A 230,686-nucleotide genomic window follows, 5' to 3' on the forward strand; every position below is an offset into this window, starting at 1 on the left:
GTTGCAATTGAACAAAATTTATATGCTGAACCTTTAAAAAATGGAATGCTCATTGGTTGGTTTTAATAATGCCTAACGTCTGTATAAACACATGTGGTCTGTTTATATTCATTATATATATATATTCAAATATACATAAATATAATTCTTTCAAATCTAATGGGTTTTATTCAATTGTAGTTATTATAGGTTCTTTAAAATAGTATTGATTGATTTATATTGTACAAGTGAATTTCCTATTCTGAATCATGGTTTTTACATGGCTGCTAAATTACTTTATTGAATAATTATTGTTAATAACTCTGATTTTTAGCATTTTGAAGTAATTTAATATCTCAGCAATTGATATTCTTTGATATTTAATATTAAAGGCTAAATTTAATTTGTGTTTATTTACTCCTAAACAAATACAATATGCTGATTTAAAGTAACTTGTGAATAAAAAACTTCTACTCCACAAAGTTTACTTTATCTTTCTTTCTACTTTTATTCCAAGAATTCTACTAAAGAAAACAAAGCGCTTTGTTCATTATTAATCTTTAAAAATAGGTACAATGGACAACATTAAATTAGAAGAAAGACTCGATAGAATTGAAAACCTCTTGCTAGGTTCTAAAAAGGTACTCACCTTGGAAGAGGCTTGTGATTATACAGGCATATCAAGAAGTTATCTTTATAAGCTAACGGCTGCTGGTAATATCCCTCATAGTAAGCCGAATGGGAAAATGATATTCTTCGATATCGATCGCCTTAATGGGTGGCTTTTAAGAAATGATCGCAAATCTGCATGTGAGATCAAAAATGAGGCATTGGACTATGTCCTGAAGAAACGATAGTTTTTAGCTCTAATCGCTATTTACATTTACCTCATTAGCCTGTATTTCACATACAGGTTGTAAATCATAGTTATATGAAAACAATACCATACATAAGGGTTGGTACTACATTTTATAAATTGGTGAAAGCACCCACAATAGCAGGACATTTTGATGAATTACTTGTCCCCTGGAATGAGCATTCCATTTTTTAAAGAACCGTAAACTTCAAAATAGTCAAACAACTCGGATGTGGTTTACACCAAAGGATATTTACACCCCTGCGCTTCATAGGTTGATTAAGCATAACAGAAACAGAGTAGAAAAAGAATTGGCGAGTATTCTTTTAAGCGCCATGGATAAGTATGAACTCGATTCCATTGCTATATGTCCTATTGATGCCTTGCACATGTTAAACAAGACAAGAGTAAGAACAGATCTTACACAATTAAGGAGGTTGCTTAAAAGAGAGTGGAAACTGGAGAACCAGAAAAATTCCAATAGCTATCAAAGAATTACCATTTGGAGCAATGGCGATATCAATATGGAAGATGCAAAAGGAAGGTACTTCACGGTGGAAAAAGAATTTTTAATTAAAAATTTTGATGATTTGATGACAGAATAAGCGAATGTCAGGTTTCATAAGGGCTACGGCTGTCATCAAATTGTCATCATTCTTTCATCAAAATAAAAAGTGATGACAGGAATTTAGGTATTACAATTAAAAATGATGAAATGATGAAAAATTGATGAAGCTGTGAGGTCAATCTATTAAAGGGATGAACGTGTTTTTTCATCAAATCATCAAAAAAACTTACAAAATAAAGCATATGAAAAAAGAACTATTGAATTGTGAAACAGCCCGCAATATTTGCATTGTTCAAACATTGGCAAAACTAGGACATTTTCCCACTCGGAAGTCGGAGAAAGAAGCTTGGTTTTTAAGTCCTTTTCGGTCTGAATCAAAAGCCTCTTTTAAAGTGTCTTTACGTTTAAACCGATGGTATGATCATGGAGCTGGTATTGGAGGCAATGTTATTGACCTTATCTGTCTGATAAAACAATGTTCGGTTAAAGAAGCTTTGGAGTTATTGGATCATGAAGCTTTTAATTTTTCTTTTCATCAGCCGCCTCGTCTAGAAAAAGAGTCTGGAATTGAAGTTGTTCAAGTGAAGCCCATCCACCACCCTGCCCTACTCGATTATCTTAAATCACGAAGAATTAAACCGTCAGCAGCACGGTGTTATTGTAAAGAAGTTCATTATAAGCTGGAGGATAAAAAGCACTTTGCCATTGGACTCAAAAATGTTTCTGGGGGTTATGAGCTTCGAAACAAATTATATAAAAGCAGCGTTTCTCCCAAAGATATTACCCTTATCAAAAATCAACAGTCCAAACTCCTCATATGTGAAGGTATGTTTGATTTGCTTTCCCTGGCTTGTTATGACCCTACCCTTTCTAAAAAAGCAGACCTCCTTGTTTTAAACTCGGTGGCATTTGTTAAAAGAGCTGCTGATTACTTGAAAGATTACAAGCAAGTAGCCCTCTATTTGGATCGGGATAAGGCAGGTAAAAAAGCTACCGAATTTTTATTGGGTGCGCATTCAAGAGCTGTCAATAAATCTGAATTATATAAAGGCTATGAAGATGTAAACCAGTGGTGGATAACTAAAGCGGATGGGTAATTGCGAAGCAATTTCAAGATGTGTTTTTGTTGCCACAAAAACCATCTTGCTTTACTCCCGAAGGTCGCAAAGGGTGCAGCATTAAAAAGTGAAATACTCCCTCATATAAATAATTAAATCATGGCAAAAGCCAAAGTAAAAATAAAAGCAACCTATATCAAATTTCGGTGTACCCGATTTGAAAAGAGATTGTTACAGGTCAAAGCAAAAAGAGCGAACCTCAGTTTGAGTTCTTATTGTCGGATGACGGCTTTGGATGACAAGATCATTGAGCGATTTACCGAAGAACAAATAGAGGTTTATAAAACCCTTATTCAGTACCATCATCATTTTAAACGCATTGGGAACATGTTTAAAAAAAGGAATCCCAAGCTAACCGATGAAGTTTACCAACTCGCTGAAGAAATCAAAAACCATTTGCAAAATTTTAAAAAATGATAGGAAAAGGAATGGCTATAGCACATACAGGGGCTTCCATGCGTTACGGAATGAATCAGGAAAAAATGTCAGAAGTGGTCTATAAAGCACACTTAGCTGGAGAGACTCCTTCAGCGGTAACTCAGGAATTTAAGATTATACAAGATACCAATTCCCGTTGCCAGAAAAACACCTTGAGTTTTGTGCTCAGTCCAACTGTGGAAGATGGAAAGAAATTGAGTGTAAAAAAGCTAGAAGAGCTCACCGATAGGTTTGTAAAACAAATGAAACTACAACAGCATCAAGCAATGGCTTTTGTACACCGAGATAAAAAACACCTTCATGTTCACCTGTATGTAAATCGTATTGGGTTTGATGGAAAGGCTTATAATGACAGTTATATAGGAAAGCACAGTCAATTGGCAGCAGAGAAAGTGGCTAAAGAAATGCATTTAACCACCACTAGAGAGGTGCAACAAGTAAAACAACAATCGCTATTACACATTCGGGCACTTATCAAACAACAACACTTAAAAACTTTACAAACCAGACCCAAAACCGTAGATCAGTATATAAAACGCATGCAGAAACAAGGAGTTAAAGTGATTCCTGTGATTAATAAATCCAAGCAACTGCAGGGATTTCGATTTACCTATAAATCGCATAACCTAAAAGGAAGTGCTGTCCATAGAGAAATGTCAGGAGGTAAAATACTACAAGCGATTTCTTATAACAATGCAAAAGGATTAAAACTATCAAAAGAGAACACCCTTAAAATAGTAAATCAAACAGTAACCCTTAATGCTAATCTTGCAGCATCCATCGCTAAAAAAGTGGCAAAACATGTTATTAAAAAAGCTATTGACACGGGGATTGGGATTGGTTATTAAAATAGAAAACAATGGCAAAATTAGAAGAAATAGCAGCTTTGCTGACGGAGGAAATTGAAGAATTTAATGTATCGGTAGCTAAATTAGAGGGGCTGTCAAAAAAACTTCGTGAAGTAAAAGTGAAAGCTGATACTTCACAAATTGAAGATCTGTTGGAAACACATCTAAAAAGGCAAGCGCAATTTGAAAAGGTGCAGGCTACAAATACAAGAGACTTAATTCATAGTATGGATAAGTCCAAGCTATTTCCGAAATGGATAGTAGTATGTAGTATTATATACATCGTGCTTTTATTAGTATTGGGTTTTAGTACGCTAAGTTACCGACATACGAATCAGCAATTAAAAGATAAAAACGAACGTATAAAAAGACATTATCAAAGTTTTATAAAGGCATCTCCTGAAGTTGAAGCACACTACTTGAATTGGATGAACCCTCCTGAAAACCAAGCGAAATAGTATTAGTTCTGGTAAGATTTGGGGGTATGATAGGTTTATTAATGATGCTATGTAATCTGTAGTTTTGAAATGAAAATAGGTGTACTCTTTTAAGGTAGCTATATGCAAATACATATAGTTTTATTGCAATCGCCGTTATTATATGCCTATGCATATAATATCAAAAAAATGCGATTATTTGATATGTGTCCTAGAAATGAGGTTGACGATAACTTTAATCATCATATCCTTTTCATTTGGGTTACTTTCCGCTATTAATAACGTTAATGCCACCAATGCATTATCGGGAATGATTTTGCTACCATATTTCGTAAATAATATATTGTTCCTATCCAAAAACCATACAAATAGATAGGCAGCAATTCTTTTATTGCCATCGGAAAAAGAATGGTTTTTCACTACAAAATAGAGTAAGTGTGCAGCTTTTTCTTCAGTAGTTGGGTACAAATCTTCTCCACCAAACGTCTGATAAATATTTTCCAGAGAACCTTTAAAGGAGTCGTCTTTTTCCCTTCCAAAAAGTCCTTCGAACTTAGTTTGTCTTCCTAATTCATCAATTGCTTTTCGGGCTTCCTCATAAGTAATCTTATACACCTCATAACTTCCCTGTTCTGGCAAACTCAAGCGTTGATGGTCGTAATCATCCAACAAATCTAGCGCCCTAGAATACTGTGCTATGATTTTTATAAGACCCGCTGATTCATCAGTATTAAGCGGATATTCAGAAATTACTTTTTCCTGTAACTGCACCACATTTTTAAGTTCTTGTAACTGTTGGGTTCGCTCCTGAAGTAGTTTTTCATTAATGGCAAACCCTTGTAATAAATACTCTTTTAATATTTTTGTAGCCCATTGTCTAAATAAAATTCCTCTTTTGGAATTGACTCTATAGCCTACGGATATAATCATATCAAGATTATAATGAAGCCTGCTTCTAGTTACTTCGCGATTCCCCTCTTTTTGAACTGTTCGGAATTTCCGAACAGTTGCCGCTTCCTCTAGTTCACTGGAGCTTAAAATATGTTTAATATGCTCACTAATATTTGCTTTACTAGAGTCAAATAGTGTTATCATTTGTGTCTGAGTTAACCATACTGTTTCCGCTTTTAACGTAACATCTATCTGTGTTTGACCATTTTCAGTCTCGTATATAAGTATTTGTTCTTTTGCCATCGTAAATACAATATTATAAAATATAAATAAGATGTGGACTTATTTCATATCCCAGTAATTAAAGGTTATCAAAATAAAGAAAGCCCACGCCATTGCATATGCTATAAACATTTAGTGAGCGCTTTAGATAAACCTCACCCCTACGGGTGTACAAGCACCCTCTAAATTAAATAATTAAGCTGTAATAAGCTCAATACCTGCCTTATCGCTTCACCTAATCGTAACTCGCTCTATTGTATTATCATCAATATCCATTGAAAGTATATTTAAGTTTCCACTTCCCTCATTATGTACAAAATCTCCTCCACCTCCATCAGCAGTAAACTCAAAATCAAATTGAACTTCATGATGCGTTTTACTTAAAGAGATAACGTAATCGGATCCATCATAATATGTTTCAGTAAAAGATTGGCTAAACACTTTTGTCAATCCAATAAATAAAAATAACAGAAAAAGTAAATACTTGATTTTGGGACAGTAATATTGATCCATAATAGTTGATACGTTAGTTGGTTTTCTAGGTTAGGAGATATTTAGTAGTTCAAACTTAAAATGGATTTTTTTTTGATTTATTAAACTTCAACATTTGATGCTTCATTTATAGATAAATAGACACATTTATTCGTTCTATAACTAAAAAAAGAGGATTTAATCAGTGCTGATTACTGCTTTTTAAATTCATTCCAATCATGCATCTTTATACAATATCTAATTTTCATTTATTAAGAAAAAGAAGGACATGATTTATCCTTTACATATTTTATAATTGAATTTTTAGTTTAAATTTGCCTCTCTAAACCTTAATAAATTTACTATGTTTAAAAAATTACTATTTGTAGGTACTTTATTAACTGCGATGGCATCTTTTGGTCAAGAAGTAAGCTTTGGTGTTCAGGCCGGTTATACCAATCTGGAAGGAAAATCTTCTAATTCTTTTGAAGATGTCTCTTATTCCGGAAATTCATCTGGCTTTTATGTTGGAGCTTTAGCTGACTTTACCTTATCAGAGAGCTTTCATTTACAACCTTCCGTAAACTATGCCAATGCAGAGGAAACAAATTTTCTGATTGTTCCTGTGATGGCTCAATATCACATTGAAAATTCAGGTTTTTATCTGCAAGCAGGACCGCAGGCAACCTTTATGTTGGAAGATACCTCAATACAAGGAATAGACGTCATGAATACCTTTGGTCTGGACTTGGCTTTCGGGCTAGGCTATGCGATTAATTCTAATTTCTTTGTGGAAGCAAGATATAGCTTTGAGCTGACCAACAGGTACTCAAAAGATATCAAAGATGCTGCTGATGCCCAGGACATAGACGTAGATTCACATATTAACGCCTTAAGTATTGGATTGGGATATAAATTCTAATGTATATATGCAATTGATTTAAAGGGAAGCAAATCGCTTCCCTTTTTTATGTCTTTAAATGATATCCATACTAATATCATCAAAAAAGCTTACTGCATACACTAATTGAACTTAAAGAGTCACCTCAATAATTTTTTTTTAAAAAAACATAATGAAAGTAGTTTATCTGATTACAGAAAATATAATTTCTCGAGAGTGGAGGGAAGTGTCAAATTTCAGTTATTTACTTTTCTTTCTTTCAGGGTTTTGCCAAGTGTTGAATACTGAATATATAATCACTTTATCTTTTGAAGTTTCATAAATGATTAAGAATGGAAAACGTTTTATAAATGCTTCTCGATAAGGCTTACGCTTTGAGGAGAGTGTTTTGGATTCGCTGTAATCCTATCAAAATAAGTGTCAAGATGCTTTAAAAATTCTTCTCCCAATCCAACACGTTTTAATTCGTAATAAAGATAAGCTTCAATGATTTCTATATTGGCTTCGTCCTTAACTTCTAAGATATATGCCATCTATTAACCGGCGTTTCTTGCATTTTGTTTTACTTGTTCCCAAGTAAAGGATTTGCTTTCTCCTTTTAAATGGGCTTCTCTGCGTTTATCGATCTTACGATATTGTTCTTCGCTTAACATAAGCTCCTGCTCGTCGTTCTGATAACTTTCAGCCAACGCCTTTATCATTTTTAAAAGTCTTATATCTGCAGTATCTATGTATTCCTTGACGGTATTTCTTAGATCTACCGTTGCCATAATATTTTCCTTGTTCTTATTGTAAATATACAATTTCTGTTGCATAAATTTTGTTTTTAGGTGGTCGAAATTTGTGGCATTCCAGTTTTTAAGATACATTTTATGAACTAGATATTGTCTCTGAATCACATTGACCATGAGTCATATATGCTATTTCTGCATATTTACCCTTATAAGAAATAATAGAATCTAATTTAGAACATAACTTCCGAACTATATATAATTATTTGTTCTTGTTCTTTTGCCATCGTAAATACAATATTATAAAATATAAATCAGATGTGGACTTATTTCATATCCCAGTAATTAAAGGTTATCAAAATAAAGAAAGCCCACGCCGTTGTATATGCTATAAGCATTTAGTGAGCGCTTTAGATAAACCTCACCCTACGGGTGTACAAGCACCCTCTAAATTAAATCATTAAGCTGTAATAAGCTCAATACCTGCTTTATCGGCTTTGTATTTTATTTTAGTCATTAACTCATAATAACTCCAATTCCTAAGGACAAAGTCTTCCTTTTTAGCAATCTCGATTTTGTCCTCTTGATTTATTAAAATCAGTGTTCCCGCTTGATTTTTTACACAAAAATCAATCAGTTTTCTACTGTATAAATGTAAGCGATGGGATACATAATTAGTTTCTGCATCTCGAAGCTTCTCCACAGCCTTTAATTTTCGCTTCCTCCCTTTTCCTGATTTACAATAAGTAATTCCTTCTTGTGTTCTTTTATAGGCGGCTTGTATAGCTAGCCTTCGGTATAAAAATTCTTCTCGACTTCCAATAGTTAGTTTTGTTTTGCCTGTTTTAACCACTATAGGATACTCAAGAGAAAGCGAAGCTTCTGCGATAACTTCAGGTTTAAGAGCATGCTCTTCTTTCTCAATTTCAAATACCGCTAGCCAAAAGATTTTACCATCCTTTAATTTAATCTTTGAAGTACACAGTTTCATATCTCCTTCAACCAAACGCTCTAATAATTTTCGTTTATCAGTATAGTCTTTTCCTAAATACGTTTTAAACGGTATGGAAAACAAACGGAAACAAAATGCCTTTTTATCAGGATTATAGGAGATTCGACTCATTGTTTTCGCAGGGAACGGAAATGCCATGTCCCTCTTGAAATTTCGAAGGGAACAGAGCCCTTTCCAGTAATCCGATTTGTTCTTGTTAAAAGTGGACAACAAGGTATTGTTCAGGCTCGATAGAATATCGGTTGGTATTTCTCCTTTAAACTTGTCACACACCACTCGGAAAGTTGTATTCATACGAGAACGCTGCAAAATACCATCTTTATCTTTTTTCTCATCTGCTAGTTTATACTTAATTCCTTCGGAGAGGTAAAAAAAGTCTTTAATCATTTCCTGCACATACATATGAGACATCATAATATTCGCTGCTCTAAAGCACCGATTCTGGTATTGATATAATTTGTCTAGTTTCTCCTTCCGCTCTTCTTTGGTTGGTAGGTCTACTAGTATCTGAATTTTTCGAGTGAGTTTCAGTGTTGATTTCCCCATAACTATGCTGATTTTAATTGCTGCTTATGTTGCTCTTGCATTAACTTATAGGCGGTCACAAATTCTTTGTGGACTTCCTTTTGGGATAGTTTAAGTTCATTGGCAATAAATGCAAAAGATTGTTTCTCTTTACATCGTAACTCCAATACTCTTTTTTGTTCTTCGGTCATTACACCTTGCATCTTTATCCCAATAGCTGGTCTTTTCTTAACTGCCTTCATACCTCCCTGATGGATGATGGTTTTTAAATCTTCTATGGCTCTTTTTACCTCATTACTGGTCTCTGTAATACCTTTCCCCATCACCGCACCAATTGCTTTATATTGAAAACCGTATTTTAAACAGAGTTCTATTAGGTGTTTTCTCTCATTACTTAATAGGGGTAATACTTTTTTGAGCTTTTCAAACTGCTGCTGATCGAATTGCTGATCTTGAAGATGCGTATCAACTTTTTCTGGATCATAGCCTACCATATAATCTTGGTAATTATTGAAATTATCTAAGGAATAAGTTTTTCTATAAAATTTATTTCTGGGCTTGCTATAGTAGGAGATACATTCTCTTTTCATCACAAATTTTAAGAAAAAGTAAATATGTTTTGGCGTTTCTATCCTGTCTCTACAAACCCACAGTTTTAAAAAAACATTTTGAACCAAGGTCGCTATCACAAATTCATCATTGAGCCATCGTTTTCCCACCCAGAAGATACTCCTGTTATATTGCGCATGAATTTTAACCAAAGCAGCGGGATCATTATTTTTTAATAATTCAAAGTTTGTGTGTGGCATAATAGATTTTGTTTTATTAAATGCTAAACCCACTTGAAATTATCAAAGCCATGCAATTGCCTAGCCTTCTAAAGACAAGAAAGAATCCACATTAAATCTTTATTAATAGAAGCATGGCCGGATACCATGAAAAATGAAGTATGTGAATTATAGGATTAAAATTATCGATTACCGGAATTAAAAAAGTGCAACTGGGTATCCTATAATTAAAAATATCATATTGGGTTCTTTGGTTTTTTCTTAAATAGAATGTCAAATACAGTTACTCCATCCCCATAACGGAAAAAACCAAACATTTTAATTTCTCTCTTAAATATCCTAAAAAGCATTTGTTATAGATAACTTTTTATATGGGGTCTATATTTATTAGTATGCCCTAAAACAATGTTAAGCACAATGATTTTAATGCTAATTCATTAATTGATAGTCAAATATAACAAAAAAAAACATCTGTAATCCAAATGGCTTACATAAAATATAATAAATATGTGAAAATTGCAGTATGGCAAAGCTTTCGAAAGAAGATATAGAGTTAAATATTAAAATCGCAAAAAGGATTAAAATCCTTCGCATGGATATTAGTTCTAAGCCTTCACAATTTGCTAAAGAACATATGATTGATCGTCAAGTCCTACATCGTTGGGAAAGCACTACCGATAATCGTGGAATCTCAATTCATACTATATACAAATTCACCAAATTAATTGGGATTTCTTTAAAAGATTTTTTTGACGATCCTCTATTTAAATAATAATATATACTTTGAAACTCCATAACTTCTCTTAAGATGGAGTTAAGGGTTAGACTTCCTTTAAAATAAAGAAGGCGACACAAGTGCCGCCTTAAATGTTTTCACAACGGAATAATCCTTATTGTGAATTGCTTTCAGTACTACAAATATATATAATCCAAATTTAATCTCATTACGGTTTTCCTCATCGAGGTTAGATAAAATCCTTGTATATTTATTTTTTCGACATCAATAATAGCATTATGAAAAAAGTTTTAGGTTTAGATTTAGGTACAAATAGTATTGGGTGGGCGCTGGTCAACGAAGCCACGAAAGAAGAAAAAAAAGAAGGGAAATCCTCTGAAATTATAAAACTTGGAGTTCGGGTAAACCCGTTAACTGTTGATGAAAAAACAAATTTTGAAAAAGGTCGTCCACTTTCCACTAATGCCGATAGAACCTTAAAACGATCAGCTCGAAGAAATCTACAACGTTATAAATTAAGAAGGAGAAATCTCATCGAGATTCTGATAAAAAATGGTTTCATTACAAAAGACACTCCGCTAACAGAAACTGGTAAAGACACTACACATCAAACCTTAAAATTAAGAGCTAAATCAGCTAAAGAAAAAGTTGATTTAAAAGATTTTGCTAAAATTTTATTGACAATCAACAAAAAAAGAGGATATAAAAGCAGTCGTAAAGTAAATAGTGATGAAGATGGTCTAGCCATAGACGGGATGGCCGTGGCAAAACATTTATATGAACAGAATTTAACACCAGGACAATATGTGCTTAATTTGCTTCAAAAGAATAAAAAATATGTTCCAGATTTTTATCGTTCTGATTTACAAGAAGAATTTAAAAACATCTGGAACAATCAAAAAACATATTATTTCGATATTTTAACCGATACTCTTTTTGAAGAGCTAAAAGACAAAAACAAAAGTCAAACTTGGGCAATCTGCAAAAAACCTTTTGATATTGCAGGAATTAAACAAATTGGAAAAGCTTCCGATAAACGGTTAGAACGCTATAAATGGCGGACAGAAGGCTTAACCCAAAAACTTAATTTAGAGTACTTAGCCATTGCTTTACAAGAAATCAATAACGATATCAACAAATCGAGCGGTTACCTTGGAGCAATATCTGACCGAAGTAAAGAACTATTTTTCAATAAAGAAACGGTAGGCGAAAACTTGTATAGGCAACTAGTAAAAACCCCACATACTTCACTTAGAAATCAAGTATTTTATCGCCAAGATTATTTAGATGAATTTGAAACCATATGGGAAACCCAAGCCAAATTTTATCCACAATTAACCCATACATTAAAAGAAGAAATTAGAGATGTTATCATTTTTTACCAACGAAAATTAAAATCTCAAAAAAGCTTAATTAGTTTTTGTCAGTTTGAAAGTTGGGAACAAACGTATATAGAGAAAGAAACTGGAAAGTCTAAAACAAGAACTGTTGGCAGAAAAGTAATTCCAAAATCGTCTCCATTATTTCAAGAGTTTAAAATATGGCAAAATTTAAACAGTTTAGAATTTAGAAATTCTGATGAAGGCGAAATTATTGAATTTATAAAGCTTGACGAAGACATTCGACAAACTGTTTTTGAAGAATTGAACTTACGTGGTAATTTAAAACCAAATGATGTTTTAAAAATATTAGGTAATTACATCTCTTTAGGTAAAGTTTCTCAATGGAAATGCAATTTTGAAGAAATTGAAGGCAACCGAACCAATGCAGCACTTTATAATGTCTATCAAATCATTGCTGAAAATGAAGGTTACGGATTTGACTGGGCAAAGAAAACTGCCAGCGAAATTAACAAAGAACTTAAAAACATTTTTCCTCAACTAGGTATTGATGCTTCCATTTTAGATTTTGATTTTACCCAAGCTAATTTTGACAAACAAACCAGTTACCAACTGTGGCACTTACTATATTCCGCTGAAGAAGATTTTAAAATTTCAGAAGAAGATAAAGTGTTATATGGGAATTCAAGCGTATCGTTGAAGAAAAAACTACATCAGAAATACGGATTTAAACCTGAATACACAAAACTACTCACAAACATAAGCTTACAGCCCGATTATGGTAATTTATCTGCAAAAGCTATCTGCAATATACTTCCTTATTTAAAAGAAAACAATGTATATTCTGAGGCTTGCGATTTAACAGGCTACAACCACTCCAATTTTTTAACCGCCGAAGAGCAAGCCAAAAGGCCATTAAAACCTATACTTGAACTTCTAAAAAAGAATAGTTTACGAAATCCAGTAGTTGAAAAAATCCTTAATCAAATGGTCAATGTAGTTAATCAAGTTATTGAAACCTACGGAAAGCCAGATGAAATAAGAATAGAACTTACTAGAGAACTCAAAAAATCAGCAAAGGAACGTGCCAATATGACCAAAAGCATTGCTGATGCCACTAGGCGAAATGACGATTATAGAAAAACCATTATTAAAGAATTTGGAATTCCAAATCCTACCAAAAGTGATGTGGTTCGTTATCGATTATGGCAAGAATTAGCATCTCGAGGATATAAAGATATTTTTACGGATACAGAAATAAAACCTCAAGAATTATTCAGCAACAAAATAGATATCGAGCATATTATTCCTAAAGCATTGTTGTTTGATGATTCGTTTTCTAACAAAACCTTGGCGTTTAAAAAAGATAATCTTAAAAAAGCCAATCGAACTGCTTACGATTTTATAGCCAACGATTATGCACCTAATTTAGAAAATTATATCGAAAGGGTTGAATCACTGCATAAAGATAGAAAAATTACAAGAGCCAAACGCAACAAGCTCCTAATGCTGCAAAGTAAGTTACCCGACGGCTTTATTGAACGTGATTTGCGAAACAGTCAATACATCACTAAAGAAGCTAAAAAAATGCTTTATGAAGTATGTAGAACTGTTGTTTCTACTTCTGGAAGCATCACAGATAAACTTCGTGAAGACTGGGATTTAATTAATGTAATGAAAGAGCTAAATTTTCCAAAATATAAAGCTCTTGGTCTTACTGAAAAAATTGAACGCTATGATATTGGTGCCGAAAAAATGAAAGAAGTTGAAATAATTGAAGATTGGAACAAACGAAACGACCATCGTCATCACGCAATAGATGCATTAACGGTTGCTTTCTCTACACATAGTCACATTCAATACCTAAATCATTTGAATGCACGAAGAGATGAAGGCCATAAAAAACACGCTGCCATTATTGCCATAGAAAGTACCATTACCGAAAAAGAGGGTAATAAAAAACGACGGTTTATTGCTCCTTTGCCAAACTTTAGATTGCAAGCAAAAGAGCATATCGAATCAATTTTGGTTTCTTTTAAGAATAAAAATAAGGTAGTTACTAATAATATTAACAAAACCAAGCGTATAAAAAAAGACAAATTTAATACTAAAGTACAACTCACTCCTCGCGGGCAGCTTCATAAAGAAACTATTTATGGTAAAATAAAGCAACCGTTGGAGAAACACATTAAGCTTAATAAAAGCTTTACACTTGAGCAAGCCAAGTTAATTATTGACAAACGACAAAGAGAAAAAGTTTTAAATCACTTAGAAAAATATGCCCATAATAGTGACATTGCTTTTAACAGTAAAACGCTAAAAAAAAATCCTCTACTGATTAGTGATGAACCGCTTAAAGAAGTACTTTGTTTTGAAGAGGTTTTTACTATTAGAAAAGACATTTCATACGATAATTTTAAAAACGAAAAACAGTTAGATAAAGTAATTGACGAAAAGGTAAAACAAGCTCTCAAAGAGCGAATCAATCAATACAATGGCGATTTTAGAGAAGCCTTTTCCGATATAGAGAGAAACCCCATTTGGCTAAATAAAGCTAAAGGAATATGTGTAAAACGAGCAACCATAAAAGGGGTAAGCAATGCAGAACCCCTGCATACAGCAAAAAATCATTTAGGCGAAGAGGTTTTAACTGAAAATAAAGAACAAATCCCTGTAGATTATGTTAGTACAGGAAACAACCATCATGTTGCTATTTATGAAGATGAAGATGGCAACCTACAAGAAAAAGTGGTTTCTTTCTATGAAGCGGTCATTCGAGTCAATGAAGGCTTACCTATTATCGATAAAGAGTATAATAAAAGCTTGGGTTGGACATTTAAATTTACAATGAAGCAAAATGAAATGTTTGTCTTTCCTTCAGAAGATTTTAATCCGACTGAAATAGATTTACTTGACCAAAAAAATGCTTCTTTAATTTCACCAAATTTATTTAGAGTTCAGAAATTCACCATTAAGGACTATTTTTTTAGACACCACCTAGAAACTACTGTTGAAAATAACAATACATTAAAAAATACTACATGGAGAAGAGAGGGATTGTCTGGTATATATGGTATTATAAAAATACGCTTAAATCATTTAGGTGAAATTGTTCAAGTTGGCGAATATTAAATTTTAAAAGATGATTAAACGCACCCTATTTTTCGGTAATCCAGCCTATTTAAGCACCAAAAACGAACAATTGGTGGTCAATTTCCCTGAGGAAGAAAAAGAAGAAAAAACCGTACCTATTGAAGACTTGGGGTTTGTGGTGCTTGAAAATCCACAAATTACTATTACCAATGGTTTGCTAATGAAATTGGTGCAAAACAAAACCGCCGTAATTACTTGCGATAAACAACATTTACCCTGCTCTTTTGTACAACCCTTGGTAGGTCATACAGAGCAAACCGTACGTTACCGATACCAATTAGATGCTAGTGTTCCTTTAAAAAAGAACCTTTGGCAACAAACCGTAAGTGCTAAAATATACAATCAGGCATTACATTTAAAATCAAGAGGTAAATACAGCTTAAAATTAGAGCGTTGGAGCAAAGAAGTAAAAAGTGGCGACACTCAAAATCACGAAGCCATTGCTGCTGCTCATTATTTTCAAAACCTGTTTAAAAACTTAGACGGTTTTAGTCGAAACCAAAAAGGTTTACCTCCCAATAATCTTTTAAATTATGGCTATGCTATTTTACGAGCTATAACCGCCCGTGCCATTGTAAGCAGCGGTATGCTGCCATCGGTAGGTATTTTTCATCATAACAAATATAACGCCTTTTCGTTGGCAGACGATGTAATGGAACCTTACCGCCCTTATGTAGATGCATTAGTATATGATATTGTAGAAAGCGGATGTAATATAGAAGAACTAACCACAAATATTAAAGCAGAATTATTAATGATTCCTGCTTTAGATGTGGTCATTGATGATAAACAAAGCCCCTTGATGGTTGCGATGAGTCGAACAACCAATAGTTTATACGAGTGTTTTGAAGGAATTAGCAGAAAAATACTGTATCCAGAATTTGAGTAATTCGCGACTTCAATACGCTCATTAATGTGAACATTCAGTAACCTTGTATTTAAGTAGTCGTGGCGGTAGTTGACTGATTTCGACTTAAGGAGAACCGTATCGAAGCCATGCTATTACTAAAATTAACTAACTATGGAAAATTCACGTTTTTCCCGATTAAACCAATACCGAAGTATGTGGGTACTTGTTTTTTTTGACTTACCAACCGAAACCAAAACCGAACGAAAAGCAGCCAGTCGTTTTCGGAAACAACTATTAGACGATGGCTTTGCGATGTTTCAATTTTCTATTTACAGCCGTTTTTGCGCCAGTCGAGAAAATGCAGCTGTACATATTAAACGAACAAAAATAAATTTACCTAAAAAAGGAAAAGTAGCTGTAATGCAAATAACCGACAAACAATTTGGGATGATCGAGTTATTTCACGGACAAAAAGAAATAGAACCCGAAACCCCAACCCAACAATTAGAACTTTTCTAGGAAAAGAAAAGTTTGATATCCTCTATACGAACACATTAAAATCGCTTCTGTTTTTTTATCCTACAAAGCTACTTAAAAAACAGCATACCAACCTGTTAGGGCTGGTATGCTGTAAATCATGATTAAAAATACAATTCTGAAAGCAATTCACAACCTATAAAGTGTTTTGCCTGCGGATGATTAAGCTGTAAATCATGATTAAAAATACAATTCTGAAAGCAATTCACAACATTGAATATAGATCGATATTATGAAAGTAGCTGTAAATCATGATTAAAAATACAATTCTGAAAGCAATTCACAACAGAAAAGAAATGGTTGCCTACTAATGATGCGCTGTAAATCATGATTAAAAATACAATTCTGAAAGCAATTCACAACTACTTCCAGCTGCATCCGTCAACGCTCCCCGCTGTAAATCATGATTAAAAATACAATTCTGAAAGCAATTCACAACGCGCCATCATACACAAATCGTTCAATTGAGCTGTAAATCATGATTAAAAATACAATTCTGAAAGCAATTCACAACGCTATAACATTTAACTGCATTCCTAACAGGCTGTAAATCATGATTAAAAATACAATTCTGAAAGCAATTCACAACCATGCTGTAGTATTGCTTTAATCTCTGCGAGCTGTAAATCATGATTAAAAATACAATTCTGAAAGCAATTCACAACCGTACTGATAAGCAAATACAGAAAATGCAGCTGTAAATCATGATTAAAAATACAATTCTGAAAGCAATTCACAACCTTCTTCCATCATTCTAGCCAATTCCTGTTGCTGTAAATCATGATTAAAAATACAATACTGAAAGCAATTCACAACTAGCTGTTCTATAGGGCTAACCTAAATAAGACTATAAATCTCGTTTAAAATACATACTTGCACCCATATTTTAAGAAGTATAAAGTTAAATAATTGTTAAAATTTTTAATTCGGATGCACTCCTAAATTGAAGCTTTAAAACCATTATTAATTCCGAGCTTTCTAGAATACCCTAACTACCACCTCGAGTACATAAAACCTCTGTAAAACACCGTTTTTACAGGGGTTTTTTATTTTTTACTTACAGATTTACTGACAATTTTATAATTCAGAAACTCTCTAAAATTATCTCGATTGACAATTTGAATCTCGGTATTATAAGTTTCCATAAATTTCTTTGGTAGTTTTACTTTCGCTTTTGAATTCAATTTTATCTCAAAGCCATAAATTTTTCCTGAATTATCCTCTACATAATCAATCTCCTGTTGCTGCACTGTTCTCCAAAAATAAGGTTTTGCCAAACTGCCTTGATATTCTATTTGTTTAATACGTTCAGCTATTAAAAAATTCTCCCATAGTCTGCCTTTATCCTGACGCACTTCTAATGGATTGAAATCACCTATTAACATATTCCGAACCCCTGTATCGTAGAAATATATTTTCTGATTTGTTTTTATTTCATTCCGTAGATTTCTGCTAAAACTCGGAAGTTTAAAAACTACATATGCCTGAATAAGAATATCGATATAACTTGAAATGGTATTTTTATCAACCCCTACTAGTTGAGCGAGTTCGTTATAACTTACTTCACTTCCTATCTGAAAAGCTAACGCTCGCAACAATTTCTCTAAAATTTCAGGTTTTCTAATACCTCCAAAAGCAAGAATATCTTTATATAGATAACTATCAGTAAGTTGTTTTAAAACAGCCTGCTCTTCTCTAAAGCTATTAATTATATCTGGATACATCCCATAAAGAACTCTTAGCTCCAATTGTTGTTCCGCCTTTAAATACCCTACATGATTCTCGAATTCACCCCATGAGATTGGGAATAACTTATACTCCCATTTCCTTCCAGTTAAAGGCTCTTGAATATGATTACTTAATTCGAAAGCAGACGAACCACTAATAAGAAGCTGAACCTCCTTTATTTGATCTGTTATCAACTTTAAGGTGAGGCCTATATTTTCAATCCGCTGTGCTTCATCTATAAATACAATCGTATGTTTTCCGATTATATTTTTAAGCTGTTCGATATTAGGACTCGTTAGGATTATTCGAACTGTTGGATCATCTCCATTCAAAAACAAAAAATCCTTCCCGTCTAATATTTGATTGAATAAAGTAGTCTTTCCTACTTGCCGAGGACCAATAAGAAATATAGCTTTTCCTTTTCCAAATCGCTTTTCTATAGATTTTTTAATGGATCTTTCAATCATATTAAGTGAATGTATTCACCAAATATAATGTTTTTCAGTGAATGTATTCACCAAATATTAAAAATAATTACTATGCATCAAAGCTTCGTGATGATGTTCAAAAATTGAAAAAGGTTTATGATGAAGGAGAAAGTCTAAAAGAAACAAAATTGCGGTAAAAATTTACGGATAGTAGTTTTACAAGGTTTTTTGAAACAGAATTACAACTCTACTATTGCCTACAACATAAAAAAGTATCTGAAGTTCATCCAGAAACATGCTAAAAGTGGAATGGGAAGCTTAAAAGTCTTGTCTCCTTTAATAAAAACCTTACTTAAACACATTTTATGCTGTTTTTAGAAAACTAAAGGCTTGTGCAACGATTACCAGCTTAGATACAATTTTTTTTGTTTTTCAAACTAATTATATTTCGGATAATCATAATTATAAAACTTAAGTTCCATAAGTAAAATCCGATTTCATATCCTGTGATTTCTCCATAGTGCCCTGCTTCATTTATTATAATTTCATCAAAAAATAAAAAACTTATCCCAAAAGAGAAGGCAAGGATACTCATTATTAGAGAAAATTTAGTTTTTCTATATGTCAGCCAAGAAATAAAGATTAGAGGATTTGCGAGCCAAGTTATACAAGCTCCACCAATAAAAACTCCAAATATCCCAGAAATTAAAACAGCCAATCCACTCCAATTTTCTCCGCAATTGCCATTTGTACAATATATTCTTTGGCTACAAGCTATAATGAAAATTAATATACTAATAAGTATTAAGGTATTCCGACTTTTCAGTTTCAAATTCAATTCAGTTTTATTTTCTTCTTTTCAAAATATGAGTGAGTAATTGTAGTTAACGTCTTTGTAGTCGAGTAGGAAAAGGGGAGTTCCAACCTTCCCCTCTCACAAAACCGTACGAGATAGTCTCCCATCATACGGCTCTTATTATACAAATCTAATATACTAATTTACCAAACACATCCCATTTGCCAATGGTAAAATAAGTTAGAATAAAGTCTTGTCTCCTTTAATAAAAACCTTAGTTAAACATATTTTATGCTGTTTTAAGTTCCCCTAATTTTAACGTACAACTTAATTAAATCGTAAAATAAAAGCTCTTAAAAGGGCATAAATCTATCTTATTTTTATAAAATTAATGGCTTGTGCAACGGTTACCGGTGTTGCCCACAGTACTTTTCCATTATGCTATTTCAATATTCAAATGTTTGCCAAGTCCTAACTCAATTAACTTGTAATAAGTCGAAACTTGAATATCACTTAATCCACGTTCAATTCGTGAAATGTAGCTTTTTTTCGTTCCAGTTTTTTCGGCAAGTTCCTCTTGAGTTAAATTTGCTTCTTTACGAGCTTCTTTTAGCATAACACCTAATCGAAATGCAAGAGAGTCAGCGTCATATTTGTCACGCTTTTCAGTTCCTTTTTTTCCGTATGTTCCGATGAGGATGTCCTCAAAATCTGTTACATTTTTCATATCAGTTATTTTTGTCTTTTAGATATTCTTTTTTCAGTTTCTCCGCAAGTTTAATTTCTTTTTTTGATGTCTTTTGAGTTTTCTTTACAAAGCAATTTGCAAGAACAATTAAGTCACCATCATCAAAAAAGCATAAAATTCGAATGCTTTTAAAGGTAGTAATCACACGTACTTCATAAATTCCGTCTGTGTTTTCGAGATACTTGAAGAATTTTTTCGAGACTTGTCTTTCAAATCTAACCAAGTCCAAAACGTATCCTATTTTTTCTCGTACTTTTTCGTCTTGAGCTTTATAAAAGTCCGCGAAATATTCTTTATATACTATTACTTTCCTTATCACCCGACAAAGTTAACTAATTAGTGTACAAATTCCAATAAAACTTACAAAATTTTGTCGATTTCACGATTTTTCACGTATTGAGGGCAACGGTCTCGTAGTCGAGTAGACAAGGGAAGTTCCAACCTTCCCCTCTCACAGAACAGTACGTAATGGTCTCCTATCATACGGCTCTTATTATATATATCTATATATGCTAATTTACCAAACATATCCCATTTACCAATGGTAAAATAAGTTAGAATAAAGTCTCGTCTTCTTTTTTAAAAGCCCTTCAAAAACATATTTTATGCTGTTTTAAGTTCTCTAATTTTAACGTACAACTTAATTAAATCGTAAAATAAAAGCTCTTAAAAGGGCATAAATCTATCTTATTTTTATAAAATTAATGGCTTGTGCAACGGTTACCGGTGTTATCTACAGGCTTTTATGTTCTGTTTCTAATAATTTTAGTTTTCACTTTTGTATCATTTTCAAGATATGTAAAGTCACTTTCCCACTTTAAATCGTCAAGGTCAACATCTTTATTTACTAATATTCCAAAAATTAAAACTCGGATATTTGGGTGTTGTTTATAAAAGTCTTTTAAGCCACCTAGAATTTTTACAATATTTCTTTTGTCAGTATCGTTTTTGATATGTTTTAATTCAATTACGATTTGGTTATTAAACAAGTTAAAGTCAGACACTTTTTTATTTCCATCGTATGTGAGTTCTACTTCTTCACGTCCTAATCCTGGTAACCAAGGTCTGGTCGTTATCCAAAATAAGTTTTGAAAATCATATTCATTGATTAAGTTATTTGTCCAACCAGTTTTAGCTTGTCCGTGACCTGTAACTCTTTCGCTTGAATCTATAAGTCTCTCCATTACTGAAATCAACATTTCAGATGCTTCGTCAGCATCTTGTCCTATGTATGGTTTCGTAGGAAGTCCTTTTCTGTCGGCCGTTTCAAAATACTTAATTAAAGCTTGAATTTCATATCCGTCATTCGGTAAATTAGGAAGAGTAGATAGTTTATGATTAACTCTACTATCCAATGGCATTATTGCGAAATCTTTCATTTCATCTGTAAAACCAGTGTTTCTTTCGTATAGTTTTACTGCATTTAGTTTATCAAGTAATTTGAGTTGAGTATCATCATCAATATAACTTTCATTGGCTATACTAATAGCTTTATTATCGTCAAGTATGAATAAATCTAACGCTGTACAACTTTCTAAAGTGTGGTCTCTTAATACAGACTGTTTTATTCTTTTTGTAGTTGTTATAAGTAAGTCAATATCTGACCTTGTGCTTTCCGTTTTATATCTTCTTGAACCAAAAATATATACTGTATCAATATCGGAAAATTTCCCAGCAAGTACAGAAATTGCAGTTTTTAAATCTATGTTGTCTGTTGTTGGCATTTCGTTTTTTTAGCTTGTAGATAACGGCCTTGGCTATGGTTTGTTGCGTAAAAATCCGCAAGGATTTTCTGTTATAAACCAAATATAGTAAAAGTACAAGGAATTTTCGGTAGAAAATTCCGGAGCAATGAACTATAGCCGTTGCTACCTAAAGTACCGAAACATCCTGCTTGGTACGTTTTGCTATTCATTCCGTGGTTTTTCCGCTCAGTTTTTTTCCGTTAGTTAGAATTATAGAGTTTAAACGGGACTTTTAGTCATCGAAAAAATCAGCGTATTGCTTTTAAAAGAAAAATTAGCCGTTGTGCTTTTCAATCGGCAGAGTGCTTTTCTAATCTTTTTTTCTTTTTCTTTAATTTTCTAAGTTTAGTTTAAATTGATTTTAGGAGTAGGAGTTTTTTTATTTATTCGCTCTGCAATTCAATCCGTTTTATTTTAAACTAAATTTTCGGATTTTGCTGTAATTTTTATTCTAAACCCAAGCCAATTTTATCCGCTCTGTAAATCAGTCCGCTACTTTTTTTAAAGAAACCCAAACATTAATTTTTTAACTTTAGTGTTTATTGAAAGTCGTATCAATTCTTATCCGCTGTGGTTTTTATGAGGTATTTTAGGTAACATGTGGTATGTTCATTTTCATTATATACATTCAAATATACAGAAATACACAGAAACCTCATGGGTTTATAGAATTGTAGCTATTACAGATTCTTGAAAATAGTATTGGTTGAACTATATCGTACAGGTGAATTTCCTATCCTGAATCATGGTTTTATATAAATTATACTTACTTTCCACCAAATAGACTCAATATGCTTGTTTAAAGAAACTTGCGAATAAAAACTTCTGTTTTACAAAGTTTACTTCATCTTTATTTCTACTTTTATTTCAAGAATTCAATTAAAAAAATAAAGCGCTTTGTTAATTACTAATCTTTAAAACAGATATAGTTAAAAGTACAAAACATACAAGCCCCAAAAATAAGAACCATTTACAATGCCAAATCCTCTTCATCCTTTCTTTTTGTTAGTTTGTTTCTTCTTGCCAAAATAGCTAGTCCGAAGGTGAGTATCCCAAGTCTCCCTACAAACATTACAAATATGAGTACCATTTTTCCAAAAGATGATAAATCTGCTGTAATACCAGTGCTTAAACCAACTGTTCCAATAGCCGATGTTATTTCAAATAGAATTTGTTGTAGTGAGAAATCTTCAGACATTGCTAAAAGTATGGTTGACACAAAAATTACCAATGCATAAAGCATAAAAATGGAAGTCGCTACATAAAGTCGCTCTAAAGGAATTGATTTTCCTAAAAATGTAACACGTTTGTTATTACGAATCCTATTCCACATTATAGCAATTAAGGCGGTAAGGGTTGTTGTTTTCATTCCTCCACCTGTACCTGAAGGCGATGCCCCAACGTACATTAAAAAAATAATAACCAACAAAACAGCCAGTGAAAAACCTCCTAAAGGAACTGTATTAAAACCCACCGTAGTAAGTGCTGTCATTGCCTGAAAAAAGGAAATCATTAATTTATGTTCCCCTAATTGATTCACAGAGGGTTCAAAAAAATAAATCATAAATGTCCCAACAGTTAGCAATAGTATCATTGACCCTAATATAATTTTTGTGGTATAGGTAACCTGCTTTGTTTTTCCCGAAAGTCTGTTCCAGAAGTCAGTAACCACAATAAAACCCAAAGAACCACAAATAGCCAATACTGAAATAATTGTGTTAATAGCTGTATTACCTGCAAACTGCTCAAAACTATTGTTATACAACCCAAAACCCGCAGTACAAAATGCTGAAACACTATGAAAAATACTACTCCAAATAGCAAAATTATGTTCTACTCCTGCATTGGTAAACGCTATATAAAAGCACAAAGCTCCCAACGTTTCAATAGTAAATGTAAAAATGATAACAGATTTTAGAAAATCTTTAATCTGAAAGCCTTTTGGCATTGTAAACTCTGCATTAAGAATTCGTTGATGCCAGTGGGTTAGATCACTTTTCTTTGAGAGCAGTATAAAAGATGTAAACGTCATATAACCAATCCCACCTATTTGAAACAGAAGCATCACAATAAATTGCCCAAATCTATTGTACGTATCAAATATGCTTACTGTTACTAGCCCTGTGGTAGAAATAGCAGAAGTAGCAATAAACAAATTATCTAATAAGGGAACCATTTGCTTTTGTACTATAGGCATGCACAATAAAAGCCACCCTAATAAGGTATAAATTAAAAACCCGTAAAGTAAGTTTTGTTGTGGTGATAAAGAAAGTTGAAACTTTCTGTATTTTTTTATTATCTTTTTCATTTTAATATTTATAATTGATGGGAAATAAGTTTCCCCAATATTTTTAACCGATTTTCAATAACTTTAAGAGTCTGCAGTGTTTGGCCTCTGCCTCCATAATCTATTGGGAGCACTTTATACAGCTTTAAAGAACTTTTTGTAAATCCTTGTAATTCTTTAATTTTAATAAGCATTACTCTCGTGTTTGTCGCTCTTAATATTTCATCCATTTTATTCTTTATATCCTCATAGTTTTTAAAACAAATGTGTTTCTCTTTATCATGAGACTTACAATACTTTTTTAATTCATTGATACTAAGACATAATTTTATAATAAGATTAGCTATTTCTTTGTTTAGCTTTATTCCACTTTCCATTTACTGAAAGATTAAATGAAAATGAATTTGAAGAATCTAAAAAAGAGGATTCCAAATAGAACTATTAAAAGGAAAGGATATCTTAAGTGCTTGATTTCATTATACCAATCTTGTATCGATTGATAAGGTTTTCCACTACTTTCATCATAAAAAAAATCCCACTTCATCTGTAATTTTTATTTACATATTAGCTATGAAACACACGAAAGTGCATTTCATCTTATAATTTTTTAACCGTACAAAGGTCTGATGAAATGGATATGTAAAAAATCAAGAACTATAGAGAAAGGATAAATATTTTATAAAGAAAAAAGAGGCTTACTCTGGAAAATTATTTGATTGCCAAGTTTTTAATTTTCCATCCTTTTGAAATATTAAAAAACCCTCTATTTCTGGTGTTTCTTCAATAAATGTCATGGCCTGTTTTATGCCCATCGACATGCAGGCAGTAGCCAAAGCATCTGCAGTAGTTGAAGATTTTGAAAGAAGACTTACACTTAACAGGTTACTTTTAATAGTATAACCTGTTTTTGAATCTAAGATATGTGCATATTTATTGCCAGACTTGTCTGTGTAGAATTTACGGTAATTTCCAGAAGTACTTAAAGCCATATGATTAAGCTTCACAATTTTCATCAAAGAATCTCCTCGTTGAGAAATTGGAATTTCAGGGTTTTCAATTCCTACTTGCCATACTTTATTAGCTGAATTTTTTCCTTTACATTTCATTTCCCCTCCAATTTCCACCATATAATTTAATACCTCAGCTTTGTCCAATATGGACGCAATAGCATCTAAAGCATATCCTTCGCCCATTGCACTTAAATCAATTTTAACTCCTTTTTTTAATGCTCTTACCTCATTAGTATTAAAAGCCACATTGTTAAAAGAAGTCAATTTTAGTAATGAATCTACTGTAGTAGAATCTATTTGTGATTTGTTTTTAAAATCCTCCTTCCAATATTTAATTATAGGATATAGAGAGGGAGAAAAGTAACCATTTGAGGTTTTATAGTAATTTTTGGCTTGTGTTAGCATCTTCAAAAAAGTTGGAGAAGGTTTCTTTAAAATGCCTGTTTTATTAAATGATGATATTTCGGAATGGTCTACATAAGAATTCGCTGCTTTATCTATTGCTGTAAAAACAGAATCGATTTGTTTAGAAAAATCGTTGTCAGAATCTATTTGTAAACGATAATATGTTCCAAAAACATCTCCTTGAGAGATTTTATAATTTGTTTCTTTTGAAACACATGATGCAAGAAAAAAACAGCTCAATAAAACAATACTTCTAAACAACACAATCATAATTACTTTTTTACTTTTCTATTGAAATCGATACCCAACTCCGCTTTCAGTGATAATATGCTCGGGATGGTTTGGAGAATCTTCAATTTTTTTTCTTAATGTTCCTACAAACACCCGTAAATATTGTGTTTCTGTCTGGTATCCATATCCCCAAATTTCTTTTAAAATATATTGATGAGTTAATACCTTACCTTCATTTTTAGCAAATAAAGCCAGCAAATTATATTCTGTAGAAGTAAGCTTTACAATTGTTTCTTGTTTTTTAACTGTTCTGGCTACCAAATCAATTTCAAGATCCCTTGTAGAAACAACCACTGCATTTGGCTCTATATTTTGACTTATTCTAATTGCTGAACGTAAGCGCGCCAATAACTCCCTAGTACGGAATGGCTTTGTTAAATAATCTGTTGCTCCATTATCTAATGCCCTCACTATATCTTCTTCATTATCTATTACCGATAAAATAACTACAGGTTTATTATACCAACTTTTAAGTTCTTTTAATAACTCATGACCGCTTTTGTCGGGTAAACCAATGTCTAATAAAACTGCATCTGGCAAATGACTTGCTGCTAAAGCCAAACCTTCTTTGGCACTGCTTGCCTGAATAACCTTGTAATCATTACTTTCTAAATTTATCTGAAGTAATTTTCTTATCTGCGGCTCATCATCTATAACTAATACTTGTGCTCTATTGGTTTCCATAAGCTTCTATTGTTGTAGTTTCGGCAGGTATTTTAATAGTAAATTTTGCACCACCATTAGTTTTATTCTGTAAATGAATGGTTCCGTTCATAGCTTCTGTAAAACCTTTAACAATTGACAACCCTAAACCGGTACCTCCTATATTATTATTCAGACGATAAAATTTATTGAAAACAGCCTCCATCTTATCAATTGGGAAACCACCTCCATTGTCAGAAATAATAACCTCACAAGAATTTTCTGCATGTTTAGCTTCAATCTTTATCAAAGACCCCTTGGGAGTGTGTTGCACCGCATTATGGATAATATTATGGACTACTTGCTCTAAAAGACCAATATCTAATTTAAAAAGTGGTAATTCCTCATTAGGTGTAAAGACTATAGAATGATTTAAAAGATTTTCTTTGTTTCTTTTGATGGTAGTAAAAATTAGCTCATTTAAATCGCACCAATCCTCTTTAGGTTTTATAAATCCAGCTTCCAACCTACTCATGCTTAATAAATTTTCAACTTGCCTATTTAAGCGTGTCCCTGCGGTTTCAATCTCAGAATACAACACTTTTCTATTAACATCCGTAAGTTTGTTGCCCCCGTCGTTTATAGTGTCTATAGCACCAATAATGGTTGCTATGGGTGTTCTTAATTCATGCGATAAAGAATTTAACAATGTATTATATAGCTTAATGGCATTGGCTTTCTCTTCTTCATCTCGCCGTTTTTTGTCGTATTCTCTAATTTTATATGTTAGTACCGCATTGATAGAAGCAATAACAAAATACATTAAAAACATAAGAGCATCCTCTGGTGATCCTATATGAAACGTTAAGATTGGAGGGATAAAGAAGAAATTCCAGATTAATGCACTTAATAATGCAGATAACATCACCGGAAATATATCAAATAAAATAGCATTAAGAGAAACCACCAAAAGCAAAATAAGTGCAACTGCTCTAAAACCAATAATGTCTACTGATAAAAAACATAAAATAGCAGATACCATAACAAGCGATACACTTATTAGGTACTGTTTTTTCTTACTATAATGTCTTGTTTTAAGGATTTCCAAATCTTTTACTCAATCATCGAGAGTTTTAATTACAAAGTTACTTTATCTAACATAAAGATTTTATATAAACTTATATGGCAACATCAAATTGTAAGAATTACTCAAGATAAAACTCGCTTTAAAAAATCCCTCTCTTCTAATTTCTGATAAATCAAAGTAGCCTTCCCTGGCTGTCGAGGACCAATTAGAAATATAGCTTTCCCCTTTGCTAATCGCTTTTCTATGGATTCTTTAATAAATTTTTTTTATCATATTTACTGATTACATTTACCAAATATTATGTTTTTGATTAAATGTGATCAATACTTAAACCTAAAATAACAAGCATCACACTTCTTTTTACACAAAAAAAGACCATCAAATTAATGATGGTCTCTTAAATATAGTTTCTAAAAAAGTAGTTTACCCTTTTACATCAACTACTTTATGTTTTTTTATGTTGTTCATTTTTAAATCTTCTAAAACATTTACAGCCTCTTCGATATAAACGTCTTTAGATAGATTTTTATGCCAACGGTCTCTTTTCTCTCTTAACGTACTATCTTTAGTCATTAAATCCTCTTCATAGGGCAACGATTTAAAAGAAAGATCGGTTTGATAATCTGCAATTTTTCTAAAGCGTTTTAAAACCTCTTCATCTTTTTCTATTTCAGCTTTATACTTATCAATATTCAACGGATATTCTTTTTCTTCTTGCTTTTCTTTAACCCATTGCGCATTCTCATCAATCAATTTCAACTGGTCGTTCTTAGCCATTCTAGCTTTACTTCTATCAATTGTTTCTTCATAATCAATATAACCAGCCCAATCTTCATAATTCAAAGATTCTATTTTATCCCAAGGAAGTGGATTCTCTTGGTCTTTCTCTCCAATATCTCTGTAACTATACCTGTCTGGAACCACCACATCACTCTTAACTCCTTCTAATTGTGTGGAACCACCATTAATTCGATAGAATTTCTGAGTAGTAACTTTTAAAGCTCCTACATCTCCATATTCATTATCCCCTCTTAAAAACCTGTTTAAGTCAATTACATTTTGAACAGTTCCTTTTCCATATGTTTGTTTACTTCCTAGAATAATTGCTCTTTTATAATCTTGCATTGCCGCTGCTAAAATTTCAGAAGCAGAAGCCGATAATTCGTTTACCAATATTACAAGTGGTCCATCCCACTGCACCCTATCATCTGTGTCGGAAAGTACTTCTTTTTCTTTTCCTGTCGATTTTACTTGAACAATTGGCCCTTCTTTTATAAAAAGTCCAGCCATATCAACCACAGTTTTTAAAGAACCTCCTCCATTATCTCTAAGGTCTAAAATTAATCCTTCTGCTCCAGCCTTTTTCATTTCCTCAATTTCTTTTGCAACATCGGAAGCAGCATTTCTATTTTTATAATCATCAAAATCTATATAGAATTTTGGAAGATTAATTACACCAAAAGTACGTTCTCCTTTTTTTACTACGGAAGACTTTGCATAAGATTCTTCAAGTTCTACAACATCTCTCTCAATAGCTACTTCTTCTACTGTACCATCTAAACGCTTAATTGTAAGTAAAACTTTAGATCCTTTAGGTCCTTTTATCAGTTTAACCGCATCTTCTAAACGCATACCTACAATACTTACAGGAGTTTCGTTTTCCTGACCTACTTTCATGATAATATCTCCAACTTCTAACAAATTACCTCTCCAAGCAGGACCTCCAGATATTATTTCAATAATTTTAATATGGTCATTCTTTTTCTGTAATCTAGCTCCAATTCCTTCAAATTTACCAGACATACTTACATCAAAACGCTCTTTATCATCGGGAGCAAAATAAAATGTATGCGGATCAAATTCTTCCACAATAGCATTTAAATAAGCTGCAAACCAATCCTTGCGCTGTAAATCTTCCATAAACTCGAAATACTCTCCTAAAGTTTTCATGGTAGCTTCACGCGTTTCTTTCTCTAACGCAACTGGATCTTTTGATGATGCTCCTTCAACATTTTCGTCTATTGCTTTTTTAGGATTCCCTTTTTCATCTACCAACTTTCCTTGAACACCATCCTCAGTCATTTCATTTTCAACAGTAATACTATCAGAAGATTCTTCCATAGCACTTACATAACGCTCAATAGTAGAGAACTTTAATTGCTTTCTCCAACGCTGCCACAACTCTTCTTTGTTCTTAGCAAATGGTATGTTTTCATAATCCACATCAATTACTTCGTCTTCGTTATAATTATATGGCTTCTCTAATACATCTTTATACATTACAGAAGCTTCGTCCATACGCTGCATAAGTCTGTCGTAGGTAAGATTGAAAAAAGACAAGTCCGAAGTTTTTATTTGATCGTCAATTGCAGATCTATATTCATTAAACTCATCTATATCACTTTGTAAAAAATAACGCTTTAACGGATCTAAAGACTCTATATAATTATCATACACATGTTCAGAAAAATCATCATCCACATCTTTTGGATTAAAATGAGCATTTTCCAATACATAGGATATTAAATCAAGCAGTAGCTTGTCTTTATCTGGATTATCAAATGTTTTATTTGTAAAACTACACGATGCAGCAGACACTAATAATGCCGCCAACAAATACACAAATTTCCTTTTCATTTACATTTTTTTTATAGAGACTTCATCAAAATTCCGTTCATCTCTGCATTCTTTAACGCTAAATATCTTACTATTCTTATAAGGTTTGTAATATAATAAAAAACCCATTATGTAAAATATTTAATGTTCCAATCTCTTAATTTATATCGTTCTCTTCAATAAAGATCAACTAAATTAAGGAAAAAATCGTGCCACAACATACCAAACCCACTAATATTTTGTTAAACCCTCAATATTCCTTATTTGTTTAACAGACAGTGTTAAAATTGAAAAAATACACAACACCATCCCCACTATTTTATCTACTCAAAAAACTTATGTTACTTATAACTTTTCAATAACTCCTACAAAGTTTTAAATTGATTATTTTAGCATTGTAAATGAAATTTTAAAATGAAAAAAAGACCCTTAATACTTGTTACCAACGACGACGGAATTACAGCGCCTGGAATTAGAGCTTTAATAGACGTAATGAATGAAATTGGCGATGTTATTGTTGTAGCTCCAGACAGTCCTCAAAGTGGCATGGGACACGCCATTACAGTTAATTCAACGCTGTATTGTAGTCCGATAACAATTAACCATGATGATGTTCAACTAGAATATAGTTGTAGTGGAACTCCTGCAGACTGTGTAAAACTAGCTGTTAATGAGATTCTGAATAAGAAACCCGACATCTGTGTTAGTGGTATTAACCACGGTTCAAATTCTTCTATTAATGTTATTTATTCTGGAACAATGAGTGCTGCTGTGGAAGCCGGAGTAGAAGGAATTCCTGCTATTGGCTTTTCTCTGTGCGATTATTCTTGGGAAGCAAATTTTGATGCAGTCAAAAAACATGTAAAAACAATTACAGAAAGTGCTCTTAAAAATGGGATGCCAAAAGGTGTTGTTCTGAATGTAAACTTCCCAAAACTTCAGGAAAAAGATATTAAAGGTATTAAGGTTTGCCGACAAGCAAATGCACGTTGGGTGGAAGAGTTTGACAAACGTACCAACCCTATGGGAAGAGAATATTATTGGCTTACCGGAAAATTTGTGAATCAAGATAAGGGCGAAGATACCGACGAATGGGCATTGGCAAACGGTTATGTTTCTTTAGTGCCAGTACAGTTTGATTTAACAGCACACCATGCTATTCAAGATTTAAATACTTGGAGCTTAAATGACTAGAAAAGAAATATTTATTGGATTTACAGTTGGAATTATTGCCAATCTTATAGGTACCTTATTATATCTAATTATTTTTTCCGAATTGAGTATTCAAGAGAGTATTATTGTTGCTCGAGAGCAAGGCCACTTAGGAAGTTTATTGGCATTAGGAGCATTACTAAATCTCGCTGCTTTCTTCGGATTTATAAAAATTAAAAGAGATCAACGTGCAAAAGGGGTACTTATAGCTACTTTTTTAACGGCTTTTATTATATTGTTACTGAAAATATTTTAAAACCTCTTCGAGATGTACTCGTAAGGTTTTAAGCTGAATAAATTACGAATGTTCTGTATAATTTAGGAGCATTTTAAACCTCATATCGTGAGAAAAACTTATAATTAGTGAAGTATTATATTATTGCAGGCGAAGCATCTGGAGATTTACATGCTTCCAACCTCGTTAAGGAACTCGCAAAAGTAGATGCCAATAGTTCTTTTAGAGGTTGGGGTGGCGATTTAATGCAACAAGCTGGCGTAGACCTGGTTAAACACTATAAAGAGCAATCTTTTATGGGCTTTTTTGAAGTGATTATGAACCTTCCCAAAATATTTTCAAACATAAAATTCTGCAAGCAAGATATTGAAAACTTTAATCCTGATGTGCTGATTTTTATTGATTATTCAGGCTTTAATTTAAGAATTGCTAAATGGGCAAAACACCTTAATTATAAAACTTTCTATTATGTTTCTCCTCAAATATGGGCTTCGCGCGAAAGTAGAATTGAAGCCATAAAACGAGATATCGACGAGATGTTTGTTATTCTTCCCTTTGAAAAGGAATTTTATGAAGAAAAACATAAGTATCCTGTAAATTTTGTAGGGCATCCTTTACTAGATGCCATTGGATCTAGAAAGCAAATCCTCCCAGACGATTTTAGAAAACAGCATCAATTAGACCATAGAGAAATTATAGCACTACTTCCAGGAAGTAGAAAGCAAGAAATAACAAATATGCTTTCTATAATGCTTAGTATTGTTGACGATTTTAAAGAATATCAATTTGTAATTGCCGGCGCTCCTAGTCAGGAGTACACTTTTTACGAACAATTTATTGGCAAAGCCAACGTTCATTTTGTATCAGGAAAAACCTACGATTTACTAAGCGTTTCCAAAGCTGCTTTGGTTACTAGCGGAACTGCAACTTTAGAAACTGCCCTGTTTAAAGTACCAGAAGTAGTTTGCTATAAAGGAAATTGGATTAGCTATCAAATTGCAAAACGTATTATTACTTTGGAATATATTTCGTTGGTTAATTTAATTATGAATAGAGAAGTAGTTAAAGAACTTATTCAAAATGAGCTAACTACTAAAAACCTGAAGTCCGAATTAAAGAAGATTCTTACTCCTGAAGTACGAGAAAAGATGTTTTTAGATTATTTCGAATTAGAAAAAAAACTAGGAGGTAAAGGCGCTAGCAAAAAAACTGCTGAACTTATTTATAATAAAATTTCCTAATTTGCACGAAACCCCAATAGTTTCTATGAAAAAAACAATAACGATTCTTTTAATAACCATCAGTATTTTATCTTGTAAATCTACCAAGAAAACAGTTTCTGTTAAAGGCGATACAGCTTCCAAAAAAGAAGCTTCATATAAAGAAAAAAAAGGAAGTAAAGAAGCTAATAATATTATAAAAACTGCCTTATCATACAACGGAACACCCTATAAATATGGCGGAACTACTAAAAGAGGTATGGATTGTTCTGGTCTAATTTATATTTCCTTCCAAGAAAATGATATTGCACTTCAACGTGCTTCTTACATGATGGCAACCCAAGGAAAGAAAATTAAATTAAAAAATGTAGAAAAGGGAGATTTATTGTTTTTTACGACCAATAAAAGTAGTCGAAAAATAAATCATGTCGGACTTGTAGTGGATGTTAGAGGAAATGACATCCGCTTTATTCATTCAACAACTTCCAGAGGTGTGCTCGTTTCTTCTTTAAGTGAGGGGTATTGGAATTATGCTTTTAATCACGCTAGAAAAATTTTATAGTTTATTTTTTATATATTTAGTATTTAATCTATGTGAAAATACTAAATTATCCTATTTTCAAACTCTTGATTTTCCTGTTCTTCGGAATTTGTGGCGGTTATTACTATGACATAAACTTAAACGTTCTAACCTACTTTTTAGTAGGCTGTATAGTACTTCTAGTCGGCTTAGTCCGTAAGAAAAAACATGCTTCTCTTTTTATTTTTGGATTTATAACTTACCTGTCTCTCTTTTTAATTGGGATGCTTATTACAACTATACATACTGATAAAAACCCAAATCATTACAGTCATTTTTATAATAAAGGAGACGAAATAACTTTTAGAATAATCAAGGAACTTAAAACTAGTGCATATTATTACAAATACGAAGCTAAAGTAATAGCGATTAAGGAAAAAAAAGTAGTTGGCACTATTATATTCAACTTAAAAAAAGATAGTATTCCTGTTAAACTACCCAATGTTGATGCTGAATACACTACTAAAATTGCTCTAAAAGGAATCTTTCCTCCTCTTAATCCACATCAATTTAATTATAAAAAGTATTTATCAGAACATGGAATTTATCATCAACTACAAGCAGATGAAAAGGGTGTTAAAATAGTCTCTAATAAAGTAAAAACTATTTATGGGTACGCAGCTTTATTCCGAAAGAAGGTCAATAAAATCCTTACAAAATACCCATACAAAGAAGAAATAGCAGTAGTAAATGCATTATTACTAGGACAACGACAGGATGTCTCCAATGAAATATATGAAGCCTACATCTCAGCTGGCGCAGTTCATTTATTAGCAATTTCAGGGCTACATATTGGAATTCTATTTTTATTACTTGATTTTATCCTAAAACCCTTAGAAAAAATAAAAAATGGAGAAATTACAAAGCTCATCTTAATAATTACAATACTCTGGATGTTTGCCATAATTGCTGGGGTGAGCGCTTCTGTAGTAAGAGCTGTTACTATGTTTTCATTTATTGCCTATGCCAGAAAACTCAATCGGCCCAAAAACATTTATCATGCACTTATTACCTCCATGTTTTTTCTGCTAATAGTAAACCCTAAATATATTTTTGATGTAGGATTCCAATTAAGTTATACGGCAGTTTTTGGAATTGTTTGGATCCAACCAACCTTGATATCCTTTTGGAATCCTAAAAACAAAATACTGATTTACTTATGGAATTTATTAACCGTTAGTGTAGCGGCTCAATTAAGTGTTTTACCAATTACTTTGTATTATTTTCATCAATTTCCAAGCCTGTTTTTTGTCTCAAACCTAGTTATTATTCCATGTATTGGTTTCCTACTAACATTAGGATTTTTACTTATTATTTTAGCTTTTATAAATGCTTTACCAGATTTTTTTGCTGAAGGCTATTTTATACTAATCCGAACAATGAATGCTTTTGTTGAATGGATTGGAAGTAAGGAAGAATTTATTTTTACAGAGATTCATTTTACAAGCCTAAACTTCTTCACGGTTTCAGGATTAATTATAGCTCTTGTATTACTAATGAAAAATAACAATAAACATAATTTTATACTTTTCTCTGGAAGCTTATCACTATGCTTTGGCAGCATTTTTTATCAGTATAAAAAAACAGAAAATCAACAGCGATTTATCATTTTTCATAAAAGTAGAAATACATTAATTGCACTTCAAAAGGGAAATCAATTACAAATAAATACACTACTCCCCATCTGTAAGACAGTTTAAATATATATCTAATTATTTATGATGCTATTCTTTTTGTATTATAAATTTGATCAGGTGGTACTTTTCCTATTTCAGTATGCCTTCTTTTGGTGTTATAGAATTCAATATATTCCGTGACCATTTGATAGAGATCTAGACCTCCGTTTGGTGGGTTTAGATAGATCTTTTCATATTTAAGAGACTTCCAGAAGCGCTCAATAAAAATGTTATCCAAAGCTCTTCCTTTGCTGTCCATAGATATTTGAATATCATGTTCTTTAAGCACTTCAATATATTCGGAGCTGGTATATTGTGACCCTTGATCGGAGTTATGGATCTCCGTATTGCCATATTGAGCGATAGTGTCTCTAAGAAGCTCGATACACCACTGTTTGTCCATTGAGTTTGAAATACTCCAATTAAGTATTTTTCTACTATATACATCAATGATAGCATTCATATACATAAAGCCACGGAACATAGGAATATAGGTGATGTCAGTCTGCCATACTTGGTTAGGGCGGTCTATTACTAAGCCCTTCAAGAGATAAGGGTACTTATAGTTTTTAGGATCCCTGATGGTGGTTTTAGGTTTTCTATATATGGTCTGTAATCCCATAATTTTATACAGCCGTCTTATTCTTTTCACATTTACGTGGTAGCCAAGATCAAGGATGAGATAATCAGTCATCCGTTCGACTCCATAATAGGGGTGTTCCAGGAACTGCGCATCTATTGCCTTCATCAGTTCTAAATTCAATGGACTCTCACTTTTAGGCTTATAATACAGACCAGAGCGATGAATGTTAAGGATTTTACATTGTTGTGCAAGACTCAGCCTTGGATGAGATTTTACTACCTTTTGTCTTCTTTCAGTAGTACTCATTTGCCCAAGACTTTCTTTAAAAAATCATTCTCAACTTGTAATTGACCGATCTTACTATAAAGCGGTGCGGTATCCACAGCTGGAGTATCTTTTTCTGATTTGGACTCGAAAGCAAGTTCTGCGTTTTTTAAAAACTCTCGCTTCCAATTGGATATTTGGGCTGGATGCAATTCAAATTTGGCAGCAAGTTCAGGTATACTTGTCTGCTCTTTTATCGCTTCAATGGCTACTTTGGCCTTAAAGGATGCGCTGAATTTTCTTCTTGATGTTTTCATATTGACAGGGTTAAAATTACAACTTAATTTCCTGTCCTAAATTTGGGGAGTATTATAAAACGACACCACTTTAAATGAAGATTATATACTTACAAATTATAAAATTGGAGAAAACATACATACAATTGAATATTTAAAATTTCTATCTAGCTTCAGCTTTCAGCAACAAAAAATAATAATTATAGATAGTTCTGCTACATATAATAAAGAAGAAACCGCAGCTATATTGTTATTAACAGGTTCCCCTAAGGTTAACCTAAATAGAGTTGTATCAGAAATAAAACCTAGAGTGGTAATTGCGGATGGAAACAACTATAGATCGTTTGTATCTCTTTGGAAGGCCAGTTGTAAAAAACAAAAAATCCCTTTTCACTATACTGGTGAAAAGGGAGCTTTTATATTGGATTAATATTGTAATCAACTATCTCGGGGCAAGCCTACGAGGTATTCAAAGGAAACAATCTTAATCCATTTCGACGTAGAACACTTCGGTAAACTCAGTACAGGCTTTGGGGAATAAAACCCTCAATGAGGGATTTAATGAATTCCATGCATCCATTTACGCAACGTAGGAACTAAAAGTAGCAATATTAATGTAGCGCCTGCCACCACAAAAACACCCCAAGTAAGGTACGTGTCTGCATAAACACTCAATGTTTCTGTAGGGTGTGCACCTTCGGCAACACTTTCTGATGCTGTTAAAGAACCAATCCATCCTGCCATTTTATTCCCTATTGAGATTGATAAAAACCATGCTCCCATAACAAAACCTACAATTTTATTTGGAGATAGTTTTGTTACCATAGATAATCCTACAGGGGACAAAGAAAGCTCTCCCATTGTATGAAATAAATACATTAAAGCAATAAACACTACAGAAATTAAGCCCTCATTATTAGGAAAATATTTAGCTCCAAGTACAATAATGGCAAATCCAAAGGCAAGCAATCCTAATCCTAATACAAATTTCATAGGCGTACTTGGTTCTTTTTTAGCTTTATTTAAACGCAACCACATAAAAGAAAATAATGGTGCTAATAAGATTATAAATAACGGATTAAAACTCTGGAATATTGAAGATGGAAGTACCGTTCCTAAAAAAGATCTATCTACATTCTTTTCAATAAAAATTGTTAAAGAACCTCCCGCTTGCTCAAAAAGAGCCCAAAAAACGGCATGGAAAAAAAATAATACCACAACAACAAGTAAACGTTGCCCTTCTACTTTATCATCACTTTTTAGAGCGTGATAAATAATATACCCAACAATAAATACTGAAATAACCAAAAGCAATGTAGACATTACTTCATTTAAATTAAGCATTAAAGCACAAATAGGAATGGCTAGTAAGGAAAGAACAATAACCGAAACTGCTGGCTTAGTTCCAAATATTTTGACACTCCCATCTTTTACCTCTTGAGGCTCTAGTCCTTTCTCTCCAAAGCCTTTTGCAAAAGCCCAAAATACAAGTAATCCAATTAGCATCCCAATTCCTGCTAGTCCGAAACCGTAATGCCAATTTATATTTTGACCAACATATCCGCAGGTAAGAATTGCAAGAAAAGAACCGATATTTACTCCCATATAAAAAATAGAGAAAGCTCCATCTTTACGGGGATCATCTGTTTCATAGAATTCTCCCAAGAAGGAACTTACATTCGGTTTAAAAAATCCATTTCCAACTATAATAAGTCCTAAAGCACCAAAAAACATAGGCATATTTCCTTCAAGATCTCCAAATGCTTGGAAGCCTAGTGCAAAATGACCTAATACCATTAGGAAACCTCCCCAAATAATAGTTTTTCTAAATCCTAGATATTTATCGGCTACCATCCCTCCCAACACTGGAAAAAGGTACACCATAGCTGTATAGGAACCATAGATTGCATAAGATTTTACTTCGGCGGCACTTTGTGCCATATCTATAAAAAGTACTTTCGTCATGTACAACACCAATAAGGCACGCATTCCATAATAGGAAAAACGTTCCCACATTTCGGCAAAGAATAAAACAAATAAAGCTTTTGGATGCGTTTTTCTATTGGTATAAATTATAAAAGGAACCCATAGTAAAACAAAAATCCATCCTACTGTTAAAATCCATAATGTCAAATCCATAATTCAAATTTTAAGTTACTCACTAAATGAGGTTTTTTTATACGCTGAGCCGTCCAAAATTTACTGAAGGGCGCTTTAAAACTCCTCCTAATTGCTCTTGGACTTGCCTCTACGTAAGTTAACTATTTTCTTAGCGGCTATTAAAATTAATTTAAAACTATAGTTGGTTAACTTCTAGATTAATTGGTAGATGTTTCAAGCTCTTTTGCCATCTCATCTCTTACATCTCCTTCATTATCTTCTGCTCCGTGCGTTAGACGTTTTAATGGTTTCAACAATAAAATTACAAGCACCCCTATTAAAGACCATATTACAGCTATTCCTGTAAAAATTTCAAATTCTCCAAGGTTTTGCGCACTTTGACCAATTAGTCCTGCAAATTTATTCCCTAATCCTGTTGCTGCCCAATAAAGTCCCATAATTATAGAAGCGTATTTTAATGGCGCTAATTTGGTAATAAAAGATAATGAAACTGGTGAAGCACAAAGCTCCCCAATAGTATGAAATAAATAAGCTAGAATTAACCAATACATTGCTGAAGAACCTTCTGTTTCATATTGAACAGAAGCTGCACTCATAAAACTAAACCCTAAGGCCATCACTATAATTCCAATTGCAATTTTGAATAGGGAAGAAGCTTCTTTCCCTTTTTTCTTCCATTTAAGCCAAAAAGCTCCTACAATGGTTGCAAGTGTAATAATAAAAAATGAATTCACGGATTGAAATACCGAAGCTGGTACAATCCACCCTAATAAATTTCTATCGGTTTTTTGTTCTGCATACAAATTCATTAATCCACCAGCCTGCTCAAAAGCAGCCCAGAATAAAACAATTAATAAGAATGAAATCAATAATACCTTAACTCTATCTTTTTCAATTTTAGTTAATGGTTTATTTAACAATTCTCTATCCTGTTCATTTTTAGATGAAATAGGATTTCCTACATGCTTTAAATATTTCTGTCCCCAAATATATACTAATTGCCCTACAAACATTCCTATTGCAGCCAAACCAAAACCATAATGCCAATTGATTTTTTCTCCTACATATCCACAAAGAATAGGCGCAGCAAAACCTCCAATATTAATCCCCATATAAAAGATATAGAATCCTAAATCTCTACGTTCGTCTTTTTGCTTATAAAGCCCTCCAACCATGGAAGAAATATTGGGTTTTAGACACCCTACTCCAAGGATAATAAATAAGCAACCTATATAAAATGAAGTTTCAGAATTCAAAGCCAAAACAGTGTGTCCTATACATAATAGAATTCCACCAACCATTACAGTTTTCTTCTGACCTAAAAGTCTATCGGCAATCCATCCTCCAGGAATAGAAGACATATAAACCAACATGGTATACCATCCATATAGCGCTAAAGCTTCGTCGTTTGTCCAGCCAAACCCAGGATTATCTGAAGTAGTTTCTGCTACTAAAAATAAAGTAAATAGCGCACGCATTCCATAATAAGAAAAACGCTCCCATAATTCAGTGAAAAATAAAATATACAATCCTTTCGGATGACCAAATAATTCACTTTTATTAGGTTCTTGAGTTATTGTAGACATTAATTGTTAGGGTTTAATTAGTACTATTCTCTATAACGAGACTTAAATTTAAATATTCCGATAGTAGCATTTACATCCTTATATTAAGCATATTCACGCTACTATCGGCTTAAAATTATTTAATTGTTGATTGTTTTAGGCTCTGAAATATTATCAGGTTTTTCTCCTAAATGCTCATCAATAAAATTAGTCATTTTGGTATACAATTGTAAACGTGTGTTTCCTCCATAAATACCATGATTTTTATCTGGATAAATAGCCCAATCGAATTGCTTGTTTGCTTGAATAAGGGCTTCTGCCATTCTCATTGTATTTTGAACATGCACGTTATCGTCTCCTGTTCCATGGATTAACAAATAATCTCCTTTTAACAATTCAGGATAACTTAATGGCGAATTTTCATCATATCCACTTGCATTCTCCTGAGGTGTTTGCATATATCTTTCTGTATAAATAGAATCGTAAAAACGCCAGCTGGTAACTGGAGCAACCGCAATAGCCATACTAAACACATCATTTCCTTTAAGAATGCTATTGGTACTCATAAAGCCTCCATAGCTCCATCCCCAAATTCCAATTCTACTTTTGTCAATATACGGAAGATTTCCGAGTTTTTTTGCTGCTGAAATCTGGTCCTCTACTTCGTATTTTCCAAGCTCTTTATAGGTTACTTTTTTAAATTCTGCGCCTTTAAATCCTGTACCTCTTCCGTCTACACACGCAATAATATATCCTTTTTCTGCAAGCATTTGATACCAATAATCGTTGGAACCCATCCATCTATTGGATACTTGCTGAGAGCCAGGCCCAGAATATTGAAACATAAATAATGGATATTCTTTATTAGGATCAAAATTCTTTGGCTTAATCATCCACATGTTTAATTCGTTCCCATTGATGTTGATAGTTGAAAATTCTTTAGGAGAAATCTCATAAGACGACATTTTTTTAAGCAATGCATCGTTATTTACAATCCCTTTTAATTCTTTTCCTGTTTTACTATCATTTAGAGTATAACGTGTAGGTAAAGAAGCACTCGAAAATGAATTGATATAGTAGCTAAAATCTGCACTAAAAGTAGCATTATTAGTACCTTCTTCACTAGAAAGTCTTTCTTTATCTTTTCCATTCAATTTAATAGCATATACATCTCTATTGATAGATCCATTTTCTACCGATTGGTAAAATATGTGATTTGACTTCTCGTCATACCCATAATAATTGGTTACTTCCCAAGGACCTTTGGTTACTTGGTTTTGAAGTTTTCCATTTTTATTATAATGATAAATATGGTTGTAACCATCTTTTTCACTTGTCCAAATAAAGCTATTGTCATCTAAAAAAGTAAGATTATCGGTTACGTCTATATATGCCTTGTCGGTTTCATGAAGCACTACTTCAGCCCCTTTATTTACATTGTAGAAATAAAGCTTCATATCGTTCTGATGGCGATTAAGCACTTGTGCACTTAATACATCTTCGTCATTAGTCCACTCAATTCTTGGAATATAATAAGCATTGTTTAGGTTAACTTCTTTAGTTTCTTCAGAAGCTACATTGTACGTATGTAAACTTACCTTTGAGTTATTTTCTCCAGCTTTTGGGTACTTAAAAACCTGTTGTGTTGGATATAATTTATCTCCATAAACATCCATAGAAAATTCTGGAACTTCACTTTCATCAAAACGGATATACGCTAGGTAAGTCCCTGTTTTATTCCAATCGAAAGCTCTTACAAAAGCAAATTCTTCTTCATAAACCCAATCGGTAACTCCATTGATGATTTTATTTTTCTTCCCATCGGTTGTTACTTGTACTGTATTTCCTTTTTCTAAATCTTTTATGTAGATGTTATTTTCAAATACAAAAGCAACTTTAGAACCGTCTGGAGAAAAAGTAGGTTCTTGAATTTTATTTTCTGAAATTAATTCTAAATCCTTTGAAGCAATAGTATACACATAATACTTTCCTAATTTAGATCTTCTGAAAACTGATTCTACATCGGTTGCCAAAATTAACTTTGACTCATCCTTACTAAATGTATACGACGAAAAGTAGTTGATATTTGGTAAGTCCGAAGAAGTAACTATGGTTTCAACTTTTTCTAAAGTTTTATAATTGTATTTATCGATGGCGGCACTTTTTGAGCTCCTATCGAAGTTCAAAACTGTGTATTGTGTACCATTTTTCATGGAATGTAGTACATCCATTCCTTCAGTGCGAAAGGCACCTCCCCATATTTCTTCTAAAGTAATTTTCTGATTTTGAGCAGTTGTGAGGGAAACTAGACCTACAAAAAGTAGGAGCAACGTATAATGTCTCTTCATTAATTGTTATGTATTGATTAAAAAACCGTCAAGTTTACTAAAAATTTCACAGATACCGTAACTTTTAGCGTTAAACCTTCCCTTTATCGCTATCCTTTCTTACGGAAATGCCCTCTTTGTTATATCAAACAATCAGAATTCTAAATTATTATTGATAAAGCTCACAAATAAGACCGCTCTAAAGAGATTCATTATCTTTGCTTTTTATAATTAAACTTACAAATGGCAGAACCTGTAAACGGATTTTCAAAGCTTACTAAAAATCAAAAGATTGAATGGTTAGCAAAAAATCATTTTATAAATAAAGAAGAAGGCATAAAAACCTTGGAACAATACTGGAATAAAGATGCTAAACTACAAGCATTACATGATGAATTTATTGAAAATACTATTTCAAATTTTTACCTTCCTTTAGGAATTGCTCCTAATTTTTTAATCAATCAAAAATACCATACAATCCCAATGGCTATTGAGGAAAGCTCGGTAGTAGCAGCCGCTGGAAAAGCTGCTAAATATTGGCAACAACGTGGTGGTTTTAAAACTAAAATTCTAGGGACAGAAAAAATAGGTCAGGTTCATTTTATGTACCACGGAGACGCTTCTAAATTAAAAAGTTTTTTTACTGAAGTTGAACCTAAACTATATAAAGCCACTGAAACTATTACCGAGAATATGCGCAAGCGTGGTGGCGGTATTTCTACGATAGAATTAAGAAACAAAACAAGTCAATTAGACAATTACTACCAACTCCACTGTACTTTTGAAACATTGGATGCCATGGGAGCAAACTTTATTAACTCCTGTTTAGAAGCAATTGCTAAAACTTTTAGCGCAGAAGCTCATCAAAACTCTTTGTTTTCTCCTGAAGAAAAAAACATAGAAATTGTAATGAGTATTCTTTCAAATTATGTTCCAAATTGTGTTGTAAAAGCTGAAGTATCCTGTAAAATTGAAGAACTAAACGAAGACAAAAACCTGAATCCGCAAGAGTTTGCCGATAAATTTGTACGCGCAGTAGCCATTGCAAATGCAGAACCTCACCGAGCAGTAACTCATAATAAAGGAATTATGAATGGTGTAGACGCAGTGGTTTTGGCTACTGGAAACGATTTTCGAGCTATTGAAGCTGGTGCACATGCGTATGCTTCAAAATCTGGAAGCTATAAAAGTCTAACTCATGCCGAAATTAAAGATGGAATTTTTAAATTTTGGATTGAAATTCCATTAGCACTAGGGACTGTTGGCGGACTCACAAGCTTACATCCTTTGGTTAAATTATCATTAGAAATTCTAGACAAACCGTCTGCCAGAGCGTTAATGCAAATTATTGCTGTAGCAGGATTGGCCCAAAACTTTGCTGCCGTGCGTTCTTTAATTACAGACGGAATTCAAAAAGGACACATGAAAATGCACCTAATGAATATTTTAAATCAGCTTGGAGCAACTGCAGAAGAAAAAGCATACTTTGTTGATTTTTATAAAAATAAAACCATTACGCACAGCAATGTAATTAAAGAGTTTAACGACTTAAAAGCTAAAAATGTCTAGTTACCATAGCAACGGAAAATTATTAATAACTGGAGAATATACTGTTTTAGATGGCGCTTTGAGCTTGGCGCTCCCTGCAAAATTTGGGCAATCACTATCTATTACAGAAAATTCTTCTGATAAAATATCTTGGAAAGCGCTCAACAATGAAGGCAATATTTGGTTTACGGCAAATTACAATTTAAACGATATTGAAATTGACGCTGAACCCTCCATAATTGAAACCGACAATGAAGGAGCTGCAAAAACATTGCTTACTATTTTAAAAGAAGCCAAAAAATTAAATCCTCATTTTTTAATAAACTCAAATGGAATTGAAGCAACTACAATTTTAGAATTCCCAGAAAACTGGGGCTTAGGTTCTTCCTCAACACTTATAAATAATGTGGCATCTTGGGCTAAAATAAATGCCTTTGATTTACTATGGAATAGTTTTTCTGGTAGCGGTTATGATATTGCTTGTGCGCAGAATAATTCGGCAATTACTTATCAACTAAAAAATAAAGAACCTTTTATTGATAAGGTAAATTTCAATCCTATTTTTAAAGATCAACTTTTCTTTATTCATCTAAATAAAAAACAAAATAGTAGAGAAGGAATTAAACGCTACCAAAAAATAGCTCCTTCAGCAGAAAAAAAAGAAGCCATTAAAAAAATCAATTCTCTTACTTCTAAAGTTCTAAATACAACTACTTTAAATGCTTTTGAAACTATTATAGAGGAGCACGAAGATATTATCGCTTCGCTTATACAATTAAAACCCGTAAAAGAACACTTTTTTAAGGACTTTAAAGGAAGTATTAAAAGTCTCGGAGCATGGGGTGGAGATTTTATATTAGCAACAGGAGAACAAACTTATGTTACTTCTTACTTTTCCACCAAAGACTACAATACTATTCTTACATATCAAGAAATGATTGCATAAAAAAAGCTTCCTTTTCAGGAAGCTTTTTTTATACTATTTTATAATTAGCTTAATAAATATCAGCTCTTTCATCTTCAATTTCTGCAGCATCCTTAAGTGCGTTATACGCTGCAATAGTAGCTCTATTTCTATTAAGAGTTTTTTGTGTATTAGAGTAAGTAGCATAGTTCTCTAAAGAAGGTGCTATCTCTTTCTTTGTTACAGACACCATAAACACTCCATTTTCACCTTCAATTAAATTTGAAGTATCTCCTTCTGAAAGTGCCATTGCAACTCCTACAACTTTAGGCTCTCTTCCAGCACCAGAAATTGTTGGTGTTTTCATGCTAAGTCCAGCAGCAGCAGTAACATTAACATTATTAGTTTTTGCTAATTCGTCAATCGACTTACCAGCATTATCCTTCATAATAATAGCAGCTTTCTTTTGCTTTCTTAAAATAGGCAATACAGTTGCAGAAGCATCTTTAGCAGTTGCTAAACCTTCTTTTCTTTTTCCTGTTAATTGAGCTATTGCATATCCGTTAGGCGTATTAAAACGCTTAACATCTCCTACTTCAGTCTCTTCATTAAAAGCCCACTGAACCATCCCACGTTGGTTTCCTATTCCTGGGATATTTTCGTCTAAAGCTTTTATTTTATTAACTGGACGTACATTGTAATTTGAAGCCTTTGCCACTTCTTGGAAGTCTCCATCAACGGCTGCCATTTCAAATTTTGTAGTCTCTGTATAAAGGTTACTTATTGTTTTTTCTGACGGCTCAATCTCTCTAGCAACGGTTGCCAATTGTACAACATTATACTTATCATCAATTTTAATAACATGGAAACCAAAGTCAGTTTCTACTAGACCTATTGAACCAATTTTGTTATCAAAAATATAATCATTGAACTGAGGTACCATTTGCCCTTCAGGAATATTATCATAAGTTCCACCACTATTTGCAGATCCAGGATCTTCAGAATTTTCTTTTGCTAAAGTTGCAAAATCATCTGGTTTAGCTTTTGCTTTAGCCAACAATTCTTCTGCTTTTGCTTTAGCTTCTTCTTTTGTTCTAGATTCTTTTGGCTGTGCCTGAGAACCATCATAAGAAATAAGAATGTGACTTGCTTTTACAGATCCTCCTTCTTTATTAGCAACTTTTCTAGTTATTTTAAAATAGTTACCATCTTTATAAGGACCATAAACGCTTCCAACAGGAAGGTTATAAAGCGTATCTGCTAATGCAGCTGGCAAATCTTTTTTAGTTACGTATGTAGAATCGTATTTAATGTCAGAATTTCTAGTTACAAAATCTTGAACATTTGTAGTTGTTTTAAAACCAGCTACAGTCTCGTCACTTTTAGTAGCTTCGTTATAAACAACGCTGTTTTCTAAAAGTTTAGAAAGTTCTGTTTTTACTTCGTTGATATCATCTTCAGAAGCACTCTCTTCAAAATAAACATAACGAATATCTCTAGAAGCATCTTGTTTAAATTCGTTTTTATGCTCTTTAACGTAAGATTCTATCTCACTATTTGAAACATTAACCGTACTATCTGCAATAGCTGTATAAGGTATTTTTACATACTTAACATCTACTTTATCTGACTCTAAATGATATGCTAATTCTCCTTCTTTCAAAGTAGCGCCAACACCTGCTTTAATTAAATTAAAATACGATTGCTCTTTTGAAGCATTAATCAATGCATCTTCTTGCATTTGCCACTGCTGATATCCAGCTGGGTTATTTGCCTTTAAATCTGCAATAAACTCAATAAATTTACCTTCATCAAAAACACCGGCTTCATTTTGAAAAGTAGGATCTTGAGCAAAAGCAGGATTTGCTTTAACAACTTCTAAAATCTGATCTTTTTCAATATTAATTCCTAAGTCTTCATATTGTTGCTCTAGAACAATCCCTCTAACCTCTTGATTCCATACTTGGTTTACAACTTGAACAGTGGTAGCATTTGCACCATATCTTCTGGAAGCATTTTCTACTTTATACGCAAACTCTTGTCGCGATATACTTTCTCCATTTACCTCTCCAACAGTTGTTTTTCCAGTCCCAGAATCTTTACCAAAAACACCGGAAATAACAAATGCAAATAAAGCCAAACCTATCACTAATATTAAGAATAGTGAGCGACTTCTAATTTTTTCTAGAATTGCCATTTATCAATACAATTTATTAAATTAATGTGGGCGAAAATACCACTTTTTTGGAATAATAAAAACCTGAAGATGTAATTATTGAGGTTTTTATTAAATATCTTTAAAATTAAACATCCATCCTTTAAAAGTTGAACGATATTTTATGATATTTCAAAGAAATACTACGTTTTACACAATTAAAACATAACATTATACTTAATGTCTTTATAGAAACTATTATTCGGCTTTCAAAATTTTAAGAGAAACCAAATCAATTTTAGTATTGCTAACTTCTAAAATAGTAAATTGATAATCTTCCACAACCACCACTTCATTCTTAGAAGGAATCTCCCCTATATTACTAACTATAAGTCCTCCAAGCGTTTCATAATTTTCTCCCTCTGGTAGATTCAATTTATATTCTTCATTAATATAATCCACTTCCAATCTAGCAGAAAACTTAAACTCATTGCTACTTACCTGCTCTTCTGTAAGAGCAACACTATCATGCTCATCTTCTATTTCTCCAAATAACTCTTCTACAATATCTTCTACTGTCATTATCCCAGAAGTACCTCCATATTCATCTAAAACAACAGCTATACTTTTACGCTTTTTTGTAAGCAGTTCTAAAACGTCGCTAATTAACATAGTCTCTGGAACGTACTCCACAGGCATCATCACTGCTTTTATGTTTCCTGGCTTTTTAAACAAATCAAAAGAATGCACATAACCAATTATGTCGTCTATAGTATCTTTGTACACTAAAATTTTAGAATAACCAGTTTCTGTAAAAATTTTACTTATTCCCTTCGGAAGTTCCTCTACTTCAACTGCTGTAATTTCGGTTCGAGGAATCATTACTTCACGAGCTTTAACTTCGGCAAATTCTAGTGCATTTTGAAAGAGTTGAATTTCAGAATCTAAATCGTCTTCTTCATTGGCAGCCTCCATTTGTTCGGAAATATAATCTCCCAATTCAACTTTACTAAAAGCTAGTTGCACTTCATCTCCATCAGTTTTAAAAAATACTTTTAACACTAAATCAGAAATCCAGATTATAAATGAAGATATAAAAGAAAAAAGCATGTAAAAAACATACGCCGGAATAGCGAATATCTTTAGCAAGCTATTTGCATAGATTTGAAAAAAAACTTTCGGTAAAAATTCAGCAGTTATTAATATTACCAGAGTTGAAATAATAGTTTGCACCAAAATAACATCAAAAGGAGGACTCTCAATTCCAGCAAAAGCAGGATATAGATGATCTATTATAAGGTCTCCCATAAAAATACCATACACAACCAAGGCTATGTTATTCCCAACCAACATTGTTGCAATAAATTTGGAGGGTTTTTTGGTAAGTTTAGTAAGCACTTTAGCAAGAATCCCTTCTTGCTTTTTCTCTATTTCTATATGAATTTTATTAGAAGACACATAAGCAATCTCCATTCCAGAAAAGAATGCAGAGAGTAAAAGTGATACAATTATAATGACGATGTCTTGCATCTATTTTTTATTTTGCCTGTCGCTAAACCTTTTTCGGTAATACCTTCTAAAGAAAAACATTCCTATAGATATTATTGCGAAAAACAGCATAATATAAGCTCGTGTTCTATCTGTAGACCAAACGCGAACTAATTCTACTATTGCAACAATAGCAACTACAAGATAAGCAATCTCAAAAATTTTAAAATACTTCATATATAGGTAAGAAAATAAATTCTATTAATCAAATGTAAAGAAAAGTTACAAATAAGCGAATTTTTTATTCACTTAGATAAATTTATGAACAATTAGAAAATGTTTAAAAGGATATTTTTTACTGAAGAAAAGTATTATTCAGTTTCCGTTTGAGCATCGTCTTTTACTACTGCACTTCCTGAATTTTCATGAGAACTTACCACTGTAAACTCTTTATTAAAATCTATTCCAACCCCTTTCATATTAAGATCTGGACTCGTAAAGACATAATCTCCTTCTGTAAATATCCATTGATTATTTTGATCCCAATATAGTTGCGGAGCGTTTAGACGTTTCCCGTCATAGGTTTCAAGAATTACATTTCCCTGCATGTCAATTAATTTAGTATTTAAATAAATAATACCATAGTTAGCAGAAACTGTACTTTTTTGATTATCCTCATCATAGAAATCCACATGCACTCCTTTTGGAAATTCTCGATAAGGAAAAGGCTGGTTGCTATAATCCTCATAAACAGGACCACTTACAACCGCGGTTAATTTTGTAGAATCGGTGTACTTTAAAACAAAATTTTCAGCAACACCAACGGGAGTTTTGTTAAGTGCATTCATTTTTTGCACTTCTTTCAAATTACTCTCACATGAAAAAAACATTGTCACAGCAATAACTGTGACAATGTTCATTAATATATATTTTAATCTAAACTTCATTTTATAAGCTAGGAACTTTTACGCTTCCTCCAACCCAACAGTTAAATTGAATTGTTTTTCCAGCCATACCAGAGCTAAAAATATCTTGTTTACTTGGCGCTCTACCTGCATAACTTGAAGCAGCTTGAGCAGACTTACTTTTTAATGATGGATCTACTTGACCAGCTTTTCTTGCCATGTCTGCAGCTTTCCAATAAATTGCTCTTTTCTCAAATGTTGTACTTCCACAATCGTTAGCACTGTTTGCGTATAAACTAGCAATAATTAAGTAAGGAGTTCCGTTTGCAGGATTTAAATCCAACGCTTGTTGCGCATAGGTTCTAGAAGTAGACTTCTGACCTCTTTTTGCAGCTTTGCTAGACATATTAGTTAACTTCTTAGCTTTTTTGATTGGATCCTTCTCTAAACTAATAGACTGTTTGAAAAAATCTGATGCTTTAGAACTGTTTCCTTGCTCTTCATATAAAGATCCTAAGAAATATTTAGATTGAGCAGATGGCTCTAATTTATCTAATGCTTCCACTAACTTTACAAACATTGGATCTCCAGTACAACCCTTATCATCCATTCTTCCTGCAGCACTCTTTAACCATGCAGCATCGGTTTTATGAGCCTCAAAGTTTTTCTGATAAAGAGGAATTAAGTTATCACAATCTGCTAATTTACCTAATTTAGCATCTACACTACCGCTAATTTTCTCATAGTTTTCACCATTCTGTCTTGCAGCAGCCAAAATTTTAGTCTCTTTACTTGTAAGAGTCCCTGCATCTTCTTTAGGAACATACTTAACGATAGTCTCTCCAAGCTCTTGATTTTCTTCAGCAATTTTTCCTGTTACATCGTCATAAGTATCAAAAACCTCTTGAAGGTCTTTTTTACCCGCAGCATTCAAGTCTACTAAAGTTGAGAAATACAAGTATAATGCTTTTGGATTTTTAAATCCATCTCTATCTTCTTTGTATGCTTTGTCTAATAAATTAAAGATTTCCTCATCAGAACCTAATTTCTGATCGTTCATCAATAAAGCTGCATCAATATTAGCATTGGTAACCGTGAATTTTTTAGGAAAATACTCAGGTCCTTTTTTATATACATCGGCAAGCATTTTAATATAAGTATCTTTATTTGCTGGATCCGATTTAATTTTATTTTTTAAAATTAGCTCTCCGTAAACAAAAGTAGCATAGTGTAATTTAGGACAATTCTCATAAACCATTTTCCAAGGTTCATATGCTGCTTCATAGTTTTTCACTTTCGCATGTTGGGCGAATATGGACAAATTCTGCGGACATTCTGGGTTTTGTGCTTGCCCAAATGTTACAAAAGCAATCCCCAAAACACCAACCAATATTGAAATCTTCTTTTTCATTTATTTAATTTTATGGTTAACGTATAATTCTTATCTAATTAAATTTTTTCTAAACCATTTGTCGTTAAGTGACAAACTTATAAAAACATTGAAATAATTCTCTTCTACTCTTCCTAAATAAGTGCTTCCTCTCTTTCCGAATTCAACACCTATGTTAGCGTTAGAGAAACCATTCATTGGTAAACCTAAACCAAAAGACATGCCAAAGTCGTGTACAGGCACATTATTTACAAGCAAGCCCGTTTTTTCATTTTTCACCCCCACCCTATAAGTTACTCTTTTCCAGTAATTTGTAAAAGAATCATAGTCTGGCGTCCAAAATGCTCCTGCTGAAAATCTTTCTCCATCTTCATACCCTCCATTAACTGGATTTACAAAATCGTTCTTAAACTCACTACTATTGGTTATTTCATACTCACCTCCAACAAACCATGTGTATTTTTTTCCTACTCCCAAACCAACAGCATAAGATTCTGCCATATGCAAATACGTTGAATTAAGCCCGACTGCTGCTAAATCTACATTTTCAGTAACTCTAGGAACCTCAATTCCTGTTGAGTTTGCAACCAAAGTAGAGATTGATCTAGAATTACTAGAAGTAATCTTGGTTGCTGGCGTATATAACACAGACGACTGTAAATGTAACTTATTTGTTAATTCAGCGTCGTAATTTAATGAAAAATTAAAATCAAATCCACTATATTCTGATTCATTTTGAACTCTTGTACCATATTGAATGCCTTCTACATACCTAATCGACTCATTCTTAACTGTTCCGAAATTAAAATTTGCTTTAGCTCCAAGACTAAAATTATTCAAGAAATTTATTCCGTAGGCAAAAAAAGCTTTATTAATCCCTCCACTTCCTGAATATTTATCTAATTGTGCTGGCGAAATATCCTCATTAAGCGACTGCACACGGTAACCTACAGAAGTATATGGCACTAAACCAAAACTCATTCCCATATTATTTCCCAAAGGAACTCCAACAGCAAGGTAATCAAAAGTTACATCTGAAGCATCTTGACTTTCCTCCTCCGTTTTTAATTTTAAAGAATGATAGCCACCACCAACAGTAAACGTTGTTAACTTAAGCTTTCCTAAAGAGGCAGGGTTATTAAGGTTTAAGTGAATACTATCTGTATAAACACTAATACCACCCATCGATCTATTTTCAACCAATCCTTTAAAACGTTGGTCTCCTGTACCGTAAAAAGAATAAGGCGACACACTTCCTTCCTGCGCAAAACTATAACTACATATAAACAATATAGCTACAATAAAAATCTGTTTAATCATTAGTGTTTGTTGAGTTCTAAAATATAATTAACTCCCTCCATGAGGAAATTCGGATGGGCAAATATGCTACTTTTTAATCTTTTAGACAAAAAATGACTATCCCCACCTGTTAAAATAACTGTTAAATCTTTAAATTTTCTTTGATATTGTAGGATTGTAGCTTCAATTTCGTTGACAGTTCCATTTATAACTCCAGAAATCATACAAGTCTCTGTTGAGTTACCAATAAAATTTTCTAGCCCGAAAGAATCTATTAACGGAAGCTTTGCTGTAAATGCATGCATTGCTTTGTAACGCATTCTAATTCCTGGAGAAATTGCCCCTCCTTTATAAACTCCCTTTTCATCTAAAAAATCATACGTAATACAAGTACCCGCATCTATTACTAAACAATTCTTTTGTGGATATGCATAAAAAGCTGCGGCTACCAATGCAATTCTGTCTACGCCTAAAGTATTTGGTGTAGCATATTCATTTTTAAATGGTAGCTTAGAATTTTTATTTAATATTAAAACAGGAGCAAACACAGAGAGTCCTTCTATATATGCATCCGACAATTTCCCTACTGAAGAAACCATTATTTTAGCTATTGAAGGATGGTTTTCAAAAATATTTGAAATTTTTTTCAAAAAATCCGACTCTGTTGTTTGAGCAACCTCTACAACCTTATCTGCTTTGAATACAGCCACTTTGATAAAGGAATTCCCAACGTCTATGATTAAATTCATTCTAAAATATTAAGATTGTAAATTTACAAAACCATTTTTCTCAAAAAATATTTTGCAGATATTAAATTTGCATCTATATTTGCACCCGCAATCAAGCAATGGACATCTTGGTTCTGTCGAAAGATAAGACAAAGAAAAAATTAAAGATTGTTAACTGGTGCCTTAGCTCAGTTGGTAGAGCAAAGGACTGAAAATCCTTGTGTCCCTGGTTCGATTCCTGGAGGCACCACCACTAAAAGCCCGATTCCTTTTGGATATCGGGTTTTTTGGTTTTTAAGGTTTTCCTGGGATCATTCCCAAAAGTGGATCATTCCCAAAAGTTGTGTTTATGCAAATCTGAATAAGAAAAATCATAAAATATATGTTTTTATAATCCAGAAGTAATTTTATTCCGTATGTATACTAATCATTACATAGTAGTAGGTATTAGTTTAGGGAAAAACACCGTTCATTAATTTGGACGGTGTTTTTGTATATAAAAAAGTTAACTCTTTAAGCTTAACCTGTTCGTTTAACCCCTTCAATTCTTAGCATTACCCCACTAAAACAGCAAATTATGGATTAAAAATATTAATGTTCGAGTAAAAATACAAGACCGCTTCGCTATAAGAAAAAAGACCAAATCTCAACGTTCAAAAAAATAAGTAGTTTAAAGAAACAACTTTATTAGAAATCCACTTTTTATTCATTTTTATTAATGGTAAGGGGTCTATTTTAAAAACCTCATTTAAACCTTGACACAATTGAAGTCCTATAAATCCCGTTAACTTTTATCGAGCAACAATAGATTAAAAAAGATAATTATTTTTTGTTAAATTCAGCCTCACTAAAAACCAACTAACAAAACAAAATGAAACTACTAACACTATTCTGCATTTTACTATTATCTTTTTCATGTTCAAAATCTACAAACGCACAAGAGCCCGAAACTTCAACAGACTTAAAACTTATTTGGGAAGAGAATTTTGATAGCGCATCTTTAAACAAAGCCGATTGGAATTTAGAACTCGGTAATGGCTGTCCTAATAATTGCGGATGGGGAAATAATGAACGACAAGTTTATACCACCAACAATCATCAAATAAAAGATGGAAAATTAATTATTACTGCAAAAAAGGAAGGGGATAAATACACCTCTACACGAATGACCACTCAAAACAAACATCAATTTCAATATGGAACTATTGAAGCTAGAGCAAAACTTCCTATTGGACAAGGCATTTGGCCTGCCTTTTGGATGTTGGGAGCTAATATAAGCGAAGTAGGTTGGCCTCAATGTGGTGAAATAGACATTTTAGAATACGTTGGAAAAGAACCTGAAACTGTATACACAACAATTCACACTACCGATACTCATGGAGAAAATGCAAGTTCCCAGAAAACACCTTTTAAAAACATAGAAGAAGGGTTTCATAACTACAAAGTTAATTGGACCGCAGAAAAAATCGAGTTCCTAGTAGACAATAAATTGGTTTATACGTATGCTCCATTAGAAAAAACAGAAAGCAATTGGCCATTCAACAAACCTCAATTTATACTATTAAATATGGCTATTGGAGGGAATTTTGGAGGTCCAGAAGTAGATGATAGTATTTTTCCGCAGGAATATATAGTTGACTATATTAAAGTCTATCAAACAAAATAATCATATTTTTTAAACACGGATTCATTAAAGTTCTTTTATCTCCAATTACCTCCTGTTACACCCTACAGAAACGGAGAATAATGAATATTTGGAATGTACCCTAAAAATCTACATAAAACCAACAAAAAAACCCGATGCCAGGCATCGGGTTTATAATTCTTCTATAAAAAAGATTTTTTTCTAAATTATAGTTCAGCTTTTTCAGCCTCAGCTTTTACTTCTTCAGCAGCGTTCTCAGCTCCTTCTTTAGTATCTTCTGCAGCCTCTTCAATAGCATCTCCAGTTTCTTCTGCAGCTTCTTCAATAGCAGCTCCAGTGTCTTCTGCAGCCTCTTCTACGTCATCAGCAGCACTTTCTATAGCGTCTTCTGCTTTCTCTTTTGTTGTTTCTTTACAAGATACAACTGAAAATCCTAATGTGAATACAAGAGCTAAACTTAAAATTACTTTTTTCATGGTTTTTTTGTTTAATTATTTACTTAAATTTTGCGATACGAATGTAGTAATATTTTTCATTCGTAAACAAATAATTTCTATGCATTTCTAATATATTTATAGCTATGCTAAAAATCATTTAATTAATTTACGAATGTAGTCCCCTATTTGGATCTTAGCCCCTTTATTTTTATTTATAAAATTTTTATTTTTTTCACCTAAATCGTTTAAAATCAATTCATTATTAATCAAATAATCAAATTCTTTTTTAAACTCATTTTTTCCATTTACGGAAATTACTCCACCTATTCCTACCAAATTTTCAGCCTCTATAAAACCTTTATAGTTTTTTCCAATCAATACAGGAACACCAAAAACAGCAGGTTCCAATGTATTATGCAACCCAGTTACGCCCATTCCCCCACCAACATAAGCAATATCAGCATAACTATAAATTTTTGTAAGCAGTCCAATTGTATTTATAATTAACACCTCAAAATCTGCTAAGTTTTTTTCTGCTATTTCTGAAAATAATATTGTTTTTTTATCTAACGAAGCCTTTAGTTTTTCAATCTCGCCTCCTTTAATATTATGTGGCGCAATTACATATTTTATAGCAGCAGAAGCATCATTATTTATATAGTCTTTCAATAAAATCTCATCTTCTGGCCACGTACTTCCCGCAACAAAGCACAGTTTATCTTGTTTAAATTCTTCTAAAAAAGCTAAAGCATTATCTCTTTCTAATATTTCTGAAACTCTATCAAAACGTGTGTCTCCACTTACGGTTACATTTTTAATATCTATACTTTCTAGTAATTTTTTGGAGTTTTCATCTTGAACAAAGAAATGATCAAAAGTTTGAAGGGATTTTCTCATAAAGCTTCCATACCAATGAAAAAACGCCTGACTTTCCCTAAAAATTCCTGATACTAATAATGTTGGAACATTTTCTTTTTTTAAAGCGGAGAGATAATTAGGCCAAAATTCATATTTAACAAAAATAGCGAGCTCAGGTTTTACAATTTTTAAAAATTGCTTTGCATTGTAGGTTGTATCTAAAGGAAGGTAACAAACAATAGCTGCTGCAGTAGTATTCTTTTTTACTTCATACCCAGATGGCGAAAAAAAAGTAACTAAGATTTTATGCGAAGGAAATTCTCTTTTGGTTTGCTCAATTACAGGTAAACCTTGTTCAAATTCTCCTAAAGAGGCGGTATGAAACCAAATAATTTTATCGTTGTCTGAAATTTCTTCAGCTAAAAAATCAAAAATCCCAACACGACCTTTAACAAAAAGCTCTAACTTACTGTTAAATAAGGCTATTATTTTAATAAAAAAGCCCGATAAATAAACTAAGATATTATATAAAAAAAGCACATTATTTTGTTTGCTGCTAAAATACGTTACTTTCTGTTAATACATTGGGTGTGGTAACTTAATTTTGTAATTTTGTAGCTACTTAAGATTTATCTCCATGAGGAAAATACAGATGGTTGACTTACAAAGTCAATATAGTTTCATAAAAGAACAAGTAAACAATTCCATAACCGAAGTTTTAGAATCTGCCGCATTTATAAACGGCCCTGAAGTTCAGAATTTCCAAAAAGAATTAGAAGAATATTTAGACGTAAAACACGTAATCCCATGTGCAAATGGTACAGATGCATTGCAAATAGCAATGATGGGATTAAACTTAAAGCCTGGGGACGAAGTTATTACCGTAGATTTTACCTTTGCTGCAACAGTAGAAGTTATTGCTTTACTGCAATTAACTCCTGTTTTAGTAGATGTAGACCCGTCTACTTTTAATATTGATATTGAGGCCATAAAAAAAGCCATCACTCCAAAAACAAAAGCTATTGTTCCGGTGCACCTTTTTGGTCAGTGTGCCAATATGGAGGCTATTATGGAAATTGCTAAAGAACACAATCTTTATGTTATTGAAGATGATGCGCAAGGAATTGGAGCCGATTATACATTTAGCAACGGAGTTACAAAAAAATCTGGCGCTATAGGTCATGTTGCTGCCACTTCTTTTTTCCCTTCTAAAAACTTAGGATGTTATGGTGATGGAGGAGCAATTTTTACAAATGATGATGAATTAGCGCACACGCTTAGAGGAATTGTAAACCACGGAATGTACGAACGCTACCACCATGATGTTGTAGGAGTAAATTCTCGTTTAGACTCTATTCAAGCTGCCGTTTTACGTGCTAAACTTCCATTATTAGACACCTATAATACTAAAAGAAGGAAAGCTGCAGTAAAATATACGGAAGCATTAAAAGGACACAACCATATTATTACGCCCGCTATTACTGAAGGAGCGTTAACGGAAAATAATAATCATCATGTTTTTCATCAATATACCTTGAGAATTACCAATGGAAAACGAGACGAATTAGTGAAATTTTTAAATGAAAACGGGATTCCTTGTGGCGTTTATTACCCAATTCCATTACACAGCCAAAAAGCATATATGGATTCTCGCTACAACGAAAATGATTTTAAAGTAACAAATCAATTGGTAAAAGAAGTTATATCGCTTCCAATGCACACAGAATTAGATGATGACCAAATTTTATTTATTACAGATAAAATAAAAGAATTTATTAACTAACCGAGTTATTCTATATAATAACTCACACCAAACAAACTACAATTAATGAAAATACTTGTAACTGGAGGACTAGGCTTTATAGGCTCTCACACTGTAGTAGAGCTTCAAAACAAAGGTTTTGAAGTAATTATTATAGACAACCTTTCCAACTCTTCTATAGATGTTTTAGATGCTATTGCTAAAATTACAGGCAAAAAACCTGAATTTGAAAAACTCGATTTAAGAGAAAAAGAAGCTGTATCTGCATTCTTTAAAAAACACACCGATATTGCGGGAGTAATCCATTTTGCAGCCTCTATTTTTGTAAATGAAAGTGTCGAGAATCCGTTATTATACTACGAGAACAACATCAATACCTTAATTTATTTACTAAAAGAAGTTTCCGCTAGAAAAGAGATGTCAATGATTTTTAGTTCTTCCTGCACCGTTTACGGTCAGGCAGACGAATTGCCAATTACAGAGGAAGCTCCAGTTAAAAAAGCAGAAGCTCCTTACGGAAACACTAAACAGATAGGAGAAGAAATTATAGAAGACACCTGTAAAGTTTATCCAAACTTAAAAGCTATTTCATTGCGTTATTTTAATCCAATTGGAGCGCACGAAACTGCCAATATTGGAGAAACTCCACAAGGCAAACCTCATCATTTAGTTCCTTATATTACACAAACTGCTATTGGCATTAGAGAACAATTATTGGTATTTGGAGGCGATTATGACACCGCAGATGGTACTTGTGTTAGAGATTACATTCATGTTGTAGATTTAGGAAAGGCACATGCCACAGCATTAGAACGCTTACTAAACAACAAGAACAAATCTAATTATGAAGTTTTCAATATCGGAACAGGTAAAGGAAGTACCGTTTTAGAAGTAATTTCTAGTTTTGAAAAAGTAAGCGGACAGAAACTTAATTATAAAATTGTAGACAGACGTCCTGGAGATGTAACTGCTATTTATGCCGACACCAAAAAAGCAAATAATGAATTAGGTTGGCAAGCAAAATCTACGCTAGATGAAGCCATGGATTCTGCTTGGAAATGGGAGAAAAAAGTTAGAAGTTAATAACTTCTAATTACACCAATATATAATTATAAATAGAGCGTAGTCAGACTATTATTTTCATGACTACGCTCTATTTTTTGTATTCCAACTAGGGTATACTAAATTAAAAAGCTGTTTTTACAGTCCCTCCATCTGCACGTAAAGCTGCGCCATTTGTTGCCGAAGAAAGCGGACTAGCAACATAAACTACCATATTTGCAACCTCCTGTGGATCGGTAAAACGTTGTAATAAAGAGGTAGGGCGTTCTGTTTTAAAAAACTGTTTTTCAACTTCGTCTCTTTTCCCCTCTTCAACGCCTGCAAATTCTTTCACTCCTTCAGAAAGTGTTGGTCCAGGTAACACCGAATTTACTGTTACATTAGTTCCTTTTGTAGTTTCTGCTATTCCACGAGAAATTGCAAGCTGTGCTGTTTTGGTCATTCCATAGTGCACCATCTCAACAGGAATATTTATACTACTTTCACTAGAAATAAATATAATTCGCCCCCAATTCTTTCTCTTCATTGCTGGTAAAAAAGCACGAGATAATCTAACCCCGCTCATTACATTTATGTCATAGAATTTCTGCCATTCATCATCTGCAATTTCTTCAAATGGTTTGGGCTCAAAGATTCCAACATTATTTATCAGAATATCTACTTCTCCTACATTTTCAATAAGAGATTTCACTTCTTCAGGACTTGAAAAATCACACGCAACCCCTGTTACTTCAGCATCATTTATTGTTTCTTTTATTCTTTTTAAAGCATCGTCCACAGTGCTTTTACTTCTCCCATTAATAATAACTTCGGCACCTTCTTTGACTAATGTTTTCGCTATTGCAAATCCAATTCCTTTAGTAGAACCAGATATAAAAGCGCGTTTTCCTTTTAATTCTAAATCCATAATCTATTTTTTTATCAATTACTTGGAAGCAAGCCCGTAAAAAAGATAAATTAGCATAGTTAACTCATCTAATTCAGAGTCTTTCAATAAACTCAGGGCATGCTTTAGGGAATTAAACCCTCTATGAAGTATTAAATTATTCAATAAAAAACACTTAAAAAAGTTTCATTAGCGTTTTAAGTTTAATTTAGCTTTTGGAATGATTACTTATCAATTATCTTTGTAGCTAACTACCTTGTGGAATAGTCAATAACCGTTAAGATAAAATATATTATTCCACATATTATATTGAATAAACAAGCCCAGTTATTGGGATAAATAAATAAGTTTTAGTGAGTAATACAATCACGCTGGCCGGTCTCAGTCAGGTTATAACTACGTATAAAGAATCTCTGCAACAACAGAAATTAGGGCGTTCTATTGCCAATTCTAAAAATAATACTTATTTAAAAGGTCTTGTAGGCTCTTCTATTTCTATTGTAATTGCAAATGCTTTTAGAGAAACTGAACTTCCTTTTTTATTGGTGCTCAATGATAAGGAAGAAGCTGCATATCATTTAAATGATTTAGAACAACTTATAGGAGAAAAAGATGTTCTTTTTTACCCCGGAAGTTACCGCAGACCCTATCAAATAGAAGAAACAGATAATGCGAATATTCTGCTTAGAGCTGAAGTTTTAAACCGAATAAATTCTCGGAAAAAACCCGCAATTATTGTTACCTATCCAGAAGCGCTATTTGAAAAAGTTGTTACTAAAAAAGAACTCGAGCGTAGTACGTTAAAAATAAATTTAAACGATAAACTTTCAATAGATTTTATAAATGAAACTCTTTTTGAGTACAAATTTAAAAGAGTAGATTTTGTTACCGAGCCTGGAGAATTTTCTGTTAGAGGAGGTATTGTGGATGTTTTTTCATTTTCTAATGATGAACCTTACCGAATTGAGTTTTTTGGAGAAGAAGTAGATAGCATTCGAACCTTTGATGTGGAAACACAACTTTCCACTGAAAAACTAAAGAAAATCAATATCATTCCGAATGTTGAAAATAAATTTTTAGAAGAAGAGCGGGAAAGTTTCTTAAAATATGTTTCAGCTAAAACAGTTGTTTTCAGTAGAAATAGCGAGCTCCTTTTTTCTAGAATAGACGGATTGTTCTCTAAAGCAGAAGAAGCCTTTACTAAACTTTCAAAAGAAATAAAACATGCGCCTCCAAAAGAGTTATTTTGTGATGGTGCTCTACTAAAAAATCAGCTTAAAGGTTTTATTACTATCCATTTAAGTGCTCCAAAAGCTAATGATATAGCTTATGAAACTATCCTTTTTAACACAACGCCACAACCGTCTTTTAATAAACAATTTGATTTATTAATAGAAGATTTAAATAGCAACCATGAGAAGGGATACAAAAATTACATCTATTGCGTAAGCGAGCAGCAAGCAAAGCGTTTCCATGATATTTTTGATGATGTAGAAACAGAAGTTCATTATCAAACCGTGGTGTTTTCTATGTATCAAGGTTTTATTGATAACGAATTTAAGATTGCTTGCTATACCGATCATCAAATTTTTGAACGGTATCATAAATTTCAACTAAAAAATGGCTACTCAAAAAAGCAAGCTATTACACTTAAAGAGCTTACCAATCTTGAAATTGGCGATTATGTAACCCATATTGACCATGGTATTGGAACTTTTGGAGGCTTACAAAAAATTCAAGTAGAAGGAAAACTACAAGAGGCTATAAAACTAATTTATGGCGAGCGTGATATTTTATATGTAAGCATCCACTCACTCCACAAAATAACCAAGTTTAATGGAAAAGATGGAAAACCTCCTAAAATATATAAGTTAGGGTCTGCTGCATGGAAAAATCTAAAGAAAAAGACTAAAAGTAAGGTTAAAGAAATTGCCTTTAACCTTATTAAACTCTATGCAAAAAGAAAAACTGAAAAAGGTTTTCAATACGGTCCAGATAGTTACCTACAAAACGAGTTGGAAGCTTCTTTTTTATATGAAGACACTCCAGACCAAAGTACTGCCACCGAAGATGTAAAAAGAGATATGGAAAATGAACAGCCTATGGATAGGCTTGTTTGTGGAGATGTAGGATTTGGAAAAACAGAAGTTGCTATTAGGGCTGCTTTTAAAGCAGTAGACAACGGCAAGCAAGTAGCTATTTTAGTTCCTACAACAATATTGGCTTTTCAACACCATAAAACCTTTAGTGAACGTCTTTCCGATATGCCTGTAACTATAGATTACTTAAATAGATTTAGAACTGCAAAAGAAAAAAGAGACACCCTAGAGAGGTTGGAAGAAGGAAAAGTAGATATTATTATTGGAACCCACCAATTGGTAAATAAAAATGTGAAGTTTAAAGACCTTGGACTTCTTATTGTTGATGAAGAACAAAAATTTGGGGTTGCTGTAAAAGATAAATTAAAAACCATCAAAGAAAATGTGGATGTACTTACCTTAACAGCTACTCCTATTCCTAGAACACTTCAATTTAGTTTGATGGCAGCTAGAGACCTTTCTGTAATTACTACGCCACCTCCAAACAGGTATCCTATTGAGAGTAATGTAATTCAATTAAACGAAGAGATTATTCGAGATGCTGTTTCTTATGAAATCCAACGTGGTGGTCAGATATTTTTTATTCATAATAGAATTGAAAATATTAAGGAAGTTGCAGGAATGGTTCAACGTTTGGTTCCAGATGCTAAAATTGGTATTGGTCACGGGCAAATGGATGGAAAAAAACTAGAGCAATTAATGTTGAGTTTTATGAATGGGGATTTTGATGTTTTAGTTGCCACTTCCATTATTGAAAGTGGTTTGGATGTGCCTAATGCAAATACTATTTTTATAAACAACGCCAATAATTTTGGCCTTTCAGATTTACACCAAATGCGTGGGCGTGTAGGAAGAAGTAATAAAAAGGCTTTTTGCTATTTTATTACACCTCCCTATTCTGCAATGACAGACGATGCAAGAAAACGGATTCAGGCATTAGAGCAATTTACAGAGCTAGGAAGTGGCTTTAATATTGCAATGAAAGATTTAGAAATTAGGGGTGCTGGAGATATTTTAGGAGGCGAACAAAGTGGATTTATGAATGAAATTGGCTTTGATACCTATCAGAAAATATTACAAGAAGCTATTGAAGAACTTAAAGAAAATGAATTTGCCGATTTATACGAAACTCCTAAAAACGAGGATAAAGTATATGTAAAAGACACGCAAATAGACACCGATTTCCAGTTATTGTTTCCAGACGATTATATCAATGCTATTACAGAACGTTTAAATTTATACAACGAATTAAGCACGATTAAAACAGAAGAAGCGTTAACTTTATATGAAACTAGACTTATTGACCGCTTTGGAGAGCTCCCAGAAGAGGCAACCGACTTACTAAACAGTGTTAGGATTAAATGGATTGCTACCGAGCTAGGCTTGGAGAGAATTATCTTGAAGCAAGGAAAAATGGTAGGTTATTTTATTGCCGACCAACAAAGTAGTTTTTATCAAAGTAATCGTTTTAGAAATGTACTTCAATACATTCAAACACATCCAAACGTTGGAAAAATTAAAGAAAAACAAACTAGAAATGGGTTGCGCCTACTTATTACTTTTGAAAATATAAAATCTATAAACAAAGCGCTAAATACCCTAAAACCGTTTTTAGACCGTATTTACGTAGCCTAATTTATAGTTTCGATTATACATCTATAAAAGATTAAACTGATGAAAAAGATTTTATTCTTACTAATGTTAATTCCGTTTATTACATTAGCACAACACCATATTTCGGGAACTTTTACTCCTAAAGAACAATTTTCAAAGGTATTCTTGTATCAAGTAACGCCAAATTACCCAAGCTATATTTCTTATGCTTCCATAAAATCGGACGGAACTACAAGTATTCCTTTAGAAAGCAATTTAGAAACAGGGATGTATCGTTTGGTATTTGGTGCTCCCCAAGACGAATATTATTTTGACTTTATTTATAATGGAAATGAAGATATTACTTTTGAATACACAGCTACAGAAGGGGTTACTTTTTTAACTTCTGAAGAAAATGTGTTACTTCAAAATTATAATGCAAATGCAGATGAAGCCAAACATCTATTAAGCGCTACCTTTGAGCCCTCCGTTTCTAAGGAAACTTTCTCCAATGTTTTTAAAGCTATTGATGGAATTCAAAATGAATATGAAACAAAGAGTGAAGGCATGCTTGCTAATCATTTTATAAAAACTGGAAGACTTCCTATTCCACAAAAACAAATTTCTTTAGAAGAATATTTAGCCCTAGAGAAAGCTAATTTCTTTAAACATATCGATTTTAATGACAATGCCTTACAACATTCCAACTATTTAGTAAATGCTTCTAAAATATATGTATTTCGATTTGCAGACAAAGAACAACCTCAACAATATATTAACAATATTGAAGATGTTATTAAAGAAATTGGAGATAATCCAGTGGTTCAAAAGTCTATTCTAGAGGCTTTGTGGTATGACTTTTCGGACAATGAAAACATGAAGGTTGCCAATTATATCTCCGATAATTATCTAGAGAAATTAGCCACCGTTGCTGGAGATAAAAAATTGCTTTCAGAAATTAAAATATATAAAAATACAGGAGTTGGAGCAAAAGCTCCTAATTTTAATATTGGCAATTCTAAGAGTTTATACGACCTAAAAGATGCAAATAATTACCTCGTTATTTTTTGGAGTAGCACTTGTTCTCACTGCTTAAAAGAGCTGCCTGAAGTAAAAAAATTTCTTTCTAATTTAGAAAATAAAAACTTACAAATAGTAGCCTTTGGTTTAGAAGAAAATGAAAACCCTTGGAAAGATACTATTAAATTATATCCAGATTTTATACACGTCTATGGAGCTGGAAAATGGAATAATGCAACTTCCAATGCGTATAATGTTACAGAAACTCCTACCTATTATGTTTTAGATACCGATAAAAATATAATTGCAAAACCAGACTCATTAGAAGAACTAGAAGCTGCACTTAAGGGGTTACCAACAACAAAATAATAGCTTGATCTTTTTGTTGCAAAGTCATTAATAAGCTATACCTTTCTAAGGCATTAAACTCTCTAAGGTGGTTAAAGATTTGAAAACTTCTATAAAGCTTTCAAATCTTTAATTACTTTAAATGCAACATCAATTTGGTCTTCGCCAACAATAATGGTGAATTCATTGGTGGTAGAAATTACTTCGTGAAGTATAATTCCTTCCCAAGCCAATCTTTGAAAAATAAAGTAATAAATCCCTGGAATAATAACATTCTCTTCTGGAAGCTTCACACTAATAGAAGATAACTTATCTATTTTTTGAGTAAGCCTTTCATCTTTAAAAATGTTTTCAACCACTTCGTTCATAGAATCGCTTACTACAATATTGGTTTCATTAACTCCACGTGAAGACGTATAAAACACATCTTTGTTGTCATTAATTTCTTGCAATAAACGTGCTTGTTTGTTCAGAATAGTGTCGGAGACTAAAAAAGTATAATCAATCAGCGAGGAACGCACTGTAATTTCCCCTATGTTTTTTAATACTTTTAAAATTCGGTGTGTAGCTCTAAACTCTAATTCAGACGAGAGTCTTTTTAAAGCCATTACAATAGCTCCATTACGAACATCTTTACCTAGTTGCTCTTCAATTTCTGGCTTAATATTTCTAGAAAGGGAAGTTAAATTTATAATTCCTTGTGCCAGTGCACTTTGCAAAAATGGCTTTGATTTAATGTAATTTTCTACAATTGACGATATTGTTTTCATTTTGTGGTTTGGTTTGGTACTTATGAGGGCGTAAATTTAAGTCATCTTTTCCTTAAAAACAAAAAATTAAACGAAATGTTTTATTTATAACAATTTGTTTGTATTGAAAAAGCCCAGTATTAAAGGGCTTTCAGACGATTAAAAATAATAAAAAGCATCTTCAAAATGCTTGATATCGTAAATTCCTTTGTTTTTAAAGACGGCTATAATATCAAAACGAACTTCTTTATCAATACCATTCTCTATTATATAATGATTCATTACTTTAACCAACAATTTAATTTTCTTTGGGATTACAAAACTCTGTGGATCTCCATAAAAAATTGAACTTCTAGCTTTCACCTCTACACAGATAATTTGGTTATTTATTTCAGCTATAACATCTACTTCAGCAAAATTATATCTATAATTACGTTCTAAAATAGTATACCCCTTTTTAAATAATAATGCCACAGCCATTTCTTCTGCCTTTTGCCCAAATACATTATGAACTGCCATGATTCTATTTTATAGAAAATATTCTTCAATATAAGCTTTTAACCAGAATAAAAAAATATTTTCATAAAGTTTATAACTCATTAACTAGAAGTGTATTTATCATATTAAAATCATTAATGTCCGAGTAAAAATACAAGAACGCTTAGCTATTAGAAAAAAGAACAAATTTTAACTGTCACAAAATAGGTAGTTTATAGAAAAAAACAGCGTTGATGGTTAGCGCAGCTAAAGCCATTTAGATTAGTATTAGAGCTAACAAATAATCAACGTAATTTTAAACTAAAACCAAACAAAATGACTAAAATCATCTTTTTAGTCATTTTTACTAATAGCAAGGGGTCTTATTTTAAAAACCTCATTTAAACCTTGATATAAATGGAGTCCAATAAATTCTGTTACCTTTTTTCATCTAAAACCAAAGTGTATATAAGTAATAAACAGTAATGAAAAAACAAGCTTTATGAATTGATTACTATTTAATATAAAACTCTCTTGAAAATCCTTATTTTTGTGACTTCAATAAATTTTGAGAATGTCACAGAAATACAACGATACCCCCCAAAACAAAAACAGATTTACAATTACAGCAGCATTGCCATACACCAATGGTCCAATTCATATTGGCCATCTAGCAGGTGTTTATGTGCCAGCAGATATTTATGCAAGATATTTAAGACTGAAAGGAAAAGATGTGGCTTTTATCTGTGGAAGCGATGAACATGGTGCTGCCATCCCAATGAAAGCAAAAAAAGAAGGTGTTACTCCACAGGAGATTATTGATAAATACAACGGGATTATCAAGAAGTCTTTTGAAGAATTTGGAATTTCATTTGATAATTACTCTCGTACTTCTGCTAAAATTCATCATAAAACGGCCTCCGGTTTTTTTAAGAAAATGTATGAGGACGGAAAGTTTATTGAAGAAATTACAGAACAGTTGTATGATGAAGAAGCACAGCAGTTTTTAGCAGATAGATTTGTAGTTGGAACTTGTCCAAAATGTAATCATGACGGGGCTTATGGAGATCAATGTGAAAGCTGCGGAAGTTCTTTAAATGCTACAGATCTTATCAATCCAAAGTCTACAATTTCGGGTTCTATTCCTGTTTTAAGAGAAACAAAACACTGGTTTTTACCTTTAGACCAATACGATACATTTTTAAGAGAATGGATTATTAAAGGTCATAAAAAAGATTGGAAATCTAATGTATACGGACAAGTAAAAAGCTGGATTGATGAAGGCTTAAAAGCCCGTGCTGTAACGCGCGACTTAGATTGGGGAATTCCTGTTCCTGTAGAAGGTGCCGAAGGAAAAGTGCTTTATGTATGGTTTGATGCGCCTATTGGCTATATCTCTTCCACCAAAGAATGGGCAGAACGCGAAGGAAAAGATTGGGAGCCTTACTGGAAAGACTCACGACTAATACATTTTATTGGGAAAGACAATATTGTATTCCATTGTATTATTTTTCCTGCTATGCTTCAGGCTCATGGAGATTTTATTTTACCTGAAAACGTTCCTGCAAATGAGTTTTTAAACCTTGAAGGACAAAAACTTTCAACCTCAAAAAATTGGGCAGTTTGGCTCCATGAATACCTAGAGGATTTTCCAGAAAAACAAGATGTTTTGCGTTATACGTTAACTGCAAATGCTCCAGAAAACAAAGACAACGACTTTACTTGGAAAGATTTTCAGGCTAGAAATAATAATGAACTTGTGGCAATTTTTGGCAATTTTATTAACCGAGTTATTGTCCTCACACATAAATATTACGATGGTAAAATTCCAGCACCAAATACTTTTTCCGATATAGATACACAAACACTTCAGGAATTAAAAAAATATCCTGAAATTATTTCGAATTCTATTGAAAAATATCGATTCAGAGAAGCATCTCAAGAGTTAATGAATGTAGCGCGACTTGGAAACAAATACCTTGCCGATGAAGAACCATGGAAGGTTATTAAACAAGACGAAGAGCGCGTAAAAACTGTTATGTATGTAGCATTACAAATAGCTGCTGGATTGGCTGTTTTAAGTGAACCTTTTTTACCTTTTACATCCAATAATCTTAAAAAGATGCTTGCTTTTGGTACCTTGAACAACATACCAGCATGGAATGATATTGCTGAAAAAGACGTGCTTCTTCCTGCCGAACATACTGTTGAAAAAGCTTCTTTACTATTTACAAAAGTAGAAGACGAAGAAATTCAGAAACAATTAGACAGATTAGAAGCTACTAAAAAAGCAAATCAGGCAAGCATTGCAGAAGAAAATGCAACGGTAGAGCCTCAAAAAGACACCATCACTTTTGACGATTTTTCGAAATTAGATATTCGTGTGGGTACTATTTTAGAAGCTGAAAAAATGCCAAAAGCAGACAAACTTTTGGTACTTAAAGTTGATACTGGATTAGATGTTAGAACCATTGTTTCGGGCATTGCAAAAAGCTTTACTCCTGAAGAAATTGTAGGAAAACAAGTTAGTGTTTTGGTAAATTTAGCTCCTCGAAAATTAAGAGGTGTAGAAAGTGAAGGCATGATTTTAATGACCGAAAACAAAGATGGGAAATTAGTCTTTTTAAATCCAGATGAAGCCAATATTCCAAACGGGAAAACCATCAATTAAAAAAAATCTAATATATTTAATCCATTTCGACGTAGAGTCCTTCGGTAAACTCAGAAAAAGCTTTGGGGAATAAAACCCTCAATAAGGGATTTAAAACCCCAAAAGTTTAAAAAGCCTTTGGGGTTTTAAAATAGAGAACCTCAGTGCCTGCTTTGAGGCACTAAATTCTCCAAGAAATTAACCACTATGCAATCACTTATTCATTATATAGCCAGTAAAACTTCTATCTCCAACAAAAGTATAGAAAGTACTATACATCTTATTAATCAAGACTGTACAATTCCTTTTATATCACGCTATAGAAAAGAAGCAACTGGAAATTTAGATGAAGTACAAGTTGGAGATATTGTTACGCTTAAAAAAGACTTTGAAGCCTTACAAAAACGAAAAGAGAGTATTTTAAAATCGTTGGAAGAGCAGGCAGTACTTTCTGATGAATTAAAACAAAAAATAGAGAATACAGATACGCTAATTGCGTTAGAAGATTTATACCTTCCTTATAAAAAATCGAGGAAAACAAAGGCAGACACTGCTAGAGAAAATGGTTTGGAGCCTCTTGCTAAAATAATCATGGCACAAAACGCTAACGACCTCGATTTTCTAGCTTCCAAATACTTAAATAAAAATATTTCTTCGGAAGAAAATGCACTGGAAGGCGCCAGACATATTATTGCTGAATGGATTAACGAACGCATAGATATTAGAAACTCCCTTCGTAATCAATATGACCGTTATTCAGAAATTACTACAAAAGTTGTTAAAGCAAAGGCTGAAGAAGAAAATGCTCAAAAATATAGAGATTACTTTGATTGGAATGAACCTCTAAAACGCTGCCCATCTCATAGACTTTTAGCTATTTTAAGAGCAGAAAATGAAGGTTTTATAAAACTTAAAATTTCCATAGACCAAGACAGAGCGTTGGATTATATTGAAAATAGAATTATTAAATCTGATAACCACTGTGCTACTCAAATAGAGCTTGCTATTAAAGATGCGTTTAAAAGATTATTAGCCCCTGCATTAGCTAACGAAGCGCTATCCAATGCAAAAGAAAAAGCAGATACTACTGCAATAGCTGTTTTCGCAAAAAACTTGAATCAGTTGCTTTTGAGTCCGCCATTAGGAGAAAAAACTATTTTAGCTATTGATCCTGGCTTTAGAACCGGCTGCAAAATAGTGTGTTTAGACAAGCAAGGCGGTTTAGTACATAACGAAACAATATATCCTCACGAGCCGAGAAAAGAAGCCACACAAGCAATAAAAAAAATAAGCACGCTTGTAAATGCATATAAAATTGAAGCCATTGCCATTGGAAACGGAACGGCATCTCGAGAAACAGAAACATTAATTAAGCGCATCCGATTTGAAACTGATGTTCAGGTTTTTGTTGTTAGTGAAGCTGGAGCTTCTATATATTCGGCTTCTAAAATAGCCCGAGAAGAATTCCCAAATTACGATGTAACAGTAAGAGGTGCAGTTTCTATAGGAAGAAGACTTTCTGACCCTCTCGCAGAATTAGTAAAAATTGAAGCAAAGTCTATTGGAGTTGGGCAATATCAACACGATGTAGACCAAACTAAACTAAAAGAAGCGTTGGACCGCGTTGTAGAAAGTTGCGTAAATAAAGTAGGCGTAAATATTAATACTGCAAGTCCTTCGCTATTAAGTTATGTTTCTGGTATTGGAGAAAAACTAGCCGAAAACATAGTGATTTATAGAGATGAAAACGGGGCTTTCACTTCAAGAGAAGAGATTAAAAATGTAACTAGACTAGGGAATAAAGCCTTTGAGCAAAGTGCAGGGTTTCTAAGAATCAAGAATGCTAAAAATCCGTTAGATGATTCTGCCGTACATCCTGAAAGTTATTCCGTAGTAAAAAAAATGGCTGCCGATTTAAAAGTTAATATTCAAGAGTTAGTTGGAAATAAAGAACTTATAAAAACTATTCAGCTTAAAAAATATTGTACCGAAAATATTGGTTTACCAACACTTACGGATATTGTAAAAGAATTAGAAAAACCAGGTATAGACCCTAGAGAAAAGGCGAAAATATTTGAATTCGACCCTACAATTAAAACCATAAACGATTTACGAGAAGGGCAAATACTCCCTGGAATTGTAAATAATATTACCAATTTTGGGTGTTTTGTAGATATCGGAATTAAAGAAAGTGGCTTAGTACATATCTCAAAATTAACCGATGGTTATATTACTGATGTAAATGAAGTGGTAAGTCTTCAACAGCATGTAAAAGTAAAAGTGATAGAAATTGATATCCCTCGTAAGCGAATTCAGCTTGCTATGAATTTTTAAGTAAATAATCTGTATCTTAATAAATTAGAATAATAACTTCCATTGGAAGTAGTTTATAAAACAATAGTAAGAAATACTAAAAAAACCGACAAAGTGTTATTTCAAGTAATTACCTCGATGCAAAGCAGGAGGTGCTCTGGGAAATAAAGCTCTCAATGAGGGATTTAAACCTCGATTATCGAGTAGCAGTATTATTAGTTATAAATTAATGAAAATTTTGTAAAATGTTTGTCAATCGTTATTTTAAAAAAGTAGTTTCAGGGTTTTGCTATGCTGTATTACTTTTTTTTATACTGAATTCTTATTCAGTTCAATCGCAAAATGTAAATTTTCTGGATAAAGATGCTACTCGGTGGCAAATGTTAAAATACGATACAGGAAACATGTTTAAAGGAATTTTATATTCCTACAGTCGCCCTTTTCATTGGCAGAAAAAACAATGGATACAATTTGGAGGAGTTGCTGCCACCACCTCATTTCTATATGTTTTTGACGAACAAACCAACGACTATTTTGTTGAGCAAAGTGATGACGTTCCTGAATTTATAAAAGATTATGGCTGGTATTACGGAAGTCCGCAAAACAACTATATGCTTACGGCTGCGGTGTATTTAACAGGACTTGGATTAAAAAACGAAAAACTTAGAAGAACAGGAGTGCTTTTAATTTCGTCGGCATCGGCGGCTGGATTGTTACAGCAAATGAGTAAATATGCTTTTGGGAGAGCAAGACCTAGAAGTGGCGATAATAAGAACTCATTCTATCCGTTTACAAGTAATAAAGATTATCATTCATTTCCTTCTGGGCATACTATTTTAGCTTTCACCAACGCCTATGCCATAGCAAAACAATTTAAAAACCCTTGGATAAAAGGCGGCATCTATACTTTAGGATTAGTTCCTGGCGTGTCAAGGTTATGGGCAGACGCCCATTGGCTTACAGATGTTGTTGTTGGAGTAGCAATAAGTATTGCAACCGTAGAAGCTATTGATAGATTTTTAGATAGTAAATACGAACAAAAATATAACGATAAAAGAAAAAAAGTTAGTTGGGATCTACGCATCGGTGCTGGTCAATTTGGGGTGGTTATGCAATTTTAAACACTTCCTATTACCCCCTCTTACTTTTAGATAGACTATTTTTAAATTGTCAAGAAGACCTTCGGTTTTCTTAAATCTAATTTTTTATTTCGTTATTTTTATCAAAAACAAAGAAACCATGTTAAAGAAGAATATAGAAGACGCATTAAATAAACAGATAAGAGTAGAGGCTGAATCTTCTCAAATATACCTTGCTATGGCTTGTTGGGCAGAAGTAAAAGGACTTGAAGGAGTTGCTCAATTTATGTATGACCAATCTGATGAAGAACGCGAACATATGCTTAAATTAGTTAAGTTTATAAATGAACGTGGCGGACATGCAAAAATTTCTGCTTTAAAAGAGCCAAATGTTACTTTTGAAAGCTTTAAAGGAATGTTCGAAAAACTTTTTGAACACGAAGTATTCGTGTCAGAAAGCATTAATAACCTTGTACATATAACTTTGGAAGAAAAAGATTATGCTACCCATAACTTTTTACAATGGTATGTTGCCGAACAAATTGAAGAAGAAATGGCAAGAACAATCTTAGATAAAATTAACCTTATTGGAGATGATAAAGGAGGTCTTTACCTTTTTGATAGAGATATCCAACAATTAACTGTTACTAGCTCTGCTTCAACACCTCTAGAATAATTTTTTCAACTGAAAAAGTGTTAAAGTTTATTTAGATTAAGTTTAAATAAATATATTTGTCAACGGTAATTAAATCATTTTTCCGTTGGGCAAAAAGAAGAAAGATAAAGAAAAGAAGAAAAACAAGAAGATTAAGGAGCTTAAAGTAAAAGGCTTAAAATCTAAATGTTGTGAAAAATATCAGAAAAGCGAATCCAAGCGTTGTAAAAAATGTCCTTGTTTTGACTTAATGAAAGAAAAAGCAGCATAAGTTTATCTTTACTCCTCTTACTTAATAGTATAAAAAAGGTGTCTTAAAAATTTTATTAGTCAGTCTCAGTTTATATTGACAACTATAAAATTTTTAAGACACCTTTTTATTTTTTAGAATTCGATTAAATGAATTTTAATTTCATCAAAAATTTAATCCTAATTAGCCTTACCTAACAACAAAAGTTCATTGCAATTTATTTCTGTAGTATACCGTTTTATCCCCTCTTTATCTAAATAGCTTCTGGTACTTAATTTCCCTTGTATAGCTACTTCTTTTCCTTTGGTTAAGTACTTCTCAACAATTTCAGCAGTTTTTCCCCAAGCAATCACATTGTGCCATTGCGTATCTTTAACTAAATTACCACTGTGATCTTTATAACTTTCGTTGGTAGCTATGGAGAATTTTGCTAAAATTTTACCGCTCTCTAATTTAATAATTTCAGGGTCGTTACCTAAGTTTCCTATTAACTGTACACTGTTTCTTAAAGTATTCATAATTGAAAAATTTAAAAGATTAATATTATTTTTAATTGTAAATTCGATTGACTCAAATCAACATTGCAAAGATTGATTAAGGTCATAAGTTTACTCGGTTCTTACTTAGTTACTTTCGTTTAATTTCGGTTGTAACCGTTTGTAATCATTTGTAAACTTTTATAAAAGAAGCATATATGGAAACTATAAGTAAAATAGAACTAAGAAACCTTCAAATAGAAGACTACCTTGAATTGCGTGCTTCCATGATAGAAGCCTATAGCGGAATTGAAGATGCTCCTTGGAAAGAACATGAAATAAAAAAATTACTTTCAATCTTTCCACAAGGACAATTAGTAGTATTGGCAGATGAAAAAGTAGTTGGTTGTGCCTTATCCTTGATTATTGATGATAAAGATATTGACGACAATCATACGTATGAAGAAATAACAGGTAATTATACTTTTTCAACGCACAATCCTTCGGGAGATATTATGTATGGAATTGATGTTTTTATTCACCCAAAATATAGAGGTTTACGCTTAGGGCGTCGTTTATATGATAAACGTAAGGAACTAGCAGAGCAACTCAATATTAAAGCGATCATGTTTGCAGGAAGGATTCCAAACTACAGCAAATATGCAGAAGAAATTAGTCCGAAGCAATATATTGAGAAAGTGCGGATGAAAGAGCTTTTTGATCCAGTGCTTGCCTTTCAATTAAGCAACGATTTTCATGTAAAGAAAATCATGAAAAATTATTTAGAGGGCGACACACATTCCTTAGACTATGCTGTCTTGATGGAATGGAATAATATTTATTACGACAAAAGTCCGAAGCTAATTAATTCTGAAAAATCTATTGTGAGATTAGGGCTTATTCAATGGCAAATGCGACCCCTAAAAAATTTGGATGCCTTATTCGAGCAAGCTGAATTTTTTATTGATGCTGTTTCTGGATATGGAAGCGATTTTGCTTTGTTCCCCGAATTATTTACAGCTCCCTTAATGGCAGATTATAATCATTTAAATGAAGCGGATGCCATTAGAGAATTAGCAAAATACACGGAACCAATTTATCAGAAATTTCAAGAGTTTGCCATTTCCTATAATATCAATATTATTACAGGAAGTATGCCAAATATAATAGATGGAAACCTGTATAATTGTGGTTTTTTATGCAAGCGAGATGGTTCTTCAGAAATGTATACAAAAATACATATCACTCCAAATGAAGTTGCTCATTGGGGAATGAAAGGTGGAGATGTAATTAAAACCTTCGATACCGATTGCGGTAAAATCGGGATTATTATTTGTTACGATGTGGAGTTCCCAGAGTTAAGCAGACTTATGGCAGATGAAGGCATGCAAATTTTATTTGTTCCATTTTTAACCGATACTCAAAACGGATACACCCGTGTAAAAAGTTGTGCGCAAGCTAGAGCTATTGAAAACGAATGTTATGTAGCTATAGCGGGTTGTGTTGGAAATCTCCCTAGAGTAAATAATATGGATATTCAATACGCGCAAGCAGCTGTTTTAACTCCTTCAGATTTTGCTTTTCCTAACAACGGAATTAAAGCAGAAGCTACACCAAATACAGAAATGACATTACTTGTTGATGTAAACATTGATTTATTAAAAGAATTACACGAGCATGGAAGTGTTAGAATTCTAAAAGATAGAAGAACTGATTTATACGAAATAAAGAAAAAATAGTATATTTATAGATAATAATCTCTCATAAGAGAAATTTAAACCTATAAATTATGAATATAAAAATTACTGGAAAAATTATTAAAATATTTTTATTAGGCACATTTGCCATGTTTATTTTAATATTAATTGTTGATTGGGATGAATTTAAAAAAGGTTATAATGAAGGTATATCAGCACATAAAACAATGAATGTAACAAAGTAAGAAAGGATTATAAACTGAAATAAATGAATTTGTAATTAAAAGCACTTTCAAATCAATACACCTACTTAACAACTAAAGGTGAAATTAAAATGGAAAAAACCTGTCTTGAATGCAATGAAAAACTTATAGGCAGAGCCGATAAAAAGTTTTGCAATGATTATTGTAGAAATGCATTTAATAATAATTTAAATAAAGACAGTAAAAATCTTATTAGGAATATAAATAACCGACTTCGAAAGAATTACAGAATATTAGAAGCTTTAAATCCAGAAAACAAAACAAAAACCACAAAAACCAGATTATTAGACAGAGGATTTGATTTTGAACATTTTACAAGCACCTATACTACCAAAAAGGGCACTACCTATTACTTTTTGTATGATTTAGGTTATTTACCGTTGGAAAACGATTATTATATGTTAGTCCGAAGAGAACAATAAAGCACTAATAATTATGACTGTTTAATTTTAAAGCAGCCACCACAATATCCTTACGACTTATTTGCCCAACCAATTTTCCGTGATCCATAACAGGCAATCTACGGCGGTGACCTTTGTAAAAACGAGAAGCTGCGTCAAAAATATTCATGTCATGTGGAATTGTTTCCACATCTCTAGTCATAAAATTTTCCACATTTTTATCGAGAATTGGCATGTTAAAATAGCGACTTTCAGAAATTTGCTTCATACAATCTGCTTCAGATATTATCCCAACTAAATGTCCATTTTCATCACAGACAGGCCCTCCAGAAATCCGATGTTTTAAAAAAAGTTCCATTACTTCCAAAATAGATTGATCTGGTTTAAAAAGCACTAAATTTTTAGTCATATAATCTTCCACTAAAATTGGAGCATTATACTTCTTTTTTTGTTCTTCCCTTGCTCCTTGAAAACTTTTAATTCCCATATTCTTGCAGATTTTTTTGATTGGTGTGAAATATAAATATAATCAATATTCTTTGAATAAAATAAATTATTCGTAATCTTATTGTTAATTATCGTAATAATCATAAAATAACAAACTTAAATTCATCATTATGAAAAATAAAATTCTTATCCCTATATTTATAAAGCTAACGAACCTAAAGATTTGAAAAAACTATCGCTCCTATTATCGTTTATTATTATCATAGCGCTTACCGCTTGGCGTTTTTATGATTTAATGCCACAGAAGGAATTTTCTCCTCAAACTTTTTCTACGGAAAACACGCTAAATCACATTAAAAAAATTGCCGAAAAACCACATTTCGTTGGTTCTAAATCGCATGCCGAAGTAAAAGAATACATTATTTCTGAACTACAAAAAATAGGTTTAACAACAGAAGTTCAAAAGGGATACACAAGTGGCGACTGGGGAAATCTGAGCTATGCGCAAAATATTGTAGCTAAAATAGACGGATCCGAAGAAGGGAAAGCCTTGGTTTTAATGTCTCATTACGATAGCAACCCTCATTCTTCTCTGGGTGCAAGCGATGATGCCGTTGGCGTGGCAGTAATCTTAGAAGGCATCCGCTCCTATTTAGAAGCTGGGAAAAAACCAAAAAATGATATTATAGTTTTATTTACCGATGCTGAAGAATTAGGCTTAAATGGAGCTCAGTTATTTGTAAATAAGAGTCCGCTAAAAAACAATATTGGACTCATCCTCAATTTTGAAGCCAGAGGTAGTGGCGGCCCTAGCTATATGTTGATGGAAACCAATGGTGGAAATAAAAATATGATTGAATCTTTTAATGAAGCGAATCCACAATTTCCTGTTGCCAACTCTTTAACTTATAGCATTTATAAAATGCTTCCAAACGACACCGATTTGACTGTTTTTAGAGAAGATGCTAATATTAATGGGTTTAATTTTGCCTTTATAGACGACCATTTTGACTACCATACCGCCAATGATAGTTTTGAGAACGTTGACAAAAACACTTTACAACATCAAATTTCATATCTAATTCCGTTACTAAATTTTTATGGAGATTATGACCTAAACTCTATAAAATCCAATCTTGACTACATCTATTTTGATATCCCAGTATTTAATTTTGTTTACTACCCGTTTAGTTGGATTTTTCCAATGCTACTAATAGCCTTTACAATATGGATTGTGCTTGTTTATATAGGTGTTAAAAACAGAAAACTCTCTGGCAAAGGCATTCTTAAGGGCTTTTTAGCATTCCTTGTCTCTTTGCTAATTAATGGACTTATTGGCTATTTTAGTTGGACAGCATTAAAAGAGTTATATCCACAATACCAAGATATTCTGCATGGATTTACATATAATGGACATTTATATATTGCTAGTTTTACTGCATTGAGTTTTGGGATTTGCTTTTATGCCTATTCAAAAATTAAGGATATTTCTGTTCCAAATCTTCTTATTACACCTCTCCTTTTTTGGTTGGTAATTTGCTCGGGGATTGCAATATATTTAAAAGGAGCTAGCTTTTTTATTATTCCTGTATTTGCAGCTTTAGGAGCCTTATTTATCCTTATAAATCAAAAAAAGAAGAGTCCGTCGCTACTTTTCTTAATTATATTATGTATTCCCGCTTTATGGATTTTTGCGCCATTAATACAAATGTTTCCTGTTGGATTAGGACTAAAAATATTAATTACATCCTGCGTTTTAAGTGTGCTTTTATTTGGACTCTTACTTCCTGTATTCGGTTTTTATAAAAACAAAAAAGCATACGCCTATTTAGGGTTTGTTCTGGCTATACTTTTATTTGCTTCTGCACATTTCCAATCCAATTTCACCAAAGAAAGACCACATCCAACTAGTTTATTATACGTTTTAGATAGTGATACAAATACCGTACAATGGGCAACTTACAATAAAGTTTTAGATCCTTGGACTTCAGCATATTTTAATGAGAATAATACTTTTTCTGAAGATAAAATAAAATTTAGCAGTAAATACGGAACTGTGTTTACACATACCTCCAAAGCTCCCATAAAGGAAATTCTTGCCCCTACTATTAACATTGAAAAAGATACTGTTATTAACAATAAAAGACACGTTAGAATATGTGTTACACCTCGTAGAGAGGTAAATCGTTTAGAAATTACTACAAACAATGTCAACATATTGAGCTGTAATGTAAATGGCATTTCTTTTTCTGAAGATTTTTTAAAAAAACGAGGAAGCAGACTTTTAACACATTACATTAGCAATAATGATTATTCTGAAATAAATTTAGTATTTTATGCTACTGAAAAACCTGTTCTAACTTTTTTTGAAGCTTCAAATAATTTGTTAGAACACGCATTATTCAGTGTTCCTGTCAGACCTGAAAATGCAATCCCCATGCCTTTTGTTTTAAATGATGCTATATTGATTAAAAAAACATTAGAACTATAATGCCGAAAAAAATTGCTGTACTTGGTTGTGGTTGGTTAGGATTTCCACTTGCAAAATCTTTTGTAGAAAAAGGCTATGCTGTAAATGGAGCCACTACTTCTGTGGATAAAATTTTAAACATTGCCCACCAAAAAATAAATCCATTTCTATTAGCTGTACACAAGCATCATATAGAAGGAAATATTAGTTATTTTCTTCAAGATACAGATGTATTAATTATTAATATCCCGCCTCGAATTCGCAAAAATTCTGAGGCTAATTACATTTCAAAAATTAAAACGCTTTCAGAAAAAATAGAACAATCAAATGTCAAAAAGGTACTTTTTGTGAGTAGCTCTTCAGTTTATGCTAATGATAATTCTATTGTAGATGAAAATACCCCTGCAAAACCTCAAACTGAAAGCGGAAAACAAATTTTAGCTTCCGAAGAGCTTCTTCAAAAAAATCCAAATTTCAAAACAACTGTAATTCGTTTTTCTGGATTGTATGGAGGAGACAGGCATCCAGTAAATACCCTTTCAGGGAAAAAAAACATTGCCAATCCAAATGCACCAGTCAATTTAATCCATTTAGAAGATTGTATTGGTATTATCAATAAAGTTATTGAAAAAGAAGTTTGGGGAATTACTCTAAACGCTTCTGCTCCTATACATCCTTCAAAAGAAGAATATTATACTGAGCAGGCAAATAAATTAGGCATCAAGATTCCTCAGTTTGAAAACACTAAACAAACCAAAGGAAAAACCATTACCTCTACATTAATTAACACTTATTTATCATATAATTTTATCTATCCAAACCTAGAATATTAATAGCTCTTAAAAACCTTAACACATGGAGTATTTTCTAGTTAAATATAGGTTAAACAGCTTAAAAGCTGAATTTTGAACGCTTACTTCTTTGTAATTTTACAGTGTAAAAGAAATTGAATTAGTTTTCATTTATAAAAAACACATAAAAATTTTAGGTTAGGTTTTTAAGTTAGTTTAGATTAGTTTATTAAAAAGGAGTATTGTTTGTCCATAAGAACAATGCTCCTTTTTTTTATGCTTTTGCATAGATTTAATATTTTTATTGAATAATTTTAATAGATTTGGCAGGTTAAACTGAAGTAGCAGACGTAAACCGCTTCATGTTATTTTTAAACTACAATTTTCTACTATGAAACATTCTATAATACTTTTGGTTTTTTTAGCATCTTTTGCTGGATTTTCTCAAAATAACAGTACTCTTTCTCAGCATTATGAAGCATTTTACAAGCAAATGAAAGAACAAGGCGATGTTAGAGGTGTAATTAATGCTTTGACGCATTTAAATGTATTGAGTCCAAATGAGGCAAGAAAAGATACATTGGCATATTTTTACAGTAATTCTGGGCAACATGCTCAAGCTATTAATCTGTTAGGCGCCGAGAAAGACACTAAAGCATCTAACCTTGCGGTAGAAGTAAAAGCTAGGTCTTTAAAAGCTTTAAATCAACCGCAATTAGCAGTTCAACAGTTTGATATTATGTTCAGCAGAAAACCAGATATCTATATTGCTTATGATTTGGTTGATCTTAATTTACAAATCGGAAAAACTGTAGAGGCTGCCACCTATATTAAGTATGGTCTTGAGCATTCTACGGATGAAGATATGCTTCCTTTCTATGAGTCTAATCCTCCTTACCAAGTGCCTTTAAAAGCTGCTTTTAAATATCAAGAAGGACTTTTAAAATATAATGAAGATAAAGAAAATATTGACGCTTCTATAAAACTTGTAGATGAAGCTATTGTAATGGCTCCAAATTTTAAATTGGCAAAGCAAATAAGACAACTCTTATTAAACCAGAAAGAAGCTGGTAATGCTGAAAAAGCTAAACTTACTCCTAATACAACTACTCCAAAAGAGAATTAATTTCTCCTATTTATTATATTAAAAACTCCCTAAATAGTTTTAAACTGTTTAGGGAGTTTTTATTTTATTGACTGTAATGCAGACTAATTTTCGTCGATCCACTTGTATAAATAATCCAAATCAAAACCCAATGTAGTTAAGTTTGTTTTTAGATGCATTGCTGGAATTTCCTTATACTGACTTCTAAATGTTATTGTTCGAAAACAATTTGGGCATTTCCAATGCTCATGTGAAGTTCCTTTATGGCGTTTTTTGGAGCAATTGTGAGCTTTTAAAAATTCTATCCAATCTTTAAGTTTAACTGGTCTATTATTTCCCAAACCTTAAACATTTGCTGGTTCCAAAATAGTTTTTTTAACTTGTTTTGGAGAATCAAAATTCTGTAATACTCCTTTATCATCAACATAAGCCGAAGAGTATTGTTGTTTAAAAAATTTATTTCGTGACCAACCCAGATTTTTTAATTCAGCATCTCTTTGACCTTGAGACAATTTAAATAAGTCATCACAAAGAACCTTAAGATTGTATTCTAAGTCTTTGATAGCTTCTTTTTCTGTATCCCCATAACCAGAAACGTTTAAAGAAGGAATAATACTTACCCAATACTCTCCCGATTTTCCAGTGAAATTTAAAAGTTTTCCTTTTAAACCATCATGAGTTAATTTTAGATGCTCTTTATTTTCAGTCATTTATACTAGAAATTATTTTTCAAGACTTACCAAAGTAACGAAAAAAACTGAATTAACTATCATATTTATCAAGCACTACTTTTAATATAAAACCGTTATAACCGCCTTCCATATTTTCTATTGTTATAGATAGAGGCGTGTTCTTCTTTTAAATGTTTCTTTCCAAACCAACTTTTAGCACGATTGTAATCCAAAAAATAACTAATTCGAAGCGACAAACTATGCAATTGTGGCTCGTTAAAAAGATTATCAAAATTTCTATTTAAGTCTCTTACCGCTTCTTCTTGATAACTTTCTATAGCATTTCGATACAATAAAGTTAACTGACTCCCAGGTGCAAACCACCAAGAGAAACGTAAATCTATATTCCAATTATTGTATGTAGTGTTATGATTTTCTAGATAATCAGGATTCAAAATTAAATTACCATCTTCTTCCAAACTAAAGAATTTATCATAACTCACATCCGAATAATAATGTCTAAAAGATAAATTTAGCGCCATTACATTATTAAAAATGTATTGAGATTCAATAGCATTTTCAATTGTATTTCGATCTCTTTGACCAAAAATTATATCCCCATCCAAATTATTTACATAGCCTCTGTCTTCATTATTTAAAATAACATTGGTAGTTAAAAACAATTTCCATTTATCTGAAAAGCGATAACGCGGGTAAAAATCAATTCGTTTTTCATCTCTCCAACCTTCACTATATACATACCAATCTATAATACTCCCCAAATTTAGGACAGGAAATTAAGTTGTAATTTTAACCCTGTCAATATGAAAACATCAAGAAGAAAATTCAGCGCATCCTTTAAGGCCAAAGTAGCCATTGAAGCGATAAAAGAGCAGACAAGTATACCTGAACTTGCTGCCAAATTTGAATTGCATCCAGCCCAAATATCCAATTGGAAGCGAGAGTTTTTAAAAAACGCAGAACTTGCTTTCGAGTCCAAATCAGAAAAAGATACTCCAGCTGTGGATACCGCACCGCTTTATAGTAAGATCGGTCAATTACAAGTTGAGAATGATTTTTTAAAGAAAGTCTTGGGCAAATGAGTACTACTGAAAGAAGACAAAAGGTAGTAAAATCTCATCCAAGGCTGAGTCTTGCACAACAATGTAAAATCCTTAACATTCATCGCTCTGGTCTGTATTATAAGCCTAAAAGTGAGAGTCCATTGAATTTAGAACTGATGAAGGCAATAGATGCGCAGTTCCTGGAACACCCCTATTATGGAGTCGAACGGATGACTGATTATCTCATCCTTGATCTTGGCTACCACGTAAATGTGAAAAGAATAAGACGGCTGTATAAAATTATGGGATTACAGACCATATATAGAAAACCTAAAACCACCATCAGGGATCCTAAAAACTATAAGTACCCTTATCTCTTGAAGGGCTTAGTAATAGACCGCCCTAACCAAGTATGGCAGACTGACATCACCTATATTCCTATGTTCCGTGGCTTTATGTATATGAATGCTATCATTGATGTATATAGTAGAAAAATACTTAATTGGAGTATTTCAAACTCAATGGACAAACAGTGGTGTATCGAGCTTCTTAGAGACACTATCGCTCAATATGGCAATACGGAGATCCATAACTCCGATCAAGGGTCACAATATACCAGCTCCGAATATATTGAAGTGCTTAAAGAACATGATATTCAAATATCTATGGACAGCAAAGGAAGAGCTTTGGATAACATTTTTATTGAGCGCTTCTGGAAGTCTCTTAAATATGAAAAGATCTATCTAAACCCACCAAACGGAGGTCTAGATCTCTATCAAATGGTCACGGAATATATTGAATTCTATAACACCAAAAGAAGGCATACTGAAATAGGAAAAGTACCACCTGATCAAATTTATAATACAAAAAGAATAGCATCATAAATAATTAGATATATATTTAAACTGTCTTACAGATGGGGAGTAGTGTAATCATAGGTAATTCCAATTGCAAACTTCTTCCTATAATCTGTTTCAAACCAAGCCCAACCATCATAATAACTTGGTACCTTAACGTACCTGCCTTCTTCTCTAGGTTCGTAAATATCGTTAACACCAAAGGGAGTCATTTCAAAACCTCCTCCAAAACTTATAAATTTTTTAGTTGTAAAACTGGAATTAAAATTAAAGTTAAATTCAGAATACAACCCTGGATCCAAACGCCTTGTTAGATTTAAATTAAAATTTAAATACATGTTATTTAAGTTGCCTTTCGGTTTTAAATAACGATATCCATAATATCCGTAATAGCGAATGTAATTGGTGGTACTAGAATACCCAAGATCGTTGATGTCATAATCTTTTGTCCTAAAGTTAACCTCTCCAGAAAGTCTATGGTTCCCAGCTATTTTAGAAATTCCTGTGCTTCCTTCTGTTCCAAACTTAGTAGAATCTCCTTGCATTACCCAACTCCCCTCTCCACTAACCCAATATTTTATGGTATTTTTTTTATTGGTAACATCCAAATAAAGTCCTGTTGCATTGGCATCTCTAAAATTACCTTCGCGGGTGGTGTTTGTATTGACTAAAGAAATAGAAGAATTCTCCCCAAAACGCTGGTCTAAAACAAACACATTATAATTTGCTAAAGGTTCTACTAATTCCTCTCGGGTTTCGTTTGTATTTGTGTTTGTTATTTCGGCGTACGTACGTTCGGTAACAGCGTTAAAAAAACCAATTCCTAAACCTCCATCTGTACGACCCGAAATTTTCATGGCATTAATTAAATCTACCGTTTGCGGATAAAAAGAAAGTGAATCGTTATCATTAATTTGAACAGCTCCAGTTGGTGCACTTCCTACTCGACGAGAATAAAAAAGATTTCCTTTACTAAACAATTCTGTCCCTTCTGTAAAAAATTGCCGCTGCTCTTCATATTGAACTTCAAATGCAGAAAGGTTAAGCACTCGCTCATCAAATTTAGTCTGACCAAAATCTGGAATTAAAATCATATCCAAAGTAAATGCATCTGTAATTCCATATTTTAAATCCATTCCTCCATTAACACTTACCTCAGATTTCCCATCAAAAGAAGTAATATATGAAGAAACATAAGGCTGAAATGATAATCTTAATGGCGCATCTATATTTTTAATATTATGAATTTCTCCATCATAAATAGAAAAAGAACCTTTACTATTATCCACATGATTCCAACTAAACCGCCTACGTTCTCGTCTAAACTCTCGCTCCATATTTAATCCCCAGGTTTGGATATCCTTCTCTGGAAATCTAAGTTGAGAATAGGGAATAAATATTTCGGCTATCCAATTATCCTCATTTATTTTCACATTACTATACCAAACTCCATTCCATGAGGAATCTTCATTCCCGTTTGTCAGTTTCGCATCCCATTGAACACCAGCTGCGGTAACAATAAACTCAAAACTCTGCTGATGATCGTTGTATCCATTCAGTAAAATAAAAAAGAAATCGTCGTTTCCTATATCATCTCTTTCGGTTAGTTCTTTTGCTATTTTACTAGTATTAGGATCGTTCATAATTGCTCCAAAATAGATTCCAAGGTCGTCATACACAATTCTAACTTCCGTATGCAGACTATTTGGAATTGGAGTGCCATTATTAGGTTCTCTCTCAATAAAATTTGTAGCAACAGAAGCACTATTCCAAATAAGCTCATCAAGAACACCGTCTATTTTTGGTGCTTCTGTAATTCTAATGGCATCTATTTTCTTTCTGGAAATAGAGTCTCCTTCTTGAGCGCTCACTATATGCAAGCTAAAAAGTAGAAAAATAAAGTTTAGGTATTTCATTAAAAGTTCAGTTTTTATAAAGACAACTTCAAACAGCAATTGTTACAATTATAAAAAAGGAACTTAACTACGCTGGGGTGTTTTAGGAGGTTCTGGAGTTTCTTCACTACCAAGAGTTTCTGAAATCTGATCGGCTAAATCTTCTATTTTTAATTGAAATGACTTGGTGGTTGCTTCTTTTTCCATTTCTATTTTAACTCTCCCCTGACGCAATTGCACGCTATATCCAGTTCCTTCCCAGTAAGCAGTACGTGTATTTTTATCTAATGCTACCCCCAAAACCTCTTCAATAACTTCTTTAACACTTTCTGTATTTTCCTTATCAAAAGAAGCCGTATAATTATATTCAAAATCGGTGTCGCTTACTGAAATAGATAAATAAGAGTTATTACTTACAGATGTAGAAACCGATGTACTTTGCGACCATAGGTTTACAAATGAAACCAAGAATAAAAAGACAATTACTAATTTTTTCATGATATTTAAGTTTTAATTATAAAAGCAAATATGAAAAAACATTGGGGCAATGTGGGTTAACCGTAGGTTAATGAAGGGTTAATGCCCAAATTATCTCCCCATAATTTTTTAAGTTGGCTATTTTTGTAAATGAATGAAACAGCGAAATAAAATAAAACTCTTAGTCTTTTTTTGCCTCCTTGCATTAGCTGGACTGGTTTCTATACAATACTACCTTATTCAAAACACTTATCAATTAACTTCCAAAACATATATAAACGATGTTAAAAAGCAAATAGCTCCCGTAATAGAATCTGCCGAGATTGATACTATTGAAGAACAGTTTTTCGAAGATTTTAAAAAGCTTTGCTTTCAAAAAGTTTATGATAGTATTACGTCAAATCAATTTCAGGCAAGCGCACATATTTTAGCAGATTCTATCCAAAAAATAAGTCATATTTATCTACAATCTCACTTTAAAAATTACCCTATTTTAAAGGAGATTAGCATTCGTATACAGTTAACTCAGATTATTTTTGAAGCTAATGGAGTTTATGATACGGTGCTAAAAACTAACGATAATCCTCTTGTTTATTTTGGTGAAGATTTTAAAGGAAAATCTTTTAATATCAGTAAAGGAATAGCACAATCTTCTATAGACCAAAAAAAGGATTCTATTAATGAAGCCATTAAATACTCTTATAAGCATCTTCAATCTGTTGATATGGATATTTCCAATTTTCAACAAAAAATTTGGAATAAAATGCTTTGGATGCTGGTTGCTGGAGTTGCACTAATAGTTGCAGTTGTTTTATTGTTTTTTTATATGTATCGGTCGCTCATAAAGCAAAAAAAGATTGCTGAAATGAAAACCGATTTTGCCAACAATATTAGTCACGAATTAAAAACACCTTTAACTTCCCTTAACCTCATTACAAAATCTTTACAAAAAGAAGAAGCTTTTCAAAATTCTGAATCTGCAAAAAAGCTTATTCTTACACTTGCTAGACAAAACACTAGGATTCAAACAATTGTAGATCGAGTAATGGAAACTTCTCTGGAGCCTCAAAAGCTAGAATTGCAGGAAATAGACATTGTAAAATTCTTAAAAGACGTAACATCTCATTTTGATTCAAATACGCACAGTCTAAAATCTAATATATCTCCTAACAGATTGATCCTAAAAACAGCTATTGATCAATTGGAAAGTGTACTCCAAAACTTACTAGAAAATGCTATAAAATACAGTCCTGATGCTACAGAAATAATTTTAAAATCTTATGTAAAAGATCATTTTTATTATATAGAAATTACAGATTTTGGAAATGGTATCCCGTCTTCAGAGCAAAAAAACATTTTTAAAAAGTTTTACCGCATATCAGAAGGAAATAAACATGATATTAAAGGCTTAGGACTGGGTTTATATCTATGTAACCAGATAATGAAAAATTTAAAAGGTACTATTAATGTAAAAAGTGTTCCAAAAAAGGGGAGCACATTTATTTTAAAAATTCCCACCTAGGAATTCACTAGCTCTGGGCAAGCCGAGAGGTATTCAAAGGAAAATAATTTAATCCTTTTTCGACCTAAAGCCTTTCGGTAAACTCAGGGAAAGGCTCTGGGGAATTAAACCCCAAATGAGGGATTAAAAGACAGCTAAACCATGATTAAAATACTAATAGTTGAAGATGATTTAGATTTAGGAGATTTACTAAAACAGTACCTAGAATTGAACAAATTTGACGTACAACGTGTTTTTAACGGGATTGAAGCTCGAGAAATTTTAAAGGAGCAAAGTTTTAATATCCTCATTCTTGATGTTATGATGCCAAAGGAAGATGGTTTTACGCTAGCACAAAAGCTCCAAATTAAATATCCCGATTTGCCTTTTCTTTTTGTAACCGCTCGTAAAATGAAAGAGGACATTTTAACAGGATTAAAACTTGGCGCCGATGACTACATTACAAAACCTTTTGATGCTGACGAGCTCATCCTTAGAATTCAAAACATACTAAAAAGAAAACCGCTTGTTAAGGAGAATAAATCGGAAACATATTCCATAGGGAAATTTATATTTGAACCTAAAAATTTGTTACTAAAGACTTCTTATTCTGAAAAATATCTTACCGAAAAAGAAGCCCAACTCTTGGAATATTTGTACAAAAATAAAGACTGTGTTATCCGAAGGGAAGATATTCTTAACCATTTATGGGAAGAAACTGATTTCTTTTCAGGGAGAAGTCTGGATGTTTTTATCAGTAGGTTACGGAAATATCTTTCAGAAGATAAATCTATTCAAATTGAAAGCCTGCGTAGTGTAGGATATCGATTTATAATAACATAACTTTCATTTCGTCTAGTCTTTAAAACTACACCATAAAAAAACGCCACAATACTATTGCGGCGTTCTTATATATATTATGTTTATTCTTTAATCTGCTAGAACAATAACTTTATTGTTGTTCATCTCTACAGTTCCACTAGTGATAGGCAATATTGTCTCTCCATTTTCTCCTTTAGAAAACTTAGAAGCATATGCTTTTTCTATATTAACTTCTCCGTAGATTTTCACATTTCCTTTTCCTAAAAGTGAAACTATAGGTGCGTGATTGTCTAACATCTGAAACTCACCATCAACTCCTGGAACAGCTACCGATGTAACGTTTCCGCTAAATAAAGTTGCCTCTGGTGTTACTATTTCTAATTTCATACTTTTTAGTTATAAGTTGTAAAGTTTAGAACTAACAACTGTTACTGCTCCTAATTTATGCGTCTGCAAGCATTTTCTCTCCTGCTTCGATAGCTTCCTCGATAGTTCCTTTTAAGTTAAAAGCAGCCTCTGGAAGGTGATCTAATTCTCCATCCATAATCATATTAAATCCTTTAATAGTGTCTTTAATATCAACTAAAACTCCTGGAATACCTGTAAACTGCTCAGCAACGTGGAAAGGTTGAGATAAGAAACGTTGCACACGACGTGCTCTTGATACCGCCAATTTATCTTCTTCTGAAAGCTCTTCCATACCAAGAATTGCAATAATATCTTGTAATTCTTTATAACGTTGTAAAAGCTCTTTTACATTTTGAGCACAAGCATAATGTTCTTTTCCTAATACTTCAGCAGAAAGAATTCTAGAAGTAGAATCCAATGGATCTACCGCTGGATAAATACCAAGCTCAGCAATTTTTCTAGAAAGTACTGTTGTAGCATCTAAGTGAGCAAATGTAGTTGCTGGCGCTGGATCCGTTAAATCATCCGCAGGTACGTAAACCGCCTGTACAGATGTAATAGATCCTCTTTTTGTTGAAGTAATACGCTCTTGCATCGCTCCCATCTCTGTTGCTAACGTAGGTTGGTATCCTACCGCAGATGGCATACGTCCAAGAAGTGCAGATACCTCAGAACCAGCTTGTGTAAAACGGAAGATATTATCTACAAAGAAAAGTACGTCTTTCCCTTGTGCTTCTCCAGCCCCATCACGGAAATATTCTGCAATTGTAAGTCCAGATAAAGCTACACGAGCACGTGCTCCTGGTGGCTCATTCATCTGTCCGAAAACGAAAGTTGCTTTTGAGCCTTTCATAGCTGTTTTATCAACTTTAGAAAGATCCCATCCACCTTCTTCCATAGAGTGCATAAATTCGTCTCCGTATTTAATAATACCAGACTCAAGCATCTCTCTTAAAAGGTCATTTCCTTCACGCGTACGTTCTCCTACACCAGCAAAAACTGATAAACCACCGTGACCTTTTGCTATATTATTAATTAACTCCTGAATAAGTACTGTTTTACCAACACCAGCTCCTCCAAAAAGACCAATTTTACCTCCTTTTGCATAAGGCTCAATAAGGTCGATTACTTTAATACCTGTAAAAAGTACTTCAGTAGAAGTTGTTAAATCTTCAAATTTTGGTGCCTCTCTGTGAATAGGAAGTCCATCTTTACCAGATTTTGGCAAATCTCCAATTCCATCAATAGCATCTCCAATTACATTAAACAAACGTCCGTAAACATCGTCACCGATTGGCATTTGTATTGGGTTTCCAGTAGCAAGAACCTCTGTTCCTCTACTCAAACCATCTGTAGAGTCCATAGATATTGTTCTTACCGTATCTTCTCCAATATGAGATTGTACTTCAAGTACTAATTTAGAACCATCTTTTCTATCAATTTCCAAAGAATCGTAGATATTTGGTAATTCAGAACCTGAATCAAATGCTACGTCTACAACCGGACCAATAATTTGTGCAACTTTACCTGTAATTTTAGACATTACTTAAGTGTTTAATGTTATGCTTATTATTTGCTAAAAAAGTCTTAATATATAGATGCTTTTTCGCGGTGCAAAGATATATTTTTAATTGAAAAAATTAATCAATTTAAATATTTTTTTTTCTTATGCTATCAGGTTGTTTTTTTGAGAGTTATATCATCTCACAAAAAAATATGTTTTTGACTTATTTTTTAAATACTGCATAAACGTCAACAGCTCCATTTAAGAGGATATTCATTTTTTAATATTTCCCTGCTTTTACCACTACACCACTGTTTGACATCATTAACAGCAGCTACAATTAACTCAACCTAGATTAATAGAAACCACCCATACTTTTTATTTATAAACTTCATTTATTTAAAGAAAAAATAGTAATCAACTACCTCGAGGTAAGCCTACGAGGTATTCAAAGGAAAATAATTTAACCCATTTCGACGTAGCACCCTTCGATATACTCAGAACAGGCTCTGAGGAATAAAACCCTCAATGAAGGATTTAATTATACCTGCTTATTCTATTTATAACAAAATTTGTAATTTAAGTTGCTTTATGGCAATTGTGCTGGATAGAGCGTATTATAATCTGCCGCTCGTACTCTTGGTAAAACAGCATTATATTTCTTTTCAATAGCTTCCATAAATTTATTTGCCAAATAGGCATATCCTCTAGCTGTAGGATGCACTCCATCTAAAGAAAAAGCACCCCCAAACACCAAACTACTGTTCAGTATAAATTCGTCAAAAGGAACGCCACCCCCTTGTGACAACATTTTCATAATTGCATTTGCATCTACTAATGCCAAGTCATTTTGTTGGGCAATAGTAGCAATTGCCATATTATAGGCATCGGTAGCTGTTTTTACACTTGCTTGTTCTGAAGGTATTAACACCCATTTATCTTCTAAAGGCAAGGTAATCCCTTCTATTGAAAATTGCCCTGCTAATTCCTGCGGGACTCCCATTCCCATTAAAGCTTGTAATGCGGTTACATTAACAGTTCCTATAACATTACTACTTGGCAATACTATTAAATCTGCTTCGTTTGCTTGTCTTGACTGCCCATACCTTTGCCCTAATATATTCGCAACAAGAGGAACTGCCTGGGCAGGTAATCCGAATTGCGAAATAAATGCAGGGAAAGTCGGACTAGCATTTAACACTCCTTCAATTTGAGCAGAAATATCGGTTAATGCCTCATCTTTAATTACAACAGCACTTGCGGCATTTGTAGCAAATTCTATTTTACGCTCGGGCGCTCCAAGCGCCTCATAAACTTGATTTAAAGCTCCAAAAATGTTATTTAACATTGGAATTTGAGAACCAAAATCAGGATTAGTAGGATCTAACGGAGCATAAGGAACTGTTGTAAAATAAGGAATCTCCGTTACATCTGGAATATTTGCAACTATTCCTTTAGCATCATTCTTAGACAGTTCAGAAACAATAGCAGTATAAATATCTGCAAAAATGGTTGGGTCGGTAATATCGTTTAATGCATACGTAGCATAATCAAGATTTCCAGTTTGATCAATTCCAACACCACCTCCAGTTGCATACCCTAATACATCATTATTTCCTATCCAAAGACTAAAAAAAGTAGGTTTTTGAGCCACTGCATCGGCAATTACTGTTGTAGACGGACTTGAAGCAAAACGAACAAAATAAGGGTTTGCCAACCCAGCTGCTACACCTGCTATATTTCCATAGCCCGGAGATAATAAATGATAACTAAACGCTCCTGGCACTCCCATATTATTAAATGACCCTGAAAGGGTTTGTGCAATATCGGTAGTTGGACTCCCAGGTAAACGAGCAGGCCCAGAACCATTAAAGTATAATCTGTTTTCAATCCCTGGTAATGGAAAACCTCCCGCAAGAAGTCCCCCAATATTATCGTTAGTTAATGGTTGTTGAAATTCTCCTCCTCCAACAAGTGCAAATTGTTGTGATAATATATTAGGCAACGAATTTGATTGTCCGGATACAAAAAGAGCACCATCTGTATATCCTGCAGTTAATGAGTTCCCTACAGCTACATAATTTGAAAAATCTGCAGTTCCAGAGGAATATTCCATCTCCATTTCACTTCCGCCGTTCCCAGCATCATCATCCGAACTGCACCCATACAGTCCCAAAAACATTAAAAACAAAAGGCTTACATAATTGGTCTTCATAAAATATCGTTTAGAATTAGCTTAAAAATTATTAATTGTCCAAGAGACATATAGCTGCGTTCCTATTAAACCTGTACCATATGCTGTGTAATATTCCTCTCCAGATAAATTAGCAGCCCCTACTTTAAAAATAGACTTTAGACTAGGAACAGTATAGTTTAATTGCGCATCTAACACAGTAATAGAAGGGATATTTCCATCCCCAAAACTAGCTTGCCAGAAATAAGAATCGCTCCATCGGTAACTAAAATTAAATCCAAAATTCTTCACAAGTTCTGTATGGCCAAAAGAGGCTTTAAATTTATGCTTTGGCGTATTAAATCCCGCTCGAAAATCTGGGTCTTCTTGTTCAAAATCAGCATAAGTATAATTTCCGCTTAAATCAAAACCATTAAAAACTTTTGTTGCTATTGCAATAGAAGCTCCATAAGACTGTACCCCAGACTTTGCATTAGTATAAGTCTGAAAAACTTTAAAATCATCACTTTCCAACGCTGCTAAAGATTGCGAATTATCTCCCACCTGTCCGTACAAAGGAACAATTACGTTTTGATTAGCAATAAAATCTGTATAATCTGTATAATACCCGCTTAAATCAATTTCAAATTTACCCAATTGCCCTCTATATCCAATCTCATAAGCAATAGCCTGTTCTGGTTTTACTAAACCTACGTTTGAAGCAACTGGAGCACCAGCTTGGACAGAACTTGCTAAAAAAGAATTTTCATATGCGTCTCTAGCGCTTATAGTAGCTGTAGCTTCCCCTCCATTTGCTACTGAGTTATTCACATTAAATGTTCTTTGATAACGATCTAAATTATTTTCAGCAGAACCTACCAATATAGCTCTCCCAACATCCAAGCCTATGTATAAATCTTGAGTGGTTGGGTTTCTAAAGGCTGTTTGAATAGAGGCTCTTAAATTATGATTTCTATTAGCCCCTGCCGTATATCCAACTGAAAAACGAGGCGTTACTTGTCCTTCAAACAACTCTGATTTATCATATCGTAACGACCCTGTAAGTTTTAATCGTTCGTCCATAAGTTGTTTTTGAATTTGAGTGTAAAGTCCAAGCTCACTATAACTTATCGGTCCATCATAATCTGTAAAAATAGTTCCGAAGGAATTTAAACGATAGGTTCTATAAGATCCCCCAACCTGAATATCGGCGAAATCAATTAAATGTGAAAAATTATAATTTGCATCTGCATGATATAATTGAGAAGCATCTCTAAACTGAGACCCCGTTGCCAAGTCAGCGTTTGTAGTTACTGTATTAAATGCTTGTTCAAACTCTGGAGTTCCTGGAATAAGTCTTCCAGTATCGGCAGCTTGTCTTGCAATATTATGAGCTTGCTCACTCGAAGCGCCCCCTAAAGTTGACTGTACATATGCTCCAGCATATTCTCCAAACCATTGCTGATCTGTTTTCCAATATCGGTTCACATTTATCCCCGTAAATCGCATATCATAAGAATCGCCCGCATCTTCATCGGTCATATAACCCCGTACAAAAAAATTGTCGTTCTTAAACTCAATTTTATGTTGTTGTAAAAAGAAGTTCTTTAAGGAATATCTGTTTGCCCCTTGATAAATAGTAGCTCCTTTTCCTATTTTTCCTTGATAGATAATTTCAAAATCATCTGCAAAAGGACGGTAATGTAATGCCGCATCAAATTTTACACTTTCTGCCTCATAATTAGTTAAATCGCGTTCTAAATACCCTGTTCTACTTACACTTTCATTCGGCAATAAATTAACTGCCGCTGCAGGTATTATTCCATTTTCTGCAAGAGCTAGTCCTACTGCCCGTATGTTTGTACTCACCTCATCTCCATAAACATTAAGTCCGTCATAATTAGGTAATTCCCGTCCCGTTCCAGGATTCAGCACATTCTCTTCACTAACGGCAAACCAATCTGTCCCTTTTAAATATGAGAAATTAGCTTTGGCAGCAAATTTATCGGAGAACTTTTTAGCAACACGAATTCCTAAATCCCAGAAAACATTGTCTCCTGCTGCTTTTTGAGAAGTCATTCCAGATTTTGCATACGTACTTATTCCTTCAAAATCGAAAGGATTCTTACTCCTCATAAATAAAATTCCGTTAAAAGCATTTGCTCCATATAGTGCAGAAGAAGCACCAGGAAGTAGCTCAACGCTTTGAACATCTATTTCTGTCATCCCCAATAAATTTCCTAATGGAAAATTTAAAGCTGGCGCAGCATTATCCATCCCATCAATGAGTTGTACAAAACGAGTATTAGCAAAAGCTGCAAATCCTCGTGTATTTATAGATTTAAATGTTAAACTATTGGTATTAATATCGACACCTTTCAGATTTTCCAAACCATCATAAAAATCAACAGATGCTGTATTTTTTATTTCTTTTAAACCAAATCGCTCTACCGTAACAGGAGATTCAAAAATACGCTCTGGGGTTCTAGATGCAGAAATAATAATTTCCCCCAAGCTAGTAGTTTCCTCTTTTAATTGAATCTCTATTGATTGAGCAGAAGACAACGCAATCGTTTGCGAAGTAAACCCAATACTAGAAATTATAATCTTAAATGGAAGGTTTTGATCGGTTGATAAATTGAACTCCCCGTTAAAATCAGTCACAGTTCCTACAGTTGTAGCACTTATTTGAATGCTCGCTCCGGGAATAGGTTGATTTTGCTCGTCTGTAACTTTTCCAGAAATAGTAGTTTGGGCAACTCCTAATGCACTAAATAGAAAAGTAAAGGCAAAAAAAATTGTTCTTATCATAATAAAATTAGTTTTAGATAAGAACAATATACATATTTTTTCAATTCCGTAATTTTTTAATACAAAAATTACGGAATTGATAATCATTTATTCAACCGTTACTGATTTTGCTAAGTTTCTTGGTTGATCCACATTACACCCTCTCATTACTGCAATATGGTAAGAAAGTAATTGCAGCGGAATTGTTGTTAACAAAGGTGTTAATCCTTCAATTGTTTCAGGAACTTCAATAACATAATCGGCCATCGATTTAACTTCTGTATCTCCTTCAGTTACGATTCCAATAATTTTACCTTTTCTTGATTTAATTTCTTGGATATTACTCACAACCTTTTCATAATGTCCTTTTTTGGTTGCAATAACCACCACTGGCATTTGCTCATCAATTAAAGCGATAGGCCCGTGTTTCATCTCTGCTGCTGGATATCCTTCCGCATGAATGTAAGAAATCTCCTTTAATTTTAGCGCCCCTTCCAAAGCAACTGGGAAATTATATCCACGTCCTAAATATAAAAAGTTAGGTACATCTTTAAAAACTGATGCTATTTCCTGGATATGTCCGTCTATTTTCAAACTCTCCTCCACCTTAGTAGGGATAGCTTCCATTTCTGCAAGGTAATTATGAAATTCTGTTTTCGAAATTGCTCCTTTAGATTGCGCTAATTTTAGCGCTATTAAAGTAAGAACCGTAATTTGTGTTGTAAATGCTTTGGTAGAAGCAACTCCAATTTCTGGCCCCGCATGTGTATAAGCTCCTGCATGAGATTCTCTTGCAATAGTAGAACCTACCACATTACATACGCCAAAAACAAAGGCTCCATTTTGCTTAGCCAATTTTATAGCTGCTAAAGTATCTGCTGTTTCTCCAGATTGAGAAATTGCAATAACCACATCTTTAGAAGTAATTATAGGATTTCTATATCTAAATTCTGATGCATATTCTACCTCAACAGGAATTCTTACAAGATCTTCAAATATATATTCTGCTACCAAACCAGCATGCCATGAAGTACCGCAAGCAACAATAATAATTCTATTAGCATTTAGAATACGCTCTAAATTATCCTCAATTCCAGCCATTTTAATAATCCCGTCATTGATACGTAATCTACCACGGTAAGTATCTTTTATAGCCTCAGGTTGCTCATGGATTTCTTTCAGCATAAAATGGTCAAATCCATTTTTTTCAATCTGCTCCAAACTAAGTTGTAGCTCATGCACATACGGAGCTACAGGTTTATCATCCTTTATTTGTCGGATTTTAACATCTCGACCTAAACGGACAATAGCCATTTGCTCGTCTTCTAAATAAATAGCATTGTTAGTAAACTCAATAAAAGGAGAGGCATCTGAAGCTATAAAAAACTCATCTTCACCTACCCCAATTGCAAGTGGGCTTCCTAATTTTGCTGTTACTATTTCGTCTGGTTTCGTTTTATCAAAAACAGCAATTGCATACGCACCAATAACTTGATTCAAAGCAATCTGAACCGCTTTTCCAAGCTTTACATTTTCATTCTGTTTAATATCTTCAATAAGATTTACCAATACTTCAGTATCCGTATCCGATTGAAAAGTATACCCTCTTTTCTCAAGTGCTTTTTTTATAGAACCGTAATTTTCTATAATTCCATTATGGATAATTACTAAGTTCCCAGAATTTGAATAATGAGGATGTGCATTTACATCATTTGGAACACCATGGGTTGCCCAACGGGTATGTCCTAATCCTATTTTCCCTTTTGTTATTCCTTCTGAATTGGCCTTTTCTTTAAGATCGGCTACTTTTCCTTTGGTTTTACACAGTTGGGTTTCTCCATCATTATAAAGCACCACACCTGCACTGTCATAACCTCTATATTCTAATCTTTCTAATCCTTTTATTACAATAGGATAGGCTTCTCTAGGGCCTATATAACCTACAATCCCACACATAATTTTTTATTTAAGTTAATTTCCCTTTGTCTCAGTATAGTAGATTTCGAGCTTTAGTTTCCTATCACTCTCATTATCTGGAACATTATTTCCGTATAAAATTGTTCCATATAAATTGGTAATAGTTGCTTGGGGAATTTTTACTTCTTCTGTTTGATTAAATGCGGATACAGTGTATGAACTGAATATATTACTAGTAGTTACTAATCCTAATTTAGCCTCTGCATCCGAATCATCATCATTAAGAAGATTTGTTATATAATCTGTAAGTCTAAATTTATAATATGAACCTAAATTACCATCATTTTTTAAATACCCTCCATATACTGTGAAATTTGTTGAATCCACTCCAGTATTACCACGAATAGAATCTGTCTTATAATCCACTAAAGAGCGGTTATCAGTTTTGTTATACAAATAAAGCCTCTTTGGTAACGTAATATCTGTTTTTTCCGAAAGCGAACCTTCGTCTACATAAAATATCAAATTAGCTTCATTTATTAACCATCCTTTTTCTTTAGCTTCTTGAAATACTGTTGTTACATCAGACCCTCCAGCCAACATATCCAATTCTATATAACTCCCTGCTCCTCCATTAGGATATAATCTTGTAGCATTAGCATCGGTAAATTGATTTAAAACTTCTGAAGGATACGAATCTTGAGTAAGATAATTAACTTTATTTCCACTCATCTGCAATTTATAGGTACCACTTTCTATAGTAGCTTCTCCATCTACCGTTGCATCATAATCATATTGAATTTCAACATATGAAGCCTGAATATTAAGCAACATTGCTAAGTCGTTATTAGGCATTTCAGCAGAAATATACAATCCTCTCAAAAAGTCTTTAAAGTTACTTTGACTTGTTAGAACAGTACTTCCTTCGTTGTCTAATATTTTTTCCTGAAAAAATTGATTGTCAAGTTTTACACGAATTCCCGGAGCAATTCTTTCTAATGGAATTATGGATTCATCCTCATCCGTCTCAGGATCGTCTTCTGCATCTGGATCTGGAATTACAACTTCTTCTTCATTTATTTGATATGTATCATCATACAAAATTGTAGTTGCAAAAGAAGCTCCGTCTTCATCTGAAAAATATTCTTGCGCATCTTGAAAATTACTATTTGGATCTAAATCTCTCAAATATTTTGTAAACTCCTGTACTTTCAAATTAAACTCCGCAGCTCTATTTCCAAAAATAGAATCTACTCTATAAGGTTTAGGCTCGTTTTCAGCCAACTCTGTAGTATCACTCAAAGCCGTACTAAAAAAAGGAATATTTAAATACACCGCCGTTACTCTTTCATTCTCTTGCTTATCTGCAGAAGAACTCTCTATAGCCTGTGTGTTATTTCCAAAAGTAGGATTGCCACTTTGCAGCAACAATTGAGCTGCAAAAGAACTTTTACCTAATCCATAAACAGGATGTGCATATGCACCTAACTGATATCCCGAAAGTCCGTTAGTACGAACACTCTCTAATTTTTTATTATAAGCATAAACATCAAATGTTTTCTTGCTCGCCTGTATTTCCCCGTTGTCTATTAAATCTACACCTATAGTATTATACTCTCTTTCACAAGCTGTAAAAAAAATAACACTACCTATTACAAGCAGTGTTGGCAATACATTCCTTCCTTTAAAACTCATCTTCATTTGTACTCTGTATTAACTTAAAACTTTAGTTTCGTAAAATTTATTGTAAGCCTCTTCAAACTCATAGATAGAAACATGAGGTTGAACAGGAATTGAAAGTGAATCAATATGCTCTTTAAGATCGTCTGGAATTTCTTCTGAAGCAACAATAACTGCATCCGAATTATCTACAGCCACCTTTAAAAGGTTGCTATATGTTGGATCTGCTAAAGGTGCTATTTTATCCTCCTCTATTCCGTCAAACTTCACTTTATTAATCATCTCTTTGTCTAACGTACCATCAAAACCTTTGTTGTATACAGAAGTAACTATTTTACTTTCAGCAAAAAGTGGTTCGTCGGCATAATATTTCTTCAAATACAATGGTAATAAAGAAGCCATCCAACCATGAACATGGATAATATCTGGATTCCAATTAAGCTTTTTAACAGTTTCAACTACTCCTTTTGCAAAGAAAATTGCTCTTTCATCGTTGTCTGGAAACAAGTTTCCATCTTCATCTGTAAAGGTAGCTTTACGCTTAAAATACTCTTCGTTATCTATAAAATAAACTTGAATTCTTTCTTTAGGAATGGATGCTACTTTTATAATAAGCGGCATATCCATATCATTCACTACAAGGTTCATTCCCGATAGGCGAATAACCTCGTGGAGTTGATGTCTTCGCTCATTAATGTTACCAAAACGAGGCATAAAGATTCGTATTTGTCCGCCTCTATCATTCACCATTCGTGGGCTTTCATAAGCCATTGAAGACACTTCATTTTCCGGTAAGTAAGGAACCATTTCTGAAGCGACAAATAATACTCTTTTGTCTGTCATAAAATCAATTTGTTTCTTTAGACTAAGGTTTAAAGGATGCAAAAATACAAAAAATATGCCTAATTAGTTAATTTTATATAGCTTTGCACGCTATTAATTTTATACCAAATGCAAATTTTCAATCAAAAAGAAGCATTAATTCAATTCCTAAAACAGGAAAAAACAGAGAATAAAACCCTTGGCTTGGTTCCTACTATGGGCGCTTTACACAAAGGACATCTTTCTCTAGTTGAAAAGGCGCTTATTAACAACGATGTTGTTGTGGTTAGTATTTTTGTAAACCCTACGCAGTTTGACAATAAAACGGATCTTGAAAAATACCCCAAAACCTTTGACAGAGATTTAGAAACTTTAAAGTTACTTAACGAAAATATTATAATTTTTGCTCCTTCTGCTGAAGATATTTACGATAATAATGTTACTTCTGAAACTTTTGATTTTGACGGATTAGAGCATCAAATGGAAGGTAAATACAGAAGCGGACATTTTGACGGTGTAGGAACTATTGTAAGAAAATTATTTACAATTGTCCAGCCAGATAATGCTTATTTTGGTGAAAAAGATTTCCAACAACTACAAATTATTAGAAAAATGGCAGCTAAAAATCAGCTTCCAGTAAATATAGTTGGTTGCCCTATAAGTAGAGAGGAAAACGGACTCGCAATGAGCTCCAGAAATGAACGCCTTCCTCAAGATATACGTAAAGAAGCTTCTTTTATTTATAAAACACTACTGCAAGCAAAAGATAAGTTTGGCACAGAAAGTGCAATAGATACAGTAAATTGGATTGAAAAGCAATTTAGTAAACACTCAGATTTTTCTTTGGAATATGCTGAAATTGCTGACGAAAAAACGTTAAAACCTGTTAAAACAAAAAAAGAAAACAAACGCTACAGGCTTTTTGTTGCTGTTTATGCAAATGATATAAGACTGATAGATAATGTTGCTCTAAATTAATACCTTTGTACCATGCAAATTGAAGTAGTAAAGTCTAAGATTCACCGAGTTACGGTTACTGGAGCCGACCTAAATTACATTGGGAGTATTACCATTGATGAAGCATTAATGGAAGCTTCTAATATTATTGAAGGGGAGAAAGTACAAATTGTAAACGTTAATAACGGCGAACGATTAGAAACATACGCCATTAAAGGCGCAAAAAATAGTGGAGAAATTACCTTAAACGGTCCTGCAGCTAGAAGAGTACAGCGAGGAGACATTATTATTATTATCTCCTACGGAATTATGGATTTTGAAGAAGCTAAAAACTTTAAGCCTTCCCTTATATTCCCAAATGAAAAAGATAATTCTCTTACCTAAAGGTGCGTAAAAAACTTATAAATATTTTAAAAAAACTACTCCCACTTTTGTTGGGAGTTTTTTTAATTTGGTACTCTTACAATAACACCACTCCTACCGAGCGAGAGAACATCTTTAATGCCATTAAAAATGCCAATTACTTTTGGGTAATAATCTCCGTAATTCTTGGCTTTTTAAGTCATTTTTCTAGAGCTTTACGCTGGAATTTACTCCTGCAACCCATAGGTTATCAACCTGCTTTATTAAATAATTTCATGGCTATTTTTGTTGGCTATTTAGCCAATTTGGGAATTCCAAGATCTGGAGAAGTGCTAAGAGCCACCACCCTTACCTCTTATGAGAAAGTCCCTTTTCAAAAAGGTTTCGGAACTATTATTGCAGAACGTGTAATAGACGTTATTATGCTCTTATCTATTGTTTTAATAACAGCCATTTTACAAACCGAAATTATAGCTGACTATTTTGCTGAAAAAAATATAAACTACACAAAGCTTATTATAGCTGGAGTTATTTTAATTGCTGTGGGAGTTATTTTTTTACTCTTGATAAGAAAGGCTAAAACTGGATTTTTCTTGAAAGTGAAGAATTTTGTTTTTGAACTGCTAGAAGGCGCTTTGAGTATTTTTAAAATGAAAAATAAATGGCTTTTTATTTTTCATACGCTTTGTATTTGGGTTCTTTATATAGCTATGTTTTGGGTAATAAAATTTAGTATTCCAGAAACAGCTTCCTTACCATTAAATGCCATCTTAGCTTCATTTGTTGCTGGAGCTTTTGCCATGAGCGCCACCAATGGAGGTATTGGATTATACCCAATTGCTGTAAGTAAAATTCTACTTATCTACGGAGTTTCTGAAGCTTCTGGAGATGCATTTGGATGGATTATGTGGACTTCCCAAACGTTGATGGTCGTTGTTTTTGGAGCTTTAGCGTTTCTTTCTCTTCCTATATACAATAGAAGATAGCAGTAGAAGAATAAGCTCTACCGCTATCACTTTCAATCTTCATCTTTTTAATGCATAAATTTTAACTGATGTAAATTCATCACTAGCATCTGTTCCGCAACCAAAAGGCCAAAATTGCCCACACATCTTAAATCTTTTCAATTCTCCAAATTGTCTAGTTCCATCCCAACTATCTCTTCCAAATGCCTTCCCTCCATAATTTGGGTGCTGATAACCTACAAACTCTGCATTTCTAATTACTAATGAACTAATTCTATCATTCATATTAACACCATTATTAAAATTATAATTTCTTAAATCTGGCATAGCCTTAATTAAATCACCAGAATTAAAAATATACCCACTTGGAACACTAACCGTATAAACTCCTCCCATAAAATCATGATGCTCATACATCGAAACGGAAGACAATCCAGATATATAGCTTCGGCTACTTACCACTTTCTCTCGACTTTGATAAGTAGTATCATTTCTATATTCATTCTCATTCTCATACAAGTAAATAATATTATCTTCGACAGATTCGTATATAAATAAATTTTCATTATCCTCATATATTCTGCTCAATCTATCACTATCTTCTGTTTCAATTAATATTGCATTTTCCTCATCAGAAACATCAATCTTCAAAGTTAAAAATTCTCCATTAAAGCTATAAATCACTTCTTCTGTCATCCCTACTTCCGAATCTTGATTTAAATCGATTATTTCCTCTTCATAATTACATGAAGCAAGAAGTAAAAAGAAAAAAAATGCTGCAAAAAATAATAATTTTTTCATAATTGTAAGATTTTATAAATTTAAAATCAAATATAAGCTAAATAAATTAACATATAACCTCTATATAAATAAAAAGCATAATTAATGAATCTTTCTCTTCCTATATACAATAGAAACAAATAATTTTTTATCTTTCAGCCACCAAATCTAATTACCATGAAAAATACTACACTCACATGTATTGTACTGTTTTTGTGTGCTTTAATTTCTAACGCACAAACAACTTCCTCCACAATTGAATCCTTTAAACTTGCGGAAAAAAGAGACATCCAATTGTATGTTCCAGAGGACTATTCCGCAGAAAAATCATATCCTTTAATTGTTGTTTTGGATGCCGATTATCTGTTTGATATAGTGGTAGCAAACTCAAAATTTTATGCTTATAAAGACGAAATGCCAAAGAGTATTGTCGTTGGAATCAATCAAAGAGATACCCGTTATGAAGATTGTTTTTATAGTGATGAAAACGGTTTTCCTGATAAAAAAGGAAACTCTTTCTTTGAATTTATCGGGATGGAACTCATCCCTATGATTGCTAAAAACTACAACTTAGCCAATTTTAAAGCCATAGTAGGACACGGAACTACAGCAAATTTTAGCAATTATTATTTATTTAAAAACAATATGCTCTTTAATGCATATATAGAATTGTCTCCAACATTTGCTCCTAGCATGGAAAGAAATACTCCTGAAAGACTAGGAGCCATAGAAGCTATGACCTTTTATTATTTAGCAACTAGCGAAAATGATGAAAAAGAAAATCAGCAAAGAATTAAAGTATTCAATAATACCATGAAGGGCATTTCTAACGATAATGTACATTATTACTTTGATGAATTTGAAAACGCAAATCACTATGGAGTAGCTTCGTATGGAATTCCTAAGGCATTGGATAAAATATTCAAAGTATACAAACCAATTAGTATTGAAGAATACAAAAAAGAGGTCTTAGCTTATGAAGGACCAATAGTGGAATATTTAACAGAAAAGTATAATACCATTGAGACGCTATTCGGATTTAAAAAACAAGTTAGCCTTAACGACATGATGGCTATTTATGCTGGAACAAAGAAAAAGGAAGATTTAGAGTCTCTTAATGAGTTAAGTAAGATTGCAAAAAAAGAATATCCAGACACTATGCTTGGTTTCTTTTTTGAAGCTGAATATTTCGAACAAATGGGCGAGCCTAAAAAAGCAATGCGTACTTACGAAAAAGCTTTCGGAATGGAAGAAATAGATTTCTTAACCAAAGACCTTGCCCTAGAAAGAATTGATGCTTTAAAAGCAGATTTCGGGTGGTAAACTAAAAATAATTCCGAAGAGATAATTCTATTTACTTCTTCTAAAAAAATAAGAGTGACTGTCTAAAAAGCAATTTGTAATTATCAAACTTGCCGAAGTTTTAAACATCTAACAACCAAAAGAATTCTTCAACAAGCATAGAATAACATTTAGAGTTTGGATACATTTTTAGACAGCCACTTATAATATTTGAATATTACTACATAAACCTGTCACACTATACATTACCTCTCTCTCGTTCCCGAGCCCATTCAATATAATCTGTTTGAGATATTTTAGAGACTCCCAATTGCCGCATCATCATAACCACTTGTCCGCGGTGATAACTTCCATGGTTAAAAACTGTCTGAACCATTTCTCTAGCTGGAATAGAGAATTGCTCTCCTTTATGCTCAAATTTTATTTCATTTTCCAAATCTGCAGTTTCTACAAATTCTTTAAATTTTAAAGAAGTATCCTTCCATTTATTAAAAAGTACATTAGTATCCTCAGAGAAATTTACAACTTTATCTACAGACCATTCGCCATTTTGCATCCGAGACAACCAACCAGTTTCCGCATACCAAATGTGCAAAATAGTAGCACGAATTGTTGGAAAGCTCCCAATAAACTCATGGTTTAAAATCTTATCTTCTTGAGATGCTAAATCGTTAATCAATCTATTATTTGCCCAAATATTATAATTAGCATAATCTAGATAGCTTTTATTCATCTAATTTATAGGTTTTTTATGTTCGATATCAAGATAATTATTTTTATAGTACTAGATTACCTTCATTATAAAAACATTTTAATACGAAAGAATTCAAGTAGATAAATCTTCAAAATAATTCCACAAAAAAAACGTTCATCTAGATTATTCCAGATGAACGTTTCTCATTTAAATATATATGGACTATTAAGTATTTTTAATTAAGAGGTTATTGCAACCACACGTTGCTCTTTTAATTGCTTTTTAGTTAAATCTCTGGTTAACCACCCACTTCTTCCAGCAGTTACAATTGCATATGGAGTAATCCAGAATAAAGTAAAAGCATAAAACACACTATATGGATATGCCCAAAAAGCTTCAGACAAACTGTGTTTTTTTGCATAAAAGAAAGCCTGCATACTTGAAAAAACCATGATACCTGCTAATGTTGAACTAAGAAACAATACTGGGTATGACACTACAAAATATAACATTAATATTATTGCAGGGTATGCCAATACCATTTTTAACCATTGGTTCAATAATAATATTCTAGTTCCACCTTTAGCTCCTTTTCTAAAATCTCCAAAAGCAAATCTACTCATTGCAATATTCTCTCGAACATTACTTCTTTCCCAACGAATAAACATTTTATATAAGTTTTTATAACGTTCTGGAATATTAGTATACACATATGCCTTACGTTGAAACAATACTTTATACCCTTGTTTCAATATCATGTTTGTCATAGCACGATCCTCTCCAATTTTAGAAACTTCCCCCATAAAAGTCTGGTTAATCCAATCGTGTAGACAATTAAATACAGCCTCTCTACGGTAGGCAGACAATGCTCCTGGCGTACATAAAACAGAACCTAAACTACTTTGTGCCGAACGAATAAACTCAAAACTAAAGGCAAAACTTACATTCAACATCCTTGGAATAAGTGCTTTTTTACTATTTAACACACGAACATTTCCTGCAACTGCACCACAATCTTGATTAACAACAAATGGGCTCGCCATAGTTCTCAAGGTATCTTTTAAAACTATAGAATCACTATCTACAGTTATAAAAACATCTCCTGTTCCCAATTTAAATCCACGGTATAATGCATGTCTTTTTCCTCTATTTTCTGGTTGCTGATAAATAGAAACACGATTTCCTAATTCATTTTGAGCCTTCTTCATCCACTCCCAAGTGTTATCTTGACTCCCATCGTCTATAGAAATAATTTGCAGTTTCTCTTCTGGATAATCACTAGCAACCAAACTTTTTAAAGTTTTGTAAACTAACTCTCCTTCATTATAAGCAGGAACAATTACCGTACAAAGTGGCAATTCTGAATCTGAAACTGGCTTAACAACTTTATATTTCAGATATAAAAATAAAATATAGGTTATAAAACTAAGCTTTATGGTAAGTAATGAAAAACCAATAATCATCAAAACAATCCCCCAAGTAGAACTCATTCTTTCTAGGTGAATTCTTTCAAAATAGGGTGCTAGAATAAAGAATAAAGATACCGCACCAAGCATTAGTAAAAATGTACCTACTAAAATGAAAGATGATGATGAGTTTGAAATAAATCGTTCGATACGATTTTTAGATTCCTGTATCGAGTCTTCGGTTGATTCTTTTAATATTGATTGTTCCATAGGGTATAATTTTGTTCCCTATACCATAACCAACATTGATACCAATTTCAATTTCACTGAAAAACAGGCGCTTACGTAAAAATTGATTATACATAAGTGTATAAAATTTATACACAAGTGTATACTTGGGAGCAGTTTTTAATACATTTTTTCAGGTAAAACAAATAACACTTATAAGTCCTTACTAAACTCTTATACCTCATTTCCTAAAAAATACCATTAATGTCCGAGTAAAAATGCAAGACCGCTTCGCTTTAAGAGAAAAGAAGAAAGACCAAATTTTAACTATCACAAAATAAGGAGTTTAAAGAAACAATATTACTAAACTCCTCTTTTTATTCATTTTTATTAATAGTAAGGTGGCTATTTTGAAAATCTGTTTTAAACCTTGGTATAAGTGGAGTCCAATAAATTCCGTTAACTTTTATCGGACAACAATAAAAAAATACTAACCAAAAATCTTTGTACCTTTCAACTTTAAAATTTATAGTATAATGGCAAAGGTCAAAACAACTTTTTTTTGTCAAAATTGTGGTACGCAATACGCAAAATGGCAAGGGCAATGTTCTTCTTGCAAAGAATGGAATACGCTAGTAGAAGAAGTTGTTCAAAAAGAAGAAAAGAAAGGATGGAAGCCTACAGATACTTCCTCAAAAAGAACAGCTAAACCATTACGCATTCAAGAGATTGATGGTTCGCAGGAAATGCGAATGTCTTCTGGCGGATTAGAATTTGACCGTGTCCTTGGAGGTGGTATTGTTCCTGGTTCTGTAACTTTACTTGGAGGGGAACCTGGAATTGGAAAAAGCACCTTGCTCTTACAAATTGCATTGCATCTTCCTTTTAAAACATTATACGTTTCTGGAGAAGAGAGTCAGAAACAAATAAAAATGAGGGCAGAACGAATTTTCCCTGATAGCCAGCAGTGCTACATCCTCACAGAAACAAAAACGCAAAATATTTTTAAGCAAATTGAAACTACAGAGCCCGATATTTTAATTATCGACTCAATTCAAACATTGCACACAGACTATATAGAATCTTCAGCAGGAAGTATAAGTCAGATTCGCGAGTGTACTTCAGAACTTATAAAATTTGCTAAAGAAACCAATACTCCTGTTATTCTAATTGGACATATTACCAAAGATGGACATATTGCTGGGCCAAAAATTCTCGAGCATATGGTAGACACTGTGCTCCAATTTGAAGGCGACAGAAATCATGTTTACAGAATTTTGCGAGCCTTAAAAAATCGTTTTGGATCTACAGCAGAACTTGGGATATACGAAATGCTTGGAAAAGGTTTACGAGAAGTTAGCAATCCATCAGAAATATTAATTTCTAAAACTGAAGAAGAACTTAGCGGTACAGCAATTGCTGCTACGCTTGAAGGAATGCGACCATTAATGATTGAAGTTCAAGCATTGGTAAGTACCGCAGTTTATGGTACTCCGCAGCGCACCACCACAGGATATAATGTAAAGCGCCTTAATATGCTGCTAGCTGTTTTAGAAAAAAGAGCTGGTTTTAGACTTGGTGCCAAAGATGTTTTCTTAAATATTACTGGAGGAATTTCTATTGAAGAACCTGCTATCGACCTTGCAGTAGTAGCTGCAATATTATCTAGTAATGAAGATGTTGCCATAGAAAAAGATTTTTGTTTTGCTGCTGAAATTGGATTGGCAGGAGAAATAAGACCTGTTCAAAGAGTAGAACAACGCATCTTAGAAGCCGAGAAACTAGGTTTTTCTACTATTTTTGTATCTAAACTAAATAAATTATCTATAAAAAATCCTCAAATAAATATTCGTCGCGTTTCAAAAATTGAAGATGTTGTTGCTTTTTTATTTGAATAAATAAGCTAACTCAGGACGGGCTTTGGGGAATTACACCCTCTATAAGGGATTAAAAATAAATGTATAAAACCTCATTAAACCTTGATATAAGTGGAGTCCAATAAATTCCGTTAACCTTTATCAGACAACAATACTTAATTATATAATAAACTTAAAATCTATTGTTTAACTTAAATTTATTCATGTGAAAAAAATAATATTAATAGGAATCTCTTTACTTACACTTACAGCTTGTAATGACGCTAAAAAGAAAGAAGAAGCAAAAACAGCTGAAGAGAACACAGCAAAAGAAACTCCTATGAAAAAAGAAGAGGCTATCCCACAGGGAATAGATTTTATTGCTTCGGGAGAAAATCCTTCATGGAGTTTACTTATCGACTTTGATAAATCTATGACGTTTACCTCTTTAGACAATCCTAAAAAAATAAGTACTCCAGTTCCAGAAGCTCGGATTCCACAAGATGTTAGCGCCGTTAATTATTCAGCAGAAACAGAAGCTGGACTATTACAAGTTACCATCTTTAAGGAATCTTGTGAAACAGAAAATGGCGAATCTTTTTCATATAAAGTGACAGTTAGCACAAAAACAGATGAAATGCAAGATTATAATGACTTTAAAGGCTGCGGGAAATATATAGGCGACTATCGTTTAAACGACATTTGGGCACTAGAAACTATGAATGGGAAACCTGTAGATAAGAGCATGAAGCGCCCAAATTTAGAGTTTAATTTACGTAGTGGAAAAGTATTTGGCTTTAGTGGTTGCAATAGAATTAATGGGACTTTAGTAGTAGAAAAAGATTCCCTTGCAATTGGAGAGTTAATGAGTACAAAAATGGCTTGTCCAAACGCCGAATTAGAAACCAATTTTCTAGATGCTGTTAATAATAAAAAATTCAGCTTTACATACAAAAACCTTATCCTTACGCTTACTTCTGGAGAGAATAACCTTACTTTTAGAAAAGTAGATTAATAACTAGTAGTGTCTGAACAAAGAAACAATACCGCTTAGCTGTAAAAAAACAGCGTAAAGACTAAATTGTAATTACCATAAAAACTTTATGTGTTACCCTGAACTTGTCGAAGAATTTTTTGAGTATTAATAAACAAGCTCCTTGACAAGTTCAGGATAACAACTATAAATTACTTTTTAGACTACTCCTTAACACTTCTTCTATATTACGTTTCCTTGTATTATGGTGCTGGATTAGGAATCTCATTATGGATTTTATTTATTTCTGAAAGAATTTCTTCGTCTAAATCAACATTAATACTAGCTATATTTTCTTCCAACTGCTCCATTTTAGTAGCTCCAATAATAGTACTCGTTACAAAGGGTTGTGCATTTATAAAGGCAAGCGCCAATGTTGCCAAAGACATATTGTACTTTTTAGCCAAATTATAATATTTCTGAGTAGCTATTAGAGAACGCTCTCCATTATACCTAGCCATCTCTGGAAATAGCGTTAATCGTGCGTCTTCAATCCCTTTATTTTCAATATACTTATCGGTAAGTCTAGCAAACCCTAATGGAGAATACGGCAATAACCCTACATTTTCACGCATAGATATTTCTGCTAACCCTATTTCATAAGTTCTATTCAATAAATTATAAGGATTTTGAACGGTAGCAATACGAGGGAGTCCATTAAATTTATGCTCCTCCAAATAACGCATCACACTCCAAGGCACATCATTTGAGAGTCCGATATAGCGTATTTTTCCTTGTTTAATATATCTTTCTAAAATTTGAAGGATTTGCTGAATATTATCTTCCCATTGCTCATTTTCATCATGCACATAGTCTCGCTGCCCAAAACAATTTGTAGCTCGGTCAGGCCAATGTAATTGATACAAATCGATATAATCTGTTTGTAGTCTTTTTAAACTTGTATGGATAGCATCATCAAAAGCAGCCTCAGTAAAACCTTCCTCTCTAATAAAATGTTCATTAAACTCTGGAGGCCCAGCAATTTTAGAAGCTAAAAATATATTCTCTCGTTTTCCTGTTTTTTTAAACCAATTCCCAATAATGGTTTCTGTACTTCCTTGCGTTTCTTTTTCCTTCGGAATAGCATACAATTCTGCTGTATCAAAAAAATTAACGCCCTTTTCTACCGCATAATCCATCTGTCTATGCCCTTCCTCTTCTGTATTTTGCTTCCCCCATGTCATGGTTCCTAAGCAAATTTTACTTACGTCAATAGCTGTATTTGGTAGTTTTTTATATTTCATTTATTCAAATTTTCACAATTAATTGTTTTCTAATACTATAATTATGTTGGTTAGTACCAACCATTTCCTATCAAATGCCTATTATGGGCTTTGATATTGCAATTTTTTATAATAAAAGAAGATTCCCTAAAAAGGACTTTCTTACTTCCCTTTTTGAAATCTTATCAAAAATACAAAATCCAAAGTTTGGAATTATTGATGTATGTTATTTAAAAATAATTGAGTGAAGATTGCTTTGCTGAAAGAGCAAAGAAAAAAGAGCGCTTCGCTGGAAGAACAAAGAAAAAAGATCGCTTTGCTGGAAGAATAAAGAGAAAAGACTAAACTTAGCTATCATAAAAACATCTGTGTATTTGTGGCTAAAATCTATAAAACCAAAATATGGTTGCCAAAATATATCTTATTCTCGAGCACGAGCGTGGAAAGATTCAAGACTGCTTCGCTGAAAGAAAAAAGATTCAAGACCGCTTCGCTGAAAGAATAAAGAGAAAAGACTAAACATAGCTATCATGAAAATAGCTGTGTATTTGTGTATCTGTGGCTAAAATTTAAAGAAACCACTAAAAAAATTGCTCCTGCACCAAAAAAAATGCTTCCTGCAGGGTAAGTTACCCTTCCTCCGGGGTTTGTTACCCTTCCTTATGAGATTGTGGTCCTTCCTGCAGGGCTTGTTACCCTTCCTGCGGGGGTTGTTACCCTTTCTGCAGGGGTTGGTATGCTTTCCCCGCACCTCTGCATTGCTTCACAGCGGTCGGGAAGCCTCTAAGCAATTCAATAAGCATACTGGCACATATCTTTTAGCCTTAATCAATTCCTTCGTTGCAGGCTCACGGGTATTTAAAAGAAATAAATCTAACTCATTTCAATGCAAAATCTTTAGGCATACTCAAAACAGGCTCTAGGTAATTAAACCCGCTTTGAAGAGTTAAAGAGGCTACTTTAATTACGCAAGCCTTTCCAAGTATATTTATGGCGTTGTTGGCATTAATACAGAACAAATTTTGATGTTTCAACAAAATGTACTTACCTTGTAATAACATTTAAGAAATTATGGAAATATCAATAATTAAAATCGGAAATTCAAAAGGACTCCGTTTGAGCAAGACCATCTTGGAGAAATATAACATAAAGGACAAAGTAGAACTCATTCTCGAAAAGGAACAAATAATCTTGAAACCAATTGATTTACCGAGAAAAAATTGGGAAAAAGAATTTAAAAGAATGAGTGAAAACGGAGATGACAAGCTACTTATGGACGATGTTTTCGAGGACGAAAATCTTGAGGAATGGATCTAAAACAATACTCAATTGTTCTTGTCAATCTTGACCCTACCATTGGAAGCGAAATTAAAAAGACTAGACCTTGTGTAATCATTTCACCAAATGAAATTAACAAGCATCTAAACACAATAGTTCTTGCTCCAATGACTACTAATTTAAAAAAATATCCAACAAGAGTTTCGGTCAAACACAACGGGAAAAAAGGAATGATTGCAATTGACCAGATTCGGACAGTTGACAAAATCAGGATAATCCGAATTTTTGAAAACCTAACCGAAGCAGAAATTGAAAATTGCAAAGAGGTTATAAAAGAAACCTTTGTTGACTAAAAAATAAGTACTAATACCAACAATGGCCCCTATAGTAATTGCTTGTTCTCTACTAGCTAGGGGTAATCTCATGGGTATTAAAAGGAAACAAACCTAACTCATTTCAATGCAAAATCCTTACATAAAATCAGAACAGGCTCTAGGTAATTAAATTCGCTTTGAGGAATTAAATATCATTAAGTAATTTAGAAACCTCATCTAATTTTGGCGTTAAAATAACCTCTATTCTACGGTTTCTAGCTTTCCCTTCTGTAGTTTCGTTACTTGCAACAGGTAGGAATTCTCCACGTCCCGCCGCTGTTAAATTTGAAGGATCAATCTGCTTATTTTCTTCTAAAATCTGCACTATAGAAGTAGCTCTTTTGGTAGATAAATCCCAATTATCCTTCAAAGCACCATTACCTCCATAAGGTACATTATCGGTATGTCCTTCAATAAGCACATTAATATCTGGGTTTTGCGCTAAAACTGTTCCTAATTGCTGTACAGCTTTGCGTCCGTTTGCATTTACTGCCCAGCTTCCGCTTTGAAACAATAATTTATTCTCCATGGAAACATATACTTTTCCATCTCGTTGCTCCACCGTTAATCCTTTTCCTTCAAAATCTAATAATGCACGAGAAATAGCATCTTTTAAATTCTTCATAGCGGCATCTTTTGCAGCAATCAACCCTTCCAATTCTGCTACTCTTTGAGAACGGGCTTCTAATTGTTGCTTCAGAGTTTCTAACCGAGCATTTTCAGCAGCCAACGCCTTTTCCTTCTCTTCTAACTGCTTTAATAGCTCTCTGTTTTTTTCTGAATTTGCAGCAATAGCAGCACTACTATTTGTTTCTAATGCCTTATACGATTCTTCTAAATTTGCAAGATTATTTTTTGCCGCTTCATAATCTTGCCTTAACTGATTGCGTTCTGCAACTGCATCATCATATTGCTTTTGAAGCTGGTCTAAATCGTTTTCTAAACGATTGTTAGCCGACTTTAATTCTTGATTTTCGGTTTCAAAATCGTCTTTCTGATCTTTTAACGCATTGTACTTACTTTGCAGATCGTTGTAAACTTTTGAGGACACACAAGAAGTAACAAGTCCTAAAAATAGAAATCCTATAAAAATCTTTTTTATCATTATATGCTTTTGAAAGTATTTATTTTAAACAATAGTATTCTCTTTCAATTGAAAAGCTCAATCCTCAATCTCCACTAAAATAGGACAATGGTCGCTATGCTTAGCTTCTGGTAATATAACGGCTCTTTTCAATTTTTCTTGTAATGGTTTGGCTACCATATTGTAATCTATTCGCCATCCTTTATTATTATTCCGTGCATTTGCTCGGTAACTCCACCAACTGTAATTATCTGGTTCCTTATTAAAATGACGGAAACTATCTATAAAACCGCTATCTATAAAGTTTCCAATCCACTCACGCTCTACCGGAAGAAACCCAGAGACTTTAGCATTTCTAATAGGATCGTGGATATCTATAGCTTCATGACAAATATTATAATCTCCACAAACAACCAAGTTTGGAACTTCATTTTTCAAAGCATTAATATACGTTTGAAAATCGTCCATATACTTCAGCTTATGCTCCAAACGCTCAATATTGGTTCCAGATGGCAAATACAAACTCATTACTGAACATGTATCAAAATCGGCTCGAATATTCCTACCTTCAAAATCCATATAATCAATTCCTGTTCCGTAAGTAACGTTATTGGGTTGTGTTTTGGATAAAATAGCCACCCCACTATATCCTTTTTTTTGTGCACTATACCAATAATGATAAGGATATCCTGCTTCTTCAAAAACCGATAAGTCAATTTGTTCTTTATTAGCTTTAATTTCCTGCAAACAAATTACATCTGGGTTTGCAGATTGCAACCACTCTAAAAAACCTTTTTTAATTGCTGCACGTATTCCGTTTACGTTATAAGAGATAATTTTCATTTGTATATTTTATTATTGTATAATAAAGTCATTTAAACTTTCCCCTTCATTTAAAAAAATAAATGACATTAATGATAAAAAAGCTAAAATAAGGATATTTAATCATTAATGTCCGAGTAAAAATACAAGACTGCTTCGCTGTAAAAGAAAAGAACAAAGACTAAATTTTAACTATTACAAAATGAGTAGTTTAAAGAAACATCATTACTAAACTCCTCTTTTTATTCATTTTTCTTAATAGCAAAGGTGGGGGCTATTTTAAAAACCTCTATTAACCCTTGATATATTTGGAATGCAATAAACGCTGTCTGCTTTTATCGGTCAACAAATAATATTTAATATAAACATAGAAGTAAGTACCGAAAAGTTTAAAGCATAATTTTCTTGATAGATTTTGATTCATCCAGTTTATTACAAAATTTCAAATCCATATTTTTACATCATGAAAAAAACCACCCTACTTTTTCTGATTTTTATAAATATTATAATTGGTCAAGAAAAGAAAAACGATACTTTAACAGAAGTTATTTTAGAGTCCAAACGAGTTCAAAACAATTCGCTTATCCTCCCTATCGACGCAATTAGCAGTCAAGATATTGAACGGTATGCTCCAACAGAAATTACCACCGTTTTAAACGAAACACCAAGTGTTCATGTTTTTTCTGGTGCTCTAAATACAAACCGACTTACCGTAAGAGGAATGGGTGCTAGAACTCCTTATGGAACCAATAAAATCCAAGCATACTTTAATGGAATTCCAATTACCAGTGGAGTAGGAGAAACATCTTTTAATATCTATGATCCTGAAAGTCTTGAACATATTAAAATTATAAAAGGTCCAAAAGCAACTATTTATGGTACTAACTTAGGAGGCGCTCTTTTATTCCAAACAAAACTTCCTGAGAACCATAAAACTACTTTTTCAAACCGCTTTACAACTGGCTCATTCGGACTCTTAAAAAATAGTTTTCAGGCAGGTTATCGAGATGATAAATTTTATCTAAATATCCTCTCTGACCATTTGGAAACCGATGGATATCGGGAAAATAGCAACTATAAAAGAAATAATATCCTTTTAGATATGGGGTATAATTTTAACGACAATAACAGCTTAAAAATCTTAATTAATCAACTCGATTACAATGCGCAAATTGCCAGCTCTATCAATGCTACCGATTTTGAAGAAGACCCCAAAAGAGCTGCCAATAATTGGAAAGAAGCACAAGGCTATGAAGACAATAAATTAACCACCCTAGGACTTTCTTTTCAACACAATTTCTCTGCTAATTTTACAAATACAACTACTGTTTTTTATTCTTACTTGGATCATTATGAACCTCGTCCTTTTAATATTTTAGATGAATTTACAAACAGCTATGGTTTTAGAACTCTTTTCAACGGAAGCATAACTACACTCCCTTTTAAAAACAAATTTTCGGCTGGCGCTGAGTTGTATGCAGACACTTATAACTGGGCTACAATAGAAAACTTATACGAACAAAATAATAACCAAGGAAGCTTGGAAGGAAACGTTTTAAGCGACAACAAGGAATACAGAAATCGGCTAAATGCCTTCGGGACTTTTAGTATGTATTTTAAAAAACTTGTGGTAGAAGTTGGGCTTAATTACAATACTACTGCTTATAATTTTAGAGATTATTATAATGAAGGAACTGCTAACAAAAATGCAAAACGAGACTTTGATGACATCTGGGCTCCTAGTTTAAATTTAAACTATCATTTCTCAGAGAATAATCAGCTATTTACCAATATAAGTTACGGCTTTTCCTTTCCTAACCTTGAAGAAACATTAACACCAGAAGGCGTTATAAACGAAGATATCGGACCTGAAACTGGAATTAATTATGAGATAGGAACAGAGAATTACTTTTTCAATAAAACCCTAAAATTCAAAGCTGCTTTTTATTATATGGATGTTAAGAATTTATTGGTTGCCAACCGTACAGGAGAAGATCAATATATAGGAAGAAATGCAGGTAAAACTTCTCACAAAGGCGTTGAATTCTCTTTAAACTATCTAACTAATCTCTCAAAAACAATTACGCTTCAGCCCTATATAAATGCAACTTTTAATCATCATAAATTTGAAGATTTTATAGATAACAGCAACGATTATTCAGGGAATGACCTTACAGGAGTTCCAAAAAATTTGATTAATGGTGGTTTTCAATTAAAGCATATCAAGGGAATTTATTTTACTACTACCTACCAGCATGTTGGAGCTATGCCCATGAACGACGAAAACTCTTTATCTAGTGATGCTTATAATTTAATCAATCTAAAAGGAGGTTATAAGGCTATACTTTCTGATAAATTTAGTGCAGAAATTAGTGGTGGAATAAACAATGTGTTTAACGAAAAATACGCTTCCTCAATTTTAATAAATGCTGTAGGATTTGGAAACGCAGCTCCAAGATATTATTACCCTGGATTACCCATTAATTATTACGGAAGTTTGAAGTTAACATATCATCTATAAAAACAATTTGTAGCTATCAAACTGATTTCTGTGGCAAAACTAAAGGAGGTGAAATCATTCTCAAGAACAGCTCTACACACTCACTACTACTTTAATTGAGAATGTCAAACTGAGCTTGTCGAAGCTTATATGTTCTTAGGTGCGAACTGTCTTCAACAAGCTCAGACTGACATTTGGAGTTAAATGTTATAAAATAAATAGTCTATTTAAAATTTATTTAGTCTTCAATAACCAATTTCTTATGTCTACTTCCTGAGCTACAATACCTCGAAGCTCTTCTATTTTAACACGTTTTTGCTCCATGGTATCTCGGTGTCTAATAGTAACCGTGTTGTTTTCCAAAGTATCATGATCTACAGTAACACAAAATGGAGTTCCCGCAGCATCTTGACGACGGTAGCGTCTTCCTACAGCATCCTTCTCATCATAAGTTACATTGAAATCCCATTTAAGATCTTCAAATATTTCTTTTGCAACTTCTGGCAATCCATCCTTTTTAACCAATGGTAATATTGCCACTTTTGTAGGCGCCAATACCGATGGTAATTTTAAAACTGTTCTTGTAGATCCATTCTCCAATTCTTCTTCTACCAAAGAGTTCGAGAATACTGCTAAAAACATTCTATCTAAACCAATAGAAGTTTCTAATACATAGGGTACATAACTTTTATTTTCTTCTGGATCGAAGTATTGTAATTTTTTATTGCTGAATTTTTCATGCTGCGCCAAATCGAAATCTGTACGAGAATGAATTCCTTCCAATTCTTTAAATCCAAATGGAAATCTAAACTCAATATCTGAAGCTGCATCTGCATAATGCGCTAATTTCTCATGGTCGTGGAAACGGTAGTTCTCTTCTCCCATTCCTAAAGACATATGCCATTTCAAACGGGTTTCTTTCCAGTAATCATACCATTCTTTTTGTGTTCCTGGCTTGATAAAAAATTGCATCTCCATTTGTTCAAACTCACGCATACGGAAAATAAACTGACGCGCCACTATTTCGTTACGGAAAGCCTTTCCTGTTTGCGCAATTCCAAAAGGAATCTTCATTCGTCCAGTTTTTTGAACGTTTAAGAAGTTTACAAAAATTCCTTGTGCCGTTTCTGGTCGTAAGTATAAATCCATAGCCGACTCAGCAGAAGCCCCAAGTTTAGTCCCAAACATCAAGTTAAATTGTTTTACTTCTGTCCAATTCTTACTTCCAGTTTCTGGGTCTGCAATTCCAAGCTCTTCAATAAGTGCTTTTACATCTACTAAATCTTCTTTTTCTAAAGATTGTCCAAGGCGTTTTAAAATTGCTTGTGCCTCTTCATTATATTTTACTACCCGCGGATTGGTAGCCACAAATTGTTCCTTATCAAAAGAATCTCCAAAGCGTTTTTCAGCCTTTGCAATTTCCTTTTCAACTTTAGCTTCTATTTTGGCTACATAATCTTCCACCAAAACATCGGCGCGGTATCTTTTTTTGGAATCTTTATTATCTATTAACGGGTCGTTAAAAGCATCTACGTGTCCAGACGCCTTCCATGTTGTAGGATGCATTAAAATAGAAGCATCTATTCCTACAATATTATCATGCATTTGCACCATTGCTTTCCACCAGTACTCTCGAATATTTTTCTTGAGTTCTACCCCATTTTGTGCATAATCGTATACTGCACTTAATCCGTCATATATTTCACTTGAAGGAAAAATATACCCATACTCCTTAGCATGAGATATTACTTTCTTAAATTGATCGTCTTGATTTGCCATGACGCAAAAATATACTTTTTAGGAGAATTAGAATTTTATTTCAGCTTAAAAACTGTAGAAGCCAGTAAATTTTCTTTGTAAAACACATTCACTCGGTAATCGCCTTCCATTTCGAGGTCTTTAACAATGATATAATCACAGATTCCCATAGGCTTATTTTCATAGTCTACAACAATCTTTTTACTGTATATAAGTTTCTTATTTTTATATGTAACTGCTGCTCTACTTCCTAGAATCTGATTTTTAGGATCTATAAACTGTACATAAAAAATTCTTTCGCCAGGTTGTAAAAGGGTTCCTGGTGCTATATTAAAACATGCCCGAAGTCGTTCTGCCCTATTCGCTCTGTTTGTCTCAATTACTTTTCCATTGCTTCTTGCTTTATAGGCAATTCCCACTAAAGCCGAAACCTTTAAAGCTGGATCTTTATCTATTTGTTTGGAAAGCTCAATGTTTTCATTGATTAAAGAATCGGTAAATTGTGTTAAATTCTCGTTAGCACTTTTAAGTGCATTAGAATAACGCTCCAGTTCTATATATCGTAATTTGGTACTGTCTATTTCTTTTGAAAGCAAGAAATTTTGTTGCTTTATAGAGTCTGCAACTTGATGAAGGTATTTATTTTCTTTTCTTATTTCTGCTAATTCTCTTCTGTAGCGTCCCAAAATTTGGTAATCTACTTCCAATAACTTAATGGAGTCTTTTAGCATGGCTATCCGCCTCCTGCTATAATCAATCTCTTTAATATGACTCTCATTTTCTTTAGCCAAGGTATTCAAATCATTTTCAATACTCTCTAAATCTTCCACTATCATTCCTTTTGCATTCTCTAAAAAGGAAACTTTCTCCTCACTTTCAACATAATTGAAATAAGAAAACCCTGTAAGTGCTGCAATACACAATAGTAAAACTCCTAATATTATTTTTTGTCCAAACTGCTTTTTTTGAGCACTCATTTAAATTAGTTAGATTTGAATATAACTACAACTATCATAATTGATTAAGGGCGTAAAGATACTAAATGATCTTCAAAATTTATTTTTTCCCAACACTTGTTTAGGGTGTTCCGAAATTATAGGCTTCAACGATGCTGTGCTTTGTGTTTCATGCCGACACCAATTACCACTTACTCAATTTATTAATGAGAACGATAATCTTACCGAAAAATTTTTATATGGTCGTATAAAAATTGAAAATGCCGCCTCATTTATACGATATTACAAAAAAGGTATCAGTAAACAACTTATTCATCATCTAAAATATAAAGGACATCAAGAAATCGGAACGATGTTCGGGAAATGGGTAGGACATGAAATATTGGTTTCCAATAGATTTAAAAATATTGATTATGTAATTCCTGTTCCGCTTCATAAAAAAAAATTAAAAGAGCGTGGATATAATCAAGTGAGCAACTTTGGAATTGAAATTGCCAATTGTATAGATGCTATTTATTCAGAAGAAATTGTTAGTAATGTTAAATACTCAAAAACGCATACTTCAAAAAATAGAAATCAACGAGCATTGAGCATTGGGAATCAGTTTTTATATAACAAAAACATTCCTTTAAATAATAAACATATTTTAATTGTAGACGATGTTATTACTACTGGAGCTACATTAGAAAGTTGCGTACGTGCTTTCCCTAAAGAATTAAATATAAAATTTAGTATTATCACTATTGCAATTACATCTTAATTTCAACGTTACTAAAAATAATCGTTAATTTGCAGCTTTAATTGGGCTTGATGAAAACTAAGAATCTTTTAAGTTATATTCTATTTTTTACACTATTATTCAGTTTAATAAACTGCGCTAGAAGAGGTACCCCAGAAGGTGGTCCGAAGGATTTAGATCCTCCAAGAATAACTTCTTCTAGTCCAGAAAACTACACTACAAATTTTTCTGCTGAAAAAATCAGAATTAATTTTGATGAATATATCAAATTAAAAGACTTACAAAAGCAGCTTATTGTCTCGCCTCCATTAAAAAACACTCCATACATTTATCCGCAATCTGGCGCTAGTAAATACTTGGAAATTGAAATTCAAGACACCCTAACAGAAAACACCACCTATGTTTTTAACTTTGGACAAAGTGTGGTGGATAATAATGAAGCAAATCCATATTCATACTTTAACTATGTATTTTCCACAGGCTCCTATATTGATTCTCTAGAGCTTGAAGGGTTTGTTATTGATGCGGTACAAAAAAAGCCAGATTCTTTTATTTCGGTAATGCTTTATGAAGTAGATTCTGCATATACCGACTCTGTAATTTACCAAAAACCACCAAATTATATTACCAATACGCTGGACAGTTCTACAAATTATAGACTTACAAATCTAAAAGAAGGAACCTACAGACTTATTGCATTAAAAGACGAGGCTGGAAACTACAAATTTGACCCAAAAAAAGATAAAATAGGATATATTGACCATTTTATTGAAATTCCAAGCGATTCAATTTACGGACTCAACCTTTTTAAAGAGGTCCCAGAATTTAAAGCTGCAAGACCTTCTTTAATTGCAAAAAATAAAATTTACTTTGGATATGAAGGAAATCCAAAAGGGATGGAAATAAAACTCTTATCCGATAAACCCGAAGATTATTCATACCGTACATTTCCAGATCTTGAAAAAGATACTCTTAACTACTTTTTCACACCTTTTGAAACCGATTCTTTAGTTTTTGAAGTACGAAACACCAAAACAATTGACACTTTTACCGTACGTATAAAAGAAATGTATGCAGACACCCTTGTAGTGGCGCAATTAAATAAAGGGTTTAGTATAAACGATACTTTAAAAATTCATACCTCCACCCCAATGGAAACCTACAATAAGGAGCTTATTAAGGTGTTAGATAAAGACTCTACCAATGTTGATTTTACTTCTATTTTAGATGAAAAAAATAATATTTTCAATCTAAAATGGGATTCAGATGTAGGTCAGAAATACAGAGTTACTATGCTGCCAGGTGCTATTACAGATTTTTATGGAGAGGTAAACGATACTTTAAATTATTCAGTTTCCACAAAAGACCTAGCAGATTTAGGAAGTTTACGTGTGAATTTAAAAAATGTAGACCAATACCCTATTATTCTTCAACTAACAGACAATAGCGGGGTTGTTAAACAAGAAATGTTTATTGAAGAACAAAAAGCTTCTTATGAGTTTAGAAACATCGATCCAGCCACCTATCTAATTCGTGTAATTCACGATAGTAATGGGAATGGAAGATGGGACACAGGAAACTACTTACAAAAAATTCAACCAGAACGAATTAGTTACTATCCAGAATCGGTAGAATTAAGAGCCAATTGGGAAATAGAGCAGACTTTTACTTTACAGTAAACTGATCTCTATCATTTAAAAATTTAAGTCCGTTTCGGTACGTATCAATTTCGTTTTTATGCAGGGTTGCATAGATAGTTTCGTCACTTTTTGTATGGATTAACTCCTCCCCAAGGGGGGTATACACTGCAGAGTGCCCTGTATATTCGTAGCCATTTCCATCCAATGCTATTCGGTTTACCCCAATGCAATAACTCATGTTCTCAATAGCACGGGCTTGCAATAAAACATCCCAAGCTTTTATTCTCTTTTTAGGCCAATTTGCTACATATACAAGCACATCATAATCTTCTACATTTCTTGCCCACACAGGAAAACGCAAATCGTAACATATTTGCGGACAAATCTTCCAGTCTTTATAATTTATAATTACCTTTTTTTCTCCAGAAGCATACACTTCATGCTCTCCAGCCAAGGTAAATGTATGTCGCTTATCATAATACTCAACACTTCCATTAGGCGTTACAAATACAAAACGATTATAAAAATTACCGTTCTCTACAATAACTAGACTCCCTCCAATTGCCATATTTTTCTCTGATGCAAGATTTTTCAGCCATTCTATAGAATCTCCCTTCATTGATTCTGCTACCAAACTTGCATTCATAGTAAATCCAGAAGTAAACATTTCAGGAAGAAATAGTACATCAGTTTCCTCATTTACAAGCTTAATTTTATCTTGAAGTAACGCTCTATTTGCTTCAGGATTCTCCCAAATCAACGTTGTTTGAAGAGCTGCTATGTTTAATATCTGTGCCATGGTATAAAATTAAGGTATTATGTTTATAATTGGAAAGGAAGTTCAGTGTAACTCAAATTAAACACCACTAAAAAGCACAGAGATTTGTAACAAACAGAAAGTTTATAGTTTTTTTATATTGTATTCAAATTTCAAAACTCTCAAACCCCATAAGGTTAATGTCTGTTCAACAAAAATCCTTTCATTTTTTGGGCTAGCAACTAACTTGTCTTTAAATGCTTTAATAAATTTTGCCCATAAATACCCCTTTGAATCGTTTAACAAAAAATAAAAACCACTATCTCCAAATTTTTTTCCTGATGAATCTAGAATTAGTTCTCCATTCTTACCAACATGAGGACACAAAATAACAGTAGCATTTCCATTTGGCAATGGAAAAACAGCTTTTATACAAGTTTGCCCTGAAGGTATTTTACAAGTTTTATAAACGCCCGAATACACTACTTGGCCAGTTGCTTTGTATCTCCTTAGCCAAATTGTACGCTTAACTTTTCCTGTATTAGCATCTAGTAATTGTATTATTTCACTTTCTAATGCTTTTGATTCCTTTATATTTCTAATTGGAATGTTTAATTGTTCTATTCGATTACTAAATAAAAGTTTTAACAATATTCCACAGACCTTAAAGAAAGGATTCCACTTTACTTTTAATTCAAAATCATAATTGCTTGTATTTTCATAAAAATCAATTACATCCTTAGAAAGGAAATTTAAGTCGCCTTTAGATAAATTAAGTTGATTGATGGAGTCGATTAAACCTTTGCTTTTTTTGCCCTTATCAATTATCAATTGTTCTTTCTCTGCCAGTTGGTTAACAAATTTCAAACCAATACCATTTGTATTGCCAAAAGAACCGATAAGCCATTCATTTTCTTCTTTATAGATTCTTCTACCAAAACAAATAACCCACTGCTGAGTAATCCAATCTTGAAAATTTTGTTTTTTATGTGCTATTCCCATTTTGATTTATTTTAGAAACTGGGAATAAAATTCTTTTGACCTTTCCACGTACCAAATTCTCCAATTGGTCTAAATCTTAAAGTTGCAAACTCAAAATGAAAATTTTTTCGTTCTCTTTCTTTCATCGCTTTTATGTGCCTCTTGGGCTTAGGAACCTCAGCATGACCGTGAGCCATGTCGGTCATTTCTTTTTCAGTTTTCCAAATAGAAAATGTTGATACAATATTTGGAAAGCCATAAGATGCCAATGAAAGAGTTGTTCCTGAGTGGTCTCGAACCAATTTTTCTACTGGTCTTCCCCATTGAATAAATCTTGGAACTTCAAGAGGTTTCATTCTAGCAATAGTAACAGCAACTACTGGAGAAATATTTTTTTCTAATTCTCCTTTATGTTCAGGTATTTTGAACTCTGTAAACTTGCCCCATTGTCTTATAAAAGCTAAACGTACGTACCAACCTTTCACTAGCCGTCTACCAAAATTGGTTTTTTCTAAATATTCATCTAAAGCAATTTCATTTTCCCATTGTGCAAATATTGCTACCTGCCCAATTAATATTCTGGATGGAGATAAAATTGGTGATCCCAAAGTCATTACAGTCATATTTTCCGAATGAATTAGTCCTTTAGTTTTCTTAGAAATTGGATTTGAGAACATTCCCTTTATCGCCATTAAAAAAGGCAATTCGATTAGATGATAAGAAAATATAGTCATATTTAATTTCTATAATAAAAAAGGTTTTTAGTCAAACTACAAAAACAGCAGCCTACTCTTAAGCCAATCGTTAAGGTTAAAAGTAGTCGGATTTGAAGTATAAAACAAATTATGTCTATTATAGAGTGAGGATAAATTAAATCCTTTTAAAACAAATTTTTACTTAAAGAAAAGGTAAAGGTGTTTCTATTAATTAACTACCTCGTGGCAAACTCAGGAAGCTTTGGGAATAAAACCCTCTATGAAGGATTTAAAATTCCAATTACAATAGTATGAATCCGTAAGGCAATTCCTGTAAGTACTGGTACCACCACAATTCCAATAGTTAAATACAAAAAACAAGCGGCGGCTCTACTACTCCCTACAAATGCCTCTTGCTCTTTAAAATTAAACTGCCAATTTCCAGCAAATCCATAACCAATAAACAACCATAAAACGGCTAATGCTATAATGAAGTAGAGAATATTACGGTAATAAAAATGAAACTTCCTAACTGGATTATAAATACTCTTATTTCCGTAGAAAATTACGGTTGGTAAAAAAATAAGAATACTCCATGCCAACAAACTCCCTATTGGAACTTCCAATCCTAAAAAAGTACGACTTAAATTAAGTACTCCTGATAAAAAAAGGTAACATGAAACCAAAAGAAGTAGGAAATAAAATAGAAATAATTTGGTACGTTTGGTCATTTTTTAATTTTAATAAAATTAGTGTTTAAGAAAACTACTTTTTGTATACCAAATTTATCTGTCTTTGTATTTTATTCAAATAATTGGCTAATCGTTTTCATTGGTAAAAACATTTTTCCACTATCTGGAAGTTTTATAAAACCATACTTGTTATAAAAATTTTCCGCATCTTGGTCAATTGGGTCAACAACCACAGCAAACGATGCAATAGTTTTAGATATTTCGTAACTTCTCTTTAAGGCATCTATTAATAGATACTTCCCAATTCCTTGCCCTTGAAATCTATTGTCAATTGCTAGCCTTCCAAGTAAAGTTGCAGGGATTGAATTATAAGCCTTTGGTAGTTTATTCCGTATTTGATTTGGAATAAAATCTGAAGAAACGCTAGTATTTGACAACGTATAATAACCTTTAATTAGATTGGTTTCTATTTCGTTAATTACAAAACAAACAGAAAGCTTTCTTTTAACATCTTGATTTGCTTGTTTTTGAATGTAAGTGTCTAACATTTCCTTTCCACAAGAAAACTCAGATTTTTTATGTTTAGAATTTAAAGGTTCTGATAATTGACTCATCAAGTGAAAAGAGCTTTAAATTCATCCGCAGCTTTAGAAAGATCTTTGTTTGGTGTTTTAGGATTTAATACAGCTTCAAAAAACAGTTCACTATCTTTTTGAGAAGCAACTACCCGTTCTCTTTCCGATATTATCTCTTTAGCCTTTTCTTGAACTGCTATAACTACAAAATCAGTTAAATTTCTATAACCTCCTAATCTAGCTGCTCTCTCAAAAAATAATTTTTGTTCTTTAGGAAGACGAGTATCAAATCTTGCGTTTTTAGTATTTTTTTTTTCTGTTGCCATCACATTCTTTTATACAAATGTACGTTCATTTTACGTACTTCACAAAATACAGTACGTAAATTAAACGTACATATACAACCTATTTCTTTTTGGTTGCGTTAGGATAAGCATAATATTTATATGTATAGAAAATAAACGTAAAACCTCCAAAACCTAAATCCTTCATTTAGAAAAATCGTTCCTCCGTAAAAAAAGAAGCTCCTACCGGGGTAGTTACCGTTCCCGAGGAGCTTTTGTGGTCTCCTGCACACATTGTCACCCTTCCCGCAGGGATAATTAGCCTTCCTGCACCCTCGGGGAGCTTTCCCCGCAGCCCTGCAATGCTTCCCAGCAGTCGGGAAGCATATTAGGTAGTGCAGGAAATACTAATTAGGCTCTCATTCTCTTCTTATAATTACTTATATAGCCCTTTCTTCTGGTAGGCTTATTTCTAAACACATACCTCCCCGTTTCTCTAACCTCTGCAACTGCATTGTATAAATGCGTATATGCTTGGTCTCTAACTAACTTTTCTGCACTATTATCTGTCCTAGTTTCATTAGCTCTAGCAAGTAAATCTGCCATAGTAGCTGCGGTAGTTTCGGCGGTAGTTAACTGTTCCATATCAAACATAATTTTCTCTAATTCCTGAGGGTTTTTATTCCCTAAAGAAGCTAGATCACTTAAATCCTGAATCATATCTGCATGTCCAAAGCCCGCGCTAATCTCTTGGGTACGACTTAATAGGTCTTCTCGTTCTCTAAAAGCAAACCGAAAAGCATTTAACAACTCTTCTCTTAAGGCATAAGCGTCTGGCGACCGTAAGTCCCATTCCTTGCGTGCTTCCTCTCTTCCATAGCGCTCGCTTACCCAAAGAGATTGTGCATGTCTAAGTGCTCCTGCTCGAACTGGTAAATCTTCCATATAAATTATCCAATTCAAGCCCACAGCTTCCAACGCTCTTTTATCTTCTTGCGCCCAAACATATAAGTCCTCCGCCTCTTGCAAATAACTATCTACTGGCATGTTTATTCTCTTTACCTCTTCCAATGGTATGCTTTTTAATAAACTAAACTTAGTTTCATAATTCTCTTTGCTCATAATTTACTATTTACAGGGTTACTATTTTTCTTCATTAATTTTGAAATCCTATTTTATCGGGTTTTGGGGTTAAAATCTTGAGGTGCTGTTTTAGGTTCATTTATAGTTCCATCGGCTCCAGTATCATTATAAATGGTCCATTCGGAAAATGTATAGTCCGTATTATTTTTAACAACTGCAGTATTTCGTACAGCACGCCCATCTTCAAATTCGTGATTGGTGCCCGAGCCATCCTCTCCAGAAACACCAAATACATCTACCACCTTCCCATTTCCATCTACCAGATGCATAGTATCATCTCCATTAGAATCTGCTGCGCCGCCAGTACCCCCTTCTAAATCTGGCGAAAAACCATAAACCACTTCAAAAGAGAGCGCATCTGCCGCAATTACAAAAGCACTTAAGGGCGCCATAGTATATCCTGTTAAATCAATAACACTTCTTGCGGTAAATTCGGTATTAGAATTTGTATACCTACGTAAGCTCCAGCCCGACAAACTAACAGGCTCACTACCTGCATTAAAAAGTTCTATAAATCGCATATTTGCGGTAGTGTTGCTATTATCTGGGTCGGCTATTTCTGAAATTAAAATACTAGTACTCGTGTTTTTTAACGAACAATCTTCGTAACTATCTGTAAACTGAAAATCCATTGCATCTCTAACATATAAATTGTTGCCAAAGGGAATTCCTACTACATTTCCACGACCTTTTACCACCGAGACATTGGAAAAAGTAGCTGTATTTGAAATGGAAATAATAAATTGATCCTCACAGTTAGTCAATTCATTTTCTCCTCCGTAGGTTGAATTAAGATCTTTAAACTGAAAATTATTTATTTGTACTAATTTATTTTGATAGTTCCCCGTTAAAAACGCCTCTAAGCCTATTATTTCTGGCTGAATTGTATTTCCATCAACACTACTTAAAATATGTTCCGAAGTAATATTTGTTAGCAAGAATCCATTTTTATCCTTTTTTATACGCAAACCTCGTAAAGCAATTTCTATTTTAGAATTTACCTTTAATTGATGCGGAGCATCAAACTCCAATTCAATTCCAACATCTCCACTTTGCATTATCGCCTTAGTTTCTTCAAGGTTTAATGTTGAATAATTGGAGGTAATTATCCCTCTAATTTTTATGTTCTCTACTATCTCTTCGGAAGTCTCTCCAAACCCCATTAATAAAGTTTCCAGACTAATTTCGGTAGCGTTTTGTAATACATTACACCTTTCGGTATTCATTTGTGAAACATCTTCTAGATTTCGGATGCGTAATTGATACTTTCCGTCATATTGTAAAATACCAATAATGATTCCATTTTCTTGAGGTAGAAGTGAATCTCCATTTTTAAATCTTCTAGAAGTAGAAACAAAGATTTCATTTGCAAAACAATCGGTTACTGCGCTTTTAGTGTCCTTATTACTAACTACAAAAGTTGACTCTTCTATAAATTGCACCGAAGTAATAGCCACCAAGCTCCCAAGGTCTTTTTCTGAAATAGCATTGATTTCAATAGCTTTTGGAGTTATATGCTGCGCCTCTTCTCCTAGATAAAAAAAGCGATAAAAATCTTCCTCTTGAATGCCAGAAAACGCATCGTCCTTCAAAACCCCTAAAACAAATTCTCCATCTACCTTATGAAGTGTTATTCCATTAACCGCAATAGTTATTTCATGATTCAATTGAAAAGTTTCAAAAAGAGCTATTTCCTCAATTTTAATATTAATTCCACCCGACTCATCTTGTACATATATTTCCTTATAAAAATTCCCAGAACTATCATTAGCAGTAATTACAACCTTAATAACCAAAGGCACTTTTAATGTTATTGAGGTTTCTTTATACATTTCTTTAATGGATTGGATAGTGGTATTTGCTACAGGAGTTTCACAATAATATTCAATACCTCCACAGCGCACATTATTCATTTTAACATCCTCTAAATCTCTAACGGTAAGGATATAATTGTTTTGATTTCTTGTTAAAACCCCTGTAATAGTTCCATTTCCAAGAGGCAATAATGCGGCTTGAAAATCTGCAAATCCGCTATTCTCCATAAATACTTCATTGCCTTCGCAATCTTTTAAAATATGCGTTTTAGCTTTTTGAGGTTCAGCATAGGTACTGCATAAACTAGCAGGAGTTAGCTCTACATTTTGCAAGGTTACCAAGATATTTACCATGGTAGAATCTAATTCTGAAATTAAATATTTCTTTGGAGTAATTACCGAAACAGCATCACAGGGAACTAAAATATGCTCGTTAATTTTTGTAGCTGGCAACCTCCCTACAGATAAATTTCCGAAAGCCGAAAAGGTTCCACCCAGTTTAAATGTCCCTTTATTGTTATCTAAATAGAGTCCTTTTAAATTGAGGTATATTTTTTGCCCCATAGGATAAAACAAATATAAATCCCGTAGATCCAGTTCTAACTGAAAACCTTGCGTTGGATTGCTTGGATGGTTTTGAAAATGTATACTTCCGAAGAAATTTCCAGTCAAATCTGAAGAGTTTATATATCCTTCAATAATAAGTTCCTCTTGAATTTGTAAAACTTCTCCCTTATAAAGCACTTTTACTGCTTCAAAAGTGGTATTAACGGTAGGCATTTCTCCTATGCAACTATCTTTTGGAGGCGTGTACTCATCATCCGCTACACACGCAAAAATCAGCATCAAAGTAATGCTAATAAAAGAACTAAAAGCTATTATTCTCTTTAGATTTTGCATCTTAAAAACTTATTGCAAGGTTTACAAAATAGGTTCTTCCGTAGCCGTACCAATGCTTATTCCCAAACTGCGGAGCACCGCGCTGCACATCTATAAATGCTTGTCCGAAATTTGCATTTCTACTCTGCTCATATCCGCCGCTTTTATAAGTAACATCAAAAACATTGTTAATACTGGCAAACAGACTTACATATCTCTTGTAAATACGCCACGATTTTCCTCCATTAAGATTTAATAAGTAAATAGCGGGTAATCGTTCTTGAGTTAAAAGCATAGCCACTTGCTCTTCAGAAGCATTTGGAAAAGTACCTCCCTCTGGATTTTACAAGAAACTTTCGGTTCTTTTAATTGCTGAAATATCTATATAATTATCTGCCAAATAATTGCCAGTTATTCCTACCCACCAATATTTACTGCTCCTATAATCTACCCCGATTGAATATGCTTTTTGCGGTCCAACAGCTAGTTTATAATCTTTAATATTAGTTTTTCCTAAATCTAAAGTCCCTATCAAATTAATTAAATCATCCTCGGCGCCAACCGTATCAAAATTGATACTTACCTCTGCATTTTTGGAATAGCTATAATCTCCATAGGATGCCACCGCAGAAAGTTTAATTTCTGAAGTAGCTTGGTAGGCAAACCCGAGTTCTCCACCATAATGTAATTTTTCAATATTGGTAACTACCTCCTGTACAAAATCGCTCCCAACCCCAGCATCTACATAGAAATAATTAATATCAGTGGCATTTTTAAATTCAGTATAATAGCCTGTTAGTCGCATTGTAATTTCTGGCAAGTTTAAATGATAAGAGAAAGATGCCGAAGTGCTAATTTCCGACTGTAAGCTATCCACCACTTTATTATTCTCTCTTGAATTAATAAAGCTATTTTGAAGAGTTGGAGCGCTCGTTATATATGCTCCCATCCCATTAATTGAATGTCGGTTATTTAATTTGAATGTAAATCCAGCTTTAACTCCATAATTAGAAAAAGACAACGCTTCACTTTTCCCTTCTGAAGTTAACGGAAACCGCTCATTTAAAAACAACCCTTCTCTTTGATAGGAGGTATTTGAGGTTTTACCTGAAATAAAAAAGGCAAGTTTTTCAAACTGAAAATTCCCTTGCAAAAAAGCTTCATATTGACTGGAAACAATGTTATAGTTATACCCTATTCTATCGCCTTCAGTTTTATTTAAAGTACCATTTGCATCATTTTTAGTATTAGAAAACGGATCAATATCTTCATGAAATTGCGCGCCCAATAAATCTGCTAACAACCCGTAGTTTTCAGAATTTGAACTTAAATACCTAAAAACCTGTATCTAGTTTAAAAAACTCATTGAATGTATAATTTGCATTTATATTTACGGATATCAAGTTTTCTTCCGTAGCATCATTATATAATACATAAGAGCTTTTCCCATTATTTGTTTCTGAAAGATTTGCACTATATAAACTATTCCAATGTATTTGAGGATCATTTATAAAACCTTCTTTTGCTAAGTTGGCATTCTCAAAATTAGCCCCCGAAGGATTATTAATATAAAAGCTTGGCAAATAGCGGTAATAATCTGGATTAGGACTCGGCGCATTGTAATACCCTAAGCGACTACTAGTTAAGATCCCGAATTGATAAGCAGCACCCAACTTAACGCTTAATTTATCGCCTAAATATTCATAATTAAACATAAAAATAGGCTCTTCAATTTCTCGTATTCTAGAATTTCTACGCTCCCCCTCTTGAGTTCCCCAATAGGGGTTGTATTTCCGACCTACTAATTCAAAAACCTCATTTGTTACAGCAGAAGACTTCCCTCTTCTATTGGGGGTATAAAACCCTGTGAAGTATAGCGTGTGCTGTGCATTAGGCTGATATCCTATAGCGCCAAAAACTGAATATGCGTCGTATAGCGTCCCATCAATATAACCTTCTTTTGCTAAGCGTCTAGATGCAGATATGGAATAAGACAATCCGCTATTTTGCACCCCAGAATTGTAAGTTACCATTAATCTATCTGTATAGGATTTATTAGAAGCCGAAGCCGAAACACGTATACCAGACCGCATAAAAGCTGGATTTGTATTTATATAAGTAGCACCTAAAATCCCCCCGAAATTATTAGGATTAGCTTCCATTCCATAAAAATATTCTTGATTGCGGAGCACATCGTTAATGCCTCCAAAATTACTCCACTGTGGGCGTCCATTAAAAACACGGTTCATACGGATTCCGTTAATAAAAACATCTCCATATTTAGAATCGTAGCCTTTTACCTTAAAGAAAGACTGACTAAAATCGAATGCCGCTCTGGTTAAGAAAATATCTCTAGTAGCTTGAAGCATTCCTCCTGAAAAATCTGTTTCTATATCATCTGCAAAATCATTTTCTGCTAAGGAAATACTGTTTTCCTGCTGTAGTTCTTGCACATCTACTTCCAAAAAAACACTCCTAAAATTAACCGTTTGATCTGCTGTGATTGAAAAAGGAAGACGTTTAACTAAATAACCTTCTTTAGTAATTTTTAATACATACGTTCCTGCTAAAATATTTTCTAAGCTGAAGTAACCATCTGCCAAAGATTGTGTTTTATGAAATGAATCTTCTATTTCTATTGATGCTCCGTTTACAGGGAGATTAGTGCGAGCGTCAAAGAGAGAACCCTCCACCTTATTTTCTTGAGAAACTAGCGTCTCAAATAGCAAACATATAAGTATAAAAACTCCAGATCTCATTGGTTAGGATTTACTTATTTCAAAGAAGACTAAAAACACCAACCTCTATGCGTATAATACTATATAACATAAGGGCTTAATAAATTAGTAGTTGACCAATATACAAACAAATAAAGTATATTTACTACAGTGAAATAGAAAATAAAACATGAAGCTATTGATTGTATTAATATGTATTAGCGTATGTTCAATAATACATAGTCAAGAAAACAATTATAATATTGAATCTATAGTGTTTTATAATGTAGAAAATTTGTACGACACTTTAAACGACACGCTAACTTTTGATGATGACAGAACCCCAGACGGAAAATACCAATGGAATCTAGATAAATATACGCTTAAAATAGCGCAAATTGCCAAGACATTAAAAGCTTTAAATAACGACACCTATATTGCTACTCCAACAATTATTGGTCTTGCTGAAATAGAAAACATCAAGGTTTTAACCGATTTAAAAAACCACGAAGACTTGTTAGCTAGCAATTATGGAATTATCCATGAAGACTCCCCAGATGAACGTGGAATTGATGTGGCATTACTTTATAAAAAGGATAGCTTTATACCGAATACGATACATAGCAGGCGACTCATAATTTATAATGAAAAAGGTTTTAGAGATTACACTAGAGACCAACTTGTAGTTGATGGCTACCTACATGGAACATATTTTTGTTTTATAGTAAACCATTGGCCATCTAGAAGTGGAGGAGCACAAAGAAGCAAACCTTTTAGAGAAGCCGCCGCTAGGCTAAATAAGCAAATTATAGATTCGGTTTCTAGAAAACATCCAGAAATAAAAATTATTAGTATGGGCGATTTTAACGATAATCCAACTGATAATTCATTTAAAAATATCCTAAGAACAAAAGGGAATAAAGTAATTCAAGACGAACCATATCTCTACAATCCAATGGAAAAGATCTACAAAAAAGGAATTGGTTCTTTAGCGTATCAAGATAAGTGGAGTTTGTTTGATCAGATTTATTTTACCTCGAATTTATTAGAAGATAATAATGGGTATCGATTTTGGAAAGCAGGGGTCTATGCGCCTAACTATTTAAAAACAAAAACTGGAAAATACAAAGGATATCCATTGAGAAGCTATGCTTCTGGCGTTTACTACGCCGGATATTCTGACCATTTTCCAGTTTATATCTATTTGGTAAGAAAGTTAACTATTAATAAAAGTGAATAGCTAGTGTGTTAATGTGTTGTTATGTACTTTTTAGTGTTTCGTTTATTAGGAGCCTGTTTAGGATCTTAAAGACAACCCTTCGACAAGCTCAGGGCTACAGTCAATACTAAATTATTATAACACAGTACTAGTTAAACTTATGTAACTCTTAATTTCCAACCTTTAATTGCTTAGGAACAGCGTTCTTAATCGAACCAAAGCATATAAGGGATTCTAAGTAAAATAAGGAAAAGTCCGATTCCGTAGAATAAAGCAATTTTTCCAAATTTTCTTTTAGAAGTAGTTTCTTTTTTATGTTTACTCCAACCAATAGTAATTAAAGCAATAGCAATAATGTTAGTAAAAGGATGCTCTACAAGCACTAATCTTAGGAGACTATCACTCATAACGCCCCCTGTTTGCCATGAAGCAAATCTAGGAGAAACGAAATAAAGCACGAGTCCTATTAGAAGTTGAATATGCGAAAATATTAGTGCAAAAAGACTAACTCTAAGATCCTTAGCCATGCTAAAATCTTTATTTTTAAAATAACCTACCATAGCATTTAGAACTGCTATAACAAGTACTAAAAGGGTGAAATATGCCCAATATGAGTGTAAAACATTAACTGTTGAATACATGAATGAGATTGTTTAGTTTGTATTCAAAAATACACATTATAGCTGATAAATTTCCAGAAAAGGCATAAAAAAACCCCGCAAATTGCGGGGTTTAATTTTTATAATAAGATCTTATTAGAAGTTGTATCTAACTGTCATATTCCAAGCTCTTCCCCATCCAAAGAAAACTCTATTGCTAGTACTAATCCCTCTATAAGTTGCATCTCCATCTTGCGCAAAATTATTAGTTTCAGATTCTGATATATATGTAGTATCGAATACATTATTCACATTTAACCTAAGATTGATCGCTTTATCTTTCTCTCTACCAACAATTAATTTATATGATAAACCTGCATCAAATAAATTATAATCTGGTAATTCAAGAGCACCTTGATTATCTGGAGTACCAAACTGATTAACAAAATTTCCACTATCTCCTGCAAAATCAGCATATAACTTATCAGCTCTATCCCAACTTGCATCGAATCTTAATCCTTCTATTGGCATAATACCAATCCCTAATCGTGACGTAAATTGAGCAGCATCTCCAACCTTTACACCATCAAGATATAAAGTATAATTTCCGATTAAATTTTGACCAGAATCAAAAACAGAAGCATCTACATTTCCATTATATTCCCAATTTCCAATTGATAGCATTCCATATACATCAAAATACCTATGAAAAGGACGGTAATTTGCAACAAATTCAACTCCCGAATGTACTTGTTCCAATCCTTTAAAATTAGCAGATCCATTAATATCACCTTCAACTGTTACACTTTCCGAAAGGAATCTATCTTTCCATGAAGTTCTATAAACATTAACATCTGCTGTAAATTCTGAAGATCTAAATCCATATCCTAGTTCTAATCCAATAATTTTTTCATTTGTCAAATCTTCATTTACTAAATTAACATAATTCAAGAAAACTGCATCAAACAATGGTTGTTTAGAATAAAATCCTGCATTAGCAAAAACATTATGCTTTTCATTAATATTATAATTAATACCACCTTTAATATTACCTCCTAATTGATTAATCCACTCCGTTTCTTGTTCTGGGTCAGAATCTAAATAGTTGAATGGATCTTCTCTTTTAAATCCTTGGTTAGAAATAGCTCCTTGAACAAAGGCTGACAATTTATCACTTGTATATTCTAACTGACCAAATCCACCAATCCAATTTACATATCCTAAATTATAATAATCAATTTTAGTTTCATCGTCTACATCTTTAAACACATTCCAAGTATTCCCAACTTTTGGAGAATAAGTGTTTGTTGAGAAACTATAAGGATTATTTATATCATCATTATCTACATATGCATCGGCACCTAATAAATCTACTAACCTTCTATAGTGATATCCCTTATAAGTCCTTAAATCAGCTCCTACATCCCAACTCCAATTATCATTAATTTCATTATTAAAGTTAATTATACCACCATACCAATTGTGGGAATTCACAGAAGATCTTTGTGTTATACCATTAGAAGATCCGAAAATATGCCCTCCTTCATCAACAAATGGTGAAGGATAGCTATTACCATTTACAAATTGTCCTTGATATTGAGAATTTCCATCTCCAACAAATCCAGTTCTAGGAGCTCCAAAATCTGGAACATCAGCTCCGCCATTCCATGCTATAATATCATCAACTCTAATTAAACCTTTTTCATCTTTAAATTTTGATGAGTATGATTGATCTCCATTTATACGTCCAATAGACCCAATTGAACCTCCACGTCCAAATGATGCATATAAAACAGTAGATAAAGTTGAGTTATCAGAAATATTCCAATCCCAGTTCAGAGAAGCTACAGGTTTATGGTAGAAATTACCTCCAAATGTAAACTCTTTACCGTTTCTATATCCGTAATCGCTATTATATCTTCTATCTGGATCTCCATTTTCACCATACTTGATATAATCATTCAATGTAGGCGCAAAACTTCTTTGATTATGTTGTTGTGGAGCCCCAGTTAATGTGAATTGTAGATCATGTTTATCGTTTGGTTTGAATCCAAAAGCTAAGAAATAATTATATCCTTCAAATTCAGTTCCATCAACATAACCATCACCAGCAGTTCTGCTCATTAATACAGACATTGAGAATCCACTATCCATAACACCTGTATTATAGGAAGCTAGAGTTTTTAAATAATTATCATTTCCTACACTAGTTGAAACTGAACCTCCTTCTTCTTTGTCAGATGATTTAGTTATAACATTTATAGTTCCACCCACTGAAGAAACAGCAAGTTTAGAAGAACCTAATCCTCTTTGTACTTGCATTGCTGAAGTAACATCACTTAAACCAGCCCAGTTACTCCAATATACAGATCCATTTTCCATATCATTAACAGGAACACCATTGATCATTACTGCTGAATTGTTAGTATCAAATCCACGAATATTAATTCTAGAATCTCCATATCCACCACCTTGTTTTGTTACATAAATAGATGGAGTTGATCTTAAGATTTCAGGAAACTCTTGAGAACCTAATTTTTCTTGAATTTCTGATGCTCTTATTGTAGAGACCGCTACAGGTGTTTCCCTGTCTTTAGCTACATCAATAACTCCTGTTACAACAACGCCTTCTAATTCTTCAGCGTCTGGTTGTAATGTAATTGTTCCGATATTAGCAGAACCATTACTTAAAGTAAAAGGAACTTGTTTTGCAACAAATCCAATGTAAGAAACTGTTACAGTTCCAGAATTTTCAGAAACATTTAATGTAAAGTTACCGTCAAAATCGGTTGAAGTTCCAGAAGTAGAACCTTTCACCATAACATTTGCACCTGGCAGCGAACCACCTTGGCTTCCATCTACTACAGTTCCGCTAATTGTTCCTTGCGAAAAAGCTGTTGTAGTAATTAAAGCAATTACTGCTGTTAAAATCCAATTGTAAATTGTCTTCATTTGTTGTTTGATTTAATTTAACGCTGCAAAAATCCTATATTAAATAGATTCCTACATTAAGGCAATGTTAAATAATTTAACACTAAGACAAAAGTAAACAAAAAACGTAACATATTAATCTTGTTAAGATTACAATGCTACGTTTTGAGATTTTAACAAAAAATGTTAATTGTTTTTATAAAATCGTAAAAGATTTAACGTTGAACTATCGTGATTACTAATCTTTTCAGATTTAATATCGGTAAGTATCGTTGATGCCAGTTGTTTCCCTAACTCAACACCCCATTGATCAAAGCTAAAAATGTTCCAGATTACTCCTTGAACAAAGATTTTATGCTCGTACATTGCAATAATTTCTCCTAAAGCTTGAGGTGTTAATTTATCAATAAGAATTGAATTTGTAGGTTTATTCCCTTCAAATACTTTAAAAGGAAGTAGTTTTTTACTTTCTTTTTCTGAAAGGTTTTTTGCTTTTAATTCCTCGTTTACTTCTACTTCAGTTTTACCATTTAACAAGGCTTCTGTTTGAGCAAAATAATTGGCCATTAATTTATCATGATGGTCTTTATCTCCATGAAGCGACTCTATAAACCCGATGAAATCGGCTGGAATTAACTTTGTTCCTTGATGTATTAATTGAAAAAAGGCATGTTGAGAATTTGTTCCAGGCTCTCCCCAAATAATAGTTCCAGTTTGGTAATCTACAGGGCTTCCTGCACGATCCACGCTTTTTCCATTACTCTCCATTGTTCCTTGTTGAAGATAAGCAGACAACCTGTGAAGGTATTGAGAATACGGAATTAAAGCTTCGCTTTCCGCTCCATAAAAATTATTATACCAAACACTTAAAAGCGCTAATATAACAGGAATATTTTTTTCAAAAGGAGTTTCTCTAAAATGGTCATCCATTGCTTGTGCACCTCCTAATAGCTTGTCGAAATTATCAAATCCAACTGCTAAGGCAATAGACAACCCAACAGCGCTCCATAAAGAAAAACGTCCACCCACCCAGTCTTTCATAGGAAAAACATTGTCTGGGTCAATTCCAAATTCGTCTATTTTTTCAAGGTTTGTTGAAACTGCAACAAAATGTGCAGCTACATCTTTTTGGGTAGCCGATTCTAAAAACCACTTTTTAATAGTGGTGGCATTACTTAATGTTTCTTGAGTTGTAAAGGTTTTAGAAACTATAACAAACAATGTTGTTTCTGGATTTAGTTTCTTTATGGTTTCATGCACATGATCCCCATCTACATTACTTACAAAATGAACATTTAAATGATTTTTATAATACTGAAGAGCTTCGGTAACCATTGCTGGCCCTAGATCTGAACCTCCAATACCTATATTTACAACATCGGTAAAAGCTTTACCTGTATGTCCTTTTTTCTCTCCTGAAATAATTTTTTCAGTAAATGTTTTTATTTTTTCTTTTACCTGATAAACTTCAGGAACTACATTTTCTCCATCAACAAAAATCTCTTCATTTGCCTTAGCTCTTAACGCTGTATGAAGCACCGCTCTTCCTTCGGTTTCATTAATAAGATCGCCTGTAAAACATTTCTCAATAGCTTCTTTTAGTTTTACTTCGTTTGCTAATTCCAAAAGTAAACTTATAGTAGTTTCATCAATTCTATTTTTAGAATAATCTACATAAAAATCATTCCACTGAATTGTATATTTTTCTGCTCTTTTAGGATCTTGAGTAAAAAGATTTTTTACTGAGGTGTTATGAAAGGCTTTATAATGTTCTTCTAGTTTTTCCCAAGCTTTTGTTTTAGTTGGGTTTACGGTCGCTAATGGCATTTTTTTGATTTAATTCAGTTATATATTCTTCTTCATTGGTAGTCTTATCAGACGGAAATGGCATCCCATCAAGCTGTGCTTTTATTGGCTCAATATGGGCTAAATATTTTACTTTAAGAGAATCTCCAATAGGCTCTGCTTTTGGTAAATCTTGTTTAAATGGATCTACTTGTCTTCCATTTTTCCAAAAACGATAACAAACGTGTGGTCCACTGGTATTTCCAGTCATACCAACCCAACCAATAATATCTCCTTGTTTAACATAATCTCCAACTCTTACTTTTCTTTTCTTCATGTGTAAGTATTGAGTGGTATACGTTCCGTTATGTTTTACTTTTACATAATTTCCATTTCCTCCTCTTCGGGTGGACTCAACTACAGTTCCATTTGCCGTAGAAAGAATTGGAGTTCCTACTGGCGCAGCAAAATCTGTTCCTTTATGAGGTCTAATTTTATTTCCGTAGTATGCAATTCTTCTGTTTAAATTATAACGAGACGATATTCTACTAAACTGAACTGGAGCTTTTAAAAATGCTCTCCGTAAATTTTTAGCAGTTTCATCAAAATAATCTACAATATGCTTTGTAGAATCTGTTTCAAAACGGAAAGAATAAATAGGCTCTCCTTTATGCTCAAAATACGCTGCTTGAATTTTATCAATTCCTGCATAAATTGAGTCGTCTATATATTTTTCAGTAAAAATAACTTTAAACCTATCCCCTTTTTGGATTCTAAAGAAATCTATTGTCCAAGCATAAACATCGGACATTTTATAGGCCACAATAGGACTTAAGCCTTGATCTTGAAGTGTTTGATACAAAGATCCATTAATAACTCCAGAAGCTTCACGCTCCACAAGTTTAACTTCTTTTTTACCTTTTTTAACTTTTGCAGAATCTGCAAAATCTACCACCACATAATCAATACTATTTGGTTGATAGATAAAACATTTTGGCGTTTGCAGAGAATCCTCTTTGTCACAAAGTAAGGTATAAGGTTTTCCTACTTGTAAACTTGCTATATTAAACGAATCTTTAACTCCTTCAACAATATTGTATATTTCTGGATATCCAATATTATTTCTTTGTAGAATTTCTCCAAAGCTATCACCAGCTTTTATAGTATCTCTAACTACTAAATAGTGGTTGAGATTATAACCAAATTCCTTTAACTCAATAGGTTTAAGCTCTTCTGTTTCAACAGCGCTTACTTCCTCTACTTCTTTCTTTTCATTTTTGCACGATACTAAGGCTATCATTGCCATTAGTAAAAATGCTGCTACATTCTTTGGCATTTAGTTTTAATGTGTTTGAGGGTTAAACATATGCTCCACCCACTGTTTTCCCCAGTCGGCTTTTTCAGAATCGCTCCAAAGTTCAGGAAAAAAGATGATTTTCTGAAAACTTGGAGGTAAATATTCTTTCCAATTGGTGCCTCCAGTAGCATCAATGGTATGATCTTTTTTACTTAAATGTTTGTATGCTGCACCCATGTGCATTAGGTTCCAATTTATATTTGCATTTACATCAAGCTCTCTCATTGCCTTGATTAACAATGAGTTATTTTTAACTTCTTCTGGCAAATGTAAGTATTTTTCATATACGGTGGTCCCTTTTACTTCATTTGCTATACGCATGAATCTAGGCGTATAACGATATTCAAACTGTTTTAGTGTGAGCGTCTTCTCATTTGTTTTGGTATCTACCGCTCCTTTTTTCCAATAAATATTTTCATATAAATCTTCTAAAGTGCTTTTTTCTGAAAACTGTTCCTCAACACTACAATGTAATAAATTATTTAATGGCGTTGAATAAATTTCTATCATTCTAAATTGTGCAGACTGAAAACCACTTGCAGGCAGAAGTGCCATTCGGTATTTTAAAAACTGAGAACGATCCATTCCATTAATCATTACATTAAAAGAATTGATTAATATTTTATAGTAATTATTAATCCTTTCAATTTTGGTAATTAAAAAATCTGCTTCTTGAAGCTTATGATCTATAATTTGTTTTTGCTCATGAATAATAAGCTTAAAATACAATTCCGTAATTTGATGATACATAATAAATATCTCTTCATCTGGGAAATGCGTTCTTGGGATTTGCAAACTCAAAAGTGTATCCAAATGAATATAATCCCAGTAAGTAAGATACTTTTCGTAAAGAAGGCCATCTAAATAAGAACTTAGATCTTGACCAGAATTTTTATACTTTTCTTCTAATGATGCTATTTGCGCCTCAATTTCGGGTTTCACTGCCATTAATCCATTTGAATTTTAAACTGATGCTTTAATCCTTTAAAGGCCTCTAAATCGGCTTTTATTGATCCTACAAGAATATCTGCTTTTACTCTTATGGGCATTTTATTTTCATCGTCAGACACCCAAAGTGTCAAACTTTCTTCTTCTTTAAATATACGACCCGACTGTACGTAAGGGCGGAATTTTAAGCACCTTACTTTACCAAACTTGGTATTAAGGGTTTGTTTTCCTAAATACTTGAGTTTAAACTTAAACAATCCATCATCATCAAAAAGCATATCCGAAACAAACTCCTCTCCTTCTTTTACAGTTTTTCTATCAACGCGGTCTCTTAGGAAATAAAATGCAGAAATAAGATCTTGCACTCCCTTATTTATTTGAAATATTTCTTCAGTATCGTGCTTATGATCTTTTAAGACAGCCTTATTTTTATTATAATCAAAATTAATTTCTAGGTCTTTGGTATGACCTCCTTCGTTAATTTTTCTAATAAATTTATAGGGTTGCCCTGAGTTTTTATCAAAATAACTTTCGTAATTATCGTCTACTTTAAAAAATAAATCTGCTAAACCTGTAGTTTGACCTTTCCCAATTACATGAAATACTTCTTTTCCGTTAAGGTTTTCATTTTTAAGCTGAAGGGTTGCATAACTAGCGTTAAAAATTCCATAATGGATTCTAAACTTAAACCACTCTCCCGCTTGGTATGCATTCTCTTCTATAACTTTATTTTGGTTTACAAATGCTGAGGACCAAAATACTAGTATAGCTAAAATAATCTTCTTCATAATCAGCGTATTAATAAACTCGTATTAAACCTTGATAACTATTGATAATTAATTGTAATTCAATAAATTTAAAAGAGTTCTGTGTAAAAATAATAAAATCAATTACATTATAATTCTTATATAGCTATAATTAACAATTATTATTCCAAAAGTAGAAAAAGGTATAAATAAACTTCTCTAACCATAGCGCTGCTATGCTTCTTTAAAAATACTTGATTAAAGAATAAAAGCACTCTTTTTTACTCAACCAAAAAAAGTCAAAATGAATTGAACGCAAAAAACTCGACCGAAGCCGAGTTTTTTTCATTAACCAACCAAAACTTTAAATTATGAAAACTTTACTTAAAGTTTGCAAAGGGCACCACCCCTTTTGCGAGCGCAAAGTTAATACAAAACACATGTTATGCAAGCATAATAAATAAGTTTAACTTTTTTAACATTAAGTAATCAATTTGTTGAGTTTTAAATTATTAATTTAACAGAAAAAGATGTATTTTATAGCGTTCCTCGCATTTCTTGCTCCCGTTCTATAGCCTCAAACAAGGCTTTAAAGTTGCCTTTCCCAAATGATTTTGCCCCTTTTCTCTGGATTATTTCAAAAAACATTGTCGGTCTATCCAAAATTGGTTTTGTAAACAATTGCAATAAATACCCCTCATCATCTCTATCTATTAAAATCCCTAATTCTTTAAGCGGCTCTAAGTCTTCATCTATTTTTCCAACTCGTTCCAAAACTGTATCATAATAGGTTTCCGGAACTTTTAAAAACTCTACTCCCCGCAATTTTAATTGCTTTACCGTTTCAATAATATTATCTGTAGCTAAAGCAATGTGCTGAACTCCTGCTCCGTTATAAAACTCTATATACTCTTCTATCTGAGATTTTTTCTTTCCTTCAGCTGGTTCATTTATTGGAAATTTAATTCGTCCATTTCCATTGCTCATCACTTTACTCATTAATGCCGTATAATCTGTAGAGATATCTTTATCATCAAAGGAAACCAACTGGGCAAAACCCATAACCTTAGCGTAGAACTCACACCATTTTCTCATTTCATTCCAACCAACATTCCCCACCATATGGTCTATGTATTTTAACCCAACTGTCTCAGGTTTGTAGCTTGGATTCCACGCTTTGTACCCTGGCATAAAAGATCCAGAATAATTGGTGCGCTCTACAAAAACATGAACAGTTTCTCCATAGGTATGAATTCCAGAAAGTACAACTTCCCCGTTTTCATCTTCTATAGTTTTTGGTTCCATATAACTTTTTGCTCCACGCTTTATAGTCTCTTCATAACTCTTAGTAGCATTGTCTACCCAGAGTGCTACTACTTTTACACCGTCGCCATGTTTTTCTATATGCCTGTTTACCTCTCCGCCTTCCTGCAAAGGAGAAGTTAATACAATGCGTATTTTATCTTGTTGAAGCACATAGGAAACACTATCTTTTCTTCCAGTTTCTAATCCAGCGTACGCTATGGGTTGAAAACCCCAAGCCGATTGATAGTAATGCGCTGCCTGCTTGGCATTTCCCACATATAATTCTACATAATCTGTTCCTAAAAGCGGTAAGAAGTCTTCTGCATTTTCAACTTCTTTATTTAATTTTAATGATGTTGTATCTTGTGACATAATTTTTTCAATTTGATGATTTTTAATCCCTCAAAGTTCACTCTGAGGTAATTGATTTCTGAAAGCCTTCCTATAAAGAATATATATTTAGTGATGATAAAGTTATCATCCTAGCTCTTCACCACATTGCTCTCAAGTGAGCTGATATATCTACTCTAAAATTCATCATACTACAAAAATCAATGTTCTAACCACGATTTATAATAAGAGTCATCAGCTATTTCTAATGCTTCTTTTGTAAGCTGAAGTGGTCTAAAAGTATCTACCATAACAGCCAATTCGTCGGTTTTTGTTTTCCCAATACTACGCTCTACAGCTCCAGGATGTGGTCCGTGAGGGATTCCTGCTGGGTGCAACGAAATATACCCTTGATCGATATCGTTTCTACTCATAAAATCGCCATCTACATAATATAAAACCTCATCAGAATCTATATTACTATGATTGTATGGCGCTGGAATACTTTCTGGATGATAATCATACAAACGAGGCACAAAACTACAAACCACAAAAGCATCTGTTTCAAAAGTTTGATGGACTGGTGGCGGCTGATGGATACGCCCAGTAATTGGCTCAAAATCATGAATACTTAATGCATACGGATAGTTAAACCCATCATAACCAACCACATCAAATGGATGTGAAGCATATATCATATCAAAAATTTCGTCTTGTTTTTTTATTTTTATCAAGAAATCTCCTTTTTCATCATTTGTTTCCAATTCGTAGGGTCTCCGAATATCTCTTTCACAGAAAGGAGCATGTTCCAATAATTGCCCAAACCAATTTCGGTATCTTTTTGGTGTATATATAGGTCTTCTAGATTCTACAATAAAAAGTCTGTTTTCTTCTGTATCAAAATCTATTTTATAAATTATTCCTCTAGGAATAACTAAATAATCCCCATAAGAAAAGTCTAAATTCCCTAGATGGGTTCTTAATTTACCACTTCCTTTATGAATAAAGATTAACTCATCTGCATCTGCATTTTTATAAAAATAATTCTCTATAGATTTTTTAGGTGATGCCAGTTGAATTGTACAATCTGAATTTGTTAAAATTGACTTTCTACTTTTTAAAAAGTCATCTTCAGACTTAATTTTAAATCCGTGTAATTTATATGATTGAATATTATTAGAAATTGCAACCTTTGGAGCTACATCTATTTTTTTATTTACCTCTTTTACCTGTGTTGGTCTATGGCAATGGTATGAGTTGGTAGACATCCCATCAAATCCAATGGTTCCGAATAATTGTTCATAATATAAGCTCCCATCACTCTTTTTAAATATAGTGTGTCTTTTATGAGGTATCTTTCCTAGTTTATGATAAAAAGGCATAGCGAAAACGTTTGAATTCTACAAATATCGGAATAATATACGGAGATTTACATTAAGAAATTCTTAAAACCAAAAACCAATACTAATTGTAAACAAGGTATCATCTGTTTCTGGAGACCAATTAACTTTAGCTTGTAATGGCCCTATAAAAGACTCGTAGCCATACCCCACACTATAACCTGTATAAGTTGGCAAAGTAAACCATTCTCCTCTTTCAAAAATATTATCTCCAGCATTTGCTACATTGGCAGTAAAGTTTAAATGATTTTGTTTTACAAATTCCCAATCAACATTAAAGGTAGCTTTAACAAAGCTATCTCCCCCAAAACTTAAATAATCATACCCTAAAAAAGGGGTTATGTTCTTTATAAAATCATTACCCCATCCTCCAAGAATAAAATCAAAGGAGTTTACTTCTGTATCTCCAAATTTAAATCCTCCTTCAGCAAAAAAATCAAACGAAAGATTTTTATAAATTGGTGTTGCAAATCCCATTTTAGCTTTAGCTACTGAAAACTCACTAAAATCATTAGAAATATTAGTAGACAATAAATATAAATGAAAATCGCCGTCAAAGTAAAACCCTTTTGAGGGGAAGTATTTATTGTCTAATGAATCAAATTTTAAAAACCCATAGGTACTAAAATAATTATCATTTTCAAGAACAATTTCATCTCCTTCATCATCTGCAATCGTTTCGGTTTCAATTTTTAGAAACTTATGCTCAAGTCCAACCCCAAAAGTAAACTCTTCTTTCCAGACCGTTTGCATATATACCTGATTGGTAATATCCGACAGTTTAACGTCTAGTTTATTAACTTCTGGTAGCGGCGGATCTCCAGCTTTCTCTTCTACAAAATCAAAACTTACATTCCTATCAAATGAATTATAGCGCGATTTTAAACCAAAACTCCAATAAAATCCTTTATCCACATAGTATTCTAAATTATAACGGATATTATCTCCCACAATAAAATCTACATACATATTATCGTCATCAAAGAAGAGATGTTTTTTGGTAATATTTAGCAATGCAGCGGTTTTATATAATCCATCATAATGTACTCCTAACTTCAAAAACATGTCTGTATGCCTTTCTACTATAGGAACTGTAAGTTGATACCCCTCTTTATTCGGTCTTAACTCATAGCGCACACTATTAAAGTTATTGGTTGCAGCTAGATTACTCATCCCTTGATTTATTTTATCAAAAGTTGTGTATTCCTCTGTTGTATATCTTAATTTTCCTTTTAGATAAGCACGTGTAAATTTATCATTCCCTTCAAAAGACAATCTATCAATTAAAAAGCTATCAACAATTTTTCCAGGATAACGCATTACAGGTTTTTTAATCTGAAGTTGCGCAATACTATCCAATGTTCCCTTTTTTTCTTCCGCAGCTACATACCCACTTTCTATAATTTCTTTTCCTTTACCAAAGGACAAAACACTGTAAGGCTTTATATTAGGCTTTATATGAAGGTCCGTTTTTTTTAACTTCTCCTTCATTGCATTAATAGTATTGTAATAATTTATCTGCACCAAAACATCGGTAGCAGAACTCAGTTCGTCTCGAGTAGCTAACGAATCTTGAACATCTACCCCAATAATTATATCGGCTCCCATCTCTTTAACCTCATCAACTGGATAGTTATTTATAACTCCCCCATCTACCAACACCCTATCATCATTAAATACAGGCTCAAAAAAAGAAGGAATTGCTGCACTTGCAGCCAAGGCTCTTGGCAGGTATCCTTTATCTAATTTTATTGGATCGCCTGTTTCTACATCTGTTGCCATACAGAAAAAGGGAATAGAGAGGTCGTTAAAATCTTCTACATCATTTACATTAAATAACAGTTGAGATAGTAGGTTGTATAAATTTTGCCCTTTGGACAAAGAAGTAGGAAACGATAATCTAAACTTATTAAACGGCAAGGCAACCGCATATTTTTCATAACTATTTTTCTCATAAAAAGACATAGCAGAACGAGGAATTCTATCTTGCAGTAAAACGTCAAAATCGGTTTCTTGAAAAATAGAATCCAATTGTTTTGGAGAATATCCAGCCGCATAAAGCGCCCCAACAATAGCCCCCATACTTGTTCCTCCAATATAATCTACTCTAACTCCTGCCTCTTCTATTGCCTTTATAGCGCCAATATGCGCTAAGCCTTTTGCGCCCCCTCCGCTTAAAACCAATCCTACTTTTGCATCTTTTTTGGTTTCATTTTGAGAAAAACCCAAGAATGAGAAAAGAAAAACTATTAAAAACAACCTATTCCTTATAAACATACCCCTAATTATTTATGAAAAGCTTGATAAATTTTTTGAGCTTTCGATTTCCCTACTACCTCTGTAATTTGCTCCAATGGAGCTTCTTTAATTCTTTTAACCGATTTAAATTTTTTCAATAAATCGTTTGCCGTTTTTTCTCCTATCCCTTCAATATTTTCTAATTCCGAATTAATAGCGGCTTTACTTCTTTTATTTCTATGAAATGTAATTCCAAACCTATGCGCTTCGTTTCGCAAATACTGAATAATCTTTAACGTTTCCGATTTTTTATCTAAATACATCGGAATCGAATCTCCAGGATAATAGATTTCTTCTAAACGTTTTGCTATTCCAATAATTGCAATTTTGCCTCGTAAGCCTAAAACATCTAAACTTTTTAATGCTGAAGAAAGCTGCCCCTTCCCTCCATCTATTACTATTAATTGCGGCAAAGACTCCTCTTCTTCCAACAATCTTTTATAACGTCTAAAAACAACTTCTTCCATAGACGCAAAATCGTCTGGCCCTGTTACTGTTTTTATATTATAATGGCGATAATCTTTTTTACTTGGTTTCCCATCTTTAAAAACTACACATGCTGCCACTGGATTTGTTCCTTGAATGTTTGAGTTGTCAAAACACTCTATATGGCGTGGTTCTTCCGACAGACGTAAATCTTTCTTCATTTGTCCCATAATACGCTTTACATGCCTATCAGGGTCAATAATTTTTATTTGCTTGAACCTTTCTTGTCGGTAATACTTAGCGTTCCTTTCGGAAAGTTCTAAAATTCTCTTTTTATCTCCTAATTTAGGAATCGTAACTTTAATTTTGTCGGCTACTTTTATCGGAAAGGGCACATAGATTTCATTAGATAAAGAATTAAACCGTGTTCGAAGTTCTGTTACCGCCAATTCCAATAACTCTTCATCTGTTTCTTCTAATTTTTTCTTAATTTCTATAGTATGCGCTCTAATAATTGCACCGTATGAAAGTTGTAAAAAGTTAACATAGCCAAAGCTCTCATCACTTACAATAGAAAATACATCAACATTACTAATTTTTGGATTTACAATTGTTGATTTTGCTTGGTAATTTTCTAAAACTTCAATTTTTTCTTTTATCTGTTGCGCCTCTTCAAACTTCATCTCCTGAGCAAGTTTATTCATCTGCTCTTTAAATTGCACTAAAGAATCTTTAAAATTTCCTTTAAGAAGCTCTCTAATTTCTTTTATTTGCTGGTTATAGGCTTCCAAACTCTGGTACTCCTCACACGGCCCTTTACAATTACCTAAATGATATTCTAAACACACCTTATACTTACCTGCCTCAATTTTATCTTTAGACAAATCGTAATTACAAGTCCGTATAGCGTACAAACCTTTAATTAAATCTAACAGCGTTCTAACTGTTCTTATATTAGTATATGGTCCAAAATATTCTGAACCATCTTTTATTAAGTTTCTAGTTGAAAAAACTCTAGGAAAACGTTCATTTTTAATACAAATCCATGGGTATGTCTTATCGTCTTTTAATAAAACATTGTAACGAGGCTGGTATTTTTTTATAAGATTATTCTCTAATAAAAGCGCATCCGTTTCTGTAGAAACAACTATGTGTTTTATGGTATGAATTTTCTTAACAAGGACTCTTGTTTTTCCGTTTTCGTGATTTTTATGAAAATAGGAAGAAACTCTTTTCTTTAAGTTTATTGCCTTCCCTACATATATAATCCTCCCATCTTTATTGTAAAATTGGTATACTCCAGGGCTAGCTGGTAAAGTTTGTAATTGAATATCTATGGGGGTTTCACTCATGGAATTGCTGCAATTTCTTTTCAAAGATAATTTAAACTAAAATAATAAAATCTTCAAGGATATTTTCTTTTAAAATGAAAGAAAAGTATGATAAGACTTAGTTTAAAAGAGTCATTTAAGTTAAATTTGGAGAACTGGTATTTTTTAATAGTATGAAATATTAAAAAAAACCTATATTTATCGGCTATTACATTATAAATAATACCCCTAAGAATACTCAAATGAACCACAAAATAGACTTAGCCTGCATAATAGATGACGACAAACTCTATGTGAAAATGCTATCTCGGTTACTAGACATCAAGAAGCTTTGCAAAGAATTTTTGGTTTTTGAAAACGGAAGTGAAGCATACGCTTATTTTAAAGGTGTTTTTGACCAACCTGAAAAAGAACGGATTCCACAGGTAATCTTACTCGACCTAAATATGCCTGTTATGGATGGTTGGCAGTTTTTAGATGAATTTGTAAAGATTAAATGCGAATTAGAACACCCTATTACACTTTATGTTGTAAGCTCTTCCATAAACCCTGAAGACATAGAACGCGCTAAAAAGTTTGAAGAAGTATCAGATTATTGGGTAAAACCAATTTCTCTTGGTGAACTCGAAGAGATGTTTGAAAAAGTATAATCCGATGAATAAAAATGAGCTTCGCATAGCGTATAAAAAAAAGCGTGCTACGTTCACACAAGATTTTATTGAAGATGCTAGTATTGCCATTGCCAATCAACTTTTAAAACTTGACATCTGGCAAAAAACCTACTACCATATTTTCTTAAGTATTGAATCTCAAAAAGAGGTTGATACATCTTTCATATTAAGTATTCTTCAAGGAAAAGACAAAGAAATTATTATTTCTAAAAGTAATTTTAAAGACGGTACGTTAACCAACTTCTTACTTACAGATAATACTACCATCAAAATAAATAAATATGGTATTCCAGAACCTGAAGATGGTATTGAAGTTCCAAATAAAAAAATTGAAGTTGTTTTTATTCCACTTTTAGCTTTTGATAAAAAAGGAAATCGTGTAGGGTATGGAAAAGGCTTTTATGACCAATTTTTAAGCTCTTGCAACAAAGATGTAATAAAAATAGGACTCTCATTTTTCCCTCCTGAGGAAGGTATTGTCAATACCAGAAAAGAAGATATTGCTCTTGATTACTGTGTTACTCCCGAGAAGATTTATCTTTTTTGAGCTTTTATTCCTGCCTTTTCTGGAAAAGCTTTCTTATTAAATACTAAAAGTACCCCAACACCAATACTTATTGCAGAATCTGCTATATTAAAAACAGGTTCAAAGAAACGAAAATTACTCCCTCCCCAAATTGGAAACCATTCTGGAAGCACTGTATCTATAATCGGGAAATGGAGCATATCTACAACCTTTCCGTGGAATAAAGTACCATATGGCTGCTCTGCAAATAACGTAGCTACTTGTCCGTAACTATCATTAAAGATTATTCCGTAAAAAACAGAATCAATTATATTTCCTAAAGCGCCTGCAAATATTAATGAAATAGCTATGATTAAAGTTGGAGTAGCTTTCTTTTTAACGTTATCATACAACCAATAACCTATTCCACAGATGGCAAATAACCTAAAAACTGTTAAGAATAACTTTCCTGCTTCATCAGAAACTCCAGGAATAATATCACTTATTTTTGTTCCCCAAGCTGCTCCTTCATTTTCAATAAAAAGAATTTTAAACCAGCTAAAAACTTCTACGTATTCTCCTAAAACAAAGTTTGTTTTTATATATATTTTTGATATTTGGTCTATCACTAAAACCAAAATGATAATAAATGACGCTTTTTTTAATGACATGCTTTTATAGGTAATTGCCTTTTATTAGATGGAGGCATTATTTTTCAATGGCGGTAAAAATAAGGATATTATTCTATTTAATTAATGTAAATGTTTCCGTTAAGCGAATTTAACTCAAACTTAGTATTTCCCTTTTTAAACTTCTCCTTATAAACTTTACCATATTTTGAAATTGCTTCAAAGCTCCCTTTGGAATTTTCTACTACAATATTACCATTTCGGGTTCTGGCTTGAATAAGATTTCCAAAAGTATTTTTCATGTAAACCATTTCATTCCCAGTAGAAATCTGAAGATTATCATATTTCCCTTCTACATATACCTGCGTATAATCTCCTACAATTCGAACTTGCTTATACGCGGGAACTAAAACTTCTAAAGCCACTGCAACTACTTTATGAGCGCTAAGTTTATCGTTGGGTTTATCAAACAAAGGTCTGTTTTCAACTCCAATATAAAGTGTGGTTCCGTCTTCTTTTATAGTGTTTATAAATTCGTTTTGATATTCTCCATCCATAACTGTTGTAATCAAAACATTATTAGAAGCGTGTGTTTTGATGGATACTTTATACACATTTTGTGCATCAATATCAATCAAAGTAACCCCTTTAGCATACACGCTTTTTTCCACAGCTTTTTGAGCAAAACAACATGTAGATACTAAAAGAAAAAAATAAAAAATAGCATTTCTAGCCATCATATACTTTAACAATAAAACTTCACCTTATTCTGAAGACAAATCCTACGGATTAACTCTAAACAGGTTTTAAGGAAAATCAACTACCTCGAGGCAAGTCTACGAAGTATTCAAAGGAAAATAATTTAACCCATTTCGACGTAGAGCCCTTCGGTAAACTCAGCACAGGTTCTGGGGAATAAGCCCTAAATGAGGGATTAAAACAAAAAACGCCCTTAAAAAGAGCGTTTTTATTATAAAAATAATATGATAATTACGATTGCATATTTTTTGCTTCAATACTTAATGTAGCATGAGGAACTAATTTTAAACGCTCCTTGTTTATAAGCTTTCCTGTAACTCTACATATTCCGTATGTTTTGTTCTCTATACGTACTAATGCATTTTTTAAATCGCGAATAAACTTTTCCTGACGTAAAGCAAGCTGTGTATTTGCCTCTCTACTCATGGTTTCAGAACCCTCTTCAAAAGCTTTAAATGTAGGCGAAGTATCATCTGTACCATTATTCCCATCATTTTTATAAGAACTTTTTAGTAGCTCTAAATCCTGATAAGCCTTCTGCATTTTACCTTCTATCAATGTTCTAAACTCTGCTAAATCTTTGTCTGAGTACCTTACTTTTATATCTGTCTCCATAGTACTAGTGTTTTTGAATGATTAATCTGGTGTTCACTTCATCAAATGCAATTTCTGTACCATTATCTAGATTCTCTTCGAAATTAAGCTGTGCAGTTAACGTTTCTGCTTTAATATATTCAATATTATTTTCAACAGCTTTTTCAATAAATCCATCTTTTTGCAACCTTACATCGATTTTGTCTGTTACATCAAAACCGGAATCTTTACGTAAATTCTGAATTCTATTTACTAATTCTCGAGCCACGCCTTCATTACGTAAATCATCTGTAATAGTTACATCTAACGCTACTGTGATTGCACCTGAACTTGCTACTAACCACCCTTCTATGTCTTGTGATGAAATCTCAACTTCATCGATTCCTAAAGTAATGTTTTTTCCATTAATTTCCATAAGGATTTCCCCATTACGTTCAATTTCTTGAATATGAGATTGTTCAAACTTATCTACTTCATTGACAATCAACTTCATATCCTTTCCAAAACGAGGTCCTAAAACCTTGAAATTTGGCTTTATTTGCTTAACTAACAGCCCTGAAGCATCATCTATTAACTCAATTTCTTTTACGTTTACTTCAGATTTTATCAACTCCTCAACTCCTTTAATCTCATCTCTTTGAGCTTCGTCAAGTATAGGAATCATAACCCTTTGCAGCGGTTGACGTACTTTTATCATTTCCTTTTTTCGGAGTGAAAGCACTAAAGATGAGATTGTTTGCGCTTTCTCCATCTTACGTTCCAATAACTTATCAACAAAGTTTTCTACAAATTGAGGGAATTCTGCCAAGTGTACACTTTCATAATTCTCTTTATTTGTAGTACTTACCAGGTCTTTATACAACTGATCCATATAAAATGGAGCTATTGGCGCCCCTAACTTAGCTACTGTTTCCAAGCAAGTATAAAGCGTTTGGTATGCAGAAATCTTATCTTTTTCATACTCTCCTTTCCAAAAACGCCTTCTACATAAACGCACATACCAGTTACTTAAATTCTCTTGAACAAATTCTGAAACAGCTCTAGCTGCACGAGTTGGTTCATATTCAGCATACGCTTCATCTACTTTCTGGATCAAAGTGTTTAATTCTGAAAGTATCCAACGGTCTATTTCCGGACGTTCATTTAAAGGAATATCATCTTCTGCATACGTAAAACCATCAATATTTGCATATAAACTAAAAAAAGAATAGGTGTTGTACAGCGTTCCGAAGAATTTTCTACGAACCTCAGCAATTCCTTCTAAATCAAATTTTAAGTTATCCCAAGGGTTCGCGTTAGAAATCATATACCAACGTGTAGCATCTGGACCGTACTCATCCAACGTTTTAAATGGATCTACTGCATTTCCTAATCGCTTAGACATTTTCTGTCCGTTTTTATCCAATACCAAGCCGTTCGATACTACGTTTTTATATGCAACTGAGTCAAACACCATGGTACCGATTGCATGCAAAGTATAAAACCAACCTCGGGTTTGATCTACCCCTTCAGCAATATAGTCTGCGGGGAAAAAGCCTCCCCCTAGCCCCCTCCCAAGGAGGGGGGACTTTAATTCTTTAGCTATTTTTGAAAGAACAGTATCTATATCTCCAATAACTTCTTCATTAGCAAACCTAATAACTTTATAACCTAAATCTTCTAAAATCTCAGTTCTAAGAGCATCTGCTTGTTGAATTTCGGGTTGCGAATGATACCCTCCATCTACCTCAACAATTAGTCGTTGAGAAAGACAAACAAAATCAACTATAAACTCATCTATTATATGTTCTCTTCTGAACTTAAAACCTTCTAATTTTTTTGTTCTTAAAGATTCCCACAAGATTTTTTCAGCATCTGTTGAATGTTTTTTGCCTTCTTCTTTTAATTGCTTTAATAATTTATAGGAAGAATTTCTTGCTGTTTCATATTTAGGAGAAACTTTCTCTCCCCCTTGGGGGGAGTTGGAGGGGGCTTCAAACGGATAATGCCACTGTGCATAAGGCATCGACCCAGAATCAAACCAAACATCTATTAAATCTGCTTCACGTTTCATTGGTTTTCCAGATGGAGCTACCAATGTAATTTTGTCCACTACATTTTTATGAAGATCTACTTTGTTGTAGTTATCTTCACTCATATTACCTACTTCAAAATCAGCAAAAATATCAGCTTCTAAAACTCCTGCTTCTACGGCTTTTGCCATTTCAGCTTTTAGTTCTTCTATAGAACCAATTACCACCTCTTCTTTTCCATCTTCGGTACGCCATATTGGTAATGGAATTCCCCAGAAACGAGAACGCGATAAATTCCAGTCGTTTGCATTTTGCAACCAATTTCCAAAACGACCTTCTCCAGTTGCTTTTGGCTTCCAATTGATCGTTTTATTTAATTCGTACATTCTATCCTTAACTTCGGTTACTTTAATAAACCAAGAATCTAATGGATAATACAATACAGGTTTATCTGTTCTCCAACAGTGTGGGTAACTATGGACGTATTTTTCAACCTTAAAGGCTTTATTTTCTTCTTTTAGCTTGATTGCTATTTCTACATCTACCGATTTTTCTGGAGCTTCTCCATCCGCATAATATTCATTCTTTACATACTTTCCTCCAATTTCAGGAAGTTCAGCTCTAAAACGGCCTTGCAAATCTACCAATGGAACAGGGTTATCGTTCTCATCTAACACCAACATAGGTGGAATTTCTGGAGTTGCTTCTTTGGCAACCTTAGCATCATCCGCCCCAAAAGTAGGCGCTGTATGTACAATACCTGTACCGTCTTCTGTGGTTACAAAATCTCCCGAAATTACTCTAAAAGCATTTTCTGGATTTTGATATGGCAATGCATATGTTAGCAACTGCTCATATTCAGCTCCAACCATAGCCGCTCCTTTTCCTTCTGCAATTACTTGAAATGGTATTTTCTTTGCTGCTGAAGTATAATTAGTAAAATCTTCTTCTGAAGTAGCCTCAAAATACTTCCCTGAAAATTGTTTTTTCAATAATGGTTTTGCCACTACTACATTGATAGGCTCAAAGGTATATTGATTAAATGTTTTTACTAAAACATAATCAATTTTAGGTCCAACTGTTAATGCGGTATTAGACGGAAGTGTCCACGGAGTGGTTGTCCAAGCTAAAAAATGAACTGTTCCAAAACCTTTTAAAAACTCAGGCAAGGTTTCTTCCTTCGCTTTAAATTGCGCCACAATGGTAGTATCGGTAACATCTTGATAGGCTCCTGGCTGATTAATTTCATGCGAACTCAATCCAGTTCCTGCCTTTGGAGAATATGGCTGAATAGTATACCCTTTATACATCAAATCTTTAGTATAGATTTGCTTGAGCAACCACCAAACACTCTCCATATATTTTGGCTTATAGGTAATATATGGATCTTCCATATCTACCCAATACCCTATTTTACGGGTCATGTCGTTCCAAATGTCTGTGTAACGCATCACCGCTTTTTTACAAGCTTCGTTATATTCTTCTACCGATATTTTAGTACCGATATCTTCTTTGGTAATTCCTAGTTCTTTTTCAACACCAAGCTCTACAGGAAGACCATGCGTGTCCCACCCTGCTTTTCTTTTTACCTGAAAACCTTTTTGAGTTTTATAGCGACAAAAAATATCTTTGATTGCACGTGCCATTACATGATGAATCCCTGGCAATCCGTTAGCAGAAGGAGGTCCTTCATAAAACACAAATGGTTCCTTCCCTTCTCTGCTAGTGATGCTTTTTTCAAAAATAGCCTGCTCTTCCCAAAACTTTAAAACTTCTTCTGCAGTTTTAGGCAAATCCAATCCTTTATATTCTGTAAACTTCATTTATATATAATCAGTTATCCTTTGTATTAATTCCATAGCCTATAACCAAACTATAGGCAGAGATGATAAATATACTTCAATAAAAAACGTCTTGTAATAAAACCCTCTTTGAGGGATTAAAGTTGGCAAAATTACTAAATTCCAACGAATTGACACACCTTAACACTACTAAAAGCAACACCTTGATTGATAAGTAACTTGAAAATAATAGTTTTAGAACTTAAACATAACTTTTATAAGAATAATCTCCACATTTATTTTATTAACAAAAACAAACTAAGTAGCTAATTTCCATTGTTTTTGTAATACCTCTAAAATGATAAGTTAACTAAATACTTGCTGAAGGATTTCTAGTGAGCGAGGCTTTTTAAAATCTGACAAATGAAGCTGATAATAGCGAATTAAATTATTTAATAATACCGCACGAACACCTCTTCCCATCTTGATTATTTTAGCAGCATCAAAATCGGCTTTCAAAAATTGTTTAAAAGCTACCAATGTAGTCCCTTCAATTACTTCATTATAAAGAGAAGGAACAAATTCTCCTTCGGATAAATCAAAATACGGGGCTTCTATATGAGTATCATCAGGATAAAAACCTAAAAAAGTAGTAAGCTGAATTAAGAATGAAATATGAAAATTAGCAATATCTTCATGAGTATCCAACCAAATAAAAGCCTCTTCTATAAAAGAATACAAAGCTTTATTTTCCTCCTCTTCCTGCATAGAAATTACTAACATTTCGGAAAGGAATAAGGAAATAGAACTTTTTAAAACGTCTGTTTGAAGGGTTTTGTAAGAATAGCTTAACTTAACGTCTCGCAAGCTTTCTAAAGTTCCTTTATCTCTATGATTGGCTACAACCTCCAACTGAGTTAGCGGCTGAAAATATCCTTTTTTTAGCTTCCCTTTTTTAGAAGCCAAAACTCCTTTAAGCATATACGATTTTAAGCCATCGCTTTCCGTAAAAAGCTTAACAATTAAACTCGTATCTCCATATTTTAAAGCAGAAAGCACAATAGCTTTGGTAGTAACAATCATAAAACAAAGATAGCGAAGAATCTATTCTGAAAAACTACTAAAATAAGTTCATAAACTATCAATCATAAAAAACACCCTTCAGTATAAAACCAAAGGGTGTTTAAAATAAAATTGTTTAAATTATATATAAGAATACATTAATGTCCGAGTAAAAATACAGAACCGCTTCGCTGTAAGAGAAAAGAACAAAGACTAAATTTTAACTGTTACAAAATGAGTAATTTAAAGAAATAACATTACTAAACTCCTCTTTTTATTCATTTTTCTTAATAGCAAGGGAGCTATTTTAAAAACCCCTATTAACCCTTAATATAAGTAGAGTCCAATAAAAGTCGTAACCTTTATTAGACAACAATAATAAGAATATTAAACTACTCCTTGTGCTAAAACAGCATCGGCAACTTTTACGAAACCAGCAATATTAGCGCCTCTTACATAATTTATATATCCATCTGGATCCTTTCCATGCTCAATACAAGAATTATGAATACTTTTCATAATACCTTTTAATTTCTCGTCCACCTCTTCTCTAGTCCAGCTATAACGCAATGAATTTTGCGCCATCTCTAACCCTGAAGTAGCAACTCCACCAGCATTAGATGCTTTTCCTGGAGCAAACAATATTTTAGAATTATGAAAAACCATTACAGCACCTGGAGTACATGGCATATTTGCCCCTTCACTCACACAAATACATCCATTTTTAACCAATGCTTCTGCATTTTCTTTATCTAATTCATTTTGTGTAGCACACGGCATTGCAATATCACAAGGTATATGCCATGGCGTTTTCCCTGCATAATATTCTGCATTTGGATATTTATCTAGATATTCAGAAATTCTACCACGCTTCGTGTTTTTAATTTCCATAACATACGCTAGCTTCTCCTCATCTATCCCATCTTTATCATAAATAGTTCCTCCAGAATCGGATAGCGTTACCACTTTTGCTCCTAATTGCGTAGCTTTTTCTGTAGCGTATTGCGCCACGTTACCAGAACCAGAAACCGTAATAATCTTTCCTTCAAGACTATCTCCTTTAAGCTCTAACATATTTTGAGCAAAATATACGTTTCCGTACCCTGTTGCCTCCGGACGAATAAGGGAACCTCCCCATGAAAGTCCTTTTCCAGTTAAAACTCCAGTAAATTCATTTCTAATTTTACGGTACATCCCAAACAAGAAACCTATTTCTCTAGCTCCAACTCCTATGTCTCCAGCTGGCACATCGGTATTTGGACCAATATGTCTAAAAAGTTCTGACATAAAACTATGGCAAAAACGCATAATTTCGTTATCCGATTTCCCTTTTGGATCAAAATCCGATCCTCCTTTTCCACCGCCCATTGGCAATGTGGTTAAGCTGTTCTTAAAGACCTGCTCAAAAGCTAAGAATTTTAAAATACTTAAATTTACTGTTGGGTGAAAACGAAGACCACCTTTGTATGGACCGATAACAGAACTCATCTGAATTCTGTACCCTCTATTAACTTGGATTTCTCCATTGTCGTCTACCCACGGCACTCTAAACATAATTGCTCTTTCTGGCTCTACCATTCTTAACAATATGTTTTTACCATTGTAAATTTCGTGTTCGGCTATGTAAGGAAGTACTGTTTCTGCTACTTCTCTTACTGCCTGAAGAAATTCTGGCTCATGTGCATTACGGACTTTCACTTCGTCCATAAATGCTTCTATTTTTTCGTCCATTGCGTTCATAAAAAATGGATTAATTAAGTATTTAATAATTTCGAGGCAAAATTATACTTTTTATTGAAAATCAATGCCTCTTTTTTGTAAAATCAATAATTTCAAACGTTTTCGCTACCCTATTGCTTGATCCAAATCTTCTATCAAGTCGTTTTTATCCTCAATTCCAACACTTAAACGAATAAGCGCATCTACAACGCCTGTTTTTTCGCGTTCTTCTTTTGGAATAGAAGCATGTGTCATACTTGCTGGATGCCCAGCTAAAGACTCAACACCTCCGAGTGATTCTGCCAGCGTAAATACTTTTAAATTCTCAACAATCTTAATTGCCTCTTTATAATCATTCCCTTTTGTTACAAAAGAAATCATTCCTCCAAAACCATTCATTTGCTCTTTTGCAATTGCATGGTTAGGATGCCATTCAAACCCTGGCCAATATACCTTTTCAATTTTAGGATGCTTTGCCAAGAAATTTGCTACTGCTTCTCCATTTTCACAATGGCGTTGCATACGCACATGCAAGGTTTTTATTCCTCTCAGCACCAAAAAACTATCCATTGGCCCTGCAACTGCTCCACTTGCATTTTGTATAAAGTATAATTTATTGGCTAGCTCTTTGTCTTTTACCACCAAGGCCCCCATTACCACATCGCTATGTCCCCCTAAATATTTAGTTGCAGAATGCATTACTAAATCGGCTCCCAAATCTAAAGGTTGCTGTAAATAAGGTGTAGCAAATGTATTATCCACCCCCAACAAAACCTTGTGTTTTTTTGCTATTTCAGCAACCGCTTTAATAGCTATAATATTCATCATTGGGTTGGTAGGCGTTTCTACCCAAATAAGCTTGGTATTTTTATTAATATGTGCTTCAATAGTAGAAGCGTTCTCCATATTAACAAAATGAAATTTAATCCCAAACCCTTCAAATATTTTACTAAACAACCTATAACTCCCTCCGTATAAATCGTTAGTAGAAACCACCTCATCTCCAGGCTTTAAAAGTTTCATAACAGCATCTATAGCGGCTAAGCCACTAGCAAATGCCAATCCGTAATTTCCATTCTCAATACTTGCCAAACTGTTTTCCAAAGCCGTACGTGTAGGGTTTGCACTACGAGAATACTCATAACCCTTATGTCCGCCAGGGGTACTTTGTGCATATGTTGATGTTTGGTAAATTGGTGGCATAACAGAACCGTATGCTTTATCGGGCTCTTGCCCTCCGTGGATTGCTTTAGAATTAAAGCGTAAATTATCTTTACTCATAAGTTGAAGATTGTCTAACAAAAATATCGTTTACTTTTGGGGATTGCAAAGAACAGCGTACCTTTATCCTTTATTTAACAGCAATTTTTATGAAGCGATTTTTTGCAATTGGAATTATTCTATCTGCAGTATTTTTTACAGCCTGTGAAAAGAAAGAAACTCTAAGTTTTGTTAATCAAAATATGGTCAACAACACATGTACTAATTGTCCGAAAGTAACTATTGACCTTCCGCAAGCGCAACCCGAAAACGAAATCACTAGCAAGATTAATCAAGATATTAATAAGTTTGTTATTAACATCCTTAACTATTCCGAGGAAAAAACCACCGATTCTTTGGATGCTGCAATTGAAATATTCCGAAGTGATTACAAAAAACTAAAAGAACGATTTCCTGAAGATATTATTCCATGGGAAGCTACTATTAATGGAACTATCTCATTTCAGAATACCCTCTTTACTTCTATCAAAATTGAAAGCTACATCTTTACAGGAGGAGCTCATGGATACGGAAGTATTACTTTTTTAAATTACGATACAAAAACAGGAAAAGCGTTAACTGCTGAAGACTTATTTACAGACAAAGGGGCTTTTGTAGATTATGCTGAAAAACTATTTAGAGAAGAAGAAAAAATAAAACCCGATGCTAATATAAATAGCACCGGATTTATGTTTGAAAATGACAATTTCCATCTTCCAAATAGTATTGGTTTTGATGAAAAAGGCATTGTATTAATTTACAATCCTTACGAAATATCTGCTTATGCTGACGGACTTACAAAAATTGAAATTCCTTTGGAAAAAGCAACCCAATTTATGAAGCCTGAATGGCTCTCAGAAGCGCATTAACAAAACCTGTATGCAAACCTTCGTGGTAATTATTAAAAGCAATAGCATCTTCAATACTATTTATATTTATTCCAACACTATTGGTAAAACTAATATACGAAGTTGACTTTTTATAATCTTCTTTAACCCTATCTACATTTAACATTAACTCTTCTTTGTATTTATTAAAATCTTCCAAAGAGACTGGTTTATTAGGATTTGGCGCAGTTCCTTTTCTATAATTATCTACAAGCTCATCATCCACATACATGGCTTGCCCTGCCAATTTATAACATAAAAGTTGTTGCGTAACCACCAAATGGATAACATTCCATGCAATATTATTATTAAATCCTTCTGGAATTCTATTAATTTGTTCTTCTGAAAGACCTTCGGTAGCTTTTAACAAGCTTTTTCTACTTTTTTCTAATATCTCAAATTGATATGCCAACATACTATTTATTTTTTTGCTAAATGAAGTTTAAAACACTAGGTATTAACCCTCCATAAAGCATATTATTTACAAAGCATAAAATTAAGAAAACTAGGCTCAATTCCCTTGAAAAAACTCAGTTAAAACATTCAAAGAGGACCTTGTTATAATTCCACAAAAAAGAAGGAGTAACTAAACTAATAGCTTTAAATTTGCATTTTAACCTCTCATAGAGGGATTAATTATAGTCAAAATAATCGCCTCCACAGAAGGAAGGAATGAGATTTATGATTTTGCGATTTTTATCTATTATCAATTTTATTACCAAATGTTTAACCTAAATTTATTCGTATGAAAAAAATCTATCATCTTAGCACTTGCGATACTTGTAAAAGAATTATTCAAGAAATAAATTTTCCTGATAATTTTACTTTCCAAGACATTAAAACAGAGGCTATTACTGAAAGTCAGCTAGAAGAGATGAAAGCTCTTTCTGGTTCTTATGAATCCTTATTTAGCAAAAGAGCTCGCCTATACAAGGAGCGCGATTTAAAGAATCAAGCCCTTGAAGAAAACGATTATAAAAGTCTTATTCTGGAGCATTATACTTTTTTAAAACGCCCTGTAATTATTGTTGATGAAAATATTTTTATAGGAAATAGTAAAAAAATAGTAGCAACAGCAAAGGAAACCATTCATGAATAAACGAATTTTAGCGTTGTTGGCTGCATTTGGGGCAAGTGTTATTTACGGAATAAACCATACGGTTGCTAAAGACGTAATGCCTACCTACATTGAGCCTTTTGGATTTATTTTTCTAAGAGTAACGGGTGCCGCCGCTTTGTTTTGGCTTATTAGTTTTTTTGGCCCAAAAGAAAAAATTGCTAAAGAAGATTGGCCACGACTTATTGGAAGTGCCATTTTTGGAATGGTTATTAACATGCTGATGTTTTTTAAAGGGTTAAGCCTTTCTTCCCCTATTAACAGCGCCGTTATATCTACTATTACTCCAATTTTTGTTTTTGTACTTTCTGCATTAATTATAAAAGAACGGATTACTCCAATTAGAGCTTTTGGAGTTATGCTAGGACTTGCTGGTGCACTCGGACTTGTACTTTTTGGAGAGCAAATGCAGCAAGGAGCCCCAGATATTGCTTTAGGAAATATTATGCTCCTTACCAATGCTATCTCCTATGGTATTTATTTAATTTTAGTTAAACCTCTTACAGTAAAATACCACGCATTTACTATTATGAAGTGGGTTTTTCTTATCGCTATTTTTATTAATTTCCCATTTACTATTTCAGAATTTACAGCAGTAAAATGGAGCTCTTTACCTTTTGATGCTATTTGGCGTATGGCATATGTAGTACTTGGAACTACATTTTCTACCTACTTACTTAATATCTATGCACTAAAACAATTAAAAGCATCTACTATTGGAGCCTTTGTGTATTTACAACCGCTTATTGGAATTGCATTTGCTGTTTTAGTAGGCGCTGATAAAATTAGTTTTGTTAGAATAATTGCTGCTATATTAGTATTTATTGGGGTTTATTTAGTGACCAAAACAAAGAGAAAAACCCCCTCACAGCAAAAACCATGAGGGAGCAAACAAAAAATATGTCAACATCTTTTATTTTATAGCCTACTACTTTACAAGCTCCTTAAAACTTATTCAGACTTTAAGTCGACAGGCATCTTAGCATGCTTACGAGTATCTTCTTTTGTTAAAACCCTAAAATCTTCAGCACGATCTACTTTTTCAAATAAATGCGCTGCTTCCTCTGGAAGTCCTATTAATTTTCTAGAACCCAAATCTATCCAAGCCCCCATAATCTCACAATGCGCAACATTACGTCCTTTATAATCGTAATAATTATGATGAAATTCAAAAAACATTCCATCTTCACTCATCCCTTTTAACTCCAAAGAAACTGTTACTGGTTTTCCAGAAAACACTTCTTTAAAATAATAAATATGCTCATAAAACACCACAGGACCTATATTTAACTTTCCTAACAAACGCTGATCAAAACCCTTTTCTATAAGATAGGACATACGCGTATGTGCAGCAAACTCAATATAAGCCTTGTTTGCCAAATGTCGGTTTGCATCCAAATCGTTCCAACGGATTTCAAATTCTTTTGTGTACATCTTCAATATTTTTTTAAGTTTATGCTGCTACAAGCAACCACCTCGAAACAAGCCCGCAAAGGATTTAAAACCTCCATAAGAAATTAAAACAAATTTCATTAATTTTAAACTTGTAAAGCAAAGTTACAAACTATTATTATGCACGCATAATAATTAACGAATTTGAAATTAATAATTCCTTATGCCAATTTTAGCATCGCACTACAATCCTCCTCACTTATTTAAAAATGGTCATTTTGCAACTATCTATTCTGGAAAAATAAGGCAAGTAAAAGGTGTTCAGCAAAAACGAGAAGAGATTACCACACCAGACAATGATTTTCTGGATTTGGACTGGAGTTTTTCCGAAGAAAAAACAAACAAACTAGTTGTTATTCTCCACGGATTGGAAGGAAATGCTCAACGCCCATACATTACTGGAAGCGCAAAAATATTCAATCAAAATGGGTATGATGCGGTTTGTTTAAACTATAGAACGTGTAGCGGAAAAATAAATAAAAACTTTAGATCCTATCACTCTGGAGATACCGATGAGTTGGAGTGGGTTATAAATTTCATTTTAAAAAAATACAACTATCATCATATTGTTTTAAAAGGGTTTAGTTTAGGAGGAAATTTAACCCTGAAATATTTAGGACAACACAAAATTCCTTCAGAAATAAAAGTCGCAATAGCGGTTTCTGCTCCCTGCGATTTATATGGTTCGATGCTTGAAATTCATAAAAGAAAAAACTATTTATACGCGCTTCGATTTAAAAGAACACTCTTGGCTAAATTGAAAGAAAAGCAAAAACTATTTCCTGAAAAAGTTTCAAAAACGGATGTGAAAAAAATTATCACCTTAAAAGATTTTGATGATTTTTATACCTCCAAAGCTCATGGTTTTATAAATGCTTTAGATTATTACGATAAAAGTAGCTCCTTACAATTTCTAAAAAACATAGAAGTTCCTACTTTAATTTTAAATGCTAAGAACGACTCTTTCTTATCGGAGAGCTGTTTCCCGATTGAAGAAGCCAGAAAAAACAACAATTTATTTCTTGAAATTCCCGCATACGGAGGTCATGTTGGATTTTATGACGCTCATAATGTTTATTATAATGAAAAAAGAGCGTTAGAATTTGCAACAAAATTCACAAAATTTTAAAAGAATATTACCTAATTTATTAGGCTTGTCTACTTCCAAATGAAGTATAAATATGTATCTTAGCGCTTAATTAAAACAAAATAACAATGAAACTTTACAGTAAAATAGCTGCATGTCTTTTTTCTTTGGCCATCATAAGTTGTGGTGACGGGAAAAAAGAAAAGAAAGAAGAGAAATTCCAATATGAGCAGGAGCAGTCTTCTTCTAAAAAAACATCGGATGCTGAAGAATCGCAAAACACAGTGATTATTACAGCTAACGATATGATGAAATTTAATAAAAGTGAGATCCGTGTTAAAGCTGGTCAAAAAGTTACTATTACATTAAAGCATGTTGGTAAACTTGACAAGAAAGTAATGGGGCATAATTTAGTTATTCTTAAAGCTGATGCCGACCTTGTTGATTTTGCTACTAAAGCTACTGGAGCTACAAACAATGAGTACATTCCTGAAGGAACAGATGCTGTTATAGCTCATACAAAACTATTAGGTGGTGGTGAAAGTGACACTATTACTTTTGAAGCTCCAGCTGCTGGAACTTATAACTTTTTATGTAGTTTCCCTGGACACTTTGCTGCTATGCAAGGTAAATTTATTGTAGAATAATTTATTATTAAGATGAAAATATATCAGTTTATTTTATTAAGTGCACTAATTTCAATAGTTGCTTGCAAAAGCAAAGAAGAGAAAAAAGAAGAACCTATAAAACAAACTGATACAGCAGTCCAGCTAGAATGGCAACAGCTATTTAATGGTGAAGACCTTTCTGGCTGGACTCCTAAAATAAGACATCATGAAGTAGGTGAAAACTACGCAAACACCTTTTCTGTAAAAGATGGATACATTACCGTAAATTACGACGACTACCATGATGTTTTTAATAAACAATACGGACATCTTTTCTATAACAAGCCTTTTTCTGCTTATTTTCTAGCTGTTGAGTATAGATTTGTAGGAGAGCAAATAGCCGACGGCGAAGGTTGGGCCTATAGAAATAGTGGTGCTATGCTACACGGGCAAGCTCCAGAAACTATGCTTAAAGACCAAGATTTTCCAATTAGTATTGAAGGGCAATTTCTTGGTGGAAATCCGGATACAGATGATGAGCGCTCTACACTAAATCTATGTACCCCTGGAACAAATGTTGTTTACAAAGACTCTCTTTTTACACCACATTGTACTAACTCCTTATCCAAAACCTATAGAGGCGACCAATGGGTTAGAGGTACTTTTTTAGTTTTAAAAGACTCTATTGTAAAACATATTCTAGAAGGAGAAACAGTTTTAGAGTACATAAACCCTACAATTGGTGGTAGTGGTGTTACCGATTTTGACAAAACAGCAAAACAAGATGGGAAACCACTAACCGAAGGATATATTTCTATCCAAAGTGAAAGTCACCCAATACAATTTAGAAAGGTTGAAATTATAGACTTAGATCCAATTTACAACGACAAAGACAAGCTAAACGCTACTATTGATGCTATTTTAAAAGAAGAGAAAGCAAAATAAATTTCTATTCCCTTAAAGATAATAGCGAATCTATTTTGTGCTGAAGTCTTTCCTCAGAAGGAGCCGCCTCATTAAAATCAATAATAGATCCATATTTATCCAATAATAAGTATCTAGGTAGCGAATTAATTTCTAATTCTTTTGTAAAGTCTACTTTAGTAGAATTTCCTTCAATTAATTGAAATTGATTTCCTTTTAGCTCATGCTTATTCAATACATCTAACCATTTCTTGTTTGAGTCCCACACATTTATCCCTACAAAAGTTATGTTTCTGATATATTTATCTGCCAATTTATTAAATGAAGGAAATTCTACTAAACAAGGCTTACATGAAGAAGCCCAAATGTCCACATACAAAAATTTGCCATTATATTGATTTAAGGTAGTTGTATCTCCATTACGATTAATAAGTTTTGTTTCAACTACCGATCTAATTTTCTTTACTTTATTGAGCTTATTAAAAGTACTTTCAATATCTTTCTTATAATATGCATCTGTATTTATAGCTTTAAAAGTTTTATAAAACAGATCTAAACTATCTACACCTATTATATGCCATTTAGCAATAAGATATGATACTTTATTTTTTATTTTTTGATTTGTAATATTTTTATCTATTTCCTTTAGATACGCCACGTCAATATCACAATTTTTACATTTTAAGAACTTTCCCTTCACAAATAAATCACTCTTATCTTTAAGGAAATAGTAATGATTATTAGCCAAAAAAGGGATAAAGAAAGGTAACTTTAATAATGTTTCATTATTTATATCAATAGAAGAAAATGGTTTTGGATAGTTTATAGAAACTTTATAGTCCTTTTCATCAGTAAGTAACTTTTTATCTACTTCGAAACTCATTAAATTATAATCCATATTAAGAGCTATAAAGGACCGTTCAAGATGCAAAAAATCAATATTTTTTATAGGCGTATCCTCAAGAAGCTTTTTATAAACACCTCCAATTGAATCATTCATTTTTAAAAATTCTTCTTCATCAAGCTTTACAAAGTTCTTATAAGTATCTATATGCTTTAATGCTTGCCTCTTCTTTTGACGTGAAAAAAGATATTCATTTTCATCAGCACCAATTCCTTTGAAATACACTTTACTCTTTTCTTGGTCTAGAATTAGATCCAAATTAAAACCAGGCTCCAAATAAATATCAAAATTTAGATTGTCCACCTCTATTTTATAGTAACCTAGCGCTACTGAGATTGTATCCTTAAACTCTCCTTTTTTGTTTACATAAAAAGTATCTATTGTTTTAGGATTAGTAATATCTCTATTTTTAATAACAAGGAATTCCGACTTAGAAGAAACCAATCCCCCTGAAATAAGCACAGCATTTTCTACCTCTTTTTCGCAAGAAAAAAAGACAACAAGCATTAAAGCATATAGAATTCTATTCAAATTATATAAATTTACTTTCTTCTTCCAAAAATTCTCAGAAGAAATAAGAACAGGTTTATAAAATCTAAATACAGAGTTAAAGCTCCCATAACAGCTTCTTTTGTATCTTCTTCCGTCCTTCATTTCCGATGATATTCATCTGTTTAATTTTCTGTGTATCATAAGCAGTTAATACAACAAATATTAGAACCCCCTGCATAAATTAACGTGGGTTCGAAATAAATCTAAATATAGGACAAATTTAACTATATGATTTTAAATTACTTAATCCTCCTTTCGTTTTTGTATTGACACAAAAACGAAACAAAAAGGTCAAGACTGATTTAAAAAGTATTTAAATAAGTCAGTTTTCTCATATAGAACTCACGTTAAATTACAATTCAATAAATCATTTTATTTTCAAAAAAAAATTATCTCGAATCAAGCCCAAGAGGTATTCAAACCAATGAGTTTAGTTTATTACGGTGCAGAAATCCTTCAGCAAACTCAAAACAGGCTTTGAAATAATTAAACCCTCTATGAGGGATTAACGAGTTTTATTTATAAAAACATAAAAAAGCCCTCACTTTCGTAAGGGCTAACCATGAATGAAATCTATTTAATCCATTAAATGAGTTAAATCATTAACAGGTAAATTGATTTTATTGTTATTGCCTTATTGCCAACCTCCACCAAGTGCTTGGTACAGTGTTACAACAGCATTTAAGCGTAAATATTTATTTTCAACCAAAAGCAATTCAGAGTTTAAAGAATTCTCTCTAGCCGTAAGTACTTCCAAGTAATTTACTAAACCTTGATTAAGTAATTCTTCAGAATACTCTGTAGCCAAACTATATGCTTCGTACTCTTTTTGTCTAGCTTCAATTTTATCTACTGCAGCTTGATAGCTATACAACGCATCTGAAACTTCTCTTCCAGCGGTTAATAATGTTTGCTTATAATTTAATAAAGCCGACTCTTGTTGCGCTTTAGAAACTTCAAATTGAGTACGTATTTTCCTTCCATTTAAAATAGGCTGAGCCAAACCACCAACTAGCGAGTTAAAAATAGAGCTCGCATCAATCCAATCATCAAAATTTAAACTTTGGAAACCAGCGCTAGCACTTAATGTAATAGAAGGATAAAAGCTACTTCTAGCAACATTAGTAAGCTCAAAAGCATTTATTAATCCATATTCTGCTGAAGCTACATCGGGTCTGTTTTGCAACATCAAATAAGGAACTCCTGTAGTTAATTCTTGGTCTATTTCTTGAGACTCCAATACACTACGCTCTATAGCATGTGGAGGTTGCGCTAATAAAATAGAAAAGGCATTCTCTAATAATTTAATTTGATTTTCTAAATCAATTTTTATCGCCTTTGCTGTGTATAACTGAGCTTCGGTTTGTTTAACCGCCACTTCTGTAACCATTCCAGCATCTTTAAGAGCCTTTGTTGTTTCTAAACTCCCTTCTCTATTTTCTACTGTTTCATTAGTAATTTTTAACTGTTCATCTAAAGAAAGTAATTGATAATAGGTAGAAGCAAGTGCTGCAATAAGTTCTGTTTTAACAGCTTTATGCGCTTCGATAGTTTGCAAATACGTTGCTTCGAAAGCTCTTTTATTACTTCGTATTTTCCCCCAGATATCTGCTTCCCATGATAAACTTGCCGTTAAATCGTATTGCTCATAAGGGGCATTAAAAATACTTCCAAACTGACTGTTTTCAGAATTTTCCTGACGCGTAACTGTTCCATTTAAATTTAAAGTTGGATAATTGCCAGCCTTTCCTTGTTTTAAATAAGCCTCTGAAGCCACAATTTGCTGTAGCGCCATTCTGATATCTAAATTATTAACAAGTGCAGTATCTATATATCTTTCTAGAATTGGATCCTTAAATAAAGTTCTCCATGAAACCATTCCTAATGAAGTACTGTCTTGAGATAGCTGATCGGTTCTATAAAGATTTTCCGTTTCAACCTCAGGTCTTTCATAATTCTTAGCCACAAAACACGATTGCAACAGCAATGGCGCGCTAAGCCCTAGTATGATTTTATATATTTTTAAGTTCTTCATCTTAATTTAAGTTATCTTCAGATTCAACAATAGCTTCTGGAGCTCCTGAAATTTTTTCTTGTAACCATTGGAATACTACAAAAAGAATTGGGATTGCAAACACTCCTAAAATTGTTCCAATTAACATCCCTCCTGCTGCTCCAGTTCCTATAGAACGGTTACCAGCGGCACCAACACCACCTGCTAATGCTAATGGCATTAATCCTAAAATAAAAGCAAATGAAGTCATCAAAATTGGTCTAAGTCTAGCTTTAGCCCCATGAATTGCAGCATCTGCAAGACTCTCTCCTCGTCTTCGCCGTTGAAGTGCAAACTCCACAATAAGAATTGCATTTTTGGCTAAAAGCCCAATTAACATAATAAGTGCAATTTGAAAGAAAATATTATTTTCCAATCCAACCATTTTGGTTGTAAAATAAGCTCCAAACACCCCTAATGGTAATGATAAGATTACCGAAAAGGGCAGCAAATAACTTTCATACTGTGCCGATAATAAAAAGTACACAAACACAATACTTAAAATAAATATTAAAATTGTCTGACTTCCTGCATTTACCTCTTCTCTAGTTAGTCCAGAATAAGCAATATCATAATTTGATGGTAAGTTTGCCGCTTCAGCTTCTACTACAGCAATTGCATCCCCAGTACTATACCCAGGATTTGAAGCTCCAGTAATTTTAGAAGAATTAAATAAGTTAAAACGGGTAACCGACTGAGGTCCGTACACTCTTTTTAGTTTTACAAACTGAGTAATAGGTGCCATTTCCCCTTCTCCGGTTCTAACATACAATTCATTTAAAGATTGTTTATTATCTCTACTTTCGGGAAGTGTTTGTAAATACACACGATACTGTTTACCAAATCTAGCAAAATCGGCTGCATAAATACCTCCTATATATCCTTGTAAGGTAGAGAATATAGAGCTAATAGGCACTCCCTTTTCTTTAGCAACAGGCACGTTAATCTCCATCTCATACTGTGGATATTTAGTATTAAAAGAAGATTGCGCATATTGAATTTCAGGATGTTTCATTAAAGCCATCATAAAATCACGATTAGCCTCATCTAGTTCCGTAAAAGCACCTCCAGATCTATCTAATAAATTCACTTCAAAACCAGAAGAAATTCCAAAACCAGGAATACTTGGCGGTGCAAAAAATATAATATTTGCCTCTGGAATTGTAGTAGCTATTCCAAATAACTTCTTGGTAAGCGCATCTACAGAAAGAGAATCTTCTCCACGTTCTTCCCAGTCTTTTAATTTAATAAATCCTAATCCGTAGTTACTACCTTGTCCTCCTAATAAGCTAAATCCACTAATTACAGACACACCTTCTACACCAGGTAAATCCTTAGTTTTTTCATATAATAATCTGTTTACTTCTCCAGTTCTATCTATAGATGAACCCGCAGGTAATTCTACATTCGCAAAAATAATCCCACGATCTTCATTAGGAACAAAACCAGTTGGAGTAGTTGAAGAAACCCAAATTATACCAGCTATAGACGCCAATAATGCAACTCCAGTAATCCATTTATGTTTGTATAGAAAGCCTAAAGATCTTCCATAACGTTCTGTAGTAGCACTAAATCCCTTATTAAAACCGTCATAAAAACGTTGTAAGTATGTTGTGTTTTTCTTCTCCTCTTCCGTATGAACTTTTAAGAATAATGCACACAATGCAGGGCTTAAGGTTAAGGCATTTACAGCAGAAATCATAATCGCTACAATTAGCGTTACCCCAAATTGCTCATAAAAAACCCCTGTTGGTCCTTGGATAAATGTAACAGGAATAAATACAGCTGCCATTACTAAGGTAATAGATATAATAGCTCCTGATATTTCTGTCATTGCATTTATAGTTGCAGATTTTGCAGATTTCTCATTCCCTTCTTCAATCTTGGCATGCACCGCTTCCACCACTACAATAGCATCATCGACCACAATACCAATAGCCAGCACTAAAGCGAATAATGTTAGTAAGTTTATGGAATATCCGAAGACATTCAGAAAAAAGAAAGTACCTATAATTGCAACAGGAACTGCTATAGCAGGAATTAAAGTAGATCTAACATCTTGTAAGAAAATAAATACTACCAAGAAAACCAATATAAACGCCTCAATAAGTGTATGCACCACCTTATCTATCGATGCAGTTAAAAAGTCGTTTGTATCATACGGAATAAACAAATCTATCCCTTTTGGAAAATCTGGCTTCAGATTCTCCAATTTTTCGTGAATAGTCTCAATAATCTCTTGTGCATTGGATCCTTTTGTTTGGTATATCGCCATGTTTACACTTGGATACCCATTTGTAATAGAACTCGAAGCAAAAGATTGCGCACTCAATTCTATATCTGCAACATCTTTTAAACGTAGATACTGACCATTCCCTAGCGCTTTTATAATGATGTCTCCGTATTGTTTTTCAGTTTTAAAACGCCCACTGTATTTTATTACGTAAGAAAAAGCCTCCCCATTATTCTCTCCTAAAGAACCTGCAGCTGCTTCTAAACTTTGCTCTCTTAAAGCTGCCGAAACATCTGATGGAATTAAATTATATGCCGATAATTTATCTGGTTTTAACCAAATACGCATTGCATAATCTTGACTAGAAAATACATTAACATCTCCAACCCCATTTACACGCTGTAATTCTGGAATAACGTTAATTTTTAAGTAATTCTGAACATACGTAGCGTCGTAATCCTCATTAGATGAGAAAAAGGAAATAAACATCAGCGAACTCGTTTGTTGCTTTTGTGTTATAACTCCTGTTTGTACAACCTCTTGCGGCAACAAAGCATTGGCTCTAGATACCCTGTTCTGTACGTTTACAGCAGCAATATCTGGATCTGTATTTTGATCAAAATAAACCGTAACATTTGCTGTACCAGCATTGGTAGCGGTAGAAGTAATGTACGTCATTCCTTCCACTCCATTTATCTGCTCTTCAATAGGAATAATTACACTCTCTAATATGGTTTCGGCACTGGCTCCAGGATAGGTAGCATTTACCTGAACAGTAGGAGGGGCAATATCTGGATACTGCTCTATAGGCAAGGTTAAAACCCCTAACCCTCCTAAAATTACTAATATAATGGAGATTACTGTAGATAATACAGGTCTCTCTATAAATGTTTTTAGCATAACTTACTTTTTAAGCTTTTTTGTTAGTTTCTAAATAATGTTTTTATCGGTTTTGTTATACTATCAAATGACGTTTCTTGTGGTACAATTTCAGCTCCATCTCTAAGTTTATCCACTCCTTTAGCCACTATAACATCTCCAATTTTAACACCAGATTCTACTACATATAAGTTTTCTATGTGGTCTGTAATTTTAATTACTTCAGATTTTACTTTATTATCACTTCCTACATGAAAAACTAATGTTTGCCCCTGACGCTCAAAAGTAGATTCTTGAGAAATAACAGGTACATCTGTATAAACGGTAGGGATTTGTATTACCCCACTGTTTCCATTTGTTAAAAGTCTTTCTGGATTAGGAAATGTAGCTCTAAAGCTAACTGTACCTGTATTTTGGTTTACTTGCCCAGTTACAGTTTTAATTTTTCCTTTATGCTTATATAATTCGCCATTAGCTAAAACCAAATTGATTTCTGGAAAATTGTCAAGTTTTTCCTGACGGGAATCTCCTTTTGTATTCTGAACAAAATCTAAGTAATCCTCTTCATTCATTGAAAAATAAGCATATACTTCTTTTATATCAGAAACTGTTGTTAACGGTATTTGGTCACTCGGACTTACTAAAGTTCCTTCTCTATAAGGTATTGCTCCTACAAAACCATCAACAGGACTTTTAACCGTAGCATAATTTATATTAGCATTTATGGCGCTATAATTACTCTTTGCTTGTGCTAAATTAGCTTTGGCAGTTTCTAATTGAACTTCACTAATAATTCCCTTTTCTACTAGTGGCTTTAATTTATCAACCTCCACTTGGGCTACATTTACACTAGCTTGAGCAGCACCAGCATCTTGAGTTAAAGATTCTGTTTCTAAACGAAATAAAACTTGCCCTTTGCTAACTTGCTGTCCTTCGTCTACTAAAACATCTTTTATATAACCAGATATTTTTGCTCGAACCCCACTGTTTATAACCCCTTCTATACTTGTAGGATAGGTTTTATAACCAGTAATTTTTTTACTTTCTATCTTTACAGTAGGATAAGGCATTGCCTGAGCTGCTTGTTGCGCTTTTTCCTTCTTCCCACAACTTACAAGGACTATTGCAAAACCTACTAGGAATAGTTTAGAATATAATTTTGAACTCATTATTGTACTTGATTGACTGTTATTAAATTATTTTTTAGTTTACATAAATTTTCAATCATGGCATCCACAAACTCAATGTAGTGCTTATTGAAAGAAAGATCTTTTCTGTTTTTCATTGTTAATTTATCATCTGCTGATAATGTTTTTTCTCGATAATTAAGAACCTTAACATGCAGTTCTCGCTCTTTTTTCCAAGAATTAATTTTATCATCTAAACGATTTATCATATTATCAACCGAAGCCTTAAAATACCTTCTACGGTCTCCCGGTTTTGTGTAATAACCAATCCTCCCCATCGACTGTAAAAGCTGAAGATTTGTTGAAAGCGAACTTTTACTCACTTGTAACTCTTCCAAAATCTCGTCAAAAGTTGCACCTTTATCTCCTGCTAAAGCTAAATACCCAAAGATTCTTGAAGACAGTGGAGATAGCATATCTTGACATTCAAAATACACTCCCATTTCTTCTATTAGCTCTTTTTTTAGCTTCATTAATTCTACATCTTCTATCATATTTTATAAATAAGATGCAAAACTACGTTTAGTTCGGTAATTACCGAACTAAACAGCAGTTAATAGTATGTTAAACTTTAGCTTAAAAATTAAGCGTTACTTTCAGAATATTTTTTTGAGGTAGTGGAGGAAGCTTTAATAAACGATTTAAAACTTTTGCAAATTACCACAAAAACACCTAAAAAACAGCATGTTAGACCTAATATTAATAAATTAAACACATCCGAAAATGTATTTCCTGCAGAGAGAATACATAATATTAGTAATGTAGAAATAGGTAATGAAAGTGCTAAAACTCCAATTGCAAAATTGGAATCAAATGTTTTAGCATTAGTGTTTTTATTTTTTTCTGAAGAATCTATTAAAGAAATATGTGCAAATGGCCAAAAACTACAAGCACTAAGAGCAAATGAAACTATTAAAAGAATAGTACTGCCATTTATTCCTCCAAACAGCATAGCTAACGAGGCAATTAATACAAGTATTACTCCTGCGCGTAACATTAATAAAGAAAATATTTGCACAAACTGCATTCGTTTAATTTTAAATGCCAAACCAATATAAATAAGTACTAATGGAGTCATAATAATACTTAGCCTTGAAAAGGTATCCTTAAAAAAACTAGGAAGCATAGTAAGGTTAACACCAAAAACTACAAAGAGTAAGGCGGCAAAAATAAAAATATTAACGGGTTCTTTTAGAATTGAAATAAATAGATTTTTAATCTTCCTTGAATTCCCAATAACTCCAACTACATCTTGATTATTTTGATAGTACCATTTCATTGCAATAATATACAATACAACAAGTACAAAAACTTTATTTCCTAAATCTGCCATTGCAGCTTTAGCTAAATAATCGTCTCCTAAAAATTCTAATATAAACGGAAAAGACGATAAGCCAGGAGCAAGAGAAGGGATAAGCAACCTACTTGTTCTTCCTATGGCAGTATTTTTTTCAATCCCCACCAAAGGAAGCATTAAACCAGTAATAAAGTATAAAACTACATTTAATAAAATTGCTAAAAATGGAAGTGAAATTAATGCCATACTAATATTCACCTTTAATAAAGCAATAAAAATAGTGGCAGGCAATGCAAGGTTTAAAATTATTTTTTTCAACCCTGTAACTTCTTCTGGACTTTTAAACTTAAGCTTGAGTAGAAATCCTATTAAAATAAATAGCAGTAATGATATGGTTTTTTGTAAAGCAAACTCCATTAAACAAGTATTTGATTAATTGCCTCAGCAAAGTATTTCATTTCTTCCGTTGTTCCCATACTCACTCTACACCAATCTTGATCCCAAAATTTAAAGGCCCTAACCACCACTTTCCTTTCATATATTTTATCAAGAAATTCGTCTCCTGCCATTTCTATAGGAAATAGAACAAAGTTTGTTTGAGATGGGAGGTAGGAAATATTTTTTTTCTCTAATAAGTTGTAGGTAAATTGTTTTGCTTCAGTAATTTTTGACTTACAATCTTCCACAAAATCAACATCGTCTAAACTAGCATTGGCAGCAGCTATTGTAGGCCCTGTAATCCCCATTCCACCTCTAGTAATTTTATTAATTTCATCTAAAGAATTCTTATTTCCTAACATATATCCAATGCGCAGTCCAGCCATTCCATATATTTTGGAAAAAGTACGAGCTACAAACACATTTTTTCCTTTTGCAACCAGAGGAGCCATGCTATTATTTAACCCACCTTCTGACAATTCTATATAAGCTTCATCAATAAAAATAGGAACCTTGTCTGATACGCGATCACAAAAATCATAAAGCTTTTTGGTGTCTGTTAATGTTCCTGTTGGGTTATTAGGATTTGTAATGTACACTAACTTTGTATCTGCATCTATAGCAGCTTCCATAGCATCTAGATCGTGTTGAAAATCTTTAGTGAGCTTAATAGGTTTCCAGTTGCCGCCTGAAGCTTTTGCCACTTGAACCAAAGACATATAACAAGGGTCTCCACTAATAACATTTCCTCCATCTCTAAAATAAACCAAGGCGGTTTTCTCTAATAAATCAGACGACCCAGGTCCCATCATAATATTATCTGTAGTAACTCCTTCTTTTTGCGCTATTTTTCCTACTAATTCTCCTAAAGACCGCCATGAATAATGATTCCCTTCTGTAACAGCCTCTTGAAAGGCCTTTGATGCTTTTAAGGATGGTCCATATGGATTTTCATTCCATACCAATCTAGCTTTCACCGTACTTAAATCTGGAAATCTAGGGGGAGTAAACTCTTTAAAGCTAGTTAAATTGGAATTAAACATAAAAGGCTGTTTATTTCCATGCGCATAATCTGCCGTTGCACTCCATAAATCTATTGGTGTTAAAGCTAATGCTCCAGCAGCTAATGCTCCTTTTTTAAACCATTCTCTTCGGCTGTTATTCTTTAGGTTTTTCATTTCTTGTAGATTAATTAAGTTAAGTTGCTACAAGTTATAGCAGACTAACAAAATTTCCTATGAGAAAAAATTAAAACCGAAGCTGTTAAATTTTAAGATTTATAAAATAAAACGGATATATTGTGATATTTTAATCATAAATGTTAAAAACAAGATTATTTTATCTCAATTTTAACATTAAAAAGAAGTGACTTAATTCGCCAAAACACCTGCTATTCCTAACACAGGAACAGCAACCTCATTGCTCTCTGAAATCTGATACTCGTTAAAAAGGAATTTTTTTTCGTATAATTTATTATCAGCAAAAAAAGTAAGAAAAAACTCGTTTTTCAATTTAAAAACCTCCTCTTGGATAAGTTCTACTTTCCTAAAAGATTTAGCTTCCAAATCTCCAAGTCCATGGCGCATAGTTGTAGTTTTTAACGCTTCTCCATAACCTTTAGAAACCAAAATAGCTCCTTCTATTGCACTTTCCCTATTATTTATAAGATAGATATACCAAGTTTTTGAAAGGTGCTTTTCGTCCCACTCATTTACAGCAGCAACATAAACTTCTTCAGCAATAGGGATTTCTATATCTTTTTTCATGTTCAATTTATCGTTTTAACGGTTACATGGAACCTCCAAATAATCATTCTGCTATATGTCTAAAAATATAGGCATAGATATTTATTATAAGTAAAATACCTCGGAACAATTCACGGGGCATTAAAAGGAAAAACCTAAAACATTCCAAAGCAAGCTTCGGAGCATTCAAATTTCGATTATTGAGTAATTATAAAACAGATTTAAATTGTTTTAAGAAACGGATATCGTTTTCACTAAGCATTCTAATGTCCGAAATTTGATGCAACAATAAAGCAATTCTATCTATTCCCATTCCAAAGGCAAATCCAGAATATTCTTTAGAATCAATTCCACAATTTTCTAACACATTAGGGTCTACCATTCCGCAACCCATAATTTCCAACCATCCTGTACCTTTGGTCATTCTGTAATCGGTTTCGGTTTCTAAGCCCCAATACACATCTACCTCAGCACTAGGTTCTGTAAATGGAAAATAAGATGGACGTAAACGAATCTTAGACTTCCCAAACATTTCTGTAGTAAAATACTGTAGAGTTTGTTTTAAATCGGCAAACGAAACTCCCTTATCAATATACAATCCTTCTACTTGATGGAAAAAGCAATGCGACCGAGAAGAAATAGCCTCATTTCTAAAAACACGCCCAGGAGAAATTGTTCTAATTGGCGGTTTATTATTTTCCATATAACGCACTTGCACAGACGACGTATGCGTACGCAATAAAACATCCGGATTAGTTTGCACAAAAAACGTATCCTGCATATCTCTAGCAGGATGGTATTCTGGTAAATTTAATGCCGTAAAATTATGCCAATCGTCTTCAATTTCTGGCCCTTCAGAAACATTAAATCCAATCCGAGAAAATATATCAATAATTTGATTTTTAACAATAGAAATTGGATGTCTTCCTCCCAATTCCAATGGCATTGCAGGCCGCGTTAAATCGCCATACAAATTTTCTGTAGGCTGAGCACTCTCTAAAGCTTCTTTTAGAGAATTCACCTTTTCCTGTGCAGTATTTTTTAACTGGTTAATTACCTGTCCAAATTCTTTCTTCTGCTCATTAGGAACATTCTTAAATTCAGCAAAAAAGTCATTTAAAAGTCCTTTTTTTCCTAGATATTCAATTCTAAATGCTTCAACCTCATCTAAAGTAACCGCTGTAAAGCCTTTTACTTTCTCAATATGTTCCTTAATAGTATCAATCATAACCATTTTTTCTTTGGAAGGGCAAATTTAAAGATTTCTAAAGAATATTTGCCGTTTCCTTCAACTTATAATTCTTTTTTAGAAGCTTTTTAGCTTGCGAAAATATAAATCGCTGTTTCCCGCTTTCCCCACTACACGGCTATTTGTCTCTGCCAAACAGACGGGGTAGTTGGCTCAATCGGGGCTAGCAGCTATAACTAGCACACTCTATATTGTTTTTTTACTATTCTATATAACCACTATCTGTAAAATACTGTACAATAGCTTCTTTCATCAAAACCGACTGTTCACCTGCTTTTAGGGTAGGTAATTGCTCTTTCATTACATAATGTGGCCAACCATCATCATCAAAAAAATCAAACTCATAATATCCATAAGGCTCTAAAAGTCGGCAAATAGCAATATGCATTAAATTAAGCTTTTCGTCCTTTTTAAACTTTCTATTAAGTTGCCCAAGCTCTTGAACCCCTATTAAATAAATAATAGCATCAAGCTCTAATTCATCCCCATCTGCAAATTGATTTGAGAGTTTTCCAACCAACAAATCCCATTTCATTTTTAAAACCTCGTCTCTTGCCATTTTATAATTTTGTGCAAAAGTAAGAAGATAATTTTTCTATTAACATCATAGCATTTTAATTTCTAAAAATCTAAAATGTATATTTGTTAAAATGATTTTCTGAATGAATTACATTGACATCGTTTTAGGCGGACTTATTATCTTCGGAATTGTACGCGGATTTATGAAAGGGCTTTTTATAGAAGTAGCCTCCTTAGTTGCACTTATTCTTGGAATCTATGGCGCCATCCACTTTTCATATTTTGTGGGCGATTTCCTTCAAGAAAAAGTCGACTGGGAACAAAAATACGTTAGCCTTACTGCCTTTGCTATCACCTTTATCATTATAATATTGGCTGTCTCTCTTATAGGAAAACTACTTACAAAAATTGCTAATTTAGCTGCTTTAGGCTTATTAAATAGATTCTTTGGAGCCGCTTTTGGCGGATTAAAAATAGTGGTAATTTTAGGAGCTATTTTAATTTTTATAGACAGAACCAATCAAACTATTGAGTTTATAAAGCAAGAAACTATAGACAGCTCAGCTACCTATAAACCCGTTAAAGAGATTGGAGGCTTTGTTTTTGATTGGGTGCTTAGAGAAACTTCCTAAAATATTAAATTTAGTATCTGGATAAAAATACAAGACCTTATATTAAAGGAGAAAAGAATAAATTGTAGTTCCCACAAGTTATGATTTATAGAGGAAATTCTTCGTTTCTTTTCTATTTTAAACAAAAAAATGGCTGTTTAAAAAGTAATTTATAATTGTTAAAACTAAGCTTTTCGAAGTTTTAAACAACTAATACTCAAAAGCATCCTTCAACAAGCTCAGGATAACATTTAAAGTTTAGATACTTTTTAGACAGCCACTTCAATTATTAAATGATAGCTTAATCTAAATGATAGATTTCCATAATATTTTTCAAAATACCATCTAAATCAATCTTTAAGTCAATTAATTTTCCAGTATGAATATCAAATACCCAACCATGAACTTTAAGTCCTCTACTACGAACCGCTTTTTGTACAGTTGCAGTTTTAATAAGGTTTACACATTGCTCTTGAACATTTAACTCCACTAAACGGTCGTAACGCTTATCTTCATCGTCAATAGCATTTAATTCGGTTTTATGTAAACGGTATACATCTCTAATATTTCTTAACCATGGATTTAAAATTCCTAAATCTGCCGATTGCATAGCTGCTTTTACACCTCCACAAGAAAAATGTCCACAAACCACTACATGGTTTACTTTTAAATGGTTAACGGCGTAATCTAATACAGACATTGCATTCAAGTCTGTTCCTACAACCATATTTGCAATGTTTCTATGAACAAAAACCTCACCTGGCTGTAAACCCATTAAATCCTCTGCAGTTACCCTACTATCAGAACAACCTATGTATAGTAACTCTGGACTTTGTCCTTTTCCTAAATCTTCAAAATAATTTGAATCTACATCAAGTTTAGATTCAATCCACTTTTTATTATTGTCAAATACCTTATCTAAATTCATTCTAATATTTTTCTTAAAATTAAACTTTTTTATATAATTTATTAAGCTGCTTCGCTATTTTTTGCTCTAAAAAATGAAGTGTAATTTTTAGGGTTGTACACAACTCCTTTGTTGGAAATTAACTTAACTTCTATATTTTTATCTTTCGCTTTAATAGCAAAATCATCTAGAATTTCCAAAATGTCATAGTTCAATCGTAGCGTTTTTGTAACATCTAACTCCAGAAGAGTATCATTTGGCAACGCATTTAACTCTTTTAGAATTGCTCCTTTATTCAGAAAAGAAATCTCTTCTGCTAAAGTCATTTTTACAATATGACTCCCTTCATCTGTTTTCTCAATATGTAAGAAGTGTGAGTTTTGATAGTTCTTTATTAAAATCATTGTAATCCCTACAGCCAATCCTAATCCTATTCCCATTAATAAATCTGTAAACACTACTCCTAAAACAGTTACAATAAAAGGAATAAATTGTTCTTTTCCCAACTTAAACATCTGCTTAAACAATGCTGGTTTTGCTAATTTATAACCTACAATAAGTAAGATTGCCGCTAATACAGCAAGTGGTATTTTATTAAGTAATAATGGAATTAAAATTACAGATCCAAGGAGCAACACTCCATGAATAATTGCCGATAATTTTGTTTTACCTCCCGATTGAAGGTTAGCAGAACTACGCACAATAACTTGTGTAATTGGAAGTCCCCCTATAAATCCAGAAACAATGTTTCCTGCACCTTGTGCAAAAAGCTCTCTATTGGTAGGTGTTGTTCTTTTTTCTGGATCCATTTTATCTGTTGCTTCCACACACAAAAGTGTTTCTAAACTTGCTACAATCGCAATTGTAACACCAGTTACCCATACTTGCGGGTTTGTAATTGCTGCAAAATTAGGAAACGTAAACTGCCCAATAAAATCTGAAGCACTTTCTGGTACAGGTACCGATACTAAATGGTCTGTAGCTATTCCAAAACTAGAGTTAGAATCTACTAACATATAATATAAAATTCCAACAATTACGGCTACTAATGGCCCAGGGATAATTTTAAATATATCGTGTTTTTTTGATAATACTTTTTCCCAAAACAGTAAAATAAACAACGAAATGCACGTTACTAAAATGGCTCCTGGAGAGATAAAATCTAACATAGAACCTAATGCCGAAAACGTATTCTCACCATCCAATTGGAAAAAATCTAAATCTCCCTCATAATCGGAATCATATCCAAAAGCATGCGGTATTTGCTTTAAAAAAATAATAACACCTATGGCAGCCAACATCCCCTTAATTACAGATGAAGGAAAATAATACCCAATAATACCTGCTTTTAAAACACCTAAAAGAATTTGAATTACACCTCCAATAATTACCGCAACTAAAAAATTCTCAAATCCTAAAGAGGCTATTGCAGCTAATACAATAACTGCCAATCCAGCTGCTGGTCCACTTACTCCAATGGAAGAACCACTTATACTACCAACTACAATACCTCCAACAATACCAGCTATTAAACCAGAAAATAAAGGGGCACCACTGGCTAATGCAATCCCTAAACACAATGGTAGGGCTACGAAAAACACGACAAGACTCGCCGGTAAATCATTTTTTAGATGTTTAAACATAACTAACTATATTTTTGTTTTCACAAGAGGTGAAAACTTATTAAAATTTTACTTAAAATTTGCGTGAAAAACGTGTAGGTAATCAGATTTTAAATAGAATAATAAACAATAGTTAGCATATTGGAAATAACCCAATTCTTACTCTTAAAGTAGAAACTATTGGAAATAATATTCCTTAAATCTAATTAGGAAATATATTCTGGAGGTGGAATAATAACATCCATCACTTGACTATAGTGATGTTTTACGAAGTAATGGTAATTTTTTCTTTTTGTAATAATCTGAGAAATATAAAAACCTTCCTCTTTTGGGTAAGGTAACTCTTTGAGTTCTTTTAATTCACTGCTAGTATTATTGTCCTTCTTCTCTTCTTCTGTCATACTATAAAAGTAGGATACGTCTGCATCTTTCTCAACAACAGTCAATATAGCTGGAGTTATTAAGAAGGAGCAAAATATAAAGAGGAAAAAACCCACAAATATTTTCTTATTCGTATTCAATACTGACAATTAATTAACATCAATAACAAATATAATGTTTGTTACTGAATTATCTGTTAAGGATTTTTTAAAAGTCTTTAATTTCTTTTAAATCAGTATCGGGTAGCCAACCTATTTTACCATCTGCTAGCTTAATCTTTTTCCAACCTCCTAAGGTTTCCAAAATATTAACTTTAGTCCCTTCATGCAATAAAAACACCTCGGTGCTGCCCATATTAGGTTCTGACATTACAGAAGTTTCTTTAGCAAAAATTATGGCAGGTTTTCTATTGTTATCTACTCCGTATTGGTAATATGAAAAACCATAACTAGCTATAGAAAATAACAGGAATAAAATACTTAGCGCAAAATAAATCCGCTTTCTTGTATGGTAGCTAGCAAAGTAATACAGTAAGAAACCAACAACAAACAACACCATAAATAAAATAGACAGAATAGCCCATGTATTGTATGATAATTTAAAGATTATATTGGTGGCTAATTTTGCTAAACCAGTTTGCGGCATCACATCAATAGCATCTACCGTCATGTTTTCTGCAAAGTGCAAATTATTTTTAATATCTGCATCATTAGGAGAAAGCAAGAGAGCCTTTTCATAATAATAGATACTTGGCGCTATTTGATTTAATTTATAATATCCATTGGCTAAATTATAATAAAGAGCAGCAGAATGAACTCCACTTTGAGATACCTCAAGATATTTTTCTATTGCTTTTTGATATTTCCCCTCGTTGTATAAATCGTTACCTTGCTTAAACACCGCTTCATTTTGGGCTACCCCAACATAAGCTGTCAATAAAAACAACGTAAAAACAAATCCGCTAAGTAAACTTTTACAAGCCTTCATCATGATTTAAACTGTTTATCGATTAACGAAATAACTTCGGCTGCTTTATTGTAATCGCTTTGCATTTCTGCTGTTGTACTTGGAGAATACCTTGCCAATTCACAACTTTTTAGTAATGCTATAAAATTATCTACCCCCTGCTTTTCTACATTTTTAGAAAGTAGTAATTCACTTATTTTTTCTTTACTAAATTCAGACGTTACCAACTTCAATTTTGCTCGTAAGTAATTATGTAGCGCTCTTTCTAAAGATTCGTAGAATGCCTCTTTATTACCAAGATTTCTTTTTGCTTCTGATAAGTATTTCTTAGCCAACTTATTAGCCTTTCTAACTCTATTGCCAACTACATCTCCAGCCATAGCTGCTCTTTTCTTCCCTATTAAAATAGCAATAGGAATTAAAAGTAAAGGAACTAGTAGCAATATATAATACAAAATAGAACCGAAGAAAACAGAAGCTTCTTTAGCATATAAATTGGTGTCTAATTTTATAAATCTAAATTGGTCGCCCAAGGTAGCTATAGGTTGCTTATTGATAGCATCACTATCTCTGGTCGCTTCATTTGCTACCGCAGCACTGGACGGTCCTTCATAAACATTTATTAGGGATTGTTGTGAAGTAACTGTTTTGTATTTCTCTTCTTTAGGATCAAAATAAGAGAATGCTACGCCAGGAATAGGATACTTCCCTTTGAATTGCGGAACAATAGTATAATTGTCGGAAATTTTTCCGCTCATTCCAGATAAATTCGTAGAAACATTTTCTTCATGTTCAGGCTCATAAACCTCCAACGAACTTGGAAGCGTAAGCTTTGGCAAGTTAAAAAGTTTTAAGTTTCCTTTTCCAGTTACCTGAATTTTAGCAGTTAAAGATTCGTTCGCTTTTAAATCGGATTTTGAAGTAATTACATCAAAATCAAATTGTCCAACAGCACCTGTAAATCCTGCTGGTTTTCCAGCCTCTGGAAGTGGTTTTACTTTAATAATACGTTGCCCAGCAGTAACTGTTTTATTAGTTTGCGTAAACAATCTTCCGCCAAAAACATCTCTCCTATTAGTTGGAACATCTACAGTTACATCCAATGAGAGCGGTTCAATTTCTAAAGAGCCCGTTTTTTGAGGATATAATACTACACGTTTTAAAACCACATAACGGTATTGTTTTCCTTCGTACAAACCATTCTCTACCTGAAATCTGGTAACTTTTATATCTTGAGACCAAAAATTATTATACGTTGGATTTGCCTTCGGAAGAAAATTAGAAACATTAATGCTTGGACTCACATACAATTTGTAAACCACACTTACTGCCTCATTTAAATACGGACTCCCATTAGATACCTCAGCTACTAAATGCAAATTATCATCTGCAATATCATCGGCAGAAGGCGGCGCATTCGGGTCGTTAACCGCTTCGGTTACCTCTATTTTTATAGGAGTTGTTTTATACGTATTTCCTTCTATTTCAACTTTAGCCTGCTGAATTGTAAAATTCCCTTTGGACAAAGGTGTTAAAACGTAAGAATACGATTTTGAAAAAGAACGTTTTCCATTTACCCAAGAATGACTAACAGATTGATTTGGTCCCATTAAAACTCTAAAACCTTCAAAAGAAGGTGGCACAAAATTATCGCCATCCTTATTCATGCTAAATTCTACACGTAAGCGCTCATTTACGCCAAGTTTTTTCTTACTAGCATTGGCCTCAAACTGCACTTCTTCCTCTTGAGAGAATAAAACTCCCGAGAAACATATAAAAAAAGTAAGTATTAAAAATTTAATTTTCATTTTTTACCAATCTTTTTCAGATTTTACTGGTGCTCCTTTTACTTTTTCAGCATTTATTTTTTCTTGAACTTTCTTTTCTTCGTTGTTCATCGCCTCCAAAATATTTTTTACCTGCTGAGGTGATAATTGATTAGGACGAGGTTGTTGCTGTTGCTCTTGAGGCTTATCTCCAGGATTCTGCTTTTGATCTTGCTTATCGTTCTTTCCTTCGTCTTGTTTTTGATCTTCAGGATTCTCGCCTTGCTCGTCCTTATTGTCGCCTTCACTATTTTTATCATCTTCCTTCCCTTGATCGTCTTTTTTCTCATCTCCCTCATCCCCATCTTTCTTATCCTGATTGTCTTTATTATCCTGATTCTGATCTTGGTTATCTTTATTCTCGTCTTGCTTATCGTCTTTATTTTGATCCTGATTATTCTTATTTTCGTCTTGCTGTTTCTTTAGCATTTCTTTTGCCAATGCTAAGTTATAGCGAGTTTCTTCATCCGCTGGATCATTTCTCAACGCTTCTTTATAAGCCTCTACCGCCTTTTGATGTTCTTTATTTTTCATAAATACATTCCCTAAATTATGGTATGCACTATGCTTTTCTTCTTTAGTTTTTGCAGTAGTTCCAGCCTCTTTATAACGCATAAAGGCCTCTCCCATACTTTCTTGCTTATAATACACATTTCCTAAGTTGTACTTTGCTTTTGCATTGTCCGAACTTTTAGAAACTGCTTTTCTATACTCCATTTCTGCTGCAATAGCATCAGAACTCTCTTCAAGCACTTCATTCCCTTTATAAGTATACTCAACAGATTCATTTAAAGCTTTTTGCTTAGCCTTTTCTATCGATTCTGTGTCTTGTGCTTTTACTACTGAAAATGAAAAAAGTCCCAAAATAGCTAAAAAAATCATTTTTCCGCTAACAGAAATCTCTTTTATACTGATAATTTTTGTGTTACTTTTCATCTTTCTTCGTTTCATTAAACAAGTTTAACTTCTGAATCCAAACTGTTTTTCTTTCCAATAAGAAAATATCTAGAAACAAGAACAAAATTGCAGCTGCAATAAACCACTGAAACTGATCTTTAAAATCGGCATATTGCTTGGATTCAAATTCAGTTTTATCCATTTTGGTTAACGTATCCGTTACAAAATCAATTACAGATTCGGTATTTGATCCGTTAATATATTCCCCATCTCCTTCCGAAGCTATTTCTCTTAAAACAGTTTCATTAAGCTGTGTAATTACAACCTCTCCCTGCTGGTCTTTTTTATAAGAATCTATAATTCCATTTATTCTGATAGGTATCGGACCTCCTTTTTTGGTTCCTACACCAATGGTAAAAATTTTTATCCCTGCTTTTTCAGCTTTTTCTACAGACTCTAATGCCATATCCGAATGATCTTCTCCATCGGAAATTAAAAACAAGACCCTATTTGTCTGATCTTGATCGTCATAATACGTAGTTGCCAAATCAATAGCCTCATTTATGGCTGTTCCTTGAGACGACATCATATCTGTATTCATGCTCTGTAAAAACATTTTCCCTGCCGCATAATCTGTTGTAATTGGCAACTGCGGATACGCCTGTCCCGCATATGCAATAATCCCTATCCGATCGCTCGCCAAATTATTTATAATCTCAGAAACTATTCGCTTTGCTTTTTCCAATCTGTTGGGAGCAATATCTTCTGCCTCCATACTTTTTGAAACATCAATAGCAAAAACAATATCTACCCCTTCTCTTTTAACTGTTTCAAGCTTTGTGCCAATTTTAGGATTTACCAAAGCAATTGCCAAACATGCAATTGCTAGCATAATAAACACCAACTTTAGCAACGATTTAAACGTTGATTTGTTTGGACTTAATCTTTCTAATGATACCGCATTGGCAAACTTTTTCTGAGTTCTTTTTTGCCAAAACTTAAACCCTAAAAAGAGCAATAACAATACTGGAATTAAAACCAGTACGTAGAAATATATTTTTTCGTCTAACTGATATATATCCATAACTTATACAAAACTTCTAAAAACAGTATATCTCAATAAATATTCCAACATTAAGAGTCCGCATGCTAAAAGTGCAAACATTCTAAACTCCTCTTCATAATTGTAATATTTAAACTCTTCAATATCGGTTTTTTCTAATTTATTAATCTCTTCGTAAATCTCCGATAGCTTTTCATTATCGGTAGCTCTAAAATAAACTCCTCCAGTTTTTTCTGCAATATCTTTAAGCAAAGCTTCATCAATTTCTACCTTACTCATTCCATATCTAAAACTTCCATCAGGATTGTATGCAATTGGAGACAACGCCATCCCATTACTTCCCAATCCAATGGTATAGGTTTTTATTCCATACTCAATTGCCAAACTTGCAGCAGTTTGCGGCTCTATAAATCCAGAGTTATTCACTCCATCGGTTAGTAAGATAATTACTTTGCTTTTAGCCTTGCTATCTTTTAATCTATTTACAGAAGTAGCTAATCCCATTCCTATTGCTGTTCCATCCTCTAATTGTCCGTAATTAATATCGTTTAAAGAGCGTAGCACAATAGCTTTATCACTTGTAATAGGGGTTTTAGTAAAACTTTCTGCTGCATAAACCACCAGCCCAATACGGTCGTTAACACGTTCTTTTATAAAGTCCGCAGCTACTTTTTTTAAGGCAGTTAGTCTGTTTGGTTTTAAATCTCGTGCTAACATACTTGAAGAAACATCAATTGCCATTACAATATCTATTCCTCGTGTAGTTTTAGTACGTGTTGAAATATCTTCTTTTTGTGGTCTTGCCATTGCAACAATCAATGCTGATAACGCCAATAATCTTAAAACAAATAACAAAGGTTTTAATTTAGCCAGCATTGAAGGCGCTCCTTTAAAGCCTTTTATACTCGATATTTTTAAAGAAGCTGTTTCTTTTTTTCGTTTAAAAAAATACCAAACAATAGCCACTGGAAGTATTAAAAACAACCAGAAAAATTGTGGATTTGCAAATTGTATATTTTCAAACATAATTAGCTTTCTGTTTTAAAATCTATAGAATTGGTAATTTTCTCAACAATCTGTTCTGCATAAAGATCATCTTTAGGATACACCATAATTAGCTGCTGAAACCCTCCATTTTGCACAAAACTGAGAATAACATACGCTGCTTCTCTAGTTTTTTTACTTTCTGGGCTGTCTATTTCCAGTGTACCAAATACTTTATTCCCTTTCTTTCCTGTTGGTGTAACTACCTCATCTTGTTTTACAACCATATTTTTAGCTCCCGCTTCTTCCACTTTTGCCAAAGCAGCATCTATTGCTTTTTTAGCATCAAAATCGGCTTCCTTTTTATAAGTAGAAATGGTAGCTTGAATATAAAAATTACTTTGCAAGCCTCCATATTCAAAGACCTGATAACTATTTGTTCCAGCGCCTTCTATACTTTTCGGGATTTTATTATTTCGTTTAAGCACTTTTGGAGTTTCTAAATAAATAGCTGGAAATCCATAAGAACTTCCTACCCATTGCTCCTCTAATAAAGATTTTGTTGGGTGACCAAAAACAGAATCCTTTACATTACTAAAGCCATATTTGTAGGTAAAAATTCCAGCCACAATAATTAAAACTCCAATTCCAGCCGCAATTGCATATTTAATTTGCTGTTGCTTCTTTTTACGTTTAAAATTGGCTACATATTCTTCTTGCTCCATTAGCTCTTCCTCTGTTGGTTCTGGAAGCGCTTCTTTAGTTTTAACAACTATTTGTTCTATTGATTTTCTATCGCGATCAATAGCAGAATTTTCTGGAGTGTTTTTTGCAAATTTTACTAAATCGGCTGTTTGAAGTACATTTTTAAACTGACTAATAGTATCGTTATCTATTTTTAAACTTCCAGCATCTCTAAGCATTTCCATTTTGGTAATTAATTCGTCGGTGGTGCTTTCTAAAGCCGAAATATGTACATCTTCTTCTAAATAAGAACGTACAATATTTGTCAATTCAGAATAGTATTCTTTGTATTCAGACTGAATTAGATATTTTGATTCGTCTAGTTTTTTTAATTCAGCAATGGCACGATCGTATGGCGGAAGCAATGCTATTTTTTCTTCTTGTGTTAATGGTTTTTTTCTGAAAACAAACCAATATAATAAGCCTCCTACAATAGCAGCAATAACAAGTCCTCCTAACACCCATTTCCACCAATCACCAAATGGTTTTTCTACCTGCGCTAAGCCTTTAATGTCGTACATTTTTTGCTTAGTAGTATCTACCACAACTGTATTTACTTCAATCTTTAAAGAATCTGTAAAATAAGGCTTATTGTTAATCATTACCTGTTGACGCGGTAGGGTATAGGTCCCAGAATCAAATTGCGTTAATGCATATTTTTTTATTAAGTTGAATCTATCTTGATTGATTAGCGTATCTGTAGGCAAAGCTTCTACTACTTCTAGCGGCATAAAAGTCTGTCCTTCTGGAAAAATTACCTGCGAAGTTGTATCTGCTTCAACTTCAAATGTAAAATGAATTTGCTCTCCAATTTTTATAGAAGTAGAATCTACCGAAGATTTTACCTGAGGGGTAGACTGTGCAAAAGCAATACAGGATAGGCAATAGAATACAAGCAACAAAATGCTCGACTTTTTGTTAAGCAACCTATTAAACGTATTCTTAAATATTAAATTAATCATTTTTTTCAAATTTCCTGATAGTAAGATTTGGCTTATCCTCTTCGTTTAAAATATCCTAATAATTTTTTTACATAACTCTCATCAATCCGACTACTAATTACGCCTGCTCCACTTTTTGTAAATACCGTTTGGTAATAATTTACACGATCTAAATAATATTTGGCATATTGATTTCTAACAGTTTTAGATTTTGTATTTACCAACATAAGCTCGCCAGTTTCGGCATCTTCCATTTGTACAAAACCAATATTAGGAATGCTTTCTTCTTTTTCGTCGTAAATTCTAATTCCTGTAATATCGTGTTTATTGGCGGCTATTTTAAGTGCATGCTCATATTTATCTGACATAAAATCGGACAGTACAAAAGCAATTACTTTTTTCTTACTAACACTCGACATGAATTTAAGCGCTCCATTAATATCTGTGTTTTTATTTTTTGGCTGAAATTCTATCAACTCTCTAATAATTCTCAACACATGAAACCTTCCTTTTTTTGGAGGAATGTATAATTCTATTTGGTCTGAGAATAATATCAATCCAATCTTATCGTTATTCTGCATAGCAGAAAATGCCAAGGTGGCCGAAATTTCTGTAATGATATCTTTTTTGAATTGATCTGTAGTTCCAAAAAGTTCCGACCCAGAAACATCCACCATAAGCATCATGGTGAGTTCTCGTTCTTCTTCAAAAACTTTAATAAAAGGCTCGTTATAACGCGCAGTTACATTCCAATCGATATTTCTTACGTCATCTCCAAATTGATAACTCCGCACCTCGCTAAATGTCATTCCACGACCTTTAAAAGTAGAATGATATTCTCCTCCAAAAATATGGTCGCTCAACCGACGCGTTTTAATCTCTATTTTCCTAACCTTCTTTAGTAGCTCTTTAGTATCCATTTTTCGATTTAAAAATCAACTACCTCGAGGCAAGCCAACGAAGTATTTAAACGAAACAAATTTAACTTATTTCGACGCTGAGCGTCGGGATTTGAAATCTTTAATTCGCAACAATCATTCATTGCAAATCATTATTAGCTATTCCCAAAATCCTATGGAACCTCTATTTCGTTTACGATCTTGTTAATAATTTCCTCAGAAGTAATACTTTCCGCTTCCGCTTCATAAGTAATTCCAACTCTATGACGGAGTACATCGTGTACAACGGCTCTTACGTCTTCTGGAATTACATACCCTCTACGCTTAATAAATGCATAACATTTTGCAGCCATTGCCAAGTTGATACTTCCCCTTGGAGATGCTCCAAAACTAATAAGTGGTTTTAAATCTGATAAATTATATTTCTCTGGATAACGTGTTGCGAAGATGATATCCAATATATATTTTTCAATTTTTTCATCCATATAAACCTCTCTTACCGAAGCTTGCGCTCTTAATATTTGGTCTATAGAAACTACTTGATTTACTTTATTGAATTCTCCCTTTAAATTAGCACGAATAATAAGTTGCTCTTCGTCTAATTTTGGGTAATTAATAACTGTTTTCAGCATAAAACGGTCAACCTGTGCTTCTGGCAATGGGTAAGTTCCTTCTTGCTCCACAGGGTTTTGAGTAGCCATTACTAAAAAAGGTTTGTCTAAAATAAAAGTCTCATCTCCAATAGTAACTTGCTTTTCTTGCATTGCCTCTAGCAAAGCAGACTGTACTTTTGCTGGTGCACGGTTAATCTCATCTGCCAATACAAAGTTTGCAAAAATTGGACCTTTCTTAATAGAAAAATCATTATCCTTCATATTGTAAATAAGTGTTCCCACCACATCGGCAGGTAATAAATCGGGAGTAAATTGCACCCTGCTAAAACTTCCATGCACTGCTTTTGCAAGTGTATTAATTGCTAAAGTTTTTGCTAATCCAGGAACTCCTTCTAATAAAATATGTCCTTGACCTAAAAGACCAATCAACAATCTTTCTACCATGTGTTTTTGACCAACAATAACCTTGTTCATTTCCAAGGTTAATACATCGATAAAAGCACTTTCTTTTTCAATTTTTTCGTTAATAGCGTTAATATCCAACGTAGTATTTTGCTCCATTTATGTTAATTTTTTGAGGCATCAATATAACACCATCTATATTAGGACGCAAATTGAAAATTTATTTAGACTGTGGCTGTTAACAATAGGTTAAAAAATTAAGAGTAGTCTAAAGATTAGACTACTCTTAATATATTTTTATGGATTTTTAACTATTCTAAGGTAATATCGCCTAAAGCAGTAGCTTCTCCGTCTACAACTTCTACAGCTGTAATCTCCTTAATGTTAAAAGCAGAACCTTCTGCTGGTGTTAGTGTTAAAACATATGTACCAGTAGGAACCCCTTCTAGTGTAAACACTCCTTCTGCATTTGTATCAGCAGAAACAATTTCTTCATCTACCACAATAGATGCTGTAACTGTAGCATCGGCATTTACAACTGTTCCTGAAATACTTCCCCCAGAAATTTGCATTAATTCAATAGCTCCAATATCTGCAACTTCTCCATTTTCTACTGCTACCTCTTCCACTGTTGCTTCGGCATAACCAGAAGCCTCATCTGGAGTTAGCATAACGTTATACGTTCCAGCAGGAACTCCGTTTAAAACAAAAATTCCTTCCTCGTTTGTATAGGTTGAAATAGTATCTTGATCTGCAACCACCCAAGCCAATGTCTGGAAATCTACTGGGGTAACAGCTCCCATAATTCTCCCTGAATTAACTACTGTACTTGCATTAATTACAGGTTTTAAAATAATATTATCTGAATTCCCAGCGTCAACAATCGACTTATCTGCATCAAAGTCAAGAATTAATTCATACGTATAACCGCCTTCTAATTCTGTATCTTCAAGCTTTATTTTTAATCCAGATTGTTGTGCGCTTGGAGTTTTTAAAGGGAACTCCTCTCCATCAATTACAACCGTATTATTATCTCCTAAAACAAGTCTAATTTGCTCTACTTCTCCAGCAGGAATTTCGTTATCTGCAAGTACAACACTTGCTCCTCCTGTTAACTCTAATAAGTCATAAACTCCAGCGTTTATTTCTCCTATAGTTTCCCAACCACCTTCTTCATCGTCGGTTCGGTTAATCATAACATCTTGAATGTCAACATTTACCTTCTCATAATCTCCAGGGGCATCTACTAATTTAACAGTTACTTTAGCCATATCCGAAGAAGGTACCTCGCTACCATTATTGTCGTCGTCGCTACAACTTGCAGCTACAAATAAAACTGCAAAAGCCATTAATATTCTTTGCGATAATTTTTTAAGATTTTTCATCATTGGGTTTGTTTATTCTTAATTTTTAATTCCTAAAACCTCTTGCGCAAGCGGTCTCTTTTTTATTTACGCCTGTAAAAGAAACTATAGATGTTAATAAATGTTAATATTGTAAAACTGTTTTATTGTGCAAAAACTTCACTTTTTTACTGAAGTAAATTTTAAGCTGCAATTAACTACCTCGAGGTATTCAAAGAAAAAATATTTGACTCATTTCGATGCAGATCACTTTATCAAACATAGACAGGCTTTAGCGGAATCAAATCTTGATTATTAAGTAAAAACTGTTGAAACTTTATAATTCCTAACTACATTTTTTACACACGGATATTTTATGTTTATTTTTAACTTCTGAAACTTCTTGTAGAGGGATTTATTATAACTGAAGTAATCACCTCCAAAAAAGAAATAAGCGAAGGTTTATTGGAATAATGATTCTTTAATCAACTACCTCGAGGCAAGCCTACGAGGTGTTCAAAAGAAAATAATTTAACCCATTTCGACGTAAAGCCCTTCGATAAACTCAGGACAGGCTCTGGGGAATAAAACCCTCAATGAGGGATTTAATTATAAAAGATATTGAAAATTAAATGTTTAATTTAAATTTATTGATGTGAAAGATAAAATTGCACTTATAACAGGAGCTACAAGCGGAATAGGAGAAGCCACAGCAAAATTATTTGCTAACCATGGAATCCATTTAATTCTATGTGGAAGAAGAGAGGAACGTTTGGAAAAACTTAAACAAGAGCTTTCTTCAAAAGTAAAAGTCCATACCCTGAAGTTTGATATCCGAAACAAAGAGCATGTTTTTGAAGCTATTAAAAGTATTCCTTCAGCATTTAAAAAAATAGATATTTTAATAAACAATGCAGGAAATGCGCACGGACTATCCCCTATTGACAAAGGAGAAATTTCCGACTGGGAAGCTATGATAGATATTAATGTAAAAGGACTTTTATATGTTTCTAAAGCTATTGTCCCTACTATGGTGGGGCAAAAATCTGGACACATTATTAATATTGGCTCTACAGCCGGAAAAGAAGTATACCCAAATGGAAATGTATATTGCGCTAGTAAACATGCCGTAGATGCTATTAACCAAGGAATGCGAATTGATTTGCATGCGCATGGAATTCGTGTTGGCGCTATCAATCCAGGGTTGGTAGAAACAGAGTTTAGCCAAGTACGCTTTAAAGGAGATACCGAAAAAGCTGATGCGGTTTATAAAGGATTCTCTCCACTAAAGCCAGAAGATATTGCAGATATTATCTACTTTACTGTTTCTAGACCAGCACATGTTAATATTGCCGACCTTATTGTAATGCCAAGCGACCAAGCTACAAGTACAATTGTAAATAAAAATAATTAGACCTTCTAAGACAACACAATAACCATTATGTCTTGATCCACTAAAATAAAATCCGCCAACTAGGGCAAATACAAAAGCATTCAGACAAAAAAAACTTTAATCCATTTCGATGTAGAACACTTCGATATACTCAGAACAGGCTCTGGGAATTAAACCCTTGATGAAGGATTTAAAAACTAAAAGAGTTATCCGCTTTTAGTTTATAAATCTACTTTATATCTTTAATGTCAAACAATTAAGGATACCTTGTCGGATGATTAATAAACGCTTGCTCGTAAAAAACCTATTGGCTCATAACGACGAAAACAGTTTTTATGACAAAAAGCGCTTTATAAATATTGGAGATAAAGAAGGCAAAGCAAAGTTTATTAAACACATTTGTGCGCTTGCAAACTCTAACCCCAACAACAATTCTTTCATTGTTGTTGGAGTAGAAGACGAAGACAATAAAATTGTTGGTGTTGACTTTTTTGACGATAGTAAAATTCAGAATTTAGTAAATGCGTATATCGAAAATGCACCTTTTGTTTCCTATGAAAACATTTATTTCCCAGACCTCCCCGAAGGAAAAGTTGTAGGTTTGGTTACCATTCGTTCATCTGGAAAATTGGCAGCTCTTAAAAAAAACATCTGGAAATATTGGGGCGGAAGTGTATTTTTTAGAGATGGTAGCATTAGCATGCCTAAAATTTTTGATATCGAAATAAAAGACACCAATTCTACCATTGTTAACGAAATAGAACAACACGCCAAAAACAATATTGAGCTTACTTTAGATGGCGTTATTGATTTTATAAATAACAAACACCGTGATTTAGAATCCGATTACAAAGTATTTAAAGAACAATTTGTAGTTTGTTGGGCAGGAAATATCAAAAAAGTAGATTCTAAAATCTATTATTCTCGTGTAGATATTGAACTAATAAATGAGCAAGTAAAGCTTTTTTATTCCGCTTTAGATGAAGTAGAAATCTCGTATAACGATAATTCCTTTTCAATAACAGAATATGTTCAATTAGGACTCAACACTAACAAGAAATTTTATCCTCTTGAAAAAGTAGAAATTCGTTTTAACAATAATGGCTCCTACAAAATTGATAGCACCCTAATTTTCGATCCACCGCAATACGACCGAAAAATGTTATATCATATATTTAACACCAACAATACTATTTTAGAAAAGCTCAAAAAAGGACTCCCATTAAATCCCCGCGATGAAAAAGATCTAAAAAATATTCCTGCAACCCATCTTATTTGTTATTTAAACGGTTTTTCTGGTGCCAAACAAATGCTAGAAGACTACCGTTGGTTTGTAAAAGACCACAATAAAGAAGTGTATGCTTCTCTTAAAGAAGCATTGAGAATTCTTAGAAAGGTTCAATATTCTTAGTTTATAACAACTTCCTTTTTGGTTAACCATCTTTTTATATAAAAAAACATAATGTCCAAGTAAAAATACAAGACCGCTTCGCTATAAGAAAAAAAGAGCAAGAGGTCTATTTTGAAAACCTCATTTAAACTTTTTCAACGTAGAACCCTTCGATATACTCAGAACAGGCTCTAGGAATAAAACTCTCAATTAGAGATATAAGTCATTCCAACATAACACATTTAATGAACTTATATCTAACTTTGAGACACCCCCTTTAAGAGATTAAAAACCGATTTGACTAGCAGTTGGCAATGCATTTATAGCCCCAAATTGTGTGGTAGTAATTGCACCAGCCTTATTTGAAATAGCAATCATCTTTTGGATTTTATTATAATCTTTCAATACAGTTTCCAAATTCTCTTCTAAAGAAAGTTGATATAAAAAACACCCTACAAAAGCATCTCCGGCTCCAGTAGTATCCACAGGATTCACTTTTGTACTTTCTATAATAATAGTTTTATTTTCCATACTTAAAAAAGTTCCTTTGCTTCCTAAAGTAACCGTAAGGAGTTTAATTCCATGCTTATGAAAAATTTGAGAAGCTTCTAATAATGTTTCTTTTCCGGATATTAACAACGCCTCTTCCTCACTAAATTTTGCAAAATCAGCTTTTTCAATAAAAGGAATACATTTTTTTATAAATTCATTTTCTCTTCCCTTCCATAAGTCTGCTCTAAAATTAGGATCAAAACTTATAAAAGCATTTTCTTTAACTGCATCAATTAAATAAGCTGTATAAGCTTCCTCTAAGCTCCCCCCTAAAAAACAGGTTGCTGCACCAAAATGTACTATCTGGTTTTTAAATTGAGTGGCTAACTTCTTAGTGTAATTTAATTTTTTATCTGCTCCTCTATTAAATACAAAATCGCGTTCCCCATTAGCAGCTATAGAAACAAAAGCCAATGTTGTAAAGATGTCTGAACGCTGTAAATTCTCAATTCCCACCTCATTTTTTTGAAGTGTTTCAGCTAAAAAATCTCCAAAAGCATCATTCCCAACACAACCCACAAACTCACTTTTCCCTTTCAATTTTGCAATTGCCGCTGCTACATTTGCTGGCGCTCCTCCTGCTTTTTTAGTAAACTCCTTAGCTTTAGATAAATCTGCTCCTTGGTTTTCAGCAACAAAATCAATTAGCAATTCTCCAATACAATAAACTTTTTTCATTCCAATCATAAGTTGTAATTTCACCATAAATATACTCTAAAAAGTAATTTCATGACAAAAAGAACGCTTGTAATTGGCGATATTCACGGTGCTTTTCGTGCTTTAGAGCAAGTTTTAGAACGTGCAAATGTAACAGAAAACGATACCCTTATTTTTTTAGGCGATTATGTGGATGGATGGAGCGAATCGCCTCAAGTTATTGACAAACTCATTGAATTAAAAAGTTCCAATGCCTGTGTTTTTATCAAAGGAAATCATGACGCTCTTTTTTTAGATTGGCTAACAAAACAAGACGATAATGAACTATGGTTATTCCACGGTGGAAAAGCTACTGTTGATGCCTACCAAGAGCTTGATAAAACTAAAATAGACCTTCATATTAGGTTTTTAGAATCGCTTAATAATTATCATTTAGATTCAGAAAACCGACTTTTTGTACACGCAGGATTTACCAATTTACACGGTGTTACTAAAGAATATTTTCCAGAAATGATGTATTGGGATCGTTCGCTTTGGGAAATGCTTTTAGCTATGGATAAAAATTTATCAGAAGAAAATCCATTTTATCCGCAACGATTAAAACATTATAAAGAAATATACATTGGTCATACCCCAACAATAAGAATTGGACAAACTACCCCCATAAATATTGCCAATGTTTGGAATATGGATACTGGCGCTGCTTATAAAAGTCCGCTAACCATAATGGATATCAACACCAAAGAATATTGGCAGAGTGACAATGCAAACGAACTTTACCCTGAAGAAACTGGTAGAAATTAAAAGGGCTGTCTAAAAAATATCTAAACTTTAAAGTCATCCTTCAACAAGCTCAGGATGACTTTGATTTTTAGTTGTTTGTAACTTCGACAAGCTCAGTTTGACACCATTTCGACAAGCTTTGACACCGTTTCGACAAGCTAAATTTGATACCATTTCGAGCTCAAGATGACAACTGTAAATTACTTTTTAGACAACCCCTTTAACATATTTAAGTAATCTATATTTCTGTAACTCTAAGTGTATTAACCATTCCTTTTTCTTTAATTGGCATGGCTGCAAGGCTAATCATCATATCTCCTTTTTCTAGGAATCCTTTTTCTTGCGCTATTTTATTTACATCTTCAATAGTTTGATCGGTGCTTACAAACTTATCATAATAAAAAGCTTTTACACCCCACAGCAAGCTCAATTGTGTTACAATTCTATGGTTAGAAGTAAACACTAAAATATGAGCTTTTGGTCTCCATGCTGAAATCTGAAAAGCCGTATATCCACTATTAGTAAGTGTTGAAATAACTTTTGCATTAATTTCATTTGCCATACTAGCCGCATGAAAACACACAGATTTTGTAATATATCTTTTAGTTTTTATATGAGGTGGCTCTTGAGGAACTTTAATCAACGGAGAATGCTCTACACTATCAATAATACTGGCCATTCTTTCTATAACTTGTACAGGATATGACCCTACAGAAGTTTCTCCAGAAAGCATTACTGCATCTGCTCCATCCATAACAGAGTTTGCAACATCGTTTACCTCTGCTCTAGTAGGAGTTAAACTAGAAATCATAGTTTCCATCATTTGCGTAGCAATAATAACTGGAATTCTAGCTTTTTTAGCTCTTAAAACTAATTGCTTTTGAACTAATGGAACCTCTTGAGCAGGAATTTCTACCCCTAGGTCTCCACGAGCAACCATCAAACCATCACAGTGTGCAACAATTTTGTCTATATTTTCTACTGCTTCTGGTTTTTCTATTTTAGCTACAATCGGAATTTTATTATCTGTATGTTCAGCAATTAATTTCTGAAGATCCATTAGATCCTCACTATGACGAACAAAAGAAAGCGCCATCCAATCCACATCTTGCTTAATAGCAAAAATTGCGTCTTTAATATCTTTTTTGGTAAGCGCTGGTAAAGATATATTTGTATTAGGAAGGTTTACTCCTTTTTTAGACCTTAGTGGTCCTCCTTGAATAACTTTAGCTTTTACCTCTGCTTTCCCATCTGTAGTAACAACTTCAAACATTAGTTTTCCATCGTCTAATAAAATACGCTCCCCTGGTTTTACATCTCTAGGAAACTCTTTGTAATTCATGTAAACACGCTCTGCAGTACCTTCAAATGGTTCTCCAGTAACAAAGGTAATTTCGTCTCCTTTGCTTACAATTACATCTTCTTTCATTACTCCAACACGGAGTTTAGGACCTTGAAGGTCGGCAAGAATAGCGGTGTTATAATTAAATTCTTTATTTAAAGAACGAATCATTTCAATACGTTCCTTAACATCATCGTAATCTGCATGCGAAAAATTAATTCTAAACACATTTACGCCAGCTTCTATCATGTCTTTTAAGACCTCTCTAGTGCTTGTGGCAGGACCAAGCGTTGCTACAATTTTTGTCTTTTTTCTATTAGGCATTCGTTAGAAAAATTAAGTTATTTTTATATTTTAGTTGTTGTGCTTCTATTTTATATGCGGTAATAATACCAGGTATTTTATTTAATTTACTTATTACTTCTAAGGCTTTATTATAAGCTCCATCTTCGTCTATTTTAAGAAAATAGTCCACTTTACTATATTCAGGAATAAAAAAAGCGCGCTGTATTGAACTATTTTCAAACAAACTTATATCTTCTCTTTTTTGCTGAATATTAACTTTATTCTTAATCAAACTCCATGTTATTTCATTTGCCTCATCAAACCACTTATAAGCTGGCATACTCACCCGATCTGCAATGTTTACATCAACATCCAACCGTTTCAATTTTATTTTAAATACTAAATTTAAAAAATAAGCTAACCTATAATCGTCTAAAGAACCGTGAATAGCGATTAAGGTATATGAGTGTTCATAAAAATCATCTAATAGTTTATAGATAGCCATAAATGAGTTTACACGGAATTGTAAATATATAATTATAACTCTGACTTAGCAACTTTTAAGTCCTTGATTGCAATGAATTTAAAACGAAAACGTTGTAGTTTACGTTTAATTATTCATCAATTTTGTGTTGCAATGCATAGTAAGCCCTTTTAGATGCGCTTTCTTCAGCTTTTTTCTTAGAAGTAGCTCTTGCTTTAGAAATTAACTCTTTGTTAATATAGAGTTTTACTGCAAAATGCTTTATGTCGTCGTTTCCATTATCTTCATAAGTATCAAATAGAAATTCTTTTTTTTCTTTTTGACACCATTCAATAATTAAGCTTTTGTAGCTTATAATTTTTCCTTCAAGATTTTCAATATCTACATAAGGTTTAATTACGCGTTGCTTAATAAATCGTTCACAATAATGATAGCCTCTATCAAGAAAAATAGCCCCTACTAAAGCTTCGAAAACATTTCCATGTATATTATCTCCAAAATGCTCATTTGGGATTTTACTTTTTACAAATTTTATAAGATTAAGGTCTTTTCCTAATTCGTTTAAATGCTCTCTACTTACAATTTTAGAACGCATTTTAGTTAAATACCCTTCATCTCCCGTAGGAACTTCATTATATAAATAGTGCGAAATAATAGAACCCAACATAGTATCCCCTAAAAATTCTAGTCGCTCATAATTAACAGGTAATCCTTTTTCATCTTTTATATTAACAGAACGATGTGTAAAGGCTTTCCTATAAAGCGCTATTTTTTTAGGTTTAAATCCTAAAATTCGGTAGATTTCTAAAAAAAAATCCCCGTCATCTTGTGACCGGGAATTTAATATTTTTCGAATGATCTTCATTCAGTGAGATTGATATCTAATCTAGCTTTTTAAACACTACGCAAGCATTATGCCCTCCAAATCCAAAAGTATTACTCATTGCTACTTTAACTTCTCTCTTTTGTGGCTCGTTAAGCGTAAGATTAAGTTTAGGATCAATGTTTTCGTCTACTGTAGAATGGTTAATTGTTGGAGGAATAACACTTTTTTCTATAGCCATAATTGAGGCAATAGCTTCTACAGCACCGGCAGCACCTAATAAGTGACCTGTCATAGATTTTGTAGAGTTAATGTTAATATTATAGGCATCTTCTCCAAACACTTTACTTATTGCTTTAAGTTCTGCTACATCTCCTAGAGGTGTAGAAGTACCATGCGTATTAATTGCATCTACTTCAGATGGTTTTAATCCTGCATTCTCTAAACAATTTTTCATAACAGCAACAACGCCAATTCCCTCTGGATGCGGTGCCGTCATGTGGTAAGCATCAGAAGATAAACCTCCACCAACAACTTCTGCATAAATTTTTGCTCCACGTGCAATTGCGTGGTCATATTCCTCAAGTACTAAAGCTCCAGATCCTTCTCCGAGCACAAAACCATCTCGATTTGCATCAAATGGTCTAGAAGCCGATTTCGGATCATCATTTCTAGTACTCATGGCATGCATCGCATTAAATCCTCCCATTCCCGCGGCTGTTACGGCTGCTTCAGAACCTCCTGTTATTACAACATCGGTAGTTCCTAAACGAATAGAATTTAGCGCATCGATAATAGCATTTGCCGACGATGCACATGCGGACACAGTGGTATAATTAGGGCCCATGAAACCATGCTTTATGGAAATCAATCCAGGCGCTATGTCTGCAATCATTTTAGGAATAAAGAAAGGATTAAACCTCGGACTTCCATCTCCCAAAGCATAATTAGTAACTTCTTCTTGAAAAGTTTCTAATCCACCAATTCCTGCCCCCCAAATAACGCCAACTCTATACTTGTTAACCTTTTCGATGTCAAGTCCTGAATCTTTCAAGGCCTCATCTGCCGTTACCATGGCATATTGAGCAAAGCGATCCATACGTCTCGCTTCCTTTCGATCTATAAAGTCTGTAGGATCAAAATTTTTAACTTCACAGGCGAATTGTGTTTTAAATTTGGACGCATCAAAATGGGTTACTGGAGCAGCTCCACTAACGCCATTTAAAAGACTGTTCCAATATTCGTCTACAGTGTTCCCTATGGGTGTTAATGCTCCTAATCCTGTTACTACAACTCGCTTTAGTTTCATCTGAATATTTTTTATTCTGATAAATAATCTACCAAAAAAATTTATTCACGCAATATAGCATGAATAAATTTTTTGGTCTATTTTTTTATAAAAACGTTTATTTTGCTTCTTCGATATACTTAACTGCTTGACCAACAGTAGCAATGTTTTCAGCTTGATCGTCTGGAATTTGGATATCAAATTCTTTTTCGAATTCCATGATCAATTCCACAGTGTCTAATGAGTCCGCTCCTAGGTCGTTGGTGAAGCTAGCTTCAGCCACAACCTCGTTTTCATCTACACCTAATTTGTCTACGATAATCGCTTTTACTCTTGATGCAATGTCTGACATAATTTTTTTGTTTTAAAATTTAATTGTTGGCAAAAATAAAAAACTTTGCTTTAAAAAAACGTTTTGAGGCTAAAATGTGCTTTTAAAGTTAATAATTTTTAATTCAACTATTTAATTTTTGCCTTCTATTTCTTAATTTTTATTCTTTTTTTTGCCTAGAAATTAAATCATTACATTCTATGAAAAGCATCGTAATATTAGCCTCTGGCTCGGGAACCAATGCTGAAAATATTATAAAATATTTTGAGAAATCTACAACCGCATCGGTTACCATGGTGCTGTCAAATAAAAAAGATGCAAAAGTGCTCGATCGAGCAAATAATTATGGAAAAAGTGCTATTTCTTTCAATAAAACAGCTTTTTCAAATGGTCATATCGTCGAGTTATTGTCAACTTTGAATCCAGATTTAATAGTTTTAGCAGGCTTTTTATGGAAAGTCCCTTCAGCAATAATTAATGCCTTTCCTGATAAAATTATAAATATCCATCCTGCCTTACTTCCAAAATATGGCGGAAAAGGAATGTATGGAATGCGCGTTCATGAAGCAGTTGTAGAAAATAAAGAGGTAGAATCTGGAATTACTATTCATTATGTAAATGAAAATTATGATGAAGGAAGCATTATTTTTCAAGCAAAAGTTCAAATTACTTCTACCGATACCGCTGAAGATGTGGCACATAAAATTCACCAATTAGAATATATGCATTTCCCTAAAATTATTGAAAAAGTATTGAATGACTAAACACGATGTACATATTTATACTGATGGATCTTCTAGAGGAAATCCAGGCCCTGGTGGCTACGGAATTGTAATGGAGTGGGTAGGAAAACCGTATAAAAAAGAGTTTTCCGAAGGGTTTAAAAAAACTACCAATAACCGCATGGAACTTCTAGCTGTAATTGAAGCCCTTAAAAAGTTAAAAAAAAGTAATACATTAGTAAAAGTTTTTTCCGACTCTAAGTATGTAGTAGATGCCGTAGAAAAAGGTTGGGTATTTGGCTGGGAAAAGAAAAATTTTAAGGATAAAAAAAATCCAGATTTATGGATTGAGTTCTTAAAACAATATAGAAAGCAAAAAGTGAATTTTCAATGGATAAAGGGTCATAATAATCATCCGCAAAATGAACGTTGTGATTTTTTAGCTGTAGAAGCTTCAAAAAAACCAAACCTCCCTATAGACAAAGGATTTGAAAATAGTAGCACATAAGGTATCATTCAGAAAAAAATAAAATTAACGCCCCCATGAAAATTTTAATACTTCTCTGCATCTACTCCATAAGCTTTATTACAAACGCTCAGGAATGGAATTTAAAAAGAAACTCCAACAAAATTAAAGTCTACACAAGATCCTTGGATTCCACCAAATTTAATGAATACAAAGCTATTCTTGTTGCCAATTCCACCCCTGAAAAGGCAATTAAAATAATTACAGATGGCAACAACTTAAAAAACTGGAATTATAAAACCCCAAAAAGCGAAGTACTTAAAAAGGTTTCTGAAACAGAATATATTTTTTGGATGGAAAACGACTTACCCTGGCCTGTAAACGATCGAGACAACATCTCCAGAGTAACCATTAACCAAACAGATGCATCCACTTATAAAATAGACATTGAACCCGCCGATAGCACCTATGTAAAAGCCAATAAAAATGTAATTAGGATGGATAATTTTAAGGGGTATTGGTTAATAAAACCGATTGGGAAAGACTCGGTAGAAGTTACGCAACAAATGTATGGAGACCCTAAAGGAAACATTCCTTCTTGGATAGCAAATTCTATTCTCACAACATTTCCTTACCATTCTTTTGAAAAACTGAAAGAGATACTGGAAAACTAAGCTTATATTTGCAAAAAAATTATTGCATGGGTAAATTACTAATTGTAGGAAGTGTAGCTTTTGATACTATTGAAACTCCTTTTGGTAAAACTGATAAAATTCTTGGTGGAGCAGCGCCATTTATAGGGTTAGCAGCTTCTCAATTTAATGTAGAAAGTGCTATCGTATCTATTGTTGGAAACGATTTTCCTCAGGAATATTTAGATCTTTTTACTGACAGAAACATTGACATTAGCGGTATTGAAGTTGTAAAAGACGGAAAAACTTTCTTTTGGAAAGGCAAATACCACAACGACCTTAATTCTCGAGACACTTTAGAAACTCAACTAAATGTACTAGCAGATTTCAATCCTATTGTTCCGAAAAGTTTTAAAGATGCTGACGTTTTAATGTTAGGAAATCTAAATCCTTCCGTCCAATTAAGTGTTATTGACCAAATGGAAGTGAAGCCAAAACTTATTGTTTTAGATACAATGAACTTCTGGATGGATATTGCTTTAGAAGAACTAATGGAAGTGATTGCAAAAGTAGATGTTATTACTATTAATGATGAAGAAGCCAGACAATTGTCTGGAGAATATTCTTTAGTAAAAGCTGCTGAAAAAATCCATACTATGGGACCTAAATATGTGGTAATTAAAAAAGGAGAACACGGGGCATTACTTTTCCATAAAGGAAGTATTTTCTTTGCTCCTGCTTTACCATTAGAAGAAGTTTTTGACCCTACTGGTGCTGGAGACACGTTTGCTGGAGGTTTCTCGGGTTATATTGCAAAAACCGACGATTATTCTTTTGACAACATGAAAAATGCTGTGATTCACGGTTCGAATCTCGCTTCTTTCAATGTAGAGAAATTTGGATCCGAAAGGCTTCAAGAGCTCACAAAAGAAGAAGTATATAAAAGACTCACACAATTTAAGAGTCTGACACAATTTGATATAAAACTTACATAAATAAACCACTGCCCTGAATAATTTCGGGGTTTTTTATTCGATTATAATGAGTGACGCTATTAAACACGAATGTGGAATTGCACTAGTTAGACTGCTAAAACCATTAGAGTACTATAAAGAAAAGTACGGAACTGCATATTACGGTATCAATAAAATGTACCTAATGATGGAGAAGCAACATAACAGAGGGCAAGATGGAGCAGGATTTGCCAGCATTAAATTAAATATGCAACCAGGAGAGCGCTATATGAGTCGTGTACGCTCAAACCAAGCACAGCCTATCCAAGATATTTTTAATCAAATTAACTCTCGTATTAACGACGAGTTGAAGGAAAACCCTGAGTACAACGATAGTATTGATATCCAAAAACGTGAAATCCCTTATCTAGGAGAGTTAATGTTAGGGCACGTACGTTACGGTACTTTTGGTAAAAATAGCATAGAAAGTGTACATCCATTTCTAAGACAAAACAACTGGATGCACAGAAACTTAATTGTAGCTGGAAACTTTAACATGACCAATGTTAACGAGCTATTTTCAAACCTAATTCGTATTGGGCAACACCCAAAAGAAAAGGCAGATACAATTACAGTAATGGAAAAAATAGGTCACTTTTTAGATGATGCTGTTTCCAAACTTTATAAGCAAATTAAGAAGGAAGGCTATACAAAAATGGAAGCTTCTCCAATTATTGCTGAAAGATTAAACGTAGCCAAAATCTTAAGAAAAGCTGCTAAGAATTTTGACGGAGGTTATGCTATGGCAGGACTTATTGGACATGGAGATGCTTTTGTATTAAGAGATCCAGCAGGAATCCGCCCTACATATTACTACCAAGATGACGAAGTAGTAGTTGTTGCTTCAGAAAGACCTGTAATTCAAACCGTTTTCAATGTAAATTTTGATGATGTAAAGGAACTAGATCCTGGAAAAGCTATTATCATAAAAAAAGATGGCTCTACTTCTACTAAAAAAATATTAGACCCTTTAGAAAGAAAAGCATGTTCTTTTGAACGAATCTATTTCTCTAGAGGAAGTGATGCTGAAATTTATCAGGAAAGAAAAAACTTAGGACGTTTCTTACTTCCAAAAATCTTAAAAGCTATTGATGAAGATATTGAAAACACAGTATTTTCGTACATTCCAAATACAGCGGAAACCTCTTTCTACGGAATGGTAAAACAAGCTCAAGATTTTTTAAATGAGAAGAAAGAAGAGGAAATACTCAAAGAGGGGGCTAACCTTACTAGCGAACGTTTACACGAAATACTTTCTAAAAGACCTCGTATTGAAAAGGTAGCTATAAAAGATGCAAAACTACGTACTTTTATTACCGAAGATAGTAGTAGAGACGATTTAGTAACTCATGTTTATGATGTTACTTACGGATCTGTAAAGCCAACCGATAATCTTGTTATTATAGATGATAGTATTGTTAGAGGTACTACATTAAAAAAGAGTATCCTTAGAATTTTAGACAGATTACACCCTAAAACAATTATTGTGGTTTCTTCTGCACCGCAAATTCGTTATCCAGACTGCTATGGTATTGACATGGCACGTATGGAAGATCTAATTGCCTTTAAAGCTGCTTTGGCTTTACATGAAGAAAGAGGAACTATAGCTATTGTAGAAGAAGTATATAAACACTGTAAAAATCAAGTAGATTTACCTGACTCAGAAGTTGAAAATGCTGTTCAAGCTTTTTATGAACCATTTACAGATGAAGAAATTTCTGCTAAAATTTCAGAACTTCTATGCCCAGAAGGAATAAATGCCGAAGTGCAAATTATCTATCAAACAGTTGAAAATTTACACAAAGCATGTCCTAAAAATTTAGGAGATTGGTATTTTACAGGTAATTACCCTACAGCAGGAGGAAATAGAGTAGTAAACCGTTCATTTATGAACTTTTACGAAGGAGTGCAAGGGAGAGCTTATTAAAAGCTCATTGCACTTTAACGTTAAAATATGCAATTTAACTGATTCTTAACTTAAAAATAGCACATATATCATATCTTTGCTTATACCATAGCATAAGTAGGTTAAGTTCATGGTAAGATTTGGGGCAAAAAAGGTGGATTAATTTCCACCTTTTTTATTTTCTACACTTTTAAGCTTCACTTTTAGAATTTCATAAATAAAATATCTCAAAGATAATTCTGGAACATTAGAAAAATATTTTGATGTAAGCGTTGAAATATTTGAGTGCATACATTTAATGTTGTATTCCATAAGCAACATTCATTTCATCCAACAAAACGAGCATTATATCCGATTCTTAAAGACAGAAACATTAGCAGTTTATATATTTACACTACCATAGCATAAGTAGGTTAAGTTCATGGTAAGATTTGGGGCAAAAAGGGCGGATTAATTTCCGCCCTTTTTATTTTTATAATCTTATTCCTTCTAAAATAACATAAAAAAACGCCTGTAAATACAGACGTTTCTTAGATTTATACTAAAGATTTTACACTTTTAATTCCCAACCTTTTCTATAAGTTCCTGTAACCCATTTATTAGCATCTGGGTAATTGGTTACTTTCATATTCTCGCCATCCCATAAAATTTTCTTTCTTCCAGGATAGTCGTATGGAGCCCAATCTCCCACTTTTTTACCAGGTTGTAACACTTTATACTGGAAGGCTTTTATAGCTAAATTCCCCATCAAAACAGCTTCTGTTAATGGTCCAGCATAAGAAAATGGTGACGAAGTTTCAATTCCTTTTAAACATCCATCAACAAAATTATTATAATGCCCACCAATAGCTCCATCTACACGTTTAAGATGTTCTCTAGGGAATGCACCTACTTTATCTTTATAATGATTTAAGATTCTAGGATTTTCTGAATACGCATCCGTTACTAAAATTCCTTTTTCACCATAAAAAATAGAACCTCCTCCTGGATCTCCAATAGTTTCTCCTTCTTGTAATTCTTCAGGAATTTTAGGCATAATTCCGCCATCATACCAATTTACTTCAATATCACCATGAGCTTCTGTATTAAACTTCAATCTAACAATAGAAGAAGGCGGACAAGCCTCATCATAATTTGCTTCTACAAAATCTCCAGACCAAACAGTAGTACAACTAGCCTCTGCTTCCGTTGGATATCCTAACTTTAAAGTTCTAAATGGAGTTTCCAAAATATGGCATCCCATATCTCCTAAGGCTCCAGTTCCAAAATCCCACCAACCACGCCATTTAAATGGCAAATAAGCCGAATTGTAGGGTCTAAACTCTGCAGGCCCCAACCACTGATTCCAATCCAACGTATCTGGTACAGGCTCTCCATCTGGACTATTCCTAAGTCCTTGCGGCCAAACAGGACGGTTTGTCCAACAATCAACTTTAAGAACCTTTCCAATAACCCCTGCTTCAATCCACTCTTGAGTAGTTCTTGCACCATCTGAAGAACTTCCTTGATTCCCCATTTGCGTAACAATTCCCTGCTCTTTAGTAACCTTAGACATTAGGCGAGCTTCAGCTATAGTGTGCGTAAGAGGTTTCTCTACATACGCGTGCTTTTTAGCTTGCATAAAAGGAATGGCTACTGTAGCATGATTATGGTCTGGCGTTGCCACCATAATTGCATCTATATCTTTTAAATGATTATCGTATACTTTTCTAAAATCGCTATAAGTTTTTGCATTAGGATGTGCATTAAAAGTGTCTTTTGCTCTAACATTATCCACATCACACAAAGCAACATACTTTACTTTTTTAGTATTGTAAAGTTCTTTTATAACTTGACCTCCTCTTCCGCCAACTCCAACACCCGCCATGTAAAGGGTGTCACTTGGAGGAACATGAATTCCTCCCATTACATGAGAAGGTACAATGTAAAGTGCGCTTCCTGCTGCCGCTGTGCTTTTAATAAAATTTCTCCGTTTCATTTATTAAATCATTAAAGTTTTTATTGGTTACTGATAATTTGGCAAAAAAGTTACGTAAAAAATTTAGAAGAATAATTCATTTGACGAATGGATTTTTTCCATAATTTTGGAAAATGTCCAAAGAAAAAAATATCATAAAAGGAAGAGGCGCACAGCTAAATGTTCGGAATAAATTTCTTGAAGCATCTCATGAAACTAGAGATGATTTCTTGGAATATTGCAGATTAGAAGGAGAAGTAGCAGATAAAAATAAGACGAGCTATTTAGAAGTATTTCCAAAAACAATTGTAAATAAAGTAACCAGTCCAGATGTAGGAATGGCTTATTCCATGAATCCATATCAAGGATGTGAGCATGGGTGTATTTACTGTTACGCTAGAAACTCTCATGAATACTGGGGTTATAGCGCCGGTTTGGATTTTGAACGAAAAATTTTAGTCAAAAAAAACGCTCCTCACCTTTTAGAACAAAAGCTTTTAAGTAAAAATTGGAGCGCTAAAACTATTGTTATGGCAGGAAACACAGATTGTTATCAACCTGCGGAACAAGAATTTAGAATTACGCGGAAATGCTTAGAAATATTCTTGAAGTACAAACATCCTGTAGCAATTATTACCAAAAATGCCTTTATTAGAAGGGATTTAGATTTATTAAAAGAACTTACTGCCCATGGTCTTATTGCAGTAAATATCTCGATTACTTCCTTGAGCGAAGAAACTAGAAGGGTTTTAGAGCCAAGAACTGCCAGTATTAAAAAAAGGTTAGAAACTGTAAAACTGCTCAGCGAGAACAACATCCCTGTTAACGTAATGATTGCCCCTATTATTCCAGCCATAAATAGTCATGAAATATTACCCTTAGCTAAAGCGGTAAAAGAGCATGGTGCACTGTCCATTGCCTTTACAATGGTTAGGTTAAACGGAGCTATTGGAGAAATTTTTACTGATTGGATACAAAAAACACTTCCAGATAAAGCAGAAAAAGTATTACATCAAATAGCAGAATGCCACGGCGGAAGCTTAAACGATAGCAGGTATGGCGTTAGAAAAACTGGAGAAGGGAAAATTGCAGAACAAATTCACAACCTCATTAGAATTGCCAGAAACACCTATTTTAAGGATACTGATTTCCCTAAATTAAACCATAGTTTATTTGAAATGCAGCGTCATAAAATGAAGTATAACTCCAATGGACAAACAAGTTTATTCTAAAAATTCACCCTTCAGAAATTACAATAATAGCTGTCTGTTAAAGGAATTTATTATAGAAATAAAAAATCGGCTTTATGAATAACTCATAAAGCCGATTTCCTAAAAAACGAACTTAAGTAAACTCCCTTAGAATAAACCCACGAAGCATTAAAGGAAAACCTAAAAATATTTTAACGCTAGCATCGGAGTATTCAAATCTCCCTTAGAGAATATTCTTATCTTAAATAGGAGATACGTCTTCCAACTTTTCAACAACTTCTTCTTTTTTACTTCTGAATTTAAGTTTTATTAAATACACTATGTAAAATAATAAAGGAACTATAATTAGGGTTAAGAATGTAGCTATAAACAGCCCAAAAATAACTGTCCAAGCTAAAGGTCCCCAAAAAATTACGTTATCTCCTCCCATATAAATATCAGGATTGAAATTGGTAAATAGAGAGAAGAAATCGATATTCAATCCAATTGCCAAAGGAATTAATCCTAAAATAGTTGTAATGGCAGTAAGTAAAACTGGTCTTAATCTAGCTCTACCAGACATAACCAATACCTCTTTCATATCATCTTTTGGAAGTATATCTTCATTTTCATTTAAGCCTAACTTTATTTTTCTTCTATCGATAAGAATTTGTGCATAATCGAGCAATACAACCCCATTATTTACTACAATCCCCGCCAGAGAAATAATTCCCATCATAGTCATCATAATAACAAACGACCACCCTGTAATCATCAAGCCTCCAAAAACACCTATAAAACTTAAGAAAATAGCTAACATGATAATTGTAGGTTTAGAAATTGAACTAAATTGGAAGATAAGAATCAACATAATAAGTCCTAATCCAGAGAAAAAGGCACCCATTAAGAAGTTCATTTGCTTTTGCTGCTCCTCTAATTGTCCTGTATAGTCTATATGAATGTCTTCTGAAACTTCAAAATTATTCATTTCCTTTTGGATTTTTCCTACAACAGCACCAGCATCTGTATACCCTGGAGCCAATCCAGAATAAACGGTTACCACACGTTTTAAGTCTCTATGTTTAATTGCACTAAAAGAAGACGTGTTTTTTTGTTTAGCAACCGCTGAAACAGGAATTTCTTTTATTTGTCCAGATGCTTGATCACGAAAAATTATATTTTGATCGAATAACGCACTTGGATTATACCTCAAATCTTCATTAAAACGAACATAAATATCGTAATCGTCTCCATCTTCTTTATAAATCCCTGCTTTCTCTCCAAAAATAGAACGTCTTAATTGATTTCCTACTTGACCAACTGCAACCCCTAATTCCCCAGCCTTTTGTCTGTCTACCTCAACAACCATTGCTGGTTTATCTTTGTTTACATCAATTTTAAGCTCTTCAACCCCAGCTACATTTCTAGTGTTGATATAATCGCGCATTTTTTCTGCGTTAACAATTAATTCATCATAATCTTCCCCACTTAACTCAATATTAATTGGATAACCAGAAGGAGGCCCCGCAACATCTTTTTCTACTGAAATAGCAATTCCAGGAAAAACACCTTTCAAGGCTTCTTGAACCTTTTTACGAAGCACTTCACTATCTTTTCCACGACGGTATTTATACTCTCGCATGGTTGCGGTAATCTTCCCTTTGTGAGGCATTTCTGCACTAGAACCACCATCTGTTTGTGGGTTTCCAGCTCCTTCTCCTACTTGAGAAACAGCAGATTCTACCATGTAATTATAATCGCCATCCATGTATTCATCAGCATTTAAAACTGAATATACACGTTTTTCAATTTCTTTAGTAATGGCATTAGTTTTATCAATATCGGTCCCTTGAGGATACTCAATATAAACTATAATTTGATTTGGCTTGTTATCTGGGAAAAACTCAACTTTAGTTCTACCACTTCCTAAGGAAGCGCCAAACAACATAAACACAACAATTAACAAAGCAAAAGTACTTACAACATAAACCCCAGGTCTCCATCCATCAAGAGATTTTTTCAGAAAATTCTGATACTTATTCTCCAGCCAAGTTAACGTATGTTTTTGGAAATAATCTGCAGAGCCTTTTAACCAGTATCTGTATACCCAGAACATAATGGCAGTAAAAATCATCAAGGTTCCAATTCCACGAATAGCACCACCAAGTATTAAAATGAGTAGCCCAGGAACTCCTAAAATTATACTCAGTCTAATAAGTTGTTTTCTAGTAAGTTTTTTTTCGGCAGTGTCCATAAATTGAGACACCAACATAGAGTTCATAAAAATTGCCACCACTAAAGACGAGCCTAGAACTACAGAAAGTGTAATTGGAAAATACTTCATAAATTCCCCCATTACTCCAGGCCACATTCCTAGCGGAATAAAAGCAGCAACCGTAGTTGCAGTTGAAATAATAATAGGGAAAGCAATCTCTCCAATTCCTTTTTTAGCAGCCTCTATTCGGGACATTTTTTCTTCATCCATCAATCGGTAAACATTTTCTACAACCACAATACCGTTATCTACCAACATCCCTAATCCCATAATTAAACCGAAGAGAATCATGGTATTTAGTGTGTAACCTAATGCCTGTAAAATCATGAACGACATAAACATGGACATTGGAATTGCAAATCCTACAAAAAGTGCATTTCTAAATCCTAAAAAGAACATTAATACTCCTACAACCAGAATAATTCCGAAGATGATATTATTTACAAGGTCGTTTACTTGATTTAATGTTTGCGATGATTGATCGTTAGCTACAGTAATTGATAAATCTAGCGGAAAATAACTTTTCTCTGCTGTTTTTATAATTTCTCGAATCTTTTCTGAAGCCTCAATCATATTCTTCCCTGCTCTCTTTTTTACATCGAGCATTACTACACTTTCTCCAAATTCTCGTGCAAAAGTAGTTTTGTCTTCCTCTTTAAAAGTTACCTCAGCAATATCTCTTAAATAAACAACCCCATCTTGAGATTTTACTACAAAATTATTGAGTTCCTTAGGATTTTCTACTTCTCCTAAAATTCTAATTGTTCTACGTTGTCCACTAGCAATCATGTTCCCCGCAGACATAGTAACATTTCCGTTTCGAATGGTGTTGAGTACATCATCAAAGCTAATTTTAGCAGCCATCATTTTATAAACATCTACAGCTACTTCAACTTCTTTCTCTTGTGCTCCTCTAATATCTACCTGCTTAATCTCTGGAAGCTCTTCAATTTTATCTTCAAGGTACTCTCCAAACTCTTTTAATTTATCAACAGGATAATCTCCTTGAATATTGATATTTAAAATTGGCATTTCCTCAGACAAATTAAGGTCGAACACATTTGGCTCTACTTTTGCGCCATTAAAAATAGGCCAATCTTCTCCTGCCTTTTCAGCATCTACCTCATCTTTAACTTTTTGCTTTGCGGCTTCTACAGTAATATCTTCATCAAACTCAACAGTAATAATAGCATAATCTTCTTGAGAAGTAGAAAGAATTTCCACTACATTACTTACATTTTTAAGTTCGTCTTCTAATGGATCTGTAATTAATCTTTCTATATCTTCAGCAGTATTTCCAGGATATGGAGTACTGATGTATATTTTAGTTTCTTTTACTTCGGGAAACGACTCTCTAGGCATTCCGAAGTAGGCAGAAACCCCCAGAGCAAGAACAATCGCTATCATTACATAGATAGTCGTTTTATTCTCGATAGCCCAGGACGAAAGTCCAAATTCTTTATCGGCGTTTTTATTAATTTTACTCATGGACTATTGCTTTAATATTTGAACGTTTTGTCCTTCTTGAACACTACGTGCCCCTTCTTTTATGATATGGTCTCCAGCTTTGATTCCTTCTAAAACCTCCACTAAATCTCCTTGTGTTTTTCCTGTTTGGATAATAGATTGATGCACTTCTGCTTCTCCACTGTCTTGAATATTTGTAGCGATATACACATATTGATTTCCATCGGCATTTTCAGAAATTACACTTTGAGGAATCAAGAAAGCATTTTCACTAGTATAATCGTTAATAATAACTTTAGCAGTTAAGTTTGGCTTTATCAATCCGTCTTTATTTGGTACGCCAACTTCAATTTTAAAAGAGCGGTTATTTGGATTAATGTAATTACTTACTTGTCTTATTTCAGTATCAATCTTTTTATTAATTACAGGAAAATCTGCAATTACTTTAGTTCCTTTTTCAATACTTGCTAAATATTTTTCTGGGACTTCAGACTCGATATACATATTGTCTAAACTCACAATCCGCATTAAAGGCGTTCCTTGCGCAACATTGCTACCTTGGTCTGACATAACTTCTTCTATTGTTCCAGAAAACGGAGCCACCACAGTAGCTTTAGCTAACTGACTTTCTAATTGAGAAACCGCACTTTTGTTAGATTCGTATTGTGTTTGTGCTTGTAAATACTGAATTTCAGAACCAATGTTTTGTTCCCACAATCTTTTTTGACGCTCATAAGTTGTTTGTGCTAAACTCTCTTGCGCCTTTAATTGTGCCAATTGTGCTCCCGCCCTCATCAATTCTAGCTAAAACCTGACCTTTTCTAACTTCCTGACCTTCTTTTACTAAAACCTGTTGAAGCGCACCAGAATATTCGGCATTAATAATTATGTTTTCTTTTGTACTTACACTTCCTTGTAATTCTATATAATGATTAAAAAGCGAATCTTTTGCTTTAAAAGCTGTTACTAAAACATAATTTTTTGTTGTATCTAGCTTTTTAACAGCTTCATTAAGTGCTTTTAAATCTGTACTTAAGGCATCGTGTTCTAAATTTACTTCTTCCCGCTTTGCCTTTATTTGTTCTAAATTTCCGCTTGCTATAACATCTTCTACAGATTTATTATCGCCACCCCCACAAGATGCCAAAATTACGGCTGTTAATATGATTAAATATGTCTGTTTCATTTTTATGCTGATTTAGTTTTTTTCTGAATAATCTCTATTTGAAAGTTGAGGGGTATTTAATACCGTTTCTAATGTTGCTTTGGTATCTATAACATCCAACATGGAATTTATATATTCTTGTTGGGCAGTATATAACTGTGTTTGTGCTTGTCTTAAATCAAAACTTGTAGTAATTCCTTCTCTATGATTTAATAAGGTTTTTACTTTCAATACGCTCAGCAAGTTTTAAATTGCTTTCTGCTGTTTGGTAGTTTTCAATAGCAAATTTATAATTGCTCTTTGCTCTTTCTAAGTCAAGATTTATTTGTTGTGTAGCCTGAACAAAATCTGTTTTTGATTGCTCCAATGCAATTTTTGCTTGTTGTGTTCTAGCGCTTCTTTGTAAGGAACTAAAAATTGGAATGTTCATGCTCACCCCAAGTACTGAAGATTGAAACCAAGAAGTTTCACTATCAAAAAATACAAATTCATTATCAAAAGCAGAAGTTCCATAATTAACAAAACCATTAATAGATGGCAACGCCTTACTCTTTTCAAGCTTTAATTCCAACTCTCTTTGTTCGGTTAAATTCTGAGCAATTCTATAATCTACATTATTCTCAAAATTAAACTCTGTTTCTGTAAGAGCCAAAGCAATACTCTCTGTAGTAAGTGTTTCCAAACTATCTTCAAGATTTACCTCTGCATCTACTGGAATTCCCAATGCTAAATTCAACATTTGCTTAGCTATAGATTCCATTCTTTCAGAATTACTCAACTGATTTTGAATTTGCGATGTGGTAATTTGCAATTGCTCTACATCTTCTTCCTCTGCAAAACCATTATCGTACATGGCTTGAGTTTCTTTTAAATTATCTTTTAAAGTAGCAAGGTTCTTTTCAAAAATAGCAACACTTTCTTGCGTTAATAAAACACTCCCATAGGCATTAATAACCCCTTTTCTAACTTCTAGAAGCGTTTTTTCGTTTGTATTCTCATTATAATCCACAAATACTTTTGCTGCTTTAAGTCCTACTAAATAAGAGCCATCAAAAATAAGCTGTGTTAAAGTTCCTGTAAGCGACATGTTTTGCTTTGTCCCAAAAACTACAGGCACAAAACTACCAGGAGCTCCACCAGCAATCTCCCCAGGGATAAGCGTTACAGGTTGTTTTAATTGATTCTGATAATCTACAACCCCATCTATTTGAGGCAAACCAGCAGCAGTAGTTTCCCACTTCTTTTTAATAGATTTTGCAATTTCTCGCCTTGAATTAATTGCTGTATAACTACTATCTAAGGCAAAATTTACCGCTTCTTCCATAGAAAAACTGTAATTTCTCTCCTGAGAAAAGCCTAAGCTAGAAATTAGTAATATGGCGATGATTGTTAATTTTCTCATCGGTTAGTTTTTGTTTTCGTTAATAAATTCATTTAAAATTTTAAGTCCACTTTCTGTGGCAATTCCACAGATATGATATTCTAGAAATTTAGTTCCCAACTCATCTGGGGCATACAAATCTATAGGGAATATTTCTGTGTCTTTTATTCCTACCATCCCACTAAAATATATTCGAGCTATAAAATCAACATCCAACTCTTTTCTAAAAAGTCCCATCTCAATTCCTTTTGCAATATTCTCCGATACACTCTCACGCATTACCTCAAATTGTTTTAAAATAAGTCGCTCATAGATTCTTGGATAATACTTTTTTAGTTGAAATTGCGCAGACGACTTCTTGTCTTTCATATAATCTCCTACAAATCTTTTTATATGAAACAATTCTTCTATAGGGTTATGAGCTGCTTCACAGATAAATTCTATTCCGCTGCAAATCGATTCAAAAATATAGAAAGCGGTTGCCTCTACTAATGCTGTTTTTGTTTTGAAATGCTGATATATTGTTTTTTTCGACATCCCTAACTCGTCAGCAATATCATCCATAGTAACGCTTTTAAACCCAAGGCTTAAAAACATTTCTGTTGCTTTATCAAGTATTTTTTCTTTCATAATTAGGGGCAAAGATACTACAGGAAACTTTAAAAACAATAAAAGTTTCCAAAGTATTTTCAATTATTTAACATTGAAATGCAATTGGGGAATTTTTTAATTATGGTATTTTAGCCAAAAATTGACTTTATGTTATCTATCGAAGCTTACAGAGACGCTTTTATTAGTCACTTAGAAAAAGAAATTGTTACAAAAGAGCCTGTAAATTTATACAAACCAATACATTACATTTTAAACTTAGGCGGAAAACGTTTACGTCCAGTGCTAACTTTAATGACTGCTGATATTTTTGGAACAGACTATAAAAAAGCTATGCACGCAGCCATGGCTGTTGAAATGTTTCATAATTTTTCTTTAGTCCATGACGACATTATGGACGATGCTCCTCTTAGAAGAGGCAAAGAAACGGTACATGAGAAATGGGATTTAAACACAGGAATTCTTTCTGGAGACGCAATGCTTATTGTAGCGTATCAATTTTTTGAAAATTATGATGCTGAAACTTTTCAGCAATTGGCAAAACTTTTTAGCAAAACAGCAATAGAGGTTTGCGAGGGTCAGCAATATGATGTTGATTTTGAAACTAGAGATGATGTAACCATCGATGAATACTTAAAAATGATAACCTATAAAACAGCCGTTCTTGTTGGAGCTGCTATGAAAATGGGAGCCATAATAAGCAAAACCGATGAAAAAGAAGCACAAGCTATTTATGATTTTGGACTTAATTTAGGGATTGCTTTTCAGTTAAAAGACGATTATTTAGATGCTTTTGGAGACCCAAAAACATTTGGAAAGCAAGTAGGAGGAGATATTATAGAGAACAAAAAAACATATTTATATTTAAAAACTCTCGAACATTTAAATACTGAAGAAGCAGAACAATTACATCATTTATACTCTATTAATCCAAATGAATCTTCCAATAAAGTACAAGCTGTTAAAGAATTAATGGTTTCCAGCAAAGCATCCGACGCTACTTTAAAAGCAATTGAAGCGTATACCGAAAAAGCATTAAACGTTCTTGAGGAATTAGCAATAGCAGCTCCTAAAAAAGAAGTTTTAAGGGCTTTTGCTAATATGCTAATGGGCAGACAAGTATAGTTAACACCTTTTAATCCAACTGATAACGAACTCCTACAAAACCTCGAATCCCTTGGTTTGGCCCATACACATAGGAAGGATCAAATGTAAGTGCATACGGATTATTGGGAGTTGCTTGTGCATTCCCTTGTGCATCAAAAATTACATTTTTATCAAAAGGGTCGTTAGCACGAGCTATTATAAATGGATTTCCTTTGTTTGGTGTCCAATTCAATAAATTTTTTATGCCTCCATATATTTCGAAGTTTTTAAATCCATCATAAGTAAATTGTATGTTTTGAATACTCCATACAGGAGAATACTCTTTTCGAGGATCCAACTCCCCTAAGAGAGGTAATCGCATCGGGCCATAAATATTTCCAGTATAATCTATATTTAAATTCCAAGGCACTATTTTATATGATATTCCCCATGTTCCAGAAAACTGTTCTGTTAGAATTTGCCGAGTGGTAATTCCATTTTCTGTTTGCGAAACATTCATAAAAGTCCCTCCTAAATTTATTTTTATTCCATTGTAGAAAACCATATCCACATTTGCACTTACCCCTGTACTCACTGCATATCCGTCCAAATTATCATATATAATTTCATTCGGATTAGTATCATAATCTGGTAAAATCATATTTGTAAAATAGGTATACCATGCCGACATATCCAAACCAATAAAACTATTGTTTTGTGTGTAAATTTTCTTCAAGTAATTAATATTAACATTATAGGATTTTTCTGGCTTTAATTCTTCTTCAATAACTACATCTCGAGCCCCAGTGAGGGCAGCATGATCTTCAGTAAAAAGATTAACTACTCTAAATCCAGTCCCAGCATTGAGTCGCAAAATATCATTTTCAGAAAGACTCCACTTATAAGCCATCCTCGGTGTAAAAATATTTCCATGACGCTTATCATAATCGTAACGCATTCCTAAAAGAAGGGTATGTTTTTTATTAAATTTTACTTCATCTTGAATAAAAATACTTGGAATAGTAACTTCATCTGGATTGTTTTTATCCATTTCTGCTGTTGCAGCAGTATTATCATCGTAGAAATTATAGCGCAAAGCTGCACCAAAAAGTAAATCGTGTTTATTTATTTTTTTATCCCAAGTAAGCTGTCCAAATCCAATCCGTTGATCTGCCAAATAGGGAACATCTCCGTAAACCGAATTCTGATTATGGTCTGTATATGAAAAAGTAAAAAGGACGTTTTCTTTAAAAGGAAGTTGATATTTTCCAAGAAATTCCCATCTAGACGTATAGATACTTTCTCCATAAATTTCATCACCTCCTCTATATTCTGGAGTCCATTGCAATTCTCCTCCCCATCTATCTTCATAAAAATAACGTGATGCTAAAGAGAATAAACGGTTATCTTTTCTCTTAAAATCCCACTTTTGAAATAAAGAAATACGATTCTGCAAAGTAAGGTCAGTAAAATTATCGTTGTTATTGTCTATAGTCTGATTAAAATTAAAGTAATTAGCTCCAAATAAAAAGGAAGTTTTTTTACCTAACAAGGCTCTGTATCCAACATCCAAATTAAATTCTCCCCAAGAAGAAACAAAAGTATCTACCGTAAGTTTTGGGGCATATTGTGGAGTTTTTGTAATTATATTTATGAGCCCCCCAACCGCTTCGCTCCCATATAAAGAAGAAGCTGGTCCTTTAATAATTTCCATTCTTTCAATCAAAGAATTTGGAATTCCAGAAAGTCCATACACCGTTGACAATCCGCTTACAATAGGCATTCCATCAATTAAAACCATTGTATAAGGACCTTCCAATCCGTTTATATGAATATCTCCAGTATTACAAATATTACAATTAAGCTGTGGACGGACTCCATTTACGTTTTGCAAAGCTTCAAAAACATTTGCAGTAGGATTCTTTTTAAAAAATGCAGGCTTATATACCTCTACAGGCACTGGCGTTTCCATCCTACTTACAGGTTTTAAAGTTCCAGTAATTACAACCTCCTCCAAACTAGAATTTTCGTGCAATATAAAATTTACAGTTAGCGAATTTTCCTTCACATTAATTTTCTTGCTTTCCGTAGAAAAACCAGTATAAGAAGCTACAATTATATGTTCTCCATTACTGATATTATTAATTTCAAAAACTCCATTCTCATCGGTTGATGTTCCATTTTGCGTTCCTTTTATATACACATTCGCATAAGCTAACGGACTCCCATCTGAAGTAACAACACCTTTTACTTGCTGAGAAAATACCGAACCAAATGAAATCAAGGCTATTAATAGTACTAAATATTTATTGTTAATTTTCATCTAAAATAATTTTTAGACAAATCTAAAAATTTGTTTTTAAATAATAAAATGTATTTTTGTACAAACTAAAAATCGCATGACGCTTTCAGAAGAAGATTATATTAAAGCCATATATCATTTATCAAAAGATGAGCAAAAAGGAGTTTCTACCAATGCCATAGCGGCACAAATGGACACCAAAGCATCATCTGTTACTGATATGATAAAAAGGTTAGCAGAAAAAAAAGTGGTTCATTATAAAAAATACCAAGGAGCTAGATTAACAGAAGAAGGAAAAGCATATGCGGCAAAAATTATACGTAAACATAGGCTATGGGAGTTTTTTTTAGTTGAAAAACTTAATTTTTCTTGGGATGAAGTTCATGATATTGCAGAAGAATTAGAGCATATAAAAAGTGATAAACTTATTGAGAAACTAGATACTTTTTTAGATTATCCTAGAATAGATCCACATGGCGATCCAATTCCAGACAGTAATGGAAACATTAAAAAAGTGGAAAAAACACTCCTTTCTTCAATAAAAAAAGGAAAAAAAGGAATTGTGGTAGGAGTAAAAGATTCTTCTTCAGAGTTTTTAAGATATCTCGACAAACTAAATATTGCGTTAGGAGAAGAAATTACGGTATTAAACAAGGAACCTTTTGACAACTCAGTGCTAATAAAACTCAATGATTCTGAGATTAATATCTCCGCTATGACTGCCAATAATATCTTCCTGAAAACTAATTAATATGTCTAAGGAGAGTCACCATTCATTGGATGAAGTCCATGAAAGTATTAATACTACTTCCCAAAAATCTCTTTGGAAACGTATCCTTTCATTCTTTGGCCCAGCCTATTTAATAAGTGTTGGTTATATGGATCCTGGAAATTGGGCTACCGATATAGCAGGAGGAAGTCAATTTGGATATTCCTTACTTTGGGTGTTATTAATGTCTAATATTATGGCATTATTACTGCAAAGTTTAAGTGCACGTTTAGGAATTGTTAGAGGTAAAGATTTGGCTCAAGCCTCTAAAGAGAGTTATCCAAAATTTATAAACTACATTCTTTATTTTTTAGCTGAAATTGCCATAGCGGCAACAGATTTAGCAGAAGTACTTGGAATGGCAATTGGTTTACAGCTGTTATTTGACATTCCATTACTCTGGGGTGTCTGTTTTACCATGCTTGATACCTTCTTGTTACTTTTTTTAATAAATAAAGGTATTCGGAAAATGGAAGCCTTTATTATTGCACTAATAAGTATTATAGGACTCTCTTTTCTTTTTGAAATGTTTTTTGCAAAGCCAGATTTTACAGCTGTAGCCTCTGGATTAATTCCATCTATTCCAGACAGTGACGCTTTATATATTGCTATTGGAATTATTGGTGCTACAGTAATGCCTCACAATTTATATTTACATTCGTCTTTAGTACAAACTAGAAAATTTAATAGGGATTTTAAAAGCATAAAGCAGGCAATTAAGTACAATTTAATCGACTCGACAATTGCTTTAAACCTTGCTTTTTTTGTGAATGCTGCTATTTTGATCCTTGCTGCCGCCACATTCTATAAAAATGGGATGTTTCAAATTGCAGAAATTCAAGATGCACATAAATTATTAGCACCATTATTAGGTTCTAAATGGGCACCAATCCTTTTTGCTCTTGCATTAATTGCTGCCGGACAAAGCTCTACCGTTACTGGAACACTAGCGGGACATATTGTAATGGAAGGGTATTTAAATCTGAGAATTCAACCTTGGGTACGAAGAATTATAACGAGAATTCTAGCTATAGTACCTGCGGTATTAACCATTTTAATTTTAGGAGAAGGAGCAACAGGAAAACTTCTCGTTTTTAGTCAGGTTATTTTAAGCTTACAATTAGGCTTTGCCGTTATTCCTCTCATACATTTTGTAAGTAATAAAAAATTAATGGGAAAATTTGCCATTAAAACACCTATTAAAATTATTTCTTGGATAATTGCTTTGGTCATTATTTCTTTAAATATAAAACTCGTTTACAACGAAGTTTCTAAATGGCTACTCACTAGCCAACACCCTCTATGGATCTGGGTAGTTATAATTCCTCTAGCTATTGGAGCTATTGCGCTGCTTTTTTATATTTTATTTTATCCCACTCATAAAGAACGGAAAGAAAAACATGTTCCTCATATTGATAAAGTTCAATTTAATAAACTCCCTACTGCACATGATTATACAAACATTGCAATTGCAATTGATTTTTCTGAGGCTGATAAAAAAGGGATTGATATGGCTCTAAAATTAGGTAAGAATAATGCTGAATACACACTAATTCATATTGTAGAAACTGCTGGAGCTTTAATTTACGGTAAAGAGATTAACGACCATGAAGCAGCAACCGACAAGGAATACTTAGAGTCTTATCAAAAAATATTAATAGCACAAGGCTATAAAGTCGATATAAAATTGGATTTTGGGAGTCCAAAAAAGCAAATCCCAAAAATTATAAATAACGGAAATTACAATCTTCTCATTATGGGAACTCATGGTCATGAATTTTTTAAGGACTTAATTTTCGGAACAACGATTGACAAAGTACGTCATCGAGTAAAAACACCAGTATTAATTGTAAAATAACCAATCCTTATGTTTAACGATATTGTAAATTATTTAAGAGAAATAGATCCTACTTTAGCTGCTTTTTATGCAACCCTTTTTACTTGGGGACTTACAGCAATAGGTGCTTCTCTCGTTTTTTTCTTTAAAAAAATGAATCGGAAACTCTTTGATGGAATGTTAGGGTTTACGGGAGGTGTAATGGTTGCTGCTAGTTTCTGGAGCTTATTAGCGCCAGGAATTGAAATGAGCCCTGGAGAAGGATTTATAAAAACCATCCCGGCAGTTACTGGCTTTGGATTAGGAGCTTTATTTATCTTCGCCTTAGATAAAATACTACCTCATTTACATGTTAATTTTAAAATGAGCGAAAAAGAAGGTATTAAAACCCCTTGGCATAAATCTGTATTACTTACACTTGCTATTACCATGCATAATATTCCTGAAGGATTAGCGATTGGAGTTTTATTTGGGGGTGTTGCCGCTGGAATTCCAGAAGCTTCTATTGAAGGTGCTGTTATTTTAGCACTTGGTATTGGAATTCAGAATTTTCCTGAAGGTTTTGCTGTAGCTATGCCCTTGCGAGGTTTAGGTTTAAGTAGATGGAAAAGCTTTAACTACGGACAATTATCGGCTATTGTAGAGCCTATTGCCGCTGTTCTTGGCGCATGGGCAGTACTTACCTTTGAGCCAATTTTACCATATGCACTCTGCTTTGCTGCTGGTGCAATGATTTTTGTAGTGGTAGAAGAAGTAGTTCCAGAATCTCAACAAGCAAACCATACCGATATCTCTACCTTAGGTTTTATTGGTGGTTTTATTGTAATGATGACTTTAGACGTGGCATTGGGTTAATTTTACCCAATTACTAGTGATGCGTTAAGTTTTTAAAACTTAACATAATCATCTGTTTATTAATATATTATATTCGTTCTTTGATTTTTTGATTTGAATTTACCTGTAGCTTTGTCACTTTAAAAATGTGGCTATGAATTCAGGAAAGTATGTTTTCTCTCAACTTCTTCAGTTTATTGACAGATACGAGTTCGATAAATGTGTAGAAAAATACAATGGAGACTTCCGAACAAGAGAATTTAACTGTTGGAACCTGTTTGTTCAACTGTTTTTTGGGCAGTTAACTTCACGCAACTCGCTTCGGGACATTTGCGTATGTTTGAAAGCACACCAGAATAAGTTGTATCACCTAGGGATTCGCAAGTATGTAAATCAATCTACTTTATCTAGGGCAAATGAAGTCCGTGACTATCGTATTTTCTCCGATTTTGGAAATTATCTGATCGGTAAGATCAGACCTCTGTACAGTAACGAACGTATTGCGGGAGTAGACATTGCAGGTGAAGTATTTGCCTTGGATTCCACCACCATTTCGCTCAGCCTCAAATTGTTCAATTGGGCACCCGGTAAATACTCCCGGGGAGCGGTCAAAGTACATACTTTGTTGGATCTAAGAGGTAGTATTCCCGCATTTATTCTAGTTACTGATGGTAAATATCACGACAGCAACGTGCTGGATAACCTGATCACGACACCCGATTCGATCTATATCATGGACAGGGCCTATATTGACTTTGCTGCATTACAAGGCATAAACACTCGTGGCGCATATTTTATCACCAGAGCCAAATCCACAATGGATTTCTCCATTATTGAAAGTAATTTCAACATCGATCCTTCGACAGGGCTATTGGCGGATGACACTATTGTACTAAACGGATACAAGTCTAAAAAACTTTATCCTGAACCGCTAAGACTGGTACGATATTATGACCAAGAAAAAGAGGTCGAACTGCTCTTCCTAGCCAATAATTTTGATGTGTCAGCACTTGAAATTGCACGACTTTATCGCCATAGATGGCAGATAGAGGTGTTTTTTAAGTGGATAAAACAGAATCTAGTCATTAAGTCACTTTGGGGACACTCGGAAAATGCAGTTAATATCCACATCTGGACAGCGATCTGCACCTACCTGATTATAGCTCTGGTCAAACTTACTCTGAAAAGCTCATTATCTATTTACGAAATCATACAAATACTAGGGGTGTCAGCTTTCGATAAAACACCGTTGAAAGAGCTAATAGTTCAAGATCAAAAAAATCAAAACGTCAAAGAACAAAATTTGTGGAATTTATTTGATGCAAAAACTTAACGCATCAGTACTATTACCCAATAATAAATACTAAAGTTGATACTTGAACGAAATTTTTTTAGTTTGCAGACGATGTATGGTCGCTTATTATAACCCATTGTCCATCAAACTTACGCCATACCAATGTAAAATAACCACTTAAATCGCCTATAGTTCTTTTTAAATAAAAGGATCCTATCATTTGCGCTACCCCGTCTTTTACTTGTTGTAGTTTAATTACTTCAAAAGTTAATTTCCCCATTGCAGTAGTATCTGGGTAACTTTTTAGGTAGCGTTCTTTTGTTGCTTCCCATCCAAATACAGCCCCTGAGGAACCTGAAAAGGCTAAATCTTCAGATTTCCAATACCCTTCCATAAATGCTGGGATATCTCCTCGATTCCAAGCTAGTTCTTGCTGATTAAAAACCTCTAAAATTTCAGATTTATTAATATCCGAAAGTTTTTCTTGTGCTGTAATAATTCCTAAAGAAAAACAAAAAAATAGTAGCGTATTGTATAGTTTTTTCATTCGAAAAATTTTAAGTTAATTTTCAATATTTTATATAATTAAGCGCTAGTGTCTGAACAAAGATACAAGACCGCTTCGCTGTATAATAAAAGACCAAACTGTAATGACCATAAAATCTTGCTCTCTTAAAAACCTTCACTTTCTTTGTCCTTTTATAAAGCTTATTATTTTAGTCATTGCAAGCCTCTCAAAGAGAGTTTTATCAGTATAAATTTAAAGGAACAAAATATGAATTATTATCCAAAGTAAAGTTACTTTAATAATCCTCAGGCTAAGATTTATGGAATTAGACTTTCCACGAAGAATCAATCTACTAAATCAAGAGAAGCTTCAATGATGTGTAGCGATGACCATTGCTGGCTTTTTGCTTCTTGATAAATAGCAACTAACCTTTCTTTATAATCGCTCATAAGTCCGTGTTGCATGGTGTATTTAACAGCTTCATCAAAAGACTTTGCCATACTCTTATAAAAAGCATCACTTTTAAGCATTTTTTCTTTATTAAAAGTTTGAGCTATTTCAATGTTAAACCACATTACATCTGCAACTAAAATTGGATTAACTCCCAACTCTAAAAAATGTTTTATATATTTTTGAGCGATGGAACGTCTGGCTTTTGGTTTTCTTCTAGTTACTGGGAAATACTCGTTAGCAATTTTTGTTTTTGCTTCGTCAATTAATTTATCTTCTTTCGGATTAAAAACAAAATCATAATACACTTTTACGTCTTTAAAGCGAGTATATAAATCTAAAACTTGTGCTTCAAGTTCTTTCTTTTTTAAAGTTTGAAGATACTTTTTTAAATCGCGTTTCGACATATATTAATGGCAGTTACAATCTCCTTCCCCGCAGTTTCCGTTATTATTTTTCCCTAATAAGGAATTAAGTGTTTTAGGGAATATAAATTTAAGTGTTAAATATGCAACAGCTAAAATTAAGATGATATAAACTATAATACTTTGAAAATCCATTCTAAAACTATTTAATTAATTGATACGCAATTAGCGCTACAACATAAGCAAATCCACTCATAAATATTAACTGAGCGGCAGGCCATTTCCAACTATTTGTTTCTCGTTTTACAATAGCAAGCGTACTCATACATTGCATTGCAAAGGCATAAAACAATAGTAACGAAATTCCAGAAGCTAAATTAAACAGCGGCGCTCCTGTTTCGGGATGCGTTTCTGATGCCATTCTGTTTTTTATAGTCTCTTCTTCGTCACTTCCAACGCTATAAATTGTTGCTAATGTTCCTACAAAAACTTCTCTAGCTGCAAACGAACTGATTACTGCTATTCCTATTTTCCAATCGTATCCTAAGGGTAAAATAGCAGGTTCTATTGCTTTTCCAGCAATCCCAATATAAGAATTTCGTAATTTATAAGACGCTATTTTTGTAGAAAGTTCGTCCTCCGATAAATGCTGAGACTCGCTTTGCGCAGTAATTATCTCTGCTGCATTATGGAACTTCTCTGAAGGACCATTGGAAGCTAGAAACCATAAAACTATAGAAATGGCTAAAATAATTTTACCTGCGCCAAACACAAAGCTTTTTGTTTTTTCCACCACCGTAATAACTACATTTTTTAACAACGGAAGCTTATAACTTGGCATTTCTACCACAAAGAAAGTTCTACTTTTTATTTTTAAAATTTTATTTAAGAGCCACGCAGAAAAAACGGCCATTCCAAAACCTAATAAATATAGCAACATCAAGGTAAAACCTTGCAGATTCATCCCTAAAAAACGATCGTTTGGAATAACCAATGAGATAATAATTAGATATACAGGGAGCCTAGCAGAACAGGTTGTAAAAGGAGTTACCAAAATAGTAATAAGGCGCTCTTTCCAGTTCTCTATATTTCTGGTAGCCATTACCGCTGGAATAGCACAAGCAGTTCCAGAAATTAAAGGCACCACACTCTTCCCACTTAGCCCAAACTTACGCATTATTTTATCCATTAAAAATACAACGCGACTCATATATCCAGATTCTTCTAGGATGGAAATAAAGAGAAATAAAAAGGCTATTTGTGGAATAAAAATCACAATTCCTCCAAGTCCAGGAATAATACCTTCAGCAATTAAATTGGTTAACGTCCCCGGTGGTAAGGTTTCTTTTGCCCACTCACTAAACGATGCAAAAGTAGCATCAATAAAATCCATTGGATAGCTACTCCAATCGTAAATAGCTTGAAAAATAGTAAGAAGTATTAAAAAGAAAATTACATATCCCCATATTTTATGGGTTAAAATTCTATCTAAAGAAGCACGAAACCCTTTAGCAGCATTTTCATCAACTTTATAACCTTCTTTTAAAACTCCATTTATAAATTGGTATCGCAACACCGTTTCTTTGTGTTGCATTCTTTTTAATTCTGATTTAGATTTTGTGGAAAAAGCAGAAGTATCTTTCACTAAATTCCTATCTAAATTAACAAAGTTAGCATCTTGAGTAATTACCAACCATAGTTTATAAATATCCTGTTGTGGGAAAGCCGACTTTAATCCGCCGAAATATTCAGAATCTATAACCGTTGCATCTACGCAAGGTTCTGTAGATATATTTTTATAGTTTGTAATTAATTCTTTTAGATTATCTATCCCTTGCTTTTTACGTGTACTTACAACAGCAACCTTGGTATTTAATCTCTTTTCAAGAATTTCTTGATCTATAGAAATCCCTCTCCGCTCCATTCTATCTGCCATATTAACAACTAGAATAGTCGGTATTTTTAAATCTTTAATTTGTGTAAAAAGAAGTAAATTTCTTTTAAGATTTTCAACGTCTGCAACAACAATAGCAACATCTGGAAAGTCTTTATCGTTTTTATTCAGCAACAATTCTATAACTACATTTTCGTCAAGAGAATTAGCGTTTAAACTATACGTTCCTGGTAAATCTATAATATGAGCTTTTACGCCTCTCGGAAGTTTACAAACCCCTTCCTTTTTTTCAACCGTAATTCCTGGGTAATTCCCTACTTTTTGATTTAATCCTGTTAACTGATTAAATACTGAAGTCTTTCCTGTATTTGGATTCCCTATGAGGGCAACATTAATCTGCTTACTCATATGGCATTGTTTTCAATAATGTCTATTTCTATCTGAAGCGCAGTTTCTCGACGAATTGCCAAAAACGAACCATTTATGTTTAAATACAAAGGGTCTTTAAAAGGCGCTATTTGGAGCAGTTCAACTTCATTTCCCGGCAAACAACCCATTTCAAGGAGCTTAATTGGGATAATATCTGTAGAAAATTCTTTTATAATGGCGCGTTCGCCTCGTTTTAAATGTGCAATTGTCAACTTCAAATCTTATTTAGATTCATTTTAAGTAAGCAAAAGTAATATAAAAATTAGGTTTGAAGAAATTATTTAATAGATGTTTATGACGATTGGCAAGAAAACAGTAGGCAGTAGGCAGTGTTCAGAAGTCGGAAGTCCGAAGTAGGGAGACAGAATGCAGTGTTCAGAAAACAGAAGACGGAAGTCCGAAGTAGGGAGTCGTTGTATTCAGTAAGATGTAGGATTTAGGGAGTTTTTTTCTTTGTAACATCGTAACAACATAACTCGATAACTTTTTGACTCAAAGAGGCAAAGGTTCAAAGGTTCAAAGGGACAAAGCTATAAATGAGGAAATGAAATAAAGACGGAAGTCCGAAGTAGGGAGTCGTTGTATTCAGTAAGATGTAGGATTTAGGGAGTTTTTTTCTTTGTAACATCGTAACAACATAACTCGATAACTTTTTGACTCAAAGAGGCAAAGGTTCAAAGGGACAAAGTTATAAATTTGGAAATGAGGAAATGAAATGAAGACGGAAGTCGGGAGTTGGGGGTTGGGAGACAGAATGCAGTGTTCAGAAGACAGAAGACGGAAGTCCGAAGTAGGGAGACAGGATGCAGTGTTCAGAAAACAGAAGACAGAAGGTAAAAAAACTTCCCTGAAACATCGTAACAACATAACTCGATAACTTCTTAACTTTTTGATTCAAAGTTGCAAAGGTTCAAAGGGACAAAGCTATAAATATGGAAATGAGGAAATGAAATAAAGACGGAAGGCGGGAGTCGAGAAACAGAATGCAGTGTTCAGAAGACAGAAGACAGAAGGTAAAAAACTTCCCTAAAAACATGCTCTAAGCTATTTGCTGTCCTCTCTTTACTCCCGACTTCTTCAATTTTTCAATACAAAGAAAAATATTCAGTTGGCAGTTTTTTCTTTATAAACTTCTGTCTTCTGACTTCACAGATCTATATTCTCTTCTCTTTATTCTTATTAGCTTCCGTCTTCCGACCTCTTTCAATCCTTCAATCTTTAAATTTTTCAATAAAAAGAAAAGTGTTCAGTAAGCAGTTTTTTTCTTTGTAACATCGTAACAACATAACTCGATAACTTTTTGACTCAAAGAGGCAAAGGTTCAAAGGTTCAAAGGGACAAAGCTATAAATGAGGAAATGAAATAAAGACGGAAGTCCGAAGTAGGGAGTCGTTGTATTCAGTAAGATGTAGGATTTAGGGAGTTTTTTTCTTTGTAACAGCGTAACTCCATAACAGCGTAACTTTTTGACTCAAAGGTGCAGAGAGGCTAAGTTGTGATTGTATAAATTGTCGAATTTTTTATTGTTTATGGTAAACTAAAGATTCTCAAAAGAAGAAGGATACAAATCTATATTCTCTTCTCTGTATTCTTATTAGCTTCCGACTTCGGTCTTCCGTCTTCCGACTCCCGACCTCTTTCAATCCTTCAATCTTTAAATTTTTCAATAAAAAAAGGATTCAGTAAGCAGTTTTTTTCTTTGTAACATCGTAACAACATAACTCGATAACTTCTTAACTTTTCACTTTACAAACTCTCCACTCCCACCTTTCAACTCAAAAAAAACCTAAGAACCAGATTTATACTCATTTTTTAGCACTTCAATATCGTGTAGAAGTTGTTGGATATCTTCTTCTTTAGTGCCATCGTAAAAACCACGAATTTGTTTCTCTTTATCAACTAAAATAAAGTTTTCGGTATGAATCATATCAAAAGGGCCGCCATCTCCAACAGTTTTAACAGCCAAATAACTTTTACGAGCAAGGTTATAAATCTGTTTTTTATCTCCAGTAACCATATTCCATTTACTGTCAACAACCCCTTTTTCTTCTGCATACGCTTTGAGTCGCGGTACAGAATCTATAACAGGCGTAACCGAGTGAGAAAGCAACATCACCTCGGGATCGTTTATAATTTTTTCCTGAATTCTAACCATATTATCGGTCATCATTGGACAGATAGAAAGACAAGTAGTAAAAAAGAAATCGGCTACATAAATTTTATCTTTATAATTGGCTTCCGTAATAGTATCTCCATTTTGATTTATCAATTTAAAAGGAGCAATTTTATGATACTTCCTAATGTATTGCACACTAGTGTCCACCAATTCCGCATTCACCATAGAAGGTTCGTAAATAGCCAAACGCTCCTTTGGTTTTAGGGCTTGGTAAATTAAACTGATAATAATTACCGAAAGCACAAAAAGGGTAATAAATAAGTATTTGAATTTGCTAAAGAATT

At 33.2% G+C, this 230,686-nt stretch carries 196 protein-coding genes, 1 tRNA gene, 1 pseudogene and 1 CRISPR repeat array (2 of these 199 only partly in view); of the genes and pseudogenes, 73 read left to right on the top strand and 125 right to left on the bottom strand.

All coding sequences use genetic code 11. The features are described 5' to 3' along the window. Positions 1-53: the 5' portion of a DUF2971 domain-containing protein gene (locus tag JOOMADRAFT_RS01915; RefSeq protein WP_008610973.1), read on the bottom strand. Its footprint begins 736 nt before the window's first position; 53 of the gene's 789 nt are visible here — the first part of the coding sequence; its start codon is at positions 51-53; its stop codon lies off the left edge, out of view. 501 nt (positions 54-554) lie between these two features. Between JOOMADRAFT_RS01915 and JOOMADRAFT_RS01920 the strand changes: the two genes are divergently transcribed. The 6 genes from JOOMADRAFT_RS01920 to JOOMADRAFT_RS01945 all read left to right on the top strand — a co-directional run bounded on the left by JOOMADRAFT_RS01920 (position 555) and on the right by JOOMADRAFT_RS01945 (position 4,265). Further along, positions 555-836, top strand: a complete 282-nt coding sequence (locus tag JOOMADRAFT_RS01920) for a helix-turn-helix transcriptional regulator (RefSeq protein ID WP_008610974.1) — start codon at positions 555-557, stop codon at positions 834-836. A 229-nt stretch (positions 837-1,065) separates the two neighbouring features. Next, complete coding sequence (locus tag JOOMADRAFT_RS01925; protein WP_050989636.1) at positions 1,066-1,440, top strand: hypothetical protein; 375 nt, start codon at positions 1,066-1,068, stop codon at positions 1,438-1,440. A 205-nt stretch (positions 1,441-1,645) separates the two neighbouring features. Then, positions 1,646-2,500, top strand: coding sequence for a toprim domain-containing protein (locus tag JOOMADRAFT_RS01930; protein WP_008610975.1), 855 nt, complete (start codon positions 1,646-1,648; stop codon positions 2,498-2,500). Between the two features lie 120 nt (positions 2,501-2,620). Then, entirely contained in the window at positions 2,621-2,938 is a 318-nt protein-coding gene (mbpA, locus tag JOOMADRAFT_RS01935) for a mobilization protein MbpA (RefSeq protein ID WP_008610976.1), read from the top strand. Between the two features lie 11 nt (positions 2,939-2,949). After that, positions 2,950-3,807: a relaxase/mobilization nuclease domain-containing protein gene (locus JOOMADRAFT_RS01940; RefSeq protein ID WP_008610977.1), complete on the top strand. Its 858-nt coding sequence runs from the start codon at positions 2,950-2,952 to the stop codon at positions 3,805-3,807. 11 nt (positions 3,808-3,818) lie between these two features. After that, the gene (locus JOOMADRAFT_RS01945) at positions 3,819-4,265 is read left to right on the top strand and encodes a DUF6730 family protein (RefSeq protein ID WP_008610978.1); all 447 of its coding nucleotides are present in this window, start codon (positions 3,819-3,821) and stop codon (positions 4,263-4,265) included. A 174-nt stretch (positions 4,266-4,439) separates the two neighbouring features. On the opposite strand, the gene rhuM is transcribed toward JOOMADRAFT_RS01945, so the two are convergent. Next, positions 4,440-5,438, bottom strand: a complete 999-nt coding sequence (rhuM, locus tag JOOMADRAFT_RS01950; RefSeq protein WP_008610979.1) for a RhuM family protein — start codon at positions 5,436-5,438, stop codon at positions 4,440-4,442. 210 nt (positions 5,439-5,648) lie between these two features. Then, entirely contained in the window at positions 5,649-5,930 is a 282-nt protein-coding gene (locus JOOMADRAFT_RS01955; protein WP_008610980.1) for a hypothetical protein, read from the bottom strand. Positions 5,931-6,252: 322 nt separating this feature from the next. On the opposite strand from JOOMADRAFT_RS01955, the gene JOOMADRAFT_RS01960 reads away from it, so the two are divergent. Continuing rightward, positions 6,253-6,810 carry a porin family protein gene (locus JOOMADRAFT_RS01960; protein ID WP_008610981.1) on the top strand — a complete coding sequence of 186 codons (558 nt, stop codon included), beginning with the start codon at positions 6,253-6,255 and terminating at the stop codon, positions 6,808-6,810. Between the two features lie 323 nt (positions 6,811-7,133). Here JOOMADRAFT_RS01960 and JOOMADRAFT_RS20440 read toward each other — a convergent pair whose 3' ends face one another. From JOOMADRAFT_RS20440 to JOOMADRAFT_RS01980, 4 genes are all read right to left on the bottom strand, one after another. Continuing rightward, entirely contained in the window at positions 7,134-7,322 is a 189-nt protein-coding gene (locus JOOMADRAFT_RS20440) for a hypothetical protein (RefSeq protein ID WP_245547641.1), read from the bottom strand. 3 nt (positions 7,323-7,325) lie between these two features. Further along, entirely contained in the window at positions 7,326-7,604 is a 279-nt protein-coding gene (locus JOOMADRAFT_RS01970) for a hypothetical protein (RefSeq protein WP_008610982.1), read from the bottom strand. 376 nt (positions 7,605-7,980) lie between these two features. Continuing rightward, positions 7,981-9,078, bottom strand: a complete 1,098-nt coding sequence (locus JOOMADRAFT_RS01975) for a hypothetical protein (RefSeq protein WP_008610983.1) — start codon at positions 9,076-9,078, stop codon at positions 7,981-7,983. A gap of 2 nt (positions 9,079-9,080) precedes the next feature. Then, on the bottom strand, positions 9,081-9,866 hold the full coding sequence (locus JOOMADRAFT_RS01980) for an RNA polymerase sigma factor (protein WP_008610986.1): 786 nt from the start codon (positions 9,864-9,866) through the stop codon (positions 9,081-9,083). 502 nt (positions 9,867-10,368) lie between these two features. On the opposite strand from JOOMADRAFT_RS01980, the gene JOOMADRAFT_RS01985 reads away from it, so the two are divergent. The 4 genes from JOOMADRAFT_RS01985 to cas2 all read left to right on the top strand — a co-directional run bounded on the left by JOOMADRAFT_RS01985 (position 10,369) and on the right by cas2 (position 16,443). Continuing rightward, entirely contained in the window at positions 10,369-10,617 is a 249-nt protein-coding gene (locus JOOMADRAFT_RS01985; protein WP_008610987.1) for a helix-turn-helix domain-containing protein, read from the top strand. Positions 10,618-10,859: 242 nt separating this feature from the next. Beyond that, positions 10,860-15,053 carry a type II CRISPR RNA-guided endonuclease Cas9 gene (cas9, locus tag JOOMADRAFT_RS01990; RefSeq protein ID WP_008610988.1) on the top strand — a complete coding sequence of 1,398 codons (4,194 nt, stop codon included), beginning with the start codon at positions 10,860-10,862 and terminating at the stop codon, positions 15,051-15,053. A 10-nt stretch (positions 15,054-15,063) separates the two neighbouring features. Beyond that, a complete protein-coding gene (gene cas1, locus JOOMADRAFT_RS01995) occupies positions 15,064-15,963 on the top strand; it encodes a type II CRISPR-associated endonuclease Cas1 (RefSeq protein WP_008610989.1) in 900 nt (299 codons plus the stop codon). A 132-nt stretch (positions 15,964-16,095) separates the two neighbouring features. Beyond that, complete coding sequence (cas2, locus tag JOOMADRAFT_RS02000) at positions 16,096-16,443, top strand: CRISPR-associated endonuclease Cas2 (protein ID WP_008610990.1); 348 nt, start codon at positions 16,096-16,098, stop codon at positions 16,441-16,443. Positions 16,444-16,551: 108 nt separating this feature from the next. Next, a CRISPR array of direct repeats spans positions 16,552-17,277; the repeat unit is 46 nt; unit sequence GCTGTAAATCATGATTAAAAATACAATTCTGAAAGCAATTCACAAC. Positions 17,278-17,507: 230 nt separating this feature from the next. Here cas2 and JOOMADRAFT_RS02005 read toward each other — a convergent pair. The 11 genes from JOOMADRAFT_RS02005 to JOOMADRAFT_RS02055 all read right to left on the bottom strand — a co-directional run bounded on the left by JOOMADRAFT_RS02005 (position 17,508) and on the right by JOOMADRAFT_RS02055 (position 30,265). Further along, positions 17,508-18,656, bottom strand: coding sequence for an ATP-binding protein (locus JOOMADRAFT_RS02005; RefSeq protein ID WP_008610991.1), 1,149 nt, complete (start codon positions 18,654-18,656; stop codon positions 17,508-17,510). A 370-nt stretch (positions 18,657-19,026) separates the two neighbouring features. Next, complete coding sequence (locus JOOMADRAFT_RS02010; protein ID WP_245547642.1) at positions 19,027-19,335, bottom strand: hypothetical protein; 309 nt, start codon at positions 19,333-19,335, stop codon at positions 19,027-19,029. 514 nt (positions 19,336-19,849) lie between these two features. Next, positions 19,850-20,140 carry a helix-turn-helix domain-containing protein gene (locus JOOMADRAFT_RS02015; RefSeq protein WP_008610995.1) on the bottom strand — a complete coding sequence of 97 codons (291 nt, stop codon included), beginning with the start codon at positions 20,138-20,140 and terminating at the stop codon, positions 19,850-19,852. A gap of 1 nt (position 20,141) precedes the next feature. Further along, positions 20,142-20,480 (bottom strand): type II toxin-antitoxin system RelE/ParE family toxin, encoded by a 339-nt coding sequence (locus JOOMADRAFT_RS02020; RefSeq protein WP_008610997.1) that lies wholly within the window; start codon positions 20,478-20,480, stop codon positions 20,142-20,144. Between the two features lie 424 nt (positions 20,481-20,904). Then, entirely contained in the window at positions 20,905-21,885 is a 981-nt protein-coding gene (locus JOOMADRAFT_RS02025; RefSeq protein ID WP_008610999.1) for a PD-(D/E)XK nuclease domain-containing protein, read from the bottom strand. 991 nt (positions 21,886-22,876) lie between these two features. Further along, the gene (locus tag JOOMADRAFT_RS02030; RefSeq protein WP_008611000.1) at positions 22,877-24,214 is read right to left on the bottom strand and encodes a TrkH family potassium uptake protein; all 1,338 of its coding nucleotides are present in this window, start codon (positions 24,212-24,214) and stop codon (positions 22,877-22,879) included. 8 nt (positions 24,215-24,222) lie between these two features. Beyond that, a complete protein-coding gene (locus tag JOOMADRAFT_RS02035; protein ID WP_008611001.1) occupies positions 24,223-24,570 on the bottom strand; it encodes a hypothetical protein in 348 nt (115 codons plus the stop codon). A gap of 318 nt (positions 24,571-24,888) precedes the next feature. Continuing rightward, a complete protein-coding gene (locus JOOMADRAFT_RS02040; protein WP_008611002.1) occupies positions 24,889-25,878 on the bottom strand; it encodes an FAD:protein FMN transferase in 990 nt (329 codons plus the stop codon). An 18-nt stretch (positions 25,879-25,896) separates the two neighbouring features. Beyond that, positions 25,897-26,583, bottom strand: a complete 687-nt coding sequence (locus JOOMADRAFT_RS02045; protein ID WP_008611003.1) for a response regulator — start codon at positions 26,581-26,583, stop codon at positions 25,897-25,899. Continuing rightward, positions 26,570-27,649, bottom strand: coding sequence for a sensor histidine kinase (locus JOOMADRAFT_RS02050; protein WP_245547643.1), 1,080 nt, complete (start codon positions 27,647-27,649; stop codon positions 26,570-26,572). The genes JOOMADRAFT_RS02045 and JOOMADRAFT_RS02050 overlap by 14 nt, the downstream gene beginning before the upstream one ends. Before the next feature lie 402 nt (positions 27,650-28,051). Next, entirely contained in the window at positions 28,052-30,265 is a 2,214-nt protein-coding gene (locus JOOMADRAFT_RS02055) for a carboxy terminal-processing peptidase (protein WP_008611005.1), read from the bottom strand. A 393-nt stretch (positions 30,266-30,658) separates the two neighbouring features. Between JOOMADRAFT_RS02055 and surE the strand changes: the two genes are divergently transcribed. The 5 genes from surE (at position 30,659) to JOOMADRAFT_RS02080 (ending at position 35,191) form a co-directional block, all read left to right on the top strand. Continuing rightward, the gene (gene surE, locus JOOMADRAFT_RS02060) at positions 30,659-31,438 is read left to right on the top strand and encodes a 5'/3'-nucleotidase SurE (protein WP_008611007.1); all 780 of its coding nucleotides are present in this window, start codon (positions 30,659-30,661) and stop codon (positions 31,436-31,438) included. Continuing rightward, on the top strand, positions 31,431-31,712 hold the full coding sequence (locus tag JOOMADRAFT_RS02065) for a hypothetical protein (RefSeq protein WP_008611008.1): 282 nt from the start codon (positions 31,431-31,433) through the stop codon (positions 31,710-31,712). The genes surE and JOOMADRAFT_RS02065 overlap by 8 nt, the downstream gene beginning before the upstream one ends. A gap of 107 nt (positions 31,713-31,819) precedes the next feature. Continuing rightward, positions 31,820-32,932 (top strand): lipid-A-disaccharide synthase, encoded by a 1,113-nt coding sequence (gene lpxB / locus JOOMADRAFT_RS02070; protein ID WP_008611009.1) that lies wholly within the window; start codon positions 31,820-31,822, stop codon positions 32,930-32,932. 25 nt (positions 32,933-32,957) lie between these two features. Further along, a complete protein-coding gene (locus JOOMADRAFT_RS02075; RefSeq protein ID WP_040879478.1) occupies positions 32,958-33,473 on the top strand; it encodes a C40 family peptidase in 516 nt (171 codons plus the stop codon). A 32-nt stretch (positions 33,474-33,505) separates the two neighbouring features. After that, positions 33,506-35,191: a ComEC/Rec2 family competence protein gene (locus tag JOOMADRAFT_RS02080; protein WP_008611012.1), complete on the top strand. Its 1,686-nt coding sequence runs from the start codon at positions 33,506-33,508 to the stop codon at positions 35,189-35,191. Between the two features lie 16 nt (positions 35,192-35,207). Here JOOMADRAFT_RS02080 and JOOMADRAFT_RS02085 read toward each other — a convergent pair whose 3' ends face one another. From JOOMADRAFT_RS02085 to JOOMADRAFT_RS02105, 5 genes are all read right to left on the bottom strand, one after another. Further along, the gene (locus JOOMADRAFT_RS02085) at positions 35,208-36,056 is read right to left on the bottom strand and encodes an IS3 family transposase (RefSeq protein ID WP_008611013.1); all 849 of its coding nucleotides are present in this window, start codon (positions 36,054-36,056) and stop codon (positions 35,208-35,210) included. Next, positions 36,053-36,331 carry a transposase gene (locus tag JOOMADRAFT_RS02090; RefSeq protein WP_008611014.1) on the bottom strand — a complete coding sequence of 93 codons (279 nt, stop codon included), beginning with the start codon at positions 36,329-36,331 and terminating at the stop codon, positions 36,053-36,055. The genes JOOMADRAFT_RS02085 and JOOMADRAFT_RS02090 overlap by 4 nt, the downstream gene beginning before the upstream one ends. A 537-nt stretch (positions 36,332-36,868) precedes the next feature. Continuing rightward, positions 36,869-38,449, bottom strand: coding sequence for a peptide MFS transporter (locus tag JOOMADRAFT_RS02095; RefSeq protein WP_008611015.1), 1,581 nt, complete (start codon positions 38,447-38,449; stop codon positions 36,869-36,871). A 179-nt stretch (positions 38,450-38,628) separates the two neighbouring features. After that, positions 38,629-40,017, bottom strand: coding sequence for a peptide MFS transporter (locus JOOMADRAFT_RS02100; RefSeq protein ID WP_008611016.1), 1,389 nt, complete (start codon positions 40,015-40,017; stop codon positions 38,629-38,631). Positions 40,018-40,136: 119 nt separating this feature from the next. Continuing rightward, the gene (locus JOOMADRAFT_RS02105; RefSeq protein WP_008611017.1) at positions 40,137-42,344 is read right to left on the bottom strand and encodes a S9 family peptidase; all 2,208 of its coding nucleotides are present in this window, start codon (positions 42,342-42,344) and stop codon (positions 40,137-40,139) included. Positions 42,345-42,566: 222 nt separating this feature from the next. On the opposite strand from JOOMADRAFT_RS02105, the gene JOOMADRAFT_RS02110 reads away from it, so the two are divergent. Further along, a complete protein-coding gene (locus JOOMADRAFT_RS02110; protein WP_008611018.1) occupies positions 42,567-43,892 on the top strand; it encodes a hydroxymethylglutaryl-CoA reductase, degradative in 1,326 nt (441 codons plus the stop codon). Then, the gene (locus JOOMADRAFT_RS02115; protein ID WP_008611020.1) at positions 43,885-44,817 is read left to right on the top strand and encodes a GYDIA family GHMP kinase; all 933 of its coding nucleotides are present in this window, start codon (positions 43,885-43,887) and stop codon (positions 44,815-44,817) included. The genes JOOMADRAFT_RS02110 and JOOMADRAFT_RS02115 overlap by 8 nt, the downstream gene beginning before the upstream one ends. 49 nt (positions 44,818-44,866) lie before the next feature. On the opposite strand, the gene JOOMADRAFT_RS02120 is transcribed toward JOOMADRAFT_RS02115, so the two are convergent. The 6 genes from JOOMADRAFT_RS02120 to JOOMADRAFT_RS02150 form a co-directional block, all read right to left on the bottom strand. Next, complete coding sequence (locus JOOMADRAFT_RS02120; protein WP_008611021.1) at positions 44,867-46,972, bottom strand: peptidylprolyl isomerase; 2,106 nt, start codon at positions 46,970-46,972, stop codon at positions 44,867-44,869. A gap of 216 nt (positions 46,973-47,188) precedes the next feature. Beyond that, positions 47,189-48,460: a hemolysin family protein gene (locus JOOMADRAFT_RS02125; protein WP_008611022.1), complete on the bottom strand. Its 1,272-nt coding sequence runs from the start codon at positions 48,458-48,460 to the stop codon at positions 47,189-47,191. Between the two features lie 329 nt (positions 48,461-48,789). Next, on the bottom strand, positions 48,790-49,338 hold the full coding sequence (lptC, locus tag JOOMADRAFT_RS02135) for an LPS export ABC transporter periplasmic protein LptC (RefSeq protein ID WP_008611024.1): 549 nt from the start codon (positions 49,336-49,338) through the stop codon (positions 48,790-48,792). Between the two features lie 28 nt (positions 49,339-49,366). Beyond that, positions 49,367-50,734, bottom strand: coding sequence for a hypothetical protein (locus tag JOOMADRAFT_RS02140; protein WP_008611025.1), 1,368 nt, complete (start codon positions 50,732-50,734; stop codon positions 49,367-49,369). Between the two features lie 30 nt (positions 50,735-50,764). After that, positions 50,765-52,033 carry a hypothetical protein gene (locus tag JOOMADRAFT_RS02145; RefSeq protein WP_008611026.1) on the bottom strand — a complete coding sequence of 423 codons (1,269 nt, stop codon included), beginning with the start codon at positions 52,031-52,033 and terminating at the stop codon, positions 50,765-50,767. Next, a complete protein-coding gene (locus JOOMADRAFT_RS02150) occupies positions 52,033-52,761 on the bottom strand; it encodes a type III pantothenate kinase (protein WP_008611028.1) in 729 nt (242 codons plus the stop codon). Before JOOMADRAFT_RS02150 ends, JOOMADRAFT_RS02145 begins: the two co-directional genes overlap by 1 nt. 156 nt (positions 52,762-52,917) lie before the next feature. Between JOOMADRAFT_RS02150 and JOOMADRAFT_RS02155 the strand changes: the two genes are divergently transcribed. Continuing rightward, positions 52,918-52,993, top strand: a tRNA-Phe gene (locus JOOMADRAFT_RS02155). A 618-nt stretch (positions 52,994-53,611) separates the two neighbouring features. After that, on the top strand, positions 53,612-54,406 hold the full coding sequence (locus JOOMADRAFT_RS02160) for a glycoside hydrolase family 16 protein (protein WP_008611030.1): 795 nt from the start codon (positions 53,612-53,614) through the stop codon (positions 54,404-54,406). A gap of 185 nt (positions 54,407-54,591) precedes the next feature. Here JOOMADRAFT_RS02160 and JOOMADRAFT_RS02165 read toward each other — a convergent pair whose 3' ends face one another. Both JOOMADRAFT_RS02165 and JOOMADRAFT_RS02170 read right to left on the bottom strand, forming a co-directional pair. Beyond that, complete coding sequence (locus tag JOOMADRAFT_RS02165) at positions 54,592-54,861, bottom strand: hypothetical protein (RefSeq protein ID WP_008611031.1); 270 nt, start codon at positions 54,859-54,861, stop codon at positions 54,592-54,594. A gap of 114 nt (positions 54,862-54,975) precedes the next feature. Then, positions 54,976-56,220 carry a 3-deoxy-D-manno-octulosonic acid transferase gene (locus JOOMADRAFT_RS02170; protein ID WP_008611032.1) on the bottom strand — a complete coding sequence of 415 codons (1,245 nt, stop codon included), beginning with the start codon at positions 56,218-56,220 and terminating at the stop codon, positions 54,976-54,978. 97 nt (positions 56,221-56,317) lie between these two features. Between JOOMADRAFT_RS02170 and JOOMADRAFT_RS02175 the strand changes: the two genes are divergently transcribed. Both JOOMADRAFT_RS02175 and galE read left to right on the top strand, forming a co-directional pair. Next, entirely contained in the window at positions 56,318-57,463 is a 1,146-nt protein-coding gene (locus JOOMADRAFT_RS02175; protein WP_008611033.1) for a DegT/DnrJ/EryC1/StrS family aminotransferase, read from the top strand. 45 nt (positions 57,464-57,508) lie between these two features. Next, on the top strand, positions 57,509-58,525 hold the full coding sequence (galE, locus tag JOOMADRAFT_RS02180) for a UDP-glucose 4-epimerase GalE (RefSeq protein WP_008611034.1): 1,017 nt from the start codon (positions 57,509-57,511) through the stop codon (positions 58,523-58,525). Between the two features lie 103 nt (positions 58,526-58,628). Here galE and JOOMADRAFT_RS02185 read toward each other — a convergent pair whose 3' ends face one another. Further along, positions 58,629-59,411 (bottom strand): SDR family NAD(P)-dependent oxidoreductase, encoded by a 783-nt coding sequence (locus tag JOOMADRAFT_RS02185; RefSeq protein WP_008611035.1) that lies wholly within the window; start codon positions 59,409-59,411, stop codon positions 58,629-58,631. 332 nt (positions 59,412-59,743) lie between these two features. Here JOOMADRAFT_RS02185 and mfd point away from each other — a divergent pair, with 332 nt between their 5' ends. Continuing rightward, the gene (gene mfd / locus JOOMADRAFT_RS02190) at positions 59,744-63,124 is read left to right on the top strand and encodes a transcription-repair coupling factor (protein WP_008611036.1); all 3,381 of its coding nucleotides are present in this window, start codon (positions 59,744-59,746) and stop codon (positions 63,122-63,124) included. Positions 63,125-63,163: 39 nt separating this feature from the next. Beyond that, on the top strand, positions 63,164-64,471 hold the full coding sequence (locus JOOMADRAFT_RS02195; RefSeq protein ID WP_008611037.1) for a TlpA family protein disulfide reductase: 1,308 nt from the start codon (positions 63,164-63,166) through the stop codon (positions 64,469-64,471). An 89-nt stretch (positions 64,472-64,560) separates the two neighbouring features. Here JOOMADRAFT_RS02195 and JOOMADRAFT_RS02200 read toward each other — a convergent pair whose 3' ends face one another. Together JOOMADRAFT_RS02200 and JOOMADRAFT_RS02205 are read right to left on the bottom strand one after the other, a co-directional pair. Further along, entirely contained in the window at positions 64,561-65,220 is a 660-nt protein-coding gene (locus JOOMADRAFT_RS02200) for a hypothetical protein (protein ID WP_008611038.1), read from the bottom strand. Between the two features lie 138 nt (positions 65,221-65,358). Beyond that, the gene (locus tag JOOMADRAFT_RS02205; protein ID WP_008611039.1) at positions 65,359-65,718 is read right to left on the bottom strand and encodes a YraN family protein; all 360 of its coding nucleotides are present in this window, start codon (positions 65,716-65,718) and stop codon (positions 65,359-65,361) included. A 532-nt stretch (positions 65,719-66,250) separates the two neighbouring features. On the opposite strand from JOOMADRAFT_RS02205, the gene metG reads away from it, so the two are divergent. The 4 genes from metG (at position 66,251) to JOOMADRAFT_RS02225 (ending at position 72,394) form a co-directional block, all read left to right on the top strand. Continuing rightward, positions 66,251-68,347, top strand: a complete 2,097-nt coding sequence (metG, locus tag JOOMADRAFT_RS02210; protein WP_008611040.1) for a methionine--tRNA ligase — start codon at positions 66,251-66,253, stop codon at positions 68,345-68,347. Between the two features lie 186 nt (positions 68,348-68,533). After that, a complete protein-coding gene (locus tag JOOMADRAFT_RS02215; RefSeq protein ID WP_008611041.1) occupies positions 68,534-70,660 on the top strand; it encodes a Tex family protein in 2,127 nt (708 codons plus the stop codon). 224 nt (positions 70,661-70,884) lie between these two features. Then, the gene (locus JOOMADRAFT_RS02220; RefSeq protein WP_008611042.1) at positions 70,885-71,760 is read left to right on the top strand and encodes a phosphatase PAP2 family protein; all 876 of its coding nucleotides are present in this window, start codon (positions 70,885-70,887) and stop codon (positions 71,758-71,760) included. Positions 71,761-71,878: 118 nt separating this feature from the next. After that, positions 71,879-72,394, top strand: coding sequence for a ferritin (locus tag JOOMADRAFT_RS02225; protein WP_008611043.1), 516 nt, complete (start codon positions 71,879-71,881; stop codon positions 72,392-72,394). Positions 72,395-72,802: 408 nt separating this feature from the next. Here JOOMADRAFT_RS02225 and JOOMADRAFT_RS02230 read toward each other — a convergent pair whose 3' ends face one another. Next, a complete protein-coding gene (locus tag JOOMADRAFT_RS02230; protein ID WP_008611044.1) occupies positions 72,803-73,141 on the bottom strand; it encodes a single-stranded DNA-binding protein in 339 nt (112 codons plus the stop codon). A 176-nt stretch (positions 73,142-73,317) separates the two neighbouring features. Between JOOMADRAFT_RS02230 and JOOMADRAFT_RS02235 the strand changes: the two genes are divergently transcribed. The 3 genes from JOOMADRAFT_RS02235 (at position 73,318) to JOOMADRAFT_RS02240 (ending at position 75,481) form a co-directional block, all read left to right on the top strand. After that, positions 73,318-74,838, top strand: a complete 1,521-nt coding sequence (locus JOOMADRAFT_RS02235) for a bifunctional GNAT family N-acetyltransferase/carbon-nitrogen hydrolase family protein (RefSeq protein ID WP_008611046.1) — start codon at positions 73,318-73,320, stop codon at positions 74,836-74,838. A 50-nt stretch (positions 74,839-74,888) separates the two neighbouring features. Then, a complete protein-coding gene (locus tag JOOMADRAFT_RS20105) occupies positions 74,889-75,041 on the top strand; it encodes a hypothetical protein (RefSeq protein WP_008611049.1) in 153 nt (50 codons plus the stop codon). Between the two features lie 89 nt (positions 75,042-75,130). Next, positions 75,131-75,481 carry a hypothetical protein gene (locus JOOMADRAFT_RS02240; RefSeq protein ID WP_008611050.1) on the top strand — a complete coding sequence of 117 codons (351 nt, stop codon included), beginning with the start codon at positions 75,131-75,133 and terminating at the stop codon, positions 75,479-75,481. Between the two features lie 4 nt (positions 75,482-75,485). On the opposite strand, the gene JOOMADRAFT_RS02245 is transcribed toward JOOMADRAFT_RS02240, so the two are convergent. Further along, on the bottom strand, positions 75,486-75,947 hold the full coding sequence (locus JOOMADRAFT_RS02245) for a CBS domain-containing protein (protein WP_008611051.1): 462 nt from the start codon (positions 75,945-75,947) through the stop codon (positions 75,486-75,488). Between the two features lie 183 nt (positions 75,948-76,130). Here JOOMADRAFT_RS02245 and JOOMADRAFT_RS02250 point away from each other — a divergent pair, with 183 nt between their 5' ends. The 3 genes from JOOMADRAFT_RS02250 to JOOMADRAFT_RS02260 all read left to right on the top strand — a co-directional run bounded on the left by JOOMADRAFT_RS02250 (position 76,131) and on the right by JOOMADRAFT_RS02260 (position 80,294). Next, on the top strand, positions 76,131-78,398 hold the full coding sequence (locus tag JOOMADRAFT_RS02250) for a M20/M25/M40 family metallo-hydrolase (RefSeq protein WP_008611052.1): 2,268 nt from the start codon (positions 76,131-76,133) through the stop codon (positions 78,396-78,398). Then, positions 78,398-79,210, top strand: a complete 813-nt coding sequence (locus tag JOOMADRAFT_RS02255) for an NAD-dependent epimerase/dehydratase family protein (protein ID WP_008611053.1) — start codon at positions 78,398-78,400, stop codon at positions 79,208-79,210. The genes JOOMADRAFT_RS02250 and JOOMADRAFT_RS02255 overlap by 1 nt, the downstream gene beginning before the upstream one ends. Before the next feature lie 349 nt (positions 79,211-79,559). Beyond that, a complete protein-coding gene (locus JOOMADRAFT_RS02260; RefSeq protein WP_008611054.1) occupies positions 79,560-80,294 on the top strand; it encodes a hypothetical protein in 735 nt (244 codons plus the stop codon). A gap of 323 nt (positions 80,295-80,617) precedes the next feature. Here JOOMADRAFT_RS02260 and JOOMADRAFT_RS02270 read toward each other — a convergent pair whose 3' ends face one another. Then, positions 80,618-80,983: a hypothetical protein gene (locus tag JOOMADRAFT_RS02270; RefSeq protein WP_008611055.1), complete on the bottom strand. Its 366-nt coding sequence runs from the start codon at positions 80,981-80,983 to the stop codon at positions 80,618-80,620. A gap of 95 nt (positions 80,984-81,078) precedes the next feature. After that, on the bottom strand, positions 81,079-81,726 hold the full coding sequence (locus JOOMADRAFT_RS02275; RefSeq protein WP_040879483.1) for a DUF5916 domain-containing protein: 648 nt from the start codon (positions 81,724-81,726) through the stop codon (positions 81,079-81,081). A 42-nt stretch (positions 81,727-81,768) separates the two neighbouring features. Between JOOMADRAFT_RS02275 and JOOMADRAFT_RS02280 the strand changes: the two genes are divergently transcribed. Then, positions 81,769-82,047 carry a transposase gene (locus JOOMADRAFT_RS02280; protein ID WP_008611014.1) on the top strand — a complete coding sequence of 93 codons (279 nt, stop codon included), beginning with the start codon at positions 81,769-81,771 and terminating at the stop codon, positions 82,045-82,047. Then, positions 82,044-82,892 (top strand): IS3 family transposase, encoded by an 849-nt coding sequence (locus JOOMADRAFT_RS02285; RefSeq protein ID WP_008611013.1) that lies wholly within the window; start codon positions 82,044-82,046, stop codon positions 82,890-82,892. Before JOOMADRAFT_RS02280 ends, JOOMADRAFT_RS02285 begins: the two co-directional genes overlap by 4 nt. 26 nt (positions 82,893-82,918) lie before the next feature. On the opposite strand, the gene JOOMADRAFT_RS02290 is transcribed toward JOOMADRAFT_RS02285, so the two are convergent. Together JOOMADRAFT_RS02290 and JOOMADRAFT_RS02295 are read right to left on the bottom strand one after the other, a co-directional pair. After that, positions 82,919-84,781: a DUF5916 domain-containing protein gene (locus JOOMADRAFT_RS02290; protein ID WP_050989639.1), complete on the bottom strand. Its 1,863-nt coding sequence runs from the start codon at positions 84,779-84,781 to the stop codon at positions 82,919-82,921. A gap of 63 nt (positions 84,782-84,844) precedes the next feature. Then, a complete protein-coding gene (locus JOOMADRAFT_RS02295; protein ID WP_008611056.1) occupies positions 84,845-85,258 on the bottom strand; it encodes a hypothetical protein in 414 nt (137 codons plus the stop codon). A gap of 133 nt (positions 85,259-85,391) precedes the next feature. Between JOOMADRAFT_RS02295 and JOOMADRAFT_RS02300 the strand changes: the two genes are divergently transcribed. Both JOOMADRAFT_RS02300 and JOOMADRAFT_RS02305 read left to right on the top strand, forming a co-directional pair. Next, positions 85,392-86,759, top strand: a complete 1,368-nt coding sequence (locus JOOMADRAFT_RS02300; protein WP_008611057.1) for a sensor histidine kinase — start codon at positions 85,392-85,394, stop codon at positions 86,757-86,759. Positions 86,760-86,900: 141 nt separating this feature from the next. Beyond that, the gene (locus tag JOOMADRAFT_RS02305; RefSeq protein ID WP_008611058.1) at positions 86,901-87,581 is read left to right on the top strand and encodes a response regulator transcription factor; all 681 of its coding nucleotides are present in this window, start codon (positions 86,901-86,903) and stop codon (positions 87,579-87,581) included. Positions 87,582-87,668: 87 nt separating this feature from the next. Here JOOMADRAFT_RS02305 and JOOMADRAFT_RS02310 read toward each other — a convergent pair whose 3' ends face one another. The 7 genes from JOOMADRAFT_RS02310 to JOOMADRAFT_RS02340 all read right to left on the bottom strand — a co-directional run bounded on the left by JOOMADRAFT_RS02310 (position 87,669) and on the right by JOOMADRAFT_RS02340 (position 98,875). Continuing rightward, entirely contained in the window at positions 87,669-87,947 is a 279-nt protein-coding gene (locus JOOMADRAFT_RS02310; RefSeq protein WP_008611059.1) for a F0F1 ATP synthase subunit epsilon, read from the bottom strand. 55 nt (positions 87,948-88,002) lie between these two features. Further along, complete coding sequence (gene atpD, locus JOOMADRAFT_RS02315) at positions 88,003-89,511, bottom strand: F0F1 ATP synthase subunit beta (RefSeq protein ID WP_008611060.1); 1,509 nt, start codon at positions 89,509-89,511, stop codon at positions 88,003-88,005. A gap of 550 nt (positions 89,512-90,061) precedes the next feature. Next, on the bottom strand, positions 90,062-91,687 hold the full coding sequence (locus JOOMADRAFT_RS02320; protein WP_008611061.1) for an SGNH/GDSL hydrolase family protein: 1,626 nt from the start codon (positions 91,685-91,687) through the stop codon (positions 90,062-90,064). A gap of 21 nt (positions 91,688-91,708) precedes the next feature. Next, the gene (locus JOOMADRAFT_RS02325) at positions 91,709-94,456 is read right to left on the bottom strand and encodes a TonB-dependent receptor (RefSeq protein ID WP_040879881.1); all 2,748 of its coding nucleotides are present in this window, start codon (positions 94,454-94,456) and stop codon (positions 91,709-91,711) included. Positions 94,457-94,543: 87 nt separating this feature from the next. Then, a complete protein-coding gene (gene glmS / locus JOOMADRAFT_RS02330; RefSeq protein WP_008611063.1) occupies positions 94,544-96,391 on the bottom strand; it encodes a glutamine--fructose-6-phosphate transaminase (isomerizing) in 1,848 nt (615 codons plus the stop codon). 15 nt (positions 96,392-96,406) lie between these two features. Next, positions 96,407-98,053, bottom strand: a complete 1,647-nt coding sequence (locus JOOMADRAFT_RS02335; RefSeq protein ID WP_008611064.1) for a DUF4270 domain-containing protein — start codon at positions 98,051-98,053, stop codon at positions 96,407-96,409. Between the two features lie 12 nt (positions 98,054-98,065). Then, a complete protein-coding gene (locus JOOMADRAFT_RS02340) occupies positions 98,066-98,875 on the bottom strand; it encodes a glycogen/starch synthase (protein WP_008611065.1) in 810 nt (269 codons plus the stop codon). 108 nt (positions 98,876-98,983) lie between these two features. On the opposite strand from JOOMADRAFT_RS02340, the gene panC reads away from it, so the two are divergent. The 3 genes from panC to JOOMADRAFT_RS02355 are packed head-to-tail and all read left to right on the top strand — an operon-like array spanning position 98,984 to position 101,160. Further along, complete coding sequence (gene panC, locus JOOMADRAFT_RS02345) at positions 98,984-99,832, top strand: pantoate--beta-alanine ligase (protein WP_008611066.1); 849 nt, start codon at positions 98,984-98,986, stop codon at positions 99,830-99,832. 12 nt (positions 99,833-99,844) lie between these two features. After that, positions 99,845-100,195, top strand: coding sequence for an aspartate 1-decarboxylase (gene panD, locus JOOMADRAFT_RS02350; protein ID WP_008611067.1), 351 nt, complete (start codon positions 99,845-99,847; stop codon positions 100,193-100,195). A gap of 2 nt (positions 100,196-100,197) precedes the next feature. After that, on the top strand, positions 100,198-101,160 hold the full coding sequence (locus tag JOOMADRAFT_RS02355) for a lysylphosphatidylglycerol synthase transmembrane domain-containing protein (RefSeq protein ID WP_008611068.1): 963 nt from the start codon (positions 100,198-100,200) through the stop codon (positions 101,158-101,160). Positions 101,161-101,199: 39 nt separating this feature from the next. Here the strand turns inward: JOOMADRAFT_RS02355 and JOOMADRAFT_RS02360 are convergent, their stop codons facing one another. After that, a complete protein-coding gene (locus JOOMADRAFT_RS02360) occupies positions 101,200-101,940 on the bottom strand; it encodes a hypothetical protein (protein WP_008611070.1) in 741 nt (246 codons plus the stop codon). Positions 101,941-102,096: 156 nt separating this feature from the next. Between JOOMADRAFT_RS02360 and JOOMADRAFT_RS02365 the strand changes: the two genes are divergently transcribed. After that, complete coding sequence (locus JOOMADRAFT_RS02365) at positions 102,097-103,242, top strand: alpha/beta hydrolase (protein ID WP_008611071.1); 1,146 nt, start codon at positions 102,097-102,099, stop codon at positions 103,240-103,242. A gap of 217 nt (positions 103,243-103,459) precedes the next feature. Here JOOMADRAFT_RS02365 and JOOMADRAFT_RS02370 read toward each other — a convergent pair whose 3' ends face one another. Next, a complete protein-coding gene (locus tag JOOMADRAFT_RS02370) occupies positions 103,460-103,954 on the bottom strand; it encodes a DinB family protein (RefSeq protein WP_008611073.1) in 495 nt (164 codons plus the stop codon). Positions 103,955-104,154: 200 nt separating this feature from the next. Beyond that, positions 104,155-105,591: a glycosyltransferase gene (locus JOOMADRAFT_RS02375; protein ID WP_008611074.1), complete on the bottom strand. Its 1,437-nt coding sequence runs from the start codon at positions 105,589-105,591 to the stop codon at positions 104,155-104,157. A gap of 494 nt (positions 105,592-106,085) precedes the next feature. Between JOOMADRAFT_RS02375 and radA the strand changes: the two genes are divergently transcribed. Then, complete coding sequence (gene radA / locus JOOMADRAFT_RS02380; RefSeq protein WP_008611078.1) at positions 106,086-107,447, top strand: DNA repair protein RadA; 1,362 nt, start codon at positions 106,086-106,088, stop codon at positions 107,445-107,447. 184 nt (positions 107,448-107,631) lie between these two features. Further along, entirely contained in the window at positions 107,632-108,420 is a 789-nt protein-coding gene (locus JOOMADRAFT_RS02385; RefSeq protein ID WP_008611079.1) for an META domain-containing protein, read from the top strand. A 221-nt stretch (positions 108,421-108,641) separates the two neighbouring features. Here the strand turns inward: JOOMADRAFT_RS02385 and JOOMADRAFT_RS02390 are convergent, their stop codons facing one another. Then, a complete protein-coding gene (locus JOOMADRAFT_RS02390; protein WP_008611080.1) occupies positions 108,642-109,682 on the bottom strand; it encodes an aldo/keto reductase in 1,041 nt (346 codons plus the stop codon). Positions 109,683-110,732: 1,050 nt separating this feature from the next. Here JOOMADRAFT_RS02390 and JOOMADRAFT_RS02400 point away from each other — a divergent pair. Both JOOMADRAFT_RS02400 and JOOMADRAFT_RS02405 read left to right on the top strand, forming a co-directional pair. After that, on the top strand, positions 110,733-110,978 hold the full coding sequence (locus tag JOOMADRAFT_RS02400; protein ID WP_008611083.1) for an AbrB/MazE/SpoVT family DNA-binding domain-containing protein: 246 nt from the start codon (positions 110,733-110,735) through the stop codon (positions 110,976-110,978). After that, positions 110,969-111,292, top strand: a complete 324-nt coding sequence (locus JOOMADRAFT_RS02405; protein WP_008611084.1) for a type II toxin-antitoxin system PemK/MazF family toxin — start codon at positions 110,969-110,971, stop codon at positions 111,290-111,292. Before JOOMADRAFT_RS02400 ends, JOOMADRAFT_RS02405 begins: the two co-directional genes overlap by 10 nt. Before the next feature lie 166 nt (positions 111,293-111,458). Here the strand turns inward: JOOMADRAFT_RS02405 and JOOMADRAFT_RS02410 are convergent, their stop codons facing one another. Together JOOMADRAFT_RS02410 and JOOMADRAFT_RS02415 are read right to left on the bottom strand one after the other, a co-directional pair. Beyond that, positions 111,459-112,418: an OmpA family protein gene (locus tag JOOMADRAFT_RS02410; RefSeq protein WP_008611085.1), complete on the bottom strand. Its 960-nt coding sequence runs from the start codon at positions 112,416-112,418 to the stop codon at positions 111,459-111,461. A gap of 57 nt (positions 112,419-112,475) precedes the next feature. Beyond that, a complete protein-coding gene (locus JOOMADRAFT_RS02415) occupies positions 112,476-113,240 on the bottom strand; it encodes an exodeoxyribonuclease III (protein ID WP_008611086.1) in 765 nt (254 codons plus the stop codon). A gap of 442 nt (positions 113,241-113,682) precedes the next feature. On the opposite strand from JOOMADRAFT_RS02415, the gene JOOMADRAFT_RS02420 reads away from it, so the two are divergent. Further along, on the top strand, positions 113,683-115,740 hold the full coding sequence (locus JOOMADRAFT_RS02420; protein ID WP_040879484.1) for a TonB-dependent receptor family protein: 2,058 nt from the start codon (positions 113,683-113,685) through the stop codon (positions 115,738-115,740). A 213-nt stretch (positions 115,741-115,953) separates the two neighbouring features. Here JOOMADRAFT_RS02420 and JOOMADRAFT_RS02425 read toward each other — a convergent pair whose 3' ends face one another. Together JOOMADRAFT_RS02425 and JOOMADRAFT_RS02430 are read right to left on the bottom strand one after the other, a co-directional pair. Beyond that, positions 115,954-117,498 carry a glycine--tRNA ligase gene (locus JOOMADRAFT_RS02425; protein WP_008611092.1) on the bottom strand — a complete coding sequence of 515 codons (1,545 nt, stop codon included), beginning with the start codon at positions 117,496-117,498 and terminating at the stop codon, positions 115,954-115,956. A gap of 35 nt (positions 117,499-117,533) precedes the next feature. Further along, on the bottom strand, positions 117,534-118,454 hold the full coding sequence (locus JOOMADRAFT_RS02430) for a hypothetical protein (RefSeq protein ID WP_008611095.1): 921 nt from the start codon (positions 118,452-118,454) through the stop codon (positions 117,534-117,536). Between the two features lie 40 nt (positions 118,455-118,494). Here JOOMADRAFT_RS02430 and JOOMADRAFT_RS02435 point away from each other — a divergent pair, with 40 nt between their 5' ends. Continuing rightward, the gene (locus tag JOOMADRAFT_RS02435) at positions 118,495-119,193 is read left to right on the top strand and encodes a ComF family protein (RefSeq protein ID WP_008611096.1); all 699 of its coding nucleotides are present in this window, start codon (positions 118,495-118,497) and stop codon (positions 119,191-119,193) included. Between the two features lie 50 nt (positions 119,194-119,243). Continuing rightward, on the top strand, positions 119,244-120,851 hold the full coding sequence (locus JOOMADRAFT_RS02440) for an Ig-like domain-containing protein (RefSeq protein WP_008611097.1): 1,608 nt from the start codon (positions 119,244-119,246) through the stop codon (positions 120,849-120,851). Here the strand turns inward: JOOMADRAFT_RS02440 and JOOMADRAFT_RS02445 are convergent. From JOOMADRAFT_RS02445 to JOOMADRAFT_RS20455, 11 genes are all read right to left on the bottom strand, one after another. After that, entirely contained in the window at positions 120,838-121,611 is a 774-nt protein-coding gene (locus JOOMADRAFT_RS02445; protein ID WP_008611098.1) for an amidohydrolase, read from the bottom strand. The genes JOOMADRAFT_RS02440 and JOOMADRAFT_RS02445 overlap by 14 nt on opposite strands. A 102-nt stretch (positions 121,612-121,713) precedes the next feature. Continuing rightward, positions 121,714-122,571, bottom strand: coding sequence for a hypothetical protein (locus tag JOOMADRAFT_RS02450; RefSeq protein ID WP_008611099.1), 858 nt, complete (start codon positions 122,569-122,571; stop codon positions 121,714-121,716). Positions 122,572-122,582: 11 nt separating this feature from the next. Beyond that, positions 122,583-123,284, bottom strand: a complete 702-nt coding sequence (locus JOOMADRAFT_RS02455) for a hypothetical protein (protein ID WP_008611101.1) — start codon at positions 123,282-123,284, stop codon at positions 122,583-122,585. Between the two features lie 239 nt (positions 123,285-123,523). Then, positions 123,524-123,976, bottom strand: coding sequence for a hypothetical protein (locus JOOMADRAFT_RS02460; RefSeq protein WP_008611102.1), 453 nt, complete (start codon positions 123,974-123,976; stop codon positions 123,524-123,526). Between the two features lie 71 nt (positions 123,977-124,047). After that, positions 124,048-124,551: a GNAT family N-acetyltransferase gene (locus tag JOOMADRAFT_RS02465; RefSeq protein ID WP_008611103.1), complete on the bottom strand. Its 504-nt coding sequence runs from the start codon at positions 124,549-124,551 to the stop codon at positions 124,048-124,050. Next, positions 124,551-124,838 (bottom strand): type II toxin-antitoxin system TacA family antitoxin, encoded by a 288-nt coding sequence (locus JOOMADRAFT_RS02470; RefSeq protein ID WP_008611104.1) that lies wholly within the window; start codon positions 124,836-124,838, stop codon positions 124,551-124,553. The genes JOOMADRAFT_RS02465 and JOOMADRAFT_RS02470 overlap by 1 nt, the downstream gene beginning before the upstream one ends. A 369-nt stretch (positions 124,839-125,207) precedes the next feature. After that, a complete protein-coding gene (locus JOOMADRAFT_RS02475) occupies positions 125,208-125,918 on the bottom strand; it encodes a hypothetical protein (RefSeq protein ID WP_008611105.1) in 711 nt (236 codons plus the stop codon). 53 nt (positions 125,919-125,971) lie between these two features. Then, on the bottom strand, positions 125,972-128,653 hold the full coding sequence (locus tag JOOMADRAFT_RS02480; RefSeq protein WP_008611107.1) for a DUF5689 domain-containing protein: 2,682 nt from the start codon (positions 128,651-128,653) through the stop codon (positions 125,972-125,974). A 1-nt stretch (position 128,654) separates the two neighbouring features. Beyond that, complete coding sequence (locus tag JOOMADRAFT_RS20445; RefSeq protein WP_050989641.1) at positions 128,655-128,927, bottom strand: TonB-dependent receptor; 273 nt, start codon at positions 128,925-128,927, stop codon at positions 128,655-128,657. A gap of 48 nt (positions 128,928-128,975) precedes the next feature. Next, positions 128,976-129,935 carry a P44/Msp2 family outer membrane protein gene (locus JOOMADRAFT_RS20450; RefSeq protein ID WP_050989643.1) on the bottom strand — a complete coding sequence of 320 codons (960 nt, stop codon included), beginning with the start codon at positions 129,933-129,935 and terminating at the stop codon, positions 128,976-128,978. Positions 129,936-129,966: 31 nt separating this feature from the next. Further along, positions 129,967-131,391 carry a carboxypeptidase regulatory-like domain-containing protein gene (locus JOOMADRAFT_RS20455; RefSeq protein WP_050989645.1) on the bottom strand — a complete coding sequence of 475 codons (1,425 nt, stop codon included), beginning with the start codon at positions 131,389-131,391 and terminating at the stop codon, positions 129,967-129,969. Positions 131,392-131,539: 148 nt separating this feature from the next. Here JOOMADRAFT_RS20455 and JOOMADRAFT_RS02490 point away from each other — a divergent pair, with 148 nt between their 5' ends. Next, the gene (locus JOOMADRAFT_RS02490) at positions 131,540-132,589 is read left to right on the top strand and encodes an endonuclease/exonuclease/phosphatase family protein (RefSeq protein WP_008611109.1); all 1,050 of its coding nucleotides are present in this window, start codon (positions 131,540-131,542) and stop codon (positions 132,587-132,589) included. A gap of 185 nt (positions 132,590-132,774) precedes the next feature. Here the strand turns inward: JOOMADRAFT_RS02490 and JOOMADRAFT_RS02495 are convergent, their stop codons facing one another. From JOOMADRAFT_RS02495 to uvrC, 10 genes are all read right to left on the bottom strand, one after another. Beyond that, positions 132,775-133,209 (bottom strand): hypothetical protein, encoded by a 435-nt coding sequence (locus JOOMADRAFT_RS02495; protein WP_008611110.1) that lies wholly within the window; start codon positions 133,207-133,209, stop codon positions 132,775-132,777. 114 nt (positions 133,210-133,323) lie between these two features. Continuing rightward, on the bottom strand, positions 133,324-136,119 hold the full coding sequence (locus JOOMADRAFT_RS02500) for a TonB-dependent receptor (protein ID WP_008611111.1): 2,796 nt from the start codon (positions 136,117-136,119) through the stop codon (positions 133,324-133,326). A gap of 165 nt (positions 136,120-136,284) precedes the next feature. Beyond that, a complete protein-coding gene (gene pgi, locus JOOMADRAFT_RS02505) occupies positions 136,285-137,925 on the bottom strand; it encodes a glucose-6-phosphate isomerase (protein WP_008611112.1) in 1,641 nt (546 codons plus the stop codon). After that, on the bottom strand, positions 137,897-139,219 hold the full coding sequence (locus JOOMADRAFT_RS02510) for a peptidoglycan DD-metalloendopeptidase family protein (protein ID WP_008611113.1): 1,323 nt from the start codon (positions 139,217-139,219) through the stop codon (positions 137,897-137,899). The genes pgi and JOOMADRAFT_RS02510 overlap by 29 nt, the downstream gene beginning before the upstream one ends. Positions 139,220-139,225: 6 nt before the next feature. Further along, positions 139,226-140,188 (bottom strand): tryptophan 2,3-dioxygenase family protein, encoded by a 963-nt coding sequence (locus JOOMADRAFT_RS02515; RefSeq protein ID WP_008611114.1) that lies wholly within the window; start codon positions 140,186-140,188, stop codon positions 139,226-139,228. Further along, entirely contained in the window at positions 140,188-140,976 is a 789-nt protein-coding gene (locus JOOMADRAFT_RS02520) for a DUF3108 domain-containing protein (protein WP_008611116.1), read from the bottom strand. The genes JOOMADRAFT_RS02515 and JOOMADRAFT_RS02520 overlap by 1 nt, the downstream gene beginning before the upstream one ends. 495 nt (positions 140,977-141,471) lie before the next feature. Beyond that, entirely contained in the window at positions 141,472-142,611 is a 1,140-nt protein-coding gene (gene hppD / locus JOOMADRAFT_RS02525) for a 4-hydroxyphenylpyruvate dioxygenase (RefSeq protein WP_008611117.1), read from the bottom strand. 179 nt (positions 142,612-142,790) lie between these two features. Further along, on the bottom strand, positions 142,791-143,951 hold the full coding sequence (locus JOOMADRAFT_RS02530; protein ID WP_008611118.1) for a homogentisate 1,2-dioxygenase: 1,161 nt from the start codon (positions 143,949-143,951) through the stop codon (positions 142,791-142,793). A 63-nt stretch (positions 143,952-144,014) separates the two neighbouring features. Next, the gene (locus JOOMADRAFT_RS02535; protein ID WP_008611119.1) at positions 144,015-146,246 is read right to left on the bottom strand and encodes a patatin-like phospholipase family protein; all 2,232 of its coding nucleotides are present in this window, start codon (positions 146,244-146,246) and stop codon (positions 144,015-144,017) included. An 8-nt stretch (positions 146,247-146,254) separates the two neighbouring features. Continuing rightward, positions 146,255-148,045 carry an excinuclease ABC subunit UvrC gene (uvrC, locus tag JOOMADRAFT_RS02540; protein ID WP_008611120.1) on the bottom strand — a complete coding sequence of 597 codons (1,791 nt, stop codon included), beginning with the start codon at positions 148,043-148,045 and terminating at the stop codon, positions 146,255-146,257. A gap of 221 nt (positions 148,046-148,266) precedes the next feature. On the opposite strand from uvrC, the gene JOOMADRAFT_RS02545 reads away from it, so the two are divergent. Further along, positions 148,267-148,674 carry a response regulator gene (locus JOOMADRAFT_RS02545; protein ID WP_008611122.1) on the top strand — a complete coding sequence of 136 codons (408 nt, stop codon included), beginning with the start codon at positions 148,267-148,269 and terminating at the stop codon, positions 148,672-148,674. Positions 148,675-148,678: 4 nt separating this feature from the next. Continuing rightward, complete coding sequence (locus JOOMADRAFT_RS02550; RefSeq protein WP_008611124.1) at positions 148,679-149,242, top strand: 5-formyltetrahydrofolate cyclo-ligase; 564 nt, start codon at positions 148,679-148,681, stop codon at positions 149,240-149,242. Here the strand turns inward: JOOMADRAFT_RS02550 and JOOMADRAFT_RS02555 are convergent. The 7 genes from JOOMADRAFT_RS02555 to JOOMADRAFT_RS02585 all read right to left on the bottom strand — a co-directional run bounded on the left by JOOMADRAFT_RS02555 (position 149,230) and on the right by JOOMADRAFT_RS02585 (position 159,037). Continuing rightward, entirely contained in the window at positions 149,230-149,871 is a 642-nt protein-coding gene (locus JOOMADRAFT_RS02555; protein WP_008611125.1) for a lipoprotein signal peptidase, read from the bottom strand. The two genes, JOOMADRAFT_RS02550 and JOOMADRAFT_RS02555, sit on opposite strands and share 13 nt — an antisense overlap. Positions 149,872-149,948: 77 nt before the next feature. Next, positions 149,949-150,500, bottom strand: coding sequence for a DUF4097 family beta strand repeat-containing protein (locus tag JOOMADRAFT_RS02560; RefSeq protein ID WP_169313483.1), 552 nt, complete (start codon positions 150,498-150,500; stop codon positions 149,949-149,951). 319 nt (positions 150,501-150,819) lie between these two features. Next, positions 150,820-151,203 carry a TraR/DksA family transcriptional regulator gene (locus JOOMADRAFT_RS02565; protein WP_008611127.1) on the bottom strand — a complete coding sequence of 128 codons (384 nt, stop codon included), beginning with the start codon at positions 151,201-151,203 and terminating at the stop codon, positions 150,820-150,822. A gap of 4 nt (positions 151,204-151,207) precedes the next feature. Beyond that, positions 151,208-155,017 carry an isoleucine--tRNA ligase gene (gene ileS, locus JOOMADRAFT_RS02570; protein ID WP_008611128.1) on the bottom strand — a complete coding sequence of 1,270 codons (3,810 nt, stop codon included), beginning with the start codon at positions 155,015-155,017 and terminating at the stop codon, positions 151,208-151,210. A gap of 324 nt (positions 155,018-155,341) precedes the next feature. Then, the gene (recO, locus tag JOOMADRAFT_RS02575; RefSeq protein ID WP_008611129.1) at positions 155,342-156,058 is read right to left on the bottom strand and encodes a DNA repair protein RecO; all 717 of its coding nucleotides are present in this window, start codon (positions 156,056-156,058) and stop codon (positions 155,342-155,344) included. Positions 156,059-156,424: 366 nt separating this feature from the next. Further along, positions 156,425-157,768, bottom strand: coding sequence for an NADP-specific glutamate dehydrogenase (gene gdhA / locus JOOMADRAFT_RS02580; protein ID WP_040879486.1), 1,344 nt, complete (start codon positions 157,766-157,768; stop codon positions 156,425-156,427). Positions 157,769-157,882: 114 nt separating this feature from the next. Then, positions 157,883-159,037: a cystathionine gamma-synthase gene (locus JOOMADRAFT_RS02585; protein WP_040879487.1), complete on the bottom strand. Its 1,155-nt coding sequence runs from the start codon at positions 159,035-159,037 to the stop codon at positions 157,883-157,885. Positions 159,038-159,126: 89 nt separating this feature from the next. On the opposite strand from JOOMADRAFT_RS02585, the gene JOOMADRAFT_RS02590 reads away from it, so the two are divergent. Beyond that, a complete protein-coding gene (locus JOOMADRAFT_RS02590; protein WP_008611132.1) occupies positions 159,127-159,885 on the top strand; it encodes a DUF3298 and DUF4163 domain-containing protein in 759 nt (252 codons plus the stop codon). Here the strand turns inward: JOOMADRAFT_RS02590 and JOOMADRAFT_RS02595 are convergent. Continuing rightward, positions 159,851-160,318 (bottom strand): DinB family protein, encoded by a 468-nt coding sequence (locus tag JOOMADRAFT_RS02595; RefSeq protein ID WP_008611133.1) that lies wholly within the window; start codon positions 160,316-160,318, stop codon positions 159,851-159,853. The genes JOOMADRAFT_RS02590 and JOOMADRAFT_RS02595 overlap by 35 nt on opposite strands. 330 nt (positions 160,319-160,648) lie before the next feature. Here JOOMADRAFT_RS02595 and JOOMADRAFT_RS02600 point away from each other — a divergent pair, with 330 nt between their 5' ends. Continuing rightward, positions 160,649-161,002 (top strand): arsenate reductase family protein, encoded by a 354-nt coding sequence (locus JOOMADRAFT_RS02600; RefSeq protein ID WP_008611134.1) that lies wholly within the window; start codon positions 160,649-160,651, stop codon positions 161,000-161,002. After that, positions 160,995-161,903, top strand: coding sequence for a DMT family transporter (locus tag JOOMADRAFT_RS02605; protein ID WP_008611135.1), 909 nt, complete (start codon positions 160,995-160,997; stop codon positions 161,901-161,903). The genes JOOMADRAFT_RS02600 and JOOMADRAFT_RS02605 overlap by 8 nt, the downstream gene beginning before the upstream one ends. 68 nt (positions 161,904-161,971) lie before the next feature. On the opposite strand, the gene JOOMADRAFT_RS02610 is transcribed toward JOOMADRAFT_RS02605, so the two are convergent. Then, the gene (locus JOOMADRAFT_RS02610; protein WP_008611136.1) at positions 161,972-162,454 is read right to left on the bottom strand and encodes an acyl-CoA thioesterase; all 483 of its coding nucleotides are present in this window, start codon (positions 162,452-162,454) and stop codon (positions 161,972-161,974) included. Positions 162,455-162,635: 181 nt separating this feature from the next. Between JOOMADRAFT_RS02610 and JOOMADRAFT_RS02615 the strand changes: the two genes are divergently transcribed. From JOOMADRAFT_RS02615 to JOOMADRAFT_RS02625, 3 genes are all read left to right on the top strand, one after another. Continuing rightward, the gene (locus tag JOOMADRAFT_RS02615) at positions 162,636-163,601 is read left to right on the top strand and encodes a YheT family hydrolase (protein WP_008611137.1); all 966 of its coding nucleotides are present in this window, start codon (positions 162,636-162,638) and stop codon (positions 163,599-163,601) included. Between the two features lie 86 nt (positions 163,602-163,687). After that, complete coding sequence (gene azu, locus JOOMADRAFT_RS02620; protein WP_008611138.1) at positions 163,688-164,206, top strand: azurin; 519 nt, start codon at positions 163,688-163,690, stop codon at positions 164,204-164,206. 12 nt (positions 164,207-164,218) lie between these two features. Beyond that, complete coding sequence (locus JOOMADRAFT_RS02625; protein WP_008611139.1) at positions 164,219-165,112, top strand: 3-keto-disaccharide hydrolase; 894 nt, start codon at positions 164,219-164,221, stop codon at positions 165,110-165,112. A 4-nt stretch (positions 165,113-165,116) separates the two neighbouring features. Here JOOMADRAFT_RS02625 and JOOMADRAFT_RS20640 read toward each other — a convergent pair whose 3' ends face one another. The 10 genes from JOOMADRAFT_RS20640 to JOOMADRAFT_RS02675 all read right to left on the bottom strand — a co-directional run bounded on the left by JOOMADRAFT_RS20640 (position 165,117) and on the right by JOOMADRAFT_RS02675 (position 178,187). Continuing rightward, positions 165,117-166,649, bottom strand: coding sequence for a TlpA family protein disulfide reductase (locus tag JOOMADRAFT_RS20640; protein WP_008611140.1), 1,533 nt, complete (start codon positions 166,647-166,649; stop codon positions 165,117-165,119). 532 nt (positions 166,650-167,181) lie between these two features. After that, a complete protein-coding gene (locus JOOMADRAFT_RS02635) occupies positions 167,182-168,582 on the bottom strand; it encodes an efflux transporter outer membrane subunit (protein ID WP_008611141.1) in 1,401 nt (466 codons plus the stop codon). A gap of 1 nt (position 168,583) precedes the next feature. Then, positions 168,584-171,733 (bottom strand): efflux RND transporter permease subunit, encoded by a 3,150-nt coding sequence (locus JOOMADRAFT_RS02640; RefSeq protein WP_008611142.1) that lies wholly within the window; start codon positions 171,731-171,733, stop codon positions 168,584-168,586. Positions 171,734-171,756: 23 nt separating this feature from the next. Then, positions 171,757-172,881, bottom strand: coding sequence for an efflux RND transporter periplasmic adaptor subunit (locus tag JOOMADRAFT_RS02645; RefSeq protein WP_008611143.1), 1,125 nt, complete (start codon positions 172,879-172,881; stop codon positions 171,757-171,759). Next, positions 172,881-173,393 carry a GbsR/MarR family transcriptional regulator gene (locus JOOMADRAFT_RS02650; RefSeq protein WP_008611144.1) on the bottom strand — a complete coding sequence of 171 codons (513 nt, stop codon included), beginning with the start codon at positions 173,391-173,393 and terminating at the stop codon, positions 172,881-172,883. Before JOOMADRAFT_RS02650 ends, JOOMADRAFT_RS02645 begins: the two co-directional genes overlap by 1 nt. Before the next feature lie 89 nt (positions 173,394-173,482). Further along, the gene (locus JOOMADRAFT_RS02655) at positions 173,483-174,613 is read right to left on the bottom strand and encodes an AEC family transporter (RefSeq protein ID WP_008611145.1); all 1,131 of its coding nucleotides are present in this window, start codon (positions 174,611-174,613) and stop codon (positions 173,483-173,485) included. Next, positions 174,613-175,812 (bottom strand): pyridoxal phosphate-dependent aminotransferase, encoded by a 1,200-nt coding sequence (locus tag JOOMADRAFT_RS02660; protein WP_008611146.1) that lies wholly within the window; start codon positions 175,810-175,812, stop codon positions 174,613-174,615. Before JOOMADRAFT_RS02660 ends, JOOMADRAFT_RS02655 begins: the two co-directional genes overlap by 1 nt. Before the next feature lie 192 nt (positions 175,813-176,004). Beyond that, positions 176,005-176,400: a hypothetical protein gene (locus JOOMADRAFT_RS02665; RefSeq protein WP_008611147.1), complete on the bottom strand. Its 396-nt coding sequence runs from the start codon at positions 176,398-176,400 to the stop codon at positions 176,005-176,007. 187 nt (positions 176,401-176,587) lie between these two features. Continuing rightward, positions 176,588-177,607 (bottom strand): phenylalanine--tRNA ligase subunit alpha, encoded by a 1,020-nt coding sequence (pheS, locus tag JOOMADRAFT_RS02670; protein ID WP_008611148.1) that lies wholly within the window; start codon positions 177,605-177,607, stop codon positions 176,588-176,590. Positions 177,608-177,830: 223 nt separating this feature from the next. Further along, positions 177,831-178,187 (bottom strand): hypothetical protein, encoded by a 357-nt coding sequence (locus tag JOOMADRAFT_RS02675; protein WP_008611149.1) that lies wholly within the window; start codon positions 178,185-178,187, stop codon positions 177,831-177,833. A gap of 103 nt (positions 178,188-178,290) precedes the next feature. Between JOOMADRAFT_RS02675 and JOOMADRAFT_RS02680 the strand changes: the two genes are divergently transcribed. Continuing rightward, the gene (locus JOOMADRAFT_RS02680; RefSeq protein ID WP_008611150.1) at positions 178,291-178,779 is read left to right on the top strand and encodes a CvpA family protein; all 489 of its coding nucleotides are present in this window, start codon (positions 178,291-178,293) and stop codon (positions 178,777-178,779) included. A 280-nt stretch (positions 178,780-179,059) separates the two neighbouring features. Here JOOMADRAFT_RS02680 and JOOMADRAFT_RS02685 read toward each other — a convergent pair whose 3' ends face one another. The 12 genes from JOOMADRAFT_RS02685 to JOOMADRAFT_RS02740 all read right to left on the bottom strand — a co-directional run bounded on the left by JOOMADRAFT_RS02685 (position 179,060) and on the right by JOOMADRAFT_RS02740 (position 192,392). Then, positions 179,060-179,686, bottom strand: a complete 627-nt coding sequence (locus JOOMADRAFT_RS02685) for a carbonic anhydrase (RefSeq protein WP_008611151.1) — start codon at positions 179,684-179,686, stop codon at positions 179,060-179,062. A 41-nt stretch (positions 179,687-179,727) separates the two neighbouring features. Next, positions 179,728-181,308, bottom strand: a complete 1,581-nt coding sequence (locus tag JOOMADRAFT_RS02690; RefSeq protein ID WP_008611152.1) for a SulP family inorganic anion transporter — start codon at positions 181,306-181,308, stop codon at positions 179,728-179,730. A gap of 185 nt (positions 181,309-181,493) precedes the next feature. Beyond that, positions 181,494-181,733 carry a hypothetical protein gene (locus tag JOOMADRAFT_RS02695; protein ID WP_008611153.1) on the bottom strand — a complete coding sequence of 80 codons (240 nt, stop codon included), beginning with the start codon at positions 181,731-181,733 and terminating at the stop codon, positions 181,494-181,496. 142 nt (positions 181,734-181,875) lie between these two features. Continuing rightward, on the bottom strand, positions 181,876-182,658 hold the full coding sequence (locus JOOMADRAFT_RS02700) for a tetratricopeptide repeat protein (protein ID WP_008611154.1): 783 nt from the start codon (positions 182,656-182,658) through the stop codon (positions 181,876-181,878). Continuing rightward, positions 182,655-184,442 carry a BatD family protein gene (locus tag JOOMADRAFT_RS02705; RefSeq protein WP_008611155.1) on the bottom strand — a complete coding sequence of 596 codons (1,788 nt, stop codon included), beginning with the start codon at positions 184,440-184,442 and terminating at the stop codon, positions 182,655-182,657. Before JOOMADRAFT_RS02705 ends, JOOMADRAFT_RS02700 begins: the two co-directional genes overlap by 4 nt. 3 nt (positions 184,443-184,445) lie before the next feature. Then, positions 184,446-185,411, bottom strand: coding sequence for a tetratricopeptide repeat protein (locus JOOMADRAFT_RS02710; protein ID WP_008611157.1), 966 nt, complete (start codon positions 185,409-185,411; stop codon positions 184,446-184,448). Further along, complete coding sequence (locus JOOMADRAFT_RS02715; protein WP_040879884.1) at positions 185,386-186,435, bottom strand: VWA domain-containing protein; 1,050 nt, start codon at positions 186,433-186,435, stop codon at positions 185,386-185,388. The genes JOOMADRAFT_RS02710 and JOOMADRAFT_RS02715 overlap by 26 nt, the downstream gene beginning before the upstream one ends. Positions 186,436-186,444: 9 nt before the next feature. Further along, positions 186,445-187,446 carry a vWA domain-containing protein gene (locus JOOMADRAFT_RS02720; RefSeq protein ID WP_008611160.1) on the bottom strand — a complete coding sequence of 334 codons (1,002 nt, stop codon included), beginning with the start codon at positions 187,444-187,446 and terminating at the stop codon, positions 186,445-186,447. Positions 187,447-187,448: 2 nt separating this feature from the next. Further along, positions 187,449-189,110 carry a BatD family protein gene (locus tag JOOMADRAFT_RS02725; RefSeq protein WP_050989648.1) on the bottom strand — a complete coding sequence of 554 codons (1,662 nt, stop codon included), beginning with the start codon at positions 189,108-189,110 and terminating at the stop codon, positions 187,449-187,451. A 32-nt stretch (positions 189,111-189,142) separates the two neighbouring features. Next, positions 189,143-190,009 (bottom strand): DUF58 domain-containing protein, encoded by an 867-nt coding sequence (locus tag JOOMADRAFT_RS02730; RefSeq protein ID WP_008611162.1) that lies wholly within the window; start codon positions 190,007-190,009, stop codon positions 189,143-189,145. A 152-nt stretch (positions 190,010-190,161) separates the two neighbouring features. Beyond that, positions 190,162-191,163 carry an AAA family ATPase gene (locus tag JOOMADRAFT_RS02735; RefSeq protein ID WP_008611163.1) on the bottom strand — a complete coding sequence of 334 codons (1,002 nt, stop codon included), beginning with the start codon at positions 191,161-191,163 and terminating at the stop codon, positions 190,162-190,164. A gap of 152 nt (positions 191,164-191,315) precedes the next feature. Beyond that, entirely contained in the window at positions 191,316-192,392 is a 1,077-nt protein-coding gene (locus JOOMADRAFT_RS02740; protein WP_245547644.1) for a DUF4382 domain-containing protein, read from the bottom strand. 610 nt (positions 192,393-193,002) lie between these two features. On the opposite strand from JOOMADRAFT_RS02740, the gene JOOMADRAFT_RS02745 reads away from it, so the two are divergent. Further along, positions 193,003-193,761, top strand: a complete 759-nt coding sequence (locus JOOMADRAFT_RS02745; RefSeq protein ID WP_008611165.1) for an SDR family NAD(P)-dependent oxidoreductase — start codon at positions 193,003-193,005, stop codon at positions 193,759-193,761. Between the two features lie 253 nt (positions 193,762-194,014). Next, entirely contained in the window at positions 194,015-195,151 is a 1,137-nt protein-coding gene (locus JOOMADRAFT_RS02750) for an ATP-binding protein (RefSeq protein ID WP_008611166.1), read from the top strand. 264 nt (positions 195,152-195,415) lie between these two features. Here the strand turns inward: JOOMADRAFT_RS02750 and JOOMADRAFT_RS02755 are convergent, their stop codons facing one another. Further along, positions 195,416-196,360, bottom strand: a complete 945-nt coding sequence (locus JOOMADRAFT_RS02755) for a carbohydrate kinase family protein (protein ID WP_040879886.1) — start codon at positions 196,358-196,360, stop codon at positions 195,416-195,418. A 51-nt stretch (positions 196,361-196,411) separates the two neighbouring features. Here JOOMADRAFT_RS02755 and JOOMADRAFT_RS02760 point away from each other — a divergent pair, with 51 nt between their 5' ends. After that, entirely contained in the window at positions 196,412-197,143 is a 732-nt protein-coding gene (locus JOOMADRAFT_RS02760; protein WP_008611170.1) for a metallophosphoesterase family protein, read from the top strand. A gap of 217 nt (positions 197,144-197,360) precedes the next feature. On the opposite strand, the gene pyk is transcribed toward JOOMADRAFT_RS02760, so the two are convergent. The 5 genes from pyk to JOOMADRAFT_RS02785 all read right to left on the bottom strand — a co-directional run bounded on the left by pyk (position 197,361) and on the right by JOOMADRAFT_RS02785 (position 201,696). Beyond that, entirely contained in the window at positions 197,361-198,788 is a 1,428-nt protein-coding gene (gene pyk / locus JOOMADRAFT_RS02765; protein WP_008611171.1) for a pyruvate kinase, read from the bottom strand. Then, a complete protein-coding gene (locus JOOMADRAFT_RS02770; RefSeq protein WP_008611172.1) occupies positions 198,781-199,254 on the bottom strand; it encodes an IPExxxVDY family protein in 474 nt (157 codons plus the stop codon). Before JOOMADRAFT_RS02770 ends, pyk begins: the two co-directional genes overlap by 8 nt. Before the next feature lie 109 nt (positions 199,255-199,363). Beyond that, on the bottom strand, positions 199,364-200,098 hold the full coding sequence (gene rnc, locus JOOMADRAFT_RS02775) for a ribonuclease III (RefSeq protein WP_008611173.1): 735 nt from the start codon (positions 200,096-200,098) through the stop codon (positions 199,364-199,366). 16 nt (positions 200,099-200,114) lie between these two features. Beyond that, positions 200,115-201,365, bottom strand: coding sequence for a beta-ketoacyl-ACP synthase II (fabF, locus tag JOOMADRAFT_RS02780; protein ID WP_008611175.1), 1,251 nt, complete (start codon positions 201,363-201,365; stop codon positions 200,115-200,117). A gap of 97 nt (positions 201,366-201,462) precedes the next feature. Beyond that, on the bottom strand, positions 201,463-201,696 hold the full coding sequence (locus tag JOOMADRAFT_RS02785; RefSeq protein WP_008611177.1) for an acyl carrier protein: 234 nt from the start codon (positions 201,694-201,696) through the stop codon (positions 201,463-201,465). A gap of 179 nt (positions 201,697-201,875) precedes the next feature. On the opposite strand from JOOMADRAFT_RS02785, the gene purN reads away from it, so the two are divergent. Genes purN through JOOMADRAFT_RS02810 form a run of 5 tightly spaced genes read left to right on the top strand, consistent with a single transcriptional unit; the run spans position 201,876 to position 206,435 of the window. Next, positions 201,876-202,439 carry a phosphoribosylglycinamide formyltransferase gene (gene purN / locus JOOMADRAFT_RS02790; protein ID WP_008611178.1) on the top strand — a complete coding sequence of 188 codons (564 nt, stop codon included), beginning with the start codon at positions 201,876-201,878 and terminating at the stop codon, positions 202,437-202,439. Next, the gene (gene rnhA / locus JOOMADRAFT_RS02795) at positions 202,432-202,905 is read left to right on the top strand and encodes a ribonuclease HI (protein WP_008611179.1); all 474 of its coding nucleotides are present in this window, start codon (positions 202,432-202,434) and stop codon (positions 202,903-202,905) included. The genes purN and rnhA overlap by 8 nt, the downstream gene beginning before the upstream one ends. A 35-nt stretch (positions 202,906-202,940) precedes the next feature. Next, positions 202,941-203,537: an START domain-containing protein gene (locus JOOMADRAFT_RS02800; RefSeq protein ID WP_008611180.1), complete on the top strand. Its 597-nt coding sequence runs from the start codon at positions 202,941-202,943 to the stop codon at positions 203,535-203,537. Positions 203,538-203,563: 26 nt separating this feature from the next. Further along, complete coding sequence (locus tag JOOMADRAFT_RS02805) at positions 203,564-204,490, top strand: PfkB family carbohydrate kinase (RefSeq protein WP_008611181.1); 927 nt, start codon at positions 203,564-203,566, stop codon at positions 204,488-204,490. Between the two features lie 46 nt (positions 204,491-204,536). After that, positions 204,537-206,435, top strand: a complete 1,899-nt coding sequence (locus JOOMADRAFT_RS02810; RefSeq protein ID WP_008611182.1) for an amidophosphoribosyltransferase — start codon at positions 204,537-204,539, stop codon at positions 206,433-206,435. Between the two features lie 529 nt (positions 206,436-206,964). Here JOOMADRAFT_RS02810 and JOOMADRAFT_RS02815 read toward each other — a convergent pair. Then, positions 206,965-208,392 carry a Gfo/Idh/MocA family protein gene (locus JOOMADRAFT_RS02815; protein WP_008611187.1) on the bottom strand — a complete coding sequence of 476 codons (1,428 nt, stop codon included), beginning with the start codon at positions 208,390-208,392 and terminating at the stop codon, positions 206,965-206,967. A gap of 113 nt (positions 208,393-208,505) precedes the next feature. Between JOOMADRAFT_RS02815 and JOOMADRAFT_RS02820 the strand changes: the two genes are divergently transcribed. Beyond that, complete coding sequence (locus JOOMADRAFT_RS02820; RefSeq protein ID WP_008611189.1) at positions 208,506-209,603, top strand: PA0069 family radical SAM protein; 1,098 nt, start codon at positions 208,506-208,508, stop codon at positions 209,601-209,603. Positions 209,604-209,823: 220 nt separating this feature from the next. Here the strand turns inward: JOOMADRAFT_RS02820 and JOOMADRAFT_RS02825 are convergent, their stop codons facing one another. The 5 genes and pseudogenes from JOOMADRAFT_RS02825 to JOOMADRAFT_RS02840 form a co-directional block, all read right to left on the bottom strand. After that, positions 209,824-213,324, bottom strand: coding sequence for an efflux RND transporter permease subunit (locus tag JOOMADRAFT_RS02825; protein WP_008611190.1), 3,501 nt, complete (start codon positions 213,322-213,324; stop codon positions 209,824-209,826). Positions 213,325-213,327: 3 nt separating this feature from the next. Continuing rightward, the gene (locus tag JOOMADRAFT_RS20645) at positions 213,328-214,080 is read right to left on the bottom strand and encodes an efflux RND transporter periplasmic adaptor subunit (protein WP_317133718.1); all 753 of its coding nucleotides are present in this window, start codon (positions 214,078-214,080) and stop codon (positions 213,328-213,330) included. Beyond that, positions 214,034-214,489: a biotin/lipoyl-binding protein gene (locus JOOMADRAFT_RS20650; protein ID WP_317133719.1), complete on the bottom strand. Its 456-nt coding sequence runs from the start codon at positions 214,487-214,489 to the stop codon at positions 214,034-214,036. The genes JOOMADRAFT_RS20645 and JOOMADRAFT_RS20650 overlap by 47 nt, the downstream gene beginning before the upstream one ends. 12 nt (positions 214,490-214,501) lie before the next feature. Then, positions 214,502-215,870, bottom strand: a pseudogene (locus tag JOOMADRAFT_RS02835) (TolC family protein). 3 nt (positions 215,871-215,873) lie between these two features. Next, a complete protein-coding gene (locus JOOMADRAFT_RS02840; RefSeq protein WP_008611193.1) occupies positions 215,874-216,479 on the bottom strand; it encodes a TetR/AcrR family transcriptional regulator in 606 nt (201 codons plus the stop codon). 129 nt (positions 216,480-216,608) lie between these two features. Between JOOMADRAFT_RS02840 and JOOMADRAFT_RS02845 the strand changes: the two genes are divergently transcribed. Further along, entirely contained in the window at positions 216,609-217,583 is a 975-nt protein-coding gene (locus tag JOOMADRAFT_RS02845; protein WP_008611195.1) for a polyprenyl synthetase family protein, read from the top strand. A gap of 10 nt (positions 217,584-217,593) precedes the next feature. Here JOOMADRAFT_RS02845 and JOOMADRAFT_RS02850 read toward each other — a convergent pair whose 3' ends face one another. Further along, complete coding sequence (locus JOOMADRAFT_RS02850; protein ID WP_008611197.1) at positions 217,594-219,867, bottom strand: TonB-dependent receptor; 2,274 nt, start codon at positions 219,865-219,867, stop codon at positions 217,594-217,596. A gap of 76 nt (positions 219,868-219,943) precedes the next feature. Here JOOMADRAFT_RS02850 and JOOMADRAFT_RS02855 point away from each other — a divergent pair, with 76 nt between their 5' ends. From JOOMADRAFT_RS02855 to JOOMADRAFT_RS02870, 4 genes are all read left to right on the top strand, one after another. Further along, complete coding sequence (locus JOOMADRAFT_RS02855) at positions 219,944-220,597, top strand: metal-dependent transcriptional regulator (protein ID WP_008611200.1); 654 nt, start codon at positions 219,944-219,946, stop codon at positions 220,595-220,597. 1 nt (position 220,598) lies between these two features. Further along, a complete protein-coding gene (locus JOOMADRAFT_RS02860; RefSeq protein WP_008611202.1) occupies positions 220,599-222,473 on the top strand; it encodes an Nramp family divalent metal transporter in 1,875 nt (624 codons plus the stop codon). A 9-nt stretch (positions 222,474-222,482) separates the two neighbouring features. Then, positions 222,483-223,307, top strand: a complete 825-nt coding sequence (locus tag JOOMADRAFT_RS02865) for a ZIP family metal transporter (protein ID WP_008611203.1) — start codon at positions 222,483-222,485, stop codon at positions 223,305-223,307. Between the two features lie 133 nt (positions 223,308-223,440). Further along, entirely contained in the window at positions 223,441-224,619 is a 1,179-nt protein-coding gene (locus JOOMADRAFT_RS02870) for an IS4 family transposase (RefSeq protein ID WP_008611204.1), read from the top strand. A gap of 58 nt (positions 224,620-224,677) precedes the next feature. Here JOOMADRAFT_RS02870 and JOOMADRAFT_RS02875 read toward each other — a convergent pair whose 3' ends face one another. The 5 genes from JOOMADRAFT_RS02875 to JOOMADRAFT_RS02895 all read right to left on the bottom strand — a co-directional run. Beyond that, a complete protein-coding gene (locus JOOMADRAFT_RS02875) occupies positions 224,678-225,127 on the bottom strand; it encodes a YybH family protein (protein ID WP_008611205.1) in 450 nt (149 codons plus the stop codon). Positions 225,128-225,432: 305 nt separating this feature from the next. Further along, positions 225,433-225,945 carry a DUF6155 family protein gene (locus tag JOOMADRAFT_RS02880; RefSeq protein WP_008611206.1) on the bottom strand — a complete coding sequence of 171 codons (513 nt, stop codon included), beginning with the start codon at positions 225,943-225,945 and terminating at the stop codon, positions 225,433-225,435. 160 nt (positions 225,946-226,105) lie between these two features. Further along, positions 226,106-228,205, bottom strand: coding sequence for a ferrous iron transport protein B (gene feoB / locus JOOMADRAFT_RS02885; protein WP_008611208.1), 2,100 nt, complete (start codon positions 228,203-228,205; stop codon positions 226,106-226,108). After that, positions 228,202-228,444, bottom strand: a complete 243-nt coding sequence (locus JOOMADRAFT_RS02890; protein WP_040879490.1) for a FeoA family protein — start codon at positions 228,442-228,444, stop codon at positions 228,202-228,204. The genes feoB and JOOMADRAFT_RS02890 overlap by 4 nt, the downstream gene beginning before the upstream one ends. A 1,568-nt stretch (positions 228,445-230,012) precedes the next feature. Next, positions 230,013-230,686, bottom strand: partial view of an SCO family protein gene (locus JOOMADRAFT_RS02895; protein ID WP_008611213.1) — the 3' portion only. It continues 7 nt past the right edge of the window; 674 of the gene's 681 nt are visible here — the last part of the coding sequence; the start codon falls outside the window, past its right edge — the gene reads right to left on this strand; it ends in the stop codon at positions 230,013-230,015.

Origin of the sequence: Galbibacter orientalis DSM 19592, assembly GCF_000260115.1 — a bacterium.
Classification (GTDB): domain Bacteria; phylum Bacteroidota; class Bacteroidia; order Flavobacteriales; family Flavobacteriaceae; genus Galbibacter; species Galbibacter orientalis.

Bases quoted from the DNA above. Each gene is read 5' to 3' on its own strand.
- JOOMADRAFT_RS01920 (WP_008610974.1), top strand. From the start codon at position 555: ATGGACAACATTAAATTAGAAGAAAGACTCGATAGAATTGAAAACCTC.
- JOOMADRAFT_RS01925 (WP_050989636.1), top strand. From the start codon at position 1,066: ATGTGGTTTACACCAAAGGATATTTACACCCCTGCGCTTCATAGGTTG.
- JOOMADRAFT_RS01930 (WP_008610975.1), top strand. From the start codon at position 1,646: ATGAAAAAAGAACTATTGAATTGTGAAACAGCCCGCAATATTTGCATT.
- mbpA (WP_008610976.1), top strand. From the start codon at position 2,621: ATGGCAAAAGCCAAAGTAAAAATAAAAGCAACCTATATCAAATTTCGG.
- JOOMADRAFT_RS01940 (WP_008610977.1), top strand. From the start codon at position 2,950: ATGGCTATAGCACATACAGGGGCTTCCATGCGTTACGGAATGAATCAG.
- JOOMADRAFT_RS01945 (WP_008610978.1), top strand. From the start codon at position 3,819: ATGGCAAAATTAGAAGAAATAGCAGCTTTGCTGACGGAGGAAATTGAA.
- rhuM (WP_008610979.1), bottom strand. From the start codon at position 5,438: ATGGCAAAAGAACAAATACTTATATACGAGACTGAAAATGGTCAAACA.
- JOOMADRAFT_RS01955 (WP_008610980.1), bottom strand. From the start codon at position 5,930: ATGGATCAATATTACTGTCCCAAAATCAAGTATTTACTTTTTCTGTTA.
- JOOMADRAFT_RS01960 (WP_008610981.1), top strand. From the start codon at position 6,253: ATGTTTAAAAAATTACTATTTGTAGGTACTTTATTAACTGCGATGGCA.
- JOOMADRAFT_RS20440 (WP_245547641.1), bottom strand. From the start codon at position 7,322: ATGGCATATATCTTAGAAGTTAAGGACGAAGCCAATATAGAAATCATT.
- JOOMADRAFT_RS01970 (WP_008610982.1), bottom strand. From the start codon at position 7,604: ATGCAACAGAAATTGTATATTTACAATAAGAACAAGGAAAATATTATG.
- JOOMADRAFT_RS01975 (WP_008610983.1), bottom strand. From the start codon at position 9,078: ATGGGGAAATCAACACTGAAACTCACTCGAAAAATTCAGATACTAGTA.
- JOOMADRAFT_RS01980 (WP_008610986.1), bottom strand. From the start codon at position 9,866: ATGCCACACACAAACTTTGAATTATTAAAAAATAATGATCCCGCTGCT.
- JOOMADRAFT_RS01985 (WP_008610987.1), top strand. From the start codon at position 10,369: ATGGCAAAGCTTTCGAAAGAAGATATAGAGTTAAATATTAAAATCGCA.
- cas9 (WP_008610988.1), top strand. From the start codon at position 10,860: ATGAAAAAAGTTTTAGGTTTAGATTTAGGTACAAATAGTATTGGGTGG.
- cas1 (WP_008610989.1), top strand. From the start codon at position 15,064: ATGATTAAACGCACCCTATTTTTCGGTAATCCAGCCTATTTAAGCACC.
- cas2 (WP_008610990.1), top strand. From the start codon at position 16,096: ATGGAAAATTCACGTTTTTCCCGATTAAACCAATACCGAAGTATGTGG.
- JOOMADRAFT_RS02005 (WP_008610991.1), bottom strand. From the start codon at position 18,656: ATGATTGAAAGATCCATTAAAAAATCTATAGAAAAGCGATTTGGAAAA.
- JOOMADRAFT_RS02015 (WP_008610995.1), bottom strand. From the start codon at position 20,140: ATGAAAAATGTAACAGATTTTGAGGACATCCTCATCGGAACATACGGA.
- JOOMADRAFT_RS02025 (WP_008610999.1), bottom strand. From the start codon at position 21,885: ATGCCAACAACAGACAACATAGATTTAAAAACTGCAATTTCTGTACTT.
- JOOMADRAFT_RS02030 (WP_008611000.1), bottom strand. From the start codon at position 24,214: ATGAAAAAGATAATAAAAAAATACAGAAAGTTTCAACTTTCTTTATCA.
- JOOMADRAFT_RS02035 (WP_008611001.1), bottom strand. From the start codon at position 24,570: ATGGAAAGTGGAATAAAGCTAAACAAAGAAATAGCTAATCTTATTATA.
- JOOMADRAFT_RS02040 (WP_008611002.1), bottom strand. From the start codon at position 25,878: ATGATTGTGTTGTTTAGAAGTATTGTTTTATTGAGCTGTTTTTTTCTT.
- JOOMADRAFT_RS02045 (WP_008611003.1), bottom strand. From the start codon at position 26,583: ATGGAAACCAATAGAGCACAAGTATTAGTTATAGATGATGAGCCGCAG.
- JOOMADRAFT_RS02055 (WP_008611005.1), bottom strand. From the start codon at position 30,265: ATGAAAAGGAAATTTGTGTATTTGTTGGCGGCATTATTAGTGTCTGCT.
- surE (WP_008611007.1), top strand. From the start codon at position 30,659: ATGAAAAAAAGACCCTTAATACTTGTTACCAACGACGACGGAATTACA.
- JOOMADRAFT_RS02065 (WP_008611008.1), top strand. From the start codon at position 31,431: ATGACTAGAAAAGAAATATTTATTGGATTTACAGTTGGAATTATTGCC.
- JOOMADRAFT_RS02075 (WP_040879478.1), top strand. From the start codon at position 32,958: ATGAAAAAAACAATAACGATTCTTTTAATAACCATCAGTATTTTATCT.
- JOOMADRAFT_RS02085 (WP_008611013.1), bottom strand. From the start codon at position 36,056: ATGAGTACTACTGAAAGAAGACAAAAGGTAGTAAAATCTCATCCAAGG.
- JOOMADRAFT_RS02090 (WP_008611014.1), bottom strand. From the start codon at position 36,331: ATGAAAACATCAAGAAGAAAATTCAGCGCATCCTTTAAGGCCAAAGTA.
- JOOMADRAFT_RS02095 (WP_008611015.1), bottom strand. From the start codon at position 38,449: ATGGATTTGACATTATGGATTTTAACAGTAGGATGGATTTTTGTTTTA.
- JOOMADRAFT_RS02100 (WP_008611016.1), bottom strand. From the start codon at position 40,017: ATGTCTACAATAACTCAAGAACCTAATAAAAGTGAATTATTTGGTCAT.
- JOOMADRAFT_RS02105 (WP_008611017.1), bottom strand. From the start codon at position 42,344: ATGAAGAGACATTATACGTTGCTCCTACTTTTTGTAGGTCTAGTTTCC.
- JOOMADRAFT_RS02110 (WP_008611018.1), top strand. From the start codon at position 42,567: ATGGCAGAACCTGTAAACGGATTTTCAAAGCTTACTAAAAATCAAAAG.
- JOOMADRAFT_RS02115 (WP_008611020.1), top strand. From the start codon at position 43,885: ATGTCTAGTTACCATAGCAACGGAAAATTATTAATAACTGGAGAATAT.
- JOOMADRAFT_RS02120 (WP_008611021.1), bottom strand. From the start codon at position 46,972: ATGGCAATTCTAGAAAAAATTAGAAGTCGCTCACTATTCTTAATATTA.
- JOOMADRAFT_RS02125 (WP_008611022.1), bottom strand. From the start codon at position 48,460: ATGCAAGACATCGTCATTATAATTGTATCACTTTTACTCTCTGCATTC.
- lptC (WP_008611024.1), bottom strand. From the start codon at position 49,338: ATGAACATTGTCACAGTTATTGCTGTGACAATGTTTTTTTCATGTGAG.
- JOOMADRAFT_RS02140 (WP_008611025.1), bottom strand. From the start codon at position 50,734: ATGAAAAAGAAGATTTCAATATTGGTTGGTGTTTTGGGGATTGCTTTT.
- JOOMADRAFT_RS02145 (WP_008611026.1), bottom strand. From the start codon at position 52,033: ATGATTAAACAGATTTTTATTGTAGCTATATTGTTTATATGTAGTTAT.
- JOOMADRAFT_RS02150 (WP_008611028.1), bottom strand. From the start codon at position 52,761: ATGAATTTAATCATAGACGTTGGGAATTCCTTTATCAAAGTGGCTGTA.
- JOOMADRAFT_RS02160 (WP_008611030.1), top strand. From the start codon at position 53,612: ATGAAACTACTAACACTATTCTGCATTTTACTATTATCTTTTTCATGT.
- JOOMADRAFT_RS02165 (WP_008611031.1), bottom strand. From the start codon at position 54,861: ATGAAAAAAGTAATTTTAAGTTTAGCTCTTGTATTCACATTAGGATTT.
- JOOMADRAFT_RS02175 (WP_008611033.1), top strand. From the start codon at position 56,318: ATGAGGAAAATACAGATGGTTGACTTACAAAGTCAATATAGTTTCATA.
- galE (WP_008611034.1), top strand. From the start codon at position 57,509: ATGAAAATACTTGTAACTGGAGGACTAGGCTTTATAGGCTCTCACACT.
- JOOMADRAFT_RS02185 (WP_008611035.1), bottom strand. From the start codon at position 59,411: ATGGATTTAGAATTAAAAGGAAAACGCGCTTTTATATCTGGTTCTACT.
- JOOMADRAFT_RS02195 (WP_008611037.1), top strand. From the start codon at position 63,164: ATGAAAAAGATTTTATTCTTACTAATGTTAATTCCGTTTATTACATTA.
- JOOMADRAFT_RS02200 (WP_008611038.1), bottom strand. From the start codon at position 65,220: ATGAAAACAATATCGTCAATTGTAGAAAATTACATTAAATCAAAGCCA.
- JOOMADRAFT_RS02205 (WP_008611039.1), bottom strand. From the start codon at position 65,718: ATGGCAGTTCATAATGTATTTGGGCAAAAGGCAGAAGAAATGGCTGTG.
- metG (WP_008611040.1), top strand. From the start codon at position 66,251: ATGTCACAGAAATACAACGATACCCCCCAAAACAAAAACAGATTTACA.
- JOOMADRAFT_RS02215 (WP_008611041.1), top strand. From the start codon at position 68,534: ATGCAATCACTTATTCATTATATAGCCAGTAAAACTTCTATCTCCAAC.
- JOOMADRAFT_RS02220 (WP_008611042.1), top strand. From the start codon at position 70,885: ATGTTTGTCAATCGTTATTTTAAAAAAGTAGTTTCAGGGTTTTGCTAT.
- JOOMADRAFT_RS02225 (WP_008611043.1), top strand. From the start codon at position 71,879: ATGTTAAAGAAGAATATAGAAGACGCATTAAATAAACAGATAAGAGTA.
- JOOMADRAFT_RS02230 (WP_008611044.1), bottom strand. From the start codon at position 73,141: ATGAATACTTTAAGAAACAGTGTACAGTTAATAGGAAACTTAGGTAAC.
- JOOMADRAFT_RS02235 (WP_008611046.1), top strand. From the start codon at position 73,318: ATGGAAACTATAAGTAAAATAGAACTAAGAAACCTTCAAATAGAAGAC.
- JOOMADRAFT_RS20105 (WP_008611049.1), top strand. From the start codon at position 74,889: ATGAATATAAAAATTACTGGAAAAATTATTAAAATATTTTTATTAGGC.
- JOOMADRAFT_RS02240 (WP_008611050.1), top strand. From the start codon at position 75,131: ATGGAAAAAACCTGTCTTGAATGCAATGAAAAACTTATAGGCAGAGCC.
- JOOMADRAFT_RS02245 (WP_008611051.1), bottom strand. From the start codon at position 75,947: ATGGGAATTAAAAGTTTTCAAGGAGCAAGGGAAGAACAAAAAAAGAAG.
- JOOMADRAFT_RS02255 (WP_008611053.1), top strand. From the start codon at position 78,398: ATGCCGAAAAAAATTGCTGTACTTGGTTGTGGTTGGTTAGGATTTCCA.
- JOOMADRAFT_RS02260 (WP_008611054.1), top strand. From the start codon at position 79,560: ATGAAACATTCTATAATACTTTTGGTTTTTTTAGCATCTTTTGCTGGA.
- JOOMADRAFT_RS02270 (WP_008611055.1), bottom strand. From the start codon at position 80,983: ATGACTGAAAATAAAGAGCATCTAAAATTAACTCATGATGGTTTAAAA.
- JOOMADRAFT_RS02280 (WP_008611014.1), top strand. From the start codon at position 81,769: ATGAAAACATCAAGAAGAAAATTCAGCGCATCCTTTAAGGCCAAAGTA.
- JOOMADRAFT_RS02285 (WP_008611013.1), top strand. From the start codon at position 82,044: ATGAGTACTACTGAAAGAAGACAAAAGGTAGTAAAATCTCATCCAAGG.
- JOOMADRAFT_RS02290 (WP_050989639.1), bottom strand. From the start codon at position 84,781: ATGAAATACCTAAACTTTATTTTTCTACTTTTTAGCTTGCATATAGTG.
- JOOMADRAFT_RS02295 (WP_008611056.1), bottom strand. From the start codon at position 85,258: ATGAAAAAATTAGTAATTGTCTTTTTATTCTTGGTTTCATTTGTAAAC.
- JOOMADRAFT_RS02300 (WP_008611057.1), top strand. From the start codon at position 85,392: ATGAAACAGCGAAATAAAATAAAACTCTTAGTCTTTTTTTGCCTCCTT.
- JOOMADRAFT_RS02305 (WP_008611058.1), top strand. From the start codon at position 86,901: ATGATTAAAATACTAATAGTTGAAGATGATTTAGATTTAGGAGATTTA.
- JOOMADRAFT_RS02310 (WP_008611059.1), bottom strand. From the start codon at position 87,947: ATGAAATTAGAAATAGTAACACCAGAGGCAACTTTATTTAGCGGAAAC.
- atpD (WP_008611060.1), bottom strand. From the start codon at position 89,511: ATGTCTAAAATTACAGGTAAAGTTGCACAAATTATTGGTCCGGTTGTA.
- JOOMADRAFT_RS02320 (WP_008611061.1), bottom strand. From the start codon at position 91,687: ATGAAGACCAATTATGTAAGCCTTTTGTTTTTAATGTTTTTGGGACTG.
- JOOMADRAFT_RS02325 (WP_040879881.1), bottom strand. From the start codon at position 94,456: ATGATAAGAACAATTTTTTTTGCCTTTACTTTTCTATTTAGTGCATTA.
- glmS (WP_008611063.1), bottom strand. From the start codon at position 96,391: ATGTGTGGGATTGTAGGTTATATAGGCCCTAGAGAAGCCTATCCTATT.
- JOOMADRAFT_RS02335 (WP_008611064.1), bottom strand. From the start codon at position 98,053: ATGAAGATGAGTTTTAAAGGAAGGAATGTATTGCCAACACTGCTTGTA.
- JOOMADRAFT_RS02340 (WP_008611065.1), bottom strand. From the start codon at position 98,875: ATGACAGACAAAAGAGTATTATTTGTCGCTTCAGAAATGGTTCCTTAC.
- panC (WP_008611066.1), top strand. From the start codon at position 98,984: ATGCAAATTTTCAATCAAAAAGAAGCATTAATTCAATTCCTAAAACAG.
- panD (WP_008611067.1), top strand. From the start codon at position 99,845: ATGCAAATTGAAGTAGTAAAGTCTAAGATTCACCGAGTTACGGTTACT.
- JOOMADRAFT_RS02360 (WP_008611070.1), bottom strand. From the start codon at position 101,940: ATGAAAAAATTATTATTTTTTGCAGCATTTTTTTTCTTTTTACTTCTT.
- JOOMADRAFT_RS02365 (WP_008611071.1), top strand. From the start codon at position 102,097: ATGAAAAATACTACACTCACATGTATTGTACTGTTTTTGTGTGCTTTA.
- JOOMADRAFT_RS02370 (WP_008611073.1), bottom strand. From the start codon at position 103,954: ATGAATAAAAGCTATCTAGATTATGCTAATTATAATATTTGGGCAAAT.
- JOOMADRAFT_RS02375 (WP_008611074.1), bottom strand. From the start codon at position 105,591: ATGGAACAATCAATATTAAAAGAATCAACCGAAGACTCGATACAGGAA.
- radA (WP_008611078.1), top strand. From the start codon at position 106,086: ATGGCAAAGGTCAAAACAACTTTTTTTTGTCAAAATTGTGGTACGCAA.
- JOOMADRAFT_RS02390 (WP_008611080.1), bottom strand. From the start codon at position 109,682: ATGAAATATAAAAAACTACCAAATACAGCTATTGACGTAAGTAAAATT.
- JOOMADRAFT_RS02400 (WP_008611083.1), top strand. From the start codon at position 110,733: ATGGAAATATCAATAATTAAAATCGGAAATTCAAAAGGACTCCGTTTG.
- JOOMADRAFT_RS02405 (WP_008611084.1), top strand. From the start codon at position 110,969: ATGGATCTAAAACAATACTCAATTGTTCTTGTCAATCTTGACCCTACC.
- JOOMADRAFT_RS02410 (WP_008611085.1), bottom strand. From the start codon at position 112,418: ATGATAAAAAAGATTTTTATAGGATTTCTATTTTTAGGACTTGTTACT.
- JOOMADRAFT_RS02415 (WP_008611086.1), bottom strand. From the start codon at position 113,240: ATGAAAATTATCTCTTATAACGTAAACGGAATACGTGCAGCAATTAAA.
- JOOMADRAFT_RS02420 (WP_040879484.1), top strand. From the start codon at position 113,683: ATGAAAAAAACCACCCTACTTTTTCTGATTTTTATAAATATTATAATT.
- JOOMADRAFT_RS02425 (WP_008611092.1), bottom strand. From the start codon at position 117,498: ATGGCAAATCAAGACGATCAATTTAAGAAAGTAATATCTCATGCTAAG.
- JOOMADRAFT_RS02430 (WP_008611095.1), bottom strand. From the start codon at position 118,454: ATGAGTGCTCAAAAAAAGCAGTTTGGACAAAAAATAATATTAGGAGTT.
- JOOMADRAFT_RS02440 (WP_008611097.1), top strand. From the start codon at position 119,244: ATGAAAACTAAGAATCTTTTAAGTTATATTCTATTTTTTACACTATTA.
- JOOMADRAFT_RS02445 (WP_008611098.1), bottom strand. From the start codon at position 121,611: ATGGCACAGATATTAAACATAGCAGCTCTTCAAACAACGTTGATTTGG.
- JOOMADRAFT_RS02450 (WP_008611099.1), bottom strand. From the start codon at position 122,571: ATGGGAATAGCACATAAAAAACAAAATTTTCAAGATTGGATTACTCAG.
- JOOMADRAFT_RS02455 (WP_008611101.1), bottom strand. From the start codon at position 123,284: ATGACTATATTTTCTTATCATCTAATCGAATTGCCTTTTTTAATGGCG.
- JOOMADRAFT_RS02460 (WP_008611102.1), bottom strand. From the start codon at position 123,976: ATGACCAAACGTACCAAATTATTTCTATTTTATTTCCTACTTCTTTTG.
- JOOMADRAFT_RS02465 (WP_008611103.1), bottom strand. From the start codon at position 124,551: ATGAGTCAATTATCAGAACCTTTAAATTCTAAACATAAAAAATCTGAG.
- JOOMADRAFT_RS02470 (WP_008611104.1), bottom strand. From the start codon at position 124,838: ATGGCAACAGAAAAAAAAAATACTAAAAACGCAAGATTTGATACTCGT.
- JOOMADRAFT_RS02475 (WP_008611105.1), bottom strand. From the start codon at position 125,918: ATGAGCAAAGAGAATTATGAAACTAAGTTTAGTTTATTAAAAAGCATA.
- JOOMADRAFT_RS02480 (WP_008611107.1), bottom strand. From the start codon at position 128,653: ATGCAAAATCTAAAGAGAATAATAGCTTTTAGTTCTTTTATTAGCATT.
- JOOMADRAFT_RS20445 (WP_050989641.1), bottom strand. From the start codon at position 128,927: ATGCTTTTAACTCAAGAACGATTACCCGCTATTTACTTATTAAATCTT.
- JOOMADRAFT_RS20455 (WP_050989645.1), bottom strand. From the start codon at position 131,391: ATGAGATCTGGAGTTTTTATACTTATATGTTTGCTATTTGAGACGCTA.
- JOOMADRAFT_RS02490 (WP_008611109.1), top strand. From the start codon at position 131,540: ATGAAGCTATTGATTGTATTAATATGTATTAGCGTATGTTCAATAATA.
- JOOMADRAFT_RS02495 (WP_008611110.1), bottom strand. From the start codon at position 133,209: ATGTATTCAACAGTTAATGTTTTACACTCATATTGGGCATATTTCACC.
- JOOMADRAFT_RS02500 (WP_008611111.1), bottom strand. From the start codon at position 136,119: ATGAAGACAATTTACAATTGGATTTTAACAGCAGTAATTGCTTTAATT.
- pgi (WP_008611112.1), bottom strand. From the start codon at position 137,925: ATGCCATTAGCGACCGTAAACCCAACTAAAACAAAAGCTTGGGAAAAA.
- JOOMADRAFT_RS02510 (WP_008611113.1), bottom strand. From the start codon at position 139,219: ATGCCAAAGAATGTAGCAGCATTTTTACTAATGGCAATGATAGCCTTA.
- JOOMADRAFT_RS02515 (WP_008611114.1), bottom strand. From the start codon at position 140,188: ATGGCAGTGAAACCCGAAATTGAGGCGCAAATAGCATCATTAGAAGAA.
- JOOMADRAFT_RS02520 (WP_008611116.1), bottom strand. From the start codon at position 140,976: ATGAAGAAGATTATTTTAGCTATACTAGTATTTTGGTCCTCAGCATTT.
- hppD (WP_008611117.1), bottom strand. From the start codon at position 142,611: ATGTCACAAGATACAACATCATTAAAATTAAATAAAGAAGTTGAAAAT.
- JOOMADRAFT_RS02530 (WP_008611118.1), bottom strand. From the start codon at position 143,951: ATGCCTTTTTATCATAAACTAGGAAAGATACCTCATAAAAGACACACT.
- JOOMADRAFT_RS02535 (WP_008611119.1), bottom strand. From the start codon at position 146,246: ATGTTTATAAGGAATAGGTTGTTTTTAATAGTTTTTCTTTTCTCATTC.
- uvrC (WP_008611120.1), bottom strand. From the start codon at position 148,045: ATGAGTGAAACCCCCATAGATATTCAATTACAAACTTTACCAGCTAGC.
- JOOMADRAFT_RS02545 (WP_008611122.1), top strand. From the start codon at position 148,267: ATGAACCACAAAATAGACTTAGCCTGCATAATAGATGACGACAAACTC.
- JOOMADRAFT_RS02550 (WP_008611124.1), top strand. From the start codon at position 148,679: ATGAATAAAAATGAGCTTCGCATAGCGTATAAAAAAAAGCGTGCTACG.
- JOOMADRAFT_RS02555 (WP_008611125.1), bottom strand. From the start codon at position 149,871: ATGTCATTAAAAAAAGCGTCATTTATTATCATTTTGGTTTTAGTGATA.
- JOOMADRAFT_RS02565 (WP_008611127.1), bottom strand. From the start codon at position 151,203: ATGGAGACAGATATAAAAGTAAGGTACTCAGACAAAGATTTAGCAGAG.
- ileS (WP_008611128.1), bottom strand. From the start codon at position 155,017: ATGAAGTTTACAGAATATAAAGGATTGGATTTGCCTAAAACTGCAGAA.
- recO (WP_008611129.1), bottom strand. From the start codon at position 156,058: ATGATTGTTACTACCAAAGCTATTGTGCTTTCTGCTTTAAAATATGGA.
- gdhA (WP_040879486.1), bottom strand. From the start codon at position 157,768: ATGGACGAAAAAATAGAAGCATTTATGGACGAAGTGAAAGTCCGTAAT.
- JOOMADRAFT_RS02585 (WP_040879487.1), bottom strand. From the start codon at position 159,037: ATGAGTAAAGATAATTTACGCTTTAATTCTAAAGCAATCCACGGAGGG.
- JOOMADRAFT_RS02590 (WP_008611132.1), top strand. From the start codon at position 159,127: ATGAAGCGATTTTTTGCAATTGGAATTATTCTATCTGCAGTATTTTTT.
- JOOMADRAFT_RS02595 (WP_008611133.1), bottom strand. From the start codon at position 160,318: ATGTTGGCATATCAATTTGAGATATTAGAAAAAAGTAGAAAAAGCTTG.
- JOOMADRAFT_RS02600 (WP_008611134.1), top strand. From the start codon at position 160,649: ATGAAAAAAATCTATCATCTTAGCACTTGCGATACTTGTAAAAGAATT.
- JOOMADRAFT_RS02605 (WP_008611135.1), top strand. From the start codon at position 160,995: ATGAATAAACGAATTTTAGCGTTGTTGGCTGCATTTGGGGCAAGTGTT.
- JOOMADRAFT_RS02610 (WP_008611136.1), bottom strand. From the start codon at position 162,454: ATGTACACAAAAGAATTTGAAATCCGTTGGAACGATTTGGATGCAAAC.
- JOOMADRAFT_RS02615 (WP_008611137.1), top strand. From the start codon at position 162,636: ATGCCAATTTTAGCATCGCACTACAATCCTCCTCACTTATTTAAAAAT.
- azu (WP_008611138.1), top strand. From the start codon at position 163,688: ATGAAACTTTACAGTAAAATAGCTGCATGTCTTTTTTCTTTGGCCATC.
- JOOMADRAFT_RS02625 (WP_008611139.1), top strand. From the start codon at position 164,219: ATGAAAATATATCAGTTTATTTTATTAAGTGCACTAATTTCAATAGTT.
- JOOMADRAFT_RS20640 (WP_008611140.1), bottom strand. From the start codon at position 166,649: ATGAAGGACGGAAGAAGATACAAAAGAAGCTGTTATGGGAGCTTTAAC.
- JOOMADRAFT_RS02635 (WP_008611141.1), bottom strand. From the start codon at position 168,582: ATGAAGAACTTAAAAATATATAAAATCATACTAGGGCTTAGCGCGCCA.
- JOOMADRAFT_RS02640 (WP_008611142.1), bottom strand. From the start codon at position 171,733: ATGCTAAAAACATTTATAGAGAGACCTGTATTATCTACAGTAATCTCC.
- JOOMADRAFT_RS02645 (WP_008611143.1), bottom strand. From the start codon at position 172,881: ATGAGTTCAAAATTATATTCTAAACTATTCCTAGTAGGTTTTGCAATA.
- JOOMADRAFT_RS02650 (WP_008611144.1), bottom strand. From the start codon at position 173,393: ATGATAGAAGATGTAGAATTAATGAAGCTAAAAAAAGAGCTAATAGAA.
- JOOMADRAFT_RS02655 (WP_008611145.1), bottom strand. From the start codon at position 174,613: ATGGAGTTTGCTTTACAAAAAACCATATCATTACTGCTATTTATTTTA.
- JOOMADRAFT_RS02660 (WP_008611146.1), bottom strand. From the start codon at position 175,812: ATGAAAAACCTAAAGAATAACAGCCGAAGAGAATGGTTTAAAAAAGGA.
- JOOMADRAFT_RS02665 (WP_008611147.1), bottom strand. From the start codon at position 176,400: ATGAAAAAAGATATAGAAATCCCTATTGCTGAAGAAGTTTATGTTGCT.
- pheS (WP_008611148.1), bottom strand. From the start codon at position 177,607: ATGATTGATACTATTAAGGAACATATTGAGAAAGTAAAAGGCTTTACA.
- JOOMADRAFT_RS02675 (WP_008611149.1), bottom strand. From the start codon at position 178,187: ATGGCAAGAGACGAGGTTTTAAAAATGAAATGGGATTTGTTGGTTGGA.
- JOOMADRAFT_RS02680 (WP_008611150.1), top strand. From the start codon at position 178,291: ATGAATTACATTGACATCGTTTTAGGCGGACTTATTATCTTCGGAATT.
- JOOMADRAFT_RS02685 (WP_008611151.1), bottom strand. From the start codon at position 179,686: ATGAATTTAGATAAGGTATTTGACAATAATAAAAAGTGGATTGAATCT.
- JOOMADRAFT_RS02690 (WP_008611152.1), bottom strand. From the start codon at position 181,308: ATGTTTAAACATCTAAAAAATGATTTACCGGCGAGTCTTGTCGTGTTT.
- JOOMADRAFT_RS02700 (WP_008611154.1), bottom strand. From the start codon at position 182,658: ATGATGAAGGCTTGTAAAAGTTTACTTAGCGGATTTGTTTTTACGTTG.
- JOOMADRAFT_RS02705 (WP_008611155.1), bottom strand. From the start codon at position 184,442: ATGAAAATTAAATTTTTAATACTTACTTTTTTTATATGTTTCTCGGGA.
- JOOMADRAFT_RS02710 (WP_008611157.1), bottom strand. From the start codon at position 185,411: ATGAAACGAAGAAAGATGAAAAGTAACACAAAAATTATCAGTATAAAA.
- JOOMADRAFT_RS02720 (WP_008611160.1), bottom strand. From the start codon at position 187,446: ATGTTTGAAAATATACAATTTGCAAATCCACAATTTTTCTGGTTGTTT.
- JOOMADRAFT_RS02725 (WP_050989648.1), bottom strand. From the start codon at position 189,110: ATGATTAATTTAATATTTAAGAATACGTTTAATAGGTTGCTTAACAAA.
- JOOMADRAFT_RS02730 (WP_008611162.1), bottom strand. From the start codon at position 190,009: ATGGATACTAAAGAGCTACTAAAGAAGGTTAGGAAAATAGAGATTAAA.
- JOOMADRAFT_RS02735 (WP_008611163.1), bottom strand. From the start codon at position 191,163: ATGGAGCAAAATACTACGTTGGATATTAACGCTATTAACGAAAAAATT.
- JOOMADRAFT_RS02740 (WP_245547644.1), bottom strand. From the start codon at position 192,392: ATGATGAAAAATCTTAAAAAATTATCGCAAAGAATATTAATGGCTTTT.
- JOOMADRAFT_RS02750 (WP_008611166.1), top strand. From the start codon at position 194,015: ATGATTAATAAACGCTTGCTCGTAAAAAACCTATTGGCTCATAACGAC.
- JOOMADRAFT_RS02755 (WP_040879886.1), bottom strand. From the start codon at position 196,360: ATGAAAAAAGTTTATTGTATTGGAGAATTGCTAATTGATTTTGTTGCT.
- JOOMADRAFT_RS02760 (WP_008611170.1), top strand. From the start codon at position 196,412: ATGACAAAAAGAACGCTTGTAATTGGCGATATTCACGGTGCTTTTCGT.
- pyk (WP_008611171.1), bottom strand. From the start codon at position 198,788: ATGCCTAATAGAAAAAAGACAAAAATTGTAGCAACGCTTGGTCCTGCC.
- JOOMADRAFT_RS02770 (WP_008611172.1), bottom strand. From the start codon at position 199,254: ATGGCTATCTATAAACTATTAGATGATTTTTATGAACACTCATATACC.
- rnc (WP_008611173.1), bottom strand. From the start codon at position 200,098: ATGAAGATCATTCGAAAAATATTAAATTCCCGGTCACAAGATGACGGG.
- fabF (WP_008611175.1), bottom strand. From the start codon at position 201,365: ATGAAACTAAAGCGAGTTGTAGTAACAGGATTAGGAGCATTAACACCC.
- JOOMADRAFT_RS02785 (WP_008611177.1), bottom strand. From the start codon at position 201,696: ATGTCAGACATTGCATCAAGAGTAAAAGCGATTATCGTAGACAAATTA.
- purN (WP_008611178.1), top strand. From the start codon at position 201,876: ATGAAAAGCATCGTAATATTAGCCTCTGGCTCGGGAACCAATGCTGAA.
- rnhA (WP_008611179.1), top strand. From the start codon at position 202,432: ATGACTAAACACGATGTACATATTTATACTGATGGATCTTCTAGAGGA.
- JOOMADRAFT_RS02800 (WP_008611180.1), top strand. From the start codon at position 202,941: ATGAAAATTTTAATACTTCTCTGCATCTACTCCATAAGCTTTATTACA.
- JOOMADRAFT_RS02805 (WP_008611181.1), top strand. From the start codon at position 203,564: ATGGGTAAATTACTAATTGTAGGAAGTGTAGCTTTTGATACTATTGAA.
- JOOMADRAFT_RS02810 (WP_008611182.1), top strand. From the start codon at position 204,537: ATGAGTGACGCTATTAAACACGAATGTGGAATTGCACTAGTTAGACTG.
- JOOMADRAFT_RS02815 (WP_008611187.1), bottom strand. From the start codon at position 208,392: ATGAAACGGAGAAATTTTATTAAAAGCACAGCGGCAGCAGGAAGCGCA.
- JOOMADRAFT_RS02820 (WP_008611189.1), top strand. From the start codon at position 208,506: ATGTCCAAAGAAAAAAATATCATAAAAGGAAGAGGCGCACAGCTAAAT.
- JOOMADRAFT_RS02825 (WP_008611190.1), bottom strand. From the start codon at position 213,324: ATGAGTAAAATTAATAAAAACGCCGATAAAGAATTTGGACTTTCGTCC.
- JOOMADRAFT_RS20650 (WP_317133719.1), bottom strand. From the start codon at position 214,489: ATGAAACAGACATATTTAATCATATTAACAGCCGTAATTTTGGCATCT.
- JOOMADRAFT_RS02840 (WP_008611193.1), bottom strand. From the start codon at position 216,479: ATGAAAGAAAAAATACTTGATAAAGCAACAGAAATGTTTTTAAGCCTT.
- JOOMADRAFT_RS02845 (WP_008611195.1), top strand. From the start codon at position 216,609: ATGTTATCTATCGAAGCTTACAGAGACGCTTTTATTAGTCACTTAGAA.
- JOOMADRAFT_RS02850 (WP_008611197.1), bottom strand. From the start codon at position 219,867: ATGAAAATTAACAATAAATATTTAGTACTATTAATAGCCTTGATTTCA.
- JOOMADRAFT_RS02855 (WP_008611200.1), top strand. From the start codon at position 219,944: ATGACGCTTTCAGAAGAAGATTATATTAAAGCCATATATCATTTATCA.
- JOOMADRAFT_RS02860 (WP_008611202.1), top strand. From the start codon at position 220,599: ATGTCTAAGGAGAGTCACCATTCATTGGATGAAGTCCATGAAAGTATT.
- JOOMADRAFT_RS02865 (WP_008611203.1), top strand. From the start codon at position 222,483: ATGTTTAACGATATTGTAAATTATTTAAGAGAAATAGATCCTACTTTA.
- JOOMADRAFT_RS02870 (WP_008611204.1), top strand. From the start codon at position 223,441: ATGAATTCAGGAAAGTATGTTTTCTCTCAACTTCTTCAGTTTATTGAC.
- JOOMADRAFT_RS02875 (WP_008611205.1), bottom strand. From the start codon at position 225,127: ATGAAAAAACTATACAATACGCTACTATTTTTTTGTTTTTCTTTAGGA.
- JOOMADRAFT_RS02880 (WP_008611206.1), bottom strand. From the start codon at position 225,945: ATGTCGAAACGCGATTTAAAAAAGTATCTTCAAACTTTAAAAAAGAAA.
- feoB (WP_008611208.1), bottom strand. From the start codon at position 228,205: ATGAGTAAGCAGATTAATGTTGCCCTCATAGGGAATCCAAATACAGGA.